The sequence below is a fragment of the Micromonospora sp. WMMD812 genome, from assembly GCF_027497215.1.
Classification (GTDB): Bacteria; Actinomycetota; Actinomycetes; order Mycobacteriales; family Micromonosporaceae; genus Micromonospora.
This window is the reverse complement of sequence record NZ_CP114904.1, coordinates 5484715-5713474: the sequence shown is the minus strand read 5'-3', so window position 1 is coordinate 5713474 and position 228760 is coordinate 5484715. Positions and strand designations below refer to the sequence as shown.

Sequence of the window (228760 nt, the reverse complement as noted above, 5' to 3'; positions counted from 1 at the left end):
AGCTGAGCCCCACGGCGAGGTTGCCGGCGACCAGGCCGACCACCTCGCTCGGCCCCCTCCGACGGAACATCTGCCGGTGCCCCGCGTCGTGGCCGAGGAACGCCACCTGGGTGGTGGCCACCGCCAGCCCGACCGCGACCAGCGCCTGCCACCACGAGTCCCCGACCAGGACCACGGCGACCCAGCCGGCGACGAAGGCGCCCACGGTGAGCACGATCCGGGTCGCGTACCAGCCCGGACGCCGCTCCAGCAGGCCCGCCTGACTGATCCGCCGCGACAACTGTGCGTAGTCACTCCCCCGTCGTACCGGCGGATCCGCCACCGCTCCGAGCACCATCGCCGCTCCCGTTCCTCGTGGTCCGGCCGCCCGTACGGCTCGACCCCCATCATCGAGTCTCCGGAGATCGGTTGCGCTGAGTAACCCTGACAGCCCCCGAATGAGGGGTAGGGCAGGCCCTACCCTCAGCCCATCCGGCCCACCGCGCCCCGAAGCCGGAGCAGGTCCCGCCGGCGGCGCTCGTAGGTGGCGGCCAGCCCGATGAGCGCGAGGCCACCGGCCGCCAGGAAGATCCACCGGGGTAGCAGGTCCCAGCCGCGGACCAGTTCGTGCAGCGCGAGCACGGCCAGGGTCGCGCCGCCGAGCAGCACCGGGGCCTGCCAGCGACGGGTGGAGCCGCCGAGCACCGCCCCGAGCGCCGCGACGCCGAGCAGCAGCCGCCGCCACGGTTGCGGCTCCGGCGCCACCAGCACCGACACCAGGCCGGGCAACAGGGCCGCGCCGAGCCCCGGGCCGAACGCGAGCCAACTGGTCAGCTCCGGCCGGCTCCGCAACGCCGTCAGACCGGCGGCGAGGGCGAGCGCCGCCGCCGGCAGGGTGTACGCCTCGAGCAGCACCACCCCGCCGCTGGCCAGCAGCAGCCAGGCGCCGATCAGCTCGCTGCCGCCTGCGATGCCGGCGAAGGCCCAGCGCCGGTCGACCGGCTCACCCCGGCGCAGCACCCGTACGCCGACCGCGGCACCCCACAGGACGCAGATCGCCGCCGCGTGCCGCAACGCGCCGACGGCGAGCAGGAGCGCGACCAGCGCCACCGCCTGGGCCGCGACGTCCAGCACCCGCCGACGCGATGCCGCTCCGGCGGTCACCGCTGCCGCGGCCAGGGTCAGCGCGGCCACGCCGAGCACGGCGAACGCCGCCTCGCGGAGCGGCAGCCCCCCGGCGAGCGACGCGGCGAGCGCGAAGGCCACGCCCGCCGCTACCGCCGCCAGGCTGCCGACGATCCGCGCCTCGACCCGCCGTCCCGCCGCGCCGGCCACCGTCGCGGCGACCACCAGCACGCCCAGGCCGGCGAGCGTGCCCGCCCGGGTGGCGACCAGCCCGGCCAGGCTGGCGGCCACCAGCGGCAGCCCGACCGGCACGGTGACCGGGACGAGCAGCCGGCGTGGGGCGGCCAGGGCCGCGGCCAGGAGCGCCGCCACACCGAGGAGCAGGGAGACCGCCGGCGTCACCGGCCAGGGCGCTCCGGCCGCGACCAGCAGCACCGGACACGCGGCGGCGGCGAACGGCAGGGCGGCGAGCAGCGCCGTCCACCGCGACGCGCGGTATGCCCGACCGGCCAGCGCCGCGGCGACCGCCAGCACCACCAGGGCCAGCCCGGACGGGAGGGACGCCGGCACCGCGTCCGCCACCGGCGGGCCGGACCAGATCGCGACCGTCCGCCCGTACGGGGTGACCAGCGCCGCCAGCAGCGCCGGCGCGGCCGCGGCCCCGGTCACCACCACGAGGACGCTTCCGCCCGTCCGAAGCACGTCGTCGCCGTGGGATCGCAGACCGGCCGCCAGCGGCAGCACCGCCAGCGCGGCGTAGAGCGCCACCGGCTCGTCGGCGGGCACCAGCACCGGCGCGACGCCGGCCACCGTCAGCGCGGCGGCGAGCGCGGTCGAGGCGTACCCGCCCAGCTCGGGCCAGTGGCGGCGGACCGCGAGCAGCGCCGCGAACAGCAGCCCGGCGGCGGCCAACGCGCCCCGGGACTGCCACCAGGAGGGCGCGCCGCTGGCGAGGAGGGCGACGGCGACACCGGCCGGCACCGCGAGCAGCGCGGCGGTCAGGGCCGGCCCGGTGACCGCGACCGGTGCCGCGGGTGCCCGACGGCCGAGGGCGGCCACCACCAGCCCGAGCACCACCACCGACCCGAGTGCGGTCAGCGCCCCGACCGGCGCGGCCAGCGCCACGAGCAGCCCGTGCCCCAGCAGCAGCGCCCCCGCGGCGGCCGTGGCCGGCACCGGACCGGCCCACCGAGGACGCCCGGCCACCGCGAGCAGCAGCACCGCGGCTCCGACCAGGTCGACGGCGACCACCGCCGGCCACGGCGACGGCCAGCCGGCGGGCACCGCGAGCAGGGTCACCGCCAGGCCGACCGGCCCGGCCAGCGACCGCACGGCGCGGGGCGCCGACAGCGACACCGCGGCCACGGCCAGCGCCACGGCGACCGGCAGTTGCCAGCCCCAGGCGAGATCCGGACCAAGGCCGCCGCCACCCCACGGCGGCAGTGAACGGCCGACGGTGTTGAGTGCGAACAGGGCGGTGAGCACGACGGTGACCGCCGTCGCGCCGGCCGCCACCAGCAGCGCCGCGACCCGCGGGCCGCGACGCCATCCGGTCGGGAGCAGGACGACGCCCCCGGCCAGCCCCGCCGCGACCACCGCCGTGGCCAGCAGCAGCTCGGACGGGCGCAGCTCGGCCACCGGGCGCAGCAGCCCGGCCCCGAGCACCGGCACGAGCGCCCCGATGGCCACCTGCCGGAACGTCTGGTCACCAGCGAGCAGCGCCGCGCCGGCCACGGTGGCGGCCACCAGGAGCAGCGGCAGGCCGGCCAGCAGCGGCGTGCCCGCCGCCCGGCCCTGCCCTAGCGACACCAGCGCGCCGCCGGCTGCCGCCACCAGCGCCAGGCCGAACCCCGTCCAGGCCAGCACGCGCCCGGCGACCAGCGCCGCCCCGCCGCGCGCCGCCCCCCGGGTCAGGGCGGCCAGCACCGCGAGGTCCAGCAGCGCCACGCCGACCAGCGTCGCCGCCCAGCCGTCAGCGGCCGGCCCGGCCTCCGCGACGAGCAGCGGCAGGACCGGCTGGGCCGCCACCAGTGCCGCGAACCACGGCCCGGTCAACCGGCTGAGCCGGGCGTACCCCGCCGCCACCGCCGCGCTGGCCCCCCCGACCAGCGCGGCGTAGCGGGTGCCGGGCCAGTCGGCCACTCCGCCCAGATCCACCGACCAGGCGGCGTACCCGTCGAGGAGCACCAGGAGCAGCCCCACCGCGGCGAACGTCTCCGCGGTGCCGCGCAGCCCGCGCCGCACCGCGACCAGCGGCCCGGTCAGGGCGAGCGCGGTGAACGCGGCCAGGATCAGCGCCCGCCCGACGATCCCGACGGACGCCCAGGCCACCGCGGTGAAGACCACCGCGGCGGTGCCGAGCAGCAGTCCACCAAGGACGAAGAGCAGACCCTGCATCGTACGGGCCGACGTCTCCGGCTGCCCGGGATCCGCGGGGGGCCGCGGCGGCAGCCGCTCCGGCAGCGGTACGACCGGCGCGGCCACCCGGGCTCGGACGCGGTCGGCCAACTCCGCCCGGCGCTGCCGGGTGTGCTGGAACCGCGCGGCCAGCTCGGCGTACGCGAGCCGCGCCCGCTCCACGTCCGCGCCGAGCGCGACGAGGTCCCGGTCGAGCCGGATCACCTCGGCGGCCTCCCGGTCGGGCGGCCGGCGGCAGCCGGTGCAGCCGCCCATCAGGTCGGCCGGGGCGCCGCACGCGGGGCAGGGGTAGGGGCTGTTCTCCACCGGGCCATCGTGGACACCCGCCGGGTGCCCGGACCAGAGTGCGCGTACTCAGGAACGGGTGTGCTCGTACACCCAGGTCGCGTACGCCGGGTCGCCGCTCTCCACCCGGGTCACCAGGATCTCCGGGACCTCGTACGGGTGGCTGGCCCGGATCTGCTCGACCAGCGCGACCACCCGGTCCGGCGCGGTCTTGAACTGGACCGACCACTCGGTGCTGGTCTCCACCCCGGAGCGCCACCAGTACGTGCTGTCCACCTGCCCGCCCACCTGCGCGCAGGCGGCCAGCCGGCCGGCGACGGCGGCGGCCGCCAGCACGTCGGCGACCGAGCGCGCGTCCACCACCGTCGTCACCACGCTGATCTGGTCCACGACCGCACCCTACGCGGCGCCGTCATGATTGGCCGCTATCCATTCGTCGATCCGCGCCCACCAGTCGAAGAGCCAGTCGATGCGCTCCTGCCGGTCGGCCGGAACCTCCTCCGGCGGCACCGACCAGAACCGCATCACGATCCGCTTGTCCATGGGCAACTCGCGCCAGACATCGGTGACGGTGATCATCCGATCCAGCCCGGTGTGCGCCACGAAGATCACCCCGGCCTCCCGCGCGGCGTCCAGCGCGGCCAGCACCCCGCCGGGCCGCGGGGCGAGCACGTGCCGCATCCGTTCCGCGCGCCGCGCCATCCGCTCCAGACCGAGCGAGCGGAGCCGGGCGATGGCGCGCAGCCGTCGGCGAGGGGTGAAGTTGCCGCCCTCCGGAAAGATCACGAACGCGTCGTCGTCGTCCAGCCCGGTCGCGAGGTGCGCGATCTGCCGCAGCAGCTCCTCTCCCTGGTCGCCGTCCCGCGGTGGCGCGATGAAGCGGTTCGGCAACCGGTTGAGCAGCACGTCGATCGCCGGGTCCCACTGGAGGCTCTCCTTCAGCACGATCCGCGGCTCGCGTCGGAACCAGTTCACCAGCGCGTGGATCAGGATGAACGAGTCGCCGGGCCCGGCGTGCCGGCAGAGCACCAGCTCCGGCCGGCCGGGCAGCGCGGTGTCCGGGTCGGTGCCGACCACGTCGATCCGCAGCCGCAGCGTCCACCGGGCCTGCCAGAACAGCACGCGCAGGAACCAGCCGGCGAGCTGGTAGTGGGCGCGCTGGAAGGCCGGCGAGCGTTCCCGGAGGCCGAAGCCGGCGGCGAGCCAGAGCGCGAAGAGCGCGAGCAGCGCTGCCGCGTCCCAGACCAGGTAGACGCAGCCGATCCAGAGCAGGCGCAGCGGGCGCAGCCGGCCCGGGACCAGCGGTGACAGGGCCACCGCGAGCAGCGCCCAGACCGGCAGCGTGGTGACCACCGCGAACGCGAGGACCACCACGGCGGGCGCCAGCAGCACCCGCCGTACCCACCGCGGTGGCAGTGGCATCAACGCTCCAGGTTGGCCAGGTACCGCCGGGAGGCGGTGTAGGCCCGGCTGATCCGCCGTCCCACCGCCGCCATGTCCCGGTAGGCCCAGGGCGTGTCGTCGCGCGGATTCAGCCCACCGGTGGGCAGCACGTGCACCTCCACCCCGTCGGGCAGGGCTGCCATCTCGCGGAAGAACCGGTGTCGCCGGGCGATCTCGAAGGCGACCTGGGCGATCTCCCAGGGCCGGCGGGGCGGCGACAGCTCCCGCTCGATCCGGCCGACCTGGAGGACGAAGACCCGGGTGGCCCCGGCGGCGACCGCCTCGCCGATCGGGATGGAGTTGACGATCCCGCCGTCGATGTAGTGCGCGCCGTCGATCTCGGTGGGCGGGAGCAGGCCGGGCACCGACGCGGACGCCAGCACCGCCGGAACCACCGGCCCGCTGTCGAACCAGTGCTCGGCGGCGCGCTCGATGTGCGCCGCGCAGCACCGGAAGGGCACCCGCAGGTCGGCGAAGGTGGTGTCGGGCCCGAGCTCGGCCTCGAGCAGCCGGCGCAGCGGTCGGGGTGAGTGCAGGTGGGTCCGGGCCGCGAACCGGCGCAGCTGCCGGGCCACCGAGTCGCCGTACACCTCGCTCGCCTCCGGCGAGGCCCAGAGCCGGACCAGCCGGTCGGTGACCGCCTCGGACGGGTCGGCGGCGACCAGCGCGCCGTTGACCGCGCCGATCGACGTGCCGAGCACGAGATCGGGCTGGATGCCGGCGCGGAACAGGGCGCGCAGCATGCCGACCTCGACCGCCCCGAGCACACCTCCGCCCCCGAGCACGAACGCCACCGGTCCCCCCGCCATGCCGTTCATCCTGGCACGACCGTGCCGCGCGGCGGCCGGCCCGGTCGCCGGCTCGACCCCGGCCGCGCTCGCGACGGGCCGGCGCCGTCCGGCTGGACGCGGCGATCGCCGGGCTGGCCGCCGCCCGGGTCTGAATCGGCGTCAGCGGACGCTGACCGGCGCCGGCTCGCGTACGCCGAGCGCGGTGGCACCGGCGGCGACCAGCCGGTAGACCGCCGTGTAGCCCTCCGCCATCCGGGTGGTCGAGAAGTTCTCCGCCACGTGCGCCACGCAGTCGGCCGGGTCGAGCCGCTCCACCGCCCGCAGGGCCGCCGGCAACTCCGCGGCACCGCGGCAGATCAGCCCGGTCACCCCATCCCGGACCAGCTCCGGCACGGCGCCCCGGCCGAGCGCGACCACCGGCGTGCCCGTCGCCATCGCCTCCACCATCACCATGCCGAACGGCTCCTCCCACTGGATCGGCATGATCAGGCAGCGGGCGTCGACCAGCATCCGCAGCGTCGCCGCCCGATCGGCGTTGAGCACCACCTCGACGTCGTCGCCGAGCATCGGCGCCACCACCTCGTCGTAGTAGCGGCGTTCGGGCGGCTCGTTGCACTTGCCGGCCAGCAGCAGCGGCAGCCCGGCCTCGCGGCAGGCGCGGATCGCGACGTCCGGCCCCTTGTCGGGGCTGAACCGGGCGAGCCAGAGCACCGGCCCCGGGCCGGGCGCGGTCTTCCGCGGGAGCGTCCGCAGGTCAAGCGCGTTGTGCACCGTGCCGACCCAGGGCAGTCCCGGGTTCAGCCGACGCTGGGCGTGTGAGATGGCGACCAGGCCGACCCCCTGGTCGGTGTCGCTGAGCACGTCGCCGTACTCGCCCACCGGGTTGCCGTGCACCGTCGCCACCGTCGGCACCGCCCGCCGCCCGGCGACCAGCGGACCGATGGTGGTGTGGTCGTGGATCACGTCGAAGTCCGCCGGACCGATGCGACGCCGCACCCGAGCCAGGTGGGCCAGCTCCGGCAGCGCCTCGCCGAGTCGCTCGTACTGCACGGCCGGTTCCGTCGAGACGAAGCCCTGCGCGGCGGTGCCGTGCCGGTCGCCGGTGCCGAACAGGGTCACCGCGTGCCCCTGGTCGGTGAGGGCGTCCACCAGCCCCGCCACCACCTGCTCCAACCCGCCGTAGCCGGGCGGGGGCACGGTCAACCACGGCGGGACGACCATGGCGATCCGCAGCGGCCGGTCGTCTGGGCGACCGGTCGGCGGGTGGTTCACGGCCACGAGTCCTCCCGTTGGTCCCCGGAGTGGGCCCTCCGCTGGCTGCCGGTACGCGTGGTCGCCGCCGCTTTCCCCGATGGCATCGATGATAAACCGGACAACCCGGACGTGTGGTCACTCGCCGACGAGCAGCTGGTCCTCCACCGCCCGGACGCCAGGAGCCGACCAGGCCACCCGTTCCGCCTGGTCCCGTTCCCACCAGGAGCGCACGACCCCGCTGATGACGAGCGTGTCGCCGTCCACGGCCACCGACACCCGCTCGGTGCCGACGGCGCGGCCCAGCGCCCGGCGTACGTCGCGGAGCATCCGGTCGGTGTCCGTCGGGGCGGGCGGCCGTACCTCGATGAGGTTGGTGATCCCGCGGACTCCCCGCAGCCGGCGCAGCTCCCGCTCGGCGGCGCGCCGCTGCCACCCGAACTCGACCTCGCCGCGGAGCATCACCCAGCCGTTGGCCACCGTCACGTCGAGCCGCTCGGCGGGCACGAAGCTGTCCCATTCCAGCGCCCGGCCGGCGGCGATGGCGATCTCCGGGTCGGTGGCGCCCGGGCTGCCGGGCAGGTCCACCTCGATGTCGTCGGCGACCGCCCGCACCCCGCGTACGCGCTGCGCACAGCGGGTCGCGGCCCATCGGCGGGCGGAGCTGTCCACCCAGCCGGTCAGGGTGACCACACCCCGTTCGACACTCACGCCGATCTCGTTCGGCTGCGCCTCGGCGTCCCAGGCCAGCTCGGCCAGGACGTCCTGCTGGATCCGCTGGTCCTCGCGGGCCTCGGCTGCCGTGCTCATCCCGCCCTCCCCTCACCGGTCCCGCCGAGACTGCCCCCGCTACGGGTGACGGCGGTTCACCCGGATCGGGTGAACCGCCGTCGGCGGGAAGGGTGGCGGCGGGCGACGGAGCCAACCCCCTTGGCCCCGTCACCCGCCGCCGGAGGGAGGAGGCAGGTTCAGGTGTCGGTCAGGACGTCTCGGCGAGCGTCACGGTCGCCGTCGCCTCGGAACCGTTCCGCTTGTAGTGCACCTCGACCCGGTCGCCGACCTTGCCGGCCTGGACGGCGCCGACCAGGTCGTCCGAGTCGTTGATCATCGTGTTGCCGAAGCGGGTGATGACGTCGCCGCGCTGGAGGCCGGCCTTCTCAGCCGGGCTGCCCGAGGTGACCGCCGCGACCAGCGCGCCGCCGCCCTCGGCCATGTTCACGCTGACGCCGAGCGACGGGTGGCTCACCTTCTCGCCGCGCTGGAGCTTGCCCGCGACGTCCTTGGCCTTGTTGCTCGGGATGGCGAAGCCGACGCCGATGTTGCCGGTGCTCTGCCCGGAGGTGGCGATCGCGGTGTTGATGCCGATCACCTCGCCCCGGGTGTTGACCAGCGCGCCACCGGAGTTGCCCGGGTTGATCGGCGCGTCGGTCTGCAGCAGCCCGGCGATGGAGCTCGCCCCCTGGCGCGGGTCCTGCTCCTGGCCCTCACCGGCCTGGATGGTGCGGTCCCGGGCGCTGAGGATGCCGGCGGTGACCGAGCCCTGCAGGCCGAGCGGGCTGCCCAGCGCGAGCACCTGGTCGCCGACCTGCATCCCGTCGCTGTCGCCGAAGGTGGCCGGCTTCAGGCCGCTCACCCCGCTGGCCTTGACGACCGCGAGGTCGGTCTTGGGGTCGGTGCCCTTGATCTCCGCCTCGGCGCTCTTGCCGTCGGCGAAGACCACCCGCACGGTGTCGCCGTTGGCCGACGCGACCACGTGGTTGTTGGTGAGCACGTAGCCGTCGGCGGTGAGGATCACACCCGAGCCTTCGCCGTTCTCGGTGGCGATGGAGACGACGCTGTCCTGCACCGAGGCGGCGATCCGCGGCAGGTCGGCGCCGTTGATGACCGGGGCGGCGGAGTACGTGCGGGTGATGCCGCCGCCGTCACCGTCCACGGCGAGCGCGAGCGCGCCGCCGGCGACGCCGGAGCCGAGCATCAGGGCGAGCACCGCGACGCCGGCGCCGGCGAACTTGGCGACCCGACCGGGACGCGGCCCGGTGTGCTGGCCGCCCGGCGTCCACGGCGGTACGGGCTGACCCGCGTGCTGCGGCTGTCCGTACGGTCCCGGGTGCGCCGCGTGCTGCGGCTGCTGCCCGTACGCACCCGGCTGACCCCCGCCGGTCCAGCCGGACTGCTGGCCCGGGTACCAGTGGCCGCCGGAGTAGCCGCCGGCCGCCGGCTGCGGGTGGCCGGGCGCCGGGTGACCGGAGATCGGGTGGCCGGGCTGCCCGGAGACGGGGTGGCCGGGCTGGGCGGGGACGGCGGCCGGCGGCTGGTAGGCCGCGTGGGGGCCGACGGGAGCGCCGCCGGCGGTCGCGACCGGCACCGTCGGGTCGGCGTCCGGCCCGGTCCCGGTCGCGCCGGAGACGTCGACGCGGGCGGGCTCCGGGGTGATGGCGCCCGGGGCGTCGTCAGCGACGGTCTGGTCGTTGTCCCGGGCAACCGTGCCGGCCACGGCCGGCTCGGTGGTCGGGGAGTCGGACTGCGCGCGCTCCACGCGCGGCAGCTCGGCGGTGGGGTGCGACGGCTCGGCGTCGGTGGGGGCCGGCCGGCGCTGCGGGTCGGACTCGTACTCGGTCATGGATCAACCTTCTCCCGTGCCACTGCGACCAGCCTGGAACCCGACTGGAAGTTGGCTGAAAGTCACTCGACGACCTCGGCGGCCTCGGGCACCAGGGGTAGCCGCACCCGGAAGGTCGCCCCGCCGCCGGGCGTCTCGCCCACCTCGACCATGCCGTGGTGGGCGGTCACCAGGGCCGCCACGATGGCCAGGCCGAGGCCGGTGCCGGTGTTGCCGTCGGCCCGCCGGGTGCGGGCGGCGTCGGCCCGGTAGAACCGCTCGAACACCCGCTCCGCCTGCTCCGGGGAGAGACCGGGGCCGGTGTCGGCGACCTCCACCACGGCCAGGTTGCCGGGCTCGGCACGCAGCCGCAGGGTCACCGAGGCGTCCGGCGGAGTGTGGGTCAGCGCGTTCGTCATCAGGTTGCCGATCACCTGCCGGAGCCGGGCGTCGTCCCCGAGGACCACCAGCGGACCGGACCCCGGCTCGATCTCCAACTGGATCCGCCGGTCCGGCGCCACCGCCCGGGCGGCCTGCACCGCGTCGCCGGCGAGCACCGGCAGCTCCACCGGGGCCAGCGAGATCGGCCGCTCCCGGTCCAGCCGGGCGAGCAGCAGGAGGTCCTCCACCAGCAGCCCCATCCGGGCCGCCTCGTCCTCGATCCGGCGCAGCAGGCCGGCGGTCTGCTCCGGCGCCCGCGCCGCGCCCTGCCGGTACAGCTCGGCGAAGCCGCGGATGGTCGTCAGCGGGGTACGCAGCTCGTGTGAGGCGTCCGCGACGAACTGCCGCATCCGCTCCTCCGAGCGCCGCGCCCGCGCCTCGGACGCCTGGGCGGCGACGGCCGCGTCCCGGGCGGCCACCTCGGCCGAGCGGGCCGCCGTCTCCGAGGCGGCCCGGGCGGTGAAGGCCGCCTCGATCTGGGTCAGCATCGCGTTGAGCGCCCGGGACAGCCGGCCCAGCTCCGACGTGGGGTACTCCTGCCCTTCCTCGGGGTCGGGGACGCGCCGGGTCAGGTCGCCGCCGGCGATCGCGGCGGCGGTGCGTTCGATCTCCACGAGCGGTTTCAGGCTGGTGCGGACGATCGCGGCGCCGAGCGACGCGAGCATGACCAGCACCGCGCCGCCGACCAGCAGGTCTATCCAGACCAGCCGCTTCACCGCCCGGTCGACGTCGGTGAGCGGCTGCCCGACCGCCAGCACCTCGTCCTCGGACAGCGCGGCGTAGTACACCCGCCAGCGGGTCCGGCCGTCCTGGGAGGTCACGGTGAACGGCTCGCCCTCGCGCGCGGCGAACCCCGACACGTCGGCGGGGAAGCGGGGCAGCTGCGGCGGGTCCAGCGCGATGTCGTCGTAGCTGGGCTGGCTCACCGTGTCGCGGTCGGCGAGCACCACGACGTAGTCGCTGGGCAGCGACGCCTTCACCTGGCCGGCGCGCAGGAGCGGGACCAGCGGGCCCAGGGCACGGCTGGCACTCTGCAACTGCCCGTCCACCTGGCCGACCAGATAACTACGCAGAAAGAAGGTGGTCAGCGAGCTGATCACCAGGAGCGCCACGGCGACCAGGGCCAGCACCGCGGTGACCAGCTTCACCCGCAGGGGTACGCTCCGCAGCCGCCCCTTCGCCTGGTGAACGGCGTTCACGCCGCCGGCTTGCGCAGCACGTACCCCACCCCGCGCAGGGTGTGGATGAGCCGGGGCTGGGTGGTGTCCACCTTGCGGCGCAGGTAGGAGATGTAGGACTCGACGATGTTGTCGTCACCGCGGAAGTCGTAGTTCCACACGTGGTCGAGGATCTGCGCCTTGGAGAGCACCCGGTTGGCGTTGAGCATCAGGTAGCGCAGCAGCTTGAACTCGGTCGGCGACAGCTGCACCCGCTGGCCGGCCCGGTAGACCTCGTGGGTCTCCTCGTCCAGCTCCAGGTCGGCGAAGGTGAGCCGGGAGGGCGCGGCCTCGCCGCTGCTCGTACGGCGCAGCACCGCCCGGATCCGCGCGGTCAACTCCTCCAGGCTGAACGGCTTGGTGACGTAGTCGTCGCCGCCCAGGGTCAGCCCGCGGATCTTGTCGTCGGTGGCGTCCCGGGCGGTCAGGAACACCACCGGCGTACGCGTGCCGCCCTCGCGGAGCATCCGGATGACCTCGAACCCGTCCAGGTCGGGCAGCATCACGTCGAGCACCACCAGGTCGGGCCGGTGGTCCTTGGCGGCGTTCAGCGCCGCGCTGCCGCTGGTCGCGGTCGCCACGTCGAAGCCCGCGAACCGCAGGCTCGCGGAGAGCAGTTCGAGGATGTTGGGGTCGTCCTCGACGACGAGCAGTCGCGCCTCGGTCTGGGTAGCGGGCATTGCCCCATCATCCGTGCCCCGGCTGCGCCCGCGCTGGACGCTTCCTGCAAAAAGGCTGTGAGCGCCGAGCGCCCGCACCGACAGTCTGCCTGATCGACTCCCGATGCCGGAAACGCCCGCGCGTTCGCCGGGGTCAGCGCAGCAGCCGGCGGAGCCCGTCCAGGGCGCCGTCGAGCAGCCGGATCGCGGTGCTCAGCTGTGCGTCGCTGAACCGGCGGGCCCGGACCAGCCGGCCCACCTCGGCGGCGAAGGTGGCCAGCCGCTCGTCGAACTCGGCGAGCAGGGGCGCGGCGGGCTCGGGGCGCGGCGGCGGGCCCGGCACGAACGGTGGCGGCTCCCACCGCGTCCGCCGGGTCTGCCGGGCGGCCTCCCGCAGCTCCCGCTTGAGGTCGCGGACCGAGCCGCGCACCTCCGTCTGGATCTCGCCGGCCAGGCTGGAGAGGTCCTCCACCGAGGCCGCGATGTCCGACTCGAGGGTAACCAGCTCGCCGGCGCGCTGGCGCAGCTCGTCGCGGCCGGCCTCGGTGATCTCGTAGGTCTTGCGCCCGCCGGCGGCGGTGTGGCTGACCAGGCCCTCCGCTTCGAGCCGTTGCAGCCGCGGGTAGATCGTGCCGGCGCTCGGGGCGTACAGGCCGAGGAAGCGGTCCTCCAGCAGCCGGATCAACTCGTAACCGTGCTTCGGGCCGTCGTCGAGGAGCTTCAGCAGGTAGAGCCGGAGCCGCCCGTGACTGAACACGCCCGTCACGGCAGCTCCTCCTCGTCGTCCTCGTCCACCGGGCGGGCGAGCAGCGCGATGCTGCCGGACGTGGCGGACGCCCAGAGCTTACCGGCGCCGGCGCCGAGGACCCCCTCGCTGTTGCTCACCGAGCCGAGCGTCGACTCCGTGCGCACCTGGGGGAAGCCGCTGGTGATCCGGCCGGCGGTGGTGTGCAGCCGGACGGCCAGGTCGCTGTCCTCGCGCACCCGGACGGTGATGCTGCCGGAGATCGTGTGCAGCCGGATCTCGCTGCGTCGCGGGTTGTCCAGGTCGCAGGTGATCGCCCCCGAGACGGTCTGTGCCCGGACCTGCGCCGCGGCGCCGTCGGCCAGGATCACCTCGCCGGAGACGGTCTCCATGGTGAGGTCGCCGGCCACGCCGAGCGCCTCCACCGGACCGGAGACGATCTTCGCGGAGGTGATCCCGCGCAGCCCCATCAGGGTGATCTGACCGGAGGTGACGTCGGCCTTGGTCTGCCGGCGCAGGCCCGAGACGACCAACGAGCCGTCGACCAGGCGCAGGCCGGCCGACACGTCGGCGGGGACCGCGATGGAGACGTCCACCCGCGGCCACCCCCACGGCCCCCACCAGAACAGGTCGGACCAGCGCCGGCCGCGCTCCTGCCGGACGGAGAGCCGCCCGTCCTGGTGCTCGACCAGCACCGGGCGGCGCCCCACCCGGGTGATGTCGACCCGGGCCGGGCCGTCCGTGGCGACGACGTTCAGCCGCCCGGTGAACAGTCGGACGTCGAGCCGGGTGACCGGGCCGTCCAGAGTGAGCCGCTGTGGGCTGTCGACCGTCCAACCGGCCATGGCGTCCTCCCTTCGCGACACGCCGACGGCGCGTCCGACGGGACGAACGATAACGCGATACATCGCGACAGCACAAGACTGTCGCGTCTCGTCAGGCCGCCAGGTCGAGCCCCCGCCCCGTGCCGGCCGGCTCGCCGCCGTCCTGGGCGCCGGACCCGGCCAGCGGGACCAGCCCGGCCGGGACGGTGACCGCGGTCGCCTCGTGCGGCGCGTCCAGGCCAGCCGCGACCGGCACGGCCGCGCCGCCCGACACCGCCGCCGGGACCGGCACGGTCGCGGGGACCGGCACGGTCGCGGGGGCGAGCGCGGTCGCCGGGACCGGTGCGGTCGCCGGGGTCGGGGCACCGGCCGGCTGCAGCGGGACCAGCACCGGCGGCGCGGGCACCAGGTGTACGGCCGACTCGGCGGTCCGGGCGAGCAGGCGTCGGTCCGCGTCCGCACCCGGGTGCAGCGCCGCGCCCACGGTCACCCTGACCTCCAGCCCCCGGGCCGCGACCACCCGGCGCACCGAGCGCAGCAGGGTGTCCTCGCCGAGGAAGGCCGCCGCGGTGGTGCCCGACCCGGTGGCCGACGAGCGGTAGCTCAGGCGCAGCGGCACCACCGGCGCGCCGGCGTCGACCGCCGCCTGGAAGACGGCCGGCCGGAAGCCACCGGCGGGGCGGCAGTCCACCACGCCCTCGCCCGCGCACCAGGTCGTACCCTCCGGGAAGGCCGCGACCGGTCGGCCGGCCCGCAGCGCGTCGGCGACCCGGCGCACCGTGGCCGGCAGCTCCCGCGGCCGGGACCGGTCCACGAAGATGGTGCCCGCCGCGGCGGCCAGCAGCCCGACCAGCGGCCAGGACCGGACCTCGTGCTTCGCGACCATCCGGGCCGGCCCGACGGCCAGCACCGCGAGGATGTCCAGCCAGGAGACGTGGTTGGCGACCAGCAGCGCTCGCCGCCGGGGCAACCGGCCGCGGACGAGCAGACGCACCCCGAACGCGCGCGCCGTCCCCCGGGCCCAGGCCCGCACGGCGGCCTGCCCGTCCCGCGCCGGCAGCAGCGGCAGTGCGGCGGCCACCCCGGCGCCGGCCAGGAGCATCCCCGCCCCGGCGAGCATCCGGCCCAGCCGTAGGGCGACCGGTACGGTCGGCACCTCCCCCGGCACCGGCAGGCACTGCTCGCCGCAGCCGGACGACGGACGCCAGAGGTCGTGCGGCACCGTGGTCACTCGTCCGCTCCGCCCAGGAAGTGCCGCAGGTAACGCGGGTTCATCCGGTCCAGGGAGAAGAGCACGTAGAAGTCGGCGACGCCGAAGTCGGGGTCGTACGCCGGCTCGCCGCACACCCAGGCGCCGAGCCGCAGGTAGCCGCGGAGCAGCGGCGGCACCAGGGCGCGACCGGCCGCACCGCCGACCGGCTCCAGTCCGTCGGCGGGCGCCTCGGCGAACCAGGGCCGCAGCGGGTTGACGCGCAGCGGCGGCGGCGCCAGGTGCCGTGCCTGGACCAGGGCCCACACCTCGGCCACCGCCTTGCCGCCGTCGGCCACCGGCACCGACGCGCACCCGCCCAGCCAGCGGGATCCGCGCAGATGCAGGTAACGGGCGATGCCGGCCCACATCAGATTGATCACGGCGCCGGAGCGATGATCAGGGTGGACGCAGGAACGGCCCGTCTCGACGAGATCGTCCCGAAGCGCGTCGTGCGCGGCCAGGTCGAACTCCGTCTCGGAGTACCGGCGGTCGGTCCGGCCCGGCGGCAGCAGTCGGTACGTGCCGACCACCTGGCCCGTGCTCTCCTGCCGGACGATCAGGTGGTCGCAGTACTGGTCGAAGGGGTCGACGTCGAGCCCGTCGCTCCCCGGGTGCAGGGTGGCGCCGAGTTCGGTGGCGAACACCTCGTGACGGAGGCGTTGCGCGGCCGCGACCTGGGTCGGGTCATCGGCGATCGACAGGGTGTAACCGCTGGTCGAGAGGGGGGTCCCAGCGGCGTGCAGAACGGCCATGGCATCTGTGTAGGGGTCCCGGGTTGCCAGTCCGGGTGGCGAGGAGTGTCGATCCGGTGAACGGCGGTCGGCGGCCCGTGTGCGCCAGGCCACCGGAACCGTGCGAAGCTGCCGGGCGAAGCCCGGCGACGACGCCGGGCCGCGTCCGCACGGAGGCCGCCGATGCGCATCGAATCCCGTTACAACGGGCCACCCGGCTCGGGAAACGGCGGCTGGAGCGCCGGGGTCTTCGCCGGCGCCGCCGAGGTGCCCGGGCCGGTGGAGGTGACCCTGCGCCGACCGCCGCCGCTGGACATCCCGCTGAGCCTCGTCGACGGCGAGGTCCGCGACCCGGCCGGGCTGGTGGTCGCCGAGCTACGCCCGACGGCCGGGTTCGACGCGGTGGTGCCGCCGGTGGACCGGGCGACCGCGACCGCCGCCTCGGCGGCGTACCCCGGACTGGTCGACCACCCCTTCCCCGGCTGCTACGTCTGCGGTCCCGAGCGGCCGGACGGGCTGCGGATCTTCCCCGGCCGGTTGCCGGACGGCCGGACGGCCGCGCCGTTCCGAGCGCCGGAGCAGGTCACGACGGCGACGGCCTGGGCGGCGCTGGACTGCCCGGGCGGGTGGTCGGTGATCGCCCCCGGCCGCCCGTATGTCCTGGGCCGGATCGCCGCGCTGGTCGAGGCGCTGCCGCAGCCGGGTGACGAGTGCGTGGTGACCGGCGTGACGGTCGACGTCGAGGAGCGCAAGGCCCGGGTGCACACCAGTCTGTACGGCCCGGACGGCACGCTGCTCGCCAGCGCCCGGGCGACGTGGATCGCGCTGGCCCCCGCGACCCCCTGAGCGGCGGGCGACGCGCAGTCGCCCGAGCGGCCGGCCCACGCGGGCGGCCGTCGCCCCGGGCGTGACCGGTGACGCGCCCATCGTCCCTGAGGAGGAGGCGCCTCCTGCCTGAGACGGACACGAAGCTACGGACCGCGCCTGATTGACCTTGTTGCCTCGGCCCGTCACGCTGTGCCACGGCGCACCTCGACGCCACCGCACGGGAGGAGAACGATGTCTGACGGGCAGCGAAGCCCCACCACCGACGGTCAGATCGTGGTGGCCGGCCTGACGAAGCAGTACAAGAACGTCAGGGCGGTCAACAACCTGTCCTTCACGGTCGAGCCGGGTCGGGTGACCGGCTTCCTCGGCCCGAACGGCGCCGGGAAGACCACCACCCTGCGCATGCTGCTGAACCTGGTCACGCCGACCGCCGGCACGGCGACCATCAGCGGTCAGCGGTACGCCGACCTCGCCGCTCCGCTGCGGCACGTCGGCGCGGTGCTGGAGGCGTCCAGCGCGCACAAGGGCCGCACCGGGATCAACCACCTGCGGGTGATCTGCGCGGCGGCGGGGCTGCCGAAGCAGCGGGCCGACGAGGCGCTGGCCCTGGTCGGGCTCACCCCGGCGGCGAAGCGCAAGTTCAAGGGCTACTCGCTCGGCATGAAGCAGCGGCTCGGCATCGCCGCCGCGATGCTCGGCGACCCGCGGGTACTGATCCTCGACGAGCCGGCCAACGGGCTGGATCCGGAGGGGATCCGGTGGATGCGCGGGTTCCTCAAGAACCTGGCCCACGAGGGCCGGACGGTGCTGGTCTCCAGCCACCTGCTGTCGGAGATGCAGCTGCTCGCCGACGACGTCGTGATCATCGCGGCCGGCCAGCTGGTCCGGCAGGGCCCGGTCGACCAGGTGATCGGGTCGATGGCGCAGGGTGGCCGGGTCCGGGTCCGCACCCCGCAGGCCGAGGCGCTGACTACCGCGCTCAAGGGACAGTCGGCGACCGTCGACACCGACGAGCAGGGCACGCTGCTGGTCTCCGGCGTGGACGCCCCGACGATCGGCCGCACCGCCCTGGCCGCGGGAGTGGAGCTGCACGAACTCACCACGGAACGCCCCGACCTGGAAGGCGTCTTCCTGGAGCTGACGGCCGGAAAGGCGGGCATCCGATGAACCTGGTCCGAGCCGAACTAATCAAGATCCGGACCACCAGCACCTGGTGGGTCTTCGCGCTCATCTCGGTGCCCCTCTGGGCGCTGACCCTGCTGATCAACTGGCTCCAGGCGGACACGCTGACCAGCGGAAACCTCGGCGACGTGCCGCCCGACCAGGCCGACACCCTCGCGGCGGCGGCCCACCCGGACGCGCTGTCGGCGAACCTGTTCACCACCGGGCAGTTCTTCGGCCTGCTGATCGTGATGCTGCTCGGCATCATCGTGGTGACCAGCGAGTTCTTCCACCAGACGGTGACCACCACGTTCCTCACCTCGCCACACCGCAGCGCGGTGATGACGGCGAAGCTGGTCGCCGCGGCTCTGCTGGCGCTGCTCTTCTGGGTGGTCACCACCGGCCTCAACCTGGTCGCCGGTGCGGCGGTCCTGAAGGCGGTCGGCGTCGGCACGCAGCTCGACAACGGCGCCGCCTGGGAGGCGATCGGGCTCAACGGGCTGGCGTACCTGCTCTGGGGGATCCTCGGCGTGGGTCTCGGCGTGCTGATCCGCAGCCAGATCGGCGCCACGGTCACCGGCATCCTGCTCTACCTCGGCGGCACCATCGGCGCGGCGATCGCGATCAGCATCCTCGCCAGCCGGTTCGGCGACTGGATCAACGACCTTCAGCTGCTGGTGCCGTCGCTGGCGTCGTCGCTGATGGTCACCGGCGCCGAGATCCCCGGCAACCCGCCGCGCTGGGCGGGCGCCGTCGTGCTGATCGGGTACGCGGTGGTGGCCGGCGTCGTCGGCACGCTCACGCTGCGCCGGCGGGACATCTCCTGACCTGGCGGCTCCGGGGTGGCGGCGGCACGGTCGGCACCCCGGAGCCGCCCGGCACGCGTCAACCGCCGGGGCAACCCCGGCCGCCGCTGATCGGGACGCAGTGGCTGACGCGCGGCGTCTGCTCCTGGTCGGCCGGGACGTGGCCGACCAGGGGCGACGTCGCCGTGCCGCCGGCGAGCGCCACGGCCAGGTACACCACCACCAGCGCCGCGCACGCCCCGGCGAAGTGCCGCCGCCAGTACCCGTCGCCGGCCAGCCCGGCGAGCAGCAGCCCGGCGAGCGGGAGCACCACGTTGAGCACGAGCCCGGCGATCAGGAGGGCGTCCGTGGTCGCCCCGAACGCCCGCGCCGCCTCCCGAGTCGGCGTGTACGGCGTGGAGGTCCGCCGGATCAGGCCGCTGACCAGCAGGAACGGCACCCCGTAGAGCCAGCAGAGGAAGAGCGCGCCGAGGCCGCGCCGCGCCAGCGACGCCTGGCGAGCCCGAGCCGACTCACCAACGCGCTCCGAAGCCGCGCCGGTCACAGCCGCCCTCCGATTGCCGCGGCGGCGACGGCACAGACCGCCACCGCGACCGCCGCGGAGAGGGTGCCGGCCACGATCGCAGAGGCGACCCGGCGGGCGACCAGCGCGGTCACGACAGCCGTGACGATCATCAGCGCGACGAACACGGGCGCGCCCCAGACCAGCGCGACGACGGCGAGCGTCTCCCCCGGCGACAGACAACTGAAGATGGCGGAGCAGTCCTGCGGCGGAGCGTTCGGCACGCTCAGCGTGCCCACGGCGAGCGCCGCCACCGCCGTGGCGTACCAGCCCGTCGCGACCGCCAGACTCTGGCCGTACCGCCCGCGCGTCCCCGTAACGTCCACGGCGTCGATCCTGACGGCCACGGGCGGGGAGGACATCCGTACGGATACTCAGTCTCGACACGGCGCATTAGCAGGCATCGAGGGGACACGCAGCGCTTGCGGAACTTCTGGCATCTTCTGTGAATCCGACCACGCAACCGAGGCGGAAATGCCTGCCGCATCCGTACGGCGTAGCCTTGGAGCGGTCTCGTTCGCGTCCGGAACCGGGTGCGGGAGACGCCGCGTGACACACAAACCCGCGTGAAAGAGGCGATTACCGGCCGTGTCGACCCAGCAGACTTCGCAGGAGAACCCACTGGCGGGTTTCGGCCCGAACGAGTGGATCGTCGAGGAGATGTACCAGCGGTACCTCGCCGACCCCAAGAGCGTCGATTCGGCCTGGCACGACTTCTTCGCCGACTACCGGCCCGCGCCCGGCGCCAGCACCCCGCGCCCGGAGGCCAGGCCCGCCGCCGCCGCACCGGAGCCCGCTGAGCAGCAGGAGGCGGTGGCCGCCGTCACCCAGCCCGCCGCGCCGCAGCCGCCCGCGGCCGCCCCGGCGAAGCCGGCCGCCGCCAAGGCCGCCGCCCCCGCCAAGGCCGCCGCCCCCGCCAAGGCCGCCGCCCCGGCGAAGCCGGCCGCGCCGGCCAAGGCCCCGGCCGCCACCGCGCCCACCGTCACCGGCCCGCAGACCACCCCGCTGCGCGGCGTGGCCGCGAAGATCGTCCAGAACATGGACGCGTCGCTGAGCGTGCCGACCGCGACCAGCGTCCGCGCGGTTCCGGCCAAGCTGCTGGTGGACAACCGGATCGTGATCAACAACCACCTCGCCCGCGGGCGCGGCGGCAAGGTCAGCTTCACCCACCTCATCGGCTACGCGCTGGTCCGGGCCATGGTCCAGCACCCGGAGATGAACAACTCCTTCGCCGAGGTCGACGGCAAGCCGACGCTGGTCCGCCCCGAGCACGTCAACCTCGGCATCGCGATCGACCTGGTGAAGCCGGACGGCAGCCGCAACCTGGTGGTCCCGTCCATCAAGGCCTGCGAACAGATGGACTTCCGGCAGTTCTGGCAGGCGTACGAGGACGTGGTCCGGCGGGCCCGGCGCAACGAGCTGACCATGGAGGACTACTCCGGCACCACCATCTCGCTCACCAACCCCGGCGGCATCGGCACCGTGCACTCGATGCCGCGGCTCATGCAGGGGCAGAGCGCGATCATCGGCGTCGGCGCCATGGAATACCCGGCGCCGTACCAGGGCATGTCCGAGGCCACCCTCGCCGAGCTGGCGGTCAGCAAGGTCATCACGCTGACCAGCACGTACGACCACCGGATCATCCAGGGCGCGCAGTCCGGCGAGTTCCTCAAGGCCATGCACGAGCTGATCCTCGGCGAGCACGGCTTCTACGACCAGATCTTCACCTCGCTGCGCATCCCCTACGAGCCGGTGCGCTGGGTGCGCGACGTCGCCGTCGACAGCGAGGGCCAGATCAACAAGACCGCCCGGGTGCACGAGCTGATCCACGCGTACCGGGTGCGTGGCCACCTGATGGCCGACACCGACCCGCTCGAGTTCAAGATCCGCAAGCACCCGGACCTGGACGTGCTCCAGCACGGCCTGACCCTGTGGGACCTGGACCGGACGTTCCCGGTCAACGGCTTCGCGGGCAAGCAGCGGATGAAGCTGCGCGAGATCCTCGGCGTCCTGCGCGACTCGTACTGCCGCCGGGTCGGCATCGAGTACATGCACATCCAGGACCCGGAGGAGCGGCGCTGGCTCCAGGAGCGGATCGAGCGCAGGTACGAGAAGCCGGCCGCCGACGAGCAGAAGCACGTGCTCAACCGGCTCAACGCCGCCGAGGCGTTCGAGACCTTCCTGCAGACCAAGTACGTCGGCCAGAAGCGGTTCTCGCTGGAGGGCGGCGAGTCGCTGATCCCGCTGCTCGGCGAGGTGCTGGAGTCGTCCGCCGAGGGCGGCCTGGACGAGGTCGTCATCGGCATGGCGCACCGCGGCCGGCTGAACGTGCTGGCCAACATCGTCGGCAAGCCGTACGAGAAGATCTTCTCGGAGTTCGAGGGGCACCTCGACCCGCGCTCGACGCAGGGCTCGGGCGACGTGAAGTACCACCTCGGCCAGAACGGCAAGTTCACCACGCCGGACGGCGAGCACTCGGTCAAGGTCTCGTTGGTGGCCAACCCGTCCCACCTGGAAGCCGTCGACCCGGTGCTGGAGGGCATCGTCCGGGCCAAGCAGGACCGGATCGACCTCAAGCTGGAGGGCTACACCGTGCTGCCGCTGGCGGTGCACGGTGACGCGGCGTTCGCCGGCCAGGGCGTGGTCGCCGAGACCCTCAACCTGTCCCAGCTGCGCGGTTACCGCACCGGCGGCACCGTGCACGTGGTGGTCAACAACCAGGTCGGCTTCACCACCGCCCCGGAATACTCCCGGTCCAGCCTCTACAGCACCGACGTGGCCCGGATGATCCAGGCCCCGATCTTCCACGTCAACGGCGACGACCCCGAGGCCGTCGTCCGGGTCGCCCGGCTGGCCTTCGAGTACCGGCAGGCGTTCAACAAGGACGTCGTCATCGACATGGTCTGCTACCGCCGGCGCGGGCACAACGAGGGCGACGACCCGTCGATGTCCAACCCGCAGATGTACAAGATCATCGACTCGAAGCGGTCGGTGCGGAAGCTGTACACCGAGGAGCTGATCGGTCGCGGCGACATCACCGTGGAGGACGCGGAGGAGCTGCTGCGCGACTACCAGGCGCAGCTCGAACGGGTCTTCAAGGCCACCCGCGACGCCGCCTCCACGCCCCGGCAGCTCAGCCGGCCGCGCCGCGAGGAGGAGCCGGAGCCGCAGGTCGACACGGCCACGGACGCGTCGGTGGTCCGGGCCGTCGGCGACGCGCACGTCAACCTGCCGGAGGGCTTCACCCCGCACAAGCGGATCCAGCAGTTGCTCGACCGGCGGGCCAAGATGTCCGTCGAGGGCAACATCGACTGGGGCTTCGGCGAGATCATCGCGTTCGGCTCGCTGCTGCACGACGGGGTCACCGTCCGGCTCGCCGGGCAGGACTCGCGCCGCGGCACGTTCGTGCAGCGGCACGCCTCGATCGTGGACGCGCGCACGGGCGACGACTACCTGCCGCTGAAGTCGCTCACCGCCGGCGGTGAGCGCTCCCGGTTCTTCGTGCACGACTCGCTGCTCAGCGAGTACGCGGCGATGGGCTTCGAGTACGGCTACTCGGTCGAGAACATCAACGCGCTGGTCGCCTGGGAGGCCCAGTTCGGCGACTTCGTCAACGGCGCCCAGTCGGTGATCGACGAGTTCATCTCCTCCGGCGAGGTCAAGTGGGGGCAGCGCTCCGCGGTGACCCTGCTGCTGCCGCACGGCCACGAGGGGCAGGGCCCGGACCACACCTCCGGTCGCCCGGAGCGGTTCCTCCAGCTCTGCGCCGAGGACAACATGCGGGTGGCCATCCCGACCACCCCGGCGAACTACTTCCACCTGCTGCGCCGCCAGGCCCTGTCGCCCAAGCGCAAGCCGCTGGTGGTCTTCACGCCGAAGTCGCTGCTGCGGCACAAGCTCTGCATCTCGTCGGTCGAGGACTTCACCACCGGCACCTTCCAGCCGGTGCTGCCCGACTCGGCCGCCCCGGCGCCGGAGTCGGTGAAGCGGGTACTGCTCTGCACGGGCAAGGTCTACTACGACCTGTTCCAGGCCCGGCAGGAGCGTGGCATCACCGACACCGCGATCCTCCGGATCGAGCAGCTCTACCCGATGCCGGTGGAGGAGGTCCGGGCCGCGCTGGCGCAGTACCCGAACGCCGAGGACTTCGCCTGGGTGCAGGAGGAGCCGGCCAACCAGGGCGCCTGGTCGTTCGTCGCGCTCAACCTGCTGGAGCACCTGGCGGACGTGCGGCTGCGCCGCATCTCCCGCCCGGCGGCGGCCGCCCCGGCGGTCGGCTCGGCCAAGATGCACGACGTCGAGCAGCACGCGCTGATCGAGGCGGCTCTCCCCCGCCCGTGACCTGACCGTAAGCGCCGAGTGCCGGGGCAGGGCCGTCGTGACGGCCCTGCCCCGGCTGGCGTCACAGGACCGCCCGGCCCCGCGCCGGGTCCGACAAGAGGACGTACCCATGTACTTCACCGACCGCGGCATCGAGGAACTGGTCGAACGCCGGGGCGACGAGCAGGTCAGCCTGGAGTGGCTCGGCGAACGGCTGCGTGACTTCGTCGACCTGAACCCCGAGTTCGAGACCCAGATCGAACGCTTCGCCACCTGGCTGGCCCGCCTGGACGACGAAGACGACGAGTAACCCCCGTGGCACCGCGTTGATCATGAACTTATTGCGCGGCGGAACGGCGTGTCGCGGCAATAACTTCATGATCAACGGACGGCGGCGGGGAGCCGGGCGGTCAGCGGGTGAGGTGGGACCTAGGACACGGGCGGCGGGCTCCGCGATCTTCTAGGGTTGGGGCGTGGCGCGGAGCGTGTACCTGACCAGCGTGGGATCGGGCGGGGGCAAGTCGACCATCGCACTCGGACTGGCGGAGCTGCTGTCCCGTCAGGTCGGCCGGATCGGCGTGTTCCGTCCGCTGATCGCCGGCACCGGCCCGGACCCGATCCTCGCCCTGCTCAGCGAGCGCTACCGGATCGAGCTGCCGCTGGCCGACCTCGCCGGTGCCACCTACGCCGAGGCGACCACGCTCGTCGCCGACGGCCGCCGCGAAGAGCTGATCTCCCGCATCGTCGAACGATACCGGGCGGTGGAGCGGCGCTGTCCCGCCGTGGTCGTGGTGGGCAGCGACTTCGACGACACCGGCGACCCGGCCCGCCCCCGCGAGCTGGCGTTCAACGCCCGGCTGGCCACCGAGTTCGGCAGTGTCGTGGTGCCCGTGGTGGACGGTTTCGGCCAGGAGCCGGCGGCCATCGCGGCGGCCGCCCGCGGCGCGTACCACGATCTGGCCGACCTGGGCGCGACCGTGCTCGCGGTGATCGCCAACCGGGTGCCCGGGCCGATGGCGCTGCCGGACCTGCCCGTCCCCGCATACGCCATCCCGGAGGTGCCGAGCGTGTCGGCGCCCACGGTGGCCGAGGTGGCCGCGGCGCTCGACGCTACCGTGCTGACCGGTGACGAGAGCGCGCTCAGCCGGGACGTCCTCGACTACGTGGTCGGCGCGGCGCACGTGCCGATCCTGCTCGACCACCTCACCCCGGGCGCGCTGATGATCACGCCGGGCGACCGCGCCGACCTGCTGGTGGCGGCGAGCGCCGCGCACGTGGCCGGGCAGGTGTCCCTGGCCGGGCTGGTCCTGACCCTCGGCGAGCAGCCGGACCCGCGGGTGATGCGGCTGGTCGAGGAGTTGAACACCGGCCTCGCGGTGCTCTCCGTACCCACCGACAGCTACGGCACGGTGGCCGCGTCCAGCCGGATCGAGGGCCGGCCCAGCGCCGCCAACCCGCGCAAGGTCGAGGCCGCGCTCGGCGCCTTCGAACGCTGCGTGGACACCGACGACCTGGCCCGCCGGTTGCGGGTCAGCCGGGCCACCCGGGTCACCCCGCTCATGTTCGAGAACGAACTGATCGACCGGGCCCGGACCCGGCGCCGGCACCTGGTGCTGCCCGAGGGCTCCGAGGAGCGCATCCTGCGCGCGGCGGAGGTGCTGCTGCGCCGGGGCGTCGCCGAGCTGACCCTGTTGGGCCGGCCGGACGACATCGCCCGGCGCGCCCGGGAGCTCGGCGTCGACGTCGGCGACGCGCACGTGGTGGACCCGCTCACCAGCGGCTGGCGGGACGACTTCGCCGCCGAGTACGCGCGGCTGCGCGCCCACCGGGGCGTCACCGCGGAGCTGGCGTACGACATCGTGGCCCAACCCAACTACTTCGGCACGATGATGGTGCGCGCCGGGCACGCCGACGGCATGGTCTCCGGGGCGACGCACACCACCGCCGCCACCATCCGCCCGGCCTTCGAGATCATCCGTACGGTGCCCGACGTCTCGGTCGCGTCCAGCGTCTTCTTCATGCTGCTGGCCGACCGGGTGCTGGTCTACGGCGACTGTGCCGTCAACCGCGACCCGGACGCCGCCCAGCTCGCCGACATCGCGATCTCGTCGGCGGACACCGCGGCCCGCTTCGGCATCGAGCCGCGGGTGGCAATGCTCTCGTACTCGACCGGCAGCTCGGGCGCGGGCGCGGACGTGGAGAAGGTCGCGGCGGCCACCGCCCTGGTGCGGGAGCGCCGGCCGGACCTGCTGGTGGAGGGGCCGATCCAGTACGACGCGGCGATCGACCCGGCGGTCGCCGCCACCAAGTTGCCGGGCAGTGCGGTCGCCGGCCGGGCGACGGTCTTCATCTTCCCGGACTTGAACACCGGCAACAACACGTACAAGGCGGTGCAGCGCTCCGCCGGGGCGGTCGCGGTCGGGCCCGTCATGCAGGGCCTGCGGCGGCCGGTCAACGACCTGTCCCGGGGGGCCACCGTGCCGGACATCGTCAACACGGTGGCGATCACCGCGATCCAGGCCGCCGCGGAGGAGTCGTCATGAGCCGGGTGCTGGTGCTCAACTGCGGGTCGTCGTCGGTGAAGTACCGGCTCTACGACGGCGACGAGGTGCGGGACACCGGCACCGTCGAGCGGATCGGCGAGCCCGGCGGCGGGCCGGCCGACCACGAGACCGCGGTGCGGCAGATCCTGGCCGGGCTGGACCTGTCCGGGCTCGGCGCGGTCGGGCACCGGGTGGTGCACGGCGGCAAGCGGTTCGGTGAGCCGGTGCTGATCGACGACGAGGTGCTGGCGGCGATCCGCGACCTGGTCCCGCTGGCGCCGCTGCACAACCCACCCAACCTGGCCGGCATCGACGTGGCCCGGGAGGCGCTGCCGGGCGTGCCGCAGGTCGCGGTCTTCGACACCGCGTTCCACCGGACCCTGCCGGAGGCCGTCGCGACCTACGCGATCGAGCGGGACACCGCCGAGCGGTACGGCATCCGCCGCTACGGCTTCCACGGCACGTCCCACGATTTCGTCTCCCGACGTACGGCGGAGCTGCTCGGCCGGCCGTACGCGGAGCTGAACACGATCACCCTGCACCTGGGCAACGGGGCGAGCGCCTGCGCGGTCGCCGGCGGCCGCAGCGTGGCGACCTCGATGGGCATGTCGCCGCTGGAGGGCCTGGTCATGGGAACCCGTAGCGGCGACCTGGACCCGACGGTCGTCTTCCACCTGCGCCGCGAGGGCGGGCTCTCGGTGGACGACATCGACGACCTGCTCAACCACCGCAGCGGGCTGTTCGGGCTGGCCGGCGCGAACGACATGCGGGAGGTGCTCGCCCGCCGGGCGGCCGGTGACCAGGCCGCGGCTCTCGCCTTCGACGTCTACTGCCGGCGGATCACCAGCTACGTGGGGGCGTACTACGCGCTCCTCGGCCGGGTCGACGCGGTGACCTTCACCGCCGGGGTGGGCGAGCACGCCGCCCCGGTGCGGGCCGCCGCCCTGGCCGGCCTGGACCGGCTCGGCATCACGGTGGATCCGGCACGCAACGCCGGCGAGGGCGACCGGGTCATCTCACCGGACGGAGCCGAGGTCGCGGTCTGCGTGATCGCCACCGACGAGGAACGGGAGATCGCCCGCGCGGCCCGGGAGCTGGCCGGCGACCGGGGCTGACCGGTTCAGCGGCGCCGGACGCGGATCCGCCGGACGCTGCGGGTGCGGCGGATCCGGGGCGAGCCGGCTCCCCGCGGAGTTGCTGTGCAGGTGCCACTTGAAGCTCGCGACGGCCGTCGTGTACGACAGGCCGGCGAGCAGCACGAGCAGGCCGAGCACGGCGGGGCCGCGCCGGATCTCCCGCAACCGGGATCGGAGCCGCCTCGGCTCCTCGACGGACTCAGCCAACCGCGAGCCAGACGGCGAGCGCGAGGAGCACCACGGCGACCACCGCGGCGCCGACGAACATCGGCAGCCGGCCGGCGGTCCCGGTGGGCGCCTCGGCGGCCTCCGGTGTCTGGACGAAGGCGCGGAACGCCTCGGTGTTGCCGCTCGGGTCGGTGTAGTTCTCAGACATGCCGGTGACCCTAGCGAAGCCTGTCGAGCCGGGGTGTCCGGCGTCACCGGCGCCCACGGGTCGGACCCGGCCGGCGGACCGTCTTCCGGCCCGGAAGACGGCGGGACCGAGCCGGACGGTGGGGACGGTACGGGCGGACGGCCACCTACCGTGGAACGGTGGGGGCGAAGCGGCTGGCGGCCGTGCTGGTGACGGCGCTGCTCGCGGGCTGCGCGCCGGCCACCGCGGCGACCGGGGGCCCGGTTCCGGCGCGCCGCGCGCCCGAGGGCACGTACGCCGTCGGCGTGCGTACGTTCACCCTCGATCCCGGCTCGGCGCGCCCCCTGGCGGTGACCGTGTGGTACCCGGCGGAGGGCCGCGCGGTGGCTCCCGGGCGATTCCCGGTGGTGGTCTACAGCCACGGGTTGGACAGCCTGCCGGTGCTGCACTCCGGGTTGACCACCAGATGGGCCGCCGCGGGCTTCGTGGTGGCCGCGCCGGCCTATCCGCACACCCGGCGCGGCGCGGCCCACTTCACCCGGGCCGACGTCCGGCACCAGCCTGCCGACGGCTGGCGGGTGATCCGGCACCTGGTCCGGCTGGACGGCCGTCCGGGCGACCCGCTCGCCGGGCACCTCGACGTGACCCGGTTCGCCGCGGCCGGGCACTCGGCGGGTGGCTTCACCACGGCCGGCATGTTCACCTCCGGTCGCTCGCCGCGGTTGCGCTCCGGCGTGGTCATCGCCGGCGGTGGGCTCGCCGGCAGCTTCGCCGGACCGGCCGCCCCGATGCTCTTCGTGCACGGCACCGCCGACGCGGTGGTGCCGGTGACGGTGGGCCGGGCGGCGTACGACCGCACCCCGGGCCCGGCCGCGTTCCTCAGCCTGCTCGGGCAGGGTCACGGCGAGTACCTGACCCCCGGCCGGCCCGGCTTCGCCCAGGTCCTCGCGACCACCACCGACTTCCTTCGCTGGACCCTGTACGACGACCCGACCGCCGCCCGACGCCTCCCGACCGACGCCCACAACCCCGCCCTGACCCACTACACCGCCCGCCACACCCCCTAACCGGCCTTGCCTCCACCCCCGCCCCGTCGATCATGCAGTTGTGGTGCCTAACGAACCGGATGTAACGGGATGAGCCGGGCACCACAAGTCCATGATCGACGCGGATGGACGGGACGGGCGAAGGCGAGGGGTGGGGCTAGGGTCGCGGCATGGACGGGTTGGCGGGGCGGCAGTTGGCGGCCATCGGCGAGGTGGTCGAGACCGTCAGGGCGGCCGGCATCGACGTCTGGTTGCGTGGCGGTTGGGCGATGGACTTCCACCTCGGCGCGGTGACCCGGCCGCACGTCGACGTCGACTGGTACTGCTGGCGTGCCGAAGCACCACGGCTGAAAGCCCTGCTCAGCGGCCGTGGTTGGCGGGCCGATCCGCGGATGCCGGTCGAGGTGCAGCTCGATCTGCTCCGCGACGAAGTCGAGGTGAGCTTCGCCTACCTGGGCCGGGACGCGGCCGGCCGGGTGACGGTCGGCGCCGGCCCCTGGGAAGGGACACCACTGCCGGTCGGCCTGCTGGACGGCCCGCCCGGCAGGATCGGGCCCCGCACCGCGCCGATGATCGCGGTCGCCGCGCAGATCGAGTTCAAGGAGATGTATCCGGTCTGGATGCCGGAGCGCCCCCGCCGCCCCAAGGACGCGGAGGACCTCAGGCGGCTGCGCGCCTCACTCGCCTGAGCGACGCCAGCGGGGCTCGTCATGATCGCTGACGGCTCAGCGACCCGCCCGGCGGCGTGTCGAGTCGCCCACGCCTCAACGATCAGTCCGTGGCGCCACAGGCGCGGTAAGGGGCCTTCGGCCGCCACCGCGCCGGGCACAATCGAACTCATGTCCCGTCGCCGCACCCCCGCCCTGCTCACCGCCGCCCTGCTCACGGCCGGCCTGGTGGGTTGCTCGGGGCCCGCCCCGGTCGCCGAGCCGCGCAACCCACCGGCGGATCCGCCGAAGAGCGCCACGCCGGCTCCCCGGGTACCCGCCGGCACCGCGCCGGAGAAGAGCTTCGCCGTCGGCGTACGCCAGCTGAAGCTGAACCGCGACGGCGACCGGCCGCTGCCGGTGACCGTCTGGTACCCGGCGGCGGGCCGGGCCGGCGGCGCCCCGGAGCGATCCGCGACCGCGGCCGGCGGCCGGTTCCCGGTGGTGATGTTCAGCCACGGACTGGGTGGCCGCCCGGACGACTACGCGACGCTGCTGACGCGCTGGGCGGCGGCCGGGTTCGTGGTCGCCGCGCCCACGTTCCCGCACACCGCCCGCGGCACAGAGGTCAACGTGCTCGACGTGCTCAACCAGCCGGCCGACGTGTCGTACGCGCTGACCCAGGTGCTCGCGCTCGACGGGAAGGCCGGTGACCCGCTCCGGGGCCACCTGGCCGGCGACCGGGTGGCCGCGGCCGGGCACTCGGCCGGCGGCGTGACCACCATCGGTCTCTTCACGGCGGGGCGCGACGAGCGGCTGGACGCCGGCGTGGTGTTCGCCGGTACGGCACTCGGCGTGGGCACGGGCTTCGCGGGCGCCGCCGCCCCGCAGCTCTTCGTGCACGGCGAGTTGGACGAGGTGGTGGAGTACGCGGCGGGCAAGGCCGCGTACGACGCGGTGCCCTGGCCGAAGGCCATGCTCAGCCTGACCAGGGGCGACCACGGCCGGGCGCTGCTGACCGACGGCGACGCGCTGCGGGTGGTGTCGGACACCACCGTCGAGTTCCTCCGCTGGTCGCTGTACGGCGACGCGGCGGCCAAGCGGCGGATCCCCACCGACGCGGCCCGCGACGGTCTGGCCACCCTCGACAACCACCTCTGACCGCGGGGCGCGTGCCCCTGGCGGTCAGGCCGTGTGGTCGAGCACGATCTTGCCGAAGGCCTCCCCGCCGTGCAGGCGCGCGAACGCCTCGTCGACCTTGCTGAACGGGACCACGCTGTCCACCACGGGGCGCACCTGCCGCTCCGCGCAGAACGCGAGCAGGTCGTACAGCTCGCCCGGGGTGCCCATCGAGGTGCCGAGGATCTCGAGCTGCATGGCGAACACCCGGCGCAGGTTGACCGTCGGAAGGTGCCCGGCGGTCGCCCCGGAGACGACGATCCGGGCCATCGGCGCGGCGGACTTCAGCGAGTGGTCGAAGGTGGCGGCGCCGACCGTCTCGATCACCACGTCCACCCGCTCCGGCAGCCGGGCGCCGGGCTCGACAGCCGTCGCGCCGAGGGCGGCGATCCGGTCCCGCTTCGCGGCGTCCCGGCTGGTCGCGTACACCCGCTTGCCCATCGCCACCGCGAGCGCGACGGCGGCCGTCGCCACCCCGCCGCCGGCGCCCTGCACCAGGACGGCGTCGCCGTCCTCCACCCGCCCCTTTGTGGTGAGCATCCGCCAGGCGGTGAGCCAGGCGGTGGGCAGGCAGGCGGCGTCCGTGAGCGACAACCCCTCGGGCAGCGGCACGAGGTTCGCCCGCGGCACGGCCACCCGCTCGGCGAGGGTGCCCGGGAAGTGCTCGGAGAGGATCGACACCCCGCGCGGGTCACCCGGGGTGGGGACGACCGGGTAGACGACCACCTCGTTGCCGTCCGGGTCCAGGCCGACGGCGTCGCAGCCGAGGATCATCGGCAGCTGCGCCTCGGTGAGGCCGACCCCACGCAGCGACCAGAGGTCGTGGTGGTTCAGCGAACTGGCCCGGACCTGCACGGTCACCCAGTCCGCGTCCGGGTGGACCGGCTCCGGCCGCTCCCCCACGGTGAGCGCGGCGAGCGGGTTGTCGTCGTCGAGACGGGAGGCGAAGGCGGCACGCATGATCGGCACGGTAACAAGCTGAGCGCCCGTTAAGAAGGGCCCTTCCTGTGCGGGTCGCGACAGGAAGGGCCCTCGATCAGGCGCGGGCGACGCCGTCGCGGCGGGCCGCCTCGGCCACCGCCTCGGCCACGGCGGGGGCCACCCGGGGGTCCAGCGGCGACGGGACGATCGCCTCGGCGGTCAGCACCTCGGCGACCACCCCGGCGATGGCGTCCGCGGCGGCCACCTTCATCGTGTCGGTGATCTGGGTGGCGCGCGCGTCCAGCGCGCCACGGAACACGCCCGGGAAGGCGAGCACGTTGTTGATCTGGTTCGGGTAGTCGCTGCGCCCGGTGGCCACGACCGCGACGTGCCGGGCGGCCACCTCCGGGTGCACCTCGGGGGTCGGGTTCGCCAGCGCGAAGACGATGCCGCCGGGCGCCATGCCGGCCACCGCCGCCTCGGGGATCTGCCCGCCGGAGACGCCGATCAGCACGTCCGCGCCGCGCAGCGCCTCGGTGATGTCGCCCGCGCGACCGTCGGCGTTGGTGGTCGCGGCCAGCTCCGCCTTCGTGCCGGTGAGGTCGGTGCGGTGTCGGCCGAGGATGCCCTTGGAGTCGCAGACCACGACCTGGTCGGGGTTCACCCCGCCGGCGACCAGCATCTTCGTCACCGCGACGCCGGCCGCGCCCGCGCCGCTGACCGCGACCCGCAGGTCGCCCAGCTTGCGGTTGAGCAGCGCCGCGGCGTTGCGCAGGGCGGCGAGCACCACGATCGCGGTGCCGTGCTGGTCGTCGTGGAAGACCGGGATGTCCAGCGCGTCGTCGAGCCGGCGCTCCACCTCGAAGCAGCGCGGCGCGCTGATGTCCTCGAGGTTGATGCCGCCGAACGACGGCGCCAGTGCCCGCACGATCGCGACGATCTCGTCCACGTCCTGGGTGTCCAGGCAGACCGGCACCGCGTCCACACCGCCGAACTGCTTGAACAGCACCGCCTTGCCCTCCATCACCGGCAGCGCCGCGCGCGGGCCGATGTTGCCCAACCCGAGTACCGCGGACCCGTCGGTCACCACCGCGACGGTGTGCGACACCCAGGTGTAGTCGGCGGTCAGCGTCGGGTCGGCGGCGATCGCCTCGCACACCCGGGCGACCCCGGGGGTGTACGCGAGGGAGAGGTCCTCGCGGCTGGTGAGCGGGACCGTCGAGGTTACGGCGAGCTTGCCGCCCCGGTGCAGCCGGAAGACGGGATCGGCGGGGTCCACGGTGGACGAAGGCATTGGTGACTCCAGGATCTGTCGAGCAGACGGGGCGGCCGGCTCCGGCCGCGAGGTGTGCGGCGAGCAGGGGCACGCGGTGCGGGGGTCACCCGGGCACGTTTCGAGCATAGTGTCGGAGGTGCCCGCCGGATGTGAGGAGGGTCATAATGCCTTCCGCCGCACCCGGCCGGGGCGGGGCCAGTAGCGCGCCAGCACCCGACCGCGCACGTCGGCCACGCCGTACGCCCGGGAGTCGTCGGTGACCAGGTCGTTGTCGCCGCGCAGCCACCAGCCGCCGTCCTGCGGTCGCACCGCGCGCTTGACCACCAGCAGGTCGGGTCGGGTGCGGAAGACGGCGACCACCACGTCCCCGGGCCGGACGGGGCGCCCGCCGCGCCGCACCAGCACGGCGTCCCCGTGCCGCAGCGTGGGCGCCATGGACGGGCCGGTCACCAGGACCGCGGTCAGCGGCCGGCGCAGCCCGGAAACCTCCGCCGGGTGACGGGTCACGACGGTTTCACCTCCATCCGGTCGGGGAGCCGGTCCAGGAGTAATGTCGTCTTGGATCATCGCAAACTTCCCATGGAGGATCCCGATGCGACTTCCACGCATCCTTGCGCCCCGTGTCACGGCGAGCGCCCACTGCGATCTGCCCTGCGGCGTGTACGACCCGGCCCAGGCCCGGATCGAGGCCGAGTCGGTCAAAATGATCTGCGAGAAGTACCAGGCGAACACCGACCCGGAGTTCCGCACCCGCGCGGTCATCATCAAGGAGCAGCGCGCCGAGCTGGTCAAGCACCACCTCTGGGTGCTCTGGACCGACTACTTCAAGCCCGCCCACTTCGAGAAGTACCCGCAGCTGCACCAGCTCTTCAACGAGGCCACCAAGCTCGCCGGCTCCGGCGGCGTCAAGGGCAGCCTCGACCCGGCCACCGCCGACCAGCTGCTGCAGAAGATCGACGAGATCGCCAAGATCTTCTGGGAGACCAAGAAGGCGTGACGCTCGGGGCTCAGGCACCGACGATCCGGCCGGCACGTCCCGAGGACGTGCCGGCCGTCGTCGCTATGGTGCACGAACTGGCGGCGTACGAACGCGCGCCCGACCAGTGCCACCTCACCCCGGAGCAGCTGACCGCCGCACTGTTCGGCCCGGCGCCGGCCCTGTACGGGCACGTCGCGGTGGACGCCGGCGACGAGCCGATCGGGTTCGCGCTCTGGTTCCTCAACTTCTCCACCTGGGCCGGGGTGCACGGCATCTACCTGGAGGACCTCTACGTCCGCCCGACGGCGCGGGGCACCGGTGCGGGTCGACGGCTGCTGGCCACCCTCGCCGCGATCTGCGTCGAGCGCGGCTACCGCCGGCTCGAGTGGTGGATGATCAACTGGAACCCGGCGGCCGGCTTCTACGCCGCGATCGGCGCCGAGAAGATGGACGAGTGGGTCCCCTACCGGCTCAGCGGCGAGGCGCTGCACGGGCTGGCCCGCCAGGTGGCGGCGGCCCCCACCCGTCCCAGCGCCTGACCGGGTAGAGTCCGCGACCGGGGGGATGAGTGGTGACTCAACTGACCGGCCAGCCGGCCACCGACGACGACGTCGTGCACCTCACCGTGCCCGCCGACGGCGGCTACCTGGGCGTGCTCCGCACCGCCACCGCCGGTCTGGCGGCCCGGTTGCAGTTCGCGCTCGACGAGATCGAGGACCTGCGGATCGCCGTCGACGAGGCCTGCGCGATGCTGCTCGCCATCGCGACGAAGGACGCCGAGCTGGAGTGCCGTTTCTCGGTCACCGAGGACGCCCTGACCGTCGAGGTGACGGTGCCGATCGTCCGGGGCGCCAAGCTCCCCGCCGAGTCGTCGTTCGCCTGGAAGGTGCTCACCGCGCTGACCACGGCGGCGTCCGCCACCGCCACCGACGGGCAGGCGACCATCTCACTGCTCACCCGCCGCTCCTCCGGCTACTGATCCGCGGCGGGCTGCGGCGCGGTCCGGCGGCGGCCACGGCGGGTCCTCCGGCCCGGCGGCTCAGGAGAAGCCGAGCGCCCGGGTGGTGGCCGGGCTCACCAGGAGCGCGCTGACCCCGACGCCGAGCGCCATCAGGGGCACGCCCAGCCAGCCCAGGCCGCCCTGGACCATGTACCAGCCGATCGGCAGCAGCATGAGCTGGAGCACGATCGCCGGGGCGCGCGCCCCGGCGCGGCAACGGGCCAGCGCGCCACCGAGTGCCCAGAGCGCGACCGCCGCGCCGACCGCGAACGCGGTCACCAGCAACGCCGAGGTGAGTCCGGCGGTGGTGTCGGCGGTCAGGTCGGCCCAGACCAGCCAGACGGCGATGAGCGCGACGGCGACCGCCTCGCCGCGCAACAGCCGGACCGCCCAGCGGAGCGTGACGGGAATCGGGTCGGAGTCGATGGTCACGCGCGCCACGATACCCGGGCTACCGGGGGGTACAGTGCCGCCCATGCGGGCCGTCCTGGTGGTCAATCCGAAAGCCACCACCACCAGCGAGCGCAGCCGGGACGTGCTGGTCCGGGCGCTGCGCAGCGAAGTCGACCTTTCCGTGCGGTACACCCGGCGGCGCGGGCACGCCACCGCGCTGGCGCGGGAGGCGGCCGAGGAGGGGGTCGACGTCGTGGTCACCCTCGGTGGCGACGGCACCGTGAACGAGGTGGTCAACGGGCTGATGGCCGCCGAGCCGCCGACCGCCCCCGGCGCCCTCCCCCCGGCCGAGCGGCTGCCCGCGCTGGCCACCGTTCCGGGCGGTTCGACGAACGTCTTCGCGCGGGCGCTGGGCCTGCCCGGGGAGTGGCCCGAGGGCACCAGCATGATCCTGGAAGGGCTGCGGCTGGGCCGCTACCGCACGATCGGGCTCGGCCGCGCCGACGACCGCTATTTCACGTTCTGCGCCGGCTTCGGCCTCGACGCCGCCGTGATCCACCGGGTGGAGCAGGCCCGCCGGAAGGGGCGGGTGTCCAGCCCCGGGCTCTACCTGCGCGCGATCCTGAGCCAGTACTTCTTCGCCTCCGACCGGCGGCACCCGGCGATCAGTCTGGAGCGCCCTGGCGAGGCGGGCCAGGGCGAGCTGGCTTCGGCCATCATCCAGAACACGGCGCCGTGGACCTACCTGGGCGACCGCGAGATCAACCCGAACCCGGAGGCGTCGTTCGACCTGGGCCTGGACGTGCTCGCCTTCCGTCAGCTCCGGGTGCCCAGCACGGCACGGACAGTGACGCAGTTCGTCTCCGGGCACCCCGATCCGCATGGTCGCCAGGTGTTGCGGCTACATGACGTTGCGGAGTTCACGCTGCTGTCGAGCCGTCCGCAGGCGTTCCAACTGGACGGCGACTACCTCGGCGAGCGGGAAAAAGTCAGATTCACATCCGTTCCCGCGGCACTGAGAGTAATCTGCTAGCTCTCGGGTACTGCCCTAGGTCGACGCGGCCGTGACACCGCAACGACGCGGTGGCCGCAACACCGAGGGGCAGGTGCCGGAAATGTCAGCAATGTCACGCGGACTGTACTATATTGATCCTCGACTGTGGTACGCGGGGTAACCGGATCACTCGGAAACCCGGACAAATGGGTTGTGGGCTTGCTCACCGCGCGGAGTTTTTCCGAGCGTCACCCTTGACATTGTGTGAGTTCGTGAAAGTATTCACAAGCGAACTTGAGTTACCGGGACATTGCCTGGATATGCTCGGCACGTTGAGCCGTTCCGGCAGGTCCCCGGTGCCAACAGCCTGCTCACGCAATGCCGAATAGTCGAACGCGAACCGTTACGACCGGCGTTGCGGATGCATATAGGAAAAGCAACAAAGCACGATCTGCCACCCATCCAGAATGAGGAGTGTTGCCGCCATGGACTGGCGTCACCATGCTGTCTGCCGCGACGAGGACCCGGAGCTGTTCTTCCCGATCGGGACGTCCGGACCGGCTCTCCTGCAGGTCGAGCAGGCCAAGGCCGTCTGCCGGCGCTGCTCCGTGACCGACCAGTGCCTGCAGTGGGCGCTCGAGTCGGGTCAGGACGCGGGCGTCTGGGGCGGGATGAGCGAGGAGGAGCGGCGCGCCGTGAAGCGTCGCGGCGGCCTCCGGGTGCTGCGCGCTCACTCCGCCTGACCCACCGACACAGCTGCACGCCCCGCCGGGTTCAACCCGCCGGGGCGTTCTGCTGTCCGGAGCCGGCCGACCGGCCGCTGCGGGCCGCGCGCGACACCAGCCCGAGGCCCGGTCCACCGCTCCGGGCCACCCGCGCCCCAACGGCTGTTGTCAGTGGCCGGGGCAGGCCGCCCGCCAGCGCGGCGTCGACTCTGCGCAGCACGAGATCCGCGAGTTCCGGGGCGTCGGTGAGGGGCGCGGAGACCGCCACCGCACCGGCGGCACGCGCCGCCACCGTCACCGCGTCGTGGAAGAGACCGGGCGCCAGGAAGTACGCCGACACCGCCACCCGGCGGGCACCCTCCGCGCGCAGCCGGGCGACCGCCGCGTCGACCGTCGGCGGGGCGGCCGAGGCGTACGACACCCGGACCGGCACGCCGAGGCGGCTGCCGAGGGCGGCGGCCACCTGACCCACCGAGCCGCGGGCCCGAGGGTCCCGGGTGCCCGCCGCGGCCAGCACCAGCGCGTCGAACGGACCCGGCTCCGCCTCCGCCAACCGCCGCCGCAGGCCGGCCAGCAGACTCCCGTCCACCGCCCCGCCAACCGGACCGAGCACGTCGGTCACCCGTACGGACAGTGACGGCGCCGAGGCTCGGGCCGCGGCGACCGCCGCCGGGATGTCGACCCGACGGTGGTACGCGGCGGTCAACAGCACCGGGACCAGCACCGCCCGCGGATGACCGGCGTCGGCGAGCGCCCGCAGCGCCTCGGCCGGATCCGGATCGGTGTGGTCGAGCCAGCTCGCCGACACCGGGGTGCCCGGGCGGGCCGCCGACACCGCCCGGGCCAGGGCCCCGGTCGCCGCGGCAGCCCGCGGATCACGGCTACCGTGCGCGACCAGGACGACGGGATCGGCGGACGGCCGAGGCGCCGCCGCCCCGCTCACCACCCGCCGGACCGGTCGGGTCAGACGTGCAGTCCGCACTCGGTCTTCTCGAACATCGCCCACCGCCCGGCCCGCGGGTCCTCCCCCGCGGCGGTACGGCGAGTGCACGGCCAGCATCCGATCGAGCCGTAGCCCTGCTTGAACAACTCGTTGACCGGCACGTTCCATCGGGCGACGTAGCCGTCCACGTCGGCCTGCGTCCAGGTCGCGATCGGGTTGACCTTGACCTTTCCACGCCGGGCGTCGAACGCCACCACCGGCGTGTTCGCCCGCGTCGGCGACTCGTCCCGGCGCAGCCCGGCGGCCCACGCGTCGTACCCGGACAGCGCCCGCTCGAGCGGCTCCACCTTGCGCAGCTGGCAGCAGTCGTCCGGGGACTTGTTGAACAGCCGCGGCCCGTACTGCCCGTCCTGCTGGCCCACTGTGAGACGGGGCCGGATCGACCGTACGGTCACCGGCAGCGTCCGGGCGACCTCGTCGCGGACCCGGAGCGTCTCGGGAAAGTGCAGGCCGGTGTCGAGGAAGACCACGTCCACCCCGGGCGCCACCCGGGACACCAGGTGAGCCAGCACCGCGTCGGCCATCGAGCTGGTCACGCAGAGCCGGTCACCGAAGGTCTCCGCCGCCCAGCGGGCGATCTCCAGCGCCGGAACACCTTCCAGCTCCCGGCCGGCCTCCTCGGCCAGCGCACGCAGCTCCTCGGGGCTCCGACCCGGCACACCGGCCGGCTTCGAGCCGCCGATCCCGACCAGGCCCAGACCCGCCGCCGACACGAGACTCACGGGTGCCTCCTCTGGTTCGCGACCGCGGGGCCCGCAAGCTCACTCCTCGCGCTCACCGGGCCACCGCCCGGCTGAGCAGGCCGGTGAACTTCACCGTGAAGACCCGGGCGCAGGCGTGGCACTCCCAGGCGCCGTGGCCCGTCTCGCTCGGCCGCAGGTCCTCTTCGCCGCAGTAGGGGCAGTACAGGGGTGCCGCACGGTTCTCGCTGCTCATCGCAGTTCCTCCTCGTCGACTCTGATCACCCACTGGGCGAACGCCTCGCCCTCGTGCCGGCCGGCCAGGTAGCGGCGGGCCAACCGTTCCACGTACTCCGGAAGCTCCTCGGCCGTGGTCTTCAGGCCGCGCAGCTTGCGGCCGAAGCCCGACGTCTGCCCGGCGGCCATGCCGAGGCCGCCGCCGAGATGCACCTGGAAGCCCTCCACCTGGCGGCCGTCCGGGCCGACCACCAGCTGGCCCTTGAGGCCGATGTCGGCCACCTGCGTCCGGGCGCACGCGTTCGGGCACCCGTTGAGGTGGATCGAGATGTCCGCGTCGAAGTCGCGCAGCCGCTCTTCGAGCCGGGCCACCAGCTCCTCGCCCCGGGCCTTGGTCTCGACGATGGCGAGCTTGCAGTACTCGATGCCGGTGCAGGCCATGGTGCCGCGCCGCCAGGCCGACGGGCGGGCCTCCAGGCCGATCTCCCGCAGCGCGCCGACCAGCGACTCGGTCCGCTCCGGTGCCACGTCCAGCACCAGCAGCTTCTGGTACGGGGTGAGCCGCACCCGGTCGCTGCCGTGCGCCTGGACGACGTCGGCCAGCTTCGCCAGCTGCCCGCCGGAGACCCGGCCGACGACCGGAGCGCCGCCGACGTAGTGCCGGCCGTCCCGCTGCCGGTGCACGCCGATGTGATCGACCGGCTTGTCGGGAAGCTGCGGGGCGGGTCCGTCGAGCAGCGTCCGGCCGAGGTACTCCTTCTCCAGCACCTCCCGGAAGCGCTCGATGCCCCAGTCGGCGAGCAGGAACTTCAGCCGCGCCCGGTGGCGCAGCCGCCGGTAGCCGTAGTCGCGGAAGATGCCGACCACGCCGGCCCAGACGTCCGGCACCTCGGCCAGCGGCACCCAGACGCCCAGCCGCTGGGCCAGCATCGGGTTGGTGGAGAGGCCGCCGCCGACCCAGACGTCGAAGCCGGGGCCGTGCTCGGGGTGGTCGACGCCGAGGAAGGCGATGTCGTTCGCCTCGTACGGGGTGTCCACGAGCCAGGAGATCGACGACTTGAACTTGCGCGGCAGGTTCGAGTACTGCGGGTCGCCCACGTACCGGCGGACGATCTCGTCGATCGCCGGGGTCGGGTCGATCGCCTCCGCCTCGGCCACCCCGGCGACGGGGCTGCCCAGCACGATCCGGGGGCAGTCGCCGCAGGCCTCGGTGGTCTGCAGGCCCACCGACTCCAACCGGCGCCAGATCTCCGGCACGTCCTCGACCCGGACCCAGTGGAGCTGGATGTTCTGCCGGTCGGTGATGTCGGCGGTGCCCCGGGCGAACTCCTCGGAGATCCCGGCGATCGTCCGCAGCTGGGCCAGGGAGAGCTGGCCCCCGTCGACCCGGACCCGGAGCATGAAGAACTCGTCCTCCAGCTCGTGCGGCTCGAGCACGGCCGTACGCCCGCCGTCGATGCCCGCCTTGCGCTGGGTGTAGAGGCCCCACCAACGGAACCGGCCGCGCAGGTCGGCCGGGTCGATGGAGGCGAAGCCGCGGTGGGCGTAGATGTTCTCGATCCGGGCCCGCACGTTGAGCGGGTTGTCGTCCTTCTTGGTCCGCTCGTTCGGGTTGAGCGGCTCACGGTGGCCAAGGGCCCACTGGCCCTCTCCACGAGGGCGCCGCGGTGCCCGGGTGGGGCGTGCCGTCGGGTCGTCGGACCTGGCCGGGATGCTGCTGACCGCCATCGCGGCGTCCTCCGTTGTCTGCGGTGCCGGTGGAGCGCGTACGCGACGGCGGCCCGTCAGTTACGGGCTCAGGACAACGGTGTCAGGAGGGCCGGCGCGGAACGCGCCCGAGACAGAATGATCGGGCGTCGTCAGTAGGCCGGACAGATGGCGCTGCGCACGCGGCCGTAGTCGACGTGGCGACGAGCCACGAAGCGGCGTACGACAGCGGCGGTCATGCTCGTCATGCTGCCACACGCCGAGCAGACCGGCCAATGTCCGCGTGCCCGATCCCACATGACGGGCCTGAGCGGCGGCGGCTGCGTCCGCTCCGGCCCCGTCGGGCACAACGGTGTGCGAGGCTCGGCATCGTGGGCGAATTGTCCGATAGGCGGGATCGGGCGACCCCGACCGGGACCGGCGCGGACGGTCCCCCCGCACCGCGCGGCCTCCGCGGCGTGCGCCTGCCGGTGTGGGTGCCGCCGGCGCTGCTGACCCTCGTGGTCACGGGTGCCGGGCTCAACCGGGCCCAGCTCTGGCGCGACGAGCTGGCGACCTGGAGCGCGGCCACCCGTTCGGTCGGCGACCTGGTCCGGCTGTCCGGCACCATCGACGCGGCCACCGGGCCGTACTACCTGCTCATGCACGGCTGGTTGGCGCTGGTCGGTGATTCGGTCACCGCGCTGCGACTGCCGTCGGTGCTGGCGATGACCGGGGCCGCGGCGCTGACCGCGCTGCTCGGCCGGCGGCTCGCCGGCGCCCGGGTCGGGCTGCTCGCCGGCCTGCTCTTCGCGCTGCTGCCGGGCACCTCCCGGTACGCCCAGGAGGCCCGCCCGTACGCGCTGGCCACGTTCCTCGCCGTCCTCGCCACCCTGCTGCTGGTCGACGCGCTGCGCCGACCCGGCTGGGGACGTTGGGCCGGGTACGCCGCCGCCCTCGCGGCCCTCGCCCTGGCCCATCTGATCGCGCTCACTCTGCTCGCCGCCCACGCGCTGGCGGTGCTCGCCGCCCGCCGCGCCGGCCTCACGCCGGCCCGTCCAGGCCACCCGACCGACCCGGCCAACGGCACGAGCGGCGACGACGCGGACCAGCACGCCAGCCGCGGCTCGGGCGACGGCGCGAGCGGGGTCCGCGACGGCGCCGGGTCGGGCGGCGGCTCAGGCAGCGGCCCGAGCGGGGTCCGCGTCGCCGGCGGGTCAGCTGGCGGCGGGCGCCGAGGGGATCCGCGGTGGTGGTGGCTGCCGGCCGTCCTGCCGGCGCTGCTGCTGGTTACCCCGCTGGCGCTGGCCGCCCGGAGCCAGCGGGGCCGGCAGCTGAACTGGGTGGACCTGGTCCGGCCGACCGACCTGACCGCGCTGCCGGGCGGCGTCGCCCAGAGCAGCGTCGTGGGCGGGCTGCTGGTGGGCCTCGCCGTGCTCGGGACCGCCCGGCTCGGCTGGCGCGCGCTGCTGCCCGGCAGCGCCGTGCTGCTGCCGGTGCTGCTGCTGTTCGCCGCGGGTCTGGTCGTACCGCTCTGGGTACCCCGCTACCTGGTGTTCGTCGTGCCGTTCGGCTGCCTCCTGGCCGGTGCGGCGCTGGCCGCGGTGCCACTGCCGGGCGGGCTCGCCGTACTGGCCCTGGCCGGTCTGCTGGGCCTCCCCGACCAGGCGGCGCTGAGGCGTACCCACGAGTGGCCGCGCAGCGCTCCGATCGACTACCGCGGGGTGGCCCGCATCGTCGCCGAGGGGCAACGCCCCGGCGACGCGGTCGTCTACTCGCCCCGCCAGAGCTGGCTCTTCCTCGACCTGGGGCTGGAGTACCAACTCCGGGGCCAGCGGCCGCGCGACGCGCTGCTGACCGAGGGGCAGGCCCGCCGCGGCGACCTCTGGGCCGCCGAGTGCGACCGTCCCGCCGAGTGCCTCGCCGGGACGCAGCGGCTCTGGCTGGTCGTCGCCGGCCGGCATGCCGACCCGGTGGCGACGGTGCCCGGCGCGAAGGGTGCGGCACTACGGGACGGTTTCACCGTCGAGCAGGTCTGGCAGCGCCCCGGCCTGACCGTCGCGCTCCTCACCCGCTGAGCGCTACCGGGTGGAGCCGCGTGTCGCGCCGCCGGGGGCCAAGCTCGTCTGAGCGTTATGACTGTGAGGCATATTTATGGCTCTTGTGATTGATGTGTGGGTCGGGGTCATGGTCGGGGTAGTTCGGGTCGGTGGCCGCCGAGGCTGAGCATGGCCAGGGCGATGAGGGCTTCGGCTGAGTGGAAGCCGAAGGCCATCCGGGTGATCAGGCGGATCTTGGTGTTGACCGACTGGATCCGGCCGTTGGACAGGCCGTGTTCGATGGCGGCGATGATCTGGTCGCGGTGTCGCGTGACGCGTCGTTGCAGGTCGACGAAGACGTCGATGCGGCTGCGTCGGGCCCATCCGATCCACCGGTCGAGGGCTTCGACCGCCGTGGTCGGGCTGGTCCTGGCCAGGGTGAACACCAGCCGTAGGCCCTCTTTCAACGCCCAGGCCCGGTGCAGGCGGGGATGGGTCTTGGCGATCCAGGCGAGTTTGGCCTGCTGGGCGTCGGTGAGGTTGTCGGGGTTCTTCCACAACGCCCAGCGGGTGTTCTTCAGCTCTCGGGCCTCGCCGGTGGCGACACCGCGGCGGCCGGCTCCTCGCCCGGTGGCCTCGTTCCATGCCTGACGGCGAACCCGGTCAACGGCGTCGGTGGCCCAGGCCACCACGTGGAACGGGTCGGCGCAGCGGACCGCGTTCGGGCACCTGCGCCGCACGACCGTCGTGATCCAGTCCGCGCCGTCGGCCGACACGTGCGTGATCTTCGCGGCCCGCTCGGGACCGAGCAGGTCGAAGAACGCCTGTAACGTGGTGGCGCTTCTACCCGGCGCCGCCCACACCAACCGGCCGCTGTCATGGTCCACGACCACGGTCAGATACCGGTGCCCCTTCTTGTAGCTGACCTCGTCGATCCCGATACGACGCAACCCGTCATACCGGTCCTCAAGGCCACCGGTATCGGCCCATACCCGGGCCACGATCGACCCCACCGTGCGCCAACCGACCCGCATCAGCTGCGACACCGCCGACTTCGCCGTGTGCACCGCCAACCACGCCACCGTCGCGTCGAACGCCCGTGTGTGCCCCGCCCCGTGACGCGCCCACGGCACCGCCGCCACGACCACCCCATGCACCCGACAGGACACCCGAGGCGCGTCCGCCTCGATCACCGCCCGCACCGTCCCGAGATCCAACGCCCGCCACCGACGACGCACCCCAGCGTCATAACGGGCACACCGCCGCCGGCAATACGGACACCGCCGCGACGCGCCCTTACGCACCCGCACCCGAGCCACCACCACCGACTCGTCCGGATCGAACTCCACACCCTCCACCACCGCCTGCTCGACCCCGAGCAGCCCAGCCCATACCCTGGCAGAACGCACGCCGTTCTCCCGCCCATCCAGTTCTGACCTCGACAAGCCAGAACCTAGGCAGGACAACGGCGTGCGCCATCAAGGACGCGCCCAACCACCCACAACACGTCACAAGAGCCATAAATATGCCGGAGAGTCATAACGCTCATGAGGACACCGGCAGGCCAGCAGCCCGGCGAAGGCCGAGTGCGGCGAAGGCCCGGTGCGAGGTGACGGTCGGGTCGGTCGCGCGGCGGTCAGGCCGCCGCGCGACCGTCCGGGGCGCCGCGGCCCAGCGGGACGACGAGCAGTGCCTCGGTACCGCCGCCGCTGCCGTGGCGCAGCTCGATCGTGCCGCGCAGCTCGCCGGTGACCAGCGCCCGGACGATCTGCAACCCGAGGTTGCCGCCCCGCTCGGCGTCGAACCCGGTGGGGAGGCCCCGCCCGTTGTCGGTCACCGTGACGTGCAGCTGCTTGCGGAACCGGTGCGCCGAGACCACCACCTCGGGCGCCGAGCCTGGCGCGCCGGAGCCAGCCTCCGGCTCGCCGGCGAGGAGCTCGCCAGCGACCGGCTCGCCGGCGGCGCCACCGCCCGGCACGGCCACGCCGGTTGCCTCGGCCGGCGCCTCGTCCGCCGGCGGGAAGCCGTGTTCGACGGCGTTGAGCAGCAGCTCGTTGAGGACCATCACCAGCGAGGTGGCCACCTCCGCGGGCAGCACCCCGAAGCTGCCCTTGCGGCGCATGCCGACGGTCACCTCGGTCGCGGCCACCTCGGTCGCCGCGCTGGCCACCCGGTCGACGATGCCATCGAACTCCACCGCCTCGTCGCTGGACATCGAGAGCGTCTCGTGCACCAGCGCGATCGAGGCGACCCGGCGTACCGACTCCTCCAGCGCGACCCGGGCCTCGGGCATCGAGACCCGGCGGGCCTGCAGGCGCAGCAGCGCGGCGACGGTCTGCAGGTTGTTCTTCACCCGGTGGTGGATCTCCCGGATGGTGGCGTCCTTGGTGATCAGGGCACGGTCCCGGCGGCGCACCTCGGTGATGTCCCGGACCAGCACCAGCGCGCCGATCGGCACGCCGGCCGGCATGAGCGGCAGCGCCCGGGTGAGCATGGTGGCGCCGCGGGCGTCGATCTCCCGGCGGGGCGGCGCGTCGCCGCGCAGCGCGGCCAGGATCGCGTTCGCCGCGTCGGTCCCCTCCAGCGGATCGCCGGCGAGCCGGCGGTGCAGTGCCGCCAGGTCCTCGCCCACGAGGTGCGAGGCGTAGCCCAGCCGGCGGTACGCGGACTGGGCGTTCGGGCTCGCGTAGGTGACCTTGCCGTTGGCGTCCAGCCGGACCAGGCCGTCGCCGACCCGAGGAGCGGACGTGGTCTCCCCCGGATGCCGGGGCGGTGGGAAGGTGCCGTCGGCGATCATCTGGGCCAGGTCGTCCGCCGTGGTCAGGTAGTTCAGCTCCAGCTGGCTGGGCGTACGCGCGGTGGAGAGGTTGGTGTCCCGGCCGACCACCGCCACCACCTCGCCGGCCTCACCGTCGGCGGTGCGCAGCCGGACCGGGATCGCCTCGTGCCGGGCGGGCACGTCGCCGTACCAGACCGGGTCGCCCTCCCGCCAGATCCGCCCCTGCCGGTACGCCACCTCCAGGTGTGCGACCTCCGGCCCGCCGACGATGCGGCCCACCTGGTCGTCCTGGTACGCCGTCGGCGCGGTCGTCGGGCGCACCTGGGCGACGCAGAGGAACGTGCCCTCGGCGTCGACCGGCACCCAGAGCAGCAGGTCGGCGAAGGACAGGTCGGAGAGCAGTTGCCAGTCTCCGGCGATCCGGTGCAGGTGGTCGATGTCGGCCGGACGGAGGTGGGTGTGCTCCTCGGCGAGATCGCGCAGCGTGGACACGCTGACCAGCGTGCCACGCCGCGCCTCACCTCGTCGCGGTGACCTTCTTGAGCCCGCGCGGGGCGTCGGGATCCTCGCCGCGGGCCAGTGCGAGCGCCAGCGCGAGCCGCTGGAGCGGGAGGATGTCCAACAGCGGGGCGTACCGCTCGTCGACCTCGGGGACCGCGATCCGGGTCGCGCCCTCGACGTCGGCGGAGCCGACCACCACCACATCGGCACGACGCTCGCCGAGTCGGGGCAACACCTCGCCCATCGACCGGCCACCGGGCCCCGACCCGACCACGGCGAGCACCGGCACGTCCGGGTCGGTCATCGCGAGCGGGCCGTGCAGCAGGTCCGCGCCGGAGAAGGCGAGCGCCGGGAGGTACGAGGTCTCCATGAGCTTGAGCGCCGCCTCCCGTGCCGTCGGATACGCGTAGCCGCGGCCGGTGGTGACCAACTGGGCGGCGAAGCGGTAGCGGGGCGCGAGCTGGGCCGGGGTGGTGTCGGCGAGGGTGAGCGCGGCCAGCTCGGGCAGCGCGGCGAGCGCCGCCCGCTCCTCGGCCGGCAGCACCCCGTCACCGGCCCGGACGCCCTCGACGAGCATGAGCAGGGCGAGCAGTTCGGCGGTGTACGTCTTGGTCGCGGCCACCGCCCGCTCGTGCCCGGCGGCGATGTCCACGCTCAGCTCGGCGACGCCGGCGAGCGGCGAGTCCGGCGCGTTGGTGACGGCGAGGGTGAGCGCGCCTGAGGCCCGGGCCTCCCGCAGCACCTCGGTGAGGTCCGGCGAGCCGCCGCTCTGGCTGACCCCGATCACCAGCGCGTCGGAGAGGTCGGGCCGCGCGCCGTAGAGGGTCACCACGCTCGGCGAGGCCAGCCCCGCGGGCAGGCCGAGCCGGATCTCCGTCAGGTAGGCCCCGTAGAGCGCGGCGTGGTCCGAGGTGCCCCGGGCGGTGAAGACGACGTGGCGGGGCCGTCGTTCGGCGATGACGGCGGCCACCCGGGCGATCGCGCCCGCGTGCTCCGTGGAGAGCAGCCGCTCGTAGCCGGCCGGCTGCTCGTCGATGTCGGCCGCCATACCGGCCCCTGCACGCGTCACGGAAACCCCTCCCCTGCGCGGTTGCCGCGCGTTTGCTGCTCAGTCTTGCATCTTTGATCTGGTTAGAGCAATCGAACGAACAGTAGTGCGCAGTCGATCAGCGCTTCGGCCCGTCATCACCTAGTCTGGCCCGGCTCGACACGACCCCGCCCACGGACGACGAGAGGACGACGTGCCCGAGGACGATCGCGCGCTCTCCGCGGCGGAGGAGCTGGCCCTGGCCCGACTCGCGATCGACGAGGGTGACCTGGACCATGCCGCCGGGCACGTCGCCGGCGCGCTGGTGCAGGCGCCGACCCTGCCCGAGGTGCACGAGGCGCTGGCCCGGCTCGCCGCGGCCGACGGCGGGGGCGTCGAGCTCTTCCCGCTGAACCACCACGCCTTCGTCGGCGCGGTGGTCGCCCGCGCCCACCTGCTCGCCGCCGCCGGCCATCCGGGCGATGGGCTGGACCTGCTCGTCGCGGCCACCGGGTACGCGCCGCAGACCGACTGGGCCGGTGTGCCCTGGGTGACCGCCCCCGAGCTGGCCGAACGGCTCGCGCCGGAGCACGCCGCGCGGATCCTCATGCAGGTCTGCGCCGCGCTGCCGGACCCGGTGCCGCGCGCCGGCCGGCCGGCGCTGGCCGCGTACCTCACGCTGGCCCGCAACGCGGTCACCGTCCACCCCGAGCACGGGCTTCTGCTGGGCGCGGCGTCCGCGCTGGCCCGGCGGGTCGGCGAGGTCGCGCTCGCGATCCGGTGGGCCAGCCGGGGCGTCCGCGCGCAGCCGTCGAAGATGGGCGAGGTGTGGCTCGGGTACGCGTACCGCAGCGCCGGCCGGACCCGGGAGGCGCTCGCGGCGCTCGGCCGAGCGGTCGGGCACGACCCCGACGACCTCGCCGTCTACGCGGACATCGCCGGCACCCTGGCGGACACCGGCCGACTCGACGAGGCACTGGAGTGGATCGACCGGGCGCTGGCCCGTGACCCGTCCTTCGACTGCGCGGTGCACACGGCGCACCGGCTGCGCTTCCAGCGGGACGGCGAGGTGGCACACCTGGTCGCGCTCGCCGACTTCGTCCGGGACCACCCGGACGACACGCACGAGCACGGCGACCTTGCCGAGTGTTGCCGGAGCCGGCCGTGGCTGGGGCAGGTCACCCCCGCGACCGGGCCGGCGGTCGACGCGCTGCGCCGGGCGGTCGTCGGCGATCACGGCGATCTCGGCGACGCCGTACGCCTGGCGGCCCCGGCCCCGCCGAGCGCGCTGCGCACGGTCGCGACGGCGGTGCCCGGGCTGCGGATCGAGATGGCCGGGGTCGTCGAGCCGGACGCGCGCGAGCCGCGACGGCCCGGCGTCCGCCCGCTCTGGCGCTACGACGGGACGAGCGTGGCGCCCGCGGTCCCGGCGCCGTCGTCGACGGCGGCCGAGCGGATCCGCCAGCTGGTGCACCCGGCCTGGCCGCACCCGCCGGCCGCCTACGACGCGGCGGTCGGGCTGGCCACCCTGGAGCTGGCGGACCTGGTCGGGCTGCTGGCGCACCCGCCCGAGCCGCCGGCCACGGCGGTCGGCCGGGTGCTGGCCGGGCAGGACCCGTCGCTCTGGGTCCGCTGCGTGCAGGTCTGGGCCTGCCTCGGCCTGCTGCACCACCGCACGGACGAACCGTGGGACTCGTCCACCCGGCGCCGGGTGCTGCTCGACCTGGTCTGGGGCGTGGAGGACTGGGTCACCGAGGCGGCGCTCTTCGCCCTGGTCACCGCCGCCTGGGTCGATCCGGCGGTACGCCCCGAGGTGGCCGGGGTGGTGGCCGAACGGCTCGCCGACGCGGCGGCGGTGGCCCGGGTACGCCCGATGCCCGTCGCCGCCTCGCTGGCCCATCTGGCCCTGGCCACCCCCGACCTGGACCGGGAGACGGCCACGCTCGCCGCCGAACTGATCGGCGGGGGGCTCGGCGTCCCGCGCCCGCGCAATCCGCTCGCCCGCCTCTGGCAGCGCCTGACCGCCCCCCTCCGCCGCCCCTGACCCCACCCCTCAAAGTGGGTTGATCATGAAGTTGTTGCCATTCGCGTCGGCGTGTCGCGGCAACAACTTCATGATCAACCTGGGCCGGTCAGGGGGACGGGGTGGGTCAGGCTACCGGGGCCTTGCCCAGGGCTACCTCGGCCTCCTCCTCCGGGGTGGCCTGCGCGGGCGCCTCGTTGGCGGTACGCAGCGGGATCTCCTTGATGAACCAGGCGAGCACCGGCACCGCCACGGTGAAGAGCACCGCCCACCAGAAGACGTGCGAGATGGCGTCGGCGAGACCGCCGAGGACCAGCTCGCGGGTCTGCGCCGGCAGTTCCTTGAGCTTCTCCAGGTCCATCCCGGCGCCGCTCCCGCCGCCGCCGAACGCCGCGCCCGCCCCAGAGTCGGCGAGCCGGTTGGCGAAGATCGCGCCGAACAGCGAGATGCCGAACGAGCCGCCGATCGAGCGGAAGAAGGTGGCCGCGCCGCTCGCCGCGCCGAGGTCCTTCTGCTCCACGCTGTTCTGCGCGATCAGCATCGAGGTCTGCATGAGGAAACCCATGCCGACGCCCAGCACGATCATGAAGAGCGAGGATTCGACCTTGCTGGTCGTCACGTCCAGCATGGTCAGCAGACCCATGCCGGCGGTCATCACGACGCCGCCGACGATCGGGTACGCCCGGTAGCGCCCGGTCCGGGTGATCGCCCGGCCGATGAGCAGCGAGACCACCAGCATGCCGAACATCAGCGGGAGCAGCAGCAGGCCGCTGTTGGTGGCCGAGGCGCCCTGCACCGTCTGCTGGTAGAGCGGCAGGAAGTTCATCGCGCCGAACATCGCGAAGCCGAGCAGGAAGCCGATCACCGAGATCAGCGCGAAGTTGCGGTTGGCGAAGAGGCCCAACGGCAGAATCGGCTCGGCCGCCCGCCGCTCGACGAAGCCGAACGCGACCAGAGCCACCACGGCGAGCGCGGCCAGGGCGAGGATCTGGCCGGAGGCCCAGTCGTACTCGTTGCCGCCCCAGGTGGTGATCAGCACGATCGCGGTGATGCCGACCGAGAGCAGCGCCGCGCCGAGCCAGTCGATCCGGTGCTCGGTGCGGTACTTCGGCAGGTGCATGGTCGTGATCAGCACCGCCAGCGCGACGCCGCCGAGCGGCAGGTTGACGTAGAACGCCCAACGCCAGGAGAGGTGGTCGGTGATGAAGCCGCCGACCAGCGGACCGGCCACCATGGCGATCGCCATGATGCCGGCGATCATGCCCTGGTAGCGCCCGCGCTCCCGGGGCGGGACCATGTCACCGATGATCGCCATCACGCCGACCATCAGGCCACCGGCGCCGAGGCCCTGGACCGCCCGGAAGGCGATCAGCTGCACCATGCCGTCGCCCGGGCCACCGAGGAATCCGGAGCCGGCCATGCCGCACAGCGCGGAGCCGACGAGGAAGATGCCGACCGAGGTGAGGAAGACCGACTTGCGGCCGTAGAGGTCGCCGAGCTTGCCCCAGATCGGTGTGGAGACGGTGGTGCCCAGCACGTAGGCGGTGACCACCCAGGTGAAGTGGTCGAGGCCACCGAAATCGCCCACGATCCGCGGCAGCGCGGTGCTGACGATCATGTTGTCGAGCATCGCGAGCATCATCGCGATCATCAGGCCGAAGAGCACGACCCGTACGTTGGGTCGTGCGGCGGCCTGCGTTGCCTGAGTCATCGGTACGCTCCCCCCGGAGACGAGCGGCGCACTTACTTGCCGCCCGGCTAGTTTACTTACTTGCCGTACGGTAAGCTGGTTGACGAACGACGGTCAAGCGAATTGGGTGGTACGAGTGAGGGAGAGCAGCGGCGGCACGCGGGAACGGATCCAGGCCGTTGCGCTGGAACTCTTCACCGAACAGGGGTACGAGAAGACCTCGCTGCGGGAGATCGCCGAGCGGCTGAACGTGACGAAGGCCGCGCTCTACTACCACTTCAAGAGCAAGGACGAGATCGTCACCAGCTTCGTGACCGACCGGGTGGAGCGGATCGACGCGCTGGTCGCCTGGGCCGAGTCACAGCCGGCCACCCGCGAGACGCGGCGGGAACTGATCGCCCAGTACGCCGACACGATGTTCGCCGGCGACCATCCCTCGGTGATGCGGTTCTTCGAGCAGAACCAGACGGTGCTCAAGAGCCTCGCGGCCGGGCAGCAGATGCGCGGCCGGATGATGCGACTGGCCAGCGAACTCTGCCGCGGCGACGACTCCCCCGCGGCCCAGCTGCGCGCCGCGCTCTCGCTCTTCGCGGTGCACACCAGTTGGTTCGCCGTCCGGACGCCGGACATCACCGACGCCGAGCGCCGGAAGATCGCGCTCGAGGTGGCCGACGAACTGCTCGCGCGAATCGGCCAGCCGGCCGACGGCGACACGGCGGCGGGCCGCCCGCCGGAGGGCGGGCCGGCGGACTCCCAGTCGGCGGACCGCGGCTGACCAGCTCGGGTCAGGGCCGCGCCGGCGTGGGTCAGGGTCGGGGCAGCTCCAGGCGCAGGCCGAGCAGCCGCACGCCGGGGACCGGCGACCAGTCCTTCTCCGGGGTCCGGACGAAGCCGAGCCGCTCGTAGAGCCGCTGGGCCGTCTCGGCCATCCCGCTGCGTACGCAGATCACCACGGCCGAGCAGCCCAGCTCGCCGGCGCGGGCGACGCAGGCGAGGGCGAGCGCCGCACCGGCGCCCCGCCCCTGGGCGGCCGGGTCGACGGCCAGCATCCGGAACTCCGCCTCGCCCGGGCCGGACAGCTCGGCGAAGCGGCTGCCGGCGAGCACGAACGTGACCGAGCCGAGGACCGCTCCGGCCTCGTCCACGGCGACCAGCACCTCGCCGGCCGCCGCCCGGGTCGCCACGTCGGCGAGCACCGTGCCGTAGCCGTGTTCGCCCTTGAGCTGCCCGTCCGCCTCGTAGGCCGCCAGGGTCAGCCGGGCGATCGCGGGGAAGTCGGCCGGGGTCGCGGGGCGGACCAGCACGCCGGTCAACCGATCACCGCGATCAGGTCGCCGTCCTGCACCACGTCGCCCTCGTTGACCGCGAGCTGCTGCACGACGCCGTCGGACTCGGCGATGACCGGGATCTCCATCTTCATCGACTCGAGGATCACCAGGGTGTCGCCCTCGGACACGGTGTCCCCGGCCGACGCGACGACCTTCCACACGTTCGCCACCATCTCGGCGCGAATCTCCTCGGCCATCTCACGGCCCTCCCTCTCGCGTTGCCTGCCGACGTATCCAATCATGCGGCGGCGGCCCGCGGGCGCGGAGCGGACGGGTAGTGTCCACGCCCCGGCGCGGTGCCGCCCAGGCCGGCCGCACTAGCATCAGCGGGTCGGACCCGGTCGCCGGGCCGCCCGGTGCGCGCACCGGCGCCGCGGCCGTGCGCAGCCGGATCAGCCATCACGAGGAGGTCACCATGGCGAAGAAGGCCCGTAGGAAGAAGGCCCGTAAGAAGAGCAGCGCGAACCACGGCAAGCGCCCCAACTCCTGACCTCGCCACGGGCCACGGCCCGTCGACGACCAGTCACCCGGCCGGCGGCCGGGACGCCGGTGGCCCGGGTCGATGTCGACCCGGGCCACCGGCGTGTTGTTCGGTTGGTGCGCTACCGGCTCAGTCGGCCAGCTCGCGGGACTCGCTGCTCTCGAAGACCACCAGCTCCGTCAGCCGGATCCGCAGCCGCTCGCGCAGCTCGTCGGGCGCGGTCTCGTTGCCGCAGCACCGCGCCACCAGCGCCCTGACCTCCTGCTCGATGCCGTATTCGCGCAGGCAGTGCCCGCAGTCGTCGAGATGGTGGCGGATCAGCGTGCGTCGCTCGTCGGCGCACTCCAGGTCCAGGTACAGGTAGACCTCCGCGAGCACCTCACGGCAGTCCGTCTCGTGCGGCTCTCCACAGCTCACGTCACACCTCCCGGCCGGCGGGAGCGGTCGAGCCCTTGGCGGCGGCGGAGAAACCCCGCTCCCTGGCGTACTGCTCCAGCAGCTTGCGCAGATTACGCCGACCGCGGTGCAGACGCGACATCACGGTGCCGATCGGCGTACCCATGATGTCGGCGACCTCCTTGTAGGAGAACCCCTCGACGTCGGTCAGGTAGACGGCCAGGCGGAACTCCTCCGGCAGCTGCTGGAGGGCCTCCTTGACGTCGCTGTCCGGCAGCCGGTCCAGCGCCTCGGTCTCGGCGGAGCGCAGCCCGCTGGAGGTGTGCGACTCGGCCTCGGCGAGCTGCCAGTCGGTGATCTCCTCGGTCGGCGCCTGCACCGGCTGGCGCTGCCGCCGCCGGTACGAGTTGATGTAGGTGTTGGTCAGGATCCGGTAGAGCCAGGCCTTCAGGTTGGTGCCCTGCTCGAACTGGTGGAAGGCGGCGTACGCCTTCAGGTAGGTCTCCTGGACCAGGTCCTCGGCATCCGCCGGGTTGCGCGTCATCCGCAGCCCAGCAGCGTAGAGCTGATCGACGAATGGCATCGCGTCCCGCTCGAAGCGGGCCCTGCGCTCGTCCGTCTTCTCGGTGGTCAACCGCACATCCCCTCGCGTCGGATGCTTCCCCGCCGAGGATACGCGTACGGACCTGCCCACAGATTCACTTCCGGCCGGTGTGCTCGCGCTCACCGCGGCCGCCCCGCCCGGTTCTCCCGTGGCGGGCCACTCGGGCGCGGCGAGCAGCTGACGCAGCTGCTGCGCGTCCCGGTCGTCCCGCTCCCGGCTCCGTGTCTCGGTCGGCACCGGTCCCCCCTCCGCCAGAAAACGTCGTCCGGGGGTAGTAACGCCCGGCGTGGGGCGGAGCATTCCGGCCCGCCGTCCGCTTCCTGAGCCGCCCCCTTTCCTGGCCCCGGCATCGGCGCACCGATGCTGGGACCAGGAAGGGCCTGGGAGGATGGTTCCGCCGCCCGAACCGGGCGGCCGGCACCAACCGATGCAACGACCAGACGAGCCCCCCGGAAACGGGCCATCCGGACGCCACGGACGCGCGCCCGCGCGGTCAGCCGGCCGTCCAGCCCCGCCCGCGAAGCCACTCCCGCACCACCCCGGCGGTGCCGGACAGGTCCTTCCGCAGGTCGTGCCCCTCCCCCGGACGGGTGACCACGGTCACCCCCGGGCCCGGGTCGGGCACCCCGAACGGGTCCCGGTCGCCGTTGACCACCAGGGTCGGCAGGCCGGTCAGCAGCTCCGCCGCCCGGGAGCGCTCCGGACGGCCCGGCGGGTGCAGCGGGAAGGCAAGCGCGACGATCCCGGCCGCGCCCACCGCGCGCGCGGTCCGGCAGGCCACCCGAGCGCCACTGGAACGCCCACCGACGAGCCACACCGGCACGTCGGTGTGCCGGTCCCGCAGCGCGGCCAGCACCGCCGTCCACGCCTCGTCCAGGTGCCCGGCGGGCGCGGGCGCGCGCCGGCCGGCGACCCGGTACGGCTGCGTCACCCGAACCACCGCGACGCCGGCCGCCACCGCCACGTCCCGGACGGCGAGCAGGTCCGGCGCGTCGACCCCGCCGCCCGCACCGTGCCCCAGCACCAGCAGGGCGGTCGCCGGTCCGCCCGGCAGGTCGGTGTCGATCCGGGCCGGCCCGCGCGGGGTCTCGATGTCGTCGCTGCTGCTCACCGGCCCATTCTCCGCCCCGGCAGGCGACCGCCGGCCGGGACCGGTCGGTGCACGGTGACGCACCGGCCAGCGGGCGGCCGTCGGCCGGACCGGTCGGTGGCACGGCGACGCACCGGCCGGCGGGTGGGCCGGCCGGTGCGCACGCTCGGGATCAGCTCAGCGGCACCAGGGTGAGCAGGCGGTCACGGACCGGCGGACCGGCCTCGTCGGCGGCGTCCGGATCCGGCTGCACCTCGCTGCGCCAGGCGACCAGCATGGCTCGGCGCTCGCGTGGCGTGGTGCCGCCCCATACGCCGTGACAGTCGCCGACCTCCAGCGCCCAGGCCAGGCAGGAGCCCTGCACCTCGCAGCTGCGACAGAGCGCGACCGCCGCGTCGGCGGGCTCGTTCGGCGCCGGAAAGAAGGTCTCCGGATCGACGCTCTGGCAGGTTCCTCTGGTTCGCCACGCCTCGTCCTCACGACGCTCGCGCAGCGCGCGGAGCAGTCGCGGATCTCGGCGCGCGGCGGCCACCTCATGCGGACGGGGCATACGCGCCCGGGTCATCCACCCACCTCCCCCGTGGGACCGGCAAGATCGATGGGTGCCGTCCGCCCCCTGCGAATCGACACTCACCACCGGCGCTGTGTTGTATCGCACTTCTGGACGGGGTCACAAGGGGCTACCGGGAAGATGGCTGAACGGTCAGGCGACGTTTCCCCGCAACTCTGGCAAATCAGTGCGCGACAATGCGCCGATCATGATCAGAATAGGGTCAGTTCCTCCGGCGCGCTGCGGGCGACCGGCACCCGCTCGGTCAGGTGCGGGCCGTCATTGCGGACGTCGCCGACCGCCGGGCCCACCGGCCGGACCTCCAGCCCGGCGAGCCAGTCGGGCGATGGCGGGGCGAGCAGCGCGCCCGGGTCACCGGCCGGCGCCAGCCACGGCGCCCAGCGGTCGCGCGGGAGCAGCAGCGGCATCCGGTCGTGCACCTCGGCGAGTTCGCCGACCGCAGCCGTGGTCAGCACGCTGAAGGTGAGCCGGGCGTCGTCACCCTCGCCCCAGACCGACCAGATGCCGGCGAAGGCGAGCACGGACCCGTCCAGCGGTGTCATGTAGTAGGCCTGCCGACCGTCCGGCGCGCGGACCCACTCGTACCAGCCGTCCGCCGGGACCAGGCAGCGGCGGCGGGCGAAGGCGCCCGCGTACGCCCGGCTGGTGGCCACCGTCTCGGCGCGGGCGTTGATCATGCGGGCGGCGCCGGCCGGGGTGCGGGACCAGTGCGGGAGGAAACCCCAGCGCGCGGCGGCGAGGACGCGGTGCCCCTCGGCGGTCATCCGCACCAGCGGGACCGGGTCGGTCGGCGCGACGTTGTGGTCGGGGCCGAGCCGGTCACCGGTCTCGTCGTCCGCCTCGAAGAGTGCGCTCAGCTCGCCGGCGCTCCGGGTCGTCGCGTACCTGCCGCACATGGGGCACACGCTATCCCGCCGCACGCCGTCCCGGCTGTCCCGCCAACCGGGAGTCGACCCGGCGGCCGGCGCGACCCCCCGCCCGACACGGCAGAATGTAACCGTGGGGAACCTGACCGCGACCCGGCCGCTGCAGCCGTGGACCGCACCGACCGCCTCCGACCCGGTCGCGGCCACGCTGCGCCTGCCCGGGTCCAAGTCGATGACCGCCCGCGCGCTGGTGCTCAGCGCGCTCGCCAGCGGCCCGTCGACGCTCTCCGGGCCGCTGCGCGCGCGGGACACCGAGCTGATGGCCGCCGGGCTGAGGGCGATGGGCGCGCACATGTCGATCAGTGACGACGACCGCTGGCTGGTCCGGCCGCACCGGCTGGTCGGCCCGGCGCACGTCGACGTCGGCCTGGCCGGCACGGTGATGCGCTTCGTGCCGCCGGTGGCCGGCCTCGCCGACGGTCGGATCACCTTCGACGGCGACCCGCACGCGCGCACGCGACCGCTCGGCCCGCTGATCGGCGCGCTGCGCTCGCTCGGTGTGCGGATCGACGTCGCCGGCGCCGACAGCCTGCCGCTGACCGTGCACGGCGCCGGCCGGGTCGCCGGCGGCGAGGTGGTGATCGACGCCTCGGCGTCCAGCCAGCTGGTCTCCGGCCTGCTGCTGGCCGCGCCGCGCTTCGACCGTGGTGTGGTGGTCCGGCACGTCGGCCCGCCGGTCCCGTCCGCGCCCCACCTGCGGATGACCGTGCAGATGCTGCGCGCCGCCGGCGCCGCGGTCGACGACACCGTGCCCGACGTCTGGGCGGTGGAGCCGGGTCCGCTCACCGGGCGCGGCTGGGAGATCGAGCCGGACCTGTCCGGCGCGGTGCCGTTCTTCGCCGCCGCGCTGGTGACCGGCGGCGAGGTGACCCTGCAGGGCTGGCCGCACAGCAGCGCCCAGCCGGTGGAGCGGCTCCGCACGCTGCTGCAGCGGATGGGCGGCGAGGTGACGCTCTCCACCGCGGGGCTGACCGTCCGGGGCACCGGCACCGTGCACGGCCTGGAGGCCGACCTCTCCGACGTCAGCGAGCTGACCCCGGCGTTGACCGCGCTGGCCATGCTGGCGGACTCGCCGTCCCGGTTCACCGGCGTGGCCCACATCCGAGGTCACGAGACCGACCGCATCGCCGCGCTGGCTCGGGAGTTCGCCGCGCTCGGCGCCGACCTCACCGAGTCCCGCGACGGGCTCGAGATCAGGCCGCGCCCGCTGCGCGGCGGGACGTTCCAGACGTACGCCGACCACCGGATGGCGCACGCCGCGGCGGTGGCCGGGCTGGCCGTGCCGGGCATCGAGGTCGACGACGTCGGGTGTACCTCCAAGACCATGCCCGAGTTCCCGGCACTATGGTCAGCGATGGTGACCGGCAAGAGCTGAGGCGACGGAGGGCGGTCCTGGCGACCAGACGGCGGGAGTACGACGAGGACGACGTACGGGTGCGGCCCGGGAAGTCGTCGCGCCCGCGTACGCGGACCCGCCCCCGGCACGCCGACGCGGTGGACGGGTTCGTGATCGCCGTCGACCGGGGGCGCTACACCTGCGTGGTCGGCGACACGGACGTCCCGACGGTGACCGCGATGCGCGCCCGGGAGCTGGGTCGCAAGTCGGTGGTGGTGGGCGACCGGGTAGGGCTGGTCGGGGACACCTCGGGCGCGGCGGGGGCGCTGGCCCGGATCGTCCGGATCGCCGAGCGGAGTTCCGTGCTGCGCCGCACCGCGGAGGACGACGCGACGACCGCCGAGGGCCGGCTGGAGCGGGTGGTGGTGGCCAACGCCGACCAGTTGGTGATCGTCAGCGCGCTGGCCGACCCGCCGCCGCGTACCGGCTTCATCGACCGGTGCCTGGTGGCCGCGTACGACGCGGACATCGAGCCGCTGCTCTGCCTGACCAAGGCCGACCTGGCCGGGCCGGAGGCGGTGCTCGACTACTACACCGAGCTGGAGCTGCCGTACGTGCTGATCCGACCGGAGTCGGACCTGGACGCGCTGCGGGCGCTGCTCGCCGGGCGGATCTCGGTGCTGGTGGGGCACTCCGGGGTGGGCAAGTCGACGCTGGTCAACCGCCTGGTCCCGGAGGCCGCCCGGGCGGTCGGCACGGTCAGCGCTATCGGCCGCGGGCGGCACACGTCGACCAGCGCGGTCGCGCTGCGGTTGCCCCCGGCGCCGGGCGCCGACAGCGATCCGGGCTGGATCATCGACACCCCCGGCGTCCGCAGCTTCGGGCTGGCGCACGTCTCGGCGGACAGCCTCCTGCACGGCTTCCCCGACCTGGTCGAGGGGACCGTGGACTGCCCCGCCAACTGCCCACACACCGCCGACGCGCCGGACTGCGGGCTGGACGCCTGGGTGGCCGCCGGCAAGGCCGACCCGCGACGGCTCGCCTCGTACCGCCGGCTGCTCGCCTCCCGGGCTGGCGAGACCGACCCGCGCGGCGGCGACGCCGACCAGCGCGGACCCGGCGAGGGCGACCGGCGCGGGCCCGACGAGTGATCCGGCGGGCGTCGGCTAGGTTGCCAGCATGACCTGGTACGCCGCGGATCTCGACCTCGCCCACCTGCTCGCCGACGCCGCCGACGCGGTCTCGACCACCCGGTTCCGGGCCCTCGATCTACGGGTGGAGGCGAAGCCCGACCTCACGCCGGTCTCCGACGCGGACACCGCCGTCGAGCGGGAGATCCGCGCGCTGCTGGCCGCGCACCGCCCGGCGGACGGGCTGCTCGGCGAGGAGTACGGCGCGCAGCCGGCGACCGGGCCGGACGGCCGGCGCTGGGTGGTCGACCCGATCGACGGCACCAAGAACTTCGTCCGCGGGGTGCCGGTCTGGGCCACCCTGATCGCCCTGCTGGAGGGGGACCGGCCGGTGCTCGGGCTGGTCTCCGCCCCGGCGCTGGGCCGCCGCTGGTGGGCCGCCGAGGGGTCCGGGGCGTACGCCGGGCCGGACCAGGCCACCGGCGTACCGATCCGGGTCTCCGACGTGGGCCGGCTCGCCGATGCCAGCTTCTGCTACTCCTCGCTCACCGGGTGGGAGGCGGCCGGGCGCCTGGACGCGATGCTCGGCCTGATGCGGGAGTGCTGGCGCAGTCGGGCGTACGGGGACTTCTACGGTTACATGTTGCTGGCCGAGGGGGCACTCGACGTGATGGTGGAGCCGGAGTTGTCGCTCTGGGACGTCGCGGCGCTGGTGCCGATCGTCGCCGAGGCGGGCGGCGCCATCACCGACCTGTCCGGCGCTCCCGCCCTGGCCAGCGGGCCCGACCTCGAGCACAGCGCGATCGCGAGCAACGGCGCGCTGCATCCCGACATCCTGGCCCGGCTGGGTCGACCAGCCGAGCGCTGACCCCCGGCAACCTCTATCCTCGCCAGGTGGTCTCCTCGGGCTGGTGCTTCCTCGCGTCGATGATCGTCGCGTACGGCATCGCCAACCTGCTCCAGTCGGTCGCCGCCGCGCGCACCACGGTGCACCACACCTTCGATCCGGGCCTGCTGCTGCGCCTGGCCGGCCACCGGACCTACCTGGTCGGGCTGGGCTGTCAGGTCGGCGGCTTCGTGCTGGCCTTCCTGGCCCGCCGGGACCTGCCCCTCTTCCTGGTGCAGTCGAGCGTGGCGGCGGGGCTCGGGGTCACCGCCATCCTCGGCGTGCTGGTGCTGAAGTGGCGATTACCGGTCGCCGAGGTGGTGCTGCTGGCGCTGCTGTTCGCCGGCATCAGCGCGCTGGTGCTGGCCGCCCGGCCGGCCCCGTCCCGGCAGCTCGGTCCGGCCGGCCTGATCGCGCTGCTGCTGGTGCTCGCCGTCATCGCGGTGCTCGGGGTGTTCGCGGTCCGGCTGCACGGGGCACCCGGCTCGGTGGCGCTCGGCTCGCTGGCCGGGCTCGCGTTCTCCGCCGCCGCGGTGGCCGCCCGCCCGCTGGCCTCCGCGCCGTCGGCGGAGGCGTTCGCCCGCAACCCGCTGCTCTACCTGCTGGTGGCGCACTCGCTCGTCGGGCAGCTCCTGCTCGGCCTGGCGATGCAGCGCGGCTCCACCACCGCGGCGGTGGCGGCGATGGACGCCGCCGGCGCCCTGCCCGCGGCGATCGTCGGGCTGCTGCTGCTCAACGACAAGATCTGGCCGGGCCGGGAGTGGCTGGCCGGGGTGGGCTTCCTGGTCACGCTGGCGGCGGTGATAGGCCTGACCCGGTACGCCGAACCGCAGCACCATCACGCGGTCGCCCGCAGCCGCGACCGGGCCATGGCGGGCGTCGGCCACCCGGGTTGACGGCGACGCCGGACGGGCGTCAGGCCTCGACCGGCTTGCGCCGGCCCACCACCCGCTCGTACAGGCGCTCCAGCGCCCCGGCGGTCCGCTCCCACGTGTAGCTGCACCGCACCCGGTCGACCGCCGCGTGCCCGTACGCGAACCGCCCGGCGTTGTCGGCGAGCAGCCGGCGCAGCGTCACGCCGAGGACGCGGACGTCTCCCGGCGGCACCAGCCGACCGGTCACCTCGTCCACCACCGCGTCGGCGATCCCGCCCATCGCGTAGCCCACCACCGGCACGCCGCAGGCCATCGCCTCCAACGACACCCGCCCCGCCGAGGAGTAGCGCGGGGTGCAGGCGACCACGTCCGCCGACCGGTACCAGGTGGCCATCTGGTCGTGCGGCACGGCGCCCACCAGGCGCACCTGCTCGGCCACCCCGTTCCGCTCGGCCAGCTCCCGCAGCCGGCGGGCCTCGGCATGGCCGGCCAGCTGCTCGGCGGGCGGGCCGCCGGCGATCACCAGCTCGGCGTCGCCGACGAGCCGCATGGCCTGGATCAGGTCCTCCTGGCCGTGCCCGGCGGCGAGGCCGCCCACGGAGAGGATCCGGGCCCGCTGGTCGCGCGGCGCGGCCTCGCCGTCGGGGTGGAACTGCCCGGTGTCCACGCCCGCGGGCACCATCGCCACCGAGGTGCGTTGCAGCCCCATCCGGGTCAGTTCGTCCACCTCGTCGTTGCACTGGGCCACCGCGATGTCCACCGCCCGGGTCAGCGCCCGCTCCAGCGGGATCCGCTCCCCCGGGCCGTCGTACTCCCGCCCGAGGTGCCGCAGCTGCTCGACGCCGAGCGAGTGGAAGGTCTGCACGACCGGGATGTCGGTCTCCCGCACGGCGTGCGCCGCGGCCAGCCCGCCGACCCAGTAGTGCCCGTGCACCACGTCCGGCCGCCACTCGCCGGCCCAGCGGTCGGTCAGCCAGCCGCCGAACTCCGCCACGTACGGGATCAGCTCGGCGGTGGGCAGCGCCGCGGCCGGGCCGACGGGCACGCGTTCCACCCGGTAGCCGTCGACGTCCAGCGTCGCGGGCAGGCCCGCAGAGTCCTGGCGTTCGTAGACCCGCACCTCGTGGCCTCGTCCGGCCAGCTCGGCAGCGACCCGCGCGATGTGCTGGTGGGTGCCGACGGCCGGACCGTCGGTCGCCCTGGGCGGGCCGGCGTGCGCGCAGACGAGACCGACGCGCATGCGTCACCTCCATGCGATCTTTCCAGCGGTGGTCCTCCCGGTCAGAGGGTCCCATTAACCACGACCCCGTAAGCCGAAACCTGGCAGATCGGGAAGAGCCCGGCAGGTGCCGCAGACACTTGCGCCACGACAATCACTCGGCGCCCCCGATCCTCACATGATGATCACGGTGCGTGGTGATCCGACCGGATCTCGCCGGCATGACCCACCCCGGCCGGGGGTACCGGCGAAGAATGCCTCTCACCCGCAGCCTCGACGCCGCCACCGTGGTGATCACTGGCGCCTCCAGCGGGATCGGCACCGCCACCGCGTACGCGCTGGCCCGGCGGGGCGCCGCTCTCGTGCTGGCCGCCCGGAGCGAGTCCGCCCTGACCCGGGTGGCGCAGCGGTGCCGGGAGCTGGGCGGCCGGGCCTTGGTCGTACCGACGGACGTCACCGACGCCGCCTCGGTGGAGCGGCTGGCCGACCGGGCGGCGGCCGAGTTCGGCCGGATCGACGGCTGGGTCAACAACGCCGCCGTGGGCGCCGTCGGGCTCTTCGACGAGATCCCGGTGGCCGAGTTCCGCCGGGTGCTGGAGGTGAACCTGCTCGGCACACTGCACGGCATCCGGGCCGCACTGCCGCACCTGGGCGCCGCCGGGGGCGGGGTGGTGGTCAACAACGCCTCGGTGCTGGCCGAGGTGGCGATGCCGTACCAGTCGCCGTACAACGCCACCAAGCACGGCATCCGGGGCCTGGCCGACACGGTCCGCCAGGAACTGCGGGTCACCGGCCGGGGCAACATCTCGATCTGCACGGTCCTGCCGGCCACCATCGACACCCCGTTCTTCCGGCACGCGGCGAACCACACCGGCCGGGAGCTGCTGCCGCCGCCCCCGGTCTACCCGCCCGAGACGGTGGCGGCGACGATCGTCCGGCTGCTCCGGCGGCCACGCCGCGAGGCGTACGCGGGGGGCGCGGCCCGGTTGATCGGCCTCCAGTGGCGGCTCGCCCCGACGCTCGCGGAGCGCGTGCTCGGCTGGTACGTGCACCGGACCCAGTTCGGGCCGGGCACCCGCCCGGACAGCAGCGGCAACGTGTTCCGGCCGGACGCGGAGGGCCGCCGGGAGGGCGGGTGGCACGGCCGGCGCCGGCAACTGGTGCGGATGACCGCCGCGTTCGGTCTCGCCGCCGCCGGCACCGCGGTCGGCACGATGGCCGCCCGCACCCGCCGCAACCGGACGGACCGCTGATGAGCCGGACCGAGCGGGCGGATGCGCGGGCAATGACCCACCGGCACAATGGGGCGATCATGCCGACGGACGCGCGATGCCTGGTGGAGACGGACGAGTCCGGCCCGGTGGTCCGGCTCACCGGGGTGCTCGATTTCGCCAACGCCGACGTCGTCCGCGACGCTCTGCTCACCCGGCTCTGCGAGCGGCCCGGCCCGGTGGTGGCCGACCTGACCGGCCTGCGCGTCACCGACCCGGCCGCCGTCGGCGTCCTCGCCGAGGTGCACCGGGAGGTCGCCGACTGGCCGGCGGCGGGCCTGCTGGTCTGCGACCCCGGCAACACCGGCCGACCGGATCCGGCGCTGGCCGGGGTGCCGGTCTGGCCCACCCTGGACGGGGCGATGGCCGCGCTGGCGGCGTCCCCTATGGCGGCGGTGCTCAACACCGACCTCGCCCCGGCGCTCGGTGCCGCGCGCCAGGCCCGCGAACTGGTCGCCGACGGCTGCCGGCGGTGGGGGGTGCCGGAGCTCAGCGAGCCGGGCACGATCGCGGTCACCGAGATGGTCAACAACGTGGTGGCGCACGCCCGTACCCCGATGACGGTGCGGCTCGCCCCCGACGGCGTGCAGTTGCACCTCGCCGTCCGTGACCACTCGTCGCGGCAGCCGACCTTCGCGGGACTGGCCCCGCTGACGTCGACCGGCGGCCGGGGCCTGCTCCTGATCGACACGGTGGCCCGGCGCTGGGGCACCAGCCCGGTCCCGGACGGCAAGGTCGTCTGGTGCGTCCTCGACCCCGCCGACCAACCCGCACCCTGACCCGGCCCCGCCGAACCGGCGGTCGTGGTGAGCGGTAGATCCCGTTTTACGGCTTTCGCGGCGCGGCCCTACTGCATGATCGACGGGTCGAGTGGGTAGAGATCCGTCATGCGCGACGACGAGTACCCGACCCCCGTGTCCGATCCGGAGGCTGACGGCCTGCCGCAGACCGCCGACGACGACTCGACCGCGAACGACGACGTGCTGACCGGTCGCGAGGCGGACGGCCCGGACCCGGCCCAGCTGCCGGCCGACCGGACGCCGGTCGCGGTGGACCGGTTCGGGACCACCGCCGACGAGCAGCTCGACGGTGAGTCGCTGGACTACAAGCTCGAGCGGGAGCGCTACGAGCGTCCGGTCGACGACCCGCTGGCCGGCCCGATCGACCCGGACATCGCGGCCGAGGCGACCAGCGACGAGGCCGCGGCGCAGGCCCAACTCGACGCCGACGTGATCGACCCGGGCCCCACCTCGGACCCGAACTCTCCGGTCTCCATCTACGACCACGGCCAGCTCGGCACGGTCGCCGACGCCACCGTCGGCCGGATCGTGGAACCGGACGAGGGGGCGCACACCGACCAGGAGACCGACAACGTGGCGTACGACGCCGGCTCGGCCGGTGGCGGGGCGACCGCCGAGGAGCTGGCCGTCCACGAGACCCAACCGCCGCACTCGGTCTGACCGGCCGCCCACGCCGGCCCGCAGGCGCCGATCCGACCGACCGTCGCCGCCGGGCTCAGTCGTCCAGGCCCCGCTCGATCGCGTACCGGGTCAGCTCGACCCGGTTGTGCAGCTGCAACTTGCCCAGCGTGTTCTGCACGTGGTTCTGCACCGTCCGGTGCGAGAGCCCGAGCCGCTGGGCGATCTGCTTGTAGGACAGCCCCTTTGCCACCAGCCGCAGCACCTCGGTCTCCCGGTCGGTGAGTTGCGGCGCCCCTCCAGCGGCCGGGGCGGCGTCCGGGCCGGCCGGCGGCGGCGCCGCCGCGAGCCGCCGGTACTCGCCGAGGACGAGGCCGGCCAGGCCGGGGGTGAAGACGGGCTCCCCGTCCGCCGTACGGCGCACCGCGTCCAGGAACTCGGCCGGCGCGGCGGACTTCACCAGGTAGCCGGTCGCGCCGGCCTTGACCGCGTCCAGGACGCTCTGCTGCTCACCACTGGCCGAGAGCATCAGCACCCGCACCCGCGGCAACGTGGCGCGCAGCCCTCGGATCACCTCGACACCGGAGATGTCCGGCAGTTGCAGGTCCAGCACCACCACGTCGGGCCGCGCGGCGGCCGCCACCCGCACCGCCTGCCGGCCCTCGCCGGTCGTGGCCACCACCAGGTGCCCGGCCTCGGTCAGGTCGCGGGCCACGCCCTCCCGCCACATCGGGTGGTCGTCGACCACCATCACCCGCACCGGCCCGCTCACCGGCCGGCCCTCGGCACGGTCAGTTCGACCTCGGTCCCGGCGCCGGCCGTCGAGACGATCCGCGCCGTACCGCCCAGGTCGGCCACCCGGCCGCGGATGGACTGCGCCACCCCGAGCCGGCCCTGCGCCGCCGCCTCGGCCAGCCGGCCGTCCGGGATGCCCGGCCCCTCGTCGCGTACCGAAACGGTCACCGTCGCTCCCTCGTCCTCGATCAGCACCCAGGCCCGCCCACCGGCGTGCCGTGCCACGTTGTCCAGGGCCGCCGCCGTCGCGACGGCCAACTCGCGCGCCACCGGCCCGGGCAGCGGCACCGGCGTGGCCGGCGCGGAGACCGAGACCGTCGCGGCGGCGTACCGGCCGAGCAGGGCACGCAGGTCGACCGGGCCGTCGTCGGTCGCCGCCGGCGGGGCCGCCCCGGCGATCAGCGCCCGCAGCGCGGCCTCCTGCTCGCCGGCGAGCCGGGCCAACTCCCCCGCCTCCCCCGGCAGGTGCGCGCCGCGCCGCTGCACCAGGGCGAGCACCTGGAGCACCGAGTCGTGGATGTCCCGGGCCAGCCGCTCCCGTTCCCGGGTGGCCGCCTCGAGCTCCACCGCCCGGTGCAGTCGCTCCTCCGCGGTGACCGCCAGCCGCGCGACGTGCCCGACCACCACGCCGGCGAGCAGGATCAGGATGACGCCGGTGAGCGACGACTGGCTGATCCGCTCCCGGGTGGCGAGGTCGGCGCCGCCGATCACCAGGGCGGCCACGGTGCCACGCCGCCGGCCTCCGGAGACGGCCCAGGCGAGCACCGGGCCGGCGAGCCACGCCACCGCGAGGGTCGGCACCCCGGCGTGCAACGCCTCCCGGCCGATCACCCAGGGGGTGGCGAACATGATCGCCAACACCACCCCGAGATCGGCGAGGAGCAGCGGCCAGGCCCGCCAGGCCGGGCGGGCGTAGCCGAAGGCGGTCACCCCGGTCCAGGCGACCATCGCCAGGACCAACCCGGCCGCGGCGAGCGGGTGGGCGTACCGGTCGGCGTCGCGCACGGCCAGCACGCAGACGTACGCCAGGGAGGCCACCCGGAACACCGCGAGGGCACGCCACAGCGGCACCTCGAGACCACCCGGCGACGACGGCATGGCCGCCACGATGCCACAGGGCACCCGCGACCGGAGGGCCCGCGTGATGCGGGCCGGGAAAGCCTGACGTACGGTGGAAATGCCGCGAATGACTCCTAGATCCGCTGTCCGGACGGGCCCATGACGAACACCGACCCCGACGCACCACGTACGGTTGTGCCCATCGAACCCTCCCTCCTGATCACCGAGGCCTTCGACCAGGCCCAGGTGACCGAGCTGCGTCACTCGGTCACCTCCTGCGCGCACGCGGCAGGGCTACGCGGCCAGCGCCTGGACGACTTCGTGCTCGCGGTCAACGAGCTGATCACCAACGCGGTGCGGCACGGTGGCGGGCGCGGCTCGCTGCGGCTGTGGCGGCGGGACGAGCGGCTGGTCTGCGAGGTCGCCGACCACGGGCACGGGATCAGTGCCCAGCGGCTGGGCGACCGGAGCCGCCCGGAGCCGGACACCGCGGGGGGCTGGGGCCTCTGGCTGGCCCGGCAGCTCAGCGACAGCATGGAGGTCGCGAGCGGCGAAGCCGGCACCGTCGTCCGGATCGCCACCGCCATCAGCACGGTCACGCCGATCCCGCAGCCCGACTGACCCGCCCGGCGCATGGCCCGCCCGACACACGGCCCGCCCGACACACGGCCCGGCCGGCCGGCAGCTCAGGCGAAGAGCGCGCTGACCGACTCGCCGTTGTGGATCCGCCGCATCGCCTCGGCCAGTGCCGGCGCCACCGAGAGCACCCGCAGCTTCGGCACCCGCTTCTCGGCCGGGATCGGAACGGTGTTGGTGCAGACGATCTCCAGCACGCCCTCCTGGTCGCTGAGCCGGTGCAGCGCGTCGCCGGAGAAGAGGCCGTGCGTGCAGGCCAGCCGGATAGAGCGCACCTTCCGCTCGCGAAGGTGGTCCATCAGCTCGATCACCGTGCTGCCCTTCGCGATCTCGTCGTCCAGCACGATGACGTCCCGGTCGGCCACGTCGCCGATCACCGCGCTGATGGTGACCTTGTCGTCGCTGAACCGCTGCTTCGCGCCGGCGGCCACCGGCGTGCCGAGCATCCGGGCGAACGCCGCGGCCTCCTTCGCGTTACCCAGGTCGGGCGACACGACCACGCTGTTGCTGAGGTCGTAGCGCCGGAAATGCCGGGCCAACTCGCGCAGCGCGTGCAGATGGTCGACCGGCACGCTGAAGAAGCCGTGCACCTGGGGCGAGTGCAGCGTCATGGCCAGCACCCGGTCCGCCCCGGCCGAGGTGAGCAGGTCGGCGACCAGCCGGGCGCCGATCGAGATCCGGGGCGCGTCCTTCTTGTCCGACCGGGCGTACGCGTAGTGCGGCAGCACCACGGTGATCCGGCCGGCGGAGGCGCCGCGTGCCGCGTCGATCATGAGCAGCAGCTCGACCAGGTGCTCCTGCACCGGCGGCACCAGGGGCTGGATGAGGAACACGTCCCGCTCGCGGCAGTTGGCCTGCAACTGCACTTCCAGGCAGTCGTTGGCGAATCGGGACACCCGCACGGGGTGCAGCGGCACGCCCAGCTGGGTGCAGATCTCGGCGGCGAGCTCGGGATGGGCGGTTCCGCTGAAGACGGCGATGTCACGCACGTCTGCACATCGTACGGTCGTCCCCCGGTCGCCACGCGCACGGTGGTCCGAGCGCGCGGAACGCCGTCGCGGCGGTCGGCGCGGCGCCGCCGCTGACGGTACGGTGCTGCCGTGACCGGACAGTACGTCGCCGCCATCGATCAGGGCACCACCTCCTCGCGGTGCATCGTCTTCGACCGGGCCGGGGAGATCGTCTCCGTGGCGCAGCGGGAACACCGGCAGATCTTCCCCCGACCGGGCTGGGTCGAGCACGACGCCGAGGAGATCTGGGCGAACGTCGAGCAGGTGGTCCGGGAGGCGCTGGACGCCGCCGGCACCGACGCCGCCGGGCTGGCGGCCGTCGGCATCACCAACCAACGGGAGACCACCGTCGTCTGGGACCGGGTCACCGGCCGCCCGGTGGCCAACGCCATCGTCTGGCAGGACACCCGGACCGGGCCGCAGCTGCGCGAGCTCGACCGGGCGTACGGCGAGGAGCGGATCCGCGCCCGCACCGGCCTGCCGCTGGCCACCTACTTCGCCGGCCCGAAGCTGCGCTGGCTGCTGGAGCACGTCGACGGGCTGCGGGCGCGGGCCGAGGCCGGCGAGGTGCTCTTCGGCACGATGGACAGCTGGTTGATCTGGAAGCTGACCGGCCGGCACGTCACGGACGTGACCAACGCCAGCCGGACCATGCTGATGGACCTGGGCACGCTGGACTGGGACGCCGACCTGCTCGACGCGATGGGCGTGCCGGCCGCGATGCTGCCGGAGATCCGCGGCTCCGCCGAGGTCTACGGGACGGCCACCGGGGTGCTCGCCGGCGTGCCGGTGGCCAGCGCGCTCGGCGACCAGCAGGCGGCCCTGTTCGGGCAGACCTGCTTCCAGCCCGGCGAGGCGAAGTGCACGTACGGCACCGGCAGCTTCCTGCTGCTCAACACCGGGGCCAGCCCGGTCGCGTCGTCGCACGGCCTGCTCACCACGGTCGCCTACCGGATCGCCGGGCAGCCGGCCGCGTACGCGCTGGAGGGCGCGATCGCGGTGACCGGCTCGCTGGTCCAGTGGCTGCGGGACAACCTCGGCCTGATCTCGACCGCGCCCGAGGTGGAGGAGCTTGCCCGTTCCGTCGACGACAACGGCGGCTGCTACGTGGTGCCCGCCTTCTCCGGGCTCTTCGCGCCGCACTGGCGCAGCGACGCGCGCGGGGTGATCGCCGGGCTGACCGGCTACATCACCAAGGGGCATCTGGCCCGGGCGGTGCTGGAGGCCTCGGCCTGGCAGACCCGCGAGGTGGTCGACGCGATGAACGCCGACTCGGACGTGGCGCTACGCCGGCTCCGGGTGGACGGCGGGATGACCGGCAACCAGCTGCTGATGCAGTTCCTCGCCGACGTGCTCGACGTGCCGGTGGTCCGCTCCCGGATCACCGAGACCACCTGCCTCGGCGCGGCGTACGCGGCCGGCCTGGCGGTCGGCTTCTGGACCGACCTGGCCACCCTGCGCGCGCAGTGGCGCTCTGACGCCGAATGGACGCCGGGGATGGATCCGGCGCACCGCGACCGGGAGCTGCGCAACTGGCACAAGGCGGTGCAGCGCACCCTCGACTGGGTGGAGTGACCCACCCGCTCCCGGCCACCGCCGCCGCGCCGCACCGACCATCGCTCGGAGGGCTGCCGCCGGCCGGCGCCAGGTGTGGGCGGCCCCGCACCGGGTAGGCGCGGCTACTGCTCGGCGGGCCGGCAGGCCCGCCGCCGGGAGGAGGCTCGCATGTCACGCATGGGCCACGCGCCGTCCCAGGACGGCGAGTTCGAATTCTGGCGGAACCACGCACAGATCTCGTTGCAGCCGGTCGCCGCGCCCTCGATCCTGGGCCTGTTCGGCTTCGCCGCCGCCACCTTCGTCGTGGCGGCGAACCTGGCCGGCTGGTACGGCAACACGGACACGCCGACCTTCCTGTTCCCCTTCGCCGCGCTCACCGGCGGCCTCGCGCAGTTCCTCGCCGGGATGTGGGCCTACCGGGCCCGCGACGGCCTGGCCACCGCGATGCACGGGATCTGGGGGGCCTTCTGGCTCGCGTACGGAGTGCTCTTCCTGCTGGTCGCGGTCGGGGCGCTGACCCCGCCGACCCCCTTCGTGGCGCTCGGCTACTGGTTCATCGCGCTCGCGGCGATCACCTGGTCCGGCGCGCTGGCCGCGCTGGCGGAGAACCTCAGCCTCGCCCTCACCCTGATCGCGCTCGCCGCCGGCTCGACCAGCCAGGCGATCGGTCAGCTCGCCGACATCTCGGGCTGGCGGACGCTGGGCGCCTATTTCTTCATCGCCTCGGCCGTGCTGGCCTGGTACACGGCCACGGCGATGCTGCTGGAGTCCGCGTACCGGCGGGTGGTCCTGCCGATGGGCCGGCGGCGTGCGCCGGACCGGCCGGGCGTGGCGCCCCGGCACACCATCCAGTTCGTGGCCGGCGAACCGGGGATCAAGGTCGGGCAGTGACGGTACGGCGGGCGGCGGCCGGCGACCCCGCCCGCGCCGCGGTCACTCCCAGCTGTTGCCGGTGAGCGTCTCGTAGACGTCGACGTAGCGGGCCCGGGTCGCCTCGACCACCTCGGCCGGCATCTCCGGTGCGGGCGCCTGCTTGTTCCAGCCGCTGCTGGTGGCCCAGTCCCGCACGTACTGCTTGTCGTAGGAGAACTGCGCCCGCCCCGGCTGGTACGACTCGGCGGGCCAGAACCGGGAGGAGTCGGAAGTCAGCAGCTCGTCGGCCAGGACCAGGCTGCCGTCCGGCGCCCAGCCCAGTTCGATCTTGGTATCGGCGACCAGGATGCCCCGGTCCGCGGCGATCTCCGCGCCACGCCGGTAGACGTCGATCGTGATCTGGCGCAGCCGCTCGGCGGTCGCCTCACCGACCTTGGCCACCACGTCGGCGAAGGTGATCGGCTCGTCGTGCTCGCCGACCGGCGCCTTGGTCGACGGAGTGAAGATCGGCTCGGGCAGGATCGACGCCTCGCCCAGGCCCCGCGGCAGCGCTACGCCGGACACCGCGCCGGTGCGCTCGTACTCCCTGAGGCCGCCACCGGTGAGGTAGCCGCGGGCGACGCACTCGACCGGCACCATGTCCAGCCGACGGACGCGGATGGCCCGACCGGCGAACTCGGCCGGCACGTCGGTGGCCGAGATGACGTGGTTGGGCACCAGGTCGGACAGCTGCTCGAACCACCAGAGCGACAGGGCGGTGAGCAGGCGGCCCTTGTCCGGGATCGGCGTCGGAAGCGCCACGTCGTAGATCGAGATGCGGTCGGAGGCGACCAGGATCAGGTCGTCGCCGTCGGCATAGACGTCCCGGACCTTGCCCGAGTGCAGAAGTTCCACGCGGCCTAGTACACCATGTGCCCTGCGTACCGGGTCAGGGGTGGCCGGGGGGCATCGATGCGTACGTCCACGCTCCACGGCTGTGGCCGGACGGCCGTTGACACTGTGGGGCGGTGCCTGCGTGAATGGGCCGGCCGTCCCCCTTCGCCCGTCGCCAGGAGCTCCGCGTGCCCGCTGCCCGACCGTCCCTTTCCGGCCCCGGCGCCGACCCGGGCCGGCGCCGGGTGCTCGCCGCACTGCTGGGGACGCCCGTGCTGGCCACCGGCGGCGGGCTCACCGCGTGCAGCGGCGGGCCGGCCTCGACCCCGGTCCACGACGAGCCGGTGACGTTGTCGGTCTTCTGGTGGGGCAGCGCCAAGCGGGCGGAGCTGACCGAACGCGCGCTGCGTCTCTACACCGAGCGCAACCCCGGCGTCGGCTTCCGGGTCACCTGGCAGGGCGCGGACGGCTACTACGACCGGCTGGCCACACAGGCCGCCGGCGGCAACGTGCCGGACCTCATCCAGCTGGACGACAGTGTCCTCACCGAGTACGCGCAGCGTGAGATCCTCCTCGACCTCACCGACCACGTCGCGGACAACCGGCTCGACCTGCGCAACCTGCCCGACGGGCTGGTCCGCTACGGCCAGGTGGACGGCCGGACGATGGCCGTGGCGGCCGGACAGACCGCGGCGGCGGTGGTCTTCAACCGCGACCTGCTGCGCGAGCTGCGGGAGTCCGAGCCGCGCACCGGGATGACCTGGGCCCAGTACGTCGCCTGGGCCGAGCAGGTCACCCTGACCAGCCGGAGGCGGGTCGCCGGCACCAGCGACCCGTCCGGCGACTACCGGGCCCTCTGGCTCTGGCTGCGGGGGCACGGCGGCGAGCTGTATCGGGGCCGGCAGTTGGGCTTCGCGGTGGACGAGCTGGTCAACTGGTTCGACCTGTGGCGGCGCGCCCGCGCCGGACGGGCCACTCCGGGAGCCGCGCTTGTCGAGCAGGCGGACAGCGAACCGGCCCGGCAGCCGGTGGTCTCGGGGCTGACCGCCGCCTCCTTCGCCTGGTCGCACCAGCTGCCCGAGCTGCAACGCCTCACGAAGGCGGAGCTGGGGCTGTGCGCCTTCCCGGGCTCCACCGGAGCCCAGTGGGCACGGGCGTCGATGTACTGGGGCGTCTTCCGGGGCAGCCGTCACCCCGACGCGGCGATCGACGTGATCAACTTCCTGACGACCAACGGCGAGGCGGGCGCCGTTCTCGGTCACGAACGAGGGCTCAGCCCGAGCCAGGCGGTGCGGCGGGCCCTCGACGGCACCATCACCGACCGGGCCCAGCAGCGCGTCGCCGCTCTCGGCGACAGCCTCGGCCTGGGGATCGGGCCGGCGCCCGTCCCGCCCCCCAAGGGCCATGCCCGGATCCGTTCCTTGCTGGTCACGGCCGCCGAGAGCGTCCGGTCGGGCGGGGTCGGGGCCCGCGCGGCGGCGACCCGTTTCCTGGCCCAGGCCGACGCCGCCCTGAGCGCCTGACCGGCCGCGTGGTGGCCGCCGGGCGGCCACCACACCTGCCCGGCCGGGTCGGGTCAGCGCGGCGGACCGCCGCGGCGGTTACGCATCAGGCGCAGCAGCAGGAGCACGACGACCACGACCACCACGAGGCAGCAGAGCAGGCCGAGGAAGCCGAAACCCCCACCACGCGAGCGACGTCGGGCCGCCTCCACCACCAGCTCGCCGCCTCTCGTCGACGCCCAGGCCGCGACCGGCACGAACACCGCGAGCACCACCGCACCGAGGACCGCGCCGAGCCGGCCCCACCACTTGCCGAAAGAAGACATGCCCACATCCTCCCCGAGCGGCGCAACCGGGGCACCCGCCGCGGCAACCTGACCCGCGTCAGCGGCAGGCGTTCTCGAAGTCGGCCGCCCGCCGCCCCAGATGCGGAAAAACCCGGGCCCATGTTCCGGGCCCGGGTCTCTCTCTCGTAGCGGGGACAGGATTTGAACCTGCGACCTCTGGGTTATGAGCCCAGCGAGCTACCGAGCTGCTCCACCCCGCGTCGGTGACACCACTCTACCCCACGCCGTACACGGAGATCCGCAGCCCCACCGATTACGCGAACGGCGCGCCGGCGGGCACGGCGACGGCCCCGGGGGCGGCCCCGGGGCCGTAGCCGACGTACCGGCTCAGCGGTCGCAGCGGAGCGCGGACAGGTCGACCGCGTCGGCCATCGCCTGCATCCCCTTGTCGTTCGGATGGAGATGATCACCACCGTCGAAGAACGGCATGATCGCCTGCGGGTCGTACGGACTGCGCGTGATCCGGTCGAAGTCGACCACGGCGTCGAACGCGCCGCCGTGCCGGATCCAGTCGTTGACGCCCTGGCGTACCTCCTCGCCGGCGGCGTCGTACTCGTACCAGCCCTTGAACGGCATGATGGTCGCGCCGACGACGCACTTCCCGGCGGCGTGTGCCCGGTCGACGATCTGCCGGTAGCCGGCGACCAGGTCGTCCACCGTGACGCCGCTGTGGGCCTTGAGGTCGTTGATGCCCCCGAACACGAACACCGTGTCGACCCCCGGCTGGGAGAGCACGTCCCGATCCAGCCGGTGCAGCGCCGCCTGCCCGGCCCCGTCCGCGAGCACCTTGTTGCCGGAGATGCCCTCGTTGGCCACGCCCTTCACCGTGCCGCGAGCGTCGGCCTGGAGCCGCCGGGAGAGGTAGTCGGGCCACCGACGGTTCGCATCCTGCGTGGAGGCCCACCCGTCGGTGATGGAGTCACCGAGGAGCGCCACCGCCCCGATCGCGGTGGACGTCTCCACGCTGACGGCGTCCAGCCAATACCAGGAGCTCATCGGATCGGTCCAGTTGGTCGCCGCCTCCTCGGCGGCGTGGTCGCCCGCCGCCGCGTAGGACGTCTGCATGGCCATGCCGTGACCGGTCGTCGGCCCCTGGGCGCCCGTCACGTACAGGCTGACGACCAGGTTGCTCTGGGCGGCCAGCTTCCCGGGCAGCGGATCGCTGGTGACAGTCCCACCCGCCGGGACCGTGGTCGACGCCCGCCCGCCGAACGTCAGCTTCCGGTTGCTGCCCCGCACCAGCTCCGCGCCCTGCCGCTGCAGCCCGGCGTAGGCGCTGGCGAAGGTCACCGGGTGCTCGCCGAACGCGTTGGTCAGGCGGACGCGCAGGTCGGTCCCGCCGACGCTGGTGCGTACGACCAGGCGGTAGCTGCGGTCGCCGGGCCCGGCGCCCTGCCGGTCGGCGCTGGCGCCCCAGGTGACCACGGAGTGTCGCTCCCGGCCCGCCGAGGCCTCGGTGCGCGGCCCGTCCGGCGTCCGCGCCGCCGAGGCCTCGACGCGCGGCCCGTCCGGTGCCGGCACCGGAGCCGACGGTCGGGCCTGCGCCGCCGTGCCGGTCAGGGGTACGCAGAGCACCGTGACCAGCGCGAGGACGAGCGCCGACCGGTGCCGGCCGGGGTGGGCGCGCCGTCCGCCGCCACGCCCCGGGTCGACGCCCATCAGAGGTTCCTCAGCGTGACGGACTCGCCGGGCCGGAGGGTGACCCGCCGTGAGCGGCCACCGGCGACGACGGTCGTCTCGCGGCCACCGACACTCGTCAGCCGCACCTGGGTGACCCGGCCGTCCGTCCAGCGGAGATCGGCGACGAAGCCGCCGCGCACGCCCACGCCGGACACCGAGCCGGCGGAGGCCCAGGCGGCGGGCAGCGCGGGCAGCAGCTCGAGGTGGCCCGGCCGCGAGTAGACCAGCATCTCGACGATCGCGGCCGGGGTGCCGAGGTTCGCGTCGATCTGGAAGATGCCGCGGCCCGGGTTCGTCTCGTAGATGTCGAAGAGATTCATCGCGGTGCCGTTGCCGCCGTTCGTCGACGGCCTCAGGTTGTTGACGACGAGCTGGTAGGCCTTCTCCGCGTCCTTCAGCCGGGCCCAGCACAGGCTCCGCCAGGCATTGGCCCAGCCGAAGCTGTTCATGCCGCGCGCGGTGAGCAGCGCGCTCGCGCCGGCGACGATGTCCGCCGGTGTGGTGCCGTCCGGGCGGATCCGGTCGCCGGGGAAGAGACCCATCAGCGGGGAGAGGTGGCGGTGGGTGGTCTCACCGAGGTTGTCCGGCGACATCCACTCCTGCAGCCAGCCGGTCGTGGGGCTGACCACGGGGAGGTAGAGGCGTCCCCGCAGCTCCTCGATGGCCGTGGCGTAACCGCTGTCCCGGCCGAGCACCCGGGTCGCGGTGCGGTAGTTCTCGAAGAGGTTCCACACCAGCTCCTGGGCGTAGGTGTTGCCCTTGGCGTCCTGCGGGCCGTGCTCCGGCGACCAGTCGCTGTCGGCGATCAGCACCTCCCGCGCGGCGCCGGACGCGTCGGTGACGGTCGTCGTGACGAGGCGGGTCTCCCAGAACTCCACGGCGCCCTTGAGGAGCGGGTAGACCTTCGCCAGGTAGGCGCGGTCCTGGGTGTACTCGTAGTGCTCGAACAGGTTCTGGCAGAGCCAGGCGTTGCCGCCCGGGTGCCACCACCAGCCGCTGCCGCCGTACGGGTTGGTGGAGAAGGCGACCGCCCAGCCGGCGATCCGGCCGCTGGAGTTGCGGAACCGGTTGGTCGGGCTGTTGAACAGTCGTCGGGTGACGTCCGTCCAGGCGGGAAGCTGCGCGAGGCAGTAGTCCGCGAGAGCGTCGAAGCAGTCGGAGAGCCCGGCCCGGTCGGCCATCCAGTAGTTCATCTGGAGGTTGACGTCGGTGTGGTAGTCGCCCATCCAGTCCGGGTCGTTGCCGTCCAGCCACGGGCCCTGGAGGCCCATCGGCAGGCTGCCCCGCGATCCGGAGATCATCAGGTAGCGGCCGAACTGCAGGTACGCGGCCTCCAACTCCGGGTCGGGGACGTTGTCCCGGTGGCGCGCCCACAGCCGCTCCCAGGTGTCCAGTTCACGCTGCGCGGCGGACGACGCACCGAGGTCGACGTCGAACTGCGCGAAGACCGGACGGAAGTCGGCGACGTGGGTGTGCAGCAGGTCGCGTACGGATTCGCGGGCCGCGGCCAGCACCTTGGTCCGGGCGAGGCGCTGCGGATCCACGGACGGGTCGCGGAACCCGGCGTCCGCGTCCGGGGCGTAGTTGGTGCCGCCGCTGAGGACGACGGTGAGGTCCCGGCAGCCGGCGAAGGAGATCGACGTGCCGTCGACGGCGACCTTCCCGGTGCCGCTGCGGACGGTCACGGCGGCGCCGTAGCGGAGTCCGTTGGCGAACGAGGCGCCGAACGAGGCGAGGCGGGCGGCGCCGTCGACGGTGGTGGCCTCGCCGTGGGTGCCCGCCAGGGAGACGGTGCCGGTATAGCCGCCGCCACGGCCCTCCTGGGAGAAGGACAGGACGACGACGTCGTCGGGGCGGCTGGCGAAGATCTGCCGGCGGTAGGTGACGCCGTCGACGTCGTACTCGGTGGTGACGAGGCCCTGGGCCAGGTCGAGCGTACGGCGGTAGTTGTCGACGGCGCCCAGGTCGTGCCCGGGGATGTCGACGGTGAGCGTGGCCAGCAGGGTCAGCGAGCCGAAATCGTCCCGGCCGTAGGGGAACTGGCCGTCGCTCTGCAGCGTGTCGTTGAGGCCGCCGGTCCAGAGGGTCGCGTCGGTGATCGTCAGGTGTTCACTGGCGGGATCGTTGCTCGCGAGCGCCCCGAGGCGCCCGTTGCCGACCGGCAACCCCTGCTCGATCATAGAGTTCGGGGAGCCGGGCGCCCGCCACCAGAGCTGGTTCCTGGCAGCGTCGCCGGCGGCGAGCATGGGCGACTCGGTGGGGCGCCGGGGGGCCGCCGAGGCGGCGAAGGCGGGCAGGCCGAGGGCGGTGGCCGCGCCGGAGGCGGCGGCGAGGCCCAGGAAGGCCCGGCGGCTCGGGCGGATGTCGCGCGGTTCGGTGTTCCGGATGTCCACGTCGGGTGCTCCAACTCGGGCGAACGGCGGATGCGCGGAGACGACGGAGGGGGCCGTCGGAAGGGTGCCGAACGGCCACTCGACGGACGTGGGCGTTCGGCGCCGGGACCCGTCTCGGAGGGGTCCCGGCGGCGCGGCCCGGTGGCGTCACCGGGCCGCGCCGGGCACGTCAGGGCGTCTGCGGTACGTCGATCCGGTCGATGTCGGGCGCGTACCAGTCGGCGCTGTCGACGGTGATGGTGTTCGTGCCCGCCTTCAGCGCCAGCTGGACGCTGACGGTCTCGGCGGTGCCCCAGTCACCGGTGGAGGGGAACTTCAGGCTGGTGCCGTTGCCGCTGTTGCTGTAGACGGTCGCCGAGCGCGCGTCGCCGCTCACGTAGGCGACGTTGACGGTGTAGATCCCGTCCTTCTTCACCGTGACGTCGTTGAACCGCAGCTTGCCGCCGAGGTAGAGGTTGCCGACCTTGCCGCCGCCGGAGCAGGCGTCGCAGCTGGCGACGGAGGCGTTGCCGCTCAGGGTGTTGGCCGCGGACTCGGCCTCGTAGCCCGTGCTGACCAGCGCGGTGCCGGGCCGCACGGTGAACAGCCGGGAGCCGTGCGCGGGCAGCGTCGCGGTGATCTTGTTCTTGTGGGTACCGAGGTTCTTCCTGTTCCACAGGTCACGGACCGAGGCGTTGCCGGTGAACCCGAAGGACGCCCAGTGGGCGGTGACGGCGGCCGGCGCGTCCGCGAGGTTGAACAGGGCGACGGCGTAGCTGCCGTCCGGGTTCTTCGCGACCCACACCTGCTGGTCGCCGGCCGGGGTGACCGGCCGGGCGGGCGGGGCGCCGTTCTGGTCGACCGCGATGACCTCGCTGTTGGTCAGCAGGGACAGCCCGTACTCGTCGAGACGGGTGAGGTCGTCGCCGGTGTACAGCGGCGACTTCGCGATGGCCCACAACGTCATGTAGGTCTGCCGCTCGGCCTTGGTGAGGCCGTCCATCGCCCCGTTGCCCACGTTGAGGGTGTCGAGGTCGTTCCAGCCGCCGGGGCCGGCCTTGCGACTCCAGGCCGGCGCGTCGTCGAACCGGTCGTCGACCGAGTTCTCCCAGGTGACCAGGGTGTTGCAGTAGCACTCCACGTCGGTGTCGATCCGCCAGCCGTTGGAGTACCGCTTCCAGTCGGCGGCGTGGTTGATGTCCAGCGACCACGAGAGTTCGAGGTGGATCGGGCGTCCGGTGGCGGCGATGGCCTGCTGCCAGGCGGCCACGTCGGCGACATTGTTGTAGTTGTCCCCGGACTTGAACGAGCCCGGGCCGACGCCGTCGAGCTTGAGGAAGTCGTACTCCCAGTCGGCGAACATCTGCGCCTGCGAGTCGATGTAGCGCTGGGCGCAGGGATTGTCGAAGTTCAGCTTGTAGGCGCTGTCCCAGCCGTTGGTGGTGCGCAGGTCCGGGTAGACGATGTCGGCGGTGGTGCAGCCGGGCGCGTTCCAGATCGGTGCGGCGCCGTCGGCGTACGCCTCCTTCTCCAGCCCGACGGGCAGGTAGATGCCGGCCTTCAGGCCCTTGCCGTGGATGTGGTCGGCGACGGCCTTCATGCCCCGGGGGAACCGGACCGGGTCGGGCGTCTGCCGGGCGTACTGGTCGAACCCCGGCTTCCAGGCGTTGTCACGCCACCAGCCGGCGTCGATGTTGACGTACTCGTAGCCGTACCGCTTCAGCTTGGCGGCGAGGGCGTCGGCCTGCTTCAGCACGTTCGCCTCGGTGAGGTAGCTGTAGTCGCCGTCGGGGTTGAGGCCCGGATACTTGGACGACTGCATGCTCCAGCTGCTCCACCCCAGGTACGGGCGGGCGGCGAGGCCGCCGGCGGCGGACGGGTCGGCGACGGCGGCACCCGGCGCCCGAGCCGGCTCCGGGCTGGGGGCGGCGCCCTGCGCGGGCACGGCGCCGGCGCCGAGGACCACGGCCAGCGCCGCCGCCAGGACGGGGACGCGGTGCCGGCCGGTGCGGCGCTCTCTGCTGCTTCTCGTCGGTGGTCGCATGGTCAACCTCCTGCTGGCACAGTGAGTGGTGTCGATCGCGATAGGACCGGCCGGGGGCCGGGTTGAGGCCGAGGGGTCAGGGAACGACGAGCGCCTGGATGCTCACCGCGGCCGCGCCGCGGGCCCACTCCTCGAAGGGCAGCGGGCGGATCGAGAGAGGGCACCGTGCGGCGGCGCCGAAGGCCTGGCGCTCGAAGCTCGTGCGGATGGGGGTGTCGAACAGGTCGTAGGCCGCCAGCCCTTCGCCGGACACGACGATCCGGGTCGGGCCGACCAGGTTGGCGACGGCGGCGATGCCGCAGCCGATCGCGGTGCCGGCCCGGGTGAAGACCTCCCGGACCGCCTCGTGTCCACCGCGGGCCAGGGCGACGGCCTCGTCGAAGGTCAGGTCGGGGCGGCCGGTGCGGGCGCGGGCCTGCGCCACGATGGCGTCCGTGCCGGCGATGGACTCGACGCAGCCGCGTCCACCGCAGTGGCAGTCGGGACCGGCGGCGTCGACGGCGAGGTGTCCTATCTCGCCGGCCACGCCGTACGAGCCGGAGACCAGTCGCCCGTTGACGACCAGGCCGCAGCCGATGCCGGTGCCCACGGTGACGAGGGCGAACGATTCCGCGCCCACCCCCTCGCCGAACCAGTGTTCCGCGGCGGTCAGCGCCTTCACGTCGTTCTCCACGGTCACGGTGAGGCCGGTGGTCCGGGCCGCGCGTGGGCCCAGCGGCACGTCGCGCCAGTGCAGGAACGGCGAGTAGCGGACCAGGCCGGTGGTGCGGTCCACGTCGCCGGAGAGGGCGAGCCCGAGCCGGCGTAGGCGGGTCCGGTCGCCGGGCACCGCGTCGAGCAGGCCGTCGGCGAGCCGACCGATCTCGGCGAGCACGGCCTCGACGTCGGGGTCGGTCAGCGGCCGGCGGGCGGTGGCCCGCACCTGGGCGCAGAGGTCACAGACCACGCCGATCACCTCGTCGGCGGTGATCTTCACACCGATGAAGAACTCCCGGTCGGCCCGGACGGCCAGCGGGCTGGCGGGGCGCCCGGCGCCCGGTCCGGTCCGCTCGGTCGCGGCCATTTCGTGCAGGTAGCCCCGGTCGATGAGCGGACGGGCGGCCTTGGTGACGGCGGCGGAGGAGAGCCCGAGCCGCCGTGCCAGGGTGACCCGGCTCACCGGCCCCTCGGTCAGCACCGCCGTGAACACCGCCGTAGCCGCCGGCGCCCCGACGAGCGCGCCGGTGCCGCTCTCAGGAAACATGGCCGAAATCTAGGACGAATAATTAACTTCTTCAAGTATTGATTTAGGTCAGTGCGGCGGCCTACAGTCGCGGCACCCGCCCGCCGGCCGGCCATCCGGAGGCCCCGATGTGCACGGAGGACCGTCGTCCACAGTGGCGTGCGGCGGCCCCGCAGGCCCTCGCCGGCCGCGGCATCGCCGGCATCACCGAGCGGGCGATGCCGGCCGCAACACAGAGCAGAGCCCGCCCCCTGGTGTGGGGACGGGCTCTGACCTGGTGTTTCTCTCGTAGCGGGGACAGGATTTGAACCTGCGACCTCTGGGTTATGAGCCCAGCGAGCTACCGAGCTGCTCCACCCCGCGTCGGCTCGACAACCGTAGCGCACCGACCCGGGGCACCGCAAAACGGCCGCGAACCACCCCCTCCGACCTGGCCGGGCCCGACCTCAGTCGAGCCAGTTCTCGATCGCCGCGACCGCGCGCCGGCTGTCGGCGTCGACCACGGCACGGTCGGCGGCGGTGTTCTCCCAGCCCTGCTCCCAGAGCACCGTCACCACGTCGCCCATCCGGACCGCCCGGATCAACCGGACCTCGTGCCCGCCCGGCTCGCCCATGCCGTCCGCGTACGGGGCCCGCATCTCGAACAGCACCGACTCGTCCCCGTACTCCCCCGGGTCCAGCAGCCGCTGCCGCCAGGTCACCGCGGGGTTGTCGGGCGTCTTCCGCTCGGGGCAGTCGCGTACGGCCTGCCGTAGCTCCCGCAACGCGTCGTCGGCCCGCCCGGACTGGTAGATCGTGATGCTGTGCCGATAGCTGCCGTCCGGCACGTTCCCCGCCGGCGTGTCCGGCATCTTGTAGGCCAGCACCCGGTCCCGCCGCTGCACCACGGCGGACTCGCTGGGATAGCGCGCCCCGCAGAGCTCGGGCACCGGCAGCGCCGTTCCGTCCGAGATGGCCCCGTCCAGCCCGGTCCGGTTCGCCGGTGCCAGCACGAAGAAGGCGCGGTCCGGGATCGAGGTGGGCGGGCGGCGGGTCGTCGCGTCGGTCGTCGGAGCCGTCCGCGTCGGCGTACCGCTCGGCGTCGTCCGCGACGGCACCGCCGACGGGCTCGGCGACGTCGTGGACGGCGTCGGGTCGCTCGGCACCGGACCCGGTGTGTCGGCGGGCGGCAGCGGCGCCGGGCCGTCCGCCGCGAAGACCAGCCGGCCGCCGACGGCCGTGCCGCCCACCAGCAACGCCACCACGAGGGCGGTACCGACGGCCCGGGACCGGGCGCGGCGGTCGGCGCGCCGGCGGAGCAGCTCGGGATGTGTCAGCACCGGGCCGTCCGCGTCCGCGGCGAGCGACCGGTAGAGGTCAGAGAATTCACGCGACATCGTTCGCCTCCAGCTCCGCGGTGGAGAGGTCGGGCAGCAGCGCGGCCAGCCGGGACCGGCCCCGAGAGAGCCAGGACTTCACGGTGCCGACGGGGACGCCGGCCTCCCGCGCGATCTCCTCCACCGACATGTCGAAGAGGTAGTGCAGCGCCAGCGCCTGCCGTTGGTCGACCGGCACCTGGCGGAGCGCACGGACGAGCAGCACGCCGTCCTCACTCGGCGGCGGGGCGGACGCCGGCGGCCCGCTGCGGATCAACGCCGCCCGCCACCGGTGCAGATTCCGCCAGCGGTCGGTCGCCAACCGGGTGACCACCAGCCGCAGCCACGCCTCCGGCGCCGGGTGCGCCGACAACCGCCCCCACTGCCGCCAGGCCCGGGCGTACGCCTCCTGCACGAGATCCTGTGCCTCGGTGTGGTCTCCGCTGACCGCGTAGCCGTACCGGAGCATCCGCCGCGCGGTGCCGCGGTAGAACTCGTCGAAGCTCTGCGCGTTCCTCACCACTGTTCCCCCTCGTCCGCACCCGTTGCAGGAAGGACGACGGACCGGAGTCGCAGGTTGCGGGCCGGTGGGTCACGGCCCTGTCAAGAGGGCGACAGGCCTCGCGGGCGACCGGCCGGACACGCCGGAGCCCCCGACGTCGGGACCGGAGGTGGTCTCCGACGGCGAGGGCTCCGAGGTGGTACGCGGGGCGGGTCAGCCGCCCGTGCCGGCGGTCGGGCTGCCGGTGGGTGACGGCGACGCGCTGCCGGTCGGGGTCGGGCTGCCGCTCGGGGCGGGGTTGGCCTGCCCCTGGGCCTGCTGGAAGGCGGTGAGCGCCTCGTCCAGCGCCTTGAGCGCCCGTCCGTACCGCTCGAAGTCACCGGAGGCCTGGGCGGCTCGGACCTCGGTGATCGCCGTCTGGACCCGGTCCGCCGCGGCGGCCAGCTCGCCGGTGAGCGGCGGCGGGTTGGTGTCGCCGCCGGTGGGCGGCGGCGGGTTGCCCCCGGTGGTCGGCGGCGGCGCGCCCTGCCCGGCTCGCTTGCCCTGGTCGACGAGCTGCTTGATGCCGTCGGTGAGGTTGTCGGCCAGCGCCACGAAGGAGCCGCCGTCACCGTACGAGAGCAGCACCTTCTGCAGCAGCGGGTACGCGTCCTGCTGGTTGCTCTTCACGTAGACCGGCTCGACGTAGAGCATCCCGTCGCCGAACGGCAGCGAGAGCAGGTTGCCGTACTGCACCTGGGCCTGGTTCGAGGAGAGCAGGTTGAGCTGCTGCCGGATGTTGGCGTTGTTGGTCATCTGCTGGTGCACCTGCACCGGCCCGGAGATCCGGGTCTGGTCGGGCAGCTCCAGCACCTCCAACCGCGGCTCGCCGTCCACGTACGACCCGGAGATCAGGGCGGCGAGGTTCTGCCGGCCGTTCGGAGTGACCGCCGAGGTGAGCTGGAACCGCGGTCCGTCCTGCCCCGGGAACTCGGTGAAGAGGTAGTACGGCGGCTGCTTCTGCCCGCTGTCCGGCGCGTCCGGCACATTCGGCACCTGCCAGAAGTCCTGCGCGGAGTAGAAGTCACCCGGGTTGGTCACGTGGAACTTGGTGAGCAGGTTGCGCTGCACCTTGAACATGTCGGCCGGGTAGCGGAAGTGCTCGGCCAACTCGGTCGGGATGTCCTTCTTCGGCAGCACCAGGTCCCCGCCGAACGCCTTGTTCCAGGCCTTCAGCACCGGGTCCTTGTCGTCGAACTCGTAGAGCCGGACCGTGCCGTCGTACGCGTCGACGGTGGCCTTGACCGAGTTGCGGATGTAGTTGACGTTCTCCCGGGCCAGCTGGAACGTGCCCCGGCCGGTCAGCTCGTCGGTGGTCTCCTCGCGCAGGTTGACCCGCTCCGCGTAGGGGTAGGTCGCCGCGGTGGTGTAGCCGTCGACGATCCACTGCACCCGACCGTCCACCACGGCCGGGTACGGGTCGCCGTCGAGCGTGAGGAACGGGGCGACCTTCTCCACCCGGTCGCGGGGGTTACGGACGTAGAGCAGCTTCGAGTTGTCGTTGACCGCCCCGGAGAGCAGGAAGTTCGACTCCTGCTCCTTGATCGCGTAGAGCAGCCGGCGGGTGAACGAGCCGATCTCCACGCCGCCGGTGCCGGTGTAGGTGTAGGACTCGCCGCCGCCCTCACCGACCGGCCGGTCGAACTCGGCCTTCTTCTCCGGATCGGTCTGGCCGACGATCGCGTAGTCGCCGTCCTCCATCCGCTCGCCGTAGTAGATCCGCGGCTGGGTGGCCGGGATCTGCTCGGTCTGCGAGGAGCACGCCTCCTGGGTCTTCTCGCCGAGGAAGCCGGAGACGAAGAACGGCTGGCCGCCGCACACCACCTGGTTGGCCGGCGCGGCCACCAGACCGTAACCGTGGGTGTACACGGTGTGCCGGTTGATCCAGGTGTTCTGCTGGTCGGTCAGCTCGCCGTAGTTGATCTCCCGGACGCCGACCACGTAGTCGGAGGTCTTGCCGTTCACCCCGTACCGGTCGATGTCCAGCTTGGGGCCGAAGTCGTAGAAGCCCCGGACCTGCTGCAGCTGGGTGTACGTCTCGCTGACCAACTGCGGGTCGAGCAGCCGGACGTTCGACACCACCGAGGTGTCGGTGGCCAGGCTGGCCGGCGGCGTGAGGTTGGTCGCCGCGTACGGCGTCGTCTCCGTGGCCCCCAGCCCGAACGCCGTCCGGGTCGCGTCGATGCTGCGCTGGATGTACGGCGCCTCCTTCTCCTTGGCGCTCGGCTTGACCTCGAAGGTCTGCACCGCCCAGGGGTAGATGCCGCCGATCGCGACCGCGGAGACACCGAGCAGGGCGAGCGAGATGCCCGGCCAGACCAGGTTCCGCATCCACGCGTTGGAGAAGACGATGATCGCGATCGCCACGACGATCGAGATGTAGGCGAGGATCTCCTTCGCCGGCAGCAGCGCGTTGACGTCGGCGTAGCCGGCGCCGTAGAGCTTGGCGCCCTCGTTGTACTCCAGCAGCATCGCCCGCCGGTCCAGCACGTACGCGATCGCCTTGAGCAGGACGAATACCGCGACAAGCGTGCTCAGGTGGGCCCGGGCGGCGTTGGTCATCCGGTCGCCGACGCCCTGCAGCCGCACCCCACCGAAGATGTAGTGCACCGCGAGGGCGCCGACCACGGCCAGCACCACCGCGGTGAAGCCGACGCCCAACAGGTAGCGCCAGAACGGCAACTGGAAGACGTAGAAGCCGACGTCCACCCCGAACTCCGGGTCCTTCACCCCGAAGTCGCCGCCGTTGCGGAAGAGCAGCCACTGGTTCCAGCGACTCTGCGCGGACAGGCCGGCGAAGAGGCCGACGACCCCGGCGACGAGCGCGATCCAGGTGCTCAGGCGCGGCGAGAGCGCCATCCGGTAGCGCTCCAGCGTGGCCTGCTCGACGGAGTGCGGCCGCAGCCGCGGGCGCACCCGGTGGGCCAGCCAGAGGTTGCCGCCGACGATCAGCGCCATCGCGAGGCCGATGACGACGAAGAGCAGCAGCCGCGTGACGAGCACGCCGGTGAAGACCTGCGTGTAGTCGACCTCGTCGAACCAGAGCCAGTCCGTCCAGGCCTGCACGCCCCAGCCGAGCAGGGTGAAGAGCACGAACACCCCGACCAGGACAGCGATCGTGACGCGTCCGCGCCGGCTCATCCTCGGCAGGGGGCTGCTGCTACGCATGACCACTGTTGGCTCCGCACGCTCGATGTGATCGGCTCCGACCAGGCACCCAGAGTACGGGGTGTTCCTGAACGCGGCGGCCCACGGTCACACCGTGCCGTCGGCGCGGGTCAGCAGCGGGTCGGCTGCCCTCCGGCGCGCAGCGTCTCGAGCGCGGCCAGCGCCTCGTCCAGGGTGCCGACCCTGATCAGCGGCAGGTCGGGCTGCGGGTTGCGGACCGCCTCGGCGCAGTTGTCCGCCGGCACCAGGAAGACCTTCGCGCCGGCGTGCTTCGCGCCCACCAGCTTCTGGGCGATGCCGCCGATCGGGCCGACGGTCCCCTCGTCGTCGATGGTGCCGGTGCCGGCGACCACCATGCCGCCGGTCAGGTCGGCGGGGGTCAGCTTGTCGATGATGCCGAGGGCGAACATCAGGCCGGCGCTCGGCCCGCCGATGTCCTCCAGGTCGATGCTGAGGCTGAACGGGTGCGGCTGCTGCTGCTCGATCTCGACACCGATCCGCGGCCGGCCGTCCTGCTCCCGACTGGTCACCTGGGCGGTCGCCGGTGCGCCGTTCCGGGTGTAGCCGATGGTCAGCGCGGTGCCGGCCGGCTTCGCCCGGATCAGCTCGGTGAGCCGGGCGGCGACCGGCACCGGCTGACCGTCGACCGAGGTCAGCACGTCGCCCACCTTGAGCACGCCGGCGGACGGCCCGTCGGCGGCCACCGTCTTCACGACCACCTGCACCGGGAAGCCCAGCTCCCGCAGCGCGGCGGTCTCCGCGCTGGTCTGCGACGCCGCGAAGTCCTCGGCGTTGCGCTGCTCGACCTGCTCCTGCGACTCGCCGGGCGGGTAGACCAGCTCCCGGGGCACCACCGCCTCGTCCTTGGAGAACCAGCCGACGATCGCCGAGCGGAGCCGGACCGAGGGCTGGACGCCGACCGTGGTGAGCCGCAGCTGCCCGGCGGAGGTGGAGGTCGCCCGGCCGGAGACCTGGATGACCTCCTTGCCGTTCTCCGTGCCCAGCGTGTTGACGGTCGGCCCCGGGCCGAGCACCACGTACGGGATCGGCGTACCGAGCACGCCGATGCTGAGCAGGGCGGTGAGAAAGGCACCGAGCAGGACGGTCACGCCGCGACGTCTCATGCGGCAGAGCGTACCGATCGGTCCGGGCCGTCTCGGCGACCCGCGGGAACGACTTCGCCCTCAGCGCAACGCCAGCGGCGCGACCTGGGGCGTGGCGCGCGTACCGTAGACGTCGTGCCTGATATTCCGTTCGGTTTCGCACTCCCGGGTGGGCAACCACCAGACCCCAACGATCCCGCGCAGATGCAGCAGTTCATGTCGCAGTTGCAGCACCTGCTCTCCGCGTCGGGCAGCGGGCCGGTCAACTGGGACCTGGCCCGGCAGGTGGCGGCCAGCCAGCTCGCCGCCGCGGGCGATCCGGCGGTGTCGCCGTACGAGCGCAACGCCGTGGAGGAGGCGCTGCGGTTGGCGGACCTGTGGCTCGAGCCAGCCTCCGCCCTGCCGTCCGGCATCCAGACGTCGGTGGCCTGGAACCGGAACGAGTGGATCTACAAGACCCTGGACGTCTGGCGCAAGCTCTGCGATCCGGTGGCCAGCCGGATGGTCGGCGCCATGGGCGACCTGGTGCCTCCGGAGGCCCGGGCCCAGCTCGGCCCGATGCAGTCGATGGTGGCCACCCTCGGCGGCGCGCTCTTCGGCGGCCAGTTGGGCCAGGCTCTCGGCTCGCTCGCCGCCGAGGTGCTCTCCGCCGGCGACATCGGGCTGCCGCTCGGCCCGGCCGGCACGGCCGCGCTCATCCCCGCCAACATCAAGGCGTACGGCGAGGGCCTGGAGCTGCCGGAGGACGAGGTCCGGCTCTACGTGGCCCTGCGCGAGGCCGCCCACCAGCGGCTGTTCCAGCACGTCCCGTGGTTGCGCGGCCATGTGCTGAGCGCGGTCGAGATGTACGCCTCGGGCATCCGGGTCAACCGGGAGGCGATCGAGGAGGCGATGGGCCGGGTCGACCCGACCGATCCCGAGTCGATGCAGGCCATCGCCCTGGAAGGCATCTTCACCCCGGAGGACAGCCCCGCGCAGAAGGCCTCGCTGGCCCGGTTGGAGACCGCGTTGGCGCTGGTCGAGGGGTGGGTCTGCCACGTCGTGGACAGCGCCGCCTCCGGCCGCCTGCCGAACGTGGTGCGGCTGGCCGAGGCGTTCCGGCGCCGCCGCGCCGCCGGCGGCCCGGCCGAGCAGACCTTCGCCGCCCTGGTCGGCCTGGAGCTGCGTCCGCGCCGCCTGCGCGAGGCGGCGGCGCTGTGGGCGGCGCTCACCGAGCACCGGGGCATCGCCGGGCGCGACGCGCTCTGGGGCCACCCGGACCTGCTCCCCTCCGAGGACGACTTCGCCGACCCGGTGGCGTTCGCGATGGCCCAGTTCGACCTCAGTGAGCTGGAGAACTTCGACTTCACCGCCCCCGGCGGCCCGGAGGAGCAGAAGCCCGGCGAGGCGGAGCGGCGGCCGGACGACACCGACGGGGACGACCGCTCCTGATCCGCCCGTCGGCCGCGGATGGGCCGTGGTGGGGCCGATGGTGCCGCGCGGCCCGACCACCCGCATCGAGCGTTATGCCTCTGAGTCTCTCTGAGGCATAACGCTCACGGCCCGGCAGCAGGTCCCGAACGCCGGGACCGAGCCGCCAGGGCGTTCGGCGATGAGCAGCGCCGCCCGGTCAGGCGCCGCCGGAGAGCAGGGCCCGCGTGGTCTCCCACCCCTCCACGGCTGGGTCGAGCGTGGCCAGGTCGGCCGGGCCCCGCAGCCGGCGCCAGGCCGGAGTCACGGCGAGGTCGCCCGGGCGTGGGGCCGCCGCACGGACCGCCGCCGGCACCGCGCGATCCAGGTCGAGTTCCGGCAACCAGCCGGGTACGGGCAGCCGTGCGGCGACGCCCAGCAGGCCCGGCCCGCCGCCCTCGGCCGGGGCCACCGCGACCGGTCGGCTGGTCAGCGGGCGCAGCAGCTTGCCGATGGTGAGCCCCGGCAGGTCGGGCGCGTCGGCGGCGACCACCGCCGCCTGGTCGTAGCCGGTCAGGGCCGCGAACACGGCGCTCGGCGTCGGCTCAGGCACCTCGTAGACGGCCATGTCGGGCCAGGTGACCGCGTCGGCGAGCCACCGGTCGGCCGGGGTGACCGCGACGGCGGTGTCGACCTCGGTCAGCGTGGCGAGCAGGTCGACGGTGTCCTCGGCGAGCGCGCCGCGCCACCGCTTCGGGTCGACGCCGGGGGGCGCCCACGCCACCGGCCCGAGCAACGCCACCACCACCCGCCGCACCACGTCCCCGACCCTAACCCGTCCCCGCGCTCCCCCACCCGACCCACGCGGGTGGGACCACGGGTGCACATCGATCAGGGGGTTGGCGGCGCGAGACGGGCGCCGGCGCTGGCACGCCCGGGATCGAGGGATCGCCGGGTGCCGGGCGGCCGGTCAGTCGGTCAGCGCCGGGACGCAGGCGGCCGCGGCGACGCCCTCCAGGTAGCCGCGGGCCCGCTCCGTCTTCGAGTAGCGGCCGACCAGGGCCCAGAACGAGGCGTTGTGGCTGGGCACGATGAGGTGCGCCAGTTCGTGCAGCAGCACGTAGTCGATCACCCAGTCGGGCATGTCCTGGACGCGGTGCGAGATCCGGATGGTCCGGTCGGCGGGGGTGCAGGAGCCCCAGCGACCGTTCTGGTTCGTCACCCACCGCACGCTGGCCGGGACGGCCTGCCGACCGTACTCGGCGAGGTAGGTGTTGATCAGTCGGGTGGCCCGGCCGAGCAGCTCGGCGTCGGACCGGGCGAGGCGCCCCTCCCGGGCGGCGAGCCGGGCCAGCATGCGGTCGACCCACTCGCTCTCCTCGGCCCGGGAGAACTGATCGGGGATCAGGACGACGACCCGCTCACCGTCGCGGTAGGCGGACACCGTACGTCGCCGGCGCTGGCTGCGCCGCACCTCGACAACCGGCTTACGCGCCCCTGCCATCACAGGCCCGCGCAGCCTCGGATTGCTGCCACGAGGGAAAGTTACTGCGTAGTGACCAGGGGTCGGAAGGGTCAACCCCGCGACACGCGCCCGGAAGATGGTGATTGGTCGCCAGGAGTCCCGAAAAAATTCTTGCCGGACCTGCGCGCAGGGTCACCATCACCCTTCGTGATGGCTCGTCGTACCGCCACCTGGGAGATCACCACACCCCTCCACGTTAGGTGATCAACCCACGCGACCGTCGCTCGGGGGACCCCGTGCGGGGGTTCTGAGCGGTTTCGGTCGGCGTGTCCCCGCCAAACTGACTTATCCGGCGTTATTCGCCGTGCACACTCTCGTCGTCGGCTTCCTCACAGTGTCGATGCACAGCTGACATGGAACCGCCCAGACCTGGGTAGGGTCCGCGGACCAGCGGTCACGTGGGTGGCCGTAGGAGTTAGACCCAGCGCCGGCGCCCCGCGTGGCCCGCCGCCGGGAAACCCGCCGGGACGGCATCGGCCGGCGGACGAGACGAGGAGGGCACCGTGGCCGACCAGGCCCAGACCTACAACGGTTACTGCGTCAAGTGCAAGGAGAAGCGCGACTTCGAGGGACACATCGAGGTCTCGAAGACCGGGATGAACATGGCCAAGGGCAAGTGTCCGGTGTGCGGCACAACAGTGAACCGCATTCTCGGCAAGGCCAAGGTCTGACCGGACCGCGGCAACGGGGGAGGGGTGGCCGGTGGCCACCCCTCCCCCGTTTGCTGTCACTGTCCGCCCACTGTCGCGTGCCCGACACGGTTACCGGCCGGTTGTGGACAACTCGCGTTTTCCTGTGGACAGCCCTGGACAGGGCCCGCCATACCTGTGGACAACGATCGACCCACCGCACTGACACGGTCACGATTCGTTGTCATGACGCGTGCCGCACTGCCCCGCCCGACCCTGCTGCCCGGCCTGACCCGGCTGTGGCGCGACCGGCACACCCTCCAGCTCGGCGTCGGCCCGGAGCGGGCCGTCCTGCTCGAGATCGCCAACCCCCGCGCCGCCCGGTTGCTGGACCTGCTCGACGGCACGCGCAGCGAGCGCGGCGTGCTGGCGCATCCCGCCGCCGCTGACGTCGGCGCCGACGAGGCCCGTACGCTGCTCGACGCGCTGCGCACCGCGGGCCTGCTCGTCCCCCGCCACACCCTGCTGCCACGCGAGCTGGCCGGGCCGACCCGGGCCCGGCTCGGCGCGGAGGCCGGGGCCCTCGCCCTCACCGCCACCCGGCTGCCGGCCACCCCGGCCCAGGTGCTCCGCCGCCGGCGCGCCGCGCGCGTGCTGGTGACCGGCGCCGGCCGGCTCGGCGCGGCGGTCGCCGTGGCGCTCGCCCAGGCCGGCGTGGGCCAGGTCACGCCGGACCTCGCCGGCTCGGTGCAGCCCGCCGACCTGGTCGGCACCGGCATCCCCGCCAGCGACCTCGGGCGTTCGCTCGCCGCCGCGGTCGGCACGGCGATCATCCGGGCCGCGCCCGGCACCGGCGGGCACCCGGGCCGGCGCGGCCGGGCGGACCTGGTGGTCCAGCTCGGCCACGACCGCCCGGCGGCCCTGCTCGCCGCCGGGTACGCCCAGCGCCGCCAGCCTCATCTGCTGATCACGGTCCGGGAGGGCGTCCCGGTGATCGGACCGCTCGTCCGACCGCCGGTCGGTCCCTGCCTGAACTGCGTCGATCTGCACCGCACCGATCGCGACCCGGACTGGCCCCGTCTCGCCGCCCAGCTGGCCGGCGACGTTCCGGCCCAGGCCGGCACCACCGCCACCCTCCTCGCGGCGACCGGCTTCGCGGCGGCGGAGGCGCTGACGCAGCTCGACGGCGGGCACCCGGAGACGCTCGGCGGGGCGGTGGAGGTCGACGGGCCGGGCCGCCTCCGCCGCCGGACCTGGCCGCCCCACCCCTCCTGCGAATGCTCCCGTCGCCACCGCTGACAGCGGCACCATCGAGGCCTTCCGGCACGTCGCGGTGCGCCTGGTGCCCGGTCTCCGCCCCGGAGTCCGGACCGAACGACGGTCGCCGCGCCGCTCAGCAGCCGCGGAGCGGCCGCGTCGGTAAGAATGACCGGGTGACCGACATCCCGCGCCGGGCCGTGTCCCGGACCGCCAAGCTCGCCGCACTGCCGCTCGGCTTCGCCGGCCGGACCGTCCTCGGCATGGGAAAGCGCGTCACCGGGCTCGCCTCCGACGTGATCTCCGCAGAGATCCAGCAGCGCACCGCGGAACAGCTCTTCAGCGTGCTCGGCCAGCTCAAGGGCGGCGCGATGAAGTTCGGTCAGGCGCTGTCGGTGTTCGAGGCGGCGCTGCCGGAGGAGATCGCCGCGCCCTACCGGCAGGCGCTGACCAAGCTCCAGGAGGCCGCGCCGCCGCTGCCGGTCGCCAGCGTGCACAAGGTGCTGACCGAGCAGCTCGGCCCCGACTGGCGGGACCGGTTCGTTGAGTTCAACGACACCCCCGCCGCCGCGGCGAGCATCGGCCAGGTGCACCGGGCGGTCTGGCGCGACCCGGGCTACGGGCCGTCGGGCGCGCCGCACCACCGTGACGTGGCCGTCAAGATCCAGTATCCGGGTGCCGGCGACGCCCTGCTCGCCGACCTCAAGCAGCTCTCCCGGCTGGGCGGGATGTTCCGGGCGATCCAGCCCGGGCTGGACGTCAAGCCGCTCCTGGTCGAGCTGCGGGAACGAATCACCGAGGAACTCGACTACGAGTTGGAGGCCGAGTCACAGCGCGCGTTCGCGGCCGCGTACGCCGACGACCCGGAGATCTACATCCCGGCCGTCGTCTCGTCCGCGCCCCGGGTGCTGATCACCGAGTGGGTCGAGGGGACGCCGCTGGCCGACATCATCCGGGAGGGCACCGAGGAACAGCGGGACGAGGCGGGGCGGCTGATGGCCACCCTGCACCTCTCCGCGCCGATCCGGGCCGGGCTGCTCCACGCCGATCCGCACCCGGGCAACTTCCGGCTGCTGCCCGACCGCCGGCTGGGTGTGATCGACTTCGGCGCGGTGGCGCGCATGCCGGAGGGCACGCCCGAGCCGATCGGCCGGCTGGCCGGCCTCGCCCTGCGGGGCGACGCGGAGGGAGTGGTGAACGGGCTGCGCGAGGAGGGGTTCCTCACCCAGACCGATCCGATCGACGCCCAGGCGGTCCTGGACTACATCCGGCCGATGCTGGAACCGGTGGCCGCCGACGAGTTCCGGTTCACCCGGGCCTGGCTGCGATCCGAGGCCACTCGGCTGGCCAGCCCCCGGTCTCCCGCGTACCAGCTGAGCCGGCAGCTCAACCTGCCGCCGTCGTACCTGCTCATCCACCGGGTCACCCTCGGATCGATCGGGGTGCTCTGCCAGTTGGAGGCGAAGGCGCCGTACCGGCGCATCCTGGAGCGCTGGCTGCCCGGTTTCGCGCCGGTCGCCTGACCGGGGCCGGCCACGGCGGGCGCCGCGGGTCGTGAGTACGCCGAAGGGCGGGTGGCCGTACCGGCCACCCGCCCTTCCGTGTTGGTGGGTCTCAGAGAAGGCCCAGGTCACGCGCCGCCTGGTTGCGGCCCTTCATCGCGACGGTCAGGGCGGAACGGGTTGCCTCAGTGCTCGTGGTGGTACGACCGGCCTGAGGCCGGCGCATTCGAGCCCGGGACAACGCTTCGTGGAGTAGTTGCATTTCGACGGCTCCGTTCGGGACGTGCAGCATGGTGTTCTCACTCGCTGCCGGCGTGACACCGGCGTAGGTGGGACGGATCGGGTTCATGTCAGGCCGCCAACCGGACCGCGTTACGCCCCTGGGACAGCCCACTGGCCGCCAGTCGCGCCTCGGCCTCGACCCGGAGAGCGGCGTCGCGGGCGACGTCCTCCTTGCGCGGACGGCCACGGGGCCGCTTGCGCGGAACGACCGCGCCACGCTCGAAGATCTCGCCACCCCAGACGCCCCAGGGCTCGGCCCGCTCCACCGCACCGGCGAGGCACTCGACGCGCAGCGGGCAGTCCCCGCAGAGCGACTTGGCCAGCTCGAGCTCGGCGGGCGAGTCGGAGAACCACAGGTCGGGGTCGAACTTCCGGCAGGGCAGGTTCGCCTCCAGCTCAACGCTCACGTCGAGTGGGGCCAACGCCAGACTCATCACCCGGTCACCTCTCTCTCACTTCGATCTCGTGGATCGCTACTTCCGACAACTTCGGCGGGGTAAAAAACTGAGGCCGCGGATCCCGGTGTGCGGGTTCCGCGGCCTCGAGGTGAGCCGGTGGTCTGAATCAGACCGGTCTACCTCGAGGTGGAACACCGCGGACATCCGTGCGCTTCTTGGCGACACCGATGCCCATGCCCGTGAAGCCACTGGTCCCATCGACACCGTTCGGCGCGACGGTCAGGGTCAGCTCGGCCTGAACCTGGACCTGGTGCACCTGCGGAACCGACGGTCGTGGGGCGGCAAGGGCCACCCGGACAGCCGACAGCGGAGCGCAGACGGCAGACAGCGCCGCCGGACGCTCATAGGTGAAGATCTCCATTGGTGCCACCTCCCTCACGTTCCTCGAATCGACTGGACCTGACCCCGTTGAGCAGCGCGAATGACGCCGCTCGCGAGGTGTGTCCTGAGGTTATTCCTCGCCCGGGGGCGAGGGCAAACGAATTTACGACGAGATTTCGAAAGTTTTCTCCGGGCAGGCGTCGTCGACCGTCGCGCCCGCTACCAGGGCGAGTACAGACTCGCCGTAAAGGCCGAGTTTGCGTGGCCCGATGCCGGCGATGGCGATCAGCTCCTCCGCACGCCCGGGCCGCCGCTCGGCGAGCGCGGTCAGCGTGGCGTCGGTGAAGACGACGTAGGCGGGGACCTTCTGCGCGCCGGCCACCCGCTGGCGCCAGTCGCGCAACCGCTCGTGGAGCTCCTCGTCGATGTCGGACGGACAGGTCGCGCAGCGCCCGAGCTTGCGGTCCGGGCCGGCGAGCAGCGTCGCGCCGCAGATCCGGCAGGAGACGATCTGCGTGCGGCGGCGCTCCGGCCGGGCGGCGGAGCCCGTGCCGCGAGCCCGTTCGGCGCCGCCGGACCGGTCGAGCTGGGGCAGGAACCGGGACGGCCGCCGGGCGCGGCCGCCCGGCGAGCGCGCCGCGGCGTACGACAGCCACAGCCACTCCCGGGCCCGGGTGACCCCGACGTAGAGCAGCCGGCGCTCCTCCTCGACCTGCTCGACGGTCTTCGCGTACGTGGTGGGGAGGGTGCCCTCGGAGAGCCCGACCAGGAAGACGGCATCCCACTCCAGGCCCTTCGCCGAGTGCAGCGAGGCCAGGGTCACCCCCTCCACCGTCGGCACGTGCTGCTGGGCGGCCCGGCGGTGCAGTTCGTCGGTGAAGCCGGCCAGGGTCACCGGGCGCTCCACCGACGCCGCCGCACCGATCGGCAGCACCTCGGGCGTGGCCGCGTACTCCTCGGCGAGCTGCACCAGCGCGGCGAGCGCCTCCCAGCGTTCCCGCGCGGCGCCACCGGCGGGCGGCGCGTCCGGCGCCCAGCCGACCGCCGCGAGCGCCTCGACCACGGCGGCCGGCAGCGGCGTCTCCCCCGGGATCGAGCGGGTGGCGGCGCGCAGCGCGACCATCGCCTGGCGCACCTCGGCCCGCTCGAAGAACCGCTCCGCGCCCTGCACCACGTACGGCACCTCGGCCTCGGTCAGCGCCTTCTCGTACGCCTCGGACTGGGCGTTGGTGCGGAACAGCACGGCGATCTCCCGGGCCGGGGTGCCGGCGTCGACGAGCGCCCGCGCCCGCGCGGCCACCGCGTTCGCCTCGGCCGGCTCGTCGGTGAAGATCCGCAGCTCCGGCTCGGGGCCGGGCGGGCGCTGCCCGCGCAGCTCCAGCCGCAGCCGCGCCTCGGTGCCCCGCGCCCGCGAGATCACCGAATTGGCCAGCCCGACGACCTGCGGGGTGGACCGGTAGTCGCGGACCAGCCGGACCACCACCGCGTCGCGGTGCCGGCGCGGGAAGTCGACCAGGTACGACGAGGTGGCACCGGTGAAGGAGTAGATCGTCTGGCTGGCGTCGCCGACCACGGTCAGGTCGTCCCGGCCGCCGAGCCACGCCTCCAGCAGCCGCTGCTGAAGCGGGTTGACGTCCTGGTACTCGTCGACCACGAAGTGCCGGTACTGCGCGCGCACCTGCTCGGCGACGTCGGCGTGCTCCTCGATCCCCCACACCGCGGCACGCAGCATGTCCTCGAAGTCGATCACACCGTTGCCGCGCTTGATCTTCTCGTACGCCGCGAAGACCTCGGCCACCTTCGCCGGCTCGTGCGGGGTGTCGCGCAGCGCCTTGGCCGCCGCCACCACGTACTCCCCTGGCTCGACCAGCGACGACTTGGCCCACTCGATCTCGCCGGCCAGGTCCCGCGCGGCGGCCCGGTCGGTGCGCAGGCCGACCCGGGCGGCGGCGAGCGTCACCAGCCGCACCTTGCTGTCGAGCAGCTCGGGCATGGCCCGGCCGTCGAGCAGCCGGGGCGCGAAGTAGCGCACCTGGCGCAGCGCCGCCGCGTGGAAGGTGCGGGCCTGCACACCGGGCACTCCGAGGACGGTGAGCCGGCTTCGCATCTCGGCGGCGGCCCGGGCGGTGAACGTGACCGCGAGCACATGCCGGGCGGAGACCTCCCCGCCGAGGACGCGGTGGGCGATGCGGGAGGTGATGGCCCGCGTCTTGCCGGTGCCGGCGCCGGCCAGGACGCAGACCGGGCCGGCGGGCGCAGTCACCGCGCTGCGTTGCTCGGGGTCGAGCCCGGCGAGCACCCGCTCGGACGCTGAGTGAACCACCACAGCCAGGAATTCTCGCAGCCACCCCGGACGTTGCAGCGGTTAGCCTCGGCTTGATCGGCAAGCCGCCGGGTGGAGCAGTTGGAGGATCTGACCATGCTGACGATGTATTCGACCTCGTGGTGCGGCTACTGCCACCGGCTGAAGTCGCAGCTCGACCGGGAGGGCATCGGCTACGAGGTGGTCGACATCGAGCAGAACCCGGAGGCCGCCGAGTTCGTGATGAGCGTCAACGGCGGAAACCAGACGGTGCCGACGCTGCGCTTCGAGGACGGCAGCGCGCTCACCAACCCCTCGATCACCCAGGTCAAGCAGCACCTCGCCGGCATCGCCGCCTGACCTGCGCAGCACCGACCGGGTGGCCGTCCCCGCGGACGGCCACCCTTCGTCGTACCCGGGCGAGTCATCGCCCCCGCCGACGGCGTGTCGTGCCGACAACTTCATGATCGACGGGGCGACGGGGGCGCGGGACGCCCGGGGTGGCGGGGCGGCCCGGCGGGGTGAGGTGCCGGGCGTGCCACAGGTAACCGCCGGCGAGGAGGGTGACCAGACCGGTCAGCACGAACAGCAGCCGGTAGTCGAGGATGCCGACCAGCAGCGCGCCGGTGCCGATCGAGACCGCCTGCGGGCCGCTGACCACCGCCTCCGCGGCGGCGGTGACCCGCCCGAGCAGGCGGGGCGGGGTACGCCGCTGGATGAGCGTGTTCAGCCCGACCATGGTCAGCGGTAGCGAGACCCCGGCCAGCAGCAACGCCGCGACGCCCAGCCGGAGATCGGGGTACGCCAGCGCCAGCGCGGCCGGCCCGAAGAAGGCTATGCCGGCGGCGAGAGTCCCCACCTCGCCGAGCCGGCGCACCACGCCGGGTGAGCAGAGCCCGCCGACCAACCCGCCGATGCCCTGCACGGTGACCAGCACGCCGACGAACGCGGCGTCCCGGCGCAGCCCGTGGTCGACGTACGCGAAGATCAGTGACTCGGTGAAGCCCATCACCAGCGAGCCGAGCCCGTAGCCGAGCAACGCCCGGCGCAGCGCGCGCTCGCCGGCCAGATGCCGCAGGCCGGCACCCAGCTCCGCGGGCCAGCGCGGGCCTGCCCCGGGCGGCGACGGTTCCGCCGTCCGCAGCGCGGCCACCACGGCCGCCGCGACCAGGAACCCGGCCATGCCGATCACGGCCAGCGCCCCGCCACCGATCGCGGCGTAGAGCCCGGCGCCGGCCAGTGGGCCGATCAGCCGCAACCCCTGCCGTACGGTCTGCAGCACCCCGTTCGCCTCGGCCAGCAACTCGACCGGCACCAGTTGACGGATCAGTCCGCTGAGCGCGGCGCTGAGGGTGAGGTACGAGAGCCCGTACAGGGCGGCCACCAGGTAGATGATCCACACGTCGTTCCGGTCCCGGACCGCGATCAGCGGCGTGAGCAGCGCCGCGGTCGCCAGGTTCGCCACCACGAAGAACGGTCGACGCGGGTAGCGGTCGACGAACCAGCCGACCAGCGGCGCCAGCGTCATCGGCGCGATGATCGCGAAAATGGTGCCGCCGGCCAGTCCGTTCGACCCGGTCAGGTCCTTCACCCAGACGGCGAGCGCCAGCAGCAGGATCGACTCCGCCGTCATGCTGGCCAGCAGCCCGCCGAAGAGCAGGCGGAAGTCGGGACGGCGCAGGACGGTGCGCATGGATCCTCCGGCTGGCGGTGGCGCGCCCGGGGTGGACGCGGTCGGGGGCCGCGCGGCCCGTGCGGCCTGCCGTCGGGCGGCGCCGCACGCTTCCACGGTCCTCTTTTCTGCAAGACACGCCCCCGCCGAAACCTTCGACGCCGGTCGCGCCGTCCATACTGACGGTGGGGGGCGAATTTCATACAGTTACCGTCGCGTCCGCGGCGGTCGACGGGAAAGAGGACGCCGTGCCTCCTGCCTCACCCAGCCCGATCCTGCGTCGCCGCAGGCTGGGCACCGAGCTGCGCCGGCTGCGCGAGGCCGCGGGCCTCACCGGGGACCAGGTCATCGAGCGGATCGGTTGGGCCTCCGCGTCCAAATTGTCCCGACTGGAGAATGGCCGCAGCCGGCCCGACCCCCAGGACGTCCGGGACCTGCTCGACCTCTACGGCGCCGACGAGGCACTGCGCGCCGAACTCCTCGGCATCACCGAGGAGGCCGGTGACATGCGCGGCTGGCTGAGGAACTTTCCAGTGATGACCCAGCAGCAGCGCGGGTGGGCCGAGCTGGAGGCGGGCTGCGCGGAGATCTCCGAGTACAACCCGGTGCTGGTGCCGGGGCTGTTGCAGACCCCCGGCTACGCCCGGGTGCGGATCGTCTCGGCGCGTCAGGTCGGCGAGCGGGCCGGCGACCCGGAGCCCACCGAGGAGCCGGAGACCGAGGTGCAGGCCCGGCTCGCCCGGCAGACGCTGCTCACCCGGGAGCCCGACGCGCCCCGCTACACCGCGGTGCTGGAGGAGGCGGCGCTCGGCAGCCGGGCCGGCCCGCCCGAGGTGCTCCACGAGCAGTTGGTGCAGCTCTGCGAGCTGGCCCTGCTCCCCAACGTCACCCTGCACGTGCTGCCTCGCGACACTCCGATCGGCGACTGGTATCTCCCGCCGACGGCGTTCTCCCTCTATCGGTTCGCCGACCCGCTCGATCCGGAGACGGTCGCCATCGAAGGGGGGTTCACCGACGTCATGTCGACCGAGGCAAAAACACTAAATCGCTATAAAGTGGTGTTCGAGTGGCTATGCACGGCGGCGCTTCCCGCCTCGGACACCCTCTCCTGGCTGATCGAGGCGACGGGACGGCTGACCGAGACGGCAGCCCCGTCCACAGTGGCGTACGGACCGGCAACGGCGCCGGTTCAACGCCGCCGGCGTCCGGGGCGGCTGACGGAACGGTGATCCACGGGGGACCCTCCGTCGGGCGTGCGGCACCACTCGTCCCATCGCAGCGGTTCGAATGGAGCAGAACCATGAACGAAACCCGCAACACGCCGTCCGTCTCCGCCCGGCACCTGGCGGACGCCCCGTGGCGTAAGAGCACCCGCAGCCAGACCTCCAACTGCGTGGAGGTGGCACCGCTCGGCACCCGGCCGGGGGTGGTCGCGCTGCGGGACAGCAAGGACCCGAGCGGCCCGGTGCTGCTGTTCAACCGTGCCGGCTGGCTGGGCTTCATCGCGGGGGCGAAGGAGGGACAGTTCGATCTGGACTGACCCGGCGAGCGGGGCGGGGCCGTCGGCACGATGCCGGCGGCCCCGTCGCATGTCACCCTCCGGCAGGCCACTGACCAGGTATCCGATGATCGGACGAGGCTCCACACCGATAGTCGCGTTTCAGTTGCTGAGACGAATACGCGGCGTAACATGGCGGCAGAGTGACGTGGAACTTCCACACCGGCCATCAGTCGCGGCTCATCCGGAGACCCACATGCGGTTCCTGATCGTTCGCACCGACATCCGCGCCGTCGCCGACGGAGACATCGCCGCGGCCTGGGCCGGCGGTCACCGGCTGCGCGACGAGACGACCTCCCCGGAGCCGCGCCGGCAGATCGTGCACGCCGAGGACCGGGACGCTGCGCTCCTGCTGGCCCGCGCTCTGTCCACGGTGGGTGCCGTACGCGCCGGCCGGCAGCGGGTCAAGGTGCTGCCGCTGAGCGAGCTCGAACACGGCCGGTGGCGTCCACCGAAACGCGCCGCCACCTGAAGACGTCCGTCGTGGCCGGACCGGCTCCCCCGCCGCGTTCCTCGCCCACCGACCACGACGGCCCGTGTTCCCGGCCTGTGACCGCCGCGGCAACGACGGTCACGGGCCGGGACCGTGTCCGGGGTCGGACGACGGGCGGGACGGAGGCCTTCCGGGAGCGCACCCCGGGCAGGCGGCTCAGCGCGGCGTGTCCACCCAGCCGTCCAACCAGCGGTGGATCAGGAACAGCGCGATCGACGACGCCGGCGGGAGCACCAGCCGGGCCCCGCCGCCGACGTCCACCGTCCGCCCGGCCAGCGCCGCGCCGATCTCCTGGCGCGAGAACCATCGGGCGTACGCGATCTCGGCGGGATCGAGCCGCACCGGGGTCTCCGGGTCGGCGGTGGCGAGGAAGCCCAGCATCAGCGAGCCGGGGAACGGCCACGCCTGGCTCCCCACGTACGTGATCGTCTCGACCCCGACGCCGACCTCCTCGTGGACCTCGCGCAGGACGGCGGCCTCCGCCGACTCCCCCGGCTCCACGTAGCCGGCGAGGCAGGAGAACCGGCGCTCGCCCGGTATGCCCGGCCAGGCGGCGTTGTTGCCGAGCAGGCAGCGCCCGTCCGGCCCGGCCACGCCGTCGTGCACCAGCACGATCATCGCGGGGTCGGTACGCGGCCAGACCCGTTCGCCGTTGCGGTCGATCCGGGACCAGCCGGCCTCGTCCATCTGGGTCGGCGCGCCGGTCGCCGCGGAGTAGCCGTGCCGCACGTGCCAGTTGAGCAGCGCCAGCGCGGTGGTGAACAGCCCGGCGTCCCGGTCGCTGAGCAGGTGGCCGATCTCGCGCAGGCCGACCGCCCGGGTGCCGGGCAGCGCCGGAAGCGGGACGTCCACCGCGAAGACCGGCCCGCCGTCCGGCTCGAGACCGAGGAACATGGCCCCCGCCTCGCTGCCCGCCGGCAGGTCGTCCGGGCCGAGCAGCACCAGCGGCGGCGGGGTAGCGTCGGTGCGGACCAGGGTGCTGCCCTCCGCGGTGGAGTCCAGCACCAGCACCCGGGCCCGCAGCCACGCCTCGGCCAGCCAGGCCGGATCGGTGCGGTGGTGCGCGGCCCGGTCCAGGGTGGAGCGGGCCAGCGGCGGCGCGGCCTCTCCGCTCACGTCGCCGCCTTCCGCCGGTCGGCGCCGGCCCGCGACCCCGCCGCACCGCGCCCGAGGGCTCTCTCGCTCATGCGGTCTCGACCGGGGTCAGCGCGGACAGGGACGGGGCGATCCGTTCGGCGTCGCCGAGCACCACGACGGCCGACCGCGCCGGGGCGAGGTAGCGGGCGGCCGCTTCGGCGACGTCCGCCACGGTGGCCTTCGCCAGCCGGGCCGCGTGTTCGGCCAGGAAGTCCAACCGCAGCCCGTTTCCGGCGTACGCGCTGGTCAGCGCGGCCAGGCCGGCCTGGGTGGACATGCCGAGCTGAAGCGTGCCGAGCGCGTACTGGCGAGCCTGCTCCAGCTCCTCCTCCTTCGGCGGCAGCGAGGCCAGCCGGCCCAGCTCGTACGTCGTCTCCAGCAGCGCCGGGCCGGTCACCTCGGTGGCCACCTCGGCGGCGGCGACCAGCACGGACCCGGCCACCGAGTGCTCGACCAGCGAGTGCGGGCCGTACGTGTAGCCCTTGTCCTCGCGGATGTTCTCCACCCAGCGGGAGGAGAAGTAGCCACCGAAGATCAGGTTGGCGAGTTGCAGCGGTGCGTGGTCCGGGTGGGTGCGGGGCACCGCGGGCAGCGCGACCCGCAGCGACGACTGCACCGACCCCGGCCGGTCGACCAGCAGCAGCGGCCCGGGCTCCAGCGCCGGGGCCGGCGGCAACTCGACGATCCGGCCGCCGCCGGTCCAGCCGTCGAGGGCCTTCTCGGCCGCGTCCAGCGCCCGCTCCGGCTGCACGTCGCCGACCAGCACGAGCACCGAACGGGCCGGGTGCACCCGCTCGTCGTGCAGGTGGCGCAGCGCGGCGGGCCGTACCGCCCGGACCTCGTCCGGTTCCGGGGTCTGCACCGCGTACGGGTGCCGGCCGTAGATCCGCTTCAACAGGGCCACCCGGGCCAGGTGCGCCGGCTGGCTCTGCGCCACCTGGATCCGGTCGACCAGCCGGTCCCGCTCGGTGGCGACCTCGTTGTTCGGGTACGTGGCCCCGGTCAGCACCTCGGCGAGGATCTCCAGCATCCGGTCCAGCCCGGTGACCAGACTGGTGCCGGAGAGCATCAGCCGGTCCGGGTCGACGCCGGCGGAGAGACCGCCGCCGACCTTCTGCAGCTCGGCGGCGATCTGCACGCTGGTCATCGTGGGCGTGCCGGAGAGCAGGGTCTGCGAGAGCATCGCGCCGCGGGCCAGGTTCGTCCGCCCGAACGGCACCCAGAGCCGCAGCTCGACCAGCGGCACGGCCGGGCGGCGTACGGCGATCACGGTGAGGCCGTTGGCCAACGTCCGCTCGGCCTCCTTCGACACCTTCAGCCGACGGGTCGGGCCGAGCGGTGGGAGGGCCCGCGGCCCGGACGGGACGGTTGCCGTCACTGGCACTCCTTCGTTCGCGACTGCGGGGCTCGCAAACCCGGCTCACTTTTCGCGCTCACCGGCCACCGCCTGCGATGACCTCGATGGACGCGCGGCGCTCCGGCCGCAGGGTGGCGGCGGCGGCGCACACCTGCTCCTCGGTGACCTCGCCGACCAGCCGGGGCAGGTCGTTGAGCAGGCCCGGTTCGCCCCGCTGCTGCTCCAGCACCGCCATCCGCAGCGCCCGACCGAGCACCGCGTCGGTGTCCCGCAGCAGGTGGGTGGCCATCCTGGCCTGGGTGCGGGCCAGCTCGCCCTCGGTCAGACCGTCGGTGGCCAGCCGGTCCAGCTCCTCGTCGACGGTGCGCAGCACCTTGTCGACGTCGCCGCCCGGCGGCAGGTGCGCCTGGAGCAGCAGCGCCGTCGGGTCGCGGACGTCGAACGGGTCACCCATGAAGCCCAGGTAACCGCCCAGGCTGGTCACCGTGCGGTCGCGCTGCACCAGCCGTTCGACCAGCCGGGACGCGTCGCCGTCGGTGAGCACCTCGGCCAGCACCACGTACGGCAGGTAGCCGGCGAAGTCGGTGACCGGATCCGGGACGCGCCAGGCGCTGGCCACCGCCGGCAGCGGCGCCAGCTTGTCGGTGTACGAGGTGCGCCGCTCGGCGGCGAGGTCCGGCTCGGTGAAGTCGGGGCGCCCCGGCGCCGGGCGGGCCGGCACGTCCCCGAAGTGCCGGCCGATCAGCTCGGTCGCCTCGGCAACGTCGATGTCGCCGCTCACCGCCAGCACCGCGTTGCCGCTGGCGTAGTAGCGGCGGAAGAAGTCGGCCGCGTCGGCGACGGTCGCCGACTCCAGGTCGTCGAAGGAGCCGTAGCCGTCGTGCGCGTTCGGGAAGGTGTCGAACATGACCGGCGGCAGGGTCAGCCAGGGGAACCCGCCGTACGGCCGGTTGAGCACGTTGACCCGGATCTCCTCCTTGACCACGTCGACCTGGTTGCGCAGGTTCTCCTCGGTCAGCCGGGGGCCGCGCATCCGGTCGGCCTCCAGGAAGAGCGCCCGTTCCAGCGCGTTGCTCGGCAGGGTCTCGAAGTAGTCGGTGTAGTCGAGGTGGGTGGAGCCGTTGAAGGTGCCACCGGCGCCCTGCACGTGCCGGAAGTGGGCCAGCTTCTCCAGGTTCTCCGACCCCTGGAACATCAGGTGCTCGAAGAGGTGGGCGAAGCCGGTGCGCCCCTCCGGCTCGGACCGGATGCCGACGTCGTAGACCACGGCGACCCCGATGACCGGGGCGCTGCGGTCCGGGGTGAGGACCACCCGCAGGCCGTTGTCGAGGGTGAACCGCTCGACCGGATACTTCGTCGCTGGAATTCTCGATCTCCGCGCCGCCACGGGATCGACCCTAGCGCGTCGGCACCCCCGCCACCGGCGACCTTCGCGGAGCCACCGTCACCGGGGCCGCCACCCGCGAGGGCGCCCGCTCGCAGCCCACGCCCGGGCACGCGCCCCGCGGCACCTGCCGCGCCGCGGGACGTGGTCGGGCCGGTGCCCCGCCGGCCCGACCACGCCGTGCACTGGCCCCGGCCACCCGCCGCCATCGCGCCGGGTGAGGGTCCACCCGAGCCGGTCAGCCGGCCGGCGTGACCTCCGGGGTGTCGCCCGGGTCACCCGGACCGTGCAGCTCCACCAGGCTGGCCGGAGCGGATCCGGCCGGCGTGGCGGGCCAGGGTGCGAAGGCCGCGACCATGGCGAGCAACAGCCCGGCGACCGCGACCGCGACCACCAGGAGCAGCTCCCGCACGGTGCCGCCGGAGCCCGCGTCGCCCACCATGGTCACCCCTCTCGCGCCGGGCCCCCCGCCCGGCGTCATCCCCCGAGGGCAGCTTCGACCAGGTCGTACGCCCGGACAGTCGCCCAGCCGACGCGGCAGCTGCTGATTACCGACTCAGGTGCCGACGTGGGACGGCGCTCGGGCGAAACGGGGCGTCAGGCCGAGCGCGGTCGGCGGGGCCGGCGGGACCGGCCCGAGGCCCGATGCGCCGGACGACCCGCGGTCGAGGTGCCGTCGGCGGTCGCGGCGGTCGCACCCCGACCGCCCGGGGCGCGCTTCGCCGCAGGCGCCGGCGGCGGGGCGATGGTCACCGGCACACCGGAGGGCTCCCGCGCGCCGGTCACCCGCACCAGTGCGGCGTCGTCGGAGCGCACCTGGACGGACTCCGGGCGGATGCCGGCCGTGGCCATCAGCCGGGACACGTCGCGGCGCTGCTCCGGCAGGACCAGGGTCACCACCGTGCCGGACTCCCCCGCCCGGGCCGTGCGGCCACCCCGGTGCAGGTAGTCCTTCGCCTCGGTCGGCGGGTCCACGTTGACCACCAGGTCCAGGCCGTCCACGTGGATGCCCCGGGCCGCCACGTCCGTGGCGACGAGGGCGGTCACCTGGCCGGTGCGGAACTGCTCCAGGATCCGGGTGCGCTGCGGCTGCGACTTGCCGCCGTGCAGCGCGGCCGCGCGTACCCCCTTGGCGAGCAGCTGGCGAGCGAGCCGGTCGGCGCGGTGCTTGGTGCCCATGAAGAGGATGGTGCGGCCCTCGCGGGCAGCGATCCGGGTCAGTGCGGCCGGCTTGTCCGCCGCCTCGACGTGCAGCACGTGGTGGGTCATCGCGGAGACCGTGGCGGTGCCCGGGTCGACCGAGTGGGTGACCGGGCTGCTCAGGAAGCGGCGGACCAACCGGTCCACGCCGCCGTCCAGAGTGGCCGAGAAGAGCATCCGCTGCCCCTGCGGCGCGACCTGCTCCAGCAGCTTGGTGACCTGCGGCAGGAAGCCCATGTCGGCCATCTGGTCGGCCTCGTCCAGGACGGTGATCTCGACCTGGTCGAGCCGGGCGTCACCGCGGTTGATCAGGTCGTGCAGCCGGCCGGGGGTGGCCACGACCACCTCGGCGCCGGCGCGCAGGGCGTCCGCCTGGCGCTGCAACGACAGCCCGCCCACGACGGTGGCGCAGCGCAGCCCGACAGCGCGGGCGTACGGGGCCAGCGCGGTGGTGACCTGCTGGGCCAGCTCCCGGGTCGGCACCAGGACCAGCGCCAGGGGACGGCCCGGGCGGGCCCGGCGGCCGGCGGTGCGGGAGAGCAGCGGAAGCCCGAAGGCGAGGGTCTTGCCGGAGCCGGTGCGGCCCCGGCCCAGCACGTCCCGGCCGGCGAGCGAGTCGGGCAGGGTGGCGGACTGGATCGGGAACGGTTCGGTGATGCCCTGCGCCGACAGCGCGGCGAGCAGGGCCGGCGCCAGGCCGGTATCAGCGAACGACGGAAGAACAGTGGTCACGACGGACCTTCCTCGAGGCGGCACGTGTCGAGGAAGGCGCCGAACGGCGCTGCCACCGGCGCGGCACAGCCGCGGGTGGTCACAAGCACGAACCGAAGGGGGTACGGGGACCGGCCCGCCGCGTGCTGCGGCGGGCCGGCCACCGTCACCAGGCCCGGACGGGCGCGGTGGATGGTGCGGGTGTTACTGAGAATCAGAGCGGACGGATGTTCTCCGCCTGCGGGCCCTTCTGGCCCTGGGTCACCTCGAACTCGACCCGCTGGTTCTCGTCCAGGCTCCGGTAGCCGGAGGTCTGGATCGCCGAGAAGTGGGCGAAGACGTCGGCGCCGCCGCCGTCCGGGGTGATGAAGCCGAAGCCCTTGTCAGCGTTGAACCACTTGACGGTGCCAATTGCCATGTGTCTCGTCTCCTTGACGGAACGCCGGACCCGCACCTGTTGCGGGCCCGAAGATGAGCGCGCCGCGCTGAACGCGCGACTCGCCTGTCGCTTCTGGTCGCCCCGCCCGGAGAACTCCGGACACAACAAAGAGCGCCTGGGGCCACAATCCGCCAGGCGCACACAGAGTCTCTGGGAACCAAAACTGCAACAGGATCAACATATCACGGACGGACGCCGTCCCGCCCGCTTTCCGGCACGGCGGCGACCAGCGCGGTGAGCCCCGCCACGTCGAGCAGGTCCGCCGGACGGACGGTGACGCCGTGACGGACGTAGTGGAACGCCGCGCCCACCCGCTCGACCGGCACCCCGGCCAGCTCCGCCCAGGCCAGCCGGTAGACCGCCAGCTGCACCGCGGCCGCCTCCGCCGCGGCCCCGGTGGGCTGCCCGCCGGTCTTCCAGTCGACCACGTCGAACCGTCCACCCGGCCGGGCGAAGACGGCGTCCATCCGGCCACGGACCACCACCCCGGCGATCACCGTGGCGAACGGCACCTCCACCTCCACCGGCACCCGGTCGGCCCACTCGCTGGCCAGGAAGCGCTCCTGGAGCTCGGCGAGCGTCTCGTCGGGCGCGGCGTCCGCGTCGGCCGCGCCGGGCAGCTCGTCCAGGTCGAGCAGCCGGTCCGCCCCGAACCGCTGTTCCAGCCAGGTGTGGAAGGCGGTGCCGCGCCGGGCGTGCGGACTGGGTTCGCTGGGCATCGGACGGCGCAGTACGCGGGCCAGCGCCGCCGGGTCACGGCGCAGCGAGACGAGCTGGGTGACGGTCAGGTGCCCGGGGAGCGCCACCTCGACCGTGCCGGACGCCCGGGTCAGCTCGGCCCGCTCCGCGAGCAGCAGGTCGGCCTCCCGCCGCCAGCGCGCCACCTCCGGATCGTCCGCCACCGGGTCGGGCCCGCCCTCGTCCACGGCGCCGGCCGAGCCCGGCTCGTCGCCCGCGGCGTCGACCGGTGTGGCGTCGGCCGGCACGGCGTCGGTCCCTGTGGCGTCGGCCGCCACGGCGTCGTTCGGCTCGGCGTCGGCCGGTTCCGGGCCGTCGGTCAGGCAGCGACGGACCATCGCGGCGGCCTCGGCCAACGCCGGACGGCGCGCCCCGAGCGGATCCGCCGGCCACTCCGCCCGGAGCACCACCTCGGTGGTCGGGTTCACCGCGTCCGGCGCCGGCTCGGGCGCCCAGGCGTCGACGAGGTGCCCGGGCCCGCCGTCCAGGCACGCGTCGTACACCTCCCGGAGGAAGACCGACGGGCCGCGGGGACGCTTGGTCCCCTCCCCCCACCAGTAGCCGGAGCAGAGCAGCAGGCGGCGGGGCCGGGTCACCGCGACGTACGCCAGCCGCCGCTCCTCCCGCTCGTCGTGCGCCCGCCAGTCGTCGGTGAAGTCGGCCAGCGCCCGGGCCACCCCGCGCTGGTCGGCCACCTCGGCCAGGTCGAACCGGGGCAGCCCGTCGGCGTCGCCGCGCAGCGGGAACGGCAGCACCCCCAACCCGCCCAGCCAGTGGTCAGAGTTGCGGACCGGGCCGGGCCAGACGCCACGGCCGAGACCGGCGGCAGCCACGACGTCCCACTCCAGCCCCTTCGCCGCGTGGGCGGTCAGGATCTGCACCGCGCCCTCGACCACCTCGACCTCGCCCGGGGTGAGGCCGCGCTCCTCGTCCTCGGCGGCGGCGAGGAAGGCCAGGAACGCCGAGAGCGTGGCGCCCGGGGTCTCGCCGGTGAACCGGGCGGCGACGTCGCCCAGCGCGTCCAGGTGGCCGCGGGCGAGGCCGGCGTCGCCGGCGCCGTCCCGGCCGGCTCGGACCGCGACCTCCACGTCCAGACCGATGGTCCGCTCGATGTCCGCGATCAGGTCCGGCAGGGACTGGTCCAGCCGGTAGCGGAGCAGGGCCAGCTCCCGGCCGTACGCGCGCAGCCGGAGATACCCCTCGGCCGAGTACGCCTGCGCCGGGCCGAGGTCGGCCAGCGCCTCGACCAGGGTCGCCTCGTCGAGCTGGTCCGGGACGATCTCCGGGGTGCCGTCGCCGGCGAGTTGCCGCCGGCCGCTGGCGATCGCCCGGGCCCTGCGGTGCAGCGCCACCAGGTCGCGCGGCCCGATCCGCCAGCGCGCCCCGGTGAGCAGCCGCAGCAGCGCCGCGCCGTCGGTCGGATCGGCCAGCACGCGCAGGGTGCAGACGACGTCGCGCACCTCCGGGGTGTCCAGCAGGCCGCCGAGCCCGACCACGTCGACGGGCAGGCCGCGCTCGCGCAGCGCCGACTCGATCGCGGGGATCTGGCTGCGTACCCGGACCAGCACCGCGGTGGTCGGCCGCTGCGCCACCGGGATGTGCTCGGGCAGCGCGTCCGGCATCCGGGCGGCACCCCGCCAGGCGGCGAGCACGCTGTCGGCGATCCAGGACGCCTCGTCGGCGTACGTCTCGAGCAGCGCGCAGTGTACGGTCCCGCCGGCCGCGCCGCCGGGGCTGCGGTGCGGGATCGGATCGCGGACGCTGAGCGCGGCGCGCAGCTCGGGCACCCGCGCCCCGGCGGCGCGCAACGGGGTGGCGAGCGCGTTCGCCACCCGGAGGATCTCCGGACGGTTGCGCCAGCTGGTGGTGAGGCCGAGCGCGGGCGCCGGCGTCCCGTCGGGGCGGGCGAACTCGGTGGGGAACCGGTCCAGCGTGCCGGCCGACGCGCCGCGCCACCCGTAGATGGACTGGCACGGGTCGCCCACCGCGGTCACCGGGTGCCCGTTGCCGAAGAGCGCGGTGAGCAGCACCACCTGGGCGTGGCTGGTGTCCTGGTACTCGTCGAGCAGCACCACCCGGTAGCGGTCCCGCTCGATCGCGCCGACCCCCGGGTGGTCCCGGGCCACCCGGGCCGCCCGGGCCAGTTGGTCGGCGAAGTCCATCGCCTCGAAGTCCTCCTTGCGCCGGGCGTACGCCCGCACCAGCGGCAGCAGTCGCAGCCGGGTCTGCTGGAGGGCGAGCGCCTTCCGCACGTCGGCGTACACCCGCCCCGGGTGGGCCTGCACCGCGGCGAAGAACCGGCCGGTCCAGGCCGCCAGGTCGTCCGGGTCGACCAGGTGCTCGTCCAGCTCGCCGGCGAGGGCCAGCACCGCGTCGGTGATCGTGCTCGGCATCCGCTCCACGTCGGACATGTCACCGTCGTAGTTGCGGACCAGCAGGTCGACCAACTGCCAGCGGGACGCCTCGGTGAGCAGCCGGGTGGAGGGCTCGTAGCCCGCGCGCAGCCCGTGCTCGGTGACGATCCGCCCCGCGTACGAGTGGTAGGTCGCGATCGTCGGCTCGCCGGCGAGCGGGTCGTCCAGCGGATCCCGGTCGCGCCGCCCGAGCCGGCGGATCAGCTGGTCCAGCCGGGTGCGCACCCGGTGCGCCAGCTCGCCGGCGGCCTTGCGGGTGAAGGTGAGTCCCAGCACGTGCTCGGGGCGCACGTACGAGTTGGCCACCAGCCAGACCACCCGCGCGGCCATCGTCTCGGTCTTGCCGGAGCCGGCGCCCGCGACCACCAGCAGCGGCTCCACGGGCGCGGCGATGATCGCGGCCTGCTCCCGGGTGGGTGCCGGCAGCCGGAGCAGGCGGGCCAGCTCGACCGGCGTGTACCGGGGGCCGGCGTCGGCCACCCGGGGTGCCGGGGCCGCACCGCCGAACAGGGTGGGTTGGGTCACCGCGACGTCTCAGTTCGCGACTGCGGGGCTCGCAAGCTCACTCCTCGCGCTCACGGTCCTGGTCCTAGGGCTGGTCTGGACGGCGGACGGCCGGCGGCTCGACGACCTGGCGGCCCTGCCCGGAGACCGGGCAGCTGGTCCGCACCGGGCAGACCCGGCACTTCGAGTTCGCGACCGCGGCGAACGTCGCGGCGGCCATCGTATCGGCGGTACGCCGGACCAGGGCGGTCGCCCAGCCGGCCTCCGGCCCCTCGCCGGCCGGTGGTTGGCTCTGCTCCTTCGCGTCCTTGGCCGTCGTGCCGAGCTGCACCAGCGCCGCGCCCCCGGACTCGTCGCCGAACTCCTCGAACGCCCCCGCCTCGACGGCCGCCTGGTAGGCGCCCAACTGCGGATGCTCCGCCAGATCGCTGCCGGTCACGGCGGTGGACTTGCCGGTCTTCAGGTCGACCACCACGAGCCGCCCGTCCGCGTCGACCTCCAGCCGGTCCACCCGACCGGTCAACTCGACCGGCCGGTGCGGGTCGTCCAGCCGGACGGCGAACTCGTGCTCGATGGCGAGCAGCCGGCGCGGGTTGCTGGCCAGCCAGCGCAGCAGCTTGTCGACCATCGCCTCGGCACGGGACCGCTCCGGGCCGGCCATCCAGCGGGCGGCCAGCTCGATCGCGTCGAACCGGGCCGCCACGTAGTCGAGCAGCGCACCCCGGTCGGCGCTGGCGTCCTCGGCCAGCATCGCGGCGGCGTGCACCAGGTTGCCCACTCCCTGCGCGGTGCTGGCCGGAGCGCTGCCACCGTGCCGCTCCAGCAGCCAGCGCAGGCTGCACCGCAGCGCGCTCTCCATCGCCGACGGGGTCACCCGGACCGGTTCCCCCTCGTCCACCAGCGGGCGGTCGTCGGAGAGCCCTCGCAGCCCCCACCAGTCGTCCGGGTGCGCGCCGGGCACCCCGGCGGCGGCCAGCCGGGCCAGCTCGGCCGCCGCGGCGCGCCGCCGGGCGTACGGGGCCGCCGGGTCGACGACCGCCGTACGCAGCTCGGCGACCAGCGCCGGCAGGGTGAGCGCCCGGGGCGGGCGGGTGAGCGGCAGCGCACCGGGGCGGGCCGGGCCGTCCCCGCCGTCCCCATCGTCGTCGCCGTCCACCGGGCCGCCGTCCGGGCCGGGGCGCGGCTCGGGCGGTGTCGGCTCGCCACCGGCCGGGGTGGGCGGCTCGGTGGGCCCGAGTTCGTGCAGGAACCGGCTCGGCTGCTCCTCGTGGTCGTCGCCGCCGACGGCGGCGGAGGCCACCGCGCTGACCAGCAGCCGCCGCCGGGCCCGGGTCACCGCGACGTGGAACAGCCGCCGCTCCTCGTCCAGCAGGGCCGAGGTCTGGCCGACCACGGTGGCCACCGCGCCGGCGCCGACGGCCCGCCCGGCGAGCACGTCGACCAGTCGCTCGGAGCCGAGCAGGCTGCCGCGGAGTCGCAGGTCCGGCCAGATGCCCTCCTGGACCCCGGCCACGGCGACCAGGTCCCACTCGAGGCCCTTGGCGGCGTGCGCGGTGAGCAGGCGGACCGCGTCGCCCCGGTCGGCGGTCGGGGCGAGCGTGTCGGCCGGCAGGTCCTGCCCGAGCACGTGGTCGAGGAAGACCTCGGTGCGGGCGCCGGGCAGCCGGTCGGTGAACCGGGCCGCCGCGTCGAAGAGCACCATCACCGCGTCGAGGTCCCGGTCGGCGGCCTCGGCCCGGCGCCGCCCCGCGAGGTCGCCCTCGCCGGCCACCGGCCGACCCCGGCCGATCGCCCCGGCCCACTTCTCGGCCAGCCCGCTGGCCTGCCAGAGCGCCCAGAGCACGTCCTCGGCAGTGGCTCCCGGGCGGGCGGCCGCCTCCCGGGTGACGGCCAGCAGCCCGGCCACCGCCTGCGCCGGCTCGGCCCAGCGCCGCTCGATGCCGGCCAGCTCGGCCGGATCCCGCAGCGCCTCGATGATCAGCTCTCCCGATGGGCGCCGGTCGCCGCCGGCCAGCGCGAGGGCGCGCAGCCCCTGGCGCAGCCGCCGCTCGGCCAGCGGGTCGGCGCCGCCGAGCGGTGAGTGCAGCAGCGCGACGGCGGCCTCCTCGTCGAGCCGATCCGGCTCCAGTGCGCAGCGCAGCAGGAGCAGCAGCGGCGCGACCGCCGGCTGCAGGTGCAGCGGCAGGTCCTCGCCGTGCACCACGGTCGGCACGCCGGCCGCGTGCAGCGCCCGTCGCAGGGTGGGCAACTGGAGCGCCGTCGAGCGGAGCAGCACCGCCATCTCCGACCAGGGCACTCCGTCGAGCAGGTGCGCGGAACGCAGCGCGTGTGCCAGCCAGGCGGCCTCGCTCGTCGCCGACCGGAAGGTGTGCACCTCGACGGCGCCGGGCGACACGTCGGGCAATGGGCGCAGCCGGCGGTGCGCCGCCGGGCCGCGCAGCCGACGGGCCACCCGGCCGGTCGCGGCCAGCAGTCGCGGGCCGGCCCGGTAGGAGGTGGTCAACAGCACCTGTGCCGCCGGCGCGCCGGAGGCCGTCCGGAACCGGTGCGGGAACGTGGTCACCCCGGCCGGGTCGGCGCCGCGGAAGGCGTACGTGGAGGAGTCGGGGTCGGCGAAGGCGACCAGCGGCTTGCCCCCGCCGGCCACCACCGCGAGCAGGTCGAGCTGGGCCGGGTCGGTGTCGGCCAGCTCGTCGACGTAGACATGGGCCAGCCGGCGACGCTCGGCCGCCAGCAGCTCCTCGTCGTCGCGGAGCAGCCCGGTGGCGGCCCGCACCAGCTCCGCCGGGTCGTACGCGATCGAGCCCCGGTTGCTCACGTCACGCAGCGCCAGCACTGCCACGTACTCCCGGAGGAAGCGCGCGGCGGCCGGCCAGTCGGCGCGGCCGAGCTTCTCGCCGAGCCGGGCAAGTTCGACCGGGCCGACACCCCGCTCGGCGGCGCGCATCAGCAGGTCGCGCAGCTGGGCGGCGAAGGCCCGGGTGCGCAGCGCGGGCCGCAGATCCTCCGGCCAGCCGACCGGGTCGTCCGCCGGCTCCTCGCCGACCACGTCCAGCAGCTCACGGATGATCAGATCCTGCTCGGGACCGGTGAGCAGCCGGGGCGACGGCTCGCCCCGCTCGGCCGCGGCGCGCCGGAGCAGCCCGAAGGCGTACGCCGGGAAGGTGCGCACCAGCGGCTCACGGAGCACCCGGTGGCCGTCGCGGGCCACCCGGCCCTCGATCCGGTGGCGCAGCGAGCTGGCGCCCCGCCGGCTGAAGGTCAGCACCAGGATGCGCTCCGGGTCGACCCCCTCGGCCACCCGCGCGGCCACCGCCTCGACCAGGGTGCCGGTCTTGCCGGTACCCGGACCGCCGACGACCAGCATCGGCCCGTCGGTGTGCCCGACCACCTCCGCCTGCACGGCGTCGACCTGCCACGCCGACCCCTCGGCACCGCGTGGCTCCCCGGTGGACGATCCACCCCCGGCCGACCCTCGGGGCCGCCCGGCCCCGTCGGTCGGCCCCGAGGGCCGGCCAAGCCCGTCGGTCGGCCCCGTGGGCCGACGCACCAACCGGTACGCCTGCATCAGCTCATCCCACCACGCCCGTACGACATCCCCCACACACCCCGCCCCACCCCCTTACTCCGGTGATCATGAAGTTGTCGGCACGACACGCCGACGGACCGGGCAACAACTTCATGATCAACGGGAGGCATCGGGGGGTGGCCGGGTCAGGTCAGGTGGGATTCCAGGATGTCCAGGGCGGCGGGAACGGAGTCGACGACGGTGAGCAGGTCGACGCCGGCCGGCTTGAGGAAGTGCTGGTCGGTGAGGGCGGCGAGCCAGTCCAGCAGCGGCCGGTAGAAGCCGCCCGAGTCCACCAGCACCATCGGCTTGCCGTGCAGCGCGAGGGTCGCGGTGGTCCAGACCTCGAACAGCTCGTCCAACGTGCCCAGCCCGCCCGGCAGGGTGAGGAACGCGTCCGACTTGTCGATCATCATGGTCTTGCGGCTGGCCATCGAGTCGGTGATCAGCAACTCGTCCGACTTCAGGTCGGCGACCTCCAGGTCGACCAGCGCCTGCGGGATGACGCCCACCGTTCGCCCGCCCGCTGCCCGTGCGCCGTCCACCAGGGCGCCCATCATCCCGACGCAGCCGCCGCCGCTGACCAGGGTGTGCCCGCGCCGGGCGATCTCCGCGCCGGTGTCGGCGGCCAGGTCGAGCCAGCGCCGGTCGAGCGTACGGGAGGAGGCGCAGAAGACGCAGATCGCCGCCACCGCTCAGCCCTCCCCCGCCTCGCCGGCGTCGATCCGCTCGGCCAGGTCGGCCGGCCCGGTCCGGTCCGCCCCACCGCCACCCGGTCCGCCCTGGCCGGCGTCGCCCGCCTCGCCCGGCTCCGCCGACGACGAAGCCCGCTCCGCCGACGACGAAGCCGCCTCCCGCCGGTCGGCGAGCGCGTGCTGCGCGGCGGCGGCTCGCTGGTCGGCGCCGAGCCGGGCGACCGCCTCCTCGCGGACCGCGTCCTGCTCGGCGGAGAGCGCCGCCTCGGCCTCGACGATGTGCCGCACCGCGGCGTTCACGTCGTCGGTCAGGCAGATCAGCTCCAGGTCGACCGGCCCGATCTTGCCGCCGACGGCCATCGTGTCGCGGAGCCAGTCGAGCAGCCCGCGCCAGTAGTCCACGCCCATCAGCACCACCGGGAACCGGGTGACCTTGCCGGTCTGCACCAGGGTCAGCGCCTCGAACAGCTCGTCCATGGTGCCGAACCCGCCGGGCAGCACCACGAACGCCTGGGCGTACTTGACGAACATCGTCTTGCGGGCGAAGAAGTAGCGGAAGTCGATGGCGAGGTCGACCCAGTCGTTGATGCCCTGCTCGAAGGGGAGTTCGATGCCCAGCCCGACAGAGAGCCCGCCCGCCTCGCTGGCGCCCCGGTTGGCCGCCTCCATCACGCCCGGGCCGCCGCCGGTGATGACGGCGTAGCCGGCCCGCGCCAGGGCGCCGCCCAGATCCTCGGCCATCCGGCACTCGGCGCTCTCCGGTCCGCTGCGGGCCGAGCCGAAGACGCTGACCGCCGGGGGCAGGTCGGCGAGGGTGTCGAAGCCCTCGACGAACTCGGAGAGGATCCGCAGCGCCCGCCAGGCGTCCTTGGTCTTCCAGTCGCCCCGCCCCCGCGAGTCGAGCAGCCGTTGGTCGGCGGTGCTCCCCGGGATCGCCTGACGGCGCAGGGTGACCGCGCCGCGGTGCCGTTCTCGTCCGGGGGCCCGACCCGCCTCCCGCCCGTTGCTCTGGCTCATGCAGCCACCGTAGTGGAGCCGCACCGGCCGGGTACGCGGGAGACGACGCCGAGAAATAGTTCGCGATCTTGGGCAACTAATTCGGTCGCCCGTACGTCTTACTATTCACATACCGGGTATGCCCGGGCGCGCGCCTTCGGGGGAGGAGCCAGCGTGATCAGCAACAGCGAGATGATCCGGATCCGGCGACAGATGCAGCGGCGGATCCGCGACGTGGTGGCCGAGCGCCGCCGCGCCCGCCAGATGGAACCGACCGGTGGCGAGGCCGCCGGCGATCCCACCGAGGCCCGGCCGGCCGCCGACGCGTCCTTCAGCGCCTCGATCTGACCACCCCGCCGGCCTGCGCCGGCCACGACCACCCCGCCGGCCTGCGCCGGCCACGACCATCGATCAAGAGGTTTGCGTCACCGGGCACGACCCGACCGACGCAAACCTCTTGATCATGTTCGCCGTCAGGCCGGGGCGAGCCAGCGGTGGAGGGTGGCCGCTCCGTCGCGGATCTTGCTGATCTCGACGTGCTCGTCCGGGTGGTGCGCCAGGTTGGGGTCGCCGGGGCCGAAGTTCAGCGCCGGGATGCCCAGCGCCGCGAACCGGGCCACGTCGGTCCAGCCCAGCTTGCCGATCGGGGTGGCGCCCACGGCGGCCAGGAACTCCTTCGCCGGGGCCGCCTCCAGCCCGGGCAGAGCGCCGGCCGCCGCGTCGGTCACGGCCAACTCGAAGCCGTCGAACATCTCCCGCAGGTGCGCCTCCGCCTCGGCGGGCGTGCGATCGGGCGCGAACCGGTAGTTGACCTCGATCTCGCACCGGTCCGGGACAACGTTGCCGGCGACCCCGCCGTGGATCCGGACCGCGTTCATGCCCTCGCGGTAGTCGCAGCCGTCGATGGTGACCCGCCGCGCCTCGTACGCCTGGAGCCGGCGGAGCACCTCGCCGGCGGCGTGGATGGCGTTGACCCCCCGCCAGGAGCGCGCCGAGTGGGCCCGGACGCCGGTGGTGGAGACGATCGCCCGCATCGTCCCCTGGCAGCCGGCCTCGACGACGCCGTACGTCGGCTCGAGCAGCACCGCGAAGTCCGCCCCGAGCCAGTCCGGGTGCGCCTCGCCGACCAGGTACAGCCCATTGTACTTCGACTCGATCTCCTCCGCCTCGTAGAAGAAGTACGTGACGTCGTAGCGCGGTTCGGGCAACGTCACCGCCAGGTGCAGGGCGTACGCGACGCCGGACTTCATGTCCGAGGTGCCGCAGCCGTACATGAGGTCACCGCGCATGGTCGACGGGAAGTTGTTGTTCAGCGGCACGGTGTCGAGGTGCCCGGCCAGCACCACCCGCTGCGCCCGCCCCAGCTCCGTCCGCGCCATCACCGTGTTGCCGTGCCGGAACGTGGTCAGGTGCGGCACACCCCGCAGCACCTCCTCGACGCAGTCGGCGATCGCCTTCTCGTTGAGGGACACGGACTCTATGTCGACGAGGGCGCGGGTCAACGCCACCGGATCGGCGAGGACCTCGGGGGTCAGCGGGTTCTCCATGGTTCGCACGGTACCGTCAGACGCGGTGGGGGCGAGGAGCGAGCGTCCGCCGTCACAGCCGCGAACGAGAGGTGAAGCAGTGACGTCCGCACAATCCGCCTGGGGCATCGGCCTGGCCACCGTCACCGCCGACGACCAGGTGCTCGACACCTGGTACCCGACCGGCAAGCTGGGGCTCGGCGAGCTGCCCCTGGTGTCGGGCGAGGAGAAGGCGGACGTGCTCGACCTGCCGCCGGGCGCGGTCGGCGAGCGCGCGCTGCCCGGGCTGCGCGCCGTCGAGGTGGTCACCGTGATCGGCTCGCTGGACGACCCGATCAAGGACGCCGCGGACGCGTACCTCCGGCTGCACCTGCTCTCCCACCGCCTGGTCCGGCCCAACGAGGTCAACCTCGACGGCATCTTCGGCAAGCTCGCGAACGTGGCCTGGACGTCGGCCGGGCCGTGCCCGCCGGAGCGGGTGGACGAGCTGCGGGTGATCGAGCGCACGGCCGGCCGGCACCTCGCCGTCTACGGGGTGGACAAGTTCCCCCGGATGACCGACTACGTGGTCCCGTCCGGAGTGCGGATCGCCGACGCGGACCGGGTCCGGCTCGGCGCGCACCTCGCCGCGGGCACGACCGTGATGCACGAGGGCTTCGTGAACTTCAACGCCGGCACCGTCGGCACCTCGATGGTCGAGGGGCGGATCGTGCAGGGCGTGCTGGTCGGTGACGGCTCGGACATCGGTGGCGGCGCCTCGATCATGGGCACCCTGTCCGGCGGCGGCACCGAGAAGATCAGCATCGGCGAGCGCAGCCTGGTCGGCGCGAACGCCGGCGTCGGCATCTCGCTCGGCGACGACTGCGTGGTCGAGGCCGGTTGCTACATCACGGCCGCGTCCAAGATCACACTTCCGGACGGCCGGGTGGTCAAGGGCCGCGAGCTGTCCGGGGTGCCCGGCCTGCTCTTCTGGCGCAACTCGGTCACCGGCGCGCTGGAGGCGAGGCCGCGGACGGGCCGCGGCATCGAACTGAACGCGGCGCTGCACGCCAACGACTGACCGCGCCCCGCCGGGTCCGCGCCCCGTGGGCCGCGGACCCGGTGGGAGTACGCCTCAACGCAGCCGGTACGCCTGGATCACGTGCTGGGTCACCGTGTTGCCCGCGGTGTCCCGCGCCGTGGCCCGCAGCGACGCGTACCCGGCGCCGGCCGGGTGCCGCACGCTGGCCGTCCAGCCGTCGTGGCCGGGGCGGACCAGAGCCCGCTGCCAGGTCGTTCCGCCGTCGTAGGAGACCTCGACGGTGAGCGCGGCCACCCGGGCCGCCGGCGCACCCGGCTGCCGCTCCACCCGGACCGGGATGCTGAAGCTCCGGCCGGCCGGCGCGGTGTTGGCCACGTCCAGCGGCGGCGCGAAACGGACCGCCATCGCGGGAAGCCGGGCGAAGTCGTCGCCGGAGACGTGCCGGGAGCGGAACGTCCAGGCCACGCCGACCTCGGTGCTCAGGTCGGTGAAGCTCCGCTTCGTCACCGTCTCCAGCCGGTAGCCGGCGGCGCCCGGCGGCACCTCGAACGCGCCGTACCCCGGCTCGGCGTTCTCCCCGACCAGGGTGCCGTTCCGGTAGAGGGCGGTCCGGGCGCTGTCCGGGAGCGATCCGCCGGCGTGGCCCGCGGCGTCGCTGTGCAACGGCACGTCGACCATGATCACGTCACCCGTGCGGGTGATGCCCTGCCCCGGCCACCGCGGCGCCGGGAAGGACGGCCCGTACGGGGCGGCGTTCCAGTCCTCCCGCTGGTGCCGCCCGGCCCGGTGGGACCGGGCCTCGCCGACCAGCACCGCCCGCGCGTCCAGCCACCCGTCCTCGCTCCGTACGCCGAAGGCCAGCTCCGAGGACCAGCGCACGCCGCGGGTGTTGTAGTGCTCGACCCGCTGCCCCGGCACCGCCGTCCGCAGCACCGCCGCCCAGCCGCCCACGTCCGGCTCCAGGTGCGGGAAGACCACCCGCTCGGTCTCCAGCCCGGGGTAGCCGCCGCGGAACCGGTGGGTGACGGTGGCCAGGTCACGGCTTCGGTAGTGCCGGTCGAAGCCGGCCGGCAGCCGGCCGGGGAAGCCCTCGCTGAGCGCGTAGAGGTACGGGCTGCTGGCCGCCTCCCGGTCGGCCCACTGGCTGCTCACGGTGCCGAGGAAACTCTCCGCCGAACCGGCCGGGCCGAGCTGGCCGGTGGACAGCCCGGCGAAGTCGAAGCCCAGCATGGTGAAGCCGTAGGAGCTGCCGTCGTCGGCGACGAAGTTCGCCCCGACGTCGACCAGCACCGGGGTGGCTGTGCGGTCCGGCACCGTCGTCCGGACCGGCTTCGCCTGCCGGGCGTCGACCGTGAGCACCGTGTCCCGGTCGAACACCAGCTCGGGGCGGGCGATCAGCGCGGTCCGGAAATCCTCCTCGTTTCCGCTGTACAGGAAGCTGGACAGGCCATACCGCCCCTTCGGCAGCCGCAGCTCGGCGGTCCCGTCCGGGTCGTACACGTCGTGGGTGCCGAAGCTCTCCAGCCCGGCGAGCGTGGTGAAGTAGTCACCGGTGACCGCCCCGGACTCGTCCAGGTGCCGGACGGTCAGCGTGTAGCTCTCCACCTCCTGGTGCACGGCGAACGGGGTGACCGCGACGGCGTCGCCGGAGCGGGCGACGATCCGGCCGGTGTAGTGCCCGTCCGCACCACCGGTCCGGGTGTCGGCGGTGACCTCGGCGGTCGCCGCCCCGCCGGCCGGCACGGTGATCCGGTTGGCGCTGAGGCCGAACATCCCGGCCGGGGCGGGCGTGCCGGCCGGCCCGGTGGCCTCCACGGCGAGGTCGAGGGTGACCGGGACCGGGCCGTCGTTGCGCCAGGTCACCTGGCGGGTGACCGGGGTGTCGTCGTGGTGCGGCCAGATCGCCCGACCGAAGGAGACACTCGCCGGGTCACTGGTGACGGTCTGGGTGATCGCCCGTGCCACGTCGACCCGGCCGGCCCCCTGCTCGTACGCGGTCTGCTCCGGGTGCGGCTTCGCCGACGCCATCAGGGTGGCCTTGAGCTGCCCGGCCACCCACCCGGTGTGCTGCTGGGCGAGGAGCGCGACCGCGCCGGTCACGTGCGGGGCGGCCATCGAGGTGCCGGAGAGCGAGACGTACCCCTCCCCCGCCGGGTCGCCGATCACGCCGTCCGCGGCCCGAGCCGCGACGATCTCGACGCCCGGCGCGGTGAGGTCCGGCTTGAGCGCGTCGTCACCGGTCCGCGGCCCCCGGCTGGAGAAGTCGGCGAGAGCGTCGTCCCGGTCCACGGCGCCGACGGCGAGCGCCGCGTCGGCGGTGGCCGGCGAGCTGACCGGGGCGAAACCACCGTCGTTGCCGGCGGATACGACGAAGAGCGCGCCGGTCTGCGCGGTGAGGCGGTTCACCGCCTCCTCGACCGGGTCGACCTCCGGCGTGTCGGTGCCGCCGATGCTGAAGTTGATCACGTCGGCGTTCTGCTCGACGGCGGCCCACTGCATGCCGGCGAGGATCGCCGAGTCGGTGCAGCCGAAGACCTCACACACCTTGCCGGAGAGCAGGGTCGCGTCGGGTGCGACCCCCCGGTAACGCCCACCCGAGGCGGCGCCGCTGCCGGCGATGATCGAGGCGACGTGCGTCCCGTGCCCGACCACGTCGCCCGGCGCGGACTCCTCGGTGAAGTTGCGCGCCTCGGCCACCCGACCGGCCAGATCGGGGTGGCCGGCGTCGACCCCGGTGTCCAGCACCGCGACCCGGACGCCCCGCCCGGTGTAGCCGGCCCGGTGAGCGGCCGGCGCGCCGATCTGCGGGACGCTGTGATCGAGAGTGACCTGCCGCCGGCCGTCGAGCCAGATCCGGTCGACATCCTCCGCCGTGTCGACCCGGGCACCGGCCCGGCCGGTGAGCGCCGCCCAGACGTCGGCGGTCCGCTGCTTGGCCGCGGTGCCGGCGAACCCGCCGATCGCGGGCAGGTCACGGGTGACCGTCACGCCGGCCGGGGCGGTGGCGCGCCGCGCGGCCCCGGACGACGACGGGGTGAACAGGACCGGCAGGTGGTCACGCCGGGCGTCGTCGTAGCCGACGGCGATCAGGCCGCTGACGTCGAAGAGCCGCCTGTCGACCCGCCCGGCGTGGATCAGCGGCAGCGCGTCCCGCGGCACGACCGTCAGCTGGCCCCGCTGCCGCGAGGTCAGGAAGCGGATGTGCTCCCGCCCGGGCGCGGGGCGCACGCTGGCACCCCCGGACGCGGTGACGGTCACCCGGTCGCCGCTGAGCAGCGTGACGGTCGTGGTCGTGCGACTGGTCGGCGACGCGGACGGGGCGCCGGTAGCGGCGGCGGGCGCGGCCGGCGGAGCCGCGGTGGCGACCGCCGGGGCGGCCAGCACCAGAGCGAGCGCGACCCCGGCGCCGGACAGTTTCCTGATTCCGTGCAACGGATCCTCCTCGTGGAGCGTCATTACCAACGGGAGAGACATTGACAGCCGTCAGGATTGCATATCCGGTATGTACAAGGAAGTCGGAAAACTGACGGAGTCGCCGGCGGAGGTTCCCGGGCGGCCGGCATGATCGGCCGGTGACGTCCATGAAGGAGCGCATGCTCGCCGGCGAGCTCTACCAGGCCGACGACCCCGAGATCGCGGCCGACCTCGACCGCGCCGCCCGGCTGATGGAACGCTTCAACACCAGCCCTGCCGCCGACCCGCAAGCCCGCCTCGCGGCACTGCGCGACCTCCTCGGCGAGGTGGGCGAGGAGACCTGGGTCCGGCCACCCTTCTACTGCGACCACGGCTACCACATCCGGATCGGTCCGCGCAGCTTCGTCAACTACAACGCGGTCTTCCTCGACGTCGCACCGATCACCCTCGGCGCCGACGTCCAGGTCGGACCGAACGTCCAACTGCTCACCGCGACCCACCCGGTCGAGCCCGAGCCCCGGCGGGCGAAGTGGGAGGCGGCGAAACCGATCACCATCGGCGACAACGTCTGGCTCGGCGGCGGCGCCATCGTGCTCGCCGGCGTCACGGTCGGCGCGAACACAGTCATCGGGGCCGGTGCCGTGGTGACCCGCGACCTACCACCCGACGTGGTCGCGCTCGGCAACCCAGCCCGCCCGACCCGCCCGGTCGAGTAATCACGATCAAGGCCCTCACCTGCTCGAACGGCTCTTTCGACCGATGGCGGGACGGCTCACTGTCCGGCACTGTGGGTAGTGACGTCTTCACCGGGAGGCGGAATGGCCGGTCGGGTGCTGGAGCTTCGGGTGCACGGGGTGTCGAACACGCCCCCGGATCAGCTCCTCGGCCTGCCCCCGGACCCGGCCGGCGACCCGCCCCGGCCACGACAGGTCGCCGGCGGCGCGGTGACCGGCTTCTACCGCGCCCCGGCCGGGCCGGACGATCCGCTCGTGGTCGAGGCGTACAGCTGGGGGCAGTTGACCTCCGGTGCGCGGACCGCGCGGGACGTGGAACGCGCGCTGTGGACGCTGCTGCTGCCCTTCACCCTGGCGAACGTCGCGCTGCACGCCCGGCCCGGCATACCGCCCGACCCGGACCAGGAACGCTGGGCCAGCCGGTCCGGGATCACCGCCTGGCTGATCCGGCTCTTCTGCCTGAGCCTGACCGGCACCGTGGTCCTCGCGGTGACCGGGATCGGGGTGGACCTGATCGGCTGGCAGTGCGTGGACGACGACTGCCTGGGCCGGATCCCCGGGCCGTGGGAGTTCCTCGGTCACGGCTGGTGGAGCGAGGGGGCGCACGCGCTCGCGGTCGGGCTCCTCGTCCCCCTGGGCCTGCTGGCGGTGCTGGCGCTGGTCTCCTGGCGCACCTACCAGTACGAGGCCGAGATGCCCGCCGACCCGGGCACGAGCCTCTTCCTCCGCTCGCCGGCCGCGGCGCCCACGGACGCGGCGCCCCCGGTCGCCCAACCGCCGGAGGAGCCGCCCCCGCAGCCCGAGCCGCCGCCGGACCCGACCAACCCCCTGGAGGACCGCACCTTCTGGTGCGGGGAGGGGCAGCTGCGTCGGGCGGCCGTGCTGCACCTGTGCACCGGCGCGGCGGTCGCGGCGGCCGTGCCGCTGGGCACCGTGCTGGCGATGGACCCGCCCCGGGGTGTTCGCGCCGCCGTCGCCTGGCCCACGGTCGTGGTGTGCGGCGCCGTCCTGGTGATCGCCGTGGTGGGGCTCAGCCGGCCGTACCTGACCCGCCGGGCCGGCGCCACCCCGCTCGGCCCGTGGAGCGTCGCCGTCGCCGCGCTCGCCGCCCTCGGCGTGACCGGCACCGTCGTCCTGCTGCTGCTGCCCGACGGGCCGGCCGGGACTCCGCTGGCCGAGCTGCGGCCGCCGCCGGGCTGCGCCCACGACCCCGGGGCGCCGGGCTGCCTCGCCGACCGCTCACTGCCCGGGTACGACTGGATCATCGCCTGGACGGGCACCGGCCAGCTGCTGCTGTTGATCGCCATCGGCGCGGTCGCCCGGTCCGGTCGGCGGGCCCTGGTCCCGCCGCTCGCCGCGGGACTCCTGCTCGTCGTCGGCGCGGTCTGGGTCGGCGGCTGGCTGCCCCTGGCGCCCCGGGCGCCCGAGCCACTGGCGATGTGGATGCTCGCGGTGCCCGCCGTCGCGGTCGCCGCGGTCGGGCTGGCGCTGCCCCGCACCCGCGCGGCGGACGGGGTCCAGCCGCTGGAGCCGCACACCGACCTGGCCTGGGGCAGCCGTGGACCGGCCGTGATCGCCGGCTCCGGCTGGGTGCTCTGCGTCTCCAACTGCGCGGGGCTGCTCTACTGGGTGACCGACCGGCTCAACAACGGGGCCACGCCGAGCGGCCGGTCCACGGTCATCCCACCGATCCCGGTGATGTGGGCCGGGCTCGCATTCGCCGTCGCCCTGTTCGCCCTCGCGGTCACGCTCGCGCGGGCCGCCCTGCTCTTCCTCGGGCTGCGCCGCAGCGCGTACGCCGAGCTGGTGCCGCCCGGGAACAACCTCTCCCCGCACGACCTGCGGCGCTGCCGCGACGTCAGCGCCTTCCGCGCCCTGCACCGGCTGATCGGCGAGCACGCGATCCGGCTGGTCGGGTGCTACGCGGTGGCCGCCACCGCACTGGTCTCCGTCGGCTGCGCCGCCGCGCTGTCCCGTACCCGCCCGCACCCGGTCGACGCCGCCGAGGGAGCGGCCGTGGTGAAGGTGGTCACCGACGTCGGGGACTCGATGCTCGGCTGGCTACCGGTGCTGGTGGCCGCGATCGGCGCGCTGGTCTACCGCAACGACACCGTGCGGCGGACCGTCGGGGTGATCTGGGACGTGGGCACGTTCTGGCCGCGCGCCGCGCATCCGCTCGCGCCGCCCAGCTACGCGGAGCGGGCCGTGCCCGAGTTGCAGACCCGGATCGCCGGGCTGCTGGCGCTCACCGAACACGACCCACGCCGGATGGACGGCATCATCCTGTCCGGGCACAGCCAGGGCACCGTGATCTGCGCGGCGGTGATTCTCCAGTTGCCGGCCCGGTGGCGGCGGCGGATCTGGTTCTTCTCGTACGGCTGCCAGCTGACCCGACTGTACGGGCGGGTCTTCCCGGCGTACTTCGGGCCGGACCGGCTGCCGGCGCTCGCCGGGGCCCTGACCATGCCGAACGGCTGGACCGGCTGGACCAACTTCTGGCGGGACACCGACCCGCTCGGCTGGGCGGTCAACGCGGGCGAGCGGGACCTCGCCGTGCGGGATCCGGAGGCGCTGCACCCCAGCGGAGGCGAGGTGGCCGACCCACCGATCCGCAGCCACAGCGGCTACCCGGACGCCCCCGAGTTCCAGCACGAGCGGGCCCAGGTGGCCCGGCTGCTCCGGCGCGGCGTGCCGTCACCCCGGCAGCGGGTCGGCTAGCCGGAGGACCAGGTCCGCCCGATTGGCGGTGCCCGACACCAGGGTCGCGTTGGTCTCGTCGCTGCCGAGCGCCCAGGCCCGCGCCTCGGCCGGCGTCCGCCCGTACGCCTCGTGCCGAGCGGTGAGCCGGCGCAGCCGCAGCTGCGCGTCCAGGTCGAGGAACCAGGCCTCGTGCAGCAGCGCCCGGACCTCGTCCCACGGCTCGTCCGGCAGCAGCAGGTAGTTGCCCTCGGTCACCACCAGTCGCACCTCCGGCGGCACCTCGATCGCTCCGGCGATCGGCTCCTCCAGGTCGCGGCGGAACACCGGCGCGTAGACCGACGTGGGCTCCAGCCGATGCAGTCGGCGCAGCAGACTGACGAAGCCGTTGGCGTCGAAGGTGTCGGCCGCGCCCTTGCGGCCGACCCGACCGAGGCGCCACAACTCCGACTGGGCGAGGTGGAAGCCGTCCATCGGCACCAGCCGCGCGACCGGCCCGACCTCGGCGACGATCCGCTCGGCCAGAGTGGACTTGCCGGCGCCGGGCGCGCCGGCGATGCCGAGCAACTGGCGCGGCCCGGCCGCGGCCAGCGTGCGCGCCCGGTCCACCAGGTCGTCGACGGAGAGGACCCGCGCCTCGGGCATCAGTCGAGGACCGGCTCGGTGATCGCGAACCGCCCCTGCACGGCGGCCTGCACGGTCTGCGGCTGCGGATCGAGCTCGAGCTCCGGCGGGCCGCCGCCCGCCGCGGCGTACGCCATCCGGGCCATCATCGGCCGCTCGGTCCCGACGTCGGCCAGCTCGATCAAGGCGGTGACCCGGGCACCGAGTGCTTCGGCGTACTCCCGGGCCCGCGACATCGCCTCGGCGATCGCGGCGTGCCGGGCCTCCCGGTGGGCCGGGCTGTCCGGCCGCAACGACCACCAGGGCCCGGCCACCTCGACCTGGTCCTGGTCGGCGAGCCGCAGCATGAGGTCGCCGAGGGCGGTGAAGTCGGTGACGGTGACGGTGGTGGTGACCGCGCCGTGCCAGGCCACCACCCGTTCGGTGGCGCGTCGGGTCTCCGGTCGCACCCGCAGGTCGCCGGTCTCCCGGCGGTCGATCGACGGCCCGTAGCCGTCGAGCAGCACCCGGACGGCGGCGGCCCGTTCGGCCAGCCGGGTGAGGGTGGCCTCGCGATCCCGGTCGCGCGCGGTCGCGGTGACCGTGAACCGGGCCAGCTCCGGCGCCACCTCCCGGTACGCCTCACCGCGCACCGTCACGACCGGCCCGTCCACCATGCCCTCACCCTAGTCGCGGGCCGAGCACCGCGCGGCCCACACCTGCTGGGCTGGTCAGCTCTGACCCGACCCGATCTCGGGTAGCGCCTCCGCGTACGTGACGACGTCATGGGCGACCCGGCACCCGGTGAGGTGCCCGCCCGACGCGCCCAGCGCCAGCAGGTGAGCCACCTCGGCGGCGTCGTCAGCGTCGACCGCGAACCGCCGTTGCCGCGTCACGAACGTGCGGCCCGTCAGCGCCACGCGGGCCGCCCGACTCTCCCGGTGCCGGGCGGTGAGGGTCGCGGCGTCGCCATCCCGCAGCGCGGCGGCCACCTCGTCGACGAAAGCGCGGATCCCTGCCAGCCCGCCCAGCACTCGCTCGCGGTTGCTCAGCAGCATGTTCGCGGTGCGCTCGGGCGGGTGGCCGGCGACCCGGGTGCCGTCGCGGAAGCTACCGGCCGCGAGCGCCAGTACCGCGTCCCGCAGGGCCGATCGCTGCACCGCACCGGCCAGCGCTCCGGCGAGCAGGTGAGGCAGGTGCGAGGAGAGCGCCACCACCGCGTCATGCTCCTCCGGCGACATGGGCACGACCCGGGCGGCGAACACGTCCGCGAGCAGCCCGGCGAGCCACCGGAAGGCGGACATCGCGACCCCGGGAGTGGGGCAGAGCACCCACGCTGCGGAGCCCAGCAGCGTCGGGGTGGCGGCCTTGATCCCCGCCGTGTCGGCACCGGCCATCGGGTGCCCGGGGACGAACCGGTCGGCAAGCCGGTGCTGGACCGCGAACGCAGCCAGCTCCGCCTTGGTGCTGCCCACGTCGGTGAGTACACAGGCGGGCCCGGTCAGCTCGGCCACCCGTAGCAACGTCTCGGGCAGGGTGGGCAGCGGGCCACAGAGGAACACCACGTCCCGCCCGGCGACCGCCGCCTCCAGCGTCTCCGGAGCGTCCACGCCCTGGTGGCGGGCCTCCGCCCGGGTGGCCGGCTCCGGGTCCCAACCCGCCACGTCGAGTCCGACCGCGCGAAGCCGGAGCAGGATCGAGCCGCCGATCAGGCCGGTGCCGATCACCGTGGCCCGTGCCGGCGCACCGGTCCTGCCCACCATCCGCGTACCTCGGCGTCTCGTTGGTTGCGGAGCGCCTGCCCCGCCTCGGTTCCGGCCGACAATATCCCGCACAGCCCTGGTCGGCCCTGGGCCGCGGGGTGCCTCCGCGCGCCCCGGCTGGGCTGTCCCGGCCGGCGGCGCGGTGTCAGGGCTGGGCGAGCCGTCCGGCGACGGCGGCGACGTGCTCGTCGGACTCGGTCAGCGCGACGCGGACGTGCTGGCCGCCGGCCGGGCCGTAGAACGCGCCGGCGGCGACCAGGATGCCCCGGCGGGCCAGCCAGTCGACCGTCTTCCAGCAGTCCTCACCACGGGTCATCCAGAGGTAGAGGCCCGCCTCCGAGTGCTCGACGGTGAAACCGGCCGCGGTGAACGCGCTGTGCAGGGCCTCCCGGCGCACGCGGTACCGCTCTCGCTGCGCGTCGGCGTGCTGCTCGTCCTGGAGCGCGGCGACCATCGCCGCCTGCACCGGCGCGGGCACGATCATCCCCGCGTGCTTGCGCACCTTCAGCAGCTCGGCCACCAGCGCCTGGTCACCGGCGACGAAGCCGGCCCGGTAACCGGCGAGGTTGGACCGCTTGGAGAGCGAGTGCAGGGCCAGCACGTTCTCGTACGTGCCGCCGCAGACCTCGGGCGACAGCACCGAGACCGGCTCGGCGGACCAGCCCAGCGGCAGGTAGCACTCGTCGCTGGCGACCACGGCGCCCCGCTCCCGGGCCCAGTCCACCACCTTGCGCAGGTGGGTCGCGGGCAGCACCCGACCGGTCGGGTTGCCGGGCGAGTTGACCCAGACCAGCCGGACCCGCGAGGTCGGGCCGACCGCGGTCAGCGAGTCGGTGCGTACGACGGTGGCGCCGGCCAGCCGGGCGCCGTCCTCGTAGGTGGGATAGCAGATCTGCGGGATGACCACCACGTCGCCCGGCCCGATGCCGAGCAGCGTGGGCAGCCACGCGACCAGCTCCTTGGAGCCGATGCTCGGCAGCACGCCGAGACCGTCCACCCCGGCGCCGCAGGCCCGGGCCACCCAGGCCGCGATCGCCGCCCGCAGGGCCGGGGTGCCGGCGGTCAGCGGGTAGCCGGGAGCGTCGGACGCGTCAGCGAGCGCCTGCCGGATCACGTCCGGGACCGGGTCGACCGGCGTGCCCATCGAGAGGTTGATCAGGCCCGCCGGATGCGCCGCGGCCAGGGCGGCCGCGGCGTCCAGGGTGTCCCAGGTGAACTCGGGCAGCCGTGCCGAGACCGGCTCGGGCCGGTTCAGTGGCCCTCACCGCGCGGCGGCTGCGCGGCGACGAAGGTCGCGTCCTTCTCGACCTTGCCGATCTTCGAGGCACCGCCGGGCGAGCCCAGGTCCTCGAAGAACTCGTAGTTGGCGCCGGTGTAGTCCTTCCACTGCTCCGGGACGTCGTCCTCGTAGAAGATCGCCTCGACCGGGCACACGGGCTCACAGGCACCACAGTCGACGCACTCGTCGGGGTGGATGTAGAGCATCCGGTTGCCCTCGTAAATGCAGTCGACCGGGCACTCCTCGATGCATGCCTTGTCGAGCACATCCACGCACGGCTCGGCGATGATGTAGGTCACCGGTCTTCTCCTCCGCAAGACGCGCCGCGATCTCCCGCGACGGTAAGAGCCTAGTATCTCGCCGGGGAGGGGGTCGATCGATGCTGGGTCAGCAGGATGTGGGCCACCGGATCGTGGTTCGGCGGATTGTGGGGATTCGCGAGGGCCGCCCGCTCTTCTCCGACGCTCTCGGTGAGCTGGTCGAACTGAGCGAGACCCATCTCACGCTGGCCACCGCGCAGGGCCCGCTGCGGGTCCCCCGTGGCGAGGTGCACCGGGCCAAGCGGGTGCCGCCGACCCGGCGCCCGACCGCCGCCGCCGTGACCGACCTGGAGCTGGCCGCCGACGAGGCCTGGCCGGCGCCGACACGCGACCGGCTCGGCGGCTGGCTGCTGCGCGCCGCCGACGGGTGGACCGGCCGGGCCAACTCCGCGCTGCCGGTCGGCGACCCGGACCGGCCGCTGCCGGCCGCGCTCGACGCGGTCGAGCGCTGGTACGCCGGGCAGGATCTGCCCCCGATGGTCAACACCCCGCTTCCGCTCGCCGCGCCGGTCGGCGCGGAGCTGAACGCCCGGGGCTGGGTGAGCCGCCCGCCGGTGCTGGTGCAGACCGCCCCGCTCCCGCTCCCGGCCACACCGCTCGCCCCGCCCGCCGCGCCCGCACCCCGGCCAGGCGTCGCCGCGGTGGTGGAGCTGGCCGCCGCGCCGAGCGAGGAGTGGCTGGCCGTGGCGGCCGGCCGCAAGGGTGGCCTTCCGGACGCCGCCCACCACGTGCTCACCGCCGTGGGCCAGGTCCGCTTCGCGCACGCGTACGCCGACGGCGAGCTGGTCGGCATCGGCCGGGGCACGGTGACCGGGCAGGGGCGCTGGCTGGGGCTGAGCCTGATCGAGGTGCTGCCACCGGCCCGCCGGCAGGGGCTGGCCGGCCGGCTTGTCCGGGCGCTGGCCGCCTGGGGCACGTCGGTCGGGGCGACCCGCGCCTTCCTCCAGGTCGAGCAGAGCAACACGGGAGCGGTGGCGCTCTACCAGGGCCTCGGCTTCACCACCCACCACACCTACCTGACCCGCGTAGCCCCGCACTGACCCGCGCTGACCCGCGCGAGCGCGGTCGATCATGCACTTGTGGTGCCAGACAAGAGCCGCGTATCACCAGCTATCGGGCACCACAACTGCATGATCGCCGAGCAGCGGGCGCCCCGGGGATACCTCTGGGTCGCGATTGCACCGGCGGATCGGGACGTACGCCGTGGTTCAGGGGGCGAAACTGCAAGATCGCGGAGCTGAGGGGTGGCGCGGGGCAGGGTGGCGCGGGTGGGGTGGGTCAGCGGCGCACTACCTTGCGCGGCTTGGCGGCCCTGGTCTCGGCGTACCGCTTGAGGCTCTGCGAACGGTGGTCGAGGCCCAGCGCCGTCAGCACCAGGTAGCCGACCAGCGTGCCGACGCCGGTGGCCGCCAGGTAGAGCCAGATCTGGGCGAAGAACGTGCCCGCGCCGTCGGCGAACGGGCTCCTGCCGACCAGCAGCGGGCCCACCAGCACGGTCAGCAGGAGCGCCGCCGCCACCGCCGCGGCCGTGTCGGCGGCCCAGGCTCCCAGCGGCCGGCGCCGGCCCCAGAGGAACGCGACCGCGGCCAGGGTCAGCCCGATCACCACGAACATGCCCAGTGACACCCGGTCGGCGGCGGCGTCGTCACCGTCGAACCCGAAGCGGATGATCAGCCGGGCGGCCACGTTGACCGCGAAGAGTGCCACCGCGAGCACCCCGATGTCGCGCCACCGCTTGTCCATCGCACGACCTCCCGCCGTGCCGCCCGCACCCGGGGCGGCCTCCTGGCAGGAATATCTACCACCGAAACCTGTGCGGCGTCAGTCCCCCACCCGCGGTGCCGGCACCGCGAGGATCTGCCGGAAACCCATCACGGCGAACGTCATCGCGCCGGCCACGATCATGACCAGGCCGACCCAGTTGTCACCGGCGAGCAGCAGGTCACCCTCGGAGGTCCGGACCGCCGCGACAGCCATCAGGAAGAACCAGGGCACCGCGGGCAGCGCCACCGACCACCGGCGGCCGACCGCCTCGTGGGCGAACCAGCTCAACACGATGTTCGCGCCGACCGCGACCAGTACCGACACCCCGATCAGCTGCCCGGCCACCCGGACGGTCGCGAGGAACAGCTCCAGCACCCCGGTCAGCACACCGGCCAGCACGGCGATCAGGCCGCCGGCAACGCGGAGCCCGAGGTCGAGCAGGCGCGGGGGCGGACCCGCCGGCGGCGGGTCCGTCTCGTCCGGGACGACCGACATCGGGGCGGCGGGGAGGGTCACCGCAGCCCGGCCGCCGCGACCGGGGCCCGGTGCTGGCCGGCGTCGACGATCCCGGCGAAGAGGTCGTCCTCCCAGCCGTACGGGCCGCTGCCCGGGCCCTTCTCACCCACCGCGAGGGTGTAGTACTCCACCCCCATGAACTCGCCGCCGACGTTGCCGGCGATCGTGTAGAGCCAGGAGGTCGCCGGGATCTGGGTGGCGTGGGCCCGCATGGCGGCCTGCTTCGCGGCGTGCTGCTCGGTGCCGTCGATGCGGGCCGCGATCTGGTGATCCGGCGTGCCGAAGGGCAGCTCGGAGATGTCCTCGATGCCGGCGAACGGGTTGTCGGACGACTCGGTGAACTCGGTCATGCCGGCCTCCAGCACGCTGAGCGGCATCGCCGTCCAGTAGACCTTGGCCGGGGCGAAACCTTCGGCGGCGGCCAACTCGACCGCACGCATCGCCACCCGGTGCGCCTGGATGTGGTCCGGGTGCCCGTAGAAGCCGTTGTCGTCGTACGTGACGAGGACCTGCGGGCGGACCTCGCGCATGATCTCGACCAGGTGCCCGGCGGCCTCGTCCAGGTCGGCCTGCCAGAAGGCCCGGGGGTGCTCGTTGGTCGGCAGCCCCATCATCCCGGAGTCGCGGTAGCGGCCGGCCCCGCCGAGGAAGCGGTGGTCGGTCACCCCGAGGGCGCCGCACGCGGCGGCCAACTCGGCGATCCGGTAGCCGCCGAGTTGGTCGGCCTCGGCGGCGGCGAGCTGCGCCAGGGCCGGCACGTGGATCTCGCCCTCCTCGCCGAGAGTGCACGTCACCAGCGTCACGTGCGCGCCCGTCGCGGCGTAGTGGGCCATGGTCGAGCCGGTGCCGATGGACTCGTCGTCGGGGTGTGCGTGGACCAGCAGCAGTCGGCGGTCGGGCAGCGTCGTCACGCCCGTCACTCTAACCGGCGGTTCCGGCTGGCCGGCCCTGACGCGTCCACGCAGGTCGGCCACATCACCGTCGTGGCCGACTTACGATCTGGCCGTGGACTATCCGGAGCTGGCCGCCCGTACCCGCCGGTTCAGCCACGGCGCGCCGCGCGCCGTCTCCGTGGCCGACGACGGCTCCCGGGTGGTCTTCCTGCGCTCGGCCGGCCCGGAGGACCCGGCCGACGCGCTCTGGCTCCTGGACGTCGCCACCGGCGAGGAGCGGCTGGTCGCCGATCCGGCGGTGCTGCTCGGCGCCGACGCCGACCCGTCCGCGCTCTCCCCGGGTGAGCGCGCCCTGCGCGAGCGGCTGCGGCTCAGCGCCGCCGGGATCGGCTCGTACGCGCTGGACGCCGCCGGCCGCGTGGCGGTCTTCCCGCTCGCCGGGCGGCTGTTCCGGGCCGACCTGGTGCACGGCGACGTGGTCGAGGTGGCGGCCGTCGGGCCGGTCCTGGACCCTCGGCCGGACCCGACCGGGGAGCGGCTGGCGTACGTGACCGACGAGGCCGACGGGGTGCGCCGGGGCGAGCTGCGGGTGGTCGACGCCGACGGCACCGACACCCTGCTCGCCGGCGAGGAGGCCGGGGTCACCTGGGGGCTGGCCGAGCACATCGCCGCCGAGGAGTTCGACCGGTTCCGCGGCTACTGGTGGGCGCCGGACGGCCGCTCGGTGCTCGCCGCCCGGGTGGACGAGTCCCGCCTGGACCGCTGGCACCTGCACGACCCGGCCGAGCCGGCCACCCCGCCGACCGCCGTCGCGTACCCCCGGGCGGGTGGACCCAACGCGGAGGTCAGCCTGCACCTGCTCGACCTCGACGGCGGTTGGGTGGACGTGCACTGGGACCGGGAGACCTACCCGTACCTGACCGCGGTGAGCTGGGCCGACGGCGGCCCGCTGATCACCGTGCTGCGCCGTTCCCAGCAGCACGGCCTGGTGCTCGCGGTCGACCCCCGCACCGGCGAGACCCAGGTGCATGCCGAGCTGGCCGATCCGCGCTGGGTCGAGCCGATCGCCGGCACCCCCGCCCACCTGCCCGACGGCCGGGTGCTGGTCGGGGGCGAGCTGGCCCACGACGGGTACGACGCCCGCTGCCTCTTCGCCGACGGCACGCTGCTCACCCCGCCCTCGCTCTACGTCCGGCGCGTGGTGGGTCGGTTGCCCGCCACCGCCGGGCCAGCCGACCTGCTGGTCGAGGCGAGCGACGGCGAGCCGAGCGAGCGGCACCTGTTCCGGGTGCGCACCTCGATCGGGGGCGGGGTGGACGCCCGCCGGATCACCGCCGACCCCGGCTGGCACACCGCCGCGGTCGGCGGGGACGTGCTGGTGGTCGGGGTCGCCTCGCTGGACCACGCGGGGACGCGCTGGTCGGTGTCGCGGGGCGATCGGGAGGTGGCGGTGCTCGCCTCGCACGCGGCGACTCCGCCGTACTCGCCGCTGCCGCTGCTGGAGCGGGTGACCGACCGGCGGTTGCCCTCCGCGGTGCTCTACCCGAACAGCTACGTTACCGGTCGCCGACTGCCGGTGCTGCTGGACGTCTACGGTGGCCCCGGCCACCAGGAGGTGATCGCCGCCCGGGCGGCCTGGCTGGAGCGCCAGTGGTGGGCCGACGCGGGCTTCGCGGTGGTCGTGGTGGACAACCGCGGCACGCCGGGGGTGGCGCCGTCGTTCGAGAAGGCGATCCACCGGCGGGTGGCCGACGTGGTCCTGCTCGACCAGGTGGACGCGCTCACCGCGCTGGCCGGCAAGCATCCCGACCTGGACCTGGACCGGGTGGCCGTCCGCGGCTGGTCGTTCGGCGGCTGGCTGGCCGGGCTGGCGGTGCTGCGCCACCCGGAGCTGTTCCGGTGCGGTGTCGTCGGCGCCCCGGTCACCGACTGGGCGCTCTACGACACCGCCTACACGGAGCGCTATCTGGGGATGCCGGAGGACGGCATGGACGTCTACGCGCACCACTCGCTGGTCGAGCTGGCCGCCGAGCCGGTGACCGGCCCGGAGCAGGCCCGGCCGCTGCTGCTGGTACACGGTCTGGCCGACGACAACGTGGTGGCCGCGCACACGCTGCGGCTCTCGGCCGCGCTGCTCGCGTCCGGCCGGCCGCACTCGGTGCTGCCGCTGACCGGCGCGACGCACATGGCCGCCGGCGGCACCGCGGAGCGGTTGCTCAAGCTGGAGCTGGACTTCCTCCGCGCGCACCTCTGAGGCGCCCCGCACGCGTGCCGGCGTGGGGACCGCGCCCGGCCCCCGCGAACACGGTGGCCCCCGGCCGACGACGCTGTCGACCGGGGGCCCGTCCGTGCGGTGCGGTTACTGCTTGACGTGCGCGTTCACGAACGACGGGTAGCCGAAGACGCTGGAGATGAAGACCCCGCCGGCCTTCGACCCGTGTACCACGTAGGCGACGTCGACGAAGAGCGGCACCACCGGGGCATGCTCCTTCATGATCCGCTCGTCGAGCTTGCCCCACTCCGGGCCCTGGTCGGCCGGGGGCATCGCCAGGATCCGGTCGAACTCGGCGTTGATCGCCGGGTCGTTGAAGTAGGACTGGTTGCTGTTGCCCTCGGGCTTGATCGTGCGGCCGTCGTACAGAACCGGCAGGATCGAGGCCCCGCTCGGCCAGTCCGCCGCCCAGTTACCGATGTACAGGTCCCAGGGGTTGTCCTTCTTCTTGATCTCGTCGAGCTTCGCGTCGTCCGGGATGTTCCGCAGCGTGATCTTGAAACCGGCCCGCTCGAGGTTGGCCTTGAGCTGGGTGCCCTCCTGCTGCTCGGTCGAGCTGTCGGCGACGCCCAGGACCAGCTCCGGGGTCTGGCCGCCGAGCAGCTCCTTGGCCTTGGCGACGTCGCCGGTCGCCCCGGCCGGGTACGCCTCGAACGCCTTGTAACCGATGGTCGACGGCGGCATCAGCGTGGTCAGCGGCGCGGCGACGGTCTGCCCGCCGAGCGCCTTGATCAGGCCCTCCCGGTCGATCGCGTAGTTGAGCGCCTGACGGATCTTCAGGTCCTTGACCCGCTGGTTGTTGATCACGAGCTGGTTGGCGCTCGGGGTCGGCGAGAGGATGGTGCGGGACTTCAGCGACGCGTCCCCGGCCACCTTGGCGACCAGCGAGGCGGGCACGAAGTTCCAGGAGAGCGCGCTCTGGTCGGCGCCGTTGTCGGCGATCACCCGGTTGGCCGCGGCGTCCGCGGTCGGGCCGAAGCTCCAGACGAACTGGTCCGGGTACTGGTGCCGGACCGGGTCGGTGTTCGCGTCCCAGTTCGGGTTCCGGTCCAGGGTGAGCTGCACGCCGACCTGGTTCTTGGCGATCTTGTACGGCCCGGACGAGAACGGGTGGGTGTCCAGGTTGACGCCGGTGTCCTTGTCCGCCGGCAGCGGCGCGGTGGTCGGCAGCGAGACCGCGAACGGCAGGTCGCAGCGGGGCTTGGTGAACTCGAAGCGCAGGGTCTTCTCGTCCGGCGTGGTGAGCCCCGGCGGCAGGGAGGTCTTGTTCTTCTTGAAGTCCCACTTGGTGTCGAACTGCGGGCTGTCGGCCAGCCACTCCTGGATGTAGGTGGGGCCGCTGGTGAGGTCCGGGTCGAACGAGCGGGCGATGCCGTACGCGATCTCCTTGGAGGTGATCGGGCGGCCGTCCTCGAACTTCACCCCGCTCTTGATCTTGAATTCCCAGACCTTGCAGTCGTTGTTGACGTTGGTGCCCGGGGTCTCGGCCAGGTCGCCGACGAGGACCAGTCCGCCCTTGCCGTCGTCCTTCCAGGTGGTGAGGTAGCGGGAGAAGAGCGGGCTCGCCATCAGGCCGGCGAACGAGTAGGTCCGCTGCGGGTCCAGGTGGGAGATCGGCGTCTCCCGGATGATGGTGAAGGTGCCGCCCTTCTGCGCCCCGGCCACCTCGGGGGCGGGACCCTGCGACTCCTTCGGGTCGGTCGCGATGACCCCGGTCTGCGTACGGTTGGTGTCGACGTTGGTGCCCTCGCCCGTGTTCTTCGAGCACGCACCCAGTGCCACAACCAGTGCGATCGCGCCGCCTGCGGCGGCCGCCACGCGTGGTCGCATCTCGTACCTCCTCCACCCATCTGTCGTGCGGTCCGCCGGAGGTGGAACCGCCGACGTCCCGAGGATCGTAAAGAAGAAAACCTACGAGTTGTGTAACAGTTGTCGATAAATTTCACCGTCGGCCGGGGGGCCGACACAGGCCCGTCGGGACGGGGTGGTCAGCGCAGCCGCACCCGGGGGTCGATGGCCGCGTACAGCAGGTCGACCAGCACGTTCGCCAGCACCACGAAGACCGCGGCGATCAGCACGGTGGCCATGATCGTGGGCAGGTCGCCGGAGCGCACCGCGTCGACGGCCGTCCGCCCCAACCCCTGGATGCCGAAGGTCGTCTCGGTGATCACCGTGCCCCCGAGCGCCCCGCCGACGTCCAGGCCGGCGATGGTCACCACCGGGGTGATCGCCGCCCGAAGCGCGTGCCGGCCGTACACCTTGGGTTTGGCCAGGCCCTTCGCCCGCGCCGTCCGGACGAAGTCCTCCGACAGGGTCTCCAGCATCTGCGCCCGGGAGAGCCGGGCGTAGATGGCGGAGAAGAGGAAGGCCAGCGACACCCACGCGAGCACCAGGCCACTCGCCCACTTCAACGGATTGTCGAAGATCGAGGTGTAGCTGGGCACCGGCAACAGCTTCAGGTTGTAGACGAAGACCAGCAGCAGCACCGCGCCGACGAAGTAGAGCTGCAACGAGGCGCCGGTCAGCGAGAAGCCGATCGCCAGCCGGTCCAGCCAGGTGCCCCGGCGCAGCGCCGAGATCATGCCGAGCCCCACGCCGAGCAGCAGCCAGAGGATCGCCGCCGGGATCACGATGCTCAGCGTCACCGGCAGCACGCGGGCGATGGTGTCCGAGACCGCCTCGTTGGTGACGTACGACCAGCCCAGGCAGGGCGCGTCGCACCGGCCGCCCTGGGCACTGCCCAGGTCCCGCCCGGTGACGATGCCCTTCATGTAACCGGCGTACTGGGCGATCAGCGGGTCGTTCAGGCCCAACTCCTCGCGGACCCGCTCCAGGCGCTCCGGGTTGCAGTTCTTCGGGCACATCCCGGTCACCGGGTCGCGCGGCAGGGCGAAGAACATCAGGAAGGTCAGCACGCTCACCGCGAACAGGGTCAGCGTGGCGGAGAAGAGCCGCTTGATCAGGAATCGCGCCATGGGAACCCCTACCGGGACGACTTCGGGTCGAGCGCGTCGCGCAGCGCGTCCCCGAAGAGGTTGAAGGCGAACACGAGCGCGAAGATCGTGATGCCCGGGAAGAACACGTACGCCGGGTCGGTCTGCAGGTAGTCCAGGCTGCGGTAGATCATCCGGCCGAAGCTCGGCGTCTCGTCGCTCAGCCCGACCCCGATGAAGGACAGCGCGGCCTCGCTGGTGATGAACTGCGGCACGGCGAGGGAGAACGAGACCAGGATCGGCGCCCAGATGTTCGGCAGCAGCTGCCGGAAGAGCATGTGCCCGAGCCCGGCGCCACTGGCCCGCGCCGCCTCGACGAACTCCCGCTCGCGCAGCGCGATCACCTGGCCGCGGACCAGCCGGGCGGTGCTCGTCCAGCCGAAGATCGCGAAGACGGCGATGAGGACGCCCACGCCGAACGCCGAGGAGACCTGCTGCCGCTCGCCGTAGAAGCGCAGCACCAGAGTCGGCGTCAGGGCCAGCGCGATGACCAGGAACGGCATGGCCAGGGTCAGGTCGGTGATCCAGTTGATCACGGCGTCCAGCCAGCCGCCGAGGTAACCGGCGAGGGTGCCGAGCACGATGCCGATGGTCGCGGTGATCACCGCGGCGGCGAACGCGATGAACAGCGACGTGCGCAGGCCGTAGATGAGCCGGATGAAGATGTCCCGGCCGAGGCCCGGCTCCAGGCCGAACCAGTGCTCGCCGGTCACGCCGCCGGCGTAGCCCAGCGGCATGCCGAAGCCGTCCAGCAGGTTCTGGTACTGCTCGCGCGGGCCGATGCCGTAGGCCAGCTCGATCAGCGGGGCGGCCAGTGCCAGCACCATAAAGAAGATCAGCATCGCGCCGCTGACCATCGCGGTGCGGTCGCGGCGCAGCCGGAGCCAGGCGAGCTGGCCGGGCGAGCGGCCGACGACGCCCTTTCGCGCGGGCTCCGCCGGGTCACCGCCGGACTCGATCTCCGCCAGCGCCACACCCTCCACCGGGGACAGGCTCACTTCGCCACCTCCTCGACCGTCACGTCCGCCGCGCCGCCGCCTGGGACAACGCCGCCGTCCGGTGCGCCGCCACTGTCCGGTGCGCCGCCCGAGCCGGCCGCGACCGGCCCCGACTCAGGGAAGTGGCAGGCGGTGGCCTGGTTCCCCCCGGCGCGCGGCACCAGCGCCGGCTCCTCGGCGCCACAGATGTCCTGCGCCTTCCAGCACCGGGTCCGGAACCGGCAGCCGGAGGGCGGATCGAGCGGGGTGGGCACGTCGCCGGCCAGCCGGATCCGCCCACCCGGGCCGAGCTGGGTGACGTCCGGGATCGCCGAGAGCAGCGCCCGGGTGTACGGGTGCTGCGGCCGCTCGTAGATGTCCGCCCGGTCGCCGATCTCCACGATCTTGCCGAGATACATCACGGCGACCCGCTGGCAGAAGTGCCGCACCACGGCCAGGTCGTGGGCGATGAAGACGAAGGCCAGCCCGAGGTCGCGTTGCAGCTCGCGGAGCAGGTTGATGACCTGCGCCTGGATCGAGACGTCCAGGGCGGAGACCGGCTCGTCCGCCACGATCAGCTTCGGCCGCAGCGCCAGCGCGCGGGCGATGCCGATGCGCTGCCGCTGCCCGCCGGAAAACTCGTGCGGATACCGGTTGTAGTGCTCCGGGTTGAGCCCGACGATCTCGAGCAGCTCCTGCACCCGCGCCCGGACCCCGCCGGGCGGGTCGATTCCGTTGACCTGCAGCGGCATCGCGATGATCCGGCCGACCGTGTGCCGCGGGTTCAGCGAGGCGTACGGGTCCTGGAAGATGATCTGGAGGTCCTGGCGCAGCGGGCGCAGCTCGCGCCGGCTGGCGTGGGTGATGTCCCGCCCCTCGAACTCGATCGTGCCCGAGGTCGGCTCCAGCAGCCGCACCAGCATCCGCCCGGTGGTGGTCTTGCCGCAGCCGGACTCCCCGACCAGGCCGAGCGTCTCGCCGGGTCGGACGTCGAAGTCCAGCCCGTCCACCGCCCGCACGAGGCTGCGGCCACGGAAGCCGGTGCGCACCGGGAAGTGCTTCGTCAGCCCGCGCACCCGCAGCAGCGGCTCGGTCCCCGTCGTCGGTTCGACCTGCACGGCATCCGTCGCGCTCACCGGGCCACCCCCACCTGTGCGATGTCCTCGCGGTACAGCCGGGTCCGCTCCTCGACGGCCAGGTGGCAGGCGGCCAGGTGGCCGTCCTCCCCGGCCGGGCGCAGCTCGGGCACGTCCGTGCGGGAGCGGTCGCCGTTGCGGTCGGCGTACCGGCAGCGGGGGTGGAAGGCGCAGCCCGAGGGCAGGTTGATCAGGCTCGGCGGGTTGCCCCGGATCGGCACCAGGTCCGCGTCCGCGTCGCCGTGCAGGGAGGGCACGCTGGAGAGCAACCCCCAGGTGTACGGATGTTGCGGCCGGCGCAGCACCTGCTCGACGCTGCCGCGCTCGACGGCCCGACCGCCGTACATCACCAGCACGTCGTCGGCCACCTGGCTCACCACGCCCAGATCGTGAGTGATCATGATGATCGCGGAGTGGAACTCGGCCTGGAGGTCGGCCAGCAGGTCCAGGATCTGCGCCTGCACGGTGACGTCCAGGGCGGTGGTCGGCTCGTCGGCGATGAGCAGGTCGGGATCGTTGACGAGCGCCATCGCGATCATCGCCCGCTGGCGCATGCCGCCGGAGAACTCGTGCGGGTACTGGTCGAAGCGGCGGGCCGGCTGCGGGATGCCGACCCGGCCGAGCATGTCCACCGCGCGCTGTCGCGCCTCCCGCTTGCCGGCCCGCGGGTGGTGCACCCGGTACGCCTCGGCGATCTGCTTCCCGACCGTGTAGTACGGGTGCAGCGCCGACAGCGGGTCCTGGAAGATCATCGCCATGTCCCGGCCGCGCAGCCGGCGTACCTCCTCCTCCGGCAGCCCGACCAGCTGGCGGCCGCCGACGGAGATCTCCCCGGTGATGGTGCTCCGCCGGGGGTCGTGCAGACCGAGGACGGCCAGCGAGGTCACGCTCTTGCCCGAGCCGGACTCGCCGACGATGCCGAGCGTCCGGCCCCGCTCCACCGCGAACGACACCCCGTCCACCGCGCGGACCACGCCGTCGGTGGTGTCGAAGCGGACCCGCAGGTCGGTCACCCGCAGATAGGGATCGTCGGTGCCGCGCTGCTCCGGCACGCTCGGGCGGTCGTCCGGTTGCCCGGACGGCGTCGACTCCGGCCTGTCCACGACCGCCTCCCTCAGTGACGAAGAGAACTTACAGCAAAGTCCTGAGGGCGAAAATAAGCTACAACGGGCGGACCTGTCAGCGGGCCTCAGCGTAACGAGTCGGCAACGGGCGTGAACACCCCTCACCAGCACATCCACGGACACCTTTGCCCGCCCACCGGTGACGCCGGTCGCCACGGGACGACGCCGCTCCCACCGGGCCACGGTGACGCTCGGTGACCAGGGCCGGGGAAGACATGCCTCAGGCGCGTGATGACTCAGCGGCATGTTGTGCCGCTGAGTCATAACGGTCGTCGGTGGTCGGCCCGCCACCGGGCGACACGCCAAGCCGGGCGCGGCGGGGCGCCCCCGAGCTCGCGCGAGCGTGCTCGGCTGACGGGGGTACGGCGACTCGCCTAGGGTCGGTCGCATGACCGAGTTCGACGCGGCGACCGCCGCCGTGCAGGCCGCCCTGGACGCGGGAGCCCGCTACGCCGACGCGCGGGTGATGCACCGCCGGTACGAGTCGATGTCGGCGCGCAACGGCGAGATCGAGGAGCTGACCCAGGACGAGAGCAGCGGCCTGGGCGTCCGCGCCCTGGTCGGGTCGAGCTGGGGCTTCCACGCCGTACCCGAACTCTCCGACGCCGCGGCGCGGGAAGCCGGCCGCCGGGCCGCGCGGACCGCCGCCGCCAGCGGGCGGGTCCCCGGCCCGCCGATCGACCTGGTGCCCGCCGAGCCGGCCGTCGCGACCTGGGCCTCGGAGTGCCGGGTCGACCCGCTCGGCGTGCCGCTGTCGGACAAGGGTGACCTGCTGGTGGGCGCGACCGCGGCGATGGTCGGGCACGGCGCGGACATCGCCGAGGGGCTCTACCAGATCTGGGACACCGCCAAGTGGTTCGTCTCCAGCGAGGGTCACCGCGTCGACCAGCGGATCCGGGAGTGCGGCGGCGGTATCTCGGCCACCTCGATCGGCGACGGTGAGACCCAGCGCCGCTCCTACCCCAGCTACCGCGGTCAGTACGGCACCACCGGGTGGGAGCTGGTCGAGTCGCTCGACCTGACCGCGCACGCGGCGCGGATCGCCGAGGAGTCCCGGGCCCTGCTCACCGCGCCGATGTGCCCGGCCGGCGAGACCGACCTGATCCTCGGCGGGGAACAGCTCGCCCTCCAGATCCACGAGTCGGTCGGGCACGCTATCGAACTGGACCGGATCCTCGGCTGGGAAGCGGCCTTCGCCGGCACGTCCTGGCTGGACCTGGCCCAGCTCGGCTCCCTGCGCTACGGCTCGGAGCTGATGAACATCGCCATCGATCCGACCATCCCGGGCGCCCTGGGCAGCTTCGGCTTCGACGACGAGGGCTCCGCGGCGGTGAAGCGGGACGCGGTCCGCGACGGCCGGTGGGTGGGCGTGCTCGCCGGCCGGGACTCCGCCGCCGTCGCCGGCCTCGACTACGGCGGCAGCGTACGGTCCGACGGCTGGGCCCGGCTGCCCATGGTGCGGATGACCAACGTCGGCCTGGAGCCCGGCCCGCACACCCTGGAGGAGATCGTCGCGGCCACCGACGAGGGGGTGCTGATGGACGTCAACCGGTCCTGGTCGATCGACGACAAGCGGCTCAACTTCCAGTTCGGCTGCGAGATCGGCTGGGAGGTGCACAACGGCCGGCGCGGGCGCATGTTGCGCAACCCCACCTACACCGGCATCGGGCCGCTCTTCTGGCGGTCGATGGACATGCTGTCCGGTGAGACCGTCGCCTGGGGCACACCGAACTGCGGCAAGGGCCAGCCCGGCCAGACCGGGCACACCGGGCACCCGGCGGCGCCGGCCCGGTTCCGCAACGTCCGGGTGGGGGTGCGGGCATGACCGGCACGACCGAAGTGGACCTCGCCGCTCAGGTGGTCGAGCTGGTCCGCCAGGTGGGCGGTCCGGGAGCCGAGGCCGAGGCGGTGGTGACCCGGTCCGAACTGGCGCTCACCCGGTTCGCCAATTCCTTCATCCACCAGAACGTCGCCGAGTCGACTCTCGGCGTCCGGCTGCGGGTGCACGTCGACGGGCGCACCGCCGCCGGCAGTGGCAGCGTGGCGAGCCCGGAGGGGCTGCGCGCGCTGGTCGAGCGGACGCTGGCCGCCGCCCGGCTCTGCCCGCCCGACCCGGCGTGGCCCGGGCTCACCCCACCGTCGCCGGTGTCGGCCGGGCCCGCCGCCGACGAGGCCATCGCCCACGCGGAGCCGGACGAGCGGGCGGCCCGGGTGCGCGCCTTCGTGGACGCGGTGGGTGACCTCGAAGCGGCCGGCTACTGCCGGACGTCGTACCGCTCCGGCGCCTTCGCCAACTCCGCCGGCCACGTCGCGCACGGGCGCACGGCGGAGGCCGCGATGGACGGCATCGCCCGGACGGGCGGCTCGGACGGGGTGGCCCGGCGCTGCGCCGACCGGCTCGCCGACCTCGACGGGGCCGCCCTGGGCGCGCGGGCCGCAGCCAAGGCGCGCGCCGCGGCCGACCCGGTCGAGTTGCCGCCGGGCCGCTACGAGGTGGTGCTCGAACCGGCCGCCGTCGCCGACCTGCTCCAGAACCTCGCCTGGTTCGGGTTCAACGGCAAGCGGTACGCCGAGCGGCAGTCCTTCGCCGAACTCGGCGCGGCCCAGTTCGACCCGTCGGTGACCGTCGTGGACGACCCGCTGCACGGGTCCAACCTGCCGTTCGACCTGGAGGGCACCACCCGACGGGAGCTGCGTCTGGTCGACGCCGGGGTCACCCGTGCGGTGACGCACGACCGGCGCAGCGGCGCCGAGACGGGTGCGAGTTCCACCGGGCACGCCATGCTCGGCGCCACCACCTTCGGCCCCATCCCCCGCAACCTCCGCCTGCTCGCCCCGTCGGTCGCCGGTGGCGCCCCGGGCGCGGCGACCACCAGCGGCGGCCCAGGCGGCGCCGGGGCGACCGGAGTGGCCGGAGCGGTCACGGACGACGACACGGCGGCCCTGGTCGCCGGGGTACGCCGCGGGCTGCTGGTCAGCGACCTCTGGTACACCCGGGTGCTGGACCCGAAGAGCCTGGTCATCACCGGCCTCACCCGCAACGGGGTCTGGCTGGTCGAGGACGGCGTGGTGACCCGTGCGGTCCGGGACCTGCGCTTCACCGAGTCCTACCCGCGTGCCCTCGGTCCCGGCGCGGTGCTCGGGCTGGGCCGGCACGCCGTCCGCCAGCCGGACCGGATCGACGGCGTCTGGTGGGAGGCGCCGCCGGTCCGGCTCGCCTCCTGGAACTTCACCGGCGGCGCGTCCGGCTGACCGGGACGGGCCCGCCTATCGCCCGTGGACGATCTTTCCGGGAACTTCACATCGAGGGTCTTTCCAAGCGCTCGGACACACGGGACACTGCCTTGCGCGGACGGCTCGCGAAGATCGGCGTAACGTGTGTCACTTAGCTGCGCCGGTACGCCCGGTGCGGTCGTTGGTGTGCGCATGACGTGGCAAGCGGGTGCGGGTTCGCCTTCCGCGTGCCGACCGGAGGAAAGAGCCGCCCGCTCGTGCGGGCCCGTCGAGGAGACAACTCGAAATGACATCAACGGCAACGAGACCGCGGGGAGCGCGGGCGCGCGCCGCCATCGCGGCGAAGACGTTGCGCACCGACCGCTGGTGGTTCGCTCCACTGATCACCGTCGTCGGGCTCACCGCCTGGGTCGCGTACGCGACGGTCCGGGTCTTCATGCACAAGTGGTACTGGGTGGACGCCTACCACTACCTGACCCCGTTCTACTCCCCGTGCATCACTGACCGGTGCGTCGAGAACGCCTCGCACTTCGGACAGTTCCTGCCCGGCTGGTGGATCATCCCGGACGCCGCGCTGACCCTGCCGTTCCTGCTGCTTTTCCGGCTCACCTGCTACTACTACCGCAAGGCGTACTACCGGTCGTTCTGGCTGTCGCCGCCGGCCTGCGCCGTCCCGGACGGCCACGCCTCCTACAGCGGGGAGACCCGGGTTCCGCTGCTCGGGCAGAACCTGCACCGCTACTTCTTCTACGCCGCCGCGATCATCTCGCTGATCAACACGTACGACGCGATCCTCGCCTTCCACTCCCCCGAGGGCTTCGGGTTCGGGCTGGGCAACCTCATCCTGATCGCCAACGTGGTGATGCTCTGGGCGTACACGATCTCCTGCCACTCCTGCCGGCACATCATCGGCGGCCGGCTGAAGCACTTCTCCAAGCACCCGGTGCGCTACCGGGCCTGGACGCTTGTCTCCTGGCTGAACGTCCGGCACATGCAGCTGGCCTGGATCACCCTCGGCACCCTGGCGCTGACCGACTTCTACATCATGGCGGTCGCAGCCGAGTGGTTCCCCGACCTGCGGTTCATCAACTAGAGGGCCTGGACATGACCACTACCACTCGAATCGAACGACACCACTACGACGTCGTCGTGATCGGCGCGGGCGGCGCCGGCCTGCGCGCGGCGATCGAGGCCCGGCTCGCCGGCAAGAAGACCGCGATCATCTCGAAGTCGCTCTTCGGCAAGGCCCACACGGTGATGGCCGAGGGCGGCGCCGCCGCCGCGATGGGGAACGTGAACAGCCGCGACAGCTGGCAGGTGCACTTCCGCGACACGATGCGCGGCGGCAAGTTCCTGAACAACTTCCGGATGGCCGAGCTGCACGCGAAGGAGTCGCCGCAGCGGATCTGGGAGCTGGAGACGTACGGTGCGCTCTTCGACCGCACCAAGGACGGCAAGATCTCCCAGCGCAATTTCGGCGGCCACGAGTACCCGCGGCTGGCCCACGTCGGCGACCGCACCGGCCTGGAGCTGATCCGGACCCTGCAGCAAAAGATCGTCTCCCTCCAGCAGGAGGACAAGCGCGAGTTCGGCTCGTACGACGCGCGGATCCGGGTCTTCGCCGAGACCACCATCACCGAACTGTTGCTCGACGGCGACCGGATCGCCGGCGCGTTCGGCTACTACCGGGAGTCCGGCGAGTTCGTCCTCTTCGAGGCGCCCGCGGTGGTGTTGGCCACCGGCGGCGTCGGCCGGTCCTACAAGGTCACCTCGAACTCGTGGGAGTACACCGGGGACGGTCACGCGCTCGCGCTGCGCGCCGGGGCGACGCTGATAAACATGGAGTTCCTCCAGTTCCACCCGACCGGCATGGTCTGGCCGCCCTCGGTGAAGGGCATCCTGGTCACCGAGTCGGTCCGCGGTGACGGCGGGGTGCTGAAGAACTCCGAGGGCAAGCGGTTCATGTTCGACTACGTCCCCGACGTCTTCCGCAAGCAGTACGCGGAGACCGAGGAGGAGGCGGACCGCTGGTACACCGACCCGGACAACAACCGCCGCCCGCCGGAGCTGCTGCCCCGTGACGAGGTGGCCCGGGCGATCAACAGCGAGGTCAAGGCCGGTCGCGGCACCCCCGCGGGCGGCGTCTTCCTGGACATCGCGAGCCGCAAGTCGGCCGACGAGATCCGCCGCCGGCTCCCCTCGATGTACCACCAGTTCAAGGAGCTGGCCGACGTCGACATCACCGCCGAGCCGATGGAGGTCGGCCCGACCTGCCACTACGTGATGGGCGGCGTTGAGGTGGACCCGGACAGCGGGGCCGCGTTCGGCCACGTCCAGGGGCTCTTCGCCGCGGGCGAGGTCTCCGGCGGCATGCACGGCTCCAACCGGCTCGGCGGCAACTCCCTCTCCGACCTGCTGGTCTTCGGCAAGCGCGCGGGCGGCCACGCCGCCTCGTACGCCGACAGCCTCGCCGCCCGGCCCACCGTGGCCGTGCAGGCCGTCGAGGCCGCGGTGGAGACCGCGCTGGCGCCGCTGCAGCGGGACACCGGCGAGAACCCGTACACCCTGCAGCAGGACCTCCAGGCGGTCATGGGAGATCTGGTCGGGATCATCCGTCGGGAGGGCGAGCTGGCGGACTCCCTGGTCCGACTCGCCGAGCTGCGCGAGCGCGTGGCCAAGGTCAGCGCGGCCGGCGGGCGGCGCTACAACCCGGGCTGGCACCTCGCGCTGGACCTGCGCAACATGCTGGTGGTCTCGGAGTGCACCGCGAAGGCGGCGCTGGAGCGGCGGGAGTCCCGCGGCGGGCACACCCGGGAGGACTTCCCGGCCATGGACCCGCAGTGGCGCCGGGTGAACCTGGTCTGCTCGCTGGAGGGCGACACGGTCCGGCTGGCTCGTAAGCCGCTGCCGAAGATGCGCCCGGAGCTGATCAAGCTGTTCGACCGCACCGAGCTGGGCAAGTACCTGACGGACGAGGAGCTCGCGGAGTTCGACGCCCTCACCGAGGAGGCGGGCAACTGATGGGGACCAAGAGGCAGTTCCGCATCTGGCGGGGCGACGAGTCCGGTGGCGACCTGCAGGACTACACGGTCGAGGTGAACGAGGGCGAGGTCGTCCTCGACGTCATCCACCGTCTCCAGGCCACCGACGCGCCCGACCTGGCCTGCCGGTGGAACTGCAAGGCAGGCAAGTGCGGCTCCTGCTCGATGGAGATCAACGGCAAGCCGCGGCTCGGCTGCATGACCCGGATGTCCACCTTCGAGGAGGACGAGACGGTCACGGTCACGCCGCTGCGCACCTTCCCGGTCATCCGGGACCTGGTCACGGACGTCTCCTTCAACTACGAGAAGGCCCGGGAGACGCCGGCCTTCGCGCCACCGGCGGACGTCGCGCCCGGGGACTACCGGATGCAGCAGGTCGACGTGGAGCGCTCGCAGGAGTTCCGCAAGTGCATCGAGTGCTTCCTCTGCCAGAACGTGTGTCACGTGATCCGGGACCACGAGGAGAACAAGCCGGCCTTCTCCGGGCCGCGGTTCTTCATCCGCGCCTCGGAGCTGGACATGCACCCGCTGGATGCCCGGACCGACCGCAAGGAGTACGCGCAGTCGGACATGGGCCTCGGCTACTGCAACATCACCAAGTGCTGCACCGAGGTCTGCCCCGAGCACATCAAGATCACCGACAACGGGATCATCCCCATGAAGGAACGGGTCGTCGACCGCAGGTACGATCCCCTTGTGTGGCTTGGTAGCAAGATCTTCCGACGGGGTGAGACGCCCCAGACCAGCATGTCCAGTGCCCGGGCCGCCGGCCCGGTGACCGCCCCGGCCGGCCACGGCGGGGTGCACTCGCACGCGGGCGCATCGCATGACCCTCAGGCCGAGGCGCAGGCGCAGAGCGGGGTCAACTGGCACCGCGAGGTGCCGCACCCGACCGCACCCGCCGTGGACGAGCGGGGCAAGCTTCCGCTCACGGAGCTCACCTTCGACCGGGCCGCCGCGCCGTCGCCGTTCGGCGACGACGTCACGTTCCCGCTGCCCCCGGAGCACCTGAACTTCGCCCACCCGGAGCAGGACAAGCACTGACCACGTCGACGATGACGGGGGCCACGGCGACAGCCGTCGGCCCTCGTCCCGTTTCCGGCCCGGTGTCCGTCTCGCCCGCGACCACGCCGCGCCCCGTACGGTTGATCATGAAGTTGTCGCCGCCACGCCCGGCGTGTCGCGGCAACAACTTCATGATCAACCTGACGGCGGTGGGCCTTGGCGTGCGGTCAGCCGGCCGTCAGGAGGGGGCGCAGGGCGGCGACGATGGGGGCGTCGGCGGGCAGCCAGGTGACCGAGTCCAGCTCGGCGGCGGAGAGCCAGCGCAGCGCCGAGTGCTCCAGCGGCTGGGGCTGGTCGTCGTCGAGCAGGCGCGCGGCGTACACCTTCAGCACCGAGCGGCCGTGGGCCATCTTCACGTTGCGGCCGACCCGATCGCCGATCTCCACGCGTACGGCCAGCTCCTCGGCGCACTCACGGACCAGCGCGTCGGTCTCGGACTCCCCCGGCTCGACCTTCCCGCCGGGAAACTCCCACATGCCCGCGACCTCGGGCGGGGCGGACCGCGCACAGGCCAGCACCCGCCCGTCGCGGATGATCGCCGCGCCGACGATCACCTTGAGATCCCGTCGCGGCGGCTGCCCGCCGCTGTTCGCCCGTTCGGTTCGCACGGCCGTCCAGCGTGCCAGATCAATCGGCGGTTTGGGTACCGTAACCGGCCGCTTAGGTCAGGAGAACCCGGAAGTGTGGGCGTGGACACACGCGGCGTACGGCGGCAAGACTAGGGGCCACCGACAAGACACGGGATGGCGACGATTTGGCCACAAGCCGGGAACGGCGCCTGGGAGGTGCGGTGATGCGTGCGCTGTTCAACGGCCGAGCGAAGCAGGACTACCTCTCCGACGCGCTGACTCTGCTCTCCGGATGGACCAGGGAGGGTGAGCAGATCCGACGGACCCTCCGGATCGACGACAGCCAGCACGCCGCGCTCACCGAGCGGGTGAAGGTGGTCGCGGACGCCCTGCACCTGCGCCCGGAGATCAGCCGCCAGGCCGACCAGACCCAGATCCGGGTCGGCCACGGCAACAGCCCGTTGACCGAGGGCGAGGTCCTGCTCGCGGCTCGGATCGAGGACGCCTACCGGGCGGTCACCACATCCTGACGGCCGGACGGGCCGGACGGGCGCCGTGGCCCGCGCCTCGCCCAGCTGTTCCCGTCCGGCTCAGCCGTTCCCGTCCGGCTCAGCCGTTCCCGTCCGGCTCAGCCGTTCCCGTCCGGCTCAACCATCGGCGTCCTGGGGATACCAGCGAAGCTCGACGGAGTTGCCGTCCGGGTCGCGGACGTAGATCGAGGTGGCGGAACCCCGCGCGCCGAACCGGCCGACCGGCCCCTCCAGCACCGTGAAGCGCCCGGAGTCGACCACCGCCGCCCAGTCCAGCGGCGCGACCACGAGGCAGAAGTGGTCGACGTTCGACTCACCCCGCTCCCGGCGGACCAGGTCGATGATGGTGTCCGCGCTGGCGCGTACGGAGGGGAACGGCACCCGGCCGGCACGCCACTCGTCGACCCGGACCGGCGCCAGGCCGAGGCGGCCACAGTAGAAGTCCAGCGACCGTTCGACGTCGGCCACGTTGAGCACCAGGTGGTCGAATCCGATGACCCGCACGCTGCTCACCGCTCCTCCAGGTCGCGCGCCTGACGCAGCCAGTCGGTGACGAGCGCCGGGTCGACGTCGGCGACGGTACGCAGCTTGACCGAGGCCATCCGCCGGGCGCCCGGGGTCAGCCGCCCGGCCGGGTCGGCGACCTCCTGCCCGCGCCACAACCCGAAGGTGACGTACGCGCCGTACGCCTTGACCAGGCAGACCGGCCGCTGGCCCGGCTTGTCGCCGAGGCCCCAGACCGGATGGCCGTGCCACATCGCGGCGGCGGCGCCGGGCAGGGCCTCGTCGATGACCGGCCGGAGCTTCTCGCCGATCTCCCGCAGCGGCGGGTCGAGGTCGGCCAGGTAGTCGTCGATGGTGCTGCTCATGATGTGCGTGCCTCTCGCTCGGGTACGGCTCCACGATCCGCCGGGCGGCGAGGCGGACCAAGACGCGATCGGGCTACGATCGTTGACCCTGGCTCAACGACGGGACGACGGAATGCTGGAGCGGTACGAGGTCGAGACCTTCCTGACCCTCGCCGACGAGCTGCACTTCGGGCGGACCGCCGAGCGGCTGCGGGTGACGACCGGCCGGGTCAGTCACGTGATCAAGCGGCTGGAGCGCCGGATCGGCGCCCCGCTCTTCGCGCGGACCAGCCGGGTCGTCCGGCTCACCCCGATCGGCCAGCAGCTCGCCGACGATCTCCGGCCGCTGGTCGCCGGGATCGACGAGGCGGTCGCGCGGGCGGTGGACGCCGGCCGGGGGCTGACCGGGACGTTGCGGGTGGCGTTCCTCGGCGAGTGGACGGCCCCCGTGCTGCTCAGGGCCGTCGCCCTGTTCACCGAGCGCCACCCCGACTGTGAGGTCGAGGTACGCGAGGTGCAGCTGTTCAACTCCCGGCCGAGCCTGCTCGACGGGTCGGTCGACGTGCTCATCGCCGCGTACCCCTTCGACGGCATGGCGACCGGGCCGGTGCTGCTCACGGAGGGTCGGGCGCTGGCCGTGCCGGCCGGGCACCCGCTGGCCGCCGCCGAGTCGGTCTCCCTGGAGGTGCTGGCCGACCACCCGGTGGTGCAGTATCCGGCGGCGACCTCGCTCGGGTTCAAGCGGGACCGCACGCCGGAGCACACCCCGTCCGGTCGCCCGGTGCCGCGCGGACCGGCCGGCAACACGTTCTCCGAGATGCTGTCGCTCGTGGCGCTGGGCCGCGGGGTCCTCCCGGTCGGCGAGCACACCCGGCGCTACTACCCCCGCCCGGACGTCGCGTACGTGCCGATCCACGACGCTCCACCCATCCAGCGCGGGCCGGTCTGGCTGGAGACCAACACCACGGCCCGGGTCCGCGAGTTCGTCCGGGCCGCCGGCGATTCGGTCGTACGCCCGCCGGCGCCGATCCGGACCGCTGGCGCATCCCACCTACCGTGAGGCGCATGGCCAACGCGACCTATGACCGCAAGGAGCAGCTCCAGCAGATCCAGTCCGGGCTGCTGGACGGGGAGCAGATCATCGCCGTCTACGACGCGGTCGGCACCGGCACCGGGTTCATCGGCGTCACCGACCGCCGCGTGATCATCCAGGACCGCTCGTTCATCGGCAAGCGGTACGCGATCACCAGCATCCCGTACTCGAAGATCACCAGCGTGAGCGTGGTCAGCAACAAGTCGTGGGGCGGCTCGTTCTTCTCCACCGGCGCGATCGCCATCCACGTCGGCACGCACACCTACGAGGTGGAATTCCGTGGCGCGCAGAAGAGCCACCACGTCCACAATGTGATCCTCCACTACATCTCCTGACGGCGGCCGGGCCACGCGTCGGGGCGGACGAGAGGCGGCGGCGTGGCACCCACCGGTGGGGGCGGATGAGGCACGGCGAGTTCGAGGACCCTCGGCTGGTCACCGTCTACGACGCCGAGTGTCCGTGGGGCCGGGACGACGACTTCTTCCGCGCCGTGGTCGGCGAGACACCCGGAGCCCGGGTGCTCGACCTCGGCTGCGGGACCGGCCGGCTGACCCTCGCCCTGGCGGCGGACGGCCATACCGTCACCGGCGTCGACCCGGCCCGCGCCTCCCTCGCCGCCGCCCGCGCGAAGCCGGGCGCCGACCGCGTCACCTGGATCGAGGGCACCTCGGCCGTACTGCCGAGCGGGGCGTACGACGTGGCGGTGCTGACCAGCCACGTGGCGCAGTTCCTCGTCACCGGCGCCGACTGGGCGGCAACCCTCGACGACCTCCGTCGGGCGCTGGTGACCGGCGGCCGGCTGGTCTTCGACAGCCGCGATCCCGCGGACCGCCGCTGGGAACGGTGGAACGCGGTCGACTCCCGGCGCCGCGTCACGTTGCCGGACGGGCGCGCGGTGCGGGCGTGGACCGAGGTGACGGCCGTCGTGAACGATGTCGTCAGCTTCGTCCACCGCTACGTCTTCCCCGACGGCGAGGAGCTGCTCAGCTCGGCCACCCTGCGCTTCCGTACCGAACCGGAGCTGCGCGACTCGCTGCGGACGGCCGGATTCGCCGTCGAACACCTCTTCGGCGGCTGGGGCCGGGAGGCGGTGGGCGCCGGCGACGGCGAGTTCCTGGTCGTCGCGCGGGCCGGGTGACCCCGCACGGACAGGTCACCGACCACGACACCCCGTCTCCGCTGGTGGGTCCCTTGACAGGGTTAGCAGTTAGTTTAGACTTACCGTTCGTGGCCACTTACCAAGGGCGGATGCTCGAAGCCCTCGGCGATCCGACCCGGCGGACCATCTTCGAGTCGCTGGCCGGCGGCCCGCGCTCGGTCGCGGAGATCGCGAGCGGTCTCCCGGTGAGCCGACCCGCCGTCTCCCAGCACCTCAAAGTGCTCCGGGACGTCGGGCTCGTCTCGTCGACGGCCGTGGGCACCCGCCGCCTCCACGCCGTCGACCCGCAGGGCCTGGCGGCGATCCGCGGCTACTTCGACCAGTTCTGGAGCCAGGCGTTGGCGGCTTTCGCACAGGCCGCCGAGAACCCACCGGAGGAGAAGACGTGACAGCACACACCGATCAGGACACCGTCGTGCGCAGCAGCATTCATGTCGCGGCCACACCCGAGCACGCGTTCGAGGTGTTCACCAACGGCATCGACCGCTGGTGGACCCGTTCCCACCACGTCCAGCCGGGCGAGCTGAAGCAGGTCGGCGTCGACCCGCACGTCGGCGGCCGGATGTGGGAGGAGAACGACGCCGGCGACGTGTGCGCCTGGGGCCGCGTCCTCACCTGGGACCCGCCGCGCACCTTCGCCTTCTCCTGGCTCGTCGGCCCGGACTGGAAGCCGCCCGCGCCGGACGCGGTCGGCAGCCGCGTCACCGTCACCTTCACGCCGACCGACACCGGCACCCAGGTCGACCTGGTGCACGACCGGCTCGACGTGCACGGGCCGGGCTGGGAGGGAATCCGCGGCGCCGTGGCCAGCGAGGGCGGCTGGCCGGGTGGCCTCCGCGACTTCGCCGCGGCGCTCTGACCGGCAGGGGTTCGACGGCGGGGAGCCGCACGCGGAGGTCGTGGTCGAGGTGGACCTGGCCGCCGGCGTAGCCCTCGCTGCCTCCTCGTGACCGGCCGCGCCGCAGGTGTCAGATGGTGGCCGGCGTGCCCGGACGGGCGTGGGCGCCGAGAAGGGCCAGGCAGTTCATCCACAGGGCGTCGAGGCGCTGGGTGTTGTTGTAGAGCTTGGCGAAGAGCACCTGGCCCTCGAGCTGGGCGACGACGGAGCGGGCGGCCTCGTGGGTATCGGTGATGGTGACCTCGCCGCGCTCCCGGGCGTCGGTGATGACCGCGTCGACCATGTCGACCTGGGCATCGAAGATCTGCTGCAGGCGTGCGCGGACGGCTTCGGTCTGGTTGCTCATCTCCAGGGTGAGGTTCCCGAACAGGCAGCCCGAGACGGTGCCGCAGCTCTGCTGCCCGGCGCGCTGGCCGGCCTCGGTCTCCTCGAACAGCTGCCGCAGCCGCTGTAGCGGCTCGGCGTCGCTGCGCAGGATGCGGATCCAGTCGCGCTGCTGGCTGGCCCAGTGCTCGTCGATGACCGCCAGCGCGAGTGCCTCCTTCGACTCGAAGAAGTAGTAGAAGCTTCCCTTCGGCACGCCTGCGGCCTTGCAGATCTCGGCCACGCCCAGGGCAGAGTAGCCGCGCAGCTCGATGAGCGACTGCGCGGCGGTGAGGATCTTCTCCCTGGCATCGCTGCTCCGTCCCATGCTGCGAGTGTACGACCGGTCGTCTGGCGATTACTCGACCGGTCGGCTAGTGGGTTCGCATCCGACTCAGGACGGACCCCTAGAAAGTGGCACGACCCGGGCATTTGAGCCGGCGATCTTGACGGCCGCTCGTCACCCCGCCGCCCTTGACGGTGCTCGACCGGTCGTCTAGCTTCATAGGCGACCGGTCGGCTAGTGATCGGTCGGCAGCATCCACCACCACCCGGAGAAGGTCATCATGAGCATCCAGGGTCAGAAGGTCGTGGTCATCACCGGTGCGTCGCAGGGCATCGGCGCCGGCGTGGTCGCCGCCTACCGCAAGCTCGGCTACGCCGTCGTCGCCACCTCGCGTACCGTCGCCGCGTCCGACGACGCCGACGTTTTGACCGTCCAGGGCGACATCGCCGACCCCGCCACCGCCGAGCGCGTCATCACCGCCGGCATCGAGCGGTTCGGCCGTATCGACACCCTGGTCAACAATGCGGGGATCTTCGTCGCGAAGCCCTTCACCGATTACACCGAGGACGAGTTCGCCTCCGTGGTCGGCGTGAACCTGGGCGGCTTCTTCCGCATCACCCAGCTGGCCATCACGCACATGCTCGCCCGTGGCGGCGGCCACATCGTGAACATCACCTCCAGCCTGGTCGACAACGCGAACTCCGACGTGCCCTCCGTGCTGGCCTCGCTGACCAAGGGTGGCCTGCAGTCCGCCACCAAGTCCCTGGCCATCGAGTACGCCACTCGCGGCATCCGCACCAACGCCGTCTCACCGGGCATCATCAAAACCCCCATGCACCCGGAGGAGCAGCACGAGGCCCTCGGCAGCCTGCTCCCGATCGGCCGGATGGGCGAGCTGGGCGACATCGTCGACGCGGTGATCTATCTGGAGAACGCCCCGTTCGTCACCGGCGAGATCCTCCACGTCGACGGCGGCCAGAGCGCCGGTCGCTGAAGCAGGCGGGCCTGATTCGGGCATCGGTGGCGGCCCGCACCGCCGCGAGCCATCGGATGGCGCGGTTTCCGGGCCGCCAGTACCCCCCGTTTCAGCAGCACCGGTAAGCGCGACTACTTCCGACGGCCCCGGGCACCCCGCCTGGGCGTCAGAAAAGGAGAAAGGCAATGAAGGAGTTCCTGGTCGAGATCACCACCAACATCCCCGAGGGCACCGACCCGGCCGAGGTCGGCCGCCGCCGCGCCGCCGAGGCCGTCCGCGCCAAGGAGCTGGCCGCCGCCGGTCACCTGGTACGGCTGTGGCGCCCGGTTGGCGAGCGGCGCAGCATCGGCGTGTGGCGCGCCGACGACGAGGCCGAGCTCCACGGGAAGGTCCTCGGAACTCTGCCGCTGCGTTCGTGGATGACCCTGATGGTCACCGCCATGGAGTCCCACCCCAACGACCCGGGCAAGGCCGACGCGACCGTGTGAGCGCCATTCTCGTTCAGCGCTGCGCTCCGCCCATCCGCTCAACAGCACGGGAGACCACCATGCCCAGCACCGAGACCGAGATCCTTCGTGGCGTCCTCGACCAGTGGAAGTCCGCCGTCGACGCCCACGACCCCGATCGCGTCGCGTCGCACTTCACCGACGATGCGATCTTCCAAGGCCTGCACCCGTACGGCGTCGGCCCCGGCAGCGTCGCCGAGTACTACCACGCCCAGCCGATCGGCATGACGGCCGCATACGACATCCGCGAGACCCGGCGCCTCGCCGACGACCTTGTCCTCGGTTACCTCAGCGTCGACTTCGCGTTCACCGACCGGCCGGCCCTGCCCGTCTCCCTCAGCGTGATCGTGCGCCGGATCGGCAACGCCTGGTACATCAGCCACTATCAGGTGTCGCGGCTCGGACAACCGTAGGCAGCCGGGCGCAGCCGCCCCCTGGCGGTAGCGGCATCAATCTCCTGACCTGCGACAACAGGCCGGATCAGACGTTGAAGCGGAACTCCACGACGTCGCCGTCCTGCATGACGTACTCCTTGCCCTCGATCCGGACCTTGCCGGCCGACTTGGCGGCGGCCATGCTGCCGGCGGCGACCAGGTCGTCGTAGGAGACGACCTCGGCCTTGATGAAGCCGCGCTGGAAGTCGGAGTGGATCACACCGGCGGCCTCCGGCGCGGTCGCGCCGACCGGGACCGTCCAGGCCCGGGCCTCCTTGGGGCCGGCGGTGAGGTACGTCTGGAGCCCGAGCGTGCGGAAGCCCACCCGGACCAACTGGTCCAGGCCCGGCTCACTCTGCCCGATGGACTCCAGCAGCTCGCGGGCCTCCTCCTCGGGCAGGTCCACCAGCTCCGACTCGATCTTGGCGTCCATGAAGATCGCCTCGGCCGGAGCGACCAGGGCGCGCAGCTCGTCGAGGAACTCGGCGTTGCCCAGCTCCGCCTCGTCGACGTTGAAGACGTAGAGGAACGGCTTGGTGGTGAGCAGGTGCAGCTCGCGCAGGTGCTCGACCTCGATGCCCGCGTCGGCGGCACCCGCGTAGAGGGTGACGCCGGTGTCCAGCAGCTCGACGGCCTTCTTCGCGGCGGTCGCGGCGGCGGCCCGGTCCTTGCGGAGCTTGGCCTCCTTCTCCAGCCGCGGCACCGCCTTCTCCAGCGTCTGGATGTCGGCCAGGATCAGCTCGGTGTTGATCGTCTCGATGTCGTCGGCCGGCGAGACCTTGCCATCGACGTGCACCACGTTCGGGTCGGAGAACGCGCGGACCACCTGGCAGATCGCCGAGGCGTCCCGGATGTTCGCGAGGAACGCGTTGCCACGGCCCTGGCCCTTCGAGGCGCCGCGCACCAGGCCGGCGATGTCGACGAACGACACGGGCGCCGGCAGCACCTTCTGGGAGGTGAAGATCTCGGCGAGCTTGTCCAGCCGCTCATCAGGCAGCCCGACGACGCCGACGTTGGGCTCGATGGTGGCGAACGGGTAGTTCGCCGCGAGCACGTCGTTCTTGGTCAGCGCGTTGAACAGCGTGCTCTTGCCCACGTTGGGCAGGCCGACGATGCCGATGGTGAGACTCACGACGAGCCAGCTTACGCCGTTGCGCTCCAGCACCGGCACGCAGTGCCACCCGCGCCGCCCCGCCCGCCGGTGTCCGTTGTTGCCCTACGATGCCGCACGGTGGCAGACATGCGGACGACGTTGCAGTTCCTCATCATGGTCGACGGCCCGCTGGAGGCGACGGAGCTGCTGGACCTGATCCGCGCCCGGCTGCCCGAGGCGGTGCCGTACCGGAGGGATTCGGTGGACGTCCGCGGCAATCTGCTGGAGATCAACCCGAACGAGGGCGCCGACCCGCGGCTCGCCGCCACCGACGGGGACGACTACCTCTACTTCCGCTGGCGGGTCGAGCTCACCCCGACGGACCGCACGGTCGACGAGGCACACCAGATCGCGCTGACCCGGGAGCTGCTGCGGGCGATCGAGGGGCCACAGGTGCAGGCGACCGTGTGCGCGGCGTTCGAGGACCGGGTCTGACGCGCGGCGTCAGCCCAGCCGGCGCGGGGCGATGACCGTCTCCCGGACGGTGCCGTCCTCGGCGCGGCTGACCTCGTACGCCGAGACGCCGTCCCGGTCCGCGACCGCCTCGACCAGCTTGTCGCCGCGGTAGACCAGGCCGACGCCGTCGTCGGTGCAGTGGGTGACCGGCAGCGTGCCGTCGCCGACGAGCCGGTGGATCAGCGGCCGGCGCTGCGCCTCGCTGTCGTAGTGCACCCCGTTGCCGTACGGCAGCCAACCGAGCCCGTCGGTGAACGGGCGCAGCTCGGGGCCGAAGCTGTCGGTGGCCCCGCCGCGGTGCCAGCAGATCGAGCCGGCGGACACCCCGCCCAGCACCACGCCGGCCTGCCAGCACTCGTGCAGGATCTCCTCGAGCCCGTGCACCCGCCAGACCGCGACCAGGTTGGCGACGCTGCCGCCACCGACCCAGATCACGTCCTGGGCGAGCAGGTGGGCGCGGACGTCGTCGACGTTCGGCATCGGGAACAGCGCCAGGTGGGACACGCGGAACCGGGTGCCGGCGAACGCTCCGTGGATGGCGGTGAGGTTGGTGGGCTGGTCACCCACGGCCTGACCCAGGTAGCAGATCCGCGGCTCGGGGCCGGCCTGCGCCAGCTCGGCCCCCAGGTCGAAAATCGGGCCGGGTCGCAGATCGTACGGGCCGCGGTGGCGGCTGAAGAAACCCATGCTGGTGGCGAGGATGGTCGGTTCGCTGGCAGGCACGGTCGTCCTTCCGTCGGAGGGCCGCCGCCCATCCTGCCGGACCCGGCTCGGGGCGTCGGGTCGGCACCCGTGGACGTGGGCGATCGAGGGCTCAGCGTCACCCGCCGGCAGCGGCGAGCAGCGTACGCAGCAGGTCGGCGAGGCGGTCCTGATCCTCGGGCGGCAGGGTGTCCAGTACCCGGCGCTGCACCGCGAGGCCCGCGTCGGCGGCCTCCTCGACCACCTGGCGGCCGGTCTCGGTGAGGGTGACTTGGAGACCACGCCGGTCGGACGGGTCCGGCGAGCGGCGCACCAGGCCGGCGCGCTCCAGCCGGTCCAGGCGGCCGGTCATACCGCCGGAGGTGAGCATCAGCGAGGCGGTGAGGGCCTTCGGCGCCAGGGTGTACGGCGTCCCGGAGCGGCGCAGCGCGGCGAGCACGTCGAACTCGCCCCGGCCGATCCCCCACCGCGCGTAGACCCGCTCCTGCTCGTCGCCGATCAGTCGGGCCAGCCGGTAGATCCGGCCGAACACCGCCATCGGTTCGGGGCGCATGCCGGGGCGCTCCCGCTGCCACTGGGCGACGATGCCGTCCACGTCGTCCCGGGTCACCCGTTCCGCCACAGCCGGATTGTGCCGTACGTCGGCCCTTCCCATCTCTCTCATGCTTAAGTATCTTAGCACTAAGCTACTTAGCCCTGAGGAGTTGCGATGGACCGCCGTTGGACCGACGTGCTGCTGACCGCCGCCGCACCCACCGCCTGGGGCACGACCTACCTCGTGACCACCGAGTTGCTGCCGCCCGGTCGACCGCTCTGGTCCGGCGTGATCCGGGCGCTGCCGGCCGGACTGCTGCTGCTCGCGCTGACCCGACGCCTCCCCCGCGGCAGCTGGTGGTGGCGGTCGGTGGTGCTCGGCGCGCTGAACATCGGCGCGTTCTTCCCGCTGCTCTTCCTCGCCGCGTACCGACTGCCGGGCGGCACCGCGGCCGTTCTGGGGGCGGCCCAGCCGCTGCTCGTCGCCGGCCTGACCGTGCTGGTGCTCGGGGAACGCCCCCGGGCCCTGGCCGCGGCCGTCGTCGCGCCCGTCGGCGTCACGCTCGTGGTGCTGCGCCCCGGCGCCGGGCTGGACGCGGTGGGCGTCGCCGCCGGGCTGGCCGGCACCGCGGCGATGGCGACCGGGCTGGTGCTGGCCCGGCGCTGGGGGCGACCGCCCGGGGTGACCACGCTCACCGTCACCGCGTGGCAGCTCACCGCCGGCGGCCTGATGGTGGTGCCGCTCGCCCTCGCCGTCGACGGCCGCCCACCCGTGCCGGACCTGCCCGCCCTGGCCGGGTACGCCTGGCTCACCCTGACCGGCACCGCGTTGGCGTACGCGCTCTGGTTCCGGGGTGCGGCCCTGCTGCCGGTTACCCAGGTGTCGCTGCTCGGCGCGCTCAGCCCGCTCACCGCCGCGATGCTCGGCTGGCTGGCGCTGGACCAGTCGTTCACCGGCTGGCAGCTCGCCGGGTTCGCCCTGGCGGTCGGGGCCACCGCACTCGGCCAGCGCCCGCCGCGGGCGGCCGGTCAGGCGCGGCGGAGCTGGCGGGGCACGACCGACCCGGCCGGGGACCAACCGGCCGGGGCTCGGGTGTCGGCCGCCAACTCGTCGGGCGAGATCACGCCGGGAGCCAGCTCGGCGGCGGCCGCGAGCGGGAGCGTGAAGCGCTCGCCGGCCGCCGGGCCGGCGGCCTGCGACTCGCGCAGCATCCAGCGCACCTCGTCGACCGTCCAGCCCAACCCCGACCGGCCGGCGAGCTCCCGGACCAGTCGCAGGCCCGCGCGGGTGTCGTCGTCGTAGAACCGCATGCACCAGTGGTGGGCCCACATGCCGAGGGCCCGCAACCCCGCGTCGTCGAGGGAACGGGCCAGGCGCCCGCAGGCGGTGTCGGCGAACGGGCGGCCGGGATCGTCGGCGAGGTCGCGCTCGATCGCCCCGACCGCGGCCGGCGCCACCGCCCGCATCCGGCGGTAGAACTCCTGGAGGACGGCCCGGTCCAGTGGAGGGTGCCCGCTCCGCGTCGCTCCCCGACCCGCCACGCTCGCCATCGCCGCACCCTTCTTGAGTTGGTGGCCGGACGGTACCGCCCACTACCGACACTTTCGGCCCGTTCGAACCCTTGTCGCAGGTCAGCGCGATCGTGGTCGGAAACCGCCCCCCGCGGGGCGCGCCACCGCCCCGCGGCGGCGGCACGTCACGCGATGCCGGCGGGCCGGCGGCGGTGGCTCCAGTCGATCAGCGGCTGGAGGAGCGTCATCAGCTCGCGCCCGTCCGGGCTCGGGGCGTACGTGATCTGGACCGGGGAGGTCGGGATCACCGTCCGCTCGATCAGCCCGTCGGCCTCCAGCTCCTTGAGCCGCTGAGCGAGCAGCCGGTCGGAGATCCCGGCCACCGCCGCCCGGTACTCCCCGAACCGGCGCGCGCCGCGCAGCCCGGCCAGCAGGATCGCTCCGGTCCACCGGCGGCCGACCAGCTCGAGCGCGTCCTGGAAGACGCGGCAACCCGTGTCGTTGATGTCCTGGTATCGCCGCATCACGGCAGCCTGTGCGCTCGTCACTTATCAAAGATTAGTAGCTAACCTCGGGTTTGCCCAGTCGGGCGACGCTGGCCACGCTTGACCCATGACCGACTACCGACACCCGATCACCTTCGGTCTGAGCCTCGATCCGTCCGCCGACAAGCTCGACGAGACGCGACACCTGGCCCGGGCCGCCGCCGACAGCGGCTTGGAGTACCTCGCCGTCCAGGACCACGTCTACCAGCCCGGCCACCTCGACAGCTGGACCATGATCAGTCACCTGGCCGCCGAGACCAGCCGGATCTCCTTCCTCACCGACGTGGCCGACCTGCAGCTGCGCCCACCGACCATGCTCGCCAAGGCCGGCGCGTCGCTCAGCGTGCTCACCGGCGGGCGGATCGTCCTCGGCGTGGGCGGGGGGCCGAGCGCGGACGCCGTCGCCGCCATGGGCGGCCCACGGCGCGACGGCGCGGAGACCGTCACGTACACCGCGGAGGCGCTGCAGATCATGCACCGGGCCCTGGCCGGCGACGTCGTCCAGTTCCAGAGCGACCAGCACGCCGTCGAGGGGTACGCCGGCGGGCCGGTGCCGCCGGCGCCGGTGCCGCTCTGGCTGGGCGGCCAGCGACCGCGCATGCTCACCGTGGCCGGCCGGTACGCCGACGGGTGGATCTCGCCCCTCAACATCTACGTGCCGCCGGCCGACGTGCCGTCCCGGCAGCAGATCATCGACGACGCGGCGCGCGCCGCGGGCCGGAACCCGGCGGACATCCGCCGGATCTACAACGTCATCGGCGCCATCGGGCCGCAGGGCGGCGGAACCGGGCTGGTCGGCGACGTGCGGCTCTGGGTGGACACGCTCACGCGCTGGGCGGTCGACCTCGGCTTCGACACGTTCATCTTCTGGCCGATCATGTCGCCGCGCGCACAGCTGCGAGCCTTCACCGACCGGGTGGTCCCGGCGGTCCGCGAGCAGGTACGCGAGATCAGGGAGCAGCGATGACCCGGAACCCGGTCCTCCCCGCGCCACTGACCGGCAAGCTCGTCACGCCCGGCGACCGCCGGTACGCGCAGCTCCGTTCGACGTACACCACACGGCACTCCCCCGCCGGCGTGCTGCTGCCGGAGACCACCGCACAGGTGGTCGCCGCGGTCCGCTACGCCCGGGAGCGAGGGCTGCCGATCGCCGTGCGCAGTGGCGGACACGGCCTCTCCGGCGCGTCGTCCAACGACGGCGGCCTGGTCATCGACCTCTCCGCCCTGAACCGGATCGACGTGCTCGACGAACGCGCGCGGCTGGTCCGGGTCGAGGCGGGCGCGCGCTGGGCGATGGTGGCGAAGGCGCTGGCCCCGTACGGGCTGGCGATCAGCTCCGGCGACCACGGCAACGTGGGCGTCGGCGGCCTCGCCACCGGGGGCGGTGTGGGCTGGCTGGTCCGCCGGTACGGGCTGACGATCGACCACGTCCGGGCGGTGGAGGTCGTGCTGGCGGACGGGACGGTCGTGCGGGCCGACGCCGAGCACGAGCCGGAGCTGTTCTGGGTGGTCCGCGGCGCGGGCGCCGGGGCGGGCATCGTGGTCGCGTTCGAGATCGAGGCGCTCGAGGTGCGCAACGTCGGGCTCGCGCAGATCGCCGTCGAGGCCACGCCGGACGGCGGCACGCTGCGGCGGTGGGCGGAATACCTCCGTGCCGCGCCCCGGGAGCTGTCCACCGCCGCGGTGCTGTTCCCGTACGGGCGCTCGGCCGTCATGCAGATCACCGCCGTGGTCGCCGCCGAGAGTCTGCGCCGGACCCGGCCGCTGGTGGAGCCACTGCTCGCGATCGGCAAGCAGCTCGAGCACCGGACCGACCTGGTGCCGTACGCGGCGCTCGTGCCGATGGCCCACCTGCACCCGAACGTCGGGCAGCAGGCCAGCACGACCACCAACAGCCTGCTCACGATGGACGACGGGAGCGCCCAGGCGATCATGCGGGCGGCGACCGGGCCGAATCGGGCGCTGGTCCAGCTGCGGTCGGTGGGCGGCGCGGTCAACGACGTGGACCCCGGGGCCACCGCGTACCCGCACCGGCGCCAGGACACGCTCGCCGTCGGCTCGGTCTTTCCGCCGCAGGGCGGGACGGCGCTGGACGCCGCGTGGCGGGGCGTCGCGGCACGGGCCGACGGCGCGTACGTGAACTTCGAGGCGCGGCCGGACCGGGCGGCGTTCGACCGGATCTACCCGGGCGAGACCGGCCGGCGCGTGGCCGAGCTGTGGCGGCGGTACGACCCGGACGGCGTGTTCCGGCCGGCCCTGCTCACCCGGCAACCGAGCCGCCGCTGACCGCAGGGGCCCGGTGGGCGCGGTCGCGCCGGCCGGGCCCCACCCACGCTCCGGCGGTCCGCACGCCCAGGTCCGATTCCCGCCAGCCGAGGCCGGTCCGGGCGGAGCATCATCGGTGACGTGGAGTTGGACTTCGAGCGGTGCTACCGAGCCGTCGACAGCCGTGACCAGCGGTTCGACGGCTGGTTCTACACGGGCGTGACGTCGACCGGGATCTACTGCCGGCCGTCCTGCCCGGCCACCACGCCGAAGCGGCAGAACGTCCGGTTCTTCCCGTCCGCGGCGGCGGCACAGGGGGCCGGCCTGCGGGCCTGCCGCCGCTGCCGCCCGGACGCGGCGCCCGGGTCGCCGCACTGGGACGTCCGCGCCGACGTGGTGGGACGGGCGATGCGGCTGATCGCCGACGGCGTGGTCGACCGGGACGGCATTCCCGGGCTGGCCGCCCGGCTCGGCTACACCGAGCGGCACCTGCACCGGATGCTGCGCGCCGAGATGGGCGCCGGGCCGCTCGCGCTGGCCCGGGCCCAGCGGGCGCAGACCGCCCGGATCCTGATCGAGACCACCGGCCTGGGGATGGCGGAGATCGCGTTCGCGGCCGGGTTCGGCAGTGTGCGGCAGTTCAACGACACGGTCCGGGAGGTGTTCGGGGTGGCGCCGAGCGAGCTGCGCCGGTCCCGGGGGCAGCACTCGGCGCCGGCCGGGGCCGGGACGATCTCGCTCCGGCTCGCGTACCGCCCGCCGCTGCACGCGGCGGCGTTGCTGGACTTCCTCGCGCTGCGGGCCCTGCCCGGGGTGGAGGAGGTGCGCGACGGCACGTACCGGCGCGGGCTGCGGCTGCCGCACGGCGCGGGCGAGGCGACGCTCACCCCGGCGGACGGGCACGTGGCCGCCACCCTGCACCTGGCCGACCTGCGGGACCTGTCCCCGGCCGTGGCCCGCTGCCGGCGCCTGCTGGACCTGGACGCGGACCCGGTGGCGGTGGACGCGACGCTCGCCGCGGACCCGGCGTTCGCCGCCGCTGTCGCGACCGAGCCCGGCGTCCGCCTGCCCCGCTCGGTGGACGGCTTCGAGATGGCCGTACGCGCCGTCGTCGGCCAGCAGGTCTCGGTGACGGCCGCCCGCACGACCCTGACCCGCCTCCTCGCCCACGTCCCCACCTCCACCGCCCCTGTTGATCATGAGGTTGTCGCGCTCGCCGGTAGCGTGTCCCGACAACAACTTCATGATCAACCGGACGGGTTCGGAGAGGCGGGTGGGCTGCGGGGATTTCCTACCGCAGCCGAGGTGGCGGGGCTGCCGGACGAGGCGTTCGGCATGCCGGCCGCGCGGCGCGAGACGATCCGCGGGCTGGCCCGGGCGGTGGCCGAGGGCGAGCTGGACCTGGCGCCCGGCGGTGACCGCGAGGAGACCGTACGCCGCCTGCGCGCCCTGCCCGGCATCGGCGCCTGGACCGCGGGCTACGTCGCGATGCGCGCGTTCGGCGACCCGGACGTCCTCCTCCCCACCGACCTGGCGGTCCGGCGCGGCGCGGCCGCGCTCGGCCTGCCCGACGACCCGACGACCCTCGACGCGTACGCGGACCGCTGGCGCCCCTGGCGGTCCTACGCGGTGATCCGACTCTGGAGAGCGGCATGACCACGATCGACATTGCGGTGCTGGCCACCCCGGCCGGGCCGCTGAGCATCCTGACCGGCCCGGACGGGGCGGTCCGGGCGGCCGGCTTCACCGCGGACCCGGAGGCGCTGCTGCCCCTGGTGCACCCCGACCTGCGGGCGCCCCTGCGTTCGCGGGGCGACCTCGGCCCGGTCACCGCGGCCGTCCGGTCCTATCTCGACGGTGACCTCGACGCGATCGACGGGGTGCCGGTCGAGCAGCACACCGGCGGCGTCTTCCTGGCGCACGCCTGGCAGGTGCTGCGCGAGGTGAAGCCGGGCGAGCCGGTCACCTACACCGGGTTCGCCGGGCTGGCCGGCCGGCCCCTGGCCGTACGCGCCGCCGCGGCGGCCTGCGCCCGCAACGCCGCCGCCCTCTTCGTGCCGTGTCACCGGGTGCTGCGCACCGACGGGACGCTGGGCGGCTACCGCTGGGGGCTGGACGTGAAGAAGTGGCTTCTCGGTCATGAGCGGCGGTTGACGGCAAGCTGACACCGGCGGCCCGCACTTTTGCGGCTACCGTCGGGTAGTGCCTGCGGAGAGCGACGGCGACCCGGCCGCCCGGGTCGCCGCGGGCCCCCACCCGGTGCACAACCTCTGGCGGCTGCGGCACTACCTGCGCCCGTACGCGGCCGAGTTCGGCTGGCTGCTGGTCGCGGCACTGGCCGCCACCGGGGCGAGCATCGCCGTGCCACTCGTGGTGCAGCGGGTCGTGGACGGTCCGGTCGCCCGGAACGACCCGGCCGGCCTGCTCCGCCTCGGCGGCCTGGCCCTGGCCCTCGGGCTCGTCGAGGCTGTGCTGATCTTCGTCCGCCGGTGGGTGCAGTCCTCGTCCGCGGTCGGCATGGAGGCGGCGCTGCGCGCCGACGTCTACGGCCACCTGCAACGGCTGCCGGCCAGCTTCCACGACCGGTGGCAGTCCGGCCAACTGCTCTCCCGGATCACCAGCGACCTGTCGGTGATCCGCCGGTTCCTCTCCTTCGGCCTGCTCTTCCTCGTGCTCAACCTGGTCACCTATGCCGTCGTGGTGGTGCTGCTCATCCGGCTGCACCCGGTGCTGGGCCTGCTGGTGGCGGCCAGCGCGGTGCCGCTGTTCCTGATCAGTCGCCGGTTCGCCCGGCACTACCACGCCGCGTCCCGCCGGATGCAGGACCAGCAGGGCGACGTGGCCACGCTGGTCGAGGAGACCGCGCAGGGCCTGCGGACCATGAAGGCGTACGGCCGCGGCCCCGAGCTGGCGACCCGGTTCGCCGGCGCCGCCCGCGCGCTGCACGACACCGGCGTCGGCAAGGGTCGGCTGCTCGCGAGCACGTCGGCGCTGCTCGACCTGGTGCCGAACCTGACCCTGGGGCTGGTGCTGGTGGCCGGGGCGGCCGCCGCGGCGCGGGGCGTGCTCACCATCGGCGAGTTGGTCGCGTTCGTCACCCTCCAGCTGATGCTGATCTGGCCGGTCCAGTCCCTCGGCTGGATCATCGCGAACGGGCAGGAGGCGGCGACCGCCGCGGACCGGATCCAGGAGGTGCTGGACACCCCGCCACAGATCGTGGACGCCCCGGCGGCGGTCGCGTTGGTCCGCTCGGCGGTGCGCGGGCGGCTCCGGTTCGAGCACGTCTCGTTCCGCTATCCCGGCACGCCGGAGCCGGTGCTCCGGGACGTCGAGCTGAGCGTGGAACCGGGCGAGACGCTGGCCCTGGTCGGCGCGACCGGCTCCGGCAAGAGCACCCTGCTCTCGCTGGTGCCCCGGCTGCACGACGTGACCGGCGGCCGGATCACCCTGGACGGGCACGACCTGCGCGACCTGCGGCTGGACTCGGTGCGCCGCCTGGTCGGGGTGGCGTTCGAGGAGCCGACGCTCTTCTCCATGTCGGTCCGGGAGAACCTCACCCTGGGTCGCCCCGAGGCCGGCGAGGAGGACGTCGCGGCCGCGCTCGCGCTCGCCCAGGCCGACTTCGCGTACGAGCTGCCGTGGGGACTGGGCACCCGCGTCGGCGAACAGGGGTTGTCCCTCTCCGGCGGGCAGCGGCAGCGGCTGGCGCTGGCCCGGGCGGTGCTCGGCCGGCCCGCGCTGCTCGTCCTCGACGACCCGCTCTCCGCGCTCGACGTGCAGACCGAGGCGCTCGTGGAGGCGGCGCTGAAGCGGGTGCTGCGGGAGACGACCGCGCTGCTGGTGGTGCACCGGCCGTCGACCATCGCGCTGGCCGACCGGGTGGCGCTCCTCGACGGCGGCCGGATCACCGCGGTCGGCCGCCACTCGGAGCTGCTCGCCACCGTCCCGGCGTACCGGGCGCTGCTCTCCGCCGAGCCGCCGACCGACGGCCCGCCGGCGCCCGGGCGGGCCGCCGGCCACCCGTCGGACGGGCGTGGGTTGGTGCGGTCGTGACGACCCGGGCGTCCGGCCGTGGTCGACCGTCCCGCGACGAACCCGGCCGGTCACGATGGCCGCTACGACAGCCCGACCGCCGGCGGTCGGCACACGGGCACGAGACCGCCCCGCCGTCGCGGGACGACCTCGCGAACGCGCGCGGGGACGACGCTCCCGGCGCGTACGGCGACGGCGCCGGGCCCCACGGCGACGGTGGACCACCCGGCGACGGCGGGGCGCACGGCGGCGAGCCGGAGCTGACCCGCTGGCGTGGACAGGCGACCGACCCGGACGCCGACCGCAGCCGCGCCGAGGACACGACGCCGGAGGCGGTCGCCCGGCTCCGCGCCCGGAGCCGGGCGCTCCTGGCCGACCTGCTGCGCCCGCACCGGCCCCGGCTCGCCGTGGCGGTGGCGCTGCTGCTGGCCCAGAACGGCGCCGCGATGGCCGGGCCGTACCTGGTCATGCTCGGCATCGACCGCGGCATCGCGCCGCTGCGGGCCGGCGACCCCGGGCCGCTGGCCGCCGTGGCCGGGGCGTTCGTCGCGGCGTCGCTGACCGAGTACGCGGCCCGCCGCGGCTTCCTCACCCTCTCCGCGCGGATCGGCCAGGCCGTCCTGCTCGACCTCCGCCGCCGGGTGTACGGGCACTTCCAGCGGCTGTCGGTGGCCTTCCACGAGCGGTACACCTCCGGCCGGATGGTCTCCCGGCTGACCAGCGACCTCGACTCGATCGCCGAACTGGTCGACGGCGGCATCGACAGCCTGGTGCTCGCCGCGCTCTCGATCCTGTCGGTGGCCGGCATCCTGCTCTGGCTGGACCTGCCGCTGGCCGCGGTGACCCTGCTGGCCTTCCCGTTCCTCTACTGGCTGTCCCGCTGGTTCGCCCGGGCGTCGGCCGGCGCGTACCGGCGCACCCGGGAGGCGGTGGCCCTGGTCATCGTCCACTTCGTCGAGTCGATGCGGGGCATCCGCGCGGTGCAGGCCTACCGGCGGGAACCGCGCAACCAGCGCATCTTCGTGGCGCTCAGCGACGACTACCGCCGGGCCAGCCTGCACGCGTTCCGGTTGATCGCCACGTACTCGCCGGGCATCAAGGTGATCGGGAACGTGACCGTGGCCGTGGTGCTCTGCTACGGCGGCTGGCGGGTCCTCCACGGGGACACCGAGATCGGGGTGCTCGCGGCGTTCCTGCTCTATCTGCGGCGCTTCTTCGAGCCGATGCAGGAGCTGAGCCAGTTCTACAACTCGTTGCAGTCCGCCACCGCGGCGCTGGAGAAGCTGGCCGGGGTGCTGGACGAGCGGCCCGCGGTCGCCGAGCCGGTCCGGCCGGTGCCGCTGACCCGCGGTGCCGTCCGCGGCGAACTGGCGTTCCGGGGGGTCTCGTTCGGCTACCGCCCGGACACGCCGATCCTCACCGACCTGGACCTGGCCGTGCCGGCCGGGCAGACCGTCGCGCTGATCGGGCCGACCGGTGCCGGCAAGTCGACCGTCGCCAAGCTGGTGGCGCGGTTCCACGACCCGGTCGCCGGCACGGTCAGCCTGGACGGGGTCGACCTGCGCGCGGTGGCCGACGCCGACCTCCGCCGGGCCGTGGTCCTGGTCACCCAGGAGAACCACCTGTTCAGCGGCACGGTCGAGGAGAACATCCGGTTCGGCCGGCCGGACGCGTCCGACGCGGCGGTGCGGGACGCGGCCCGGGCGATCGGCGCGCACGACTTCATCGCGGCGCTTCCCGACGGGTACGCCACCCAGGTGCACCGGCGCGGCGGCCGGCTCTCCGCCGGGCAGCGGCAGCTGGTCGCGTTCGCCCGCGCGTTCCTGGCCGACCCGACCGTGCTGATCCTCGACGAGGCGACCTCGTCGCTGGACGTGCCGACCGAACGGCTGGTGCAGCGGGCGCTCGGCACCATCCTGCGCGACCGGACCGCCCTGGTCATCGCGCACCGGCTCTCCACCGTGGAGATCGCCGACCGGGTGCTGGTCCTGGACGGCGGCCGGATCGTGGAGGACGGCCCACCGGACCGGCTCGCCGAGGCCGGCGGTCGCTACGCCGACCTGCACCGGCAGTGGCAGCAGTCCCTGCGCTGACCCACCCGCCCAGGTCGTGGCTACCACTGGTCGACGTGCAGCACCTCGTCCAGGGGCTGCCGGTTCGCCGGCCGGAAGCCCGCACCCGTGTACCAGGCGGTCGGGATCAGCGCCGCCTGGCGCACCTCCTCCGGGAGGCCGAGCAGCTCGGCCACCTCCGCCTCGTACGTCAGGTGCAGCGTGGTCCACGCGGTCCCCAGGCCGCGTGCCCGGGCGGCGAGCATGTAGCTCCAGACCGCCGGCAGCAGGGACCCCCAGAGCCCCGCCTGGTTGCCGGCCGCCAGCTCGCCGCCACCGTGCAGCCGCAGGCACGGGATCATGAGCACCGGCACCTGGCCCATCCGGTCGCCGAGCCAGGCCACGCTCTCCCCCACCCGGCGCTGCACCGCGGCCCGCGCCGGGTCCTCGGGGAACAGCCGCGCCGCCGACCCCTCCGAGGCGAGGTACGCGTGCACCGCCCGCTGGTAGAGCAGGCCGATCTCGGCCCGCAGCATCGGGTCGGTGACCACCACGAACTGCCAGCCCTGCCGGTTGGAGCCGCTGGGCGCCTGGAGCGCGATCTCCAGGCACTCGCGGATCAACTCCATCGGCACCGGCCGGGTCAGGTCCAGCCGGCGGCGGACCGTGCGGGTGGTGGTGAGCAGCTCGTCGGGGCTCAGCTGAGGCGTCGGCACGAATTCCATCGTGGCACGTGGGTTAACGCGTGGTCCCGCCGTTGGCGGCTGCCTACGATCGCAGGATGACTGATACGGCGAGGACGGCCCGCGCCGGCCTCCCCGAGCGTCCGACCCTGGACGGGCTCGAGGAGACCTGGGCGCGCCGCTGGCAGGAGGAGGGCACGTACGCGTTCGACCGCTCGAAGGAGCGCTCGGACGTATACGCGATCGACACGCCTCCGCCGACCGTATCGGGCGAGCTGCACATGGGGCACGTCTTCTCGTACACGCACACCGACACCGTCGCCCGGTTCCAGCGGATGCGCGGCCGGGCGGTGTTCTACCCGATGGGCTGGGACGACAACGGCCTGCCGACCGAGCGGCGGGTGCAGAACGTGTACGGGGTGCGCTGCGACCCGGCGCTGCCGTACGACCCGGTCTGGCGGCCGCCGGCCACCCCGGTCTCCGACGAGGTCCGGAAGAACCCGATCCCGATCTCCCGGCGCAACTTCATCGAGCTCTGCGAGCGGCTCACCGTCGCCGACGAGCAGGTCTTCGAGGCGCTCTGGCGTCGGCTCGGGCTGTCGGTCGACTGGTCGCTGACGTACACCACGATCGGCCGGGTCGCCCGGGCCACGAGCCAGCGCGCGTTCGTGCGCAGCCTGGCGCGCGGCGAGGCGTACCAGGCGGAGGCGCCGACCCTCTGGGACGTCGGCTTCGGCACCGCGGTGGCGCAGGCCGAGTTGGAGGACCGGGAGCGCCCCGGCGCCTACCACCGGCTGCGGTTCACCGGCCCGGGCGGGCGCGAGGTGCTGATCGACACCACCCGCCCGGAGCTGCTGCCGGCGTGCGTGGCCCTGGTCTGCCACCCGGACGACGAGCGCTACGCCGACCTGGTCGGCGTCACCGCGCGGAGCCCGCTCTTCGGAGTGGAGGTGCCGGTGCACGCCCATCCGCTCGCCGACCCGGCCAAGGGCACCGGCCTGGTGATGGTCTGCACGTTCGGCGACCTGACCGACGTGACCTGGTGGCGGGATCTGCGACTGGAGACCCGCGTCGTGATCGGCCGGGACGGGCGGCTGCTGCCGGAACCGCCGGCGGGCGTGCCGGCGCAGCCGTACGCGGCGCTGGCCGGGCAGACCGTCAACGGCGCCCGACGGGAGATCGTCGGGATGCTCGCCGACGCGGGCGACCTGGTCGGCGAGCCGCGCCCGATCACCCACCCGGTCAAGTTCTACGAGCGCGGCGACCGGCCGCTGGAGATCGTGTCGACCCGGCAGTGGTATCTGCGCAACGGCGGGCGCGATCCCGAGCTGCGCGCGGAGCTGCAGGCCCGCGGCCGGGAGCTGCACTGGGTGCCGGAGCACATGCGGCACCGCTACGAGCACTGGGTGAGCGGCCTGACCGGCGACTGGCTGGTCAGCCGGCAGCGCTACTTCGGCGTGCCGGTGCCGGTGTGGTACCGGCTCGACGACGCTGGCGAGCCGGTCTGGTCCCACCCTCTCACGCCGGACGAGTCCGCGCTGCCGGTCGACCCGTCCACCGACCCGCCGCCGGGCTACGACGAGTCCCAGCGCGGCCAGCCCGGGGGCTTCCTGGGCGACCCGGACGTGCTGGACACCTGGGCCACGTCCTCGCTGACGCCGCAGATCGTCGGCGGCTGGGAGACCGACCCGGACCTCTTCGCCCGGGTCTTCCCGATGGACCTGCGCCCGCAGGGGCACGACATCATCCGCACCTGGCTCTTCGCCACCATCGTCCGGTCCCACTTCGAGCACGGCGTGCTGCCCTGGCGGGACGCGGAACTCTCCGGCTGGATCCTCGACCCGGACCGGAAGAAGATGTCCAAGTCGAAGGGGAACGTGGTCACGCCGCTCGCGCTGCTGGAGCAGCACAGCTCGGACGCCGTGCGGTACTGGGCGGCGAGCGGCAAACCCGGCATGGACCTGGCCTTCGACCCCGCCCAGATCAAGATCGGCCGGCGGCTCGCCACCAAGCTGCTCAACGCGTCGAAGTTCGCCCTCGGGCTCGGCGCCGCCGACGCGTTGCGCGCCGCCGCGACCGAGCCACTGGACCGGGCCATGCTCGCCGAACTCTCCGGCGTGGTCACCGCCGCGACGTCCGCCTTCGAGGGGTACGACCACACGGCAGCCCTGCTGGCGACGGAGTCGTTCTTCTGGCGGTTCTGCGACGACTACATCGAGCTGGTCAAGGAACGCGCCTACGGCACCGGCCCGCGCGCCGACTCGGCCCGGGCGGCGCTGGCCACCGCCCTGTCGGTGCAGTTGCGGCTCTTCGCTCCGGTGCTGCCGTACGTCACCGAGGAGGTCTGGTCGTGGTGGCGGTACGGCTCGGTGCACCGCGCTCCGTGGCCGACCACGTACGAGGTGGGTCGCGCGATCGAGGGCGAGGGTGACCCGGAGCTGCTCCGGCTCGCCGGGGAGGCGCTCAGCCAGGTGCGGCGGGCCAAGTCGGAGCGGAAGCTCTCGATGCGGGCCGAGGTGCCGCTGGCCGAGGCGCTCGGCCCGGCGGCGATGCTGGCGAACCTCACGCTGATCGCCGACGACCTGCGGGCCGCCGGCCGGATCGGCAAGCTGGACCTGCTGCCCGACCGCACCACCGAGTTGGTGATCGCCTCCGCCTTCTGATTCCTGGTGATCCCCGGGGTCGCCTCGGGGATCACCAGCCGCGCAGGAAGCGGAGCCCGAGCAGGAACGCGACCGCGGCGGGCCCGACCAGCAGGGTGATGGCCTGAAGCCGGTACGGCATCCGGTGCCGGGTCAACTCGACCGCGTTGCCGAGCACGATCACCCCGGCCAGCATCAGGAACGCCCCCCACCAGCCGGTGTCGCCGAAGTCCACCAGACCGGCGCGGATCACCTGGAAGGTGGCGCCGAGCAGCGCCCCGGCCAGCGCGAGCAGGGCCACCGCCCGATGCAGCCCCCGGGCCAGCGGATGCGCCGGCCGCCACACGTAGGTGCCGGCCACCGCGAGGCAGGGCAGCATGATCATTACTGGCCAGCCCCGGGACATCACGCCGAACATGAGCAGCGCGCCGGTGGCGAAGACCAGGGTGCCGACGCAGGCGACGACGTACCCGGCGAAGGCCCGCCCGCCGCCCCGGGCCAGCAGGGGCCCGCCGCTCGCGGCGATCAGGGCGCCGGGGATCAGCACGAACCCCGCCCACCAGTGGAAGTGACCGCTGCCCTGGGCGACCGTAGTGGTCGCGGCGGCGGCCGACCCGGTCACGCCCAGGCTCACCAGCCAGTGCCGCGCGCCCGGATACGGCCGGCGTGCCAGCACCTGTCCCGCTTCTGCACTCACGCGTCCAGCCTCGCCGACCGGGCCGGCCCGGTCCATCCGGCCAGCCCTACCTTCCCAGGGCGGGTGAACCGCCCCCTGCCGGCCCGGCACCCCCGCCCCGTGTGCGCGGCGCGTGACGGCCGACGCCGGACGACGACGAGCGCCACCCCGGAGAGTCATCCGGTATGGCGCTCGTGACGGACGGACCGCGGCGCTCTCGGCTCAGCTCGTCTCGCCAGCGACGCTGAACGACCGCAACCGGTCGATCGCCAGCACGGTGAACCCGACGCTGACCAGCGCGCTCATCACCGCCGCCACCGGCACGGAGACGGTGGTCTCCAGCAACCCGCTCGGCGCCAACCGGTCGGCGAGGGCGATCACGTACTGCTGAATGGAGAGCACCTTGGTGCCGCTCACGAAGTTGCCCAGCAGGCCCTCCCAGATCAGCACGTAGACCAGGCCGAGCAGCACCGGCCGCCGGGTCAGCAGGCTGAGCGCGAGGAACAGCGCCGAGTACGCGAGCGCCCCGAGGCAGGCGGCGGCCGCGAGACCCAGGCCGAGGCGTACCGAATGGGCCAGCACGCCCGCGACGTAGAGCGGCACGGCGACGGTGACCGCGGTGACGCCGGTCGCCACCGCGAGCTTGGGCAGCACGATCTGCCAGCGCGGGAGCGGCTTGGTGAGGATGTGCACCACGGTGCCGTCGTCGATCTCGGCCCCGAGCACCCCGGTGCCGACGATCAGCGCGACCACCGGCAGCACCACGGCCAGCCCGAGACCGACCAACACCGGAGGGCCCCACTCGCCCGGGTCCACGCCGAGCCCGCGGGAGAGCACGGCGAGCAGCACCAGCACCACCGGGAGCGGGAACAGCAGCAGGAACCGGCGACGGCCGAAGAGACCGCGGGCGGTGATCCAGGAAACGGTCGACATCGGGCTCAGGCCTCCACCAGGTAGGAGAAGACGCTCTCCAGGGACTCGTCCTCGGGCACCAGTTGCTGGACCCGGATGCCCCGGGCCAGGGCGATCTTCGGCAGCGCCCGGGTGAAGGCGCCGTAGTCGCCCGCCCGCACGGTCAGCCCGGTGCGGCCCAGCTCGACCCCGGTCACCGACGCCTCGGCCATCAGGGCCACCGCCAGCGCCCGGTCGTCGGTGGAGCGCACCGCGAAGACGTGCGGGCGGTTCGTCATCAACCGGCGGATGGTCCGGAAGTCACCCGAGGCGGCCAGCCGGCCGGCGACCATCACCTGGACGGTGCCCGAGACCTGCTCGACCTCCTCCAGGATGTGCGAGCTGAACAGGATGGTCCGGCCGGCGCCACCGAGGCGGTGCAGCAGGTCCATCATGTGCAGCCGCTGGCGCGGGTCCATCCCGTTGAACGGCTCGTCGAGCAGCAGCACCTGCGGGTCGTGCACCAGCGCCGCGGCGACGCGGGCACGCTGCCGCATGCCCTTGGAGTATGTGCCGATCCGCCGGTCCTGCGCGCTCTCCAGCTCGACCAGCGCGATCGCCCGGCGGGCGGCCTCCTCGGGATCCGGCAGCCGGTGCAGCTTCGCGCTGGCCAGCACGAACTCGTACGCGCTGAGGAACGTGTGCACCGCCTCGCGCTCGCTGACCAGCCCGAGCCGACGGTAGACCTCCGGGTTGCGCCAGGTCGGCGCGCCGTCCAGGGTGACCGTGCCGCGCGACGCGGCGAGGAAGCCGGCCATCATGTGCAGCAGGGTGGTCTTGCCCGCGCCGTTCGGGCCGAGCAGCCCGGTGACGCCCGGGCCGAGGCGCATGCTGACGTCGTTGACCGCCACCACGTTGCCGTACCAGCGGGAGACGCCCGCCAGATCCAACGTGCTCACGGTCGGGGCGGTCGGCTCGCCGCCCGCCATCGTCCGGGTGTCGGCGCTCGTCGCGCTCATCGGGCGGCCACCTTCCGGTACCGGGCCAGCAGCAGGGTGACGCAGGCGGCCACGAGCAGCGCGGCGGCGACCGCGTAGACCGGGCCGAAGTCCCCGATCAGCGACTCGGACTGGTCGGCGCCGCCGTTGGTGATCAGCAGGTCGCCGAGGGACCAGACCCCGACCCCCTGCACCAGGGTGGACGGCGAGGCGAGGCCGGCCAGCTCGTTGACCGCCTGGGACGGCATGATCGACAGCGTGCCCACGATCGGCGTGGTCATCAGGAACACCGCCACGATCCCACCCGCGGCGAACGCCCGCTTGCCGGTGAGCGAGGCGACCAGCAGACCGACCGAGGCGAAGACCACCGCCCAGAGACCGGCGTAGAGCAGGCCGGGCACCAGGTCGAGCAGTTCGTTCCAGACCCCGGTCATGCCGTTGTCGGTGGTGAACGCGGCGCCGAGGAACATCACCAGCTGCGGCGCGCCGAGCAGCAGCCAGAGCGCGGTCACCAGGGCCAGCAGCTTGGCCAGCGGATAGTCGGAGCGCGGCAGCGGCCGGGAGAAGTAGAGCGGCAGCACCCCGCTGCGCAGGTCGCGGGAGACCAGCTCCGGGGCGACCACCGCGACGAAGAAGATGACCAGCCAGCTCATCGCGTCGGCGAACTGGGCGTACGTCATCACCACCTCGCCGATCTGGCTGCGCACCGCGGTGACCCCGGCGGCGACCACGGTGACGATGCCGACCACCAGCCAGGGGAAGATCTTCGCCTTGGCGCTGCGCCCCAGACCGAAGGCGGTCCGCAGCCCGTGCAGGTAGAGCGCGCCGAAGACGTGTCGGCGGCCCAGTCGCGGGCCGGTGTAGCGCTGGTAGCCGATGTCGTGGATGACACCGGTGGGCTCAGGCATGGCTGGGCTCCCTCGTGGCGAAGAGTTCGGCCACCCGGTGCCGGCGCTGGTCGAGCCGGTGCAGCGGCAGGTCCAGCTCGGCGACCGCGCCAAGGATGAGGTCGTAGGTGGCGTCGTCGGCGAGTTCGACGAGCAGCAGCCGCCCGTCCCTGCGCACCGGCAGGCGCAGCGCGGCGAGCCGGGCGGCCAGGTCCTCGGTGCCCTCACTCACCTCGACGGCGAGCACGTCGGTGGCGGAGGTCATCGCCGAGATGTGGTCGGCGCGCAGCAACCGGCCGCCGTCGATGGCGACCAGGGTGTCGCAGATCCGCTCCACCTCGCCGAGCAGGTGCGAACAGACCAGCACCGAGATGCCGAACTCGGTGCCGATCCGGTGCACCAGCGCGAGCATGGCGTCCCGGCCGGCCGGGTCGAGGCCGTTGGTCGGCTCGTCGAGCAGCAGCAGGTCCGGGTCGTGCACCAGCGCCTGGGCCAGCTTCACCCGCTGCTTCATACCGGTGGAGTAGCCGCCCACCGGGCGGTAGCGCTCCTCGTAGAGCCCGACGTGCCGCAGCGCCTCCGACGCCCGCTCGCGGGCGACCGTGCGCGGCAGACCGCTCATCCGCCCGAGGTGGGTGACCAGCTCGGCGGCGCTCAGGTCGGGCGGCAGGGCGTCGTGCTCGGGCATGTAACCGACGCGCGCGCGCACCGCGGCGGAGTCGGTGGTCGGGTCGAGGCCCAGGACCTGGACCCGGCCGCTCGTCGGCGGGAGCAGGCCGAGCAGGATTTTGATCAGGGTCGACTTGCCGGCGCCGTTCGCGCCCACCAGGCCGATGATCCCGGGCTCGACCGCGACGGTGAGGTCGGCCAGCGCGGTGACCCCACCCCCGTACGTCTTGGTCAGCGACTCGGTCGCGATCAGTGTCACGACGCCCAGCGTAGGCAGCCGGCGCCCGTCGCGGTGCCCGGCACGCCCCTGGTACTCCCCCGATCCTTGCCGGCGTCGACCCCTAGGGCGTGCCGTCGGCGCGCTGCCGGTAAGGCTTTGGTAACGCCCCGGAGGCCGCTGCGACGGCAGACTGTGCCCATGCTCCGTCGCCTGCCGCACACCCCGCTGACCTGGCTCGCGGTCGCCGCGATCGTCGCGGCGTCCGCCCTCGGGCTCTGGTGGTTCCAGCCGTGGAAGCTGGTCACCGATGCCGAGGTGGACGAGGAGTTGTCGGTGGTGGCCAGCGTTCCGGCGGTCGGGCCGACGTCGGTCGGGCCGGTGGCCGGCACGTCGGCGACCGCGGCCCCGGCCGGGCCGACGGTGGTCCGCAGCGGAACGTTCGTCACCCACGAGCACGACACCGAGGGCACTGCCCGGATCGTCCGGGACGCGGCCGGGCGGCACCGGTTGGAGCTCGTCGGCCTGGCCACGTCGAACGGGCCGGACCTCCGCGTCTGGCTCACCGACCAGCCGGTACGCGACGGCACGGCGGGCTGGCGCGTCTTCGACGACGGTCGCTGGGTGGAGCTGGGCCGGCTCAAGGGCAACCGGGGGGACCAGGGCTACGAGATACCGAGCGCCGTGGATCTGGCCGGCTTGACCAGCGTCTCGATCTGGTGCAAGCGATTCGCCGTGTCGTTCGGCGCGGCGCCCCTGGACCCCGTCGGCTGATCCCGCCGCACCCCGCACCCCACCGGTCACGTTTCGGTCGTGGAGTGGCACTCTCGACCGATCGGCGGTCGGCTGCGAAACTGTGTGCCGGCCAGCGAGTGGGGGAAGTGATGAGCAACGGGTGGGTGCTGCCCGACGAGGTGCTGCGGGATGCGCCGGCGTACACGCCGCGCCCGGGGGAGCTGGCTGACCTGGAACTCCTGCTGACCGGGGCGTACGCGCCGCTCACCGGCTTCATGACGCGGGCGGACCTGGTCTCGGTCAGCCGGCGCGGCCGGCTCGCCGACGGCGCCCCGTGGCAGGTCCCGGTGACCCTCCAGGTGCCGACCGCGCTCGCGCAGGGGCTCGACCCGCGCGACCCCGCGCGCCGCGCACTGGTGCTCACCGACGGCGAGGGCGCTCCGGTGGCCGGGCTGGACGTGGTCGACGCGTGGCCGGTCCGCGACGGGGTGACCGGCGTCGGTGGCGCCGTACGCCGGCTGGGCGACGGAGGGCACGGCCCGTTCCAGCGACTGCGCCGCACCCCCGAGGAGGTACGGTCGCTGCTGCCTCCGGGCCGGGTGCTCGGGGTGATCGCCGACCGTCCGCTGCACCGCCCGCAGCTCGCCCAGATCGCGCACGCCGCCCGCACCCTCGGGGCGCACCTGCTGGTCCTGATCCCGGTCGGCGAGGGGGGCTCGCGCGGGCTGCCGCCCGAGGCGCTGGTCCGGGCGATCTTCGCGGCCCGGGACCGGATGCCGCCGGCCACCCTGGTCGCCGTGCCCCTCTCCAGCCGCCCCGACGAGATCAGCGACGCGCTGCTGCGGGCCCGGGTGTCGGCCGCGTACGGCGTCACCCATTTGCTGTCGACCGGCGAGATGCTCTCCGGCGCCGGGCTGCGCGTGCTGGTGCCGCGCGAGCTGGCGTACGACAACCGGGACGGCCAGTGGCGCTGGCGGGAGGACATCCCGCCGCGCAACCGGCGACTGGCGCTGACCCAGGAGGAGATCGACGACCTGCTGGACCGGGGCTTCCCGCTGCCCGAGTGGCACACCCCACCGGCGGTGGCCAAGGAACTGGCCAAGGTCCGGCCGCCGCGGCGGCACCGGGGTCTGGTGGTCTTCCTGACCGGGCTCTCGGGGTCGGGCAAGTCGACCATCGCCCGAGGGCTGTCGGACGCCCTGCGCGAGACCGGCGACCGGACGGTCACCCTGCTCGACGGCGACGTGGTCCGCCGGGAACTCTCCGCCGGGCTCGGGTTCACCAAGACCGACCGGGACCTCAACGTCCGCCGCATCGGGTGGGTGGCGGCCGAGATCGCCCGGCACCGTGGCCTGTCCATCTGCTGCCCCATCGCCCCGTACGCGGCGGCCCGGGCCACCGCCCGGGAGATGGCGTTCGCGGCCGGGGCGGGTTTCGTGCTCGTTCACGTCGCCACCCCGCTGGAGGTCTGCGAGCGGCGCGACCGCAAGGGCCTGTACGCCCGGGCCCGGGCCGGCCAGCTCACCGGGATGACCGGCGTCGACGACCCGTACGAGGAGCCGACCGACGCCGACCTGGTGGTGGACACCAGCGACCTGGCCGTGGACGAGGCGGTGCAGGTGGTGCTGCGCCACCTGACCGAGACGGGCTGGGTCGAGCCCCGGCTCCAGTCCGCCTGACCCTCGGGACACCCCCGTTCCTTCCGCCGCTTCCGGCTACGCGCTAGTGTTCATTCTTGTTGGAACACGTTTGACCGCGTGAGAGTGCGTGGACGGCCCGGAGGTGCGGCGGATGCTGGCGCAGCAGCGGCAGGCGGCCATCCTGGAGCGGGTCCGGGCGGCCGGCGGGGTCCGGGTCACCGAACTGGCCGTCGAGTTCGGCGTCTCGGACATGACCATCCGGCGCGACCTCGAGTCGCTCCACGAGCGCGGCCTGCTCGCCAAGGTGCACGGCGGGGCCACCGTCGCGGGGCCCGGCTCGACCGACGAGCCCGGCTTCCGGGCGAAGTCGGTCCAGCAGCCGTCCGAGAAGGCCGCCATCGCCGACCACGCCGCGCGACTGGTCCGGCCGGGCGCGGCGATCGCGCTCTCGGCCGGCACCACCACCGCCGAGTTGGCCCGCCGGCTGGTGGACGTGCCCGGGCTGACCGTGGTGACCAACTCGCTTCCGGTCGCCGAGATCCTGCACGCCGGTGGCCGGCCGGACCAGACGGTGGTGCTCACCGGTGGGGTGCGGACGCCGTCCGACGCGCTGGTCGGGCCGCTGGCCGTCGGGGCGATCCGGTCGCTCCACCTGGACCTGCTCTTCCTTGGCGTGCACGGCATAAGCGAACGGGCCGGCTTCACCACCCCGAACCTGATGGAGGCGGAGACCGACCGGGCCCTGGTGGCCGCGGCGGACCGGCTGGTGGTGCTCGCCGACCACAGCAAGTGGAACACGGTGGGCATCTCCTCGATCGTCGAGCTCTCCGCGGCGCACGTGCTGGTCACCGACGACCGGTTGCCGCCGGAGGCGCGGCGGGTACTCGGCGAGCGGGTGGGCGAACTGGTGATGGTGACGAGGGCGGGCCGGGCGACGGGCACGCCGACGAGTGGAGGGGCTGCGGAGTGAAGCGCACCGCGATCGAACTGGCGGACGGCCGGGAACTGATCTACTTCGACGAGCGGGACGACGCCGCCCGCGACCAGCCGGACCGGCGCGAGCTGCCGCCCCCGCCGCCCGCGTCCCAGCTGCGCTACGACCCGCTGACCGACGAGTGGGTGGCGGTCGCGGTGCACCGGCAGACCCGCACCTTCCTGCCACCGGCCGACCAGTGCCCGCTCGACCCGTCGGTGGGTGACCGGCTCACCGAGATTCCGGCACCCGACTACGACGTGGTGGTCTTCGAGAACCGGTTCCCGTCGCTGAGCGGCCGGGTGGCCGACGAGCCCGGGGAGATAACCCCCTTCACCCCGCTGCGTCCGGGGCTCGGACGCTGCGAGGTGGTCTGCTTCACCTCCGACCACAACGCGTCGTTCGCCAGCCTCCCGCCCCACCGGGTCCGCACCGTGCTCGACGCGCTCGCCGACCGCACGGTGGCGCTGGGCGACCTGCCCGGCGTGGAGCAGGTGTTCTGCTTCGAGAACCGCGGCGTCGAGATCGGCGTGACCCTGCACCACCCGCACGGCCAGATCTACGCGTACCCGTTCGTCACGCCGCGGACCCGGGCGCTGCTGGCCGTCGCGCGCCGGCACGCCGAGCGCACCGGCGGTGGCAACCTCTACGCGGACGTGCTCGCCGCCGAGCGGGCCGCGGGCGACCGCGTGGTCGCGAGCAATGAGCACTGGACGGCGTACGTCCCCGCGGCCGCCCGCTGGCCGTTCGAGGTGCACGTGGCGCCGCACCGCCCGGTGCCGGACATCCCGGCGCTCGACGACGACGAGCGGGACGCGTTCGGCCCGCTCTACCTGGACCTGCTGCGCCGGTTCGACGGGCTGTTCGACCTGCCCATGCCGTACATCGCCGCCTGGCACCAGGCGCCGGTACGGATCGACCGCGAGTTGGGCCACCTGCATCTGCAGCTGTTCAGCATCCGACGGGCGAAGGACAAGCTGAAGTTCCTGGCCGGCTCCGAGTCCGGCATGGGCGTCTTCATCAACGACATCGCCCCGGAACGCGCCGCCGAACTGCTCCGCGCCGCCTGACCGCGGCCGGCTCGCTCCCGCCTGACGGGCAGGCCGCCCGACCGGCACGGCGGCCCGGGGTGGCCGACGCCGGAGGGACCTGGGAACAGGGCGCGGGGGGCCCGGGACAGGGCCCCCCGCAGGGAAGGGACGGCTGGCTGCGCTACGACAGCCGGGAAGGCTGGCTGATCGGCACTCGTGCCGCGAGGCGACCGCGGTCAACCTTCCTGGACGCGACTGGCATCTCGTCCATCCTGGTCAACGAGGCGCGCCGGACATGGTGACGGAGCGCGCCGACACGACGGGGCCCGCCGGCATGATGCCGGCGGGCCCGTGGGGTGCGTGACGAGGGTCAGGCGAGCTTGCGCGCCAGGTTCTCGTCGAGCGTGTTCATGAACTCGTCGGTGGTCAGCCACGGGGCGTCGCGCGAGATGAGCAGCGCCAGGTCCTTGGTCATCTGGCCGCCCTCGACGGTGTCGACGATGACCTGCTCCAGGGTGTTGGCGAACTCGGTCACCGCCGGGGTGCCGTCCAGCTTGCCCCGGTGGGCCAGGCCCCGGGTCCAGGCGTAGATCGACGCGATCGGGTTGGTCGAGGTCTTCTCGCCCTTCTGCCACTGCCGGTAGTGCCGGGTGACCGTGCCGTGCGCGGCCTCGGCCTCGACCGTGCGGCCGTCCGGGGAGAGCAGCACCGAGGTCATCAGGCCGAGCGAGCCGAAGCCCTGCGCGACGGTGTCGGACTGCACGTCACCGTCGTAGTTCTTGCAGGCCCAGACGTAGCCACCCTCCCACTTGAGGGCGGCGGCGACCATGTCGTCGATCAGCCGGTGCTCGTAGGTGATGCCGGCGGCGTCGAACTCGGCCTTGAACTCGTTCTCGAACACCTCGGCGAAGATGTCCTTGAACCGGCCGTCGTACGCCTTGAGGATGGTGTTCTTCGTCGACAGGTAGACCGGGTAGTTGCGGTCCAGGCCGTACCGGAACGACGCCCGGGCGAAGTCCCGGATCGACTCGTCGAAGTTGTACATGCCCATGGCGATGCCGCCGCCGGAGAAGTTGGCGACCTCCATCTCCATCGGCGCGGAGCCGTCGGCCGGGGTGTAGGTGACGGTCACCTTGCCGGGGCCGGGGACGACGAAGTCGGTGGCCTTGTACTGGTCGCCGTGGGCGTGCCGACCGATGATGATCGGCTTGGTCCAGCCGGGGACCAGCCGCGGCACGTTCGACATGATGATCGGCTCACGGAAGACGACGCCGCCGAGGATGTTGCGGATGGTGCCGTTCGGCGACCGCCACATCTTCTTGAGGCCGAACTCCTCGACCCGGGCCTCGTCCGGGGTGATCGTGGCGCACTTCACGCCGACGCCGTGCTCCTTGATGGCGTTGGCCGCGTCGACGGTGACCTGGTCATCGGTCTCGTCGCGGTGCTGGATCGACAGGTCGTAGTAGTGCAGGTCGACGTCGAGGTAGGGCAGGATCAGCTGCTCCCGGATCTGCTTCCAGATGATCCGGGTCATCTCGTCGCCGTCGAGCTCCACGACCGGGTTGTTTACCTTGATCTTCGCCATCGGCCGGCGCTCCTCTCGGGGGACACGTGCTCAAGCAGTACGAGCGTACTGGAACCGGCTGGCGTTCCCCACTCGGCCTCCGTCCTGCGGTTGAGCTGCCCGGACGAGGGCTTGGGCGGAACCGGGATGCCCGGCCGTCTGGATCAGTGGCACCATCACCCGATGCCGCCAAGTCGCACCCTCGGGTCTATCACGGTCACGCCGATCACCGACGGCGAGGGGCCCTTCTTCCAGCCCCGCACGGCCGCGTTCCCCGAGGCCACCGAGGAGCAGTGGCGTGCGGCGGACCGCCGCGACCCGGCGTCGGTCACCGCCGACGGGCGGTGGTGGCTTCGCTTCCGGAGCTTCGCCGTACGCGCCGGGGACGGGCCGGTCACCCTGGTCGACGCGGGGATCGGACCGGCCGGCTCCCCCGCGGCGAGCTGGGCCCCGGTGCCGGGCCGGCTACCGGAGGAGCTGGCCGCCGCCGGCATCGACCCGGACGACGTCCGGACGGTGGTGCTGACCCACCTGCACACCGACCACGTCGGCTGGGCGGTCACCGGGTCGCCGGGCACGCCGTACTTCCGGGAGGCGGAGTACCTGGTGCAGCGGGCGGAGCTGGCCGCCCTCGACGCCGTGAACCCGGAGCTGCGCGCCCGGCTGGTCGCCCCGTTGCGCGCCGCCGGCCAGCTCCGCGAGGTCGACGGCGAGGCCACGATCGGGCCGGGGATACGCCTGCTGCCGACGCCGGGGCACACGCCGGGGCACCAGTGCGTGCTGCTCGACGGCCACGACGAGCGACTGCTGCTCACCGGCGACCTGCTGGTGCACGCCGTCCAGCTGGTCGACCCGGAGCTGGCGTACGCCCACGAGGTGGACCCGGATCAGGCCCGCGCCTCCCGCACGACCCTCCTCCGCGCCCTGGCCACCCGACCCGGCCCCACCCTCCTGGCCACCCCCCACCTGGGCGCCCCCTTCACCCCCCTCTAGCCCCGGCCCCCTCCCCACCCCTCCCGACCACCGCGTCGATCATGAAGTTACTGCTGCGACACGCCGGCGCGGACGGCAATAACTTCATGATCGACGAGGTGGACGCCCGGATGGGGAGGAGACGCGGGAGGGGTACGCCGGTGGTGCCGGCGTACCCCTCCGCGAGGTGGTGCTCAGCTCACATGTTGGCGACGTCGGCCTGCTTGGCCCGGACGGCCTCGGCGGCCTCCTTGAGGCTGGCCAGCTCGTCGGCGTCCAGGTCGGTCTCGACGACCCGCTTGACGCCCTCGGCGCCGATCTGGGCCTCGACGCCGAGGTAGACGCCGGAGATGCCGTACTGGCCGTCGACCCAGGCGCAGACCGGCATGACCTCGCCCGAGTCCTCGGCGACGGCCTTCGCCATCTTGGCGGCGGCGGCGGACGGGGCGTAGTACGCCGAACCGGTCTTCAGCAACGCGACCACCTCGGCGCCACCGTTACGGGTCTTGACCACCAGCTCCTCGATCTGCGCGTCGGGCATGACCTCGCGCAGCGGCTTGCCGTTGACGGTGCTCTTCGACGGCACCGGCACCATCGTGTCGCCGTGCGAGCCGAGGGTGAGGGTCTTGACCGACTTCACCGGCACGTTCAGCGCCTCGGCCACGAAGTTGGTGAACCGGGCGGTGTCGAGCATGCCGGCCTGGCCGAGCACCCGGTTCTTCGGGAACTGCGTGGCGAGCTGGGCCAGCGCGGTCATCTCGTCCAGCGGGTTGGAGACCACGATGACGACCGCGTTGGGGGCGTACTTGGCGACGTTCTCGGAGACCTGACGGACGATCTTGGCGTTCGTCTCCAGCAGGTCCATCCGGCTCATGCCCGGCTTGCGAGGCAGACCGGCGGTGATGACCACGACGTCGGAGCCCTCGATCGCCTCGTAGCCCTCGCCGTTCGGGCCGGTGGTGACGCCGACGACCTTCGTCTCGAAGCCCTCGATCGGGCGCGACTGGTTGAGGTCCAGCGCGAGGCCCGCCGGCTTGCCCTCCACGATGTCGGTGATCACAACGGTGTCGAAGACGTCGTACTCGGCCAGGCGCTGTGCGGTGGTGGAGCCGTAGAAGCCGGCCCCGACGACAGTGACCTTCTTACCCATGGTCGTCCCACTCCCTGATACCAGTCGGTTTTCCGGACCGTATCAGTCATCCTGGCACCGATCCGGCCAGGGGCGGACGGTTATGACGCGACCGCTCAGGGCGGGAGCCGGCGGCTGCCGGATGCGGTGACCGGGCGGCTCAGCCCTCCTCCGCGCGTTCCACGACGTTGGTCAGCAGCATGGCGCGGGTCATCGGCCCGACGCCGCCGGGCATCGGCACCAGGGCGCCGGCCACCTCGGCCACGCCCGCGTCGACGTCACCGGTGTAGCGACCCTTGCCGTCCGACCCGACGACGCGGGTGATGCCGACGTCAACCACCACCGCGCCCGGGGTGATCATGTCGGCGGTGAGCAGGCCCGGTACGCCGGCCGCCACGATCACGATGTCGGCAGCCCGGGTGTGCGAGGCGAGGTCGAGGGTCCCGGTGTGGCAGAGCGTCACGGTCGCGTTCTCGCTGCGCCGGGTCAGCAGCAGGCCGAGCGGACGGCCGACCGTGTTGCCCCGGCCGACCACCGCCACCGTGGCGCCGCGCAGGGCCACGTCGTGCCGGCGGAGCAGCTCGACGATGCCCCGCGGAGTGCACGGCAGCGGGCCGGGGTAGCCGAGCACCAGCCGGCCCAGGTTGACCGGGTGCAGGCCGTCGGCGTCCTTCGTCGGGTCGATCAGCTCCAGCACGCGCTGGGTGTCCAGGTGGGCCGGGAGCGGCAGCTGGACGATGTAGCCGTGGCAGGCCGGGTCCGCGTTCAGCTCGGCGAGCACGTCGTCGACCTGCTGCTGGGTCGCGTCGGCCGGCAGCTCGCGGCGGATCGAGGCGATGCCCACCTCCGCGCAGTCGCGGTGCTTGCCGTTGACGTACGCCTGCGACCCCGGGTCGGAACCGACCAGGACGGTGCCGAGACCGGGAGTGATACCGCGTTCGGCCAGTGCCTTGACCCGCGCCCGCAGCTCGTCCTTGATATCGGCCGCGGTCGCCTTGCCGTCCAGAAGCGTCGCCGTCACGAACTGAATCGTCTCACGCCGGGCCTCCGCCGTTCGGACGACCCGGTTCCCGGGAGTCCGGAGGAGGGCCTCCGGTACCGCGATTTGATAACGATCTGTTACGTGTCGTAAGTCACTCTGCGTGTTGGAAAGTGGATTCCATCACGGCGGGAACGGACAGGGCGACAGCCGCCCCCATTACCCGGACGACCGGTCCGAGTAGCACCGGGCCGGCCCGAACGGGCACGGACCGCACCGGCCGGCCGAAGCAAAATGGCACTTCAGGGCCCATTAGGCGGCTCCTCGCTAGCAGGGCGAACGCCTCCCGGCAAGGGGGGACGGCGGGCAACGTTACGGAGTCGCAATCGGCTCGTTGCCGAAGCGAACCATCCGACCTACCGTTGCCGATCGTTGCGCAGCGTTACCCAACGCCGGGCCTGACTGCGCAGCGTGAGGAGATGAGGAGGCTCCATGCGAGTTCGTAGGCTCGCCGCCTGGACCGCCCTCCCGCTCGCGGTGACCCTGGGCCTCGCGGCCTGCGGCAGCGGCGGCGACGGCGGATCCGGCAGCAGCGACCCCAATGCGGCGGTCAGTATCCAGATCGCCGAGCCGCAGCACCTGGTTCCGACGAACACCACCGAGACGTCCGGCTCGCAGGTGCTCGCCGGCCTGTTCGCCCCGCTCGTCGACTACGACGCGCAGAACAAGCCGTACGAGGTCGCGGCCGACTCGGTGACGTCGACCGACCACAAGGTCTGGACGATCAAGCTCAAGGACGGCTTCACCTTCCACAACGGCGAGAAGGTCACGTCCGACGACTACATCAACGCCTGGAACTACGGCGCGTACGCGCCCAACGGTCAGGGCGCCAGCTACTTCTTCGAGAAGATCGCCGGCTACCAGGACCTCCAGGGCGACAAGCCGAAGGCCAAGGAGATGTCCGGCCTGGAGAAGGTCGACGACCTGACCTTCCAGGTGACGCTCTCCGCGCCGTACATCGACTTCGAGACGATGCTCGGCTACAACGCCTTCTACCCGCTGCCGGAGGCCGCGTTCTCGGCCCCGGGCGTGCTCAAGGACTCCTACGAGCAGGCGCCGATCGGCCAGGGCCCGTTCAAGATGAAGGGCACCTGGCAGCACGACAGCAAGATCGACGTCGAGCGGTACGACGCCTACCCGGGCGAGAAGCCCAAGGTGAAGAACATCGAGTTCCGGGTCTACCAGCAGCTCACCGCCGCGTACGCGGACGTGCTGGGTGACAACCTGGACGTGCTGCCGACGATCCCGACCGAGAGCCTGAGCACGGCGCCGACCGACCTGGGCGACCGGTACCAGACCAGCCCGATGTCGTCGTTCCAGTTCCTGGCGTTCCCGACGTTCGACAAGAACTTCAGCAACCCGGACGTGCGCAAGGCGATCTCGATGGCGATCGACCGGGACGAGATCACCAAGTCGATCTTCAAGGGCTCGCAGCAGTCGGCCCGCTCGTTCGTCTCGCCGGTGCTGCCGGGTTACCGGGAGAACACCGCGGGCGCGGCGGGTGAGTTCAACCCGACCGAGGCCAAGAAGCTGTACCAGGCCGCGGGCGGCCCGTCGAAGATCGTCATCTCCTACAACGGCGACGGCGGTCACAAGGACTGGGTCGACGCGACCGCCAACCAGCTGAAGGCCAACCTGGGCGTCGAGGTCGTCGGCTCGGCCGAGCCGAAGTTCGCCGACCTGCTCACCAAGGTCGAGAAGAAGCAGCCGGTCGGCCTGTTCCGGATGGGTTGGGTCATGGACTACCCGTCCATGGAGGACTACCTGGGCCCGCTGTACAGCACCAACGGCTCGTCGAACTACTACGGGTACAGCAACCCGGAGTTCGACAAGCTGGTGAAGGAGGGCTCCGCCGCTCCCACCCAGGAAGAGGCGATCAAGAAGTACCAGCAGGCCGAGGACATCCTGGCCAAGGACATGCCGGTGATCCCGCTCCGCTTCGGCGAGAACGTGTTCGGCCACTCGACCAAGGTCAAGAACGTCGAGATGGACCTGTTCCAGCGCGTCAACCTGGTCAAGATCGAGGCGGCCAGCTGAGCTGACCGCGGTCCGGGCCACCCGGGGACTTTCCCGGGTGGCCCGGGCGCACGCGGACCGACCCGGTCGCTGATCGTCCGGGCCGGTCTCCGCGCGGCCCCGCCGGGGGACCGACGACCAGGTCACGGATTTTTCCGGTACGACCAGAGACGTCGTCTTGCGACCCATTCGCATTTTTCCGGAGAGACTGGAAAGTATGTTCCGCTACATCCTGCGGCGCCTCCTGCAGATGGTCCTGGCGTTCTTCGGGACCACGCTGATCGTCTACGCGCTGATGTTCGCCGGGCAGGGCGACCCGATCCAGGCCCTCGCCGGCGAGCGGCCGGTGACACCGGCCCAGCGGGCATACCTGACGGAGAAGTTCCACCTCGACCAGACCGGCGTCGGTGGCTTCTTCTACCGCTACTTCGACTACGTGAAGAACCTCGTCCAGGGTGACCTGGGCCAGTCGCTCACCGGCCGGCAGATCGGCGACATCCTCGAGCAGGCCTGGCCGACCACGGTCAAGCTGGCCCTCATCGCGCTCGCCGTGGCCATCATCTTCGGCGTCACCGCCGGCGTGATCGCCGGCATCCGCCGGGCCGGCATCTTCGACAACGCGACCCTGGTGCTGACCCTGCTGGTGCTGGGCATTCCGACCATCGTGCTGGCGCCGCTCGCGCAGTTCTTCTTCGGCGTCAAGTGGCAGCTCTTCCCACCCACCGCGGGCGCGGAGCCCAGCTTCTACGCGCTGCTGCTGCCCGGCATCGTGCTCGGCTCGCTCTCGCTGGCGACGGCGCTGCGACTCACCCGCACCTCGGTGGCGGAGAACCTACGCGCCGACTACGTCCGCACCGCCCGGTCCAAGGGCCTGGTCAAACGGCGCATCGTCAGCGTCCACGTGCTGCGCAACTCGCTCATCCCGGTGGTGACCTTCCTCGGCGTCGAGCTGGGCAACCTGATGAGCGGCGCGATCATCACCGAGGGCGTCTTCAACATCCCCGGCGTGGGCTTCAACCTCTTCCGCGGCATCCGCACCGAGGACGGCCCCCTGGTGGTGGGAATCGTCAGCGTCCTCGTCGTCGTCTACCTGGTCTCGAACCTGGTGGTGGATGTCCTGTACGCCGTACTCGACCCGAGGATCCGCTATGAGTGAGCGCAGCGAACGAATCATCAACGCAGCGTGCTTGGACGCTCAGGCCGGCACCGAGCGGAGCGAGGTGCGGGCATGAGTGATTTTGAGACGGTGGCGGCCACCGAGAACCAGGCCGCGCGCCGTGGCCCCTCGGGTGAGCCCGGCAACCCGAACCAGCCCGGCACCCCCGGCAAGCCGCGCAGCCTGGCCGGTGACGCCTGGCGCGACCTGCGCCGCAACCCGATCTTCTGGGTCTCGCTCACGCTGGTGCTGATCGTCACCCTGATGGCGGTCGCCCCCGGCCTGTTCACCGCGAACGACCCGAAGGACTGCCTGCTCTCCCGGCAGCACGCCGGGCCGTCCGGTGGGGCCATCTTCGGGTACGGCTTCCAGGGCTGCGACACCTTCTCCCGGGCGGTCTACGGCACGCAGGCCTCGCTGCTCGTCGGCGCGCTCTCCGCGCTGTTCACCGGCGTGCTCGCGCTGATCGTCGGCATGCTCGCCGGTTACTTCGGCGGATGGGTCGACGCCGTGCTCTCCCGGGTGATCGACATCGTGCTCGGCATCCCGCTGCTGCTCGCCGCGATCGTCCTGCTCAAGCGGGTCGGCACGGAGAGCCCGAACTTCCGGCTCGGCGCGGTCGTGCTGGTCCTGGCCCTCCTCGGCTGGACCACGGCCGCCCGGGTGGTCCGCTCCTCGGTGATCACCGCCAAGGAGCAGGACTACGTCGCGGCGGCCCGGATGCTCGGCGCCGGCAACGGCCGGATCATGCTGCGGCACATCCTGCCGAACGCGCTCGCCCCCGCCATCGTGGTGCTGACCATCGCGCTCGGTTCGTTCATCGCCGCCGAGGCGACCCTCTCGTTCCTCGGCATCGGCCTGAGCCAGGAGACCATCTCGTGGGGCCAGGACATCGACACCGGCCGGGTCCACATGCGGGAGGCCGCGACCCCGCTGATCGTCCCGTCGGCCTTCCTCGCGCTGACCGTGCTGGCGTTCATCATGCTCGGCGACGCGATCCGTGACGCCTTCGACCCGAAGCTGCGGTGATCCCTCATGACTGACTCCGTCGTTCAGCCCACGCCCGCCTCCGCCACCCCGGAGGGCGGCCACCTGCTCGAGCTCCGGGACCTCTACGTCGAGTTCCGCACCGGCGAGGGTGTGGCCAAGGTGATCAACGGGGTGTCGTACCACCTGGACGCCGGCGAGACGCTCGCCGTCCTCGGCGAGTCCGGCTCCGGCAAGTCGGTGACCGCCCAGGCGATCATGGGCATCCTGGACACCCCGCCGGCGCACATCCGCTCCGGGCAGATCCTCTACCAGGGGCGCGACCTGCTCGCCCTGTCGGAGGAGCAGCGCCGGCAGGTGCGCGGCAAGGAGATCGCGATGATCTTCCAGGACGCGCTCTCCGCGCTGAACCCGGTCTTCCCGGTGGGCTGGCAGATCGGCGAGACCCTGCGCCAGCGGGAGGGGATGTCCCGCGCCGACGCCCGGCGCCGCGCCATCGAGCTGATGGACCTGGTGAAGATCCCGGCCGCCGCCCGGCGGATCGGCGACTACCCGCACCAGTTCTCCGGCGGCATGCGGCAGCGCGTCATGATCGCGATGGCGCTCGCGCTCAACCCGAAGGTGCTGATCGCCGACGAGCCGACCACCGCACTGGACGTCACCGTGCAGGCCCAGATCATGGACCTCCTCGCCGACCTGCGCCGGGACCTCGGCATGGCGATGATCCTGATCACCCATGACCTGGGCGTGGTGGCCGGCGTGGCGGACCGGATCGCGGTCATGTACGCCGGCCGGATCGTCGAGCACGCCGACGTCCGCTCGCTCTACCGGGCGCCCGCGCACCCGTACACCAAGGGCCTGCTGGAGTCGATCCCGCGCCTGGACGTCCGCGGCCAGGAGCTCTCCACGATCAAGGGACTGCCGCCGAACCTGATGAAAATCCCCTCCGGCTGCCCGTTCCACCCCCGGTGCCCGTACGTGCAGCAGGTCTGCATCGACGTGGTGCCGCACGACCTGGTCCTCGGCGACGGCCGGACCAGCGCATGCCACTTCGCGCAGGAGGTCCGTGATGACAGCGCCCGCTAGCAGCACCAAGGTCCGCGGCGAGACCATCCTCTCCGTCGACAACCTGGTCAAGCACTTCCCGATCTCGCAGGGCGTGCTGTTCAAGAAGCAGGTCGGCGCGGTCAAGGCCGTCGACGGGGTCAGCTTCGAGCTGCGCCGCGGCGAGACGCTCGGCATCGTCGGCGAGTCCGGCTGCGGCAAGTCGACGCTGGCCCGGCTGCTGATGCGGTTGGAGACACCGACCTCGGGCCGGGCCACCCTGGAGGGCAAGGACCTGTTCAAGTCCTCCGGCGGCGAGCTGCGCCGGCTGCGGCGGAACATGCAGATGGTCATGCAGGACCCGTACACCTCGCTGAACCCGCGGATGACGGTCGGCGACATCATCGGCGAGCCGTTCGAGATCCACCCGGACGCGGCCCCCAAGGGCAGCAAGCGCAAGCGGGTACAGGAACTGCTGGACGTGGTCGGGCTGAACCCGGAGCACATCAACCGGTACCCGCACCAGTTCTCCGGCGGCCAGCGGCAGCGCATCGGCATCGCCCGGGCGCTCGCCCTGCGTCCGGAGATCATCGTCTGCGACGAGCCGGTCTCCGCGCTGGATGTGTCGATCCAGGCGCAGGTGATCAACCTGCTGGAGCAGCTCCAGGACGAGTTCGGGCTCTCCTACATCTTCATCGCCCACGACCTGTCGGTGGTCCGGCACATCTCGGACCGGGTCGCGGTCATGTACCTCGGCCGGATCGTGGAGGTCGGCACCGAGGACGAGATCTACGAGCGGGCCACCCACCCGTACACCCAGGCGCTGCTCTCCGCGGTGCCGGTGCCGGACCCGGAGGCCCGCAACGACCGGAACATCATCCGGCTCGTCGGCGACGTGCCGTCGCCGGCCGACCCGCCCAGCGGGTGCCGCTTCCGCACCCGCTGCTGGAAGGCCCAGGAGATCTGCGCCGTCGAGGACCCGCAGACGGTCCCGCGGGCCGCCGACCCGCACCCCTCGGCGTGCCACTTCGCCGAGCTCCGCCCCACCGCGACGGCCTGACGCGGAGGCCGACCCCGTCGCGACCCGGCGCTCCCGGGCCCGTCGATCATGAAGTTGTTGCCGCGCGTATCGGCGTGTCGCGGCAACAACTTCATGATCAGCCCGTGAGGCGCGGGACGGCCCGGGGCGCGGGGGACGGCCGGGGCGCGGTTGGTCAGTGGAAGAAGTGACGGGTGCCGGTGAGGTACATCGTCACGCCGGCCTCCTTGGCGGCCGCGATGACCTCCTCGTCGCGGATCGAGCCGCCGGGCTGCACGATCGCGCGGACTCCCGCCTCGATGAGGATCCGCGGGCCGTCGGCGAACGGGAAGAACGCGTCCGAGGCGCAGACCGCACCCCGGGCCCGGTCGGCGCCGGCGCGGCTGACCGCCAGCCGCGCGGAGTCGACCCGGTTGACCTGGCCCATGCCGACGCCGACGGTCGCGCCGTCCCGGGCCAGCAGGATCGCGTTGCTCTTCACCGCGCGGATCGCCCGCCAGGCGAAGGTCAGGTCGCCCAGGGTCTCCTCGTCGGCCGGGTCGCCGGTGGCGAGGGTCCAGGTCGCCGGGTCGTCGCCCGGCGCGTCGACCCGGTCCGCCATCTGCACCAGCACCCCGCCGCTGACCTGCCGCCACTCCGCGGGCGGGGGGCTCCAGCCCGGGGCACGCAGCAGCCGGACGTTCTTCTTGCCCTGAAGGATCTCGACCGCGCCGGCCTCGAACTCCGGCGCCACCACCACCTCAGTGAAGATGTCGGCCACCTGACGGGCCATCTCGACCGAGACCGGGCGGTTCACCGCGATCACGCCCCCGTACGCGGAGACGGGATCGCAGGCGTGCGCCTTCCGGTGCGCCTCGGCCACGTCCGCGCCGACCGCGATGCCGCACGGGTTGGCGTGCTTGATGATCGCCACCGCCGGCTGGTCGGCGAAGTCGTTGGCGGCCCGCCACGCGGCGTCCGCGTCGACGTAGTTGTTGTAGGACATCTCCTTGCCGTGCAGCTGCTCGGCCTGGGCCAGCCCGGCCGGCGCGTCCGGGTCGGTGTAGAGCGCCGCCGCCTGGTGGGGGTTCTCGCCGTACCGCAGGGCCCGGTCCGCCCGCAGCGCCAGACCGGCGAAGCCCGGCCACTCCGGCTCCTCGCCGAGCTGCACCGCGCACCAGTTCGCCACCGCCACGTCGTACTCGGCGATGTCGGCGAACGCCCGCGCGGCCAGGGCGCGACGCTGCGTCAGGGTGAAGCCCCCCGCGTCGAGGGCGGCCCGCAGCGCCGGGTACGCCGACGGGTCGGTCACCACGGCGACCGAGGCGTGGTTCTTGGCCGCGGCCCGGACCATCGCCGGACCGCCGATGTCGATCTGCTCCACGCACTCGTCGAGGCTCGCGCCCGACGCGACGGTGGCCTGGAACGGGTAGAGATTGCTCACCAGCAGGTCGAACGGAGCCACCCCCAGCTCGTCGAGCTGGGCGACGTGCGAGTCCTTGCGCAGGTCCGCGAGGAGCCCGGCGTGCACCTTCGGGTGCAGGGTCTTGACCCGGCCGTCCAGGACCTCGGGAAACCCGGTGACCGTCTCCACGGCGGTGACCGGCACGCCGGCGTCGGCGATCGTCGCAGCCGTGCTCCCGGTCGAGACGATCTCCACCCCGGCGGCCTGCAGCGCCCGGGCCAGCTCGACCAGGCCGGTCTTGTCGTAGACGCTGACCAGCGCCCGGCGGATCGGACGGCGCTCGTCCTGAGTGGAGCTCACGGGATCGTGACCTTTCTTCCGGTGATCGTCCAACCGTCACGGACCAGGCGGCCGACCTGCTCGACGAGCTGGCGTCGCTCGGCCGACTTGATGCGCTCGGTGAGGGAATCGACATCGTCGTCGTCGCGCACCGGCACGGCGACCTGCGCGACGATGGGGCCGGTGTCCATACCGGCGTCGACGAAGAAGAGCGTGGCACCGGTGACCTTCACCCCGTAGGCGAGGGCGTCACGCGGGCCGTGGATGCCGGGGAACGCCGGCAGAAGAGTGTTGTGCGTGTTCAGGTAGCGGTCGCCGAAGGCGGCCAGGAACCGCGGCCCGACCAGCTTGAGGAACCCGGCGGAGATGACCAGGTCGGGCCGGTGCTCGGCGACCTGCGCGCTGAGCGCCCGGTCCCAGTCGTCGCGGGTGTCGTACGCCTTCAGCGGCGTCACGAAGCTCGGCACCCCGGCCGCGGCGGCCCGGTCCAGCCCGGCGATGCCGTCCCGGTCGGCGCCGACCGCCACCACGCGGGCGCCGTACGCCGGGTCGGCGCCGGCGTCGAGCAGCGCCTGCAGGTTGCTCCCGGACCCGGAGACGAGGACGACGATGCGGGCGGCGGACGCGGGCTCGGTCACCGGCTCACCCTATCGGGCAGGCGGGGAAGGGCCGCGTCCGGGCAGGTCGGGACGGACGACGTCGGATCGACGCGCGCGGCTGACAGCCAGGCTGGCGCCGAACCGGTACGCTGCCGGTCGCTCGGGCCCGGCGCGCGCGCCCGGCCCACACCCCCGAGAGTCGATGATCCGACACGCGAGTCGTGTCGGCGAGTGAGGAGCCCCCATGCAGCCCGGCTACCCGCCCCAGCAGCCGCCGATCAACAACAACATGACGATGTCGATCGTCGCCATCTTCCTCTTCTGGCCGCTGGCCATCCCGGCCATCCTCAACGCGTCCAAGGTGAACCCGCTGCTCCAGCAGGGTGACTACGCGGGCGCGCAGGCGGCCGCGACGGAGTCGAGGAAGTGGTCCAAGTGGGCCCTGATCGTCGGCATCGCGTGGTATGTGATCGTGCTGGTGTGCTGCGCGCTGGGCGGTATCGGCGCGATCATGAGTGGCGACACCAGCACGTACTGACGGACACAGCCAAGGAGCCTCGTCGAATGCAGCCCGGTAACCCAGGTCAGGACCCCTACGGCCAGCAGCCCAACCAGGATCCGACCGCGCCGCAGAACCCCTACGGTCAGCAGCCCACCTCCGGGCAGCCCTACGGCCAGCCGCAGGACCCCTACGCCGCGCCGCAGAACCCGTATGGTCAGCAGCCTCCGTACGGCCAGCAGCCGACCTCGGGTCAGCCCTACGGTCAGCAGCCGACCTCGGGTCAGCCCTACGGTCAGCAGCCGACCTCGGGTCAGCCCTACGGCCAGCCGTACCAGCAGGACCCGTACGCGCAGCAGCAGCCGTACGGCGCGCCCACGTACCCCAACGCCGGCTACCCCCAGGCGCAGGGGCAGAACAACACCCTCGGCCTCGTGTCGATGATCCTCGGCATCGCGTCGATTCCGCTGGTCTGCTGCCTCTACCTGGGCATCCCGGTCGGTATCGCGGGCATCATCACCGGCTACCTCGCCAAGCAGAAGGCGGACCAGGGGCAGGCGAGCAACGCCGGCCAGGCCAAGGCGGGTCTGATCTGCGGTGCCGTCGGCGCCGGGCTGGGCATCCTCGTGCTCATCCTCGGCATCGTGGCGAACGTGAACCTGCCGACCGAGCCCTGATCGGCCGGTGATCGGAAGGGGCGCCCCGCGAGCCGCGGGGCGCCCCTTCGGTGCCTGCGGCCCGTTGCTTCTCTCGCCCCGGCTCCTGCGCCCCGCCGGCCGGCGCGGCCGATGCCGTCGGGCGGGCGCCGGGCCTCAGCGTGCGGCGGTGCGGGTGAAGGCCCGGGTGGCGGCCGCGCCCAGCAGCGCGCCCGCCGCGACAACGGCGGTGGTCACCAGCGCCACCTGCCACGCGACCGGCCCCATCTGGGCCAGTCTGCCGCCGCCCAGCGGCCCGGCCGAGGCGGCCGCCACGGCGCCCAGCAGCGCTCCGGCCACCGGCCCGGCGATCGCCGCCGGCGCGAGCAGCGGCGCCCAGTTGAGCGGCGCCCGCTCGTCGACCGCGAGCCGGACCAGCCGGCGGGCGAGCAGCCAGCCGGCCGCCATGCCGGCCAGGACCGGCACCGCGAGCAGCGCGGCGCCCAGCCCGTCGACCGGGCCACGGGGCAGCCCGGCCAGCAGGGGTACGGCCGGCAGGGCGCCCACCGACACCTCACTGGTCCGCACGGCCGTGTCCGTCCCGACGGCGAAGCCCGGGCCGAGCAGGTAGCTGGTCGACCAGATCGCGGCGTTCGGCGCGTAGGCGAGGCTGATCAGGGTGATGCCGGCCTGCCCGGCCACCCCGGTCCGGTACGCCCCGATCATGTCGGCCGCGTCCCCGCCGCCGGTGGCCACGGCCAGCCCGGCCGCACCGGCCCCCGCGCCGAGCAGCAGCAGACCGGCGACGAGGCCGGTCCGGATCCCGTCCCGCAGCGCCACCGGGGCGCGCTCGGCGAGCAGGCCGCCCACGCCGGTGGTGCGCACCGCGCCGATCAGGGCGGCCAGCGCGCCGAGCAGCGCGAACGTCATCCCGGCACGGACCGGCGACACCGTCGGGCCGCCCACGCCGGCCAGCACCGCGCCGAGGACGCCGAGCAGCGCGTACGCGATGCCGACCGCGCCGGCAGCGGTGAGTGCCTGGCGCGGCGACCGGCCACCGCGGGCGCCGATCGCCCGGCTGACATGCACCCCGGCCCGGGCCAGCCGCAAGATCACCAGCGCGCTCAGCGCGAGCGGGGTGAGCCCGAGCGGACCCGCCTCGGTGCCCAGCGGGACGCCGTGGCCGAGCAGCCAGCCGGCCAGCCCGGCCCGCAGGGCGCCGGCGAAGGACCCGGCGTCCTCGCTGAGCTGGGCCAGGCCGAGCACGATCGCGACCGGCAGGTAGGACGTGAGCGCGGCCCCGAACGCGGCGACCGCCGCGGCCACGGCCAGCGGCGCGCGACCGCGCGGCGATCCGCCGGGCCGCGGGCGCGGCACCCGCCCGCCGGGCGTGCCACGGCCGGCCGGACGGTCGTCGGCGGTGACCGCACCGGACCGGCGGGGGTGATCGGGGGTGACGTCGGACATCGGGATCTACTCTGGCACGTCGAAGGCACGGAGGCAGTCCGATACCGCCCCGGCACGGCGGCGAGTCCCGCGATCCACGGTCGTCCCGCTCCCCGCCCCGTCTAGCCTCGGCACAGGACCCGACGTCATCGCGGCTCCGAACGTCGAGGAGGACGCCGTGACCACTCCGTACCCGCCGCCCCCTCCGCCGCCGGCCCGCGGGCGGAATCGCACGACGCTCTGGGGCGTGCTCGGCGTCGTGCTCGGGCTGATCTGCTGCGGCATCCTCGGCATCGTCTTCGGCTACCTGTCCATCCGGGACGCGCGGCGGTACGGCCAGTCGCCGGTGCTCGGCTACGTCGCCGTCGCGCTCGGCGTGGTCAACATCGTCGCCGGCACCTTCCTCCGCGCGACGGGCAACTATCCGTTCTTCCGGAACGGCTGAGGGGGCCGACCGACCGGTCGACCCCCTCAGCGCGAGACGCGATCGCTCAGCCGGCGGACATGATCTCCCGCATCAGGCGGGCGGTCTCGGTCGGCGTCTTGCCGACCTTGACGCCGACCGCCTCCAGCGCCGCCTTCTTCGCGTCGGCGGTGCCGGCCGAGCCGGAGATGATCGCGCCGGCGTGCCCCATGGTCTTGCCGGGCGGGGCGGTGAAGCCGGCGATGTAGCCGACCACCGGCTTGGTGACGTTGGCCTTGATGAACTCGGCGGCCCGCTCCTCGGCGTCGCCGCCGATCTCACCGATCATCACGATGGCGTCGGTGTCCGGGTCGGCCTCGAACGCGGCGAGCGCGTCGATGTGGGTGGTCCCGATGATCGGGTCACCGCCGATGCCGACGCAGGTCGAGAAGCCGATGTCGCGCAGCTCGTACATCATCTGGTAGGTCAGCGTGCCGCTCTTGCTGACCAGGCCGATGCGGCCGGAGCCGGTGATGTCGGCCGGGATGATGCCGGCGTTCGAGGCGCCCGGCGAGGCGATGCCGGGGCAGTTCGGCCCGATGATCCGGGTGCGCTCGCCCTTGGCCACGTTGTACGCCCAGAACGCGGCGGTGTCGTGCACCGGCACGCCCTCGGTGATCACTACGGCCAGCTCGATGCCGGCGTCGATCGCCTCGATCGCCGCGGCCTTGGTGAACTGCGGCGGCACGAAGATGACCGTGACGTCCGCCCCGGTCTCCTTCATCGCGTCGGCCACGGAGGCGAAGACCGGCAGCTCGGTGCCGTCGAAGTCGACCGTCTGGCCCGCCTTGCGCGGGTTGACGCCGCCGACCACGTTGGTGCCGGCGGCCAACATCCGCCGGGTGTGCTTCGAACCCTCGGAACCGGTCATCCCCTGAACGATGACCTTCGAGTCCTTGGTCAGCCAGATAGCCATGATCAGACCCCCGCAGCCGCCAGCTCGGCGGCCCGCTCGGCCGCGCCGTCCATGGTGTCGACCCGCTCGATCAGCGGGTTGTTGGCGCCGTCGAGGATCGCCCGACCGGCCTCCGCGTTGTTGCCGTCGAGCCGAACGACGAGCGGCTTGGTGACCTTCTCACCGCGCTGCTCGAGCAGGGCGAGCGCCTGCACGATGCCGTTGGCGACCGCGTCACAGGCGGTGATACCGCCGAAGACGTTGACGAAGACGCTCTTCACCGACGGGTCGGACAGGACGATCTCCAGCCCGTTCGCCATCACCGCGGCGCTGGCGCCGCCGCCGATGTCGAGGAAGTTGGCCGGCTTGACGCCGCCGTGCCGTTCACCGGCGTACGCGACCACGTCGAGGGTCGACATGACCAGACCCGCGCCGTTGCCGATGATGCCGACCTCGCCGTCGAGCTTGACGTAGTTGAGGTCCTTCTCCTTGGCGGCCTGCTCCAGCGGGTCCACCGCGGCCTGGTCGACCAGCGCCTCGTGGTCCGGGTGCCGGAAGCCGGCGTTCTCGTCCAGGCTGACCTTGGCGTCGAGCAGCAGCAGCTTACCCTCGCGGGTCGTCGCCAGCGGGTTCACCTCGACCAGGGTCGCGTCCTCGGCGACGAAGGCCTTCCAGAGCCCGACAGCGACCTCGACGACCTGGTCGGCGACCTCGGCGGGGAAGCCGGCGGCGGTGACGATCTCGCGCGCCTTGGCCTCGTCCACACCCGTGACCGCGTCGATCGGCGCCTTGACGACCTTGTCCGGGGTGTCCGCGGCGACCTGCTCGATGTCCATACCGCCGGCCACGCTGGCGATGCAGAGGAAGGTGCGGTTCGCCCGGTCGAGCAGGTAGGAGAAGTAGTACTCCTCGGCCACGTCCGCGGTCACGGTGATCATGACCTTGTGGACGGTGTGACCCTTGATGTCCATGCCGAGGATGTCGGTGGCGCGGGCCACCGTCTCCTCCGCGCCCTCGGCCAGCTTGACGCCGCCGGCCTTGCCGCGACCGCCGACCTTCACCTGCGCCTTGACGACCACCCGGCCGCCGAGGCGTTCGGCGATCGCGCGGGCCTCCTCCGGGGTAGTGGCGACGCCGCCGGCGAGCACGGGCAGCCCGTGCCGTTCGAACAGGTCCCGCCCCTGGTACTCGTACAGGTCCACGATTGCGCGTCCCGTCCCGTCTCCGCGGCGCGCCGTCGCGCCGCCACCAGCGTTCGAAAACAGTTTGACGCCTGTCATCAGTTGAAACAGGCCATTGGCCGCAGCCTAGCGAGGTGGGCACCGGGGGCAACCGAGCGGGTGCGCGGTGTGCGGTAATGCACAGCGCCTCCGGTGCGAGCCAGACCGCGTCCGGGCGGCACACCCCCGGGATGCCGGGCACCGGCTCGGGTCGGTGGACCGGTGAGGGCCGGCCACGTCAGCCGTCCGAGCGATGTTGCCGAAGGTGCGTAACCCCTCCGCGGGGGCGTCGTTGAGTCAGATGTCGGAGCGCTGGTAAGCGCGAAGACGGGAAACGGCCGATGCCCTGTCGGTCGAGGGGTGGCGGCGGGGCATCGTGCATAGAGGGGCCGGACGTGTGAGGGGTGCGTCCGGCCCCTCCCCCCGTGCCCGGCCACCGGACCATCGGCCCGGCGCGGTCGCTGGACCGCCGGCCTCAGCTGACCGGTTGCGCGACGTTCTGCCGCACCCACTCCACGATCGACTGCGTGGTCGCTCCCGGCGTGAAGATCTTGGCGACGCCCAGCTTCTCCAGCTCGGGAAGGTCGGCGTCCGGGATGATGCCGCCGCCGAACACCACGATGTCCCGAGCGTCGCGCTCGGTGAGCAGTTCGAGCACCTTCCGGAAGAGCGTCATGTGCGCGCCGGAGAGCACGGACAGGCCGACCGCGTCGGCGTCCTCCTGGATGGCGGTCTCGACGATCTGCTCCGGAGTCTGGTGCAGGCCGGTGTAGATGACCTCCATACCGGCGTCCCGGAGGGCGCGCGCGACCACCTTCGCGCCCCGGTCGTGGCCGTCCAGGCCTGGTTTGGCGACGACGACCCGAATACGAGAGCTCATCAGCGCACACCTTTCACCGGCTCCGCGGCCTTCACCTGAACGAACGGTAACCCGGCGGGCCGAGGTCGGGAAATCCGGGCCGGAAACTCGGCCGCCGACGGACCGGGCACGGAGGGCCGGCCGCGGGGGCGGCGGCTGCGGCCCTCGCTGGCAGCGCGTCGGCTATCGGACAAGAGGGTCGGCTCTCGACGCGACGGCTCGCGGACGCGGCGGCTCGACCCTCGACGCGGCGGCTCTCGGACGCGGCGGGCCGGCGGCGCGCCGAGGTCCGTCGTCAAGCCGGACGACTCCGCCGTATCGGTCACGCTCCGCGACGAACGGACAGTTACGGGGGCACCGGCCGACGGCGCAGGGCATGACAATCACGGACGCAAACGGACAGATCGACACGCCAATTCGGCGCTCCGGCTTGTGACTCGCCTGGTGGTTGGCTAACGTGTCCACGGTTGTCATCAGGTCCACCGACGGGTGACGACGCGACTCGCAGACGTTCACCGCGGCTTCACCCGGTGTCCGCGGGCCGCATCGGATCCCCGACAACGGAGGGTGTGCGTGCGCCAGCGCCTGTCGTCTGAGCCCGATAGATATCGCGGCCGCCGCCGCGTACCCACCCCACCGCGTAGCCGCTACGCCGCCGTCGTCACCACCGCCTTCGTCGGAGCCGGCGTCGTCGCGCTCGGCGCGGGCGCGCTGCCGGACGCCAAGAGCGTCAGCCCGTCGGTCCTCGACGAGCTCCGCCAGGCCTCGATCACCAGCCAGGACGCCCAGGCCCGCGCCGACGCCGCCGACCGCGCCTCCCGCGACAGCGGCCGGGACGAACAGGCCAGCGAGCAGGACCCCTGGCTGCTGCCGCTCCAGGGCTACGACTTCAGCTCGCCCTACGGCATGCGCTGGGGCAAGCTGCACACCGGCGTCGACCTGGTCGCGCCCGAGGGCACCCCGTACGTCGCGATCCATTCCGGCACCGTCACCAAGGCCGGCTGGTTCGGTGGCTACGGCTACGCGGTGATCGTGCAGCACGCGGACGGCAGCGAGGCGATCTACGGCCACTCCTCCGCCGTGAGCGTGCAGCAGGGGCAGCAGGTCAAGGCGGGCGACCAGCTCGGCCTGGTCGGCAACACCGGCCACTCCTACGGCTCCCACCTCCACCTGGAGGTGCATGTCAAGGGCGAGCCGGTCGACCCGGTGCCGTGGCTCCAGGAGCGCGGGGTGGACATCAAGCTGCAAGTCGAGGCAATCTACAACGAGGTAGCCGCGTCCTGACGCTGCGTACCGCCCGTTGACCGCCCGGATCGACCGATCCGGGCGGTTTTTCATTACTCGGGCACCGCGGAAGTCACCTGCGCCACACCGAGAGATGTGACCGGCGTCACGGCAGGCCATGATCACTTACCGGGTCAGACCGGCTGATCCCGCTCAGCACGGGACAGTCGTCGACACTGCGTCGGGCCGCCGGCCCGTCCCCCTTACCCGCCGGTACGTGGCGCGAACCAGGATCGGTCAGTCCGATCCCCTCGACACGTGAAGGTCTCCCGTGCAGGAAGAAGACAGCACCAGTCAGTACGAGCGGCGCGACGACGCCGGGGTGATCCGGCACCGGATGCGGGCCGGCCGGAGGACGCGGCTCCTCGTGGTCGGGGCGGTCGCCGTCGTCGGTCTCGCCGTCACCGGCGTGGCGGTTGCCGCGACCGGCGGTGACCAGACCCCGGCACCGGTCTCGCTCGACGCGCAGGCCCGGGCCGAGGCCGCCGCCCGCGCCGACCGCTCGGCCCGGGAGACGGCCACGCCGGTCACCCCCTCGGCCACGGCCTCGCCGGCCAGCCCCACGCCGAGCCCGTCGACGGCCAGCCCGTCCGCGTCGGCGACCACCGCAAAGCCGAAGCCCAAGAAGACCGTCAAGCCCAAGCCGACCTGGGTCATCCCCATGACGGGCGCCGAGGTCACCTCCTGCTACGGCCAGCGGTGGGGCACCCTGCACGCGGGTATCGACTTCGCCCTGCCCGCCGGCACCCCGATCCACGCCGCCGCCGCGGGCACCGTCGTCAAGGCCGGTGACGCCGGCGACGGGTACGGCAACTCGGTCTTCATCGACCACGGCAACGGCTACCTGACCCACTACGCCCACCAGAGCCGCCTGGTCGTGAGCGTGGGCGACAAGGTCGGCGTCGGCCAGGTGATCGGCTACGAGGGCTCCACCGGCGACTCCACCGGCCCGCACCTGCACTTCGAGGTGCACAAGGGCCAGATGTGGAACCAGATCGACCCGGCGCCGTTCCTGCGCGCCCGGGGCATCAACGTGGCCTGCTGACGGCCACGGCACGAGGAGGGCCCGGCCCGGCGGAACGCCGGGCCGGGCCCCGCCGTTCAGAGCTTGTCGATCGGGGCGTGCCGCAGCACCAGCCACATGGTCTGATCGCCGAAGTCGATCTGCGCGCGGGCGCCCGGGCCGTGCCCCTCGACGGCGAGCACCCGGCCCAGCCCGTAGCGCTGGTGGTTGACCCGGTCGCCGGCCGCCACCTTCGGCGCCTGCGGCAGTTCGCTGGCGGTGGTCAACCGGCTGCCGTCGACCCCGAGCCGTTTCGCCAGCTGCGCCGCCTTCGGCGTACCCCCGCTGAAGCCACCACGCCCGCCGGGCGCGCGGTCCGCGCGGCCTCCGACGCCACCGCCCCCGCCGGCCCACGAGGTGTACGACCCCTCGGTGCGCTCCCAGCGCACCAGCTCCGGCGGCAGCTCCTCCAGGAACCGGGAGGGCGGGTTGTAGGCGGGCTGCCCCCACGCCGAGCGGGTGACCGCCCGGGAGAGGTAGAGCCGCTGCCGCGCCCGGGTGATCCCCACGTACGCGAGCCGCCGCTCCTCCTCCAGCTCGCGGGTGTCGCCGAGCGAGCGCAGGTGCGGGAAGACCCCGTCCTCCAGGCCGCTCAGGAACACCACCGGGAATTCCAGGCCCTTCGCGGTGTGCAGCGTCATCAGGGTGACCACGCCCTGGTGGTCCGGGTCGTCGCTGGGCACCTGGTCGGCATCGGCGACCAGGGCGACCTGCTCCAGAAAACCGGCCAGTGTGGCCCGCTCCTCCTCGGCGCCCGTCGCCTCGATCCGCTCGGTGTACTCCCGGGCGACGCTGACCAGTTCCTGGAGGTTGTCGACCCGGCCGGCATCCTGCGGGTCGAGGCTCTCCTCCAGCTCGGTCAGGTAACCGGAGCGGGTGAGCAGCGCCTCCAGCACCTCCTCCGGGGTGCCGGTCTCGGCCAGCTCGCGGGCGCCGTCGAGCAGGGCCACGAACTCGGCGATGCCGTTGGCCGCCCGGGTCGAGATGCCCGGCGCGTCCTTCGCCCGGCGCAGCGCGGCGCCGAACGAGATCCGGTCTCGGCTGGCGAGCGCCTCCACGCACGCCTCGGCCCGCTCGCCGATGCCCCGGCGCGGCGTGTTCAGGATCCGGCGCAGGCTCACCGTGTCGTCGTCGTTGACCACCGCGCGCAGGTAGGCCAGCGCGTCGCGGACCTCCTTGCGCTCGTAGAAGCGCACCCCGCCGACCACCTTGTAGGGCAGGCCGACCCGGATGAACACCTCCTCGAAGACGCGGGACATGGCGTTGGTGCGGTAGAAGACCGCGACGTCGCCCGGTCGGGTGTCGCCCTCGTCGACCAGCCGGTCGATCTCCCGGGCCACCCAGTCCGCCTCGGCGTGCTCGGTGTCGGCCACGTAGCCGACGATCTGCTCGCCGGCCCCGGCGTCACTCCACAGCCGCTTCGGCTTGCGGGACGTGTTGCGGTCGATCACCGCGTTGGCGGCGTTGAGGATCGTCTGCGTGGAGCGGTAGTTCTGCTCCAGCAGGATCGTCCGGGCGTCGGTGAAGTCGCGCTCGAACTCCAGGATGTTGCGGATGGTCGCGCCGCGGAACGCGTAGATCGACTGGTCCGCGTCGCCGACCACGCAGAGCTCGGCCGGCGCCAGCCCCTCGGTGCCGGAGACCAGCTCCTTGATCAGGACGTACTGGGCGTGATTGGTGTCCTGGTACTCGTCCACCAGCACGTGCCGGAACCGCCGGCGGTAGGTCTCGGCGACGTGCGGGTGCGACTGGAGCAGGTGCACCGTGGTCATGATCAGATCGTCGAAGTCCAGCGCGTGCGCCTCGCGCAGCCGGCGCTGGTAGAGCGTGTAGGCCTCGGCCAGGGCCCGCTCGTTGGGGCCCTTGGCCCGGGCGGCGAACTGCTCGGGATCGACCAGCTCGTTCTTCAGGTTGGAGACCTGGGCGGCCAGCCCGCGCGCCGGGTAGCGCTTCGGGTCGAGATCCAGCTCGCGGGTGACCAGCTGCATCAGCCGGCGCGAGTCGTCGGCGTCGTAGATGGAGAAGGTCGACTTGAGCCCGGCGTGCTCGTGCTCGGCCCGCAGGATCCGGACACAGGCGGAGTGGAAGGTCGACACCCACATCAGCCGGGCCCGCGGCCCGACCAGCGCGGCGACCCGCTCCTTCATCTCGCCCGCAGCCTTGTTGGTGAAGGTGATCGCGATGATCTCTCCGGGGTGCACGTCCCGCGCGGCGAGCAGGTAGGCGATCCGGTGGGTGAGCACCCGGGTCTTGCCGGAGCCCGCGCCGGCCACGATCAGCAACGGCGAGCCGGCGTGCGTCACCGCGTCGCGCTGGGGCCCGTTCAAGCCGGTGAGCAGGGCCTGCGGGTCAAGGCGGCTGGACGCCGACCCGGGCCGGTGCGGACGGGCCGGCGCACGCTCGGGCGCAGGCGGGGACGCGGGGATGTCGAAGAGAGGATGCATCGCACGGCGAGTCTATGCCGCCGGCCGGACACTTCCCGACCGCGCACGCCCGCCGTGGTGCCGCGCGGCTCGGTGTTCACACCGATTTCCTTGCGCTCCGGCGCCCGCCCTGGGCATACTCGACGGCGTGTTCGGTCAGCGCTACTACTTTTACTACGGCACCGGGAGTCCGGCAGCCGTAGGTCGCGCCTGATCAACAGACCTGCGAAAAGCCCCGGGCTCCTGGAGCCCGGGGCTTTTTCGTCTCGGGATCCGGGCACCGGGCCCGATGTCCGAGGGGTACGGCGATGATGACAGACGTGGTGAAGAACGGCGGTCCGGCGCGGTCCGGTGCGTCCGGCGGGGCCGGGGCGGGATCGTCCGCCGAGGCGACGCCCGGCGACCCGGCGCCGGACGGGGCCACCGGCACGTCGAGCGGGGCCACCGGCGCTCCGAACGGGGCCGCCGGCACGCCGGCCGGTGGTGCGGCGGACGCGCTCTCCCCGGCCGGCGACGCGGCCGCCCCCCTCGCCGGGGAGACGGACGGGGCGGCGCCCGCCGGCGCCGTGGACGGCCGGCCAGCGGCGCGGCCGGTGGACGCCGGCACGCAGGAGCCGGTCGCGGCCGCCCAGATCGTCGCCATCCGCGAACGGATCGACCAGATCGACCAGGCGCTGATCGACCTGTGGCAGGAGCGGGCGAACCTGTCCCAGCAGGTCGGCGTGACCCGCATGGCGTCCGGCGGCACCCGGCTGGTGCTCTCCCGCGAGCGGGAGATCCTCGAGCGGTTCCGCCGCGCGCTCGGCTCCGACGGCACCCAGCTGGCGCTGCTGCTGCTCCGCGCCGGCCGCGGCCCCCTCTGACCCCCACCCCCACCCGTCCGGCCCTCCGGAACGGTTGATCATGAGGTTGACGGCACTTTCGATCTCCGAATCCGCCGTCAACCTCATGATCAACGGGCTGAGGGCGCGGGGCGGGGCGGGCGGGGGCGGGGGGCGCGGGGCGGCGGGCGGGCGCGGGCGGGATGGGGTGAGGTGGGGTGGGAAGACAGAACCGCCTGCCGGCGTCGCGGTGACGTCGGCAGGCGGTTCCGGAGTGGATCAGACCTCGTGGGTGGCCACGATCTCCCGCTTCTCGGCGAAGTGGCAGGCGCTCGGGTGGTCCGAGCCCTGCCGGATCTGCAGCAGCGGCACCTGCTGGGCGCAGATGTCCTGCGCCTTCCAGCAGCGGGTGCGGAACCGGCAGCCGGAGGGCGGGCTGACCGGCGACGGCACGTCACCAGTCAGGCGGATGATCGCCTTGTTCTGCCGGACGGTCGGGTCCGGCACCGGCACCGCGGAGAGCAGCGCCTGGGTGTACGGGTGGGTCGGCCGCTCGTAGATCTCGTCCTCGGTGCCGACCTCGACGATCTTGCCGAGGTACATCACCGCGACCCGGTCGGAGAGGTGCCGGACCACCGACAGGTCGTGGGCGATGAAGACGTACGACAGGCCGAACTCGTTCTGGAGCTGCTCCAGCAGGTTCATCACCTGCGCCTGGATCGACACGTCCAGGGCCGACACCGGCTCATCACAGACGATGATCTCCGGACGCAGGGCGAGCGCCCGGGCGATGCCGATACGCTGCCGCTGACCACCGGAGAACTGGTGCGGGTACCGGTTGATGTGCTCCGGGTTCAGGCCCACCAGGTCGAGCAGTTCCTTGACCTTCTTCCGGCGGCTACCCTTCGGCGCCACCTCGGGGTGGATCTCGAACGGCTCACCGACCAGGTCGCCGACCGTCATCCGCGGGTTCAGCGAGGTGTACGGGTCCTGCATGACCAGCTGGATCTGCCGGCGCAGCCGGCGCAGACCGCCACCGGACAGCTTGGAGATGTCCTGGCCCTTGTAGTGCACCTTGCCGCCGGTCGGCTTCTCCAGGTTCATCAGCACCCGGGCCAGCGTCGACTTGCCGCAGCCGGACTCACCCACCACGCCGAGTGTCTCGCCCTGACGCAGCTCGAAGGAGACCCCGTCGACGGCCTTGACCTGACCGATGGTCTTCTTGAACACCACGCCACGGGTGACGGGGTAGTGCTTGACCAGGTCGCGGACCTCGAGGATGTTCTCAGTCACGGTTCACCAGCTCCTCGGCGAAGTGGCAGGCGCTGGCCCGGCCCGCGCCGATCTGCAGCAGCGGCGGCACCTTCTCCCGGCAGACCGGCTGCGCCATGGGGCAGCGCGGGTTGAACGGGCAGCCCGGTGGAATGTTCATCAGGTTCGGCGGGAGGCCCTTGATCGTCCGGAGCTGCTGCCCCTTCTCGTCCAGCCGCGGGATCGAGTTGAGCAGGCCGAGAGTGTACGGGTGCGCCGGCTTCGCGTACAGGTCGTACACGTCGGCTTCCTCGACGATCCGGCCGGCGTACATGACCGCGATCCGGTCCGCGACGTCGGCGACCACGCCGAGGTCGTGGGTGATCAGGATCATGCCCATCTGCCGCTCGCGCTGGAGCTCGGCGAGCAGGTCCATGATCTGGGCCTGCACTGTCACGTCGAGCGCCGTGGTGGGCTCGTCCGCGATCAGCACCTCGGGGTCGAGCGCCAGCGACATGGCGATCATCGCCCGCTGCCGCATACCGCCGGAGAACTGGTGCGGGTAGTTGCTGAAGCGGCCCTTGGCGTTCGGGATCTTGACCTGGTCGAGCATCTCGATCGCGCGCTTCTTGGCGTCCGAGCGGCTCATGCCGCGCCGGACCCGGAACTGCTCGGCGATCTGGAACCCGACCGTGAAGACCGGGTTCAGGGCGGAGAGCGCGTCCTGGAAGATCATCGCGATGCCCTCGCCGCGGATGCGGCGGCGCTCCTCGAAGGACATCCGGAGCATGTCCTTGCCGTGGAAGCGCACCTGACCGCCGGACACGTGACCGGGCGGCGTGTCGAGGATGCCCATGATGGTCTGCGCGGTGACGCTCTTACCGGAGCCGGACTCGCCGAGCACGGCGAGGGTCTCCCCCGCGTCGACGTGGTACGTGACACCGTTGATGACCTTGGCGACGCCGTCGCGGGTACGGAACTCCACCCGGAGATCGTCGACCTCGAGCAGGCGGCCGGTGGGGCGCCCGGAGGCGCCCGCAGCGGACTGCTCGGACACGAGAATGTCGGACAACTGGATCGCCCCTAGCGGAGTTTCGGATCGAGGGCCTCGCGGACGGCCTCACCGAGCATGACGAAGCTCAGCACGGCGGCGACGAGGAACGCGGCGGGGAAGAAGAGCAGGTACGGGGCCACCCGGATCAGGTTCTGCGCCTCGTTGATGATGATGCCCCACGAGACCACCGGCGACTTCAGGCCGACGCCCAGGAAGGACAGCGTCGCCTCGGCGCCGATGAACGAACCCACCATGATCGTGCCGTACACCAGGATCGGGGCCAGGCAGTTCGGCAGCAGATGCTTGAGGATGATCCGGCCGGTGCCGGCACCCAGCGCCCGGGCCGCGACGATGTAGTCGGCTTCCTTGGTGGCCAGCACCGAGGAGCGCATCAGCCGCATGACCACCGGCCAGCTCAGCACGACGAGCGACGCGATGACTAGGAACTTGATCTCCCACTCGCTGTTGCTGGTGCCCGATCCGTTGAACGTCGTCAGGATGACGATCGCGCCGAGCACGAACGGCAGGCCGAAGAAGACGTCGGCGATCCGGGACAGCAGGGCGTCCACCCAGCCGCCGCGGTAGCCGGCGATGATGCCCATCGTGCCGCCGATCAGCAGCGTGCCGAACACCGAGAGCAGCGCCACCACGATCGAGGCGTTCGCGCCGTAGATGGTCCGGGCGAAGACGTCGCGTCCCTGGATGTCGTAGCCGAACCAGGCGTCGCCCGACGGCTTGCCCAGGCTCCGGCCCAGCTCTCCGTAGTCGGGGCTGGCCGAGGTGAAGAGCGACGGGAAGGCCGCCATCACGATGAAGACCACGATGAAGATCGCGGAGATCCAGAAGAGCGGCTTGCGCCGCAGGTCGTGCCACGCGTCGCCGAGCAGGCCGCGGGGCTTCTCCCGGCGGGCGCCGTCCGGCAGACCGGCGTTGGTCGGGCCCCCGATCTCGGTCGGCTGGTGCGCCGGCGGTGTCGAGACGATGGACGCGGTACTCGGGTCACTCATGCCGCCACCTCGTTACGCTCGGTGCCGGCATGGGTGGCCGGGCACGCCGCGGTGATGATTCGTTCGCTGCGCTCACTCATAGCGGATCCTCGGGTCGAGGGCGGCGTACAGCAGGTCCACCAGCAGGTTCATCAGGAGATAGACGAGAACCAGGATCACCACGACGGAGACCACGGTGGCGCTCTCCTTGGTGACGATCGACCGGAACACGATGCGACCGATGCCGTTGATCTGGAAGATGCCCTCGGTGACGATGGCGCCGCCCATCAGGGCACCGAGGTCGGTGCCGAGCAGCGTGACCACCGGGATCAGCGAGTTGCGGAGCAGGTGCACGCCGACCACCCGGCGCATCGGCAGGCCCTTGGCGATCGCCGTGCGCACGTAGTCGGAGCGGCGGTTCTCGGCGATGCTCGTCCGGGCCACCCGGGCGATGTACGCCATCGAGGCGCTGCCCAGCACGAAGCCGGGGACGATCAACTCGGAGATCCGCATCTCGTTCGAGACGGTGGGCTCGACGATGCCCCACTGCACACCGAGCACCCACTGGAGCACGAAGCCGATGACGAAGATCGGCAGCGCGATGAGGAAGAGCGTGGAGACCAGGACCAGGTTGTCCAGGAAGCCGTTACGCCGCAGGCCGGTCACGACACCGGCGGTGAGGCCGATGAGCGCCTCGATCGCCAGGGCCATCACGGCCAGCTTCAGCGTGTTCGGGTACGCCGTGGCGATGATGTCGTTGATCGAGCGGCCGCCGAAAGTGGTACCGAAGTCACCCTGGAAGAGGTTCTTCATGTAGCTGGCGTACTGCACGTAGAGGGGCTGGTCCAGCTGGAACTTCTCGGTCATCATCGCGACGAATCCGGGCGGGCACGGCCGCTCGCCGCACTTGCCGGCGAAGGGGTCACCGGGCACCGACCAGACCAGCCAGTAGATCAGGAATGTCGTTCCGATGAAGACCGGGACGAGTTGGAGCAGCCGTCTCAACAGATAACGGCCCATGGGGTGGTCCTCCAGACAGGGAGCGTGTCGGCGACCGGCACGCGTGACGACGTGTCGAGGGGTATTTTGCACCCCTCGCGGAACGGCCCCAGGTCGGGCTCACCTTGTAGGTGAGCCCGACCTGGGTCAGACCGTACGGATCAGAGCTCGACGGAGGTGATGTCGATCTCGCCGACGTTGGTCAGCTCCACCTTCTTGATCTTGTCCGAGTGGCCCGACTGCTGGCCCTGGAAGTAGATCGGCATGGACGGGACGTCCTGGTCGATGAGCGCGACGGCCTCGGCGAACTTGGCGTGCGAAGCCTCCAGGCTCGGCGCGCCGCTGGCCTCCTTGGCCAGCGCGTCGACCTGCTTGTTGCTGTACAGGCCGTCGTTCGAGGAACCGCCGGTCACGTAGAGCGGGTTGACCCAGTTCTCCACGTCCGGGTAGTCCTGCTGCCAACCGGCGCGGTACGGGCCCTTCATCTTGTGGGCGTTGATCTGCTCACGGAAGACCGCGAAGGTCGGGATGCCCTCGGCGCGAGCGTTGATGTTGAGCACGTTCTTCACGCTCTGCGCGACGGCCTCCATCCACTCCTTGTGGCTGGCGTCCGCGTTGTAGTAGAAGACCATCTCACCCTGGAAGCCACCGGCCTCGGCCAGGAGCTTCTTGGCCTCGTCCGGGTTGTAGGCGCAGGCGGTGCAGTTCTTCTCCTTGGCGCCCGGGGTCAGCGGGTTGGCCCAGCTGTCGGCCGGGACGCGGTTGCCGAAGAAGATCTTGTCGGTGATCTCCTGCCGGTTGACGGACAGCGAGACCGCCTTGCGCAGCTTCGGGTTCTTGAAGCGCGGGTCGTAGTCCGGGAAGGCGATGATGCCCGTGGACGGGGTCACGGACTGGATGGCCTTGTCACCCAGGTCGCTCTTCCACTTGTCGCCGGCGAGCGCCGACTGCGGAACCTGCTGCTGGAAGTCGAGGTTGCCCGCGAGCAGGTCGTTGTAGGCCGCCGTGTCCTGCTGGTACAGCTTGACGTCGACGTCCTTGATCTTCATCTTGTCGCGCAGGGTGTAGTCGTCGAAGCGCGTCAGCTTGATCATGACGTCGTCTTCCCACGACACGAACTTCACCGGGCCGTTACCGATCGGCTTCTTGCCGAAGTCTTCCGGCTTCTGGGTGAAGAACACGTCCGGCAGCGGCACGAAGGCGCTGTAGCCGAGCTTGGTCGGGAACACCGCGGTCGGCGCGCCCAGGGTGACCTCGAAGGTGTAGTCGTCGACGACCTTCAGGCCGGACATCTCCTTGGCCTTCGGCTCCGGAGCCTTCTGCGGGCCGTCCTCGTCCGGGTCCTGCGACTGGACGTCGTCGAAGCCCGCGATGTCGGCGAAGAAGCTGGAGTTCTGCGCGCCGTTCGGCGAGTAGGCCGCCCAGTTCCAGGCCTTGGTGAAGTTCGCGGCCTTGACCTCGGAGCCGTCGTGGAACTTCAGGCCCTTCTTGATCTTGATCGTGTAGACCTTGGAGTCCTTGGTCTCGATCGACTCCGCGACGGCGTTCTGCGGCGCGCCGCCGTTGTTCGGGTACTCGACCAGACCGGTCCACAGGTAGTCGATGATCGCGCCACCACCGGTCTCGGTGGTGTTCGCCGGAACCAGGGGAACCTCCGGCTGGGTGCCGTCGATGACGATGGCGCCGTCCGCGCTGTTGCCGGCGTCGCCGCCGTCACTGTCGCTGCCCGAGCAGCCGGAGGCGATGAGCGCGACTGCCGCGCCCAGCGCGACCGCGCTACTCGCCCGCTTCGAGACTCTCATTCCGAGGGGCCTCCTCTTTCTAACCTGGTTCCGTCGTGGGTTTCACGCACGTCTGGGGGTGACGCCAAGGCGACCCGCACGCGGGACGCCGAACACCACTGGAGAAATCGGGACACCCCTGATGTACCGATCCGCCGGGCCACCCCGCCCGATCGGGCTCGGCACCGCGCATGCGTCAGCCCCACGAGCCGCAGCCGGTGGCGGCGGTTTCGTGGTCGTCAGGTCGTGCGGAGTGCCTCACACCGGGGGGCGAGGTGCTGCCACTGTGACACCTACCGGCCGCTTCCGTGAAGGTGCCGTTATCAAGACGTTAGTTGGCCGCCACGTTGCCGATACTTGAGAAAAGATCATGAACCGCGCGTCTCGTGCCGCTCTGAGCAGGAAAGACATGCTCGAGCCGGTGTCCCGCTCGCCGCGTACGCTCAGGTCCTGTGAGCTTTCCCGCCTCCGCTCCGCTGCTATCCGACGTCCACCGCGCACTGGCCGTTTTTGCCCATCCGGACGATGTCGAGTTCGGCTGTGCGGGCACGATCGCCGGCTGGGTGGATGAGGGTATCGAGGTCGCGTACCTCATCGCCACCCGGGGTGATGCCGGCGGCTTCGACGAGACCGAGCGGGCGGAGATGCCCCGGCTCCGGGAGGCGGAGCAGCGGGCCGCCGCCGCGGCGGTCGGTGTCCGGCAGGTCGAGTTCCTCGACGGGTACGCCGACGGCACGCTGGCCCCCACCCTGGGGCTACGCCGCGACATCACCGCGATGATCCGCCGGTTCCGCCCCGACCGCGTGCTGACCAGCTCGCCGCTGCGCCGCTGGGAGCAGCTCACCGGGCCGAGCCACCCCGACCACCTGGCCATCGGCGAGGCCACCACCTGCGCCATCTACCCCGACGCGCGCAACCGGTTCGCCCACCCGGACCTCCTCGCCGAAGGGCTGGAGCCCTGGGTGGTCCGGGAGGTCTGGTACGCCGGCGGGCCCGGCCCGGACCACATCGTCGACATGACCGACCGGTTCGATCGCAAGGTCGCGGCGATGCGGGCGCACCGCTCGCAGACCGGGCACTTCGACGTCGAGACCTGGATCCGCGACCGGCTCACGACGGTGGCCGACAACGCGGGGCTGCCACCGGGCCGGCTGGCCGAGGCGTTCACCGTGCTGCGCACCGAGTGACGCCGGAGGCGGAAACGGCGCGGCCCCGGCACCCGCGGAGCGCGGATGCCGGGGCCGGGGCCGGGTCGGTCAGGCGGTGAAGCGGACCCTGCGGCGGCGCACCATCAGCACGGTGACCGCGCCGGCGGCGAGCAGCAGCACGCCGATCGTGATGGCGGTCGCGGTCGGCGAGCCGGTCAGCGGCAGCGCCCCGCCGTTGCTCGCCGGCGAGGTGGACGGCGCCGGGCTGTCACCCGGGGTCGACGGCGTCGCGGACGGCGTGGCGGTGGTCGACGGCGTCGGGGTGGCCGTCGGCGTGGGGGTCGTCGGCACGGCGGTGAAGCTGGCGCCGGCCTTGGCCGTCACCGTCTCGTCGGTGCTGCCACCAAGGATGAGCTTCTGGTGCTTGTCCTTGCCCTTGGCGAAGAGGAACACCCGGCCGAAGGAGACTGAACCCTTGGCGGACAGGGACACCTCGACCTTGCCGGCGTCGGTGGCGGTCAGCCAGAACTTCCCGCCGTTGGTGGTCGTGGTGACCGGCTTGCCGTCGGCGTCGACGGCGGTGCCGCCGGTGACCGCGAGGGCGATCTCGCCGGCCGGGCCGGTGACGGTGAACGGGCCGGCCTTGTCGCCGACCGTCGCGGTGGCGTTGGTCGGGTCGACCGTCAGCTCCGCGCGCGGCTCGGGCTGGTCGGTCGCGTTCTTCACCAGGTAGTCGTGGATCCCCTTGACCACGGCGTACTGCTGCTTGCCGAGCAGGTTCTTGCCGTTGACCCAGTCACCCAGAGTGATGTTGTCGCTGAAGTGCCAGACGGCGGTCTGGGTGCCGAAGTAGAGCAGCTTCTTCTCGTCCGCGCCGGCCGGCACGGTGACGCCGGCGGCGGCGAGCAGCTTCGCCGAGTCGGCGTTCGGGTAGCCGTGGGTCAGCACCCACTGCACCTTGCCGAGGTTCTTCACCTGGGACTCGTCCCAGGTTCCCTCCTTGTACTTCCCGTCCAGGGCGACCGGGGTGTGGAAGTCGATGCAGAAGACGACGAGCGACTTCTTCTCGACCTGCAGGGCCAGCGCGCCGACGCCCCGCGCCTTGCCGTCCAGCAGCAGCGTGACGTTGCTGCCCTTGACCGTCTTCGCGACGCCGGTGGCCGGCTCGTCCGCGGCGGCCGGGCCGGCGACGCCCAGCGCCAGCGCGCCGCCCGCGACGGCCGCCAGGGCGGCCCGCGCCCAGCGGCGTCCTCGTTGTCCGAACATCAGATTCGTGCCTCTCCGCAGGGGTGACCCGCCCGTGGCGGGCATGCGTGCGTCGCCGTTCCGCGGGGTTGTCGCACCACCCGCACGCGAGAACGTGACGACGCATTATGGGACGCGCGTTGATCGCCCGTCAGCCCCTGGGGGCGGCATCCGTCGCATGTGCCCTATTTGCCGGGGGAGAGGAATTGATCACACCAGCCGTCGGTCGGCGGCCCACCGGGAGAGCTCGTAGCGGTTGGACATTTGGAGCTTGCGCAGCACATTGGACACATGCGTCTCGACCGTCTTGATCGAGATGAACAGCTCCTTGGCGATCTCCTTGTACGCGTACCCCCGGGCCAGCAGCCGGAGCACCTCGCGCTCGCGGTTGGTGAGCTGGTCCAGCTCGGGGTCGGCGACCGGCGCGTCCGGCCGGGCCGCGAAGGCGTCCAGCACGAAGCCGGCCAGCCGAGGACTGAACACGGCGTCGCCGTCCGCCACCCGGCGGATCGCGGCGGTCAGCTCGTCCGGGGAGATGGTCTTGGTGACGTAGCCCCGGGCGCCCGCCCGGATCAGCCCGATCACGTCCTCCGCCGCGTCCGAGACGCTCAGGGCGAGGAACTTGACCTGCGGGTGGGTACGCCGCATGGCCTCCAGCACCGCCCGTCCACCGCCGTCGGGCATGTGCACGTCGAGCAGGACCACGTCCGGCAGGGTGGCCGCGATCCGGCTCACCGCCTCGGCCACCGTGCTCGCCTCGCCCACCACCTCGACGTGCGCGCCGAGTTCGGCGCGTACGCCGGCCCGGAACATCGCGTGGTCGTCCACGAGGAACACCCGCAGCCGCTCGGCGCGGACACCCGCTTCCTCGACCGGTTCCATCGACTGCTCGGCCATCGTCATCTGTCCCTTTCCGCCGTGGCCGAGTCCCGGGAGATCGGCAGGATCAACCGGACCTCGGTCCCCTCCCCCGGCCCGGACCGGATCTCGGCCCGGCCGCCGTGCCGCTTCATCCGCCCGATGATCGAACCGCGGACGCCGTGCCGGTGGTCCTCCACCGTATCGGGGTCGAAGCCCTTACCCCGGTCTCGGACGAAGACGCTGACCTGATCGGGCTCCACCTCGGCGTAGAGCGAGACGGTCTGCACCCCGGCGTGCCGGGCGGCGTTCACCAGCGCCTCCCGGGCCGCGGCGACCAGCGCGCCGACCCGCTCGTCGGTCTCCCGGTCGCCGACCACCACCGCCTCGACGGTGATCGCGAACGTGTCCTCGACCTCGGCCGCGGCCTGTTCCAAGGCCGCCGCGAACCGCTCCGTGGGCGAGGCGGTGGGCTTGTAGAGCCAGTTGCGCAGCGACCGCTCCTGGCCCCGGGCCAACCGCTGGACCGTCTTGACGTCGCCGGCGTTGCGCTGGATCAGGGCGAGGGTGTGCAGCACCTGGTCGTGCACCATGGCGGCCAGCTCGGCCCGCTCCTGCTCGCGGATTCGCCCCTCGCGCTCGGAGCGGAGCTGGTTGTACGTCCGCCAGAGCACCGGCGCCGCGACCACGAACACCCCGGCGAGGCCGACCAGCGCGAAGATCACGCCGTTGATCACCGCGTCGAAGTTCTGGGCCGGGGAGTAGACCGCCGCCACACCGATGATGCCGACCGCGACCAGCACCCCACCGCCGATGAAGCGCAGCACGAAGGCGCGCCGGTCGCTCTCCTCGACCACCGCGCCGAGCCAGGGCACCGGCAGTGCCTCACCCCACTGGCGGCGCCGCTCCGGAGCCGACTGGTGCCAGATCACCCCGGCGCCGACCGCGATGATCGCCACCAACCAGCCGGCGGTGCCCGCCGCGCCCACCGAGTCGAAGACCATCACCTGGACCAGCAGGACGCCGAGGCCGATCGCCACGAACGGCAGCAACTGCGCCACGTCCCGCCGTGGCGGCACTCCGGGGTCGCCCGGCCGCAGCGGCACCACGGCCCAGAAGGCCGCGTAGAGCAGGAGACCGAGCCCGCTCAGCCCGAGCAGGACCATGAAGGCGACCCGTACCCGCAGCACCGAGATGCCGAGATGGTCGGCGATGCCGGCGGCCACCCCGGCGGCCATCCGGTGTTCGGGGGCGCGGTACAGGCGCGGTGGCGGGCTCGTGGTGGTGATCAGAAACTCCCTGGTCAGGGTGGCGGTGCCGGTGGTGCCCGGCGGCAGCGGTCGCGGCGGCCGGCGCGCGGCGCCGGACCTGGTTCGATCGTCACACGGTGCGCCACCCGCCGACCACGGGGACGCCCCCGACATTCCGGCGCCCGGGATCTCAGGGTGGGGTCAGGGTCGGTTCCTGAGGCCGGTCGGGCGGGTCGGGCAGCAGGATCGAGGCATGACCGAGGAAGCTGCCCCGCCGCCCCGCCCACAGGCGGGACAGCCGGGTGAACCATCGCCGCCCCCACCGGCCGCGTCCACCGACCGGACCGGTCCCGCCACGTTCGGCCCGCCGGCCCCGAGCGGCCCGCACCCGGCCGGCGCGGAGGAGCCGACCCGCGCCGGGTTGGCGGCCGCGTCCGAGCCGGTGGCCCACACCGGCTGGGAGACCGGCGGCGGTCTCGGCGCCGGCCCGGCCGCCTACGGGCCGGGGCCGGACGCGACCGCCCGCGGCGGGTCCGCGGGCGTCAGCGGCCCGACCGGCGCGAGCGGTGCCGGCTTCGGCGCTCCGGGCGGTGCCGGCTTCGGCGGTCCGGGCGGTGCCGGCGTCGGCGCTCCGGGCGGTGCCGGCGTCGGCGCTCCGGGCGGTGCCGGCGTCGGCGCTCCGGGCGGTGCCGGCGTCGGCGCTCCGGGCGGTGCCGGCGTCGGCGGTCCGGGCGGTGCCGGCGTCGGCTTCGGCGGTCCGGGCGGTGCCGGCTTCGGCGCCGGCGCTCCGGGCGGCGCGGGTGGCACGCCCCCGCCGTTCGGCGTGCCGCCCGGCGCGACCGCCGGCCCGCCGCCCGGCGCCGCCGGATTCACCTCGCGGTACGGGCTGGTCCGCCCGCGCGAGGGGCGTTACCTGGCCGGCGTCTGCGCGGCCATCGGCCGCGCCACCAACACGGACCCGGTGCTGTGGCGGGTGCTGCTCGCGGTGCTCGGCTTCTTCGGCGGGATCGGCATCCTGGTGTACGTCACCGCCTGGCTGATCATCCCCGGCGAGGGCGACACCGCGTCGCCGGTCGAGTCGATGCTCGGGCGCGGCCGGTCCAGCATGTCCCCGGTCACCGTGATCGTGCTCAGCATCCTGGTCGCGGTCAGCTTCGGCTACATCGTCACCGACGCCTTCCGGGCGGTCCTGCTCGGCGCGGCGATCCTGATCGGCGGTGCGCTGCTGCTCAACCGGAACAGCCGGGCGGACCAGCCCGCCCCTCCGCCCGGCCCGACCCCGGCCGCCGCGCCACCCGGCCCGGTGCCCCCGGTCAGCTACCCGGCGCCGGACCGCTACGCCGCGCCGCCCACCGCCGACCTGTCCGCGGCGGCCGGCGCACCGGCGCCCGGGGTAGGCCCGACGTCTGCCCTGCCGCCCGTCGGCGGCCACCCGGTCAGCGCTCCGCACGGGGGGAGCGCGGCGTACGGTGGCACCCCGGTCTCCGGCGGGGCTCCGGTCCCCGGCCCCGCGCCGGTCTCCGGGCAGCCGGCCGAGCCCACCGCCGAAATGCCCACCTGGTCACCGGCCGGCGCGACGGCGGAGCGGCCGAGCACCCACGCGACGACCTCGAGCTGGCCGCTGGCGCCCGGCGAGGCGGTGGCGAGCGGCGCACCGGCCGGCGCCAGCTACCCGCCGACCGCGCCGCTGCCGCCGGCCGGCTACCGCCCGCCGTTCGCCCCGCACGGCCCGTACGCGTCGCAGTCCGCCGGCTACCCGCCGGCGCGGCCGCCGAAGCCCGCCAAACCACCCAAGCGGCCGAAGGAACGCTCCCCGCTCGGGGCGGTGACCTTCTCGCTGATCTTCCTCGCTCTGGGCGTGGTGGCCGTCCTCGACCTGCTGAACGTGTTCGACGTCGGCGCGTCGGCGTACTTCGCGGCGGCGCTGGCCACCATCGGCCTCGGACTGGTGGTGGGCACCTGGTTCGGCCGGGCTCGCTGGCTGATCGCGCTCGGCCTGGTGACCGCCGCCGCGCTCGCCGTCGGGACGGTGGCCGAGTCGTACGACCGGGTCCGGGGCGTCGACGGGGCGGTGACCTGGGCCCCGGCCAGCTACCAGGACCTCGCCCTCCGCTACGAGAACAGCTTCGGCGACGCGGTGCTCGACCTGCGGGCGGTGGACTTCGACAAGAAGAACACGGAGGTCACCGTGTCGATCAACTTCGGACAGGGCACCGTCGTGGTGCCGCCGAACGTCGACGTGACCACGGTGGCCGACGTCAACGCCGGCGACGCGACGATCTTCGGCCGGCACTACGCCGGCCCGGCCGGACGGTCCCGAGAGATCACCGACCTAGGCCCGGACGGGGCCGGGGGCGGAACGCTCCGCCTCTTCATCCACGTGAACGCCGGCAACCTGGAGGTGACCCGGTGAAGGCGCACCGCACGGACCTGGTCTCGTTCGCCTTCGGGCTGGTCTTCCTGGCCCTCGCCGCCTGGTGGCTCTCGGCCCAACTGCTCGGGCTGGCGCTGCCACCCGTCGGCTGGTTCCTGGCCAGCGCGCTGATCCTGATCGGGGTCCTCGGCCTGGTCGGCGCGCTCCGGTCCGGCCGGCCCACCACCGACGACGGGGCTGCCGCGTCCCCGTCCGGCGCCGGCCCGGAGGTCGCCGGCGCGGGCCCGAACGCGCCGATCTCCGGGGCCGGCGTGCCGGTCGCCGCGGACCGGCCGTCCTGGGACGCCGCGCTACCCGCCTGGGGCTCGGGCTGGACAGAGCCGGGCACGCGCAGTCCCGAATCAGGACACCAGCCGGGCGGCGTCGCCCCGCAGCCCGCGGACGCGCCGGCCGGTGCGATCCACCCCGCCTGGCAGGCTGACCAGCCGACCTCCGGCGGCATCCACCCCGCCTGGCAGGCTGAGGGCCCGGCCTCGGCCGGCGACACCGCGGCCGCAGGCGAGGCCACGACCGCCGGCGAGGCCACGACCGACGTCGGGGCTGCGACCACCGACCGGACTGCGGCCGCCGACGGGGCCGCGGACACCGTCGCGACCGTGCGCACCGGCGGGGCCGAGAAGATCGACCGGAACGCGACCACCGACGGGACCGCGGCCACCGACGGGGTGGCGGCCACCGACGGGGTGGACGAGCGACCGACCGAGGCGGTCACCGACAACCCGGTCGAGGCGGTCGAGGACCGGCCGCGCAGCGGCCCGGGCGGCGGGGTCGACCCCTGGCCCGCCACGCCCGCCACCGAGCGGGCCGACGAGGACCCGAACCGGCACTGACCGGGGGCCCGTTCGGCGGCGAACCGCGCACCGTTTGCCGCTCGCCGGCCGGACCACCGCGCCCCGCCGGCCGGCCGATCATCCGGCCCGACCGGACCGGCTCCCCGGGCACGCCGTCGCCCGCCCCGACGCACCGCCGCCGCGCGGGTCGGGGCGGGCGACGGCGGCCGACCCGGGCCGGCGGCGAACCGGGCTCGGCCGGCGGCGGGGCGACCGGTGCGGCTGCCGCGCATGGACGCCTATGCTGGCCGGTGGAGGACCGGCCTTCGCCGGCCGGCCCACGCCGCCGTCGCGGCGGCCCCCTCGCGCTTCCGTGTCTACCCCGTCAGGAGCCCGTCCGACATGACCCAGTCCCCCGCCGTGCGCACCCCCGGCCGGCCCGGTCCGGTCCGCATCGGCGAGCGAGCCGCCCGTACCCTCGTCACCGAACTCGCCCGGCTCAACGACGCGAAGGCCGCGCTGCTGGTCGGAGCGGAGCCGCAGTCCGCGGTGCTGGCTGCGGCGATCGACGCGCTGCTGCCCGGCGACCGGCTCACCGTGGTGCCGGCCGAGGGGTCGTCGGCCACCGCGCTGCGCGAACACGTCACGGCCCAGGGCCGGTGGGTCGCCGACCGGGTCCGCGTGGTCGACTCGCTCGCCGAGGCGGAGGCCGCCGAGGTGGTGATCGCCGCCGAGCCGCTCCTCGGCACCGCCGACGAGACCCGCACCGCGATCGATGGTCTGGCCAAGTACCTCGTCGAGGGTGCGGTGCTGAGCGTGGCGACGGCGGCCACCCCCGGCCGGACCGCCGGGGCGACGGCCGAGCTGGAGCGGCAGGGGGCCCTCTACGGGGTCGGCACCGACCTGGTGGTGCGCAACTCGCCGCCGGTGCGGCTGTACCGGCTCCGGTTCACCCCGGCGAGCCCGGCCGCGGCGGACCGGCTGGCGCCGGCCCACCGGCCGTCCAGCGTGCCGCTGACCCGGAGCATGCACATCGACTCCAACGGGGTGGCCGCGGCCGGCATCGCCCTCGGCCTGGCCGCGCTGGCCCGGCTGACCCGGCCGAAGTCGAAGCTCTGGCTGCTGCCCGCGCTCGCGGCGGCCCCGGTCGCCGCGTTCTTCCGCGACCCGGAGCGGGACGTGCCCGAGGACCCGTCGGCCGTGGTCGCCGCGGCGGACGGGCAGGTCCTGTCGGTGCAGCGGCTGCACGACGAGCGCTTCGGCGACGGCGAGTGGCTGCGGATCGCGGTGTTCCTGTCGGTGCTGGACGTGCACGTCAACCGCGCACCGGTCGCCGGCAAGGTGGTCGACTACTTCGTGGCCGACGGCGGCTTCGTCAACGCCATGAAGCCGGACGCCGAGCACAACGTGGCCGCGTACACGGTGCTGGACACCGCGCGGGGCACGGTGGTGGTGGCGCAGCGGACGGGGCTCATCGCCCGGCGGATCGTACAGCGGGCACCGATCGGGGCGCTGCTGGCCAAGGGCGAGCGCTTCGGGTTGATCCGGTTCGGCTCGCGGACCGACGTCTACCTGCCCGCCGAGGCGGCCGACCCGCTGGTCGGCCCGGGCGACAAGGTGGTCGGCGGGTCGACCGTCATCGCCCGCTGGCGCTGAGCCGGACAGCACGCGAAAGGGGCGCCGCGGATCGCGGCGCCCCTTTCCACGTACGGAGTCAGGCGGTGCGACGCTGGCGCAGCCAGAGCACCGGCCCGCTGACCAGGTAACCCACCACGATCAGGGCGAACGTGAGCCGGATGTCGATCAGCGCGCCGACGACCGGGGCGAGCCAGAGCCACGGCGGAAGCTTCACCAGCCGGGCGAGCTTCGCGTAGGGGAAGCTGGACACCATCGCGAAGGCCAGCAGCGCCACCCCGGCCAACAGCACCGGGCCGGGGACCGGCACGCGGATGGCGACGGTCACGGCGAGCACGGCGGCGGCCATGGTGGTGGGCACACCGCAGAAGAACCGGCCGTCCTTCGGCGAGACGTTGAACCGGGCGAGCCGGATCGCGGCGCAGGCCGCGACCAGGGCGCAGGCGACGGCCGCGGCCGCCGTCGACACCGAGCCGGCGAGCGAAGCGTAGACGACAACCGGCGCGGCGAGGCCGAACGAGCACATGTCGGCCAGCGAGTCCATCTGCGCCCCGAACGGGCTGGCCACGCCCAGCTTGCGCGCGAGCGCGCCGTCCAGGCCGTCGAACGCGACGCAGGCGATCAGGCAGAGCGCGGCGACCCGCACCTCGCCCTGCATGGCCAGGAAGATGGCCAGCATGCCCAGCAGCAGGCTACTCAGGGTGCACGCGTTGACCAGGGCAAACTTCATCCGCCGGGTGGCGGTGCGCTCGCCCGGGAGCAGCGGGATCGACCGGGCCGAGGCCTCCTCGTCGGGCTCGATCACCGGCGCCAGGGCCGGGCTGACCGGCATGACCGCCTCAATCCCGCCCCGGTTGAACCGGTCGAAGCCGTAGCGGCGGCGGCGCCGCTCGGTGTAGCGGGGCTCGGTGAGCGCCGTCTCGGCGCCACCGTGCAGGTCACCGTCGCGGCGGCCCACCCGGACCAGCAGCACCTGCCGGGCGAACGTGCTGCTGCGGCGCAGCGGGCCCGCCCAACGTCGCCCTGCGGGGCGCGGACTGTCAGTAGTACGACGCCGGCGCCAAGGGGCTCTCGGCACGTTTCCTCCATCACCGGATCGGCTGACCGCCGCGAAGGCGGTTGTCCGGCTGTCTCGTGCCGGACCTCGCAGGCCCAGCAGCCGTTGTGCGGAGTACACCATTGCATAGGGGAACGGGGCTTGGCGATAGCTGCCGGCGGTAGTTATATCTCCCTTAAACCGCGCGAACCGCTCTCATATTCCCATCCCGGGCCTCATCGCCCGTTACTCCATCATTCCCCACCTCGACTGTACCGGAGTAGGTCGATGCCGGCTCGGGTGGTGGGTGTTATCCGACCCGGCCTCCCATTGACCAGGTCGCTATCTCCGTCAGCGGCAGCCCGGCGAGCTGATCCGGGGTGAACCAGGCGGCTTGCGCGGTCGAGCCGCCGGCCAGCTCGGTGACCCGGGGCTCGGTCGGCACGTCGACGGCCACCCGGTAGACCACCCGTACGCCGTGCCAGTCCAGCGGGCGACCCTCCGGCCCGAGCGCGGCCGGATTGTGCAGGTTGTCCACCCCGATCAGCTCGATCACCCGGCCCAACTGACCGGACTCCTCGACCAGCTCCCGCAGCAGCGCCGGCACCGGCTGCTCGCCGTGGTCCGTGCCACCACCCGGCAGGTGCCACCGCCCCGCGCCCGGGTACCCCTCCGCGATCATCGTGAGCAGCACCCGGCCGGCCGGGTCGGTGACCAGCCCGTACACCCCGAAGCGAAGCCGGCGGTCGGCCGGTGGCGGCGGGAAGGCGGCCGGCCCCGCCGCGCTGGCCGGCAGCGGGGTGACCGGCAGGCCGAGCAGCTCGGCGGTGAACGGGATCAGCGGCACGCCGGCCGCCTCGTCCGTGGTGAACCAGCGGGCCTCGTCGGTCGTGCCGGCCCGCTCGTTCCGCAGCGATCGCCCGACCACGGTCAGGTCGAAGACGAGCCGATCGGTGTGCACGGCCAGGTCCGCCGCCGGGAACGGGATCACGTCGGCGACCACGGCGCGCAGCCCCGCCACCTCGACGGTCAGCCCGGTCTCCTCGGTGACCTCACGGACCACCGCGTGCGCGGGATGTTCGGCGTGCTCCACACCACCGCCGGGCAGCTGCCAGATCCCGGGGAACTGGGCGCTGGCGGAGCCGCGCACGAGCAGCAGCCGCCCGTCGTCCCGGCAGACCCCGTACGCACCCACCCGCCGCCGTTGCTGCATTCCCGTGGCCCCCGCCCGCGTCCCGTCCGGATCGTCCCCGTCGATCATGAAGTTATCGCCGTGCGTGTCGGCGTGTCCCGACAATAACTTCATGATCAACGCGGGCGACCCGCTGGCCGGGGAGGGGTCGGGGTCAGGGGGTCAGGCGGGCGGCTTGGACGGCCTCGGCGGTGACCTCGGTGAGGCGTTCGGCCGGGAGGGCGCCCAGCTCGGCCGGCGCGAACCAGCGGGCCTCGCAGGTGGAGCCGCCGACGTCGGCGACCGTGGGCGGGGCGGGCTGGTCGACGACGACCCGGTAGAAGGCGCGGACGCCGTGCCAGTCGATCGGGTAGCCCTCGGGGCCGAGCGAGGCGGCGTCGCGGTGGCTGGCCACCCCGAGCAGCTCGACCAGGCGACCGGTCTGCCCGGTCTCCTCGACCAACTCCCGGATCAGCGCCGCGCCCGGCTGCTCGCCGTAGTCGGTGCCGCCGCCGGGCAGGTGCCAGCAGCCGGCGCCCGGGTAGCCGTCGGCGACCCGGGTCAGCAGCACCCGGCCGGCCGGGTCGGTGCACACCGCGTACGCGGCGAAGCGCTGCGCCCGGTGCAGCCCGTCCGGGCCGGGCACGGCGTAGAACGAGGGGAACTCGGGCGGCTCGTCCGGGACCACATCGCCGGACGAGGCCGGCAGGTCGAGGGCGCGGGCGGTGAAGGACCGCAGCGGCAGCGCGGCCGCCTCCTCGCGGGTGAACCACCGGGCCAGGTCGGTCGGCCGGCCGACCCGGTCGGTGAGCGTCCCGCCCCGCACCGAGACCCGGTAGACGAGGCGGTCGGTGTGGATCGTGATGCCCCGCTCGGGCAGCGCCCGCATGTCGGCCAGCACGTCGTGCAGGCCGGTGACGGCCACCGAGAGGCCGGTCTCGGCCGCGGTCTCCCGGACGACGGTGTGGTTCGGATCCTCGCCGTGGTCGACCGCGCCGCCGGGCAGCGACCAGGTGCCGGGAGTGCCGGAGCGCGTCGACGCGCGCACCAGCAGGACCCGGCCGTGCGAGTCGGCACAGACTGCGTATGCCGCGATCCTGCGCAGCGGCGTCAGCGTGGTGGTCACGGAACCAAATTCTCCCCGGGGCGGGTTACCGGTATCGAGAAGAGTCAGATTCCTGACTCAAGCCTCCCCGCTCAGGGGGCGATCAGGGTAGGGATCCGGGCGGTCACCGAGGCCACTCCACCGCCCCGCGCGGAGGGTGGAGACATGACAGCCACCACTCCTCCCCACGCCCCGTACAAGCAGCTCCGCCGACCGACCACCGACCGCATGGTGGCCGGCGTCGCGAGCGGTGTCGGTCGCTACTTCGGCGTCGACCCCACCCTGGTCCGGGTGATCTTCGCGGTCACCGGGCTGCTCACCGGCGGGCTCGCGCTGATCGCGTACCCGATCATGTGGTTCCTGATGCCCGAGGAGCCGGCCGGCGCGCCCGCCTGGCCGCACCCGCCGGGCGCCGCGCCACACGGCCCGCCGCCCGCCTCCCGGCCCTCGTCGCAACAGGCGCAGCCGACGTACGCCCCGACGGCGACCTACCCGCCGACCACGCCGGGCGCGGCCGGCCCGGTGCCGCCGAGCGGGCCGACGCCGCCGACCGCGGCCTGAGCCACGGTCACTCCCACTCGATGGTGCCCGGCGGCTTGCTGGTCACGTCCAGCACCACCCGGTTGACCTCGGCCACCTCGTTGGTGATCCGCGTGGAGATCTTCGCGACCACGTCGTAGGGCAGCCGGGACCAGTCGGCGGTCATCGCGTCCTCGCTGGAGACCGGGCGCAGCACCACGGGATGCCCGTAGCTGCGCCCGTCGCCCTGCACGCCGACGCTGCGGACGTCGGCCAGGAGCACCACCGGGAACTGCCAGACGCCCCGGTCGAGGCCGGCGGCGCTGAGCTCCTGCCGGGCGATCAGGTCGGCCCTGCGGAGCACGGCCAGCCGCTCCTCGTCGACCGCGCCGATGATGCGGATGGCCAGCCCGGGGCCCGGGAACGGGTGCCGCCAGACCATCGCCTCGGGCAGGCCCAGCTGCAGGCCGAGCGTGCGGACCTCGTCCTTGAAGAGCGTGCGCAGCGGCTCCACCAGGGCGAACTTCAGGTCCTCCGGCAGGCCGCCCACGTTGTGGTGGCTCTTGATGTTGGCCGTGCCGGTGCCGCCGCCGGACTCCACCACGTCCGGGTAGAGGGTGCCCTGCACCAGGAACTCGACGTCGCCGTGCGCGGCGACCTCCCGGGCGGCGGCCTCGAAGACCCGGATGAACTCCCGGCCGATGATCTTGCGCTTCTGTTCCGGGTCGGTCACCCCGGCCAGGGCACCGAGGAACCGCTCCCGAGCGTCGACCACCTTGAGCTTGATGCCGGTGGCGGCGACGTAGTCCTTCTCCACCTGCTCGGCCTCGCCGGCCCGGAGCAGCCCGTGGTCGACGAAGACGCAGGTGAGCTGGTCGCCGACGGCCTTGTGCACGAGCGCGGCGGCGACCGCGGAGTCCACCCCGCCGCTGAGGCCGCAGATGACCTCCTTGTCACCCACCTGCTCGCGGATCCGGGCCACCTGCTCGTCGATGATGTTCTCCGGCGTCCAGGTGGGCTCGATGCCGGCGATGTCGTAGAGGAACCGCGTGAGCATCTCCTGGCCGTGCGCGGTGTGCCCGACCTCCGGGTGGAACTGCACCCCGGCCCGCCGGCCGGTCACGTCCTCGAACGCCGCCACCGGCGCGCCCGCCGACTCGGCGGTGACCGTGAAGCCGGCCGGGGCCTCGGTGACACAGTCGCCGTGGCTCATCCAGACCGGCAGGTCGTCCGGGAGGTCGCGGAGCAGCACGCCCGCTTCCGGCCGGGCGTGCAGCGGGGTGCCGCCGTACTCACGGTTGCCGGTGCGGGCCACCGTGCCGCCGAGCGCCTGGGCCATCGCCTGGAAGCCGTAGCAGATGCCGAAGACCGGCACCCCGGCGGTGAACATGCCGGCGTCGATCTGCGGGGCACCCGGTGCGTAGACGCTCGACGGGCCGCCGGAGAGGATGATCGCGGCCGGATCCTTCGCCAGCATCTCGGCGACCGGCATGCTGTGCGGCACGATCTCCGAGTAGACGTTCGCCTCGCGCACCCGGCGCGCGATGAGCTGGGCGTACTGGGCTCCGAAGTCCACCACGAGGACGGGGCGAGGCGTGCTCATGTGCAGAAAGCCTACCGACAGTCACCGCCGGGCCTGACCCGCCCCGCCGCACCACGCCCACTTTCCGCGATCTTGCACTTTCCGCCCCGACAGAACGGGACCTGTGCCGCAGAACGACTGCCGGAAGTGCAAGATCGCCGGGGTGACCGGATCACGGGCGCAACGCTGCGGGGGCGTGGGCGGGGACGGCGGGGGTTTTGGGCGGGACCGGGGACAGGCGGCGGTAGGGGGTGCCGAGGGGCGGGCGTGGGTCGGTCTCGCCCTTGTTGGGCCAGAGGGACATGGCTCGCTCGGCCTGGGCGGTGATGGTCAGCGACGGGTTCACCCCGAGGTTCGCCGAGACCGCCGCCCCGTCCACCACATGCAGCCCGGGGTGCCCGAAGACCCGGTGGTACGGGTCGATCACGCCGTCCTCGGGTCCGGCCCCGATCACCGCTCCGCCGAGGATGTGCGCGGTCATCGGGATGTTGAACGGCTCGGTCAGCGCGCCGCCCGGCACGCCGTCGATCTCCTCGGCCAGCAGCCGGGCGGCCTGGTTGCCGGCGGGGATCCAGGTGGGGTTGGGCACGCCGTGGCCCGGGCCGGACACCAACCGGCGCCCGAGCGGGCCCCGTCCGAGCCGGGTGGTCAGCGAGTTGTCCACCGACTGCATGACCAGGGCGATGACGGTCCGCTCCGACCAGCCGCGGACGGAGAGCATCTGCGCCGCCAGCCGCGGCTGCCGCAACAGTGTGGCCACCCACCGGCGGAGCCGGTGCGGCCCGCCGTCGACCAGCAGCGACTGGAGCAGCCCCATGGCGTTGGAGCCCCGCCCGTACCGGACGGGCTCGATGTGGGTCTGCGGGTCGGGGTGGAACGAGCTGGTGATGGCCACCCCCTCGGTGAGGTCGAGCCGCTCGGCGCGGGCCCGCTGTCGGGGCACCGAGGCGCCGAGGATCGCCTCGGAATTGGTCCGGGTCAGCTCGCCCAGCCGGGGCGACAGCGCGGGCAGCGCGCCGGTCGCCCGCATCTCGTGCAGCAGCCGCTGGGTGCCGAGCGCCCCGGCGGCGAAGACCACCTGGTCGGCGTGGAACACCTGGCGCCGCCGGCGCAGCCAGGCGCCGGTCCGCTCGGTGTGCACCGCGTACCCGCCGTCCGCGGCGGGGCGTACGGCGGTCACCGTGGTCAGCGGGTGCACCCGCGCGCCGAGCCGCTCGGCGAGCCAGAGGTAGTTCTTGACCAGCGTGTTCTTGGCACCGTGCCGGCAGCCGGTCATGCAGGAGCCGCAGTGCGTGCAGCCGGTGCGCTCCGGGCCGGCGCCGCCGAAGTACGGGTCGGCGACCCGCTCGCCGGGCCGGCCGATGTGCACCCCGACCGGGGTGGGGTGGAAGGTGTGCGCGACCCCCATCCGCCCGGCCACCCCCCGCATCGCCCGGTCCGCGCCGGTGTCCCGCGGGTACGTGGTGACGCCGAGCATCCGCTTCGCCTGGTCGTAGTGGCGGGCCAGTTCGTCGCGCCAGTCGGTGATGTCCCGCCACTGCGGGTCGGTGTAGAACGCGGGCAGCGGCTCGTAGAGCGTGTTCGCGTACACCAGCGAGCCGCCGCCCACCCCGGTGCCGGAGAGCACCAGCACCCCGCCGCCGGCCCGGCGGTCGGCCGCCCGCAGCAGCGTGATGCGCTGGATGCCGTAGCAGCCGAGCCGGGGCGCCCAGAGGAAGCGCCGGACCCGCCACGAGGTCTCCGGGAACTCGTCGTCGGCGAAGCGCCGCCCGGCCTCCAGGACGCCGACCGAGTAGCCCTTCTCCGCCAGCCGCAGCGCGGTGACGCTGCCCCCGAACCCGGACCCGATGACGAGCACGTCGTACCGCATCACCGCATCATTACCGGTCGGTAGCTGTCGCGCCAGAGGCGGTCGTCGCGCGATCATGCACACCGGCCGATCACCCGGCGCCCGCGGTGGCAACCGGACACAGTCGCCGAAGCGTCGTCCCAGTACGGGTGGAAGGTGGTCGCACAATGAACCTCGGGACAGGCACGGCTCGCCGGCGCTGGTTGCTGGGGCTTCTCCTCGCCGCGGTCGTGCTGGTCGCCGCGGGCGGCATCGTGGCCGTCCGGCTGGTCGGCGACCGGAGCCCGACGCCGACGGCCGCGCCGACGACCGGCGCGAGCCCGACGCCGGCGCCCACGCTCACACCGAGCGCCGCACCGAGCCCGACGCCACCACCGGGCGCCGACATCACCGGTCCGCTCAACCTGCTGCTGGTCGGGGTGGACACCCGGGTGAGCGTCCCTGGCTGGGAGCCGCACGCCGACGCCGTGCTGGTCCTGCACGTGCCGCGGGGGCTCGGCCGCGCGTACCTCTTCTCGCTGCCCCGCGACCTGGTGGTCGACATCCCGGCCTTCCCCAAGGCGGGCTACCGGGGCGGGAAGACCAAGCTGACCCACGCGATGAGCTACGGCAGCCGGGTGCCGAGCCGGCCGAAGCAGCCGAACACGGCCCAGGGGTACGAGCTGCTGCGCAGCACCGTGAGTGGCTACACCGGGCTGCGCATCGACGCCGGCGCGGTGGTCACGTTCGCCGGCTTCGACCGGCTCGTGGACAGCCTCGGCGGGGTGGACATCTACGTCGACCAGCGGGTCGCGTCGCAGCACCGGCAGCCCGACGGCCGGCACCGGGAGAGCGGGCGGGGCGGCTACATCGGCCCACAGATGGTCTACGAGAAGGGCAACCGGCACCTGACCGGGTGGCAGGCGCTGGACTACGCCCGGCAGCGCTACGTCTCCGGCGGTGACTACAGCCGGCAGCGCCACCAGCAGCAGCTGATCCGGGCGCTGGTCCGGAAGATCCTGGACCAGGGACTGGCCCGCGACCCGGACCGGGTGCAGCAGGTCGCCGACGCGCTCGGTGACACGCTGATCTTCGCCGGCGGCGGGCGGCGGTTGATCGACTTCGCGTACGCCCTGGGTGGGCTGCCGGCGGACCGGTTCGTCCTGGTCGGCCTGCCCGGCTCGTCGGTCGGCTCCGGCGGTGGATACCGCGGCGAGCAGCTCACCTCGGTCGGCCGCCGCTTCCTCACCGAGCTACGCGCCGGCCGCGCCGACGCCTACCTGGCCGCCCACCCCACCCTCCGCGTCAAGACCTGACCCCATCCCCGGCCTTCCCCGATGATCATGAGGTCTGCGGCGGGATCGGAGATCGACGTCGCCGCAAACCTCATGATCAACCGGGCTGGGCCCGG

Annotated in this window: 202 protein-coding genes, 2 tRNA genes and 6 pseudogenes (1 of these 210 cut by a window edge); 89 read left to right on the top strand and 121 right to left on the bottom strand. The window is 73.3% G+C overall.

The features are described 5' to 3' along the window. The 14 genes and pseudogenes from O7603_RS26480 to O7603_RS26415 form a co-directional block, all read right to left on the bottom strand. Positions 1–337, bottom strand: partial view of an acyl-CoA desaturase gene (locus O7603_RS26480; RefSeq protein ID WP_281572456.1) — the 5' end (the start) only. It extends 713 nt beyond the left edge of the window; only the first 337 of its 1050 coding nucleotides appear in the window; the start codon lies at positions 335–337; the stop codon falls past the left edge of the window. A gap of 125 nt (positions 338–462) precedes the next feature. Continuing rightward, positions 463–3828: a hypothetical protein gene (locus tag O7603_RS26475; RefSeq protein WP_281572455.1), complete on the bottom strand. Its 3366-nt coding sequence runs from the start codon at positions 3826–3828 to the stop codon at positions 463–465. Positions 3829–3876: 48 nt separating this feature from the next. Further along, positions 3877–4197: a divalent-cation tolerance protein CutA gene (gene cutA, locus O7603_RS26470; RefSeq protein WP_281572454.1), complete on the bottom strand. Its 321-nt coding sequence runs from the start codon at positions 4195–4197 to the stop codon at positions 3877–3879. A 9-nt stretch (positions 4198–4206) separates the two neighbouring features. Next, a complete protein-coding gene (locus O7603_RS26465; RefSeq protein WP_281572453.1) occupies positions 4207–5229 on the bottom strand; it encodes a 1-acyl-sn-glycerol-3-phosphate acyltransferase in 1023 nt (340 codons plus the stop codon). Further along, the gene (locus O7603_RS26460; RefSeq protein ID WP_281572452.1) at positions 5229–6059 is read right to left on the bottom strand and encodes a patatin-like phospholipase family protein; all 831 of its coding nucleotides are present in this window, start codon (positions 6057–6059) and stop codon (positions 5229–5231) included. The genes O7603_RS26465 and O7603_RS26460 overlap by 1 nt, the downstream gene beginning before the upstream one ends. A gap of 141 nt (positions 6060–6200) precedes the next feature. Continuing rightward, entirely contained in the window at positions 6201–7262 is a 1062-nt protein-coding gene (locus tag O7603_RS26455; protein ID WP_281576816.1) for a glycosyltransferase family 4 protein, read from the bottom strand. A 168-nt stretch (positions 7263–7430) separates the two neighbouring features. After that, positions 7431–8102, bottom strand: coding sequence for a BON domain-containing protein (locus tag O7603_RS26450; protein ID WP_281572451.1), 672 nt, complete (start codon positions 8100–8102; stop codon positions 7431–7433). 169 nt (positions 8103–8271) lie between these two features. Next, positions 8272–9912, bottom strand: a complete 1641-nt coding sequence (locus O7603_RS26445; RefSeq protein WP_281572450.1) for a trypsin-like peptidase domain-containing protein — start codon at positions 9910–9912, stop codon at positions 8272–8274. A gap of 62 nt (positions 9913–9974) precedes the next feature. Next, positions 9975–11531: a HAMP domain-containing sensor histidine kinase gene (locus tag O7603_RS26440; protein WP_281572449.1), complete on the bottom strand. Its 1557-nt coding sequence runs from the start codon at positions 11529–11531 to the stop codon at positions 9975–9977. Beyond that, a complete protein-coding gene (locus O7603_RS26435; protein ID WP_281572448.1) occupies positions 11528–12229 on the bottom strand; it encodes a response regulator transcription factor in 702 nt (233 codons plus the stop codon). The genes O7603_RS26440 and O7603_RS26435 overlap by 4 nt, the downstream gene beginning before the upstream one ends. A 133-nt stretch (positions 12230–12362) precedes the next feature. Continuing rightward, on the bottom strand, positions 12363–12974 hold the full coding sequence (locus O7603_RS26430) for a PadR family transcriptional regulator (protein WP_281572447.1): 612 nt from the start codon (positions 12972–12974) through the stop codon (positions 12363–12365). After that, the gene (locus tag O7603_RS26425) at positions 12971–13798 is read right to left on the bottom strand and encodes a DUF4097 family beta strand repeat-containing protein (RefSeq protein WP_281572446.1); all 828 of its coding nucleotides are present in this window, start codon (positions 13796–13798) and stop codon (positions 12971–12973) included. Before O7603_RS26425 ends, O7603_RS26430 begins: the two co-directional genes overlap by 4 nt. 370 nt (positions 13799–14168) lie before the next feature. Then, positions 14169–15008, bottom strand: a pseudogene (locus O7603_RS26420) (lysophospholipid acyltransferase family protein); the annotation flags it as partial. Continuing rightward, positions 15005–15781, bottom strand: a complete 777-nt coding sequence (locus tag O7603_RS26415) for a GNAT family N-acyltransferase (RefSeq protein WP_281572445.1) — start codon at positions 15779–15781, stop codon at positions 15005–15007. The gene O7603_RS26415 and the pseudogene O7603_RS26420, both read right to left, overlap by 4 nt. A gap of 162 nt (positions 15782–15943) precedes the next feature. On the opposite strand from O7603_RS26415, the gene O7603_RS26410 reads away from it, so the two are divergent. The 3 genes from O7603_RS26410 to O7603_RS26400 all read left to right on the top strand — a co-directional run bounded on the left by O7603_RS26410 (position 15944) and on the right by O7603_RS26400 (position 18576). After that, positions 15944–16606: a hypothetical protein gene (locus O7603_RS26410; RefSeq protein ID WP_281572444.1), complete on the top strand. Its 663-nt coding sequence runs from the start codon at positions 15944–15946 to the stop codon at positions 16604–16606. A gap of 213 nt (positions 16607–16819) precedes the next feature. Continuing rightward, positions 16820–17755, top strand: coding sequence for an ABC transporter ATP-binding protein (locus O7603_RS26405; RefSeq protein ID WP_281572443.1), 936 nt, complete (start codon positions 16820–16822; stop codon positions 17753–17755). Then, entirely contained in the window at positions 17752–18576 is an 825-nt protein-coding gene (locus O7603_RS26400) for an ABC transporter permease subunit (RefSeq protein ID WP_281572442.1), read from the top strand. The genes O7603_RS26405 and O7603_RS26400 overlap by 4 nt, the downstream gene beginning before the upstream one ends. Before the next feature lie 58 nt (positions 18577–18634). Here O7603_RS26400 and O7603_RS26395 read toward each other — a convergent pair whose 3' ends face one another. Then, positions 18635–19099: a hypothetical protein gene (locus O7603_RS26395; RefSeq protein ID WP_281572441.1), complete on the bottom strand. Its 465-nt coding sequence runs from the start codon at positions 19097–19099 to the stop codon at positions 18635–18637. Beyond that, positions 19096–19443, bottom strand: a complete 348-nt coding sequence (locus tag O7603_RS26390) for a hypothetical protein (RefSeq protein ID WP_281572440.1) — start codon at positions 19441–19443, stop codon at positions 19096–19098. The genes O7603_RS26395 and O7603_RS26390 overlap by 4 nt, the downstream gene beginning before the upstream one ends. A gap of 262 nt (positions 19444–19705) precedes the next feature. Between O7603_RS26390 and O7603_RS26385 the strand changes: the two genes are divergently transcribed. The 4 genes from O7603_RS26385 (at position 19706) to O7603_RS26370 (ending at position 27095) form a co-directional block, all read left to right on the top strand. Next, complete coding sequence (locus O7603_RS26385) at positions 19706–23458, top strand: multifunctional oxoglutarate decarboxylase/oxoglutarate dehydrogenase thiamine pyrophosphate-binding subunit/dihydrolipoyllysine-residue succinyltransferase subunit (protein ID WP_281572439.1); 3753 nt, start codon at positions 19706–19708, stop codon at positions 23456–23458. 109 nt (positions 23459–23567) lie between these two features. Next, complete coding sequence (locus tag O7603_RS26380) at positions 23568–23747, top strand: DUF6104 family protein (RefSeq protein ID WP_281572438.1); 180 nt, start codon at positions 23568–23570, stop codon at positions 23745–23747. Positions 23748–23910: 163 nt separating this feature from the next. Next, a complete protein-coding gene (gene pta, locus O7603_RS26375; RefSeq protein ID WP_281572437.1) occupies positions 23911–25980 on the top strand; it encodes a phosphate acetyltransferase in 2070 nt (689 codons plus the stop codon). After that, positions 25977–27095, top strand: a complete 1119-nt coding sequence (locus tag O7603_RS26370) for an acetate kinase (RefSeq protein WP_281572436.1) — start codon at positions 25977–25979, stop codon at positions 27093–27095. The genes pta and O7603_RS26370 overlap by 4 nt, the downstream gene beginning before the upstream one ends. A gap of 220 nt (positions 27096–27315) precedes the next feature. Here the strand turns inward: O7603_RS26370 and O7603_RS26365 are convergent, their stop codons facing one another. Continuing rightward, positions 27316–27492, bottom strand: a complete 177-nt coding sequence (locus O7603_RS26365; protein ID WP_281572435.1) for a hypothetical protein — start codon at positions 27490–27492, stop codon at positions 27316–27318. Between the two features lie 158 nt (positions 27493–27650). Between O7603_RS26365 and O7603_RS26360 the strand changes: the two genes are divergently transcribed. The 3 genes from O7603_RS26360 to O7603_RS26350 all read left to right on the top strand — a co-directional run bounded on the left by O7603_RS26360 (position 27651) and on the right by O7603_RS26350 (position 30325). After that, complete coding sequence (locus tag O7603_RS26360) at positions 27651–28538, top strand: alpha/beta hydrolase (protein WP_281572434.1); 888 nt, start codon at positions 27651–27653, stop codon at positions 28536–28538. A 149-nt stretch (positions 28539–28687) separates the two neighbouring features. Next, positions 28688–29206 (top strand): aminoglycoside adenylyltransferase, encoded by a 519-nt coding sequence (locus tag O7603_RS26355; protein WP_281572433.1) that lies wholly within the window; start codon positions 28688–28690, stop codon positions 29204–29206. A 150-nt stretch (positions 29207–29356) separates the two neighbouring features. After that, on the top strand, positions 29357–30325 hold the full coding sequence (locus O7603_RS26350) for a chlorophyllase (RefSeq protein WP_281572432.1): 969 nt from the start codon (positions 29357–29359) through the stop codon (positions 30323–30325). 24 nt (positions 30326–30349) lie between these two features. Here O7603_RS26350 and O7603_RS26345 read toward each other — a convergent pair whose 3' ends face one another. The 3 genes from O7603_RS26345 to O7603_RS26335 form a co-directional block, all read right to left on the bottom strand. Continuing rightward, positions 30350–31312 (bottom strand): zinc-binding dehydrogenase, encoded by a 963-nt coding sequence (locus O7603_RS26345; protein WP_281572431.1) that lies wholly within the window; start codon positions 31310–31312, stop codon positions 30350–30352. A gap of 67 nt (positions 31313–31379) precedes the next feature. After that, a complete protein-coding gene (locus tag O7603_RS26340; protein WP_281572430.1) occupies positions 31380–32558 on the bottom strand; it encodes an NADP-dependent malic enzyme in 1179 nt (392 codons plus the stop codon). Positions 32559–32699: 141 nt separating this feature from the next. Next, positions 32700–33047: a S24/S26 family peptidase gene (locus tag O7603_RS26335; RefSeq protein ID WP_281572429.1), complete on the bottom strand. Its 348-nt coding sequence runs from the start codon at positions 33045–33047 to the stop codon at positions 32700–32702. 85 nt (positions 33048–33132) lie between these two features. Here O7603_RS26335 and sodN point away from each other — a divergent pair, with 85 nt between their 5' ends. The 3 genes from sodN to O7603_RS26320 all read left to right on the top strand — a co-directional run bounded on the left by sodN (position 33133) and on the right by O7603_RS26320 (position 34498). Next, a complete protein-coding gene (gene sodN / locus O7603_RS26330; protein WP_281572428.1) occupies positions 33133–33537 on the top strand; it encodes a superoxide dismutase, Ni in 405 nt (134 codons plus the stop codon). Positions 33538–33602: 65 nt separating this feature from the next. Further along, on the top strand, positions 33603–34058 hold the full coding sequence (locus O7603_RS26325) for a GNAT family N-acetyltransferase (RefSeq protein ID WP_281576815.1): 456 nt from the start codon (positions 33603–33605) through the stop codon (positions 34056–34058). 32 nt (positions 34059–34090) lie between these two features. Next, positions 34091–34498, top strand: coding sequence for an ATP-binding protein (locus O7603_RS26320; protein WP_281572427.1), 408 nt, complete (start codon positions 34091–34093; stop codon positions 34496–34498). 60 nt (positions 34499–34558) lie between these two features. On the opposite strand, the gene O7603_RS26315 is transcribed toward O7603_RS26320, so the two are convergent. Further along, positions 34559–34951, bottom strand: coding sequence for a hypothetical protein (locus O7603_RS26315; protein ID WP_281572426.1), 393 nt, complete (start codon positions 34949–34951; stop codon positions 34559–34561). Positions 34952–34994: 43 nt separating this feature from the next. On the opposite strand from O7603_RS26315, the gene O7603_RS26310 reads away from it, so the two are divergent. Together O7603_RS26310 and O7603_RS26305 are read left to right on the top strand one after the other, a co-directional pair. After that, positions 34995–35945 carry a diacylglycerol kinase family protein gene (locus tag O7603_RS26310; RefSeq protein ID WP_281572425.1) on the top strand — a complete coding sequence of 317 codons (951 nt, stop codon included), beginning with the start codon at positions 34995–34997 and terminating at the stop codon, positions 35943–35945. A 446-nt stretch (positions 35946–36391) separates the two neighbouring features. Beyond that, positions 36392–36649, top strand: coding sequence for a WhiB family transcriptional regulator (locus tag O7603_RS26305; protein ID WP_007072794.1), 258 nt, complete (start codon positions 36392–36394; stop codon positions 36647–36649). A gap of 31 nt (positions 36650–36680) precedes the next feature. On the opposite strand, the gene O7603_RS26300 is transcribed toward O7603_RS26305, so the two are convergent. The 4 genes from O7603_RS26300 to O7603_RS26285 are packed head-to-tail and all read right to left on the bottom strand — an operon-like array spanning position 36681 to position 40279. Then, on the bottom strand, positions 36681–37577 hold the full coding sequence (locus tag O7603_RS26300) for a CbiX/SirB N-terminal domain-containing protein (RefSeq protein WP_348651090.1): 897 nt from the start codon (positions 37575–37577) through the stop codon (positions 36681–36683). Between the two features lie 17 nt (positions 37578–37594). Further along, positions 37595–38356, bottom strand: coding sequence for a phosphoadenylyl-sulfate reductase (locus tag O7603_RS26295; protein ID WP_281572423.1), 762 nt, complete (start codon positions 38354–38356; stop codon positions 37595–37597). 52 nt (positions 38357–38408) lie between these two features. Continuing rightward, on the bottom strand, positions 38409–38570 hold the full coding sequence (locus tag O7603_RS26290; RefSeq protein ID WP_281572422.1) for a hypothetical protein: 162 nt from the start codon (positions 38568–38570) through the stop codon (positions 38409–38411). Further along, positions 38567–40279: a nitrite/sulfite reductase gene (locus O7603_RS26285; protein ID WP_281572421.1), complete on the bottom strand. Its 1713-nt coding sequence runs from the start codon at positions 40277–40279 to the stop codon at positions 38567–38569. The genes O7603_RS26290 and O7603_RS26285 overlap by 4 nt, the downstream gene beginning before the upstream one ends. A 437-nt stretch (positions 40280–40716) precedes the next feature. On the opposite strand from O7603_RS26285, the gene O7603_RS26280 reads away from it, so the two are divergent. Further along, on the top strand, positions 40717–42315 hold the full coding sequence (locus O7603_RS26280) for a glycosyltransferase family 39 protein (protein WP_281572420.1): 1599 nt from the start codon (positions 40717–40719) through the stop codon (positions 42313–42315). Positions 42316–42422: 107 nt separating this feature from the next. Here the strand turns inward: O7603_RS26280 and O7603_RS26275 are convergent, their stop codons facing one another. From O7603_RS26275 to O7603_RS26265, 3 genes are all read right to left on the bottom strand, one after another. Beyond that, positions 42423–43685, bottom strand: a complete 1263-nt coding sequence (locus O7603_RS26275; protein ID WP_281572419.1) for an ISL3 family transposase — start codon at positions 43683–43685, stop codon at positions 42423–42425. 227 nt (positions 43686–43912) lie between these two features. Further along, the gene (locus O7603_RS26270) at positions 43913–45547 is read right to left on the bottom strand and encodes a PAS domain-containing sensor histidine kinase (RefSeq protein ID WP_281572418.1); all 1635 of its coding nucleotides are present in this window, start codon (positions 45545–45547) and stop codon (positions 43913–43915) included. A 25-nt stretch (positions 45548–45572) separates the two neighbouring features. Further along, the gene (locus tag O7603_RS26265; RefSeq protein WP_281576814.1) at positions 45573–46604 is read right to left on the bottom strand and encodes an SIS domain-containing protein; all 1032 of its coding nucleotides are present in this window, start codon (positions 46602–46604) and stop codon (positions 45573–45575) included. Between the two features lie 193 nt (positions 46605–46797). Between O7603_RS26265 and O7603_RS26260 the strand changes: the two genes are divergently transcribed. Then, the gene (locus tag O7603_RS26260; protein ID WP_281572417.1) at positions 46798–48627 is read left to right on the top strand and encodes a tetratricopeptide repeat protein; all 1830 of its coding nucleotides are present in this window, start codon (positions 46798–46800) and stop codon (positions 48625–48627) included. A gap of 106 nt (positions 48628–48733) precedes the next feature. On the opposite strand, the gene O7603_RS26255 is transcribed toward O7603_RS26260, so the two are convergent. After that, a complete protein-coding gene (locus O7603_RS26255) occupies positions 48734–50317 on the bottom strand; it encodes an MDR family MFS transporter (RefSeq protein ID WP_281572416.1) in 1584 nt (527 codons plus the stop codon). A gap of 115 nt (positions 50318–50432) precedes the next feature. Between O7603_RS26255 and O7603_RS26250 the strand changes: the two genes are divergently transcribed. Further along, the gene (locus tag O7603_RS26250; protein WP_281572415.1) at positions 50433–51071 is read left to right on the top strand and encodes a TetR/AcrR family transcriptional regulator; all 639 of its coding nucleotides are present in this window, start codon (positions 50433–50435) and stop codon (positions 51069–51071) included. Positions 51072–51102: 31 nt separating this feature from the next. Here O7603_RS26250 and O7603_RS26245 read toward each other — a convergent pair whose 3' ends face one another. After that, a complete protein-coding gene (locus O7603_RS26245) occupies positions 51103–51609 on the bottom strand; it encodes a GNAT family N-acetyltransferase (protein WP_281572414.1) in 507 nt (168 codons plus the stop codon). Continuing rightward, a complete protein-coding gene (locus O7603_RS26240) occupies positions 51606–51821 on the bottom strand; it encodes a biotin/lipoyl-binding carrier protein (protein ID WP_093405215.1) in 216 nt (71 codons plus the stop codon). The genes O7603_RS26245 and O7603_RS26240 overlap by 4 nt, the downstream gene beginning before the upstream one ends. 80 nt (positions 51822–51901) lie before the next feature. Between O7603_RS26240 and O7603_RS26235 the strand changes: the two genes are divergently transcribed. After that, the gene (locus O7603_RS26235; protein WP_281572413.1) at positions 51902–52114 is read left to right on the top strand and encodes a hypothetical protein; all 213 of its coding nucleotides are present in this window, start codon (positions 51902–51904) and stop codon (positions 52112–52114) included. 120 nt (positions 52115–52234) lie between these two features. Here the strand turns inward: O7603_RS26235 and rsrA are convergent, their stop codons facing one another. From rsrA to O7603_RS26210, 5 genes are all read right to left on the bottom strand, one after another. Further along, entirely contained in the window at positions 52235–52522 is a 288-nt protein-coding gene (gene rsrA, locus O7603_RS26230) for a mycothiol system anti-sigma-R factor (protein ID WP_281572412.1), read from the bottom strand. Between the two features lies 1 nt (position 52523). Further along, on the bottom strand, positions 52524–53342 hold the full coding sequence (locus tag O7603_RS26225; protein WP_281572411.1) for a sigma-70 family RNA polymerase sigma factor: 819 nt from the start codon (positions 53340–53342) through the stop codon (positions 52524–52526). Between the two features lie 256 nt (positions 53343–53598). Next, positions 53599–54216 carry an alpha/beta family hydrolase gene (locus tag O7603_RS26220; protein ID WP_281572410.1) on the bottom strand — a complete coding sequence of 206 codons (618 nt, stop codon included), beginning with the start codon at positions 54214–54216 and terminating at the stop codon, positions 53599–53601. 151 nt (positions 54217–54367) lie between these two features. Then, positions 54368–54760 carry a WhiB family transcriptional regulator gene (locus O7603_RS26215; RefSeq protein WP_281572409.1) on the bottom strand — a complete coding sequence of 131 codons (393 nt, stop codon included), beginning with the start codon at positions 54758–54760 and terminating at the stop codon, positions 54368–54370. Between the two features lie 197 nt (positions 54761–54957). Then, positions 54958–55662: an SOS response-associated peptidase gene (locus O7603_RS26210; RefSeq protein WP_281572408.1), complete on the bottom strand. Its 705-nt coding sequence runs from the start codon at positions 55660–55662 to the stop codon at positions 54958–54960. Between the two features lie 103 nt (positions 55663–55765). Here O7603_RS26210 and aroA point away from each other — a divergent pair, with 103 nt between their 5' ends. The 4 genes and pseudogenes from aroA (at position 55766) to O7603_RS26190 (ending at position 60041) form a co-directional block, all read left to right on the top strand. Continuing rightward, the gene (gene aroA, locus O7603_RS26205) at positions 55766–57067 is read left to right on the top strand and encodes a 3-phosphoshikimate 1-carboxyvinyltransferase (protein ID WP_281572407.1); all 1302 of its coding nucleotides are present in this window, start codon (positions 55766–55768) and stop codon (positions 57065–57067) included. Further along, complete coding sequence (gene rsgA, locus O7603_RS26200) at positions 57037–58179, top strand: ribosome small subunit-dependent GTPase A (protein ID WP_281572406.1); 1143 nt, start codon at positions 57037–57039, stop codon at positions 58177–58179. The genes aroA and rsgA overlap by 31 nt, the downstream gene beginning before the upstream one ends. Positions 58180–58207: 28 nt before the next feature. Then, on the top strand, positions 58208–59026 hold the full coding sequence (gene hisN / locus O7603_RS26195) for a histidinol-phosphatase (protein ID WP_281572405.1): 819 nt from the start codon (positions 58208–58210) through the stop codon (positions 59024–59026). A gap of 59 nt (positions 59027–59085) precedes the next feature. Continuing rightward, positions 59086–60041, top strand: a pseudogene (locus tag O7603_RS26190) (hypothetical protein). Here O7603_RS26190 and O7603_RS26185 read toward each other — a convergent pair. Then, positions 59960–61159 (bottom strand): glycosyltransferase, encoded by a 1200-nt coding sequence (locus O7603_RS26185; protein WP_281572404.1) that lies wholly within the window; start codon positions 61157–61159, stop codon positions 59960–59962. The pseudogene O7603_RS26190 and the gene O7603_RS26185 sit on opposite strands and share 82 nt — an antisense overlap. A 233-nt stretch (positions 61160–61392) precedes the next feature. Here O7603_RS26185 and O7603_RS26180 point away from each other — a divergent pair, with 233 nt between their 5' ends. The 3 genes from O7603_RS26180 to O7603_RS26170 all read left to right on the top strand — a co-directional run bounded on the left by O7603_RS26180 (position 61393) and on the right by O7603_RS26170 (position 63869). Further along, positions 61393–62391 (top strand): SDR family oxidoreductase, encoded by a 999-nt coding sequence (locus tag O7603_RS26180; protein WP_281572403.1) that lies wholly within the window; start codon positions 61393–61395, stop codon positions 62389–62391. Between the two features lie 59 nt (positions 62392–62450). Next, complete coding sequence (locus O7603_RS26175; RefSeq protein ID WP_281572402.1) at positions 62451–63188, top strand: ATP-binding protein; 738 nt, start codon at positions 62451–62453, stop codon at positions 63186–63188. A 108-nt stretch (positions 63189–63296) separates the two neighbouring features. Further along, entirely contained in the window at positions 63297–63869 is a 573-nt protein-coding gene (locus tag O7603_RS26170) for a DUF5709 domain-containing protein (RefSeq protein ID WP_281572401.1), read from the top strand. Positions 63870–63924: 55 nt separating this feature from the next. On the opposite strand, the gene O7603_RS26165 is transcribed toward O7603_RS26170, so the two are convergent. Next, a complete protein-coding gene (locus O7603_RS26165) occupies positions 63925–64578 on the bottom strand; it encodes a response regulator transcription factor (protein WP_281576813.1) in 654 nt (217 codons plus the stop codon). A gap of 17 nt (positions 64579–64595) precedes the next feature. Further along, positions 64596–65720 carry a DUF5931 domain-containing protein gene (locus O7603_RS26160; RefSeq protein ID WP_281572400.1) on the bottom strand — a complete coding sequence of 375 codons (1125 nt, stop codon included), beginning with the start codon at positions 65718–65720 and terminating at the stop codon, positions 64596–64598. 120 nt (positions 65721–65840) lie between these two features. Between O7603_RS26160 and O7603_RS26155 the strand changes: the two genes are divergently transcribed. Beyond that, entirely contained in the window at positions 65841–66302 is a 462-nt protein-coding gene (locus O7603_RS26155) for an ATP-binding protein (protein WP_281572399.1), read from the top strand. Positions 66303–66367: 65 nt separating this feature from the next. On the opposite strand, the gene O7603_RS26150 is transcribed toward O7603_RS26155, so the two are convergent. Continuing rightward, on the bottom strand, positions 66368–67306 hold the full coding sequence (locus O7603_RS26150) for a ribose-phosphate pyrophosphokinase (RefSeq protein WP_281572398.1): 939 nt from the start codon (positions 67304–67306) through the stop codon (positions 66368–66370). A gap of 111 nt (positions 67307–67417) precedes the next feature. On the opposite strand from O7603_RS26150, the gene glpK reads away from it, so the two are divergent. Further along, a complete protein-coding gene (glpK, locus tag O7603_RS26145; protein ID WP_281572397.1) occupies positions 67418–68902 on the top strand; it encodes a glycerol kinase GlpK in 1485 nt (494 codons plus the stop codon). A 150-nt stretch (positions 68903–69052) separates the two neighbouring features. After that, positions 69053–69775: a GPR1/FUN34/YaaH family transporter gene (locus tag O7603_RS26140; protein WP_281572396.1), complete on the top strand. Its 723-nt coding sequence runs from the start codon at positions 69053–69055 to the stop codon at positions 69773–69775. A 42-nt stretch (positions 69776–69817) separates the two neighbouring features. Here the strand turns inward: O7603_RS26140 and O7603_RS26135 are convergent, their stop codons facing one another. Then, positions 69818–70651 (bottom strand): phosphoribosylaminoimidazolesuccinocarboxamide synthase, encoded by an 834-nt coding sequence (locus O7603_RS26135; protein ID WP_281572395.1) that lies wholly within the window; start codon positions 70649–70651, stop codon positions 69818–69820. 167 nt (positions 70652–70818) lie between these two features. Here O7603_RS26135 and O7603_RS26130 point away from each other — a divergent pair, with 167 nt between their 5' ends. Next, complete coding sequence (locus tag O7603_RS26130; protein WP_281572394.1) at positions 70819–72153, top strand: extracellular solute-binding protein; 1335 nt, start codon at positions 70819–70821, stop codon at positions 72151–72153. Positions 72154–72206: 53 nt separating this feature from the next. On the opposite strand, the gene O7603_RS26125 is transcribed toward O7603_RS26130, so the two are convergent. The 11 genes from O7603_RS26125 to O7603_RS26075 all read right to left on the bottom strand — a co-directional run bounded on the left by O7603_RS26125 (position 72207) and on the right by O7603_RS26075 (position 85985). Then, the gene (locus O7603_RS26125; protein WP_281572393.1) at positions 72207–72458 is read right to left on the bottom strand and encodes a hypothetical protein; all 252 of its coding nucleotides are present in this window, start codon (positions 72456–72458) and stop codon (positions 72207–72209) included. A 147-nt stretch (positions 72459–72605) separates the two neighbouring features. Continuing rightward, a tRNA-Met gene (locus O7603_RS26120) sits at positions 72606–72679 on the bottom strand. A 127-nt stretch (positions 72680–72806) separates the two neighbouring features. Further along, a complete protein-coding gene (locus O7603_RS26115) occupies positions 72807–74138 on the bottom strand; it encodes an SGNH/GDSL hydrolase family protein (RefSeq protein ID WP_281572392.1) in 1332 nt (443 codons plus the stop codon). Further along, the gene (locus O7603_RS26110; RefSeq protein ID WP_281572391.1) at positions 74138–76552 is read right to left on the bottom strand and encodes a glycoside hydrolase N-terminal domain-containing protein; all 2415 of its coding nucleotides are present in this window, start codon (positions 76550–76552) and stop codon (positions 74138–74140) included. The genes O7603_RS26115 and O7603_RS26110 overlap by 1 nt, the downstream gene beginning before the upstream one ends. A gap of 169 nt (positions 76553–76721) precedes the next feature. Next, entirely contained in the window at positions 76722–78575 is a 1854-nt protein-coding gene (locus O7603_RS26105) for a CBM35 domain-containing protein (protein ID WP_281572390.1), read from the bottom strand. Between the two features lie 76 nt (positions 78576–78651). Continuing rightward, positions 78652–79818, bottom strand: a complete 1167-nt coding sequence (locus O7603_RS26100) for an ROK family protein (RefSeq protein ID WP_281572389.1) — start codon at positions 79816–79818, stop codon at positions 78652–78654. Between the two features lie 268 nt (positions 79819–80086). Continuing rightward, positions 80087–80160 (bottom strand) — tRNA-Met (locus O7603_RS26095). A gap of 83 nt (positions 80161–80243) precedes the next feature. Next, positions 80244–81173 (bottom strand): hypothetical protein, encoded by a 930-nt coding sequence (locus tag O7603_RS26090; RefSeq protein ID WP_281572388.1) that lies wholly within the window; start codon positions 81171–81173, stop codon positions 80244–80246. After that, positions 81163–81672 (bottom strand): SigE family RNA polymerase sigma factor, encoded by a 510-nt coding sequence (locus tag O7603_RS26085; protein WP_281572387.1) that lies wholly within the window; start codon positions 81670–81672, stop codon positions 81163–81165. The genes O7603_RS26090 and O7603_RS26085 overlap by 11 nt, the downstream gene beginning before the upstream one ends. A 195-nt stretch (positions 81673–81867) precedes the next feature. Beyond that, the gene (locus O7603_RS26080; protein ID WP_281572386.1) at positions 81868–84861 is read right to left on the bottom strand and encodes a UPF0182 family protein; all 2994 of its coding nucleotides are present in this window, start codon (positions 84859–84861) and stop codon (positions 81868–81870) included. A 110-nt stretch (positions 84862–84971) separates the two neighbouring features. Then, positions 84972–85985 (bottom strand): PDZ domain-containing protein, encoded by a 1014-nt coding sequence (locus tag O7603_RS26075; RefSeq protein WP_281572385.1) that lies wholly within the window; start codon positions 85983–85985, stop codon positions 84972–84974. A 183-nt stretch (positions 85986–86168) separates the two neighbouring features. Here O7603_RS26075 and O7603_RS26070 point away from each other — a divergent pair, with 183 nt between their 5' ends. Then, positions 86169–87395 (top strand): zinc-dependent metalloprotease, encoded by a 1227-nt coding sequence (locus O7603_RS26070; RefSeq protein ID WP_281572384.1) that lies wholly within the window; start codon positions 86169–86171, stop codon positions 87393–87395. A 178-nt stretch (positions 87396–87573) separates the two neighbouring features. On the opposite strand, the gene O7603_RS26065 is transcribed toward O7603_RS26070, so the two are convergent. Both O7603_RS26065 and O7603_RS26060 read right to left on the bottom strand, forming a co-directional pair. Continuing rightward, entirely contained in the window at positions 87574–88173 is a 600-nt protein-coding gene (locus O7603_RS26065) for a hypothetical protein (protein WP_281572383.1), read from the bottom strand. Positions 88174–88323: 150 nt separating this feature from the next. After that, positions 88324–88857 (bottom strand): M48 family metallopeptidase, encoded by a 534-nt coding sequence (locus O7603_RS26060; RefSeq protein WP_281572382.1) that lies wholly within the window; start codon positions 88855–88857, stop codon positions 88324–88326. Positions 88858–89381: 524 nt separating this feature from the next. Between O7603_RS26060 and O7603_RS26055 the strand changes: the two genes are divergently transcribed. From O7603_RS26055 to O7603_RS26045, 3 genes are all read left to right on the top strand, one after another. Continuing rightward, on the top strand, positions 89382–89549 hold the full coding sequence (locus O7603_RS26055) for a DUF5679 domain-containing protein (RefSeq protein ID WP_007072829.1): 168 nt from the start codon (positions 89382–89384) through the stop codon (positions 89547–89549). Positions 89550–89753: 204 nt separating this feature from the next. Beyond that, on the top strand, positions 89754–90806 hold the full coding sequence (locus O7603_RS26050) for a TOMM precursor leader peptide-binding protein (protein WP_281572381.1): 1053 nt from the start codon (positions 89754–89756) through the stop codon (positions 90804–90806). Between the two features lie 134 nt (positions 90807–90940). Continuing rightward, positions 90941–92287, top strand: coding sequence for an AarF/ABC1/UbiB kinase family protein (locus tag O7603_RS26045; RefSeq protein ID WP_281572380.1), 1347 nt, complete (start codon positions 90941–90943; stop codon positions 92285–92287). Between the two features lie 329 nt (positions 92288–92616). On the opposite strand, the gene O7603_RS26040 is transcribed toward O7603_RS26045, so the two are convergent. The 3 genes from O7603_RS26040 to O7603_RS26030 form a co-directional block, all read right to left on the bottom strand. Further along, entirely contained in the window at positions 92617–92982 is a 366-nt protein-coding gene (locus O7603_RS26040) for a WhiB family transcriptional regulator (protein WP_281572379.1), read from the bottom strand. A gap of 130 nt (positions 92983–93112) precedes the next feature. Continuing rightward, positions 93113–93367: a hypothetical protein gene (locus O7603_RS26035; protein WP_281572378.1), complete on the bottom strand. Its 255-nt coding sequence runs from the start codon at positions 93365–93367 to the stop codon at positions 93113–93115. A gap of 123 nt (positions 93368–93490) precedes the next feature. After that, positions 93491–95653: an ATP-dependent DNA helicase UvrD2 gene (locus tag O7603_RS26030; RefSeq protein ID WP_281572377.1), complete on the bottom strand. Its 2163-nt coding sequence runs from the start codon at positions 95651–95653 to the stop codon at positions 93491–93493. A gap of 93 nt (positions 95654–95746) precedes the next feature. Here O7603_RS26030 and O7603_RS26025 point away from each other — a divergent pair, with 93 nt between their 5' ends. Further along, entirely contained in the window at positions 95747–95989 is a 243-nt protein-coding gene (locus tag O7603_RS26025; RefSeq protein WP_281572376.1) for a mycoredoxin, read from the top strand. A gap of 64 nt (positions 95990–96053) precedes the next feature. Here O7603_RS26025 and O7603_RS26020 read toward each other — a convergent pair whose 3' ends face one another. Beyond that, on the bottom strand, positions 96054–97322 hold the full coding sequence (locus tag O7603_RS26020; RefSeq protein WP_348651036.1) for an MFS transporter: 1269 nt from the start codon (positions 97320–97322) through the stop codon (positions 96054–96056). A gap of 227 nt (positions 97323–97549) precedes the next feature. Between O7603_RS26020 and O7603_RS26015 the strand changes: the two genes are divergently transcribed. The 3 genes from O7603_RS26015 to O7603_RS26005 all read left to right on the top strand — a co-directional run bounded on the left by O7603_RS26015 (position 97550) and on the right by O7603_RS26005 (position 99331). Continuing rightward, a complete protein-coding gene (locus O7603_RS26015; protein WP_281572374.1) occupies positions 97550–98530 on the top strand; it encodes a helix-turn-helix transcriptional regulator in 981 nt (326 codons plus the stop codon). A 71-nt stretch (positions 98531–98601) separates the two neighbouring features. Next, positions 98602–98841, top strand: a complete 240-nt coding sequence (locus tag O7603_RS26010) for a DUF397 domain-containing protein (RefSeq protein ID WP_281572373.1) — start codon at positions 98602–98604, stop codon at positions 98839–98841. A gap of 214 nt (positions 98842–99055) precedes the next feature. Beyond that, entirely contained in the window at positions 99056–99331 is a 276-nt protein-coding gene (locus tag O7603_RS26005; RefSeq protein WP_281572372.1) for a hypothetical protein, read from the top strand. 177 nt (positions 99332–99508) lie between these two features. Here O7603_RS26005 and nudC read toward each other — a convergent pair whose 3' ends face one another. The 10 genes and pseudogenes from nudC to O7603_RS25955 all read right to left on the bottom strand — a co-directional run. Then, positions 99509–100468, bottom strand: coding sequence for an NAD(+) diphosphatase (nudC, locus tag O7603_RS26000; RefSeq protein WP_281572371.1), 960 nt, complete (start codon positions 100466–100468; stop codon positions 99509–99511). 67 nt (positions 100469–100535) lie between these two features. After that, on the bottom strand, positions 100536–101867 hold the full coding sequence (locus O7603_RS25995; protein ID WP_281572370.1) for a pitrilysin family protein: 1332 nt from the start codon (positions 101865–101867) through the stop codon (positions 100536–100538). Positions 101868–101922: 55 nt separating this feature from the next. Beyond that, positions 101923–103233, bottom strand: a complete 1311-nt coding sequence (locus O7603_RS25990; protein ID WP_281572369.1) for a pitrilysin family protein — start codon at positions 103231–103233, stop codon at positions 101923–101925. A 235-nt stretch (positions 103234–103468) separates the two neighbouring features. Continuing rightward, positions 103469–103672, bottom strand: a complete 204-nt coding sequence (locus O7603_RS25985; protein ID WP_281572368.1) for a hypothetical protein — start codon at positions 103670–103672, stop codon at positions 103469–103471. A 155-nt stretch (positions 103673–103827) separates the two neighbouring features. Continuing rightward, positions 103828–105162 carry a DEAD/DEAH box helicase gene (locus tag O7603_RS25980; protein WP_281572367.1) on the bottom strand — a complete coding sequence of 445 codons (1335 nt, stop codon included), beginning with the start codon at positions 105160–105162 and terminating at the stop codon, positions 103828–103830. Between the two features lie 193 nt (positions 105163–105355). Beyond that, the gene (locus O7603_RS25975) at positions 105356–105559 is read right to left on the bottom strand and encodes a cold-shock protein (protein ID WP_067374184.1); all 204 of its coding nucleotides are present in this window, start codon (positions 105557–105559) and stop codon (positions 105356–105358) included. A 203-nt stretch (positions 105560–105762) separates the two neighbouring features. Beyond that, the gene (locus tag O7603_RS25970) at positions 105763–109257 is read right to left on the bottom strand and encodes a UvrD-helicase domain-containing protein (RefSeq protein WP_281572366.1); all 3495 of its coding nucleotides are present in this window, start codon (positions 109255–109257) and stop codon (positions 105763–105765) included. 64 nt (positions 109258–109321) lie between these two features. Then, positions 109322–112804, bottom strand: coding sequence for an ATP-dependent DNA helicase (locus O7603_RS25965; protein WP_281572365.1), 3483 nt, complete (start codon positions 112802–112804; stop codon positions 109322–109324). A 146-nt stretch (positions 112805–112950) separates the two neighbouring features. Beyond that, positions 112951–113496 carry a TIGR00730 family Rossman fold protein gene (locus tag O7603_RS25960; RefSeq protein ID WP_281572364.1) on the bottom strand — a complete coding sequence of 182 codons (546 nt, stop codon included), beginning with the start codon at positions 113494–113496 and terminating at the stop codon, positions 112951–112953. Between the two features lie 189 nt (positions 113497–113685). Continuing rightward, positions 113686–114516, bottom strand: a pseudogene (locus O7603_RS25955) (TIGR00730 family Rossman fold protein); the annotation flags it as partial. Positions 114517–114669: 153 nt separating this feature from the next. Between O7603_RS25955 and O7603_RS25950 the strand changes: the two are divergent. After that, positions 114670–114843 carry a hypothetical protein gene (locus O7603_RS25950; protein ID WP_281572363.1) on the top strand — a complete coding sequence of 58 codons (174 nt, stop codon included), beginning with the start codon at positions 114670–114672 and terminating at the stop codon, positions 114841–114843. Positions 114844–114968: 125 nt separating this feature from the next. On the opposite strand, the gene dapE is transcribed toward O7603_RS25950, so the two are convergent. Continuing rightward, a complete protein-coding gene (gene dapE / locus O7603_RS25945; protein ID WP_281572362.1) occupies positions 114969–116042 on the bottom strand; it encodes a succinyl-diaminopimelate desuccinylase in 1074 nt (357 codons plus the stop codon). Between the two features lie 79 nt (positions 116043–116121). Here dapE and dapD point away from each other — a divergent pair, with 79 nt between their 5' ends. Further along, entirely contained in the window at positions 116122–117081 is a 960-nt protein-coding gene (gene dapD / locus O7603_RS25940; protein ID WP_281572361.1) for a 2,3,4,5-tetrahydropyridine-2,6-dicarboxylate N-succinyltransferase, read from the top strand. Positions 117082–117135: 54 nt separating this feature from the next. Here dapD and O7603_RS25935 read toward each other — a convergent pair whose 3' ends face one another. Further along, positions 117136–120474, bottom strand: a complete 3339-nt coding sequence (locus O7603_RS25935; RefSeq protein ID WP_281572360.1) for a S8 family serine peptidase — start codon at positions 120472–120474, stop codon at positions 117136–117138. Between the two features lie 140 nt (positions 120475–120614). On the opposite strand from O7603_RS25935, the gene O7603_RS25930 reads away from it, so the two are divergent. Together O7603_RS25930 and O7603_RS25925 are read left to right on the top strand one after the other, a co-directional pair. Next, positions 120615–121172, top strand: coding sequence for a sugar O-acetyltransferase (locus tag O7603_RS25930; RefSeq protein WP_281572359.1), 558 nt, complete (start codon positions 120615–120617; stop codon positions 121170–121172). Positions 121173–121274: 102 nt separating this feature from the next. Then, positions 121275–123908, top strand: a complete 2634-nt coding sequence (locus O7603_RS25925; RefSeq protein WP_281572358.1) for a hypothetical protein — start codon at positions 121275–121277, stop codon at positions 123906–123908. Here the strand turns inward: O7603_RS25925 and O7603_RS25920 are convergent. From O7603_RS25920 to fdxA, 5 genes are all read right to left on the bottom strand, one after another. Next, complete coding sequence (locus O7603_RS25920) at positions 123885–124532, bottom strand: nucleoside/nucleotide kinase family protein (RefSeq protein WP_281572357.1); 648 nt, start codon at positions 124530–124532, stop codon at positions 123885–123887. The genes O7603_RS25925 and O7603_RS25920 overlap by 24 nt on opposite strands. After that, a complete protein-coding gene (locus O7603_RS25915; protein ID WP_281572356.1) occupies positions 124532–125167 on the bottom strand; it encodes an SIMPL domain-containing protein in 636 nt (211 codons plus the stop codon). Before O7603_RS25915 ends, O7603_RS25920 begins: the two co-directional genes overlap by 1 nt. Positions 125168–125221: 54 nt before the next feature. Continuing rightward, positions 125222–126253 carry a prephenate dehydrogenase/arogenate dehydrogenase family protein gene (locus tag O7603_RS25910; protein WP_281572355.1) on the bottom strand — a complete coding sequence of 344 codons (1032 nt, stop codon included), beginning with the start codon at positions 126251–126253 and terminating at the stop codon, positions 125222–125224. Positions 126254–126398: 145 nt separating this feature from the next. Further along, positions 126399–127508, bottom strand: coding sequence for a succinyldiaminopimelate transaminase (dapC, locus tag O7603_RS25905; RefSeq protein WP_281576812.1), 1110 nt, complete (start codon positions 127506–127508; stop codon positions 126399–126401). Then, complete coding sequence (gene fdxA / locus O7603_RS25900; RefSeq protein WP_007464872.1) at positions 127505–127831, bottom strand: ferredoxin; 327 nt, start codon at positions 127829–127831, stop codon at positions 127505–127507. The genes dapC and fdxA overlap by 4 nt, the downstream gene beginning before the upstream one ends. Positions 127832–127911: 80 nt before the next feature. On the opposite strand from fdxA, the gene O7603_RS25895 reads away from it, so the two are divergent. Beyond that, positions 127912–128892 carry a GNAT family N-acetyltransferase gene (locus O7603_RS25895; RefSeq protein ID WP_281572354.1) on the top strand — a complete coding sequence of 327 codons (981 nt, stop codon included), beginning with the start codon at positions 127912–127914 and terminating at the stop codon, positions 128890–128892. 238 nt (positions 128893–129130) lie between these two features. Here the strand turns inward: O7603_RS25895 and O7603_RS25890 are convergent, their stop codons facing one another. The 3 genes from O7603_RS25890 to mshB form a co-directional block, all read right to left on the bottom strand. After that, complete coding sequence (locus O7603_RS25890) at positions 129131–129595, bottom strand: hypothetical protein (protein WP_281572353.1); 465 nt, start codon at positions 129593–129595, stop codon at positions 129131–129133. A gap of 78 nt (positions 129596–129673) precedes the next feature. After that, on the bottom strand, positions 129674–130111 hold the full coding sequence (locus O7603_RS25885; RefSeq protein WP_281572352.1) for a hypothetical protein: 438 nt from the start codon (positions 130109–130111) through the stop codon (positions 129674–129676). A 17-nt stretch (positions 130112–130128) separates the two neighbouring features. Beyond that, entirely contained in the window at positions 130129–131052 is a 924-nt protein-coding gene (gene mshB / locus O7603_RS25880; RefSeq protein WP_281572351.1) for an N-acetyl-1-D-myo-inositol-2-amino-2-deoxy-alpha-D-glucopyranoside deacetylase, read from the bottom strand. Positions 131053–131137: 85 nt separating this feature from the next. On the opposite strand from mshB, the gene O7603_RS25875 reads away from it, so the two are divergent. Further along, positions 131138–133279, top strand: a complete 2142-nt coding sequence (locus O7603_RS25875) for a prolyl oligopeptidase family serine peptidase (protein ID WP_281572350.1) — start codon at positions 131138–131140, stop codon at positions 133277–133279. A 105-nt stretch (positions 133280–133384) separates the two neighbouring features. On the opposite strand, the gene O7603_RS25870 is transcribed toward O7603_RS25875, so the two are convergent. The 5 genes from O7603_RS25870 to O7603_RS25850 all read right to left on the bottom strand — a co-directional run bounded on the left by O7603_RS25870 (position 133385) and on the right by O7603_RS25850 (position 139506). Further along, positions 133385–135127: an ABC transporter substrate-binding protein gene (locus tag O7603_RS25870; protein WP_281572349.1), complete on the bottom strand. Its 1743-nt coding sequence runs from the start codon at positions 135125–135127 to the stop codon at positions 133385–133387. A gap of 158 nt (positions 135128–135285) precedes the next feature. Beyond that, positions 135286–136272 carry an ABC transporter permease gene (locus O7603_RS25865; protein WP_281572348.1) on the bottom strand — a complete coding sequence of 329 codons (987 nt, stop codon included), beginning with the start codon at positions 136270–136272 and terminating at the stop codon, positions 135286–135288. Between the two features lie 8 nt (positions 136273–136280). After that, positions 136281–137288, bottom strand: a complete 1008-nt coding sequence (locus O7603_RS25860) for an ABC transporter permease (protein WP_281572347.1) — start codon at positions 137286–137288, stop codon at positions 136281–136283. Continuing rightward, positions 137285–138403 (bottom strand): dipeptide ABC transporter ATP-binding protein, encoded by a 1119-nt coding sequence (locus tag O7603_RS25855; RefSeq protein WP_281572346.1) that lies wholly within the window; start codon positions 138401–138403, stop codon positions 137285–137287. The genes O7603_RS25860 and O7603_RS25855 overlap by 4 nt, the downstream gene beginning before the upstream one ends. Then, positions 138400–139506, bottom strand: a complete 1107-nt coding sequence (locus O7603_RS25850; protein ID WP_281572345.1) for an ABC transporter ATP-binding protein — start codon at positions 139504–139506, stop codon at positions 138400–138402. Before O7603_RS25850 ends, O7603_RS25855 begins: the two co-directional genes overlap by 4 nt. Positions 139507–139915: 409 nt before the next feature. Here O7603_RS25850 and O7603_RS25845 point away from each other — a divergent pair, with 409 nt between their 5' ends. The 5 genes from O7603_RS25845 to O7603_RS25825 all read left to right on the top strand — a co-directional run bounded on the left by O7603_RS25845 (position 139916) and on the right by O7603_RS25825 (position 146846). Beyond that, positions 139916–141352 carry a TldD/PmbA family protein gene (locus O7603_RS25845; protein WP_281572344.1) on the top strand — a complete coding sequence of 479 codons (1437 nt, stop codon included), beginning with the start codon at positions 139916–139918 and terminating at the stop codon, positions 141350–141352. Further along, positions 141349–142779 carry a metallopeptidase TldD-related protein gene (locus tag O7603_RS25840; RefSeq protein WP_281572343.1) on the top strand — a complete coding sequence of 477 codons (1431 nt, stop codon included), beginning with the start codon at positions 141349–141351 and terminating at the stop codon, positions 142777–142779. The genes O7603_RS25845 and O7603_RS25840 overlap by 4 nt, the downstream gene beginning before the upstream one ends. A gap of 268 nt (positions 142780–143047) precedes the next feature. Then, the gene (locus O7603_RS25835; RefSeq protein WP_281572342.1) at positions 143048–143854 is read left to right on the top strand and encodes a hypothetical protein; all 807 of its coding nucleotides are present in this window, start codon (positions 143048–143050) and stop codon (positions 143852–143854) included. Positions 143855–143865: 11 nt separating this feature from the next. Beyond that, entirely contained in the window at positions 143866–145782 is a 1917-nt protein-coding gene (locus tag O7603_RS25830; RefSeq protein WP_281572341.1) for a fumarate reductase/succinate dehydrogenase flavoprotein subunit, read from the top strand. Further along, on the top strand, positions 145782–146846 hold the full coding sequence (locus O7603_RS25825) for a succinate dehydrogenase/fumarate reductase iron-sulfur subunit (protein ID WP_281572340.1): 1065 nt from the start codon (positions 145782–145784) through the stop codon (positions 146844–146846). The genes O7603_RS25830 and O7603_RS25825 overlap by 1 nt, the downstream gene beginning before the upstream one ends. A 188-nt stretch (positions 146847–147034) precedes the next feature. Here O7603_RS25825 and O7603_RS25820 read toward each other — a convergent pair whose 3' ends face one another. After that, positions 147035–147475: a (deoxy)nucleoside triphosphate pyrophosphohydrolase gene (locus tag O7603_RS25820; RefSeq protein WP_281572339.1), complete on the bottom strand. Its 441-nt coding sequence runs from the start codon at positions 147473–147475 to the stop codon at positions 147035–147037. A 185-nt stretch (positions 147476–147660) separates the two neighbouring features. Here O7603_RS25820 and O7603_RS25815 point away from each other — a divergent pair, with 185 nt between their 5' ends. Continuing rightward, entirely contained in the window at positions 147661–147966 is a 306-nt protein-coding gene (locus tag O7603_RS25815; RefSeq protein WP_281572338.1) for a 4a-hydroxytetrahydrobiopterin dehydratase, read from the top strand. 117 nt (positions 147967–148083) lie between these two features. Here O7603_RS25815 and O7603_RS25810 read toward each other — a convergent pair whose 3' ends face one another. Beyond that, entirely contained in the window at positions 148084–148479 is a 396-nt protein-coding gene (locus tag O7603_RS25810; protein WP_281572337.1) for a VOC family protein, read from the bottom strand. Further along, the gene (locus O7603_RS25805; RefSeq protein ID WP_281572336.1) at positions 148476–148835 is read right to left on the bottom strand and encodes a DUF1801 domain-containing protein; all 360 of its coding nucleotides are present in this window, start codon (positions 148833–148835) and stop codon (positions 148476–148478) included. Before O7603_RS25805 ends, O7603_RS25810 begins: the two co-directional genes overlap by 4 nt. 112 nt (positions 148836–148947) lie before the next feature. Between O7603_RS25805 and O7603_RS25800 the strand changes: the two genes are divergently transcribed. The 5 genes from O7603_RS25800 (at position 148948) to O7603_RS25780 (ending at position 151925) form a co-directional block, all read left to right on the top strand. Further along, positions 148948–149874 carry a LysR family transcriptional regulator gene (locus O7603_RS25800; RefSeq protein WP_281572335.1) on the top strand — a complete coding sequence of 309 codons (927 nt, stop codon included), beginning with the start codon at positions 148948–148950 and terminating at the stop codon, positions 149872–149874. 5 nt (positions 149875–149879) lie between these two features. Further along, complete coding sequence (locus O7603_RS25795; RefSeq protein ID WP_132347202.1) at positions 149880–150242, top strand: PH domain-containing protein; 363 nt, start codon at positions 149880–149882, stop codon at positions 150240–150242. Positions 150243–150307: 65 nt separating this feature from the next. Next, positions 150308–151045: a class I SAM-dependent methyltransferase gene (locus O7603_RS25790; RefSeq protein ID WP_281572334.1), complete on the top strand. Its 738-nt coding sequence runs from the start codon at positions 150308–150310 to the stop codon at positions 151043–151045. 89 nt (positions 151046–151134) lie between these two features. Beyond that, a complete protein-coding gene (locus tag O7603_RS25785) occupies positions 151135–151455 on the top strand; it encodes a metalloregulator ArsR/SmtB family transcription factor (RefSeq protein WP_281572333.1) in 321 nt (106 codons plus the stop codon). Beyond that, positions 151452–151925 (top strand): SRPBCC family protein, encoded by a 474-nt coding sequence (locus tag O7603_RS25780; RefSeq protein WP_281572332.1) that lies wholly within the window; start codon positions 151452–151454, stop codon positions 151923–151925. Before O7603_RS25785 ends, O7603_RS25780 begins: the two co-directional genes overlap by 4 nt. 109 nt (positions 151926–152034) lie before the next feature. Here the strand turns inward: O7603_RS25780 and O7603_RS25775 are convergent, their stop codons facing one another. Next, positions 152035–152655, bottom strand: coding sequence for a TetR/AcrR family transcriptional regulator (locus tag O7603_RS25775; RefSeq protein WP_281572331.1), 621 nt, complete (start codon positions 152653–152655; stop codon positions 152035–152037). Between the two features lie 238 nt (positions 152656–152893). On the opposite strand from O7603_RS25775, the gene O7603_RS25770 reads away from it, so the two are divergent. The 3 genes from O7603_RS25770 (at position 152894) to O7603_RS25760 (ending at position 154508) form a co-directional block, all read left to right on the top strand. Then, positions 152894–153607, top strand: a complete 714-nt coding sequence (locus tag O7603_RS25770; protein WP_281572330.1) for an SDR family oxidoreductase — start codon at positions 152894–152896, stop codon at positions 153605–153607. Between the two features lie 167 nt (positions 153608–153774). Then, entirely contained in the window at positions 153775–154077 is a 303-nt protein-coding gene (locus O7603_RS25765) for a muconolactone Delta-isomerase family protein (protein WP_281572329.1), read from the top strand. Positions 154078–154136: 59 nt separating this feature from the next. After that, positions 154137–154508 carry a nuclear transport factor 2 family protein gene (locus O7603_RS25760; RefSeq protein ID WP_281572328.1) on the top strand — a complete coding sequence of 124 codons (372 nt, stop codon included), beginning with the start codon at positions 154137–154139 and terminating at the stop codon, positions 154506–154508. Positions 154509–154575: 67 nt separating this feature from the next. Here O7603_RS25760 and ychF read toward each other — a convergent pair whose 3' ends face one another. Then, a complete protein-coding gene (gene ychF / locus O7603_RS25755; protein ID WP_281572327.1) occupies positions 154576–155661 on the bottom strand; it encodes a redox-regulated ATPase YchF in 1086 nt (361 codons plus the stop codon). Between the two features lie 99 nt (positions 155662–155760). Between ychF and O7603_RS25750 the strand changes: the two genes are divergently transcribed. Continuing rightward, the gene (locus tag O7603_RS25750) at positions 155761–156117 is read left to right on the top strand and encodes a hypothetical protein (protein ID WP_281572326.1); all 357 of its coding nucleotides are present in this window, start codon (positions 155761–155763) and stop codon (positions 156115–156117) included. A 9-nt stretch (positions 156118–156126) separates the two neighbouring features. Here the strand turns inward: O7603_RS25750 and O7603_RS25745 are convergent, their stop codons facing one another. Further along, positions 156127–156861 (bottom strand): peptidase E, encoded by a 735-nt coding sequence (locus tag O7603_RS25745; RefSeq protein WP_281572325.1) that lies wholly within the window; start codon positions 156859–156861, stop codon positions 156127–156129. A 97-nt stretch (positions 156862–156958) separates the two neighbouring features. Then, on the bottom strand, positions 156959–157462 hold the full coding sequence (locus O7603_RS25740) for a MarR family transcriptional regulator (protein WP_281572324.1): 504 nt from the start codon (positions 157460–157462) through the stop codon (positions 156959–156961). Positions 157463–157549: 87 nt separating this feature from the next. Here O7603_RS25740 and O7603_RS25735 point away from each other — a divergent pair. After that, a pseudogene (locus O7603_RS25735) lies at positions 157550–158317 on the top strand (EamA family transporter); the annotation flags it as partial. An 86-nt stretch (positions 158318–158403) separates the two neighbouring features. Here O7603_RS25735 and O7603_RS25730 read toward each other — a convergent pair. Then, on the bottom strand, positions 158404–158925 hold the full coding sequence (locus O7603_RS25730; protein ID WP_281572323.1) for a hypothetical protein: 522 nt from the start codon (positions 158923–158925) through the stop codon (positions 158404–158406). Between the two features lie 146 nt (positions 158926–159071). Beyond that, entirely contained in the window at positions 159072–159410 is a 339-nt protein-coding gene (locus tag O7603_RS25725) for a helix-turn-helix domain-containing protein (protein ID WP_281572322.1), read from the bottom strand. Positions 159411–159498: 88 nt separating this feature from the next. On the opposite strand from O7603_RS25725, the gene O7603_RS25720 reads away from it, so the two are divergent. From O7603_RS25720 to O7603_RS25695, 6 genes and pseudogenes are all read left to right on the top strand, one after another. Beyond that, positions 159499–160398 (top strand): LLM class flavin-dependent oxidoreductase, encoded by a 900-nt coding sequence (locus tag O7603_RS25720; protein ID WP_281572321.1) that lies wholly within the window; start codon positions 159499–159501, stop codon positions 160396–160398. Further along, positions 160395–161717 carry an FAD-binding oxidoreductase gene (locus O7603_RS25715; RefSeq protein WP_281572320.1) on the top strand — a complete coding sequence of 441 codons (1323 nt, stop codon included), beginning with the start codon at positions 160395–160397 and terminating at the stop codon, positions 161715–161717. Before O7603_RS25720 ends, O7603_RS25715 begins: the two co-directional genes overlap by 4 nt. 120 nt (positions 161718–161837) lie before the next feature. Further along, a complete protein-coding gene (locus tag O7603_RS25710; RefSeq protein ID WP_281572319.1) occupies positions 161838–163352 on the top strand; it encodes an AlkA N-terminal domain-containing protein in 1515 nt (504 codons plus the stop codon). After that, positions 163349–163861: a methylated-DNA--[protein]-cysteine S-methyltransferase gene (locus tag O7603_RS25705; protein WP_281572318.1), complete on the top strand. Its 513-nt coding sequence runs from the start codon at positions 163349–163351 to the stop codon at positions 163859–163861. Before O7603_RS25710 ends, O7603_RS25705 begins: the two co-directional genes overlap by 4 nt. Before the next feature lie 37 nt (positions 163862–163898). Continuing rightward, entirely contained in the window at positions 163899–165749 is a 1851-nt protein-coding gene (locus O7603_RS25700; RefSeq protein ID WP_281572317.1) for an ABC transporter ATP-binding protein, read from the top strand. Positions 165750–165997: 248 nt separating this feature from the next. Continuing rightward, positions 165998–167821: pseudogene (locus O7603_RS25695) on the top strand (ABC transporter ATP-binding protein); the annotation flags it as partial. A 20-nt stretch (positions 167822–167841) separates the two neighbouring features. On the opposite strand, the gene O7603_RS25690 reads toward O7603_RS25695, so the two are convergent. Then, positions 167842–168495 carry a nitroreductase family protein gene (locus tag O7603_RS25690; RefSeq protein ID WP_281572316.1) on the bottom strand — a complete coding sequence of 218 codons (654 nt, stop codon included), beginning with the start codon at positions 168493–168495 and terminating at the stop codon, positions 167842–167844. 65 nt (positions 168496–168560) lie between these two features. On the opposite strand from O7603_RS25690, the gene valS reads away from it, so the two are divergent. Beyond that, the gene (gene valS / locus O7603_RS25685) at positions 168561–171125 is read left to right on the top strand and encodes a valine--tRNA ligase (RefSeq protein WP_281572315.1); all 2565 of its coding nucleotides are present in this window, start codon (positions 168561–168563) and stop codon (positions 171123–171125) included. Positions 171126–171156: 31 nt separating this feature from the next. On the opposite strand, the gene O7603_RS25680 is transcribed toward valS, so the two are convergent. From O7603_RS25680 to O7603_RS25660, 5 genes are all read right to left on the bottom strand, one after another. Beyond that, positions 171157–171801, bottom strand: coding sequence for a hypothetical protein (locus O7603_RS25680; protein WP_281572314.1), 645 nt, complete (start codon positions 171799–171801; stop codon positions 171157–171159). 201 nt (positions 171802–172002) lie between these two features. Continuing rightward, on the bottom strand, positions 172003–172713 hold the full coding sequence (locus O7603_RS25675; RefSeq protein WP_281572313.1) for an ABC transporter permease: 711 nt from the start codon (positions 172711–172713) through the stop codon (positions 172003–172005). Positions 172714–172718: 5 nt separating this feature from the next. Continuing rightward, positions 172719–173690 carry an ABC transporter ATP-binding protein gene (locus O7603_RS25670; RefSeq protein ID WP_281572312.1) on the bottom strand — a complete coding sequence of 324 codons (972 nt, stop codon included), beginning with the start codon at positions 173688–173690 and terminating at the stop codon, positions 172719–172721. Then, positions 173687–174577 carry an ABC transporter permease subunit gene (locus tag O7603_RS25665; protein ID WP_281572311.1) on the bottom strand — a complete coding sequence of 297 codons (891 nt, stop codon included), beginning with the start codon at positions 174575–174577 and terminating at the stop codon, positions 173687–173689. Before O7603_RS25665 ends, O7603_RS25670 begins: the two co-directional genes overlap by 4 nt. Continuing rightward, positions 174570–175484, bottom strand: coding sequence for an ABC transporter ATP-binding protein (locus O7603_RS25660; protein ID WP_281572310.1), 915 nt, complete (start codon positions 175482–175484; stop codon positions 174570–174572). Before O7603_RS25660 ends, O7603_RS25665 begins: the two co-directional genes overlap by 8 nt. 159 nt (positions 175485–175643) lie before the next feature. Between O7603_RS25660 and O7603_RS25655 the strand changes: the two genes are divergently transcribed. The 4 genes from O7603_RS25655 to galT all read left to right on the top strand — a co-directional run bounded on the left by O7603_RS25655 (position 175644) and on the right by galT (position 179860). Next, positions 175644–176216 (top strand): DM13 domain-containing protein, encoded by a 573-nt coding sequence (locus O7603_RS25655; RefSeq protein ID WP_281572309.1) that lies wholly within the window; start codon positions 175644–175646, stop codon positions 176214–176216. Positions 176217–176326: 110 nt separating this feature from the next. Continuing rightward, positions 176327–177856 carry an adenylyl-sulfate kinase gene (gene cysC, locus O7603_RS25650; protein ID WP_281572308.1) on the top strand — a complete coding sequence of 510 codons (1530 nt, stop codon included), beginning with the start codon at positions 176327–176329 and terminating at the stop codon, positions 177854–177856. A gap of 112 nt (positions 177857–177968) precedes the next feature. Then, on the top strand, positions 177969–178787 hold the full coding sequence (locus O7603_RS25645; RefSeq protein ID WP_281572307.1) for a DeoR/GlpR family DNA-binding transcription regulator: 819 nt from the start codon (positions 177969–177971) through the stop codon (positions 178785–178787). After that, positions 178784–179860, top strand: coding sequence for a galactose-1-phosphate uridylyltransferase (gene galT, locus O7603_RS25640; protein WP_281572306.1), 1077 nt, complete (start codon positions 178784–178786; stop codon positions 179858–179860). Before O7603_RS25645 ends, galT begins: the two co-directional genes overlap by 4 nt. Positions 179861–180191: 331 nt before the next feature. On the opposite strand, the gene O7603_RS25635 is transcribed toward galT, so the two are convergent. Beyond that, the gene (locus O7603_RS25635; RefSeq protein ID WP_281572305.1) at positions 180192–181406 is read right to left on the bottom strand and encodes an NADP-dependent isocitrate dehydrogenase; all 1215 of its coding nucleotides are present in this window, start codon (positions 181404–181406) and stop codon (positions 180192–180194) included. Between the two features lie 162 nt (positions 181407–181568). Here O7603_RS25635 and O7603_RS25630 point away from each other — a divergent pair, with 162 nt between their 5' ends. After that, positions 181569–182378 carry an MBL fold metallo-hydrolase gene (locus tag O7603_RS25630; RefSeq protein WP_281572304.1) on the top strand — a complete coding sequence of 270 codons (810 nt, stop codon included), beginning with the start codon at positions 181569–181571 and terminating at the stop codon, positions 182376–182378. A gap of 178 nt (positions 182379–182556) precedes the next feature. On the opposite strand, the gene mdh is transcribed toward O7603_RS25630, so the two are convergent. Together mdh and O7603_RS25620 are read right to left on the bottom strand one after the other, a co-directional pair. Further along, entirely contained in the window at positions 182557–183507 is a 951-nt protein-coding gene (gene mdh, locus O7603_RS25625; protein WP_281572303.1) for a malate dehydrogenase, read from the bottom strand. Between the two features lie 139 nt (positions 183508–183646). Continuing rightward, on the bottom strand, positions 183647–184507 hold the full coding sequence (locus O7603_RS25620) for a bifunctional methylenetetrahydrofolate dehydrogenase/methenyltetrahydrofolate cyclohydrolase (RefSeq protein ID WP_281572302.1): 861 nt from the start codon (positions 184505–184507) through the stop codon (positions 183647–183649). Positions 184508–184957: 450 nt separating this feature from the next. Between O7603_RS25620 and O7603_RS25615 the strand changes: the two genes are divergently transcribed. The 5 genes from O7603_RS25615 to O7603_RS25595 all read left to right on the top strand — a co-directional run bounded on the left by O7603_RS25615 (position 184958) and on the right by O7603_RS25595 (position 190788). Beyond that, positions 184958–186562, top strand: coding sequence for an ABC transporter substrate-binding protein (locus tag O7603_RS25615; RefSeq protein ID WP_281572301.1), 1605 nt, complete (start codon positions 184958–184960; stop codon positions 186560–186562). A 196-nt stretch (positions 186563–186758) separates the two neighbouring features. Beyond that, positions 186759–187697: an ABC transporter permease gene (locus O7603_RS25610; RefSeq protein WP_281572300.1), complete on the top strand. Its 939-nt coding sequence runs from the start codon at positions 186759–186761 to the stop codon at positions 187695–187697. A gap of 72 nt (positions 187698–187769) precedes the next feature. Beyond that, positions 187770–188726, top strand: coding sequence for an ABC transporter permease (locus O7603_RS25605; RefSeq protein WP_281572299.1), 957 nt, complete (start codon positions 187770–187772; stop codon positions 188724–188726). A gap of 6 nt (positions 188727–188732) precedes the next feature. After that, the gene (locus tag O7603_RS25600) at positions 188733–189770 is read left to right on the top strand and encodes an ABC transporter ATP-binding protein (RefSeq protein WP_281572298.1); all 1038 of its coding nucleotides are present in this window, start codon (positions 188733–188735) and stop codon (positions 189768–189770) included. Continuing rightward, positions 189754–190788 (top strand): dipeptide ABC transporter ATP-binding protein, encoded by a 1035-nt coding sequence (locus O7603_RS25595; protein WP_281572297.1) that lies wholly within the window; start codon positions 189754–189756, stop codon positions 190786–190788. The genes O7603_RS25600 and O7603_RS25595 overlap by 17 nt, the downstream gene beginning before the upstream one ends. 154 nt (positions 190789–190942) lie before the next feature. Here O7603_RS25595 and purH read toward each other — a convergent pair whose 3' ends face one another. Both purH and purN read right to left on the bottom strand, forming a co-directional pair. Continuing rightward, a complete protein-coding gene (gene purH, locus O7603_RS25590) occupies positions 190943–192511 on the bottom strand; it encodes a bifunctional phosphoribosylaminoimidazolecarboxamide formyltransferase/IMP cyclohydrolase (protein WP_281572296.1) in 1569 nt (522 codons plus the stop codon). Beyond that, a complete protein-coding gene (gene purN, locus O7603_RS25585) occupies positions 192508–193128 on the bottom strand; it encodes a phosphoribosylglycinamide formyltransferase (RefSeq protein ID WP_281572295.1) in 621 nt (206 codons plus the stop codon). Before purN ends, purH begins: the two co-directional genes overlap by 4 nt. A 205-nt stretch (positions 193129–193333) precedes the next feature. Between purN and O7603_RS25580 the strand changes: the two genes are divergently transcribed. After that, positions 193334–193627: a CD225/dispanin family protein gene (locus O7603_RS25580; protein WP_281572294.1), complete on the top strand. Its 294-nt coding sequence runs from the start codon at positions 193334–193336 to the stop codon at positions 193625–193627. Between the two features lie 26 nt (positions 193628–193653). Next, entirely contained in the window at positions 193654–194265 is a 612-nt protein-coding gene (locus O7603_RS25575) for a DUF4190 domain-containing protein (RefSeq protein WP_281572293.1), read from the top strand. A 135-nt stretch (positions 194266–194400) separates the two neighbouring features. On the opposite strand, the gene O7603_RS25570 is transcribed toward O7603_RS25575, so the two are convergent. Further along, entirely contained in the window at positions 194401–195690 is a 1290-nt protein-coding gene (locus O7603_RS25570; protein ID WP_281572292.1) for a DUF6350 family protein, read from the bottom strand. A gap of 157 nt (positions 195691–195847) precedes the next feature. Here O7603_RS25570 and O7603_RS25565 point away from each other — a divergent pair, with 157 nt between their 5' ends. Further along, positions 195848–196114 carry a DUF4190 domain-containing protein gene (locus O7603_RS25565; protein ID WP_281572291.1) on the top strand — a complete coding sequence of 89 codons (267 nt, stop codon included), beginning with the start codon at positions 195848–195850 and terminating at the stop codon, positions 196112–196114. A 46-nt stretch (positions 196115–196160) separates the two neighbouring features. Here the strand turns inward: O7603_RS25565 and sucD are convergent, their stop codons facing one another. The 3 genes from sucD to O7603_RS25550 all read right to left on the bottom strand — a co-directional run bounded on the left by sucD (position 196161) and on the right by O7603_RS25550 (position 199127). Beyond that, complete coding sequence (sucD, locus tag O7603_RS25560) at positions 196161–197048, bottom strand: succinate--CoA ligase subunit alpha (protein WP_281572290.1); 888 nt, start codon at positions 197046–197048, stop codon at positions 196161–196163. Positions 197049–197050: 2 nt separating this feature from the next. Next, positions 197051–198229 (bottom strand): ADP-forming succinate--CoA ligase subunit beta, encoded by a 1179-nt coding sequence (sucC, locus tag O7603_RS25555; RefSeq protein WP_281572289.1) that lies wholly within the window; start codon positions 198227–198229, stop codon positions 197051–197053. A 493-nt stretch (positions 198230–198722) separates the two neighbouring features. Then, positions 198723–199127: a cobalamin B12-binding domain-containing protein gene (locus tag O7603_RS25550; protein WP_281572288.1), complete on the bottom strand. Its 405-nt coding sequence runs from the start codon at positions 199125–199127 to the stop codon at positions 198723–198725. Positions 199128–199679: 552 nt separating this feature from the next. Between O7603_RS25550 and O7603_RS25545 the strand changes: the two genes are divergently transcribed. Together O7603_RS25545 and O7603_RS25540 are read left to right on the top strand one after the other, a co-directional pair. Further along, a complete protein-coding gene (locus tag O7603_RS25545) occupies positions 199680–200390 on the top strand; it encodes a M23 family metallopeptidase (protein WP_281572287.1) in 711 nt (236 codons plus the stop codon). A gap of 337 nt (positions 200391–200727) precedes the next feature. Continuing rightward, positions 200728–201435 (top strand): M23 family metallopeptidase, encoded by a 708-nt coding sequence (locus O7603_RS25540; RefSeq protein ID WP_281576810.1) that lies wholly within the window; start codon positions 200728–200730, stop codon positions 201433–201435. 56 nt (positions 201436–201491) lie between these two features. On the opposite strand, the gene pcrA is transcribed toward O7603_RS25540, so the two are convergent. Then, on the bottom strand, positions 201492–203897 hold the full coding sequence (pcrA, locus tag O7603_RS25535) for a DNA helicase PcrA (RefSeq protein WP_281572286.1): 2406 nt from the start codon (positions 203895–203897) through the stop codon (positions 201492–201494). 545 nt (positions 203898–204442) lie between these two features. Here pcrA and O7603_RS25530 point away from each other — a divergent pair. Next, entirely contained in the window at positions 204443–204739 is a 297-nt protein-coding gene (locus tag O7603_RS25530) for a chorismate mutase (RefSeq protein ID WP_281576809.1), read from the top strand. 237 nt (positions 204740–204976) lie between these two features. Here the strand turns inward: O7603_RS25530 and O7603_RS25525 are convergent, their stop codons facing one another. The 5 genes from O7603_RS25525 to O7603_RS25505 form a co-directional block, all read right to left on the bottom strand. Next, complete coding sequence (locus O7603_RS25525) at positions 204977–205990, bottom strand: dipeptide ABC transporter ATP-binding protein (protein ID WP_281572285.1); 1014 nt, start codon at positions 205988–205990, stop codon at positions 204977–204979. After that, positions 205983–207005: an ABC transporter ATP-binding protein gene (locus tag O7603_RS25520; protein WP_281576808.1), complete on the bottom strand. Its 1023-nt coding sequence runs from the start codon at positions 207003–207005 to the stop codon at positions 205983–205985. The genes O7603_RS25525 and O7603_RS25520 overlap by 8 nt, the downstream gene beginning before the upstream one ends. Before the next feature lie 26 nt (positions 207006–207031). Next, the gene (locus O7603_RS25515; protein ID WP_281572284.1) at positions 207032–208009 is read right to left on the bottom strand and encodes an ABC transporter permease; all 978 of its coding nucleotides are present in this window, start codon (positions 208007–208009) and stop codon (positions 207032–207034) included. 72 nt (positions 208010–208081) lie between these two features. Further along, a complete protein-coding gene (locus O7603_RS25510) occupies positions 208082–209008 on the bottom strand; it encodes an ABC transporter permease (RefSeq protein WP_281572283.1) in 927 nt (308 codons plus the stop codon). Positions 209009–209148: 140 nt separating this feature from the next. After that, positions 209149–210789, bottom strand: coding sequence for an ABC transporter substrate-binding protein (locus O7603_RS25505; RefSeq protein ID WP_281572282.1), 1641 nt, complete (start codon positions 210787–210789; stop codon positions 209149–209151). Positions 210790–211220: 431 nt separating this feature from the next. Here O7603_RS25505 and O7603_RS25500 point away from each other — a divergent pair, with 431 nt between their 5' ends. Continuing rightward, a complete protein-coding gene (locus tag O7603_RS25500; protein WP_281572281.1) occupies positions 211221–211955 on the top strand; it encodes a PIG-L deacetylase family protein in 735 nt (244 codons plus the stop codon). 69 nt (positions 211956–212024) lie between these two features. On the opposite strand, the gene O7603_RS25495 is transcribed toward O7603_RS25500, so the two are convergent. The 3 genes from O7603_RS25495 to O7603_RS25485 all read right to left on the bottom strand — a co-directional run bounded on the left by O7603_RS25495 (position 212025) and on the right by O7603_RS25485 (position 215326). Next, positions 212025–213182 carry a thioester domain-containing protein gene (locus O7603_RS25495; RefSeq protein ID WP_281572280.1) on the bottom strand — a complete coding sequence of 386 codons (1158 nt, stop codon included), beginning with the start codon at positions 213180–213182 and terminating at the stop codon, positions 212025–212027. Between the two features lie 189 nt (positions 213183–213371). After that, on the bottom strand, positions 213372–214058 hold the full coding sequence (locus O7603_RS25490; protein ID WP_281576807.1) for a response regulator transcription factor: 687 nt from the start codon (positions 214056–214058) through the stop codon (positions 213372–213374). A 2-nt stretch (positions 214059–214060) separates the two neighbouring features. Beyond that, positions 214061–215326: an ATP-binding protein gene (locus O7603_RS25485; protein WP_281576806.1), complete on the bottom strand. Its 1266-nt coding sequence runs from the start codon at positions 215324–215326 to the stop codon at positions 214061–214063. 196 nt (positions 215327–215522) lie between these two features. On the opposite strand from O7603_RS25485, the gene O7603_RS25480 reads away from it, so the two are divergent. The 3 genes and pseudogenes from O7603_RS25480 (at position 215523) to O7603_RS25470 (ending at position 220129) form a co-directional block, all read left to right on the top strand. Beyond that, positions 215523–217682, top strand: coding sequence for a PspC domain-containing protein (locus O7603_RS25480; protein ID WP_281572279.1), 2160 nt, complete (start codon positions 215523–215525; stop codon positions 217680–217682). Further along, positions 217679–217861: pseudogene (locus tag O7603_RS25475) on the top strand (hypothetical protein); the annotation flags it as partial. The gene O7603_RS25480 and the pseudogene O7603_RS25475, both read left to right, overlap by 4 nt. Positions 217862–218875: 1014 nt before the next feature. Then, entirely contained in the window at positions 218876–220129 is a 1254-nt protein-coding gene (locus O7603_RS25470; protein WP_281572278.1) for a phosphatidylserine decarboxylase, read from the top strand. A 58-nt stretch (positions 220130–220187) separates the two neighbouring features. Here O7603_RS25470 and O7603_RS25465 read toward each other — a convergent pair whose 3' ends face one another. From O7603_RS25465 to O7603_RS25455, 3 genes are all read right to left on the bottom strand, one after another. Further along, positions 220188–221111 (bottom strand): CDP-alcohol phosphatidyltransferase family protein, encoded by a 924-nt coding sequence (locus O7603_RS25465; RefSeq protein WP_281576805.1) that lies wholly within the window; start codon positions 221109–221111, stop codon positions 220188–220190. A 343-nt stretch (positions 221112–221454) separates the two neighbouring features. Beyond that, positions 221455–222357, bottom strand: a complete 903-nt coding sequence (locus tag O7603_RS25460; RefSeq protein ID WP_281576804.1) for an NUDIX domain-containing protein — start codon at positions 222355–222357, stop codon at positions 221455–221457. A 133-nt stretch (positions 222358–222490) separates the two neighbouring features. After that, the gene (locus tag O7603_RS25455) at positions 222491–223441 is read right to left on the bottom strand and encodes an NUDIX domain-containing protein (RefSeq protein WP_281572277.1); all 951 of its coding nucleotides are present in this window, start codon (positions 223439–223441) and stop codon (positions 222491–222493) included. Positions 223442–223585: 144 nt separating this feature from the next. Between O7603_RS25455 and O7603_RS25450 the strand changes: the two genes are divergently transcribed. Beyond that, complete coding sequence (locus tag O7603_RS25450) at positions 223586–223981, top strand: PspC domain-containing protein (RefSeq protein ID WP_281572276.1); 396 nt, start codon at positions 223586–223588, stop codon at positions 223979–223981. A 7-nt stretch (positions 223982–223988) separates the two neighbouring features. Here O7603_RS25450 and guaA read toward each other — a convergent pair whose 3' ends face one another. Both guaA and O7603_RS25440 read right to left on the bottom strand, forming a co-directional pair. After that, on the bottom strand, positions 223989–225542 hold the full coding sequence (gene guaA, locus O7603_RS25445; RefSeq protein ID WP_281572275.1) for a glutamine-hydrolyzing GMP synthase: 1554 nt from the start codon (positions 225540–225542) through the stop codon (positions 223989–223991). A gap of 151 nt (positions 225543–225693) precedes the next feature. Further along, a complete protein-coding gene (locus tag O7603_RS25440; protein ID WP_281572274.1) occupies positions 225694–227391 on the bottom strand; it encodes a GMC family oxidoreductase in 1698 nt (565 codons plus the stop codon). Positions 227392–227537: 146 nt separating this feature from the next. On the opposite strand from O7603_RS25440, the gene O7603_RS25435 reads away from it, so the two are divergent. Further along, positions 227538–228665, top strand: a complete 1128-nt coding sequence (locus O7603_RS25435) for an LCP family protein (protein ID WP_281572273.1) — start codon at positions 227538–227540, stop codon at positions 228663–228665. Positions 228666–228760: the final 95 nt, after the last annotated feature.

Bases quoted from the DNA above. Each gene is read 5' to 3' on its own strand.
- O7603_RS26025 (WP_281572376.1), top strand. From the start codon at position 95,747: ATGCTGACGATGTATTCGACCTCGTGGTGCGGCTACTGCCACCGGCTG.
- O7603_RS26255 (WP_281572416.1), bottom strand. From the start codon at position 50,317: ATGACTCAGGCAACGCAGGCCGCCGCACGACCCAACGTACGGGTCGTG.
- O7603_RS26415 (WP_281572445.1), bottom strand. From the start codon at position 15,781: ATGGCCGTTCTGCACGCCGCTGGGACCCCCCTCTCGACCAGCGGTTAC.
- cysC (WP_281572308.1), top strand. From the start codon at position 176,327: ATGAGCAACGGGTGGGTGCTGCCCGACGAGGTGCTGCGGGATGCGCCG.
- O7603_RS26080 (WP_281572386.1), bottom strand. From the start codon at position 84,861: ATGCGTAGCAGCAGCCCCCTGCCGAGGATGAGCCGGCGCGGACGCGTC.
- O7603_RS26105 (WP_281572390.1), bottom strand. From the start codon at position 78,575: ATGCGACCACCGACGAGAAGCAGCAGAGAGCGCCGCACCGGCCGGCAC.
- O7603_RS25550 (WP_281572288.1), bottom strand. From the start codon at position 199,127: ATGAGCTCTCGTATTCGGGTCGTCGTCGCCAAACCAGGCCTGGACGGC.
- O7603_RS26285 (WP_281572421.1), bottom strand. From the start codon at position 40,279: ATGGCGGTCAGCAGCATCCCGGCCAGGTCCGACGACCCGACGGCACGC.
- O7603_RS26355 (WP_281572433.1), top strand. From the start codon at position 28,688: ATGGACGGGTTGGCGGGGCGGCAGTTGGCGGCCATCGGCGAGGTGGTC.
- O7603_RS25540 (WP_281576810.1), top strand. From the start codon at position 200,728: ATGCGGGCCGGCCGGAGGACGCGGCTCCTCGTGGTCGGGGCGGTCGCC.
- O7603_RS26405 (WP_281572443.1), top strand. From the start codon at position 16,820: ATGTCTGACGGGCAGCGAAGCCCCACCACCGACGGTCAGATCGTGGTG.
- O7603_RS25675 (WP_281572313.1), bottom strand. From the start codon at position 172,713: ATGTCGACCGTTTCCTGGATCACCGCCCGCGGTCTCTTCGGCCGTCGC.
- O7603_RS25615 (WP_281572301.1), top strand. From the start codon at position 184,958: ATGCGAGTTCGTAGGCTCGCCGCCTGGACCGCCCTCCCGCTCGCGGTG.
- O7603_RS25470 (WP_281572278.1), top strand. From the start codon at position 218,876: ATGACCCAGTCCCCCGCCGTGCGCACCCCCGGCCGGCCCGGTCCGGTC.
- O7603_RS25595 (WP_281572297.1), top strand. From the start codon at position 189,754: ATGACAGCGCCCGCTAGCAGCACCAAGGTCCGCGGCGAGACCATCCTC.
- O7603_RS25670 (WP_281572312.1), bottom strand. From the start codon at position 173,690: ATGAGCGCGACGAGCGCCGACACCCGGACGATGGCGGGCGGCGAGCCG.
- O7603_RS26310 (WP_281572425.1), top strand. From the start codon at position 34,995: ATGCGGGCCGTCCTGGTGGTCAATCCGAAAGCCACCACCACCAGCGAG.
- sodN (WP_281572428.1), top strand. From the start codon at position 33,133: ATGCGACTTCCACGCATCCTTGCGCCCCGTGTCACGGCGAGCGCCCAC.
- O7603_RS26075 (WP_281572385.1), bottom strand. From the start codon at position 85,985: ATGAGACGTCGCGGCGTGACCGTCCTGCTCGGTGCCTTTCTCACCGCC.
- O7603_RS26020 (WP_348651036.1), bottom strand. From the start codon at position 97,322: ATGCGCACCGTCCTGCGCCGTCCCGACTTCCGCCTGCTCTTCGGCGGG.
- O7603_RS25440 (WP_281572274.1), bottom strand. From the start codon at position 227,391: ATGCGGTACGACGTGCTCGTCATCGGGTCCGGGTTCGGGGGCAGCGTC.
- O7603_RS25775 (WP_281572331.1), bottom strand. From the start codon at position 152,655: ATGGGACGGAGCAGCGATGCCAGGGAGAAGATCCTCACCGCCGCGCAG.
- O7603_RS25825 (WP_281572340.1), top strand. From the start codon at position 145,782: ATGGGGACCAAGAGGCAGTTCCGCATCTGGCGGGGCGACGAGTCCGGT.
- O7603_RS25515 (WP_281572284.1), bottom strand. From the start codon at position 208,009: ATGAGTGACCCGAGTACCGCGTCCATCGTCTCGACACCGCCGGCGCAC.
- mdh (WP_281572303.1), bottom strand. From the start codon at position 183,507: ATGGGTAAGAAGGTCACTGTCGTCGGGGCCGGCTTCTACGGCTCCACC.
- valS (WP_281572315.1), top strand. From the start codon at position 168,561: ATGACTGATACGGCGAGGACGGCCCGCGCCGGCCTCCCCGAGCGTCCG.
- O7603_RS26465 (WP_281572453.1), bottom strand. From the start codon at position 5,229: ATGCCACTGCCACCGCGGTGGGTACGGCGGGTGCTGCTGGCGCCCGCC.
- O7603_RS25635 (WP_281572305.1), bottom strand. From the start codon at position 181,406: ATGGCGAAGATCAAGGTAAACAACCCGGTCGTGGAGCTCGACGGCGAC.
- O7603_RS25705 (WP_281572318.1), top strand. From the start codon at position 163,349: ATGACCACGATCGACATTGCGGTGCTGGCCACCCCGGCCGGGCCGCTG.
- O7603_RS25645 (WP_281572307.1), top strand. From the start codon at position 177,969: ATGCTGGCGCAGCAGCGGCAGGCGGCCATCCTGGAGCGGGTCCGGGCG.
- O7603_RS25510 (WP_281572283.1), bottom strand. From the start codon at position 209,008: ATGGGCCGTTATCTGTTGAGACGGCTGCTCCAACTCGTCCCGGTCTTC.
- O7603_RS25975 (WP_067374184.1), bottom strand. From the start codon at position 105,559: ATGGCAATTGGCACCGTCAAGTGGTTCAACGCTGACAAGGGCTTCGGC.
- O7603_RS26365 (WP_281572435.1), bottom strand. From the start codon at position 27,492: ATGTCTGAGAACTACACCGACCCGAGCGGCAACACCGAGGCGTTCCGC.
- O7603_RS26460 (WP_281572452.1), bottom strand. From the start codon at position 6,059: ATGGCGGGGGGACCGGTGGCGTTCGTGCTCGGGGGCGGAGGTGTGCTC.
- O7603_RS25925 (WP_281572358.1), top strand. From the start codon at position 121,275: ATGGCCGGTCGGGTGCTGGAGCTTCGGGTGCACGGGGTGTCGAACACG.
- O7603_RS26435 (WP_281572448.1), bottom strand. From the start codon at position 12,229: ATGCCCGCTACCCAGACCGAGGCGCGACTGCTCGTCGTCGAGGACGAC.
- O7603_RS26450 (WP_281572451.1), bottom strand. From the start codon at position 8,102: ATGAGCACGGCAGCCGAGGCCCGCGAGGACCAGCGGATCCAGCAGGAC.
- O7603_RS25720 (WP_281572321.1), top strand. From the start codon at position 159,499: ATGACCGACTACCGACACCCGATCACCTTCGGTCTGAGCCTCGATCCG.
- O7603_RS25460 (WP_281576804.1), bottom strand. From the start codon at position 222,357: ATGCAGCAACGGCGGCGGGTGGGTGCGTACGGGGTCTGCCGGGACGAC.
- O7603_RS25885 (WP_281572352.1), bottom strand. From the start codon at position 130,111: ATGTCGGTCGTCCCGGACGAGACGGACCCGCCGCCGGCGGGTCCGCCC.
- O7603_RS25580 (WP_281572294.1), top strand. From the start codon at position 193,334: ATGCAGCCCGGCTACCCGCCCCAGCAGCCGCCGATCAACAACAACATG.
- O7603_RS25985 (WP_281572368.1), bottom strand. From the start codon at position 103,672: ATGGTGGGCGACGCGGGCTCCGGCGGCACCGTGCGGGAGCTGCTCCTG.
- O7603_RS25605 (WP_281572299.1), top strand. From the start codon at position 187,770: ATGAGTGATTTTGAGACGGTGGCGGCCACCGAGAACCAGGCCGCGCGC.
- O7603_RS25840 (WP_281572343.1), top strand. From the start codon at position 141,349: ATGACCGGCACGACCGAAGTGGACCTCGCCGCTCAGGTGGTCGAGCTG.
- O7603_RS26455 (WP_281576816.1), bottom strand. From the start codon at position 7,262: ATGGTCGTCCCGCCGTGGTTGACCGTGCCCCCGCCCGGCTACGGCGGG.
- O7603_RS26340 (WP_281572430.1), bottom strand. From the start codon at position 32,558: ATGCCTTCGTCCACCGTGGACCCCGCCGATCCCGTCTTCCGGCTGCAC.
- O7603_RS26370 (WP_281572436.1), top strand. From the start codon at position 25,977: ATGAGCCGGGTGCTGGTGCTCAACTGCGGGTCGTCGTCGGTGAAGTAC.
- O7603_RS25760 (WP_281572328.1), top strand. From the start codon at position 154,137: ATGCCCAGCACCGAGACCGAGATCCTTCGTGGCGTCCTCGACCAGTGG.
- O7603_RS25715 (WP_281572320.1), top strand. From the start codon at position 160,395: ATGACCCGGAACCCGGTCCTCCCCGCGCCACTGACCGGCAAGCTCGTC.
- O7603_RS25435 (WP_281572273.1), top strand. From the start codon at position 227,538: ATGAACCTCGGGACAGGCACGGCTCGCCGGCGCTGGTTGCTGGGGCTT.
- O7603_RS25965 (WP_281572365.1), bottom strand. From the start codon at position 112,804: ATGCAGGCGTACCGGTTGGTGCGTCGGCCCACGGGGCCGACCGACGGG.
- O7603_RS26155 (WP_281572399.1), top strand. From the start codon at position 65,841: ATGACGAACACCGACCCCGACGCACCACGTACGGTTGTGCCCATCGAA.
- O7603_RS26445 (WP_281572450.1), bottom strand. From the start codon at position 9,912: ATGACCGAGTACGAGTCCGACCCGCAGCGCCGGCCGGCCCCCACCGAC.
- O7603_RS26425 (WP_281572446.1), bottom strand. From the start codon at position 13,798: ATGGCCGGTTGGACGGTCGACAGCCCACAGCGGCTCACTCTGGACGGC.
- O7603_RS26005 (WP_281572372.1), top strand. From the start codon at position 99,056: ATGCGGTTCCTGATCGTTCGCACCGACATCCGCGCCGTCGCCGACGGA.
- O7603_RS26140 (WP_281572396.1), top strand. From the start codon at position 69,053: ATGTCACGCATGGGCCACGCGCCGTCCCAGGACGGCGAGTTCGAATTC.
- O7603_RS25805 (WP_281572336.1), bottom strand. From the start codon at position 148,835: ATGAGCAGCACCATCGACGACTACCTGGCCGACCTCGACCCGCCGCTG.
- O7603_RS25575 (WP_281572293.1), top strand. From the start codon at position 193,654: ATGCAGCCCGGTAACCCAGGTCAGGACCCCTACGGCCAGCAGCCCAAC.
- O7603_RS26400 (WP_281572442.1), top strand. From the start codon at position 17,752: ATGAACCTGGTCCGAGCCGAACTAATCAAGATCCGGACCACCAGCACC.
- O7603_RS25730 (WP_281572323.1), bottom strand. From the start codon at position 158,925: ATGGCGAGCGTGGCGGGTCGGGGAGCGACGCGGAGCGGGCACCCTCCA.
- O7603_RS26125 (WP_281572393.1), bottom strand. From the start codon at position 72,458: ATGTCTTCTTTCGGCAAGTGGTGGGGCCGGCTCGGCGCGGTCCTCGGT.
- O7603_RS25890 (WP_281572353.1), bottom strand. From the start codon at position 129,595: ATGGACAAGCGGTGGCGCGACATCGGGGTGCTCGCGGTGGCACTCTTC.
- sucD (WP_281572290.1), bottom strand. From the start codon at position 197,048: ATGGCTATCTGGCTGACCAAGGACTCGAAGGTCATCGTTCAGGGGATG.
- O7603_RS25600 (WP_281572298.1), top strand. From the start codon at position 188,733: ATGACTGACTCCGTCGTTCAGCCCACGCCCGCCTCCGCCACCCCGGAG.
- O7603_RS25865 (WP_281572348.1), bottom strand. From the start codon at position 136,272: ATGGCGCGATTCCTGATCAAGCGGCTCTTCTCCGCCACGCTGACCCTG.
- O7603_RS25765 (WP_281572329.1), top strand. From the start codon at position 153,775: ATGAAGGAGTTCCTGGTCGAGATCACCACCAACATCCCCGAGGGCACC.
- O7603_RS26185 (WP_281572404.1), bottom strand. From the start codon at position 61,159: ATGCGCGTCGGTCTCGTCTGCGCGCACGCCGGCCCGCCCAGGGCGACC.
- O7603_RS26100 (WP_281572389.1), bottom strand. From the start codon at position 79,818: ATGTTTCCTGAGAGCGGCACCGGCGCGCTCGTCGGGGCGCCGGCGGCT.
- O7603_RS25450 (WP_281572276.1), top strand. From the start codon at position 223,586: ATGACAGCCACCACTCCTCCCCACGCCCCGTACAAGCAGCTCCGCCGA.
- O7603_RS25910 (WP_281572355.1), bottom strand. From the start codon at position 126,253: ATGGTGGGCAGGACCGGTGCGCCGGCACGGGCCACGGTGATCGGCACC.
- O7603_RS26210 (WP_281572408.1), bottom strand. From the start codon at position 55,662: ATGTGCGGCAGGTACGCGACGACCCGGAGCGCCGGCGAGCTGAGCGCA.
- O7603_RS25505 (WP_281572282.1), bottom strand. From the start codon at position 210,789: ATGAGAGTCTCGAAGCGGGCGAGTAGCGCGGTCGCGCTGGGCGCGGCA.
- O7603_RS25495 (WP_281572280.1), bottom strand. From the start codon at position 213,182: ATGTTCGGACAACGAGGACGCCGCTGGGCGCGGGCCGCCCTGGCGGCC.
- rsgA (WP_281572406.1), top strand. From the start codon at position 57,037: ATGGTCAGCGATGGTGACCGGCAAGAGCTGAGGCGACGGAGGGCGGTC.
- O7603_RS25490 (WP_281576807.1), bottom strand. From the start codon at position 214,058: ATGGCCGAGCAGTCGATGGAACCGGTCGAGGAAGCGGGTGTCCGCGCC.
- O7603_RS26170 (WP_281572401.1), top strand. From the start codon at position 63,297: ATGCGCGACGACGAGTACCCGACCCCCGTGTCCGATCCGGAGGCTGAC.
- O7603_RS25725 (WP_281572322.1), bottom strand. From the start codon at position 159,410: ATGCGGCGATACCAGGACATCAACGACACGGGTTGCCGCGTCTTCCAG.
- O7603_RS26240 (WP_093405215.1), bottom strand. From the start codon at position 51,821: ATGGCCGAGGAGATTCGCGCCGAGATGGTGGCGAACGTGTGGAAGGTC.
- O7603_RS25770 (WP_281572330.1), top strand. From the start codon at position 152,894: ATGAGCATCCAGGGTCAGAAGGTCGTGGTCATCACCGGTGCGTCGCAG.
- O7603_RS25665 (WP_281572311.1), bottom strand. From the start codon at position 174,577: ATGCCTGAGCCCACCGGTGTCATCCACGACATCGGCTACCAGCGCTAC.
- hisN (WP_281572405.1), top strand. From the start codon at position 58,208: ATGACCTGGTACGCCGCGGATCTCGACCTCGCCCACCTGCTCGCCGAC.
- O7603_RS26070 (WP_281572384.1), top strand. From the start codon at position 86,169: ATGCAGCAGTTCATGTCGCAGTTGCAGCACCTGCTCTCCGCGTCGGGC.
- O7603_RS25790 (WP_281572334.1), top strand. From the start codon at position 150,308: ATGAGGCACGGCGAGTTCGAGGACCCTCGGCTGGTCACCGTCTACGAC.
- O7603_RS26265 (WP_281576814.1), bottom strand. From the start codon at position 46,604: ATGGCGGCCGACATCGACGAGCAGCCGGCCGGCTACGAGCGGCTGCTC.
- O7603_RS25835 (WP_281572342.1), top strand. From the start codon at position 143,048: ATGACATCAACGGCAACGAGACCGCGGGGAGCGCGGGCGCGCGCCGCC.
- O7603_RS26325 (WP_281576815.1), top strand. From the start codon at position 33,603: ATGGTGCACGAACTGGCGGCGTACGAACGCGCGCCCGACCAGTGCCAC.
- O7603_RS26410 (WP_281572444.1), top strand. From the start codon at position 15,944: ATGCGCATCGAATCCCGTTACAACGGGCCACCCGGCTCGGGAAACGGC.
- O7603_RS25920 (WP_281572357.1), bottom strand. From the start codon at position 124,532: ATGCCCGAGGCGCGGGTCCTCTCCGTCGACGACCTGGTGGACCGGGCG.
- guaA (WP_281572275.1), bottom strand. From the start codon at position 225,542: ATGAGCACGCCTCGCCCCGTCCTCGTGGTGGACTTCGGAGCCCAGTAC.
- O7603_RS25570 (WP_281572292.1), bottom strand. From the start codon at position 195,690: ATGTCCGACGTCACCCCCGATCACCCCCGCCGGTCCGGTGCGGTCACC.
- O7603_RS26175 (WP_281572402.1), top strand. From the start codon at position 62,451: ATGCCGACGGACGCGCGATGCCTGGTGGAGACGGACGAGTCCGGCCCG.
- O7603_RS25655 (WP_281572309.1), top strand. From the start codon at position 175,644: ATGCTCCGTCGCCTGCCGCACACCCCGCTGACCTGGCTCGCGGTCGCC.
- O7603_RS25800 (WP_281572335.1), top strand. From the start codon at position 148,948: ATGCTGGAGCGGTACGAGGTCGAGACCTTCCTGACCCTCGCCGACGAG.
- O7603_RS25845 (WP_281572344.1), top strand. From the start codon at position 139,916: ATGACCGAGTTCGACGCGGCGACCGCCGCCGTGCAGGCCGCCCTGGAC.
- O7603_RS26180 (WP_281572403.1), top strand. From the start codon at position 61,393: ATGCCTCTCACCCGCAGCCTCGACGCCGCCACCGTGGTGATCACTGGC.
- O7603_RS25480 (WP_281572279.1), top strand. From the start codon at position 215,523: ATGACCGAGGAAGCTGCCCCGCCGCCCCGCCCACAGGCGGGACAGCCG.
- O7603_RS26290 (WP_281572422.1), bottom strand. From the start codon at position 38,570: ATGAGCAGCGAGAACCGTGCGGCACCCCTGTACTGCCCCTACTGCGGC.
- O7603_RS25610 (WP_281572300.1), top strand. From the start codon at position 186,759: ATGTTCCGCTACATCCTGCGGCGCCTCCTGCAGATGGTCCTGGCGTTC.
- pcrA (WP_281572286.1), bottom strand. From the start codon at position 203,897: ATGCATCCTCTCTTCGACATCCCCGCGTCCCCGCCTGCGCCCGAGCGT.
- O7603_RS26160 (WP_281572400.1), bottom strand. From the start codon at position 65,720: ATGCCGTCGTCGCCGGGTGGTCTCGAGGTGCCGCTGTGGCGTGCCCTC.
- O7603_RS26305 (WP_007072794.1), top strand. From the start codon at position 36,392: ATGGACTGGCGTCACCATGCTGTCTGCCGCGACGAGGACCCGGAGCTG.
- O7603_RS25830 (WP_281572341.1), top strand. From the start codon at position 143,866: ATGACCACTACCACTCGAATCGAACGACACCACTACGACGTCGTCGTG.
- O7603_RS26040 (WP_281572379.1), bottom strand. From the start codon at position 92,982: ATGAGTCTGGCGTTGGCCCCACTCGACGTGAGCGTTGAGCTGGAGGCG.
- O7603_RS26010 (WP_281572373.1), top strand. From the start codon at position 98,602: ATGAACGAAACCCGCAACACGCCGTCCGTCTCCGCCCGGCACCTGGCG.
- O7603_RS26380 (WP_281572438.1), top strand. From the start codon at position 23,568: ATGTACTTCACCGACCGCGGCATCGAGGAACTGGTCGAACGCCGGGGC.
- O7603_RS25915 (WP_281572356.1), bottom strand. From the start codon at position 125,167: ATGGTGGACGGGCCGGTCGTGACGGTGCGCGGTGAGGCGTACCGGGAG.
- dapE (WP_281572362.1), bottom strand. From the start codon at position 116,042: ATGGAGAACCCGCTGACCCCCGAGGTCCTCGCCGATCCGGTGGCGTTG.
- O7603_RS26035 (WP_281572378.1), bottom strand. From the start codon at position 93,367: ATGGAGATCTTCACCTATGAGCGTCCGGCGGCGCTGTCTGCCGTCTGC.
- O7603_RS26060 (WP_281572382.1), bottom strand. From the start codon at position 88,857: ATGGCAGGGGCGCGTAAGCCGGTTGTCGAGGTGCGGCGCAGCCAGCGC.
- O7603_RS25870 (WP_281572349.1), bottom strand. From the start codon at position 135,127: ATGCGACCACGCGTGGCGGCCGCCGCAGGCGGCGCGATCGCACTGGTT.
- O7603_RS26215 (WP_281572409.1), bottom strand. From the start codon at position 54,760: ATGACCCGGGCGCGTATGCCCCGTCCGCATGAGGTGGCCGCCGCGCGC.
- O7603_RS26050 (WP_281572381.1), top strand. From the start codon at position 89,754: ATGACGCGTGCCGCACTGCCCCGCCCGACCCTGCTGCCCGGCCTGACC.
- O7603_RS25895 (WP_281572354.1), top strand. From the start codon at position 127,912: ATGCTGGGTCAGCAGGATGTGGGCCACCGGATCGTGGTTCGGCGGATT.
- O7603_RS26165 (WP_281576813.1), bottom strand. From the start codon at position 64,578: ATGGTGGTCGACGACCACCCGATGTGGCGGGAGGGCGTGGCCCGCGAC.
- O7603_RS26350 (WP_281572432.1), top strand. From the start codon at position 29,357: ATGTCCCGTCGCCGCACCCCCGCCCTGCTCACCGCCGCCCTGCTCACG.
- O7603_RS26115 (WP_281572392.1), bottom strand. From the start codon at position 74,138: ATGGGCGTCGACCCGGGGCGTGGCGGCGGACGGCGCGCCCACCCCGGC.
- O7603_RS25815 (WP_281572338.1), top strand. From the start codon at position 147,661: ATGCGTGCGCTGTTCAACGGCCGAGCGAAGCAGGACTACCTCTCCGAC.
- O7603_RS25630 (WP_281572304.1), top strand. From the start codon at position 181,569: ATGCCGCCAAGTCGCACCCTCGGGTCTATCACGGTCACGCCGATCACC.
- O7603_RS26090 (WP_281572388.1), bottom strand. From the start codon at position 81,173: ATGTCGCGTGAATTCTCTGACCTCTACCGGTCGCTCGCCGCGGACGCG.
- O7603_RS25795 (WP_132347202.1), top strand. From the start codon at position 149,880: ATGGCCAACGCGACCTATGACCGCAAGGAGCAGCTCCAGCAGATCCAG.